Below are 230686 nucleotides of genomic sequence, written 5' to 3'. Positions count from 1 at the left end.
TGCGGATCTCCGGCAGCCGGCGCATGACCTCGTCCACCACCGCCAGGGTGCTGGCGCCACCCAGCTTCATGATGGTCAACAGCACGGCGGGCTGGCCGTCGGCGTGCACCACGTTGGTCTGCACGGCGGCGCCGTCGCGGACATTGGCCACGTCGCGCATGAACACGGTGCGGCCGTTCACGTCGCGCAAGGGGATGTCGTTGAAGGTATCGACGGCGATGGGCGAGCTGTTCAGGCCCACCTGGTATTCGGTGTCGCCGATCTTGGCGGTACCGGACGGCAGATTCAGGTTCTGGGCGGTGATGGCCTTGTTGACGTCGTTGGGGGTCAGGCCATAGCTGCGCAGCTTGTCCGGGTCGATATCGACCATGATCTGGCGCGCGTTGCCGCCGTAGGGCAGGGGCAGGCGCATGCCGGGGATGTCGCTGATCTGCGACCGGATGGTGATGCGGCCATAGTCGTACAGCTGCGCCTCGGACATGGTGTCGGACGACAGGGCCAGCTGCAGGATGGGCACGGAGGACCGGCTGTACTGCACGATCAGCGGCGGCTGCGTGCCCGTGGGCATGCGCTTCAGGATGGTCTGGCAGATGGCGGAGATCTGCGAGATGGCCAGGTCGATGTTCACGCCCGGCTGGAAGGTGGTGCGGATGATGCCCACGCCGTTGGATGTCTCGGATTCCACCTCCGCCACGTTATCGGCGGTGTTGATGATGGCCAGCTCACCAAAGGCGGTGATCTTGCCCGTCATCTCCTGCGCGTCCAGGCCCGAGTAGCTCCACACCACGGTGACCGTGGGGATCTCCACCTCGGGGAAGATGTCCGTGGGCATCCGGAACAGGCTCAGCACGCCCAGTAGCGTGATCAGGCCCGCCAGCACGGCGAAACTATAGGGACGCCTCAGGGCGTAGGCGACGATCCACATGAGGACGGGGCTCCGGCAATGCGATGCGGAAAAATGCAACGCTACGCCCAGGGGCCGAGGTCGCCCCCCGCCCGGCACAGCCCCAAATAATTAACGCGCTTGACGGTTAAGGGGAACCTACTTCGATACGCAACGGTTCGAATTTAGGCATGCCGCGACCAATCGCCGCCAAATCGGAAAACTGTGGCCTGCGTCACTGCGCCCGTCGGCGGAGGGGAATGTAAAGGTGGCTAACCTTGAATTGCCAAGCTCTCCCTCGGTGCATCCTCGGGGGTTTCCTGACGGCCCACGGCGGGCCGGTCGGGCAGGGATGGCACCCAGCGGACCACGACATACAGGCCGAATCCGCACGCCAGAAGCGGCTTGAACCACGTGGTGGTGGCCACGTGCAGGCCTCGCGTCCAGACGTGGGTGGTCAGCGCGAAGCACAGCAGCACCAGCATCCAGCCCAGCGCCCGGTTGCGGCGGACATGAAATTCCCAGCCCGCCAGGGCGCCGGCGACCAGCGCCATGTCGCCGAAATGGCCAAGGACCGTACGCGGGTTGAACAGCAGCAGATACGTGACCATCAAGGCCGCCACGGTGGCGGCGGCCTTGGGGGCCGGCAGGCGGCTGACGGTGCCGCGGGCCAGGGTCAGCACGGCGATGCCGGCCAGGGCGCGGATAACGGTCTGGGCCATCAGGTCCAGTGGCAGGCCCAGGGTGGCCAGGCCATTGGCGAAATCGTGCCAGACGCCGCCGCCGGGGTTGGCGCTGCTCATGGTCTTGCGCACGAGCTGGCCATATTCGCCCAGGGCGTAGCCGGGGTCCCAGTGCGTCAGGGGCAGGGCCAGGGCCGCCGTCAGCCACAGCGCCAGGGACAGACGCAGGCGGGGCCACAGGGCGAAGGCCAGCATGACCAGGGCCAGGGCCTGGGGCTTGAACGCGCCGGCCAGTACCAGCAGGAACGCGGCGCGGCGCCACCGGCCTTCCGCCACGTCCGCCAGGCCGGCCAGCATCAGGCCCAGCATCAGGAATTCGGTCTGGGCGCCCCGCAGATCCACCACGCCGATGGGCAGCGCCGCCAGCAGGGCCACGCCGAACAGGCGCTGCCAATCGGTGCCCTGACGTTTCGCCGGCGCCAGCAGGCGGCACAGCCGGGCCACGCCCCACCAGCAGACGGCCAGCAGGCTCAGACGCCACAGCGCATCGCCCAGCAGCGGCGGCAGATAGGCCCACGGGGTGAACAGCACGGCGCTGGATGGCAGGTAAAGGAAGCCGTTGATGCCATCCTCGTAAATCTCAGCGCCCTGCCACCAGGCCCAGGTGGCCTCGGCGTAGATGTGGAATTCAGAAACGAACCGTCCACTAATCACCTGCGCCTCGATCACCACCAGGGCGATCGCCCAAAGGGCGAGGCCGAGCACCAGCGGGCGGGCCAGGGAAGGAAGTGGCGGGCGAACCATGCTGCAGAATAACCTATCTCATAGGTAATAGGCTCTATGGTCTATGCCTACCACCTTTGTGCTCAAGGTCAAGTGCCAAGGCTTGGCCGTTGCATATTTAAGATAAAATGTCGCGACGCCGCCCTTGCCCGGCACGGGCGATTGCCGTAAGGCTGCCATCGCCGACGGTTCCGCAGGTCCGCCTGTGGATAAAAAGGGAACGTGGTGGGGATGCGCGGCATCCGACTCCATGGCTGCCCCCGCAACTGTGAACGGCGAGCGCCGCCCACCCCGCCGCACGGGGAATGGCCACTGGGTTCCCAACGGAACCTGGGAAGGCTGGGCCGGCGCCGTGACCCGTGAGCCAGGAGACCTGCCGCCGGTGGCATTCGCATGGTCGCGGGGGCGGGGTGTCCCGGCGGAACCGGTCAGCGGCGCGGCGGGTCCCAGGGGCCCCGTGGCCGCTCGGTCTCGTCGACAGGTAATCCCCTCCTTCCGGCTGGTCTTGGCCTCTGATACCACGGGTGCATGAGGCCGGTGGGATGGAACTGACTGATGACGCATGAGCACACGGCCGTCCCTGGCGTCACTCTGGTCCTGGGCGGGGCCCGCTCCGGCAAAAGCCGCTTCGCCGAGGGGCTGGTGACCGCCCTGCCCGGGCCCTGGACCTATATCGCCACCGCCCAGGCCTGGGACGACGAGATGCGCGACCGCATCGGCCGCCACCAGGCCGACCGCGTGCCCGGCTGGACGACGGTGGAGGCGCCGCTGGACCTTGCCGGCGCGCTGGCCGCCCCCGGCGACGGGCCGGTCCTGGTCGATTGCCTGACGCTATGGCTGACCAACGTCATGCTGGCCGACCGCGACGTGGTCGCCGCCGTCGCCACGCTGGAGGGGGCGCTGGCCGCCCGTACGGGCGCCACCGTCCTGGTGGGGAATGAGGTAGGCATGGGCATCGTGCCGGAGAACGCGCTGGCCCGCGCCTTCCGCGACCACGCCGGCCGGCTGCACCAGCGCCTGGCGGCCACGGCGTCGCAGGTGTTCCTGACGGTGGCGGGCCTACCCCTGAAAGTGAAATAAGAGCGGAAGGAGGTAGCCATGGCCGATCTTGAGTCCCCGGATGACGAAGGCGCCCGCCATCGCGAGAAGATGCAGAAGCGCAAGGCCGTGCAGGACGCCCGTGTCGCCCAGGCCACCCGGGAGAAGGGCCTGCTGATGGTCCACACGGGCCCCGGCAAGGGCAAGACCACGGCGGCGCTGGGCATGATGCTGCGTACCGCCGGGTATGGCCTGCGCGTGGGTTTCATCCAGTTCGTGAAGGGCAACTGGGCGACGGGCGAGCAGACGGCGCTGACGCGCTTTTCCGACCTGATCGACCACCATGTGATGGGCGAGGGCTTCACCTGGGATACCCAGGACAAGGAGCGGGACATCGCCGCCGCCGTCCGCGCGTGGGAACTGGGCCGCCGCATGCTGGCCGACCCGCAGTACCACCTGGTGGTGCTGGATGAGATCAACATCGTGCTGCGCTACGGCTACCTGGATGTGGCCGATGTTCTGGCCGGGCTGAACGCCCGCCTGCCCGACACCCATGTCCTGGTCACCGGCCGCAACGCCAAGCCCGAGATCATCGAGGCTGCCGACCTGGTGACGGAGTTTCAGGCGGTGAAACATCCTTTCCAGGCCGGCATCAAGGCGCAGCGCGGGATCGACTTCTGATGGCCGACCGCACCGCCGGGGGCGCCCGCGCCCTGATGATCCAGGGCACCGGTTCGGACGTGGGCAAGTCGCTGCTGGTGGCGGCCCTGGCCCGGGCCTATACCCGGCGCGGCCTGCGGGTGCGCCCGTTCAAGCCGCAGAACATGTCCAACAACGCCGCCGTGACACCGGACGGGGGGGAGATCGGCCGCGCCCAGGCGCTGCAGGCCCGCGCCTGCGGTGTCGCGCCCTCGGTGGACATGAACCCGGTGCTGCTGAAGCCGCAGACGGACCTGGGCGCGCAACTGGTGCTGCGCGGCCGCGTGCTGGGCAATGCTCAGGCCTCGGCCTACCAGCGCCGCAAGGGGGAACTGCTGCCGGCCGTGCTGGAAAGCTTCCACCGCCTGCGGGGGGAGTGCGACCTGGTGGTGGTGGAAGGGGCGGGCAGCCCGGCGGAAACCAACCTGCGCGCCGGGGACATTGCCAACATGGGCTTCGCCCGCGCGGCCGGTGTACCGGTGGTATTGGCCGGCGACATCGACCGGGGTGGGGTCATCGCCAGCCTGGTGGGCACCCATCGCGTGCTGGACGTGGAGGATCGCGCCCAGATCCGCGGCTTCCTGATCAACAAGTTCCGCGGTGACGTCCGCTTGTTCGAAAAGGGCGTGACGGAGATCGAGGCCCGCACCAGCTGGCCCTGCTTCGGCGTCATGCCGCACCAGCCGGCGGCAGCCCGCCTGCCGGCCGAGGACGGCATGGACTTGGCCCACTGGGCGAAACGCGCCTCCGGTGGAGCCTTGCGCGTCGCCGTGCCCATGCTGTCGCGCATCGCCAATTTCGACGACCTCGACCCCCTGCGGCTGGAGCCGGGCGTTACGGTGGTGATGGTGCCCCCCGGCCGGCCCCTGCCGGGCGACGCCCACGGCGTCATCCTGCCGGGGTCCAAGGCCACCCTGGCCGACCTGGCCTTCTTCCGCGCGCAGGGGTGGGACATCGACCTGGCAGGCCATGTGCGTCGGGGGGGCTGGGTGCTGGGCCTGTGCGGCGGCTATCAGATGCTGGGCCGGACGGTTGCCGACCCCGACGGCATCGAGGGGCCGCCCGGCATCGCCGCCGGCCTGGGCTACCTGGACGTGGAAACCGTGCTGGCCCCGGCCAAGACCCTGCGCGCGGTGACGGGCCACGACGCCGCCAGCGGGTCGGCCCTCACGGGGTATGAAATGCACCTGGGTGTGACCCAGGGGCCGGACCGCGCCCGGCCGCTGCTGTATCTGGAGGCGGAGGGTGGCGAGGCGGTGGCGGAGGGGGCGGTCAGCCTTGATGGCCGCATCGCCGGCACTTATGTCCACGGCCTGTTCGGCCATGACGCCCAGCGGGCGGCATGGCTGCGGCGATGGAACGTGGCGCCCGGCCTCGATAGTTATGACGGCACGGTGGAGGCGGCGCTCGATGAGTTGGCCGAGGCCGCCGAACGCCACCTGGATCTCGACGCACTATGGGCCATCAGCCGATGACCGCTCCCGACAGGCCGTGCCCCGACTTCGACGCCGACTTCCGGGCCCACTTCCGTGACCTGCTGGTCTGGCGGCGCGACGTGCGGCGTTTCCGCACCGATCCGCTGCCCGATGGATTGCTGGAACGGCTGCTCGACCTGGCCTGCCTGGCGCCGTCCGTGGGCCTCAGCCAGCCCTGGCGCTTCGTCCGGGTGGACGATCCCGCCCGCCGCGACGCCGTGCGGATGGAATTCGAGCGCTGCAACGCCGAGGCGCTGGCCGCCCAGGCGCAGGATCGCGCCCGCCTGTACGCCCGCCTGAAGCTGGCGGGCCTGCGCGAGGCGCCCTGCCACCTGGCGGTGTTCGTCGATCCCGACCCGACGCAAGGCGCCGGCCTGGGCCGCCGCACCATGCCCGAGACCCTGGCCTATTCCGCCGTCGCGGCCATCCAGACGCTGTGGCTGGCAGCGCGGGCGGAGGGGATCGGCCTCGGCTGGGTTTCCATCCTGCGGCCAGAGGTGATGAACGGCCTGCTGGCGGTGCCGGCCGAGTGGCGCCTGGTGGGCTATCTTTGCATCGGCTACCCCGCCGAGCCGGACGACGTGCCCGAACTGGAACGCGCCCACTGGGAACAGCGGCATCCACTGTCCGACGTGCTGTTTCAGAGATGAGGGGGATGGCTTTTTTGCCCTCAAATGCCGGGCGGCCGCATCCGCGGGTTTGGCTTCCCCGCATTTTCGTCCTAGCTTATCCAGGCGGCGATCAGCGCCAAGCCCCACAGCAGGGCCAGGCTGCGGCGGTAAAGGCTGAGGCCGGCCTCGATGTCGGCGGCGGTGGCCTCGGCCCGGCCGTCGCCCATCCAGTGGTCGTCCACCCGCACATCGCCATAGGTGCGGGGACCGGCCAGGCGCAGGCCCAGGGCGCCCGCCATGGCGGCCTCCGGCCAGCCGGCGTTGGGGCTGCGGTGATGGCCGGCGTCACGGCGGACGGCAACCAACGCCGCCTTGGCCCCGGCGGGGCCGCGCGTCCAGGCCGCCAGCACCAGCAGCAGGGCCGTCAGGCGCGAGGCCGGCAGGTTCACCACGTCGTCCAGCCGGGCGGCCGCCCAGCCATAGGCCTCATGCCGGGGGGTGCGATGGCCCACCATGCTGTCGGCGGTGTTGATGGCCTTGTACGCCAGCACTCCCGGCAGGCCACCCACCGCCAGCCAGAAGGCCGGCGCCACCACCCCGTCGGAAAAGTTCTCCGCCAGGCTTTCGATGGCGGCGCGGGCCACGCCGGCCTCATCCAGGCTGGCGGGGTTGCGGCCGACGATGTGCGATACCGCCTCCCGCCCGCCCTCCAGCCCGCGCTGGCGCAACGCGCGCGGCACGGCGGCGACGAAGCGGTGCAGGCTGCGCTGGGCCAGCAGGCTGCTGGCCACCAAGCCCATCGCCACGGTTCCCCAAAGGCCGCCCAGGCGCGCCAGCAAGGATTGCAGCAGGACGCCAACGGCCAGCGCCACCCCCACCAGCACCAGCTCGGCCAGGATGCCGGCCGCCTTGCGCCAGGCCACCGGCCGTTCCGCCTGGTTCCAGGCGTGGTCCAGCCCGCTGATCAGGGCACCGATCCACACCACCGGATGGCGGATGCGGGCGTACAGGGCGTCGGGATAGCCCAGCAGGGCCTCCAGCGCCAGGGCGGCCAGGGCCAGCCAGGGCAGGGCGGGGTAAAGCGTGGGGAAGAGGCTCATGATGCCTGGGGTTTAGCATGATGACGCCCGAAATCCAGATCCGTCATGGCGGCGACCTGACCCAGGCGGCGGCCCTCTTTCCCGATGCGCCCGGCCCCTGGGTCGATCTCAGCACCGGTATCAATCCCTGGCCCTATCCCTTGCCCCCCATCCCGCCCGTCGCCTGGACGGGCTTGCCCACGCGCGGTGACCTGCGGGCGCTGCTGGCGGCGGCGGCCTTGGCTTATGGCGCGCCGGGGCCGGACAGCCTGGTGGCGGCACCGGGATCGGAGCTGCTGATCCAAACCCTGCCGCGTCTGCGCGCCGCCGGGGAGGTGGCCATCGTCGGCCCCACCTATGGCGACCACGCCCGTGCATGGGCCGCCGCCGGCCATGCCGTGCGTACCGTGACGGCACCTGAGGACGCGGTAGACGCCGCCGACGTGGTGGTGCTGTGCAACCCCAACAACCCCGATGGTCGCGCCTGGGAGGTGGGTGACCTGCTGGATCGGGCCGCCCGTCTGGCTGCGCGCGGCGGCTGGCTGGTGGTGGACGAGGCCTACGCCGACCTGGACCCCACGCGCAGCCTGTGCCTGCACGCGGGTGCGCCGGGGCTGGTCATCCTACGATCCTTCGGCAAGTTCTTCGGCCTGGGCGGTGTGCGCCTGGGTTTCGTCCTGGCGCCGCCGGCGCTGCTGGACGCGGTGCGCCTGGCGCTGGGGTCCTGGGCCGTCAGCGGCCCCGCGCTGGCGGTGGGTGCGATGGCACTGGCCGACCTGGGCTGGCAGGCCACCATGCGGCGCCGGCTGAGCGCTGCGGCGGAGGCGCTGGACAATGTGCTGCGGGCCGGGGGCCTGCGCGTTATCGGCGGCACGGCGCTGTATCGGCTGGTGGATGCTGGTGACGCCGCCGCCCTTTGGCGGCACCTGGCCCAGGCCGGCCTGTGGACGCGGCCCTTTCCGGAACACGCTGGCTGCCAGGCCTGGCTGCGCCTGGGCCTGGCAGCGGACGTCGGCGCGCTGGACCGCCTGGCGGCGGCGCTGGCGGCAATCTAAAGGCGCGTGCTCTACCGGTCGAACCAGTATTTGTCCGGCAGGGCGGCCGTCTCCGGCGACTGGACCGGGTTGGGAATGTCAATGCGCCGGCGGGTGTCCAGGTGCGCCTCGGCCAACAACTTTCGGATGGCAGGGTGCCCGTTGAAGTATTTCAGGAAGGAGCCATCATCGGAGGCGCGGCGCAACCCCTCCTCGATGGTCGCGGCCAGGGCCTCGTCCTTCTTGTTGGTGAAGAAGTACAGCGGCAGCCGATAGACCAGCAGCAGGCTATCCTCCACCGCCAAATCCGGGCAGTCGGCGGCATGCGCCGCTAGCTCGGCATAGATTTCGCTGGCGCCGCGGGGGAAATAGTCCAGGCGTCCCTGCTGCATGAGGCGGAACAGCAGGTCATAGCGGAAGGTCTCGACCGGCAGCCCGGCTGCCTGGAAGATGTCCACGTCCGTCCAGCCCAGACCCTGGCCGGCCGTCAGCTGGCGCAGGTCGTCCAGGCTCCGCACGGCGGTGAAACGGGGCTGGTTCTGCCGGCGGATGATAAACAGGCGATAGCCCAGCAGGCCCCGGTAGAGGGGGATACGGATGGGACGCAGCTCGCGCTCCAGTTCCGCGTTGCTGCCCACCCAGGCAAGGTTGATGACGGCACCCGCCTTCAGCGCCGCCACGGCCCGGGTGCGTTCCATCAGGGTGTCGCTGGATTGCAGGGTGTAGCGGACGCCCATCTCATCCAGCGCCAGGCGCAGCAGGCCCAGCGGATAGTCGGCACGGGGGTCGTCGCCGGATTCCACGTATCGGGGGTAGATGATGGAAAGCGGCGGGGCGCTGGCCTCGTTCTCCACCGCGCCGGCCATGGCACGCCGGCAAGCCAGGGCACAGACCAGGACCACGAACGCGACCGTGGCCAGGCGCCAGGCCCGGACGGCGCTGCGGACATGCGACATGCTTCCTCCCGACCGGCGGCGCCTCTTGATGTGGGCGCCGTTCGGATGGGGAGTATGTTCAGGCCAGGGGCTCGGTGGCAACGGGGCGTAAGGTTGGGATCAGGCCGTGATGTCGGCCCAGCGCGCATTGGCGGCCTTGACCAGGTCGGCCGGGGCCAGCGCCAGTTGCAGGCCGCGGCGCCCGCCGTTGACGATAATCTCCGTCAGCGCCTCCGCCGACCGATCCAGGAAGGTGGGCAGGGTACGCCGCTGGCCCAGGGGGCTGATGCCGCCCACGACATAGCCGCTGCTGCGCTCCGCCACCGCCTGGGGCGCCAGGTCCGACTTCTTGGCCTTGGCCGCCGCGGCCAGCGCCTTCAGGTCCAGGCGTGCGCCGGCCGGGATGATGGCACAGGCCAGACCCCCCGGCCCTCCCTCCAGTTGGCAGACCAGGGTCTTGTAGACCAGAGCGGGATCCAGCCCCAGCGCCTCCGCCGCGGCCAGGCCGATGGCGGCGGCGTTGGGGTCGTAGTCGTATTCCAGCAGGCGATAGGCCACCCCCGCCGCCTCCACCGCGCGCACCGCCGGTGTTCCCTTGGTCGCCATGGTTCCTCATCCCCCTTCAGCTGGGGGCAGCGTATCAAATCCCCGCACCGTCGATGAAATTGTAAATGTCGAAGGATGCCAGGCCCTTGGCAATGTCGCTCACCGCCTTTTGCGCCTGGGGCAGGCGGCCGCCCAGGGTGATGAAGCCGTGCACCATGTCGGGATAGACGGTGTGCAGCACGGGCACCCCGCTGCCGGCCAGGCGGGCGGCATACTCCCGCCCCTCATCCTGCAGCACGTCCAGGCCGGCCGTCAGGATGACAGCGGGCGGCAGGCCGGCCAGGCTGCCGGCCAGAAGGGGCGACAGGCGCCAGTCATTGCAGTCGGCGCCGTTCACGTAGTTATCCACGTACCACAGGTACTGCTCCCGGCTCATGAGATAGCCGCCGGCGCGGCGGTGGTGGGATGGGCGGTCGGCGTTGAGATCCGTGCAGGGGTAGATCAGCACCTGGGTCTTCAGGTGCGGCCCGCCCTCGTCCCGTGCCTTCAGCGCCAGCACGGCAGCCAGGTTGCCACCGGCGCTGTCGCCGGCCACGCCGATGGCCAGCGGGTCGATGGCCAGGCGCTCCGCGCTGGCAGCCAGCCAGGTCAGGGCGGCCCAGGCGTCGTCCAGGGCGGCGGGATAGGGATGTTCCGGCGCCAGGCGGTAGTCCACCGCCACCACCGTGTGGCCGGAGGCCGCCGCCAACTGGCGGCACAGGATGTCATGGCTTTCCAGATTGCCGATGGTCCAGCCGCCGCCGTGCAGGAACAACAGCGCCGGAACCGGCCGCCAGCCGAAATTGGCGCGATAGATGCGCACCCGCAGGGGGCCGCCCGGCCCGCCGATGATCTGGTCCATGACCGAGGCCAGGGCCGGCGGCTCCGGCGCCAGGGGGCGGCGGCTTTCCACATAGCCGGAACGCAAGGCGTCCAAGGGGATATCGCGATACCGGGGCGGTCCGATCTCCCGCAGCAGGTCGGCCAGGGCCGGGGGCACGTCATCCGGCACGAAGAAACCGCCATCGTCGGGCGGGGGGTGGGCGGGGCTGGCGGCCATGACATCCTCACGAGAATTACCGCGTGATGCGCAGTATGACCGCCTAAATAAACTCAAGTCAATGTGTTATATTCCGCATATAACATAAATAGATTGTTCTATTGGGTGCGCCGGGACGCAAGGCCCAGGGCGTTCAGGATCAGCAACCCCAGCAGGCCGCCCACGAACAGGGTGATCCCGGTCCATTCCCAGCCGTGCCAGAAGAAGCCGCCGGCCGTCCCGGCAAGGGTGGAGCCCATGTAATAAGCGAACAGGTAGAGGGCGGAGGCCTGGCCCCGGTGCTGCCGGGCGCGCAGGCCGATCCAGCCGGATGCCACCGAATGCACGCCAAAGAAGGCGAAGGTGAACAGGCCCAGGCCCAGCGCCAGCGTGTCCAGCCGCGCGATGTCCATGATGCCCAGGCCCGCCAGCATCAACACGGACGACGCCACCAGCACCCGGCCGGGGCCGAACCGGCTGGACAGCCCGCCGAACAGGGGCGAGCTGATGATGCCGAAGACATAGACCAGGAACAGCACGGCCACCGTGGCGGGGGGAACGCTCAGGGGCGGCGCCTGCAGGCGGAAGCCGACATAGTTGAACACGGTGACGAAGGCGCCCATGGCCAGGAAGCCGGTGGCGAACAGGGCGACCAGTCCGCCGTCCGACAGGTGCAGGCGCCAGGCGGCGGTAAGGCCGCTCCACAGGCCACCCTCGCGCTGGCGGAAATGGCGTGACGGTGGCAGGGCCGTGGCCACGGTGAGCGCGGCCAGGATGCCCACCGCGCCCACCAGGCCCACCGCCACCCGCCAGTTCGAAACGTCGGTGATCAGCACGGTCAGGATACGGCCGGCCATGCCGCCCATGGCGGTGCCGCCGATGTACAGTCCCATGGTGAGGCCGGCGGATTTCGGGTTCACCTCTTCCGCCACATAGGCCATGGCGACGGCGGGCAACCCGCCCAGCGCCAGCCCGGCCAGGGCCCGCAGCACCAGGAACAAGGGCCAGCTGGGCGCCAGCGCGCTGGCCAGGCCCAGGCTGCCGGACAGGGCCAATGACGCTACCATGATCCCCTTGCGCCCCGAGCGGTCGGAGATGGCACCGGCCACCAGCAGGGCCACGGCCAGCGCCGCCGTGGTCACGGACAACGACAGGCTGGCCCCCGGCGGGCTGGCGCCATAGGCGCGCACGAAGTCCGGCAGCAGCGGCTGCACGCAATAGAGCGTGGCGAAGGTGGAAAATCCCGCCACGAACAGGATGGCCGTCACCCGGCGATAGGCCGCGGTGCCGACCTCAAGATAGGGCAGGTCTTTACCAATCTGGGTCGCGGATGCCGCCGGGGCGGTGGTGGTGGGTGTGTCGCTGGGCATGCCGAACCTTCGGGCCAGGGGAACGCGCCATTTGGCGGTGCCCCTGCCAAGGCCTTGCCGCCACATGTCTTTTTCGCAGGAAGACGGGCCCGCCGATAGTGTCGCAGTCGCATGGCACCAATCCAACCATCGGCGACATACCCAAGTAGCGACTACCGAATAATGGATCAGATAAAATTTTATGTATTAAGGATGTAGAGGGAATTGATTAAGTAATCATGGTAAATGTACAGTTAACAACAAAACATTTTATAAAAAATACCCTTTGGAGTATCCAAAAGAATATATTGCTCAGGTTGTTATGTGAACCAGTTAACCCGAAACAATCCGTCGTCGTCTTGTCTCGGGTGAGTTGGGGTTAAAGAATGAAAAACACCATGCGTTTGAAGTCCAAATTGGCGCGTTCGCCGTCCCGGCTGGTGCTGACGCTGTTGGGTGTCGCTATCGCGTCCAGTGCGCAGGCCCAGTCCATGAACTACGGGTCGCTGGAAGACCTGTTCGGCGAGGCGGTGACGACCTCGGCCACCGGCCAGCCGCAGCGCGCCAGCGAGGCGCCGGCCCCCATGACCATCATCACCGCGGACGAGATCGCCCACTCCGGCGCGCGCACCATTCCCGACATCCTGAACCGGGTGGCCGGCGTGGATGTGCTGTCCTGGGGTGTCTCCGGCGCCGACGTGGGCGTGGATGGCTACAACCAGGGCAACAACCCGCGCCTGCTGGTGCTGGTGAACGGCCGCCAAGTCTACCTGGACCATTACGGTGTAACCATCTGGTCCGCCATCCCGGTGCAACTGCCCGAAATCCGCCAGATCGAGGTGGTGAAGGGCCCGCAGGCCGCCCTGTTCGGCTTCAACGCCGTCTCCGGCGTGGTCAACATCATCACCTATAACCCCCTGTACGACGATGTTGGCGCAGCCCAGGTGACCGTCGGCAGCCAGGGCCAGAAGGAGTTTGACGCGGTCAAGAGCGTAAAGCTGGGCGACAAGGTCGGCGTGCGCTTCTCCGCCGGCGGCTGGAACATGGATGAGTACGGCACCGCGTCCGACAAGTTGGTCCAGGGCCTGCGCGGCAACGGCTCCATGCGCCGCGCCGCCTCCATGGACAGCTTGGCCCAGATCACCCCCGATGTGCAGGCCGGCTTCGAAGGCACCTGGAGCCGTGCCGACGAATTCGGCATGACCGCGCTGCAAGGCCCCACGCAGGGCCAGTACCAGACCCGCTCCTTCAAGGGCACGGTGAAGGCCAATACAGACTGGGGCCTTGTCGATGCCACCGCCTACAGCAACCACTTGGACTACCATCTGAACCTGTTGAATAACGGCGCCATCACCTCCGTGGCATCCGATACCGACACCACCGTGGTGCAGGTGCAGGACCTGGTGAAGCTGACGCCTACGCTGACCACCCGCGTCGGCCTGGAATACCGCGACAACAGCATCGACAGCTCCCCGGGCAAGGGCGCCACAACCGGCTATCAGGACTTTGCCCTGTCCAACATGTACAATTGGCAGGCGTCCGACACCCTCAGCCTGACGTTGGCCGGCCGCTGGGACCACACCTGGCTGAACCGCAGCGGGTTCGCACCGGTGCCCTTCACCACCGCCGACTATAACAACCGTGCCTTCGACACCTTCTCCTACAACGCCGGTGTCGTTTGGCATCCGTCGGCTGACGATACCATCACGGCCACGGCCGGCCGGGGCATCCAGTCACCTACCCTGATTGAACTGGGCAACAACACTGTCAGCAAGCAGGCACCCGGCTCGGTCCAGGTTACGGGCAATCCTTATGTCAACCCGACCGTGGTGACGAATTACGAACTGGGTTACCAGCGAGCCATTTCCGCCATTAACGGCGCCGCCAAGGTTTCCGCCCTGTATCAAAAGACCGAGGACTACAAGTCCATCGCTTTCAGCTCCATCCATTTCATCAATGGCTACCCCACCATCTTGTTGGGCGAGAATTTCGGCAACAGCAAGGAATGGGGCACCGAGGCCGAACTGCACGGCAAGCTCGGCGGCATGCGTTGGTCGGCGTCGTGGACGTGGCTGAACCCCATCGACAGCTTCACCTTCAAGCCGGGGACAGTGCCGGTGAATTATCAGCGCTCAACGCCCAAGAACACAGTGAAGGGCAATGTCGGTTATGACTTCGGCCGATGGACCACGGACCTGTTCCTGTATTGGAAGTCCGACTACGCCGCCTATTACCAGACGGCCAAGGGCCCCGGCCTTTATACCGTCAGCCAGGGCCTGACCGCCCAGGCCGCCGTCTCCTACAAGGTCAGCGACGATTTCTCCCTGACGCTGGCGGGCAGCAACCTGCTGCAGGACCACACCCAGCTGGCCGTGACGCCCCAGGCGGAACGGCGTGTCTGGGGAACGGCCACGTACAAGTTCTAAGGGGGAAAGAGTAATGAACAGCATGATCCTGAAGACCGCCGTGCTGGCCGCCGCCCTGTCGGTGTCCGGCCTGGCCGGTGCGGCGGAGATGGACGCCAAGCAGGTGACCATCGCCGCCAAGGCCCTGGGCTTCCTGACCACCAAGGCCCCTGCCGGTGCCAAGGTGGTGGTGACCGCCGGCGCCGCCCCGGTGGCGGCGGTGCAGGCGGCCCTGCCGGGTGCCGCCGTCGCCGCCGGTGACGCCGCCCCGGGCGCCTACGCCGTGTTCGTGTCCTCCGCCGCCGAGGGCAAGAAGGCCTTGGCCAAGGGCACTGTCACCGTGGGCAACGACGTCGCGTGCGTCGATGCCGGCGGCTGCGTCATCGCCGTCGAGACCACGCCCAAGGTCACCATCTACGTCAGCAAGGCGGCGGCAAGCGCCGCCGGTGTCGAGTTCGACCCGAACTTCAAGATGATGGTCACCGAGAAGTAAGGACCCCGGGCGGGCTCCCGAGGGGTGGGGTGGGCGGCTGGGTTGGGCCGTCCATCCCGCCGACGCCTTGGGGGTGCCCGGCCCACAGGAATTCAAGAAGACGGGCGTAAGCCGGCTCAGGACTGGTGGCCAAGATTGGTGAAAGGATGAAGGTGATGCGGTTCGATGATCTTCCCATGGCGTTGAAGCTGTTCGCGGCCCCCGCGATCGGGCTGGTGGCCCTGGTGGCGATGGCCATCGCTTCCCACCAGGTGGTGGGCGGCATCACCACTACCGCCAAGGATGTGGGCGAGGTCCGTTTCGAGGCCACCGCCGAATTACTGAGCGCATCCAGCGAGCTGAACGGCGCCGCCAAGGATCTCTATTACGCCCTGGCGGCCGCCACCGCCGGTGGTGACGCCAAGACCTCCGTCGCCATGCTGGACGGCGTGGTCCAGCGCATGGGCAAGGCGAAGGAGGCGGTGGAACGCGCCAAGGATCGCCTGCCCGACGGCAAGACCAAGGCAGAGCTGGCCACCGTGGGCCAGGACATCGACAAGCTGGGCCAGCCGGTGGGTTTCGTGAAGGACATGCTGGGCATCGACGCCCAGTCCGCCGTGTCCTTCCTGGAACCGCTGCGCGCCAGCCTGCAGGGCGTGCAGGACCGGCTGAACGCCGCCGCCGCGCATGAACGGACCACCGCCGCCGCCGCCATCAAGGACATGGACGCCAGCGCCACCGCCACCCAAACCCTGTCCACCATCATCGTGCTGATCGTGGTGCTGGGCGTGGCCGCCATCACCTTCGTCATCGTGCGCATGCTGAAGGGGTCCATCGACCGCATTTCCAGCGCCACCGAGGCCCTGGCCGCCGGCAACACCGCCGTGAACATCGAGGCGCTGGCCCGCAAGGACGAACTGGGCGCCATCGTCGGCGCGCTGGCCGTCTTTCGCGCCAACCTGGTCGACCGCGATCGCCTGACCCGGGAACAGGCCGAGGCGGAGAAGCGGGCGGAGGGTGAGAAGCGCCAGGCCTCGTTGCGCATCGCCGACAGCCTGGAAAGCTCCGTCCACAGCCTGGTGGAACGCCTGAACGCCGCCGTGCAGCAACTGGCCGGCAACGCCCGGGGCCTCAGCGACCAGGCCCAGGTGGGGCAGGAACGCACCACCGTGGTCGACCGCGCCGTGACCGAGGCCAACAGCAACGTGCAGGCCGTGGCCAGCGCGGCGGAGGAACTGTCCGTGTCCTTCGGGGAAATCAGCGGCCAGGTCACCCGTGCAGCCACCATGGCCACCAACGCCCGCGTCCGGGTGGAGGAAAGCACCCAGCAGATGGAACGGCTGCAGAACCAGGGCGATCGCATCGGCTCCGTCGTGCGCCTGATCAGCGAGATCGCCAGCCAGACCAACCTGCTGGCGCTGAACGCCACCATCGAGGCGGCGCGGGCCGGTGAGGCCGGCAAGGGCTTCGCCGTTGTGGCCAGCGAGGTCAAGAGCCTGGCGACCCAGACCGCGAAAGCCACCGAGGAGATCGGCGGCCAGATCACCAGCATGCAGGGAGCGACACGCGAGGCCGTCCAGGCCATCGCCGCCATTCAGCAGACGGTGAACGAGATCACCACCATCTCCTCCGCCATCGCCGCCGCCGTGGAACAGCAGGAGGCCGCGACCCGCGAGATCGCCCGCAACGTCCAGATGGCGTCCCAGGGCACGGCCGTGGTGGCGGAGAACGTGGCCGGCCTGCAGGCCATCGCCGACAGCACCCACCGCTCCAGCGACGAGGTCCTGTCCTCTTCGCAAATCCTGGGGACGGAGACGTCGGCGCTGAGCGCCAGCGTGTCGAAGGCCATCGCCTCGCTGCGCGCGGCCTAAGGGCGCTGCCCAACGCAAAGTGGCGGCTGGCGCAATTCGCTGGCGGCTGACCGGTAACGCCCTGTATTCCTGGATATCCCCGTTACGGGGAATCCTGGAATCACAGGGCGGAACCATGTGCGGCATCGCGGGGCTTTGGGTATTCGGGGGGGCGGACGGCACCCGGCTGGCGCGCCAGGCGGGCGTGATGATCGACCGACTGGCCCATCGCGGGCCCGATGACCGGGGCGTCTGGCAGGATGACGCCGCCGGCGTGGCGCTGGCCAACCGCCGCCTGGCCATCATCGACCTCTCCCCCCTGGGCCATCAGCCCATGACCTCGGCCGACGGCCGGGTCACCGTCGCCTTCAATGGCGAGATCTACAATTACCAGGACCTGCGCCAGCAGCTGGTGGGGGAGGGGGTGGCCTTCCGCGGCCAGTCCGATACCGAGGTGCTGGTGGAGGCCATCGCGCGCTGGGGTGCCGCCCGCGCGCTGGCCGCCTGCAACGGCATGTTCGGCCTGGCCATCTGGCTGGCGGAGGAGCGCCGGCTGATGCTGGTGCGCGACCGGCTGGGGGAAAAGCCGCTCTACTGGTCGCTCGGCAACGGCGTGCTGCTGTTCGCGTCCGAGCTCAAGGCCGTCAGGGCGGAGCTGGGCTATCACGCCGTGCCGGACGAGGCGGCGCTGGCCGATTATTTCCGCCACGGCTTCATCCCGGCGCCGCGCACGGCCTTCACCGGTATCCGCCAACTGCCGCCGGGCACCTGCATGACGGTGTCGGCCGACGGCAGTGCCGAGACGCGGGCCTATTGGTCGGTTGCGGACGCCGCCCGCCGCGCCCTGGCGGCCCCTTTGACGCTGGAGGATCCCGAGATCCTGCGCCTGACCGGCGACCTGCTGACCGACGCGGTGCGCCGGCGCATGGTGTCGGACGTGCCGCTGGGCGTCTTCCTCTCCGGCGGCATCGACAGCGCCCTGGTGGCGGCCCTGATGCAGGGGCAGAGCGCCACCCCCATCCGCAGCTTCACCATTGGGTTTGGGGAGGCGGAGTTCGACGAGTCCGCCGCGGCCGAGGCAACGGCCAAGGCCCTGGGCACCGACCACACCACCTTGCGCGTCGGGGCCGCCGACGCGGTGGACCTGGTGCCCCACCTGGCCGGCATGTATGACGAGCCTTTCGCCGACATCTCCGCCATTCCCACGGCCCTGCTGTGCCGTCTGGCGCGCCGCCACGTGACGGTGGCCCTGTCCGGCGATGGCGGGGATGAGGCCTTCGGCGGCTATTCCCGGCACCTGTGGGCGGGATCCGTCGGCCGGTGGCGGCGGCGGCCGGCTTGGCTGCGCCACGGCCTGGCCCGCCTGGATGCCGCCGTGCCTGACGCCTGGATCGACGGCGCCGCCCATCTGCTGAGGCCGCACCTGCGCCAACCGTCGGACAAGGTGGGCAAATTCCTGGGCGCCGTGGCGGCGGCGGACGAGGATCAGGCGTATATCGCCATGCTGGGCATGAAGGCCGATGCCATCCTGCGCCCGGGCTTGGCGTTCGAACCGTCCGCGCCCGTGACCTTGCCGCCCATTACGCCCTCGGGGGGCGCCGACCCGACGCTGCGCCTGCAGCTGCGCGACCTTGCCCGCTATCTGCCCGATGGCGTGCTGGTCAAGGTGGACCGCGCCAGCATGGCCGCCGGCCTGGAGGCGCGGGCGCCCCTGCTGGACCCGCGCGTGGTGGAATGGGGCCTGCGCCTGCCGCTGCACCAGCGCCTGCGCGATGGGCGGGGCAAATGGATGCTGCGCCGGCTGCTGGCCGACCGTATTCCGCCGGGTGCCGTCACCGCGCCCAAGACCGGCTTCGGCGCGCCCCTTGGTGTCTGGCTGCGCGGCCCCTTGCGCGACTGGGCGGCCACCTTGCTGGACACCGCGCCCCAGGACAACCTGATCCAGGCGCCGGTGGCGGCCACCCTGTGGCGGCAGCACCTGTCGGGCCGCCATGACCACGCCGGCCGCCTATGGACCGTGCTGTCCTACCTGTCCTGGAAGGCCACGGTGGCCGAGGCCGACTGAAGCTCCCGCGCCACGTCGGTCATCAGTGACCGCAGCCAGCGGTGGGCCGGGTCGTGGCGGTAGCGCACATGCCAGGCCATATCGACGGGAAAGGTGCCCAGGTCCACCGGCGCCGGCAGGATGCGCAGGCGCGGGTCATGGGCCAGGCGGCGGCAGATCAGGCTGGGCAGCGTGGCGCAATAGTCCGTGACGGCGATCATCTCCGGCACCGCCAGGAAATGGGTCACGGATACCGCCACCTCGCGTTTCACACCCCTCTGCTGCAGGGCCTGGAACAGGCCGGCGCGCATGCGGCCCGGTGGCAGCACATTCACGTGCTTCATGCGCTCATACTGGTCGCGGGTCAGGGTGTCACCCACGTCGGGGTGGCTGGCCCGCACCACGCAGGCCAAGCCCTCATCCATCAGGTGCTGCACGATCAGATTGTCCGGCGGATCGACCAGCCGCCCCAGCGCCATGGCCGTGGTGCCGGAAATGACACCCGTGTCGGCCAGGTCGTTGCCATAGGGGACCAGGCGCAGTTTGATGCCCGGCGCCACATCCCGCAGCCGCGCGACGACCGCCGGCATCAGCGCGAACTCGACATAGCTGTTGGGGGCGATGGTCAGCAGGCGATCCGCCTGCGCCGGGTCGAATTCCTGCTGGCCCAGGATGGCGTCATCGATCCTGGCCAGCGCCTCCGCGATCACCGGGGCCAGGTCCAGGGCCACTGGCGTGGGCTGGATGCCATAGCGTTCACGCACGAACAGCGGATCGCGCAGGACCAGGCGCAGGCGCGCCAGCGCGTTGGACAGCGCCGGCTGCGTGATGCCCAGCCGCGCCGCGGCCCGGGTCACGTTCCGCTCCTCCATCAATGTCACGAAGACTGGCAGCAGGTTCAGATCGTAGCGCATCAGTTATAATGTCATATGAATATCTAAAATAACAGAAATAAAGTTCTGAAATATGTCCCGCCGGCGCATGGTTGGGCCATCGCGAACGACGCGACCCTGATCAAACGGACCCAGTCCAACGGAGGATGAAATGAGCAAAGGCACCGTGCTTGTGGTTGGCTCCAACGCCACGCGGATCGAAATCCAGGGCGGCGGCTGGGGCGCCACCGGCCAGTATCTGAATGAGACCGTCGTGCCGGTCCTGGCCCTGATCGAGGCCGGCTACGAGGTGGTCCTGGCCACGCCTGACGGCACCAAGCCGACCATCGACCCGAATTCGGACAGCGCGAAGCATTTCGGCGGTGATGAGGTCGCCTACCAGCGCGCCCGGACCTTCTACGCCAACGATCCCGCGATGAACCAGGTGCGCACCTTGCGTGCCGTGGTGGCGGAAGGGCTGGACGGTTACGCCGGCGTGTTCGTGCCCGGCGGCCAGGCGCCCGGGGTCGACCTGATGCAGGATGCCGACCTGGGGGCCATCCTGCGCCACTTCCATGGGCAGGCCAAACCCACTGCCCTGCTGTGCCATGGCCCCATCGCCGTGACCGCCGCCCTGGTCCATGCCCGCGAGTTCCGCGCCGCCCTGATCGCCGGTGATGCCGACCTTGCCAAGAAATGGGCTGAAGGCTGGCAGTATGCCGGGTACAAGATGACCGTCTTCTCCAACACCGAGGAGAAGGTGGTCGAGGATAACGTCCTGCACGCCAAGCTGTACTTCAACGTGGCCGACGCGCTGCAGACGGCGGGTGGCGAGGTCGTCACCACCCCGGTGAACTTCCAGCCCCATGTGATCGTCGACCGTGAACTCATCACCGGTCAGAACCCCGGATCCGACCACCCGCTCGCGGCCGCCTTGGTCCAGGCTCTGGACCGCGCCGTTGCGGCATAAAGACGACCCTGCGGCGGGGCCTTCCCGGTCCCACCGCCTCTCCCTCGAAAGGAACAGAGCCCCATGACCCACACCGTGAAGATCACTGCCATCCTCATCGCCCGGCCGGGCAAGCTGGACGAGCTGAAGGCCCTGTTGGCCGGCATGGTGGCGCCCTCTCGGGCCGAGCCGGGCAACCTGCGCTGGGACATTTGGCAGGACCAGGCCGACCCCAACCGCTTCGTGCTGGATGAGCTGTACGTGGACAACGACGCCATCGCCGCCCACCGCGCGACGGCCCACTTCCAGAACTATCTGTCCAGGATCAACGACGTGGCCGAGCGCACGTCCATGGTGCTGAACCCGGTCGAGGTCGCCTGACGGTTCAGGCCGGTTTCCCGCTGGCCCGGTAGGCGCGGAACCATTCCACGAACCGCGCCACGCCCTCTTCCACCGGCGTGGCGGGGGCATAGCCGATGTCGCGGGCCAGGTCGTCGATGTCCGCCCAGGTGGCGGGCACGTCGCCGGGCTGGATGGGCAACAGGCGGATGTCCGCTGTCATGCCCAGCTTTTCCTCCAGCAGGCGGACATAGCGCATCAACTCCACCGGGCGGTCGCTGCCGACGTTGTACAGCCGATAGGGGGCGACGCCGCTGCTGGCGGGATCGGGCCGGGCGCCGGTCCAGGCCGCGTCGATGGTCGGCGGGCGATCCAGCAGGGCCAGGATGGCCGACACCACGTCGTCGATGTAGGTGAAGTCGCGCCGCATGCGCCCTTCGCCGTAAACCTCGATGGGCTGCCCCTCGACGATGGCCTGCGCAAACTTGTACAGCGCCATGTCCGGGCGGCCCCAGGGGCCGTAGACGGTGAACAGCCGCAGGCCGGTTACGGGAATGCGGAACAGGTGGCTGTAGGAATGGGCCATCAGCTCATTGGCGCGCTTGGTGGCGGCGTAGAGCGTCATGGGGTGGTCGGCCCCCCCATGCGGGCTGAAGGGCATGGCGGTGCTGGCGCCATAGACCGAGCTGGTGGAGGCGTAGACCAGATGGGCGCAGGCGGCCGCCCGGCACCCCTCCAGCACATTGGCGAAACCCACCAGGTTGCTGTCCACGTAGGCGGCCGGATGTTCCAGGCTATATCGCACGCCGGCCTGGGCCGCCAGGTGCACCACCCGGCCGAAGCGGTGGGTGTGGAACAGGTCCGCCACGGCGGCCCGATCCGCCAGATCGACACGCGCCTCGGTGAAGCCGGGGAAGGGGCGCAGGCGGGCCAGCCGCGCGTCCTTCAGGGTCACGTCGTAATAGGGGGTCAGGTTGTCCAGCCCCACCACCGCCACGCCCCGTTGCAACAGGGCCAGCGCCACGTGGTTGCCGATGAACCCGGCGCTGCCGGTGACCAGGACGGGGGACATCGCGGGTGATTTCCTCGGGCCAAGATCTTGGACGCGTTGGCGAATGGCCCTGCCTACCACGTCCGGATGCATAGTGCGACAGTCGCTTGATGCCGCACCCCAAGGGTTAGGTGGGAAGCGGCACGGACTTTGCGTTAACGGCATGTGTATGAAGTCATAGGTGCCACGATGGAAGACATCACCTACTACGATGCCGAGGAAATCCGCCGCAAACTGGAGCGTGCGGCCGATGAACTGGACGCCGCCGGCGATCCTATTTTGGCTCGCAGATTGCGAGAAATTGTCGATTTAGATCGCGCCGGCGATGGTGTGCCGGCCGTGCGTCTGCGCGACAACGGCCGTGCCCGGGGCTGGACGCCCGTTGTATTGACCGGCGGCGTCTCCCCCAGGAAGTAAGGCCCCAGGGGGCGGTGGGTCAGCTGGCCAGCGGTGTACGCTCCAGCACCGCACGGCGGATGGCTACGGCCACCTCGTGCAGGGCCTGGTCCTGGTCGGGCCACAGCGTGACCGGCCGGCCGTCGCGCGGCACCGCCAGCAGGTGGCGCAGCGGCGTGGACAGCCAGTCGCAGGCCCGCAGGATAACGGGAATCACCCGCGCGCGCCCCGTCCGGTGGCGGTCTACCGCGTGCTGCATCTCCCCATCATGGCAGGCGGGGGAGGCCAGGAAATCCGGACTGACCAGCAGCAGCACCACGTCGGCCTCCGCCAGGGCCGTGCCGATGCCGTCCTCCAGCGCGTCGCCGGCCAGCAGGCGCCGGTCGTGCCAGAGGGCCACGCCCTGGCGCTTCAGGGGCGCCAAATGCACTTCCAACCGGTCGCGCAGGGCTTCGTCGACGTGGGAATAGGACATGAACACGCGCACCACGGCAGGCCTCCGCCGATACCAGAACCAAGGATTTTCAGGGCGCTGGCTCATGCGGTCCCACCGCGACGGGGCCGCCGGCCAGCGCGGCGCGCCGTTCCCCCACCCCGATATTGTTCCGCTTTTGTTCTTCTGTCAACGCGGGTGGCCCGGTGCAAAAGGGGACTCACCTTTGGTCAGGGCGCTGCGCCTCCAAAAGAAAACGGCCGGGGACGCCCCCGGCCGTTTCCATGCTCAGCACCGCTGAAGCGCCGTCAGGCGACCTCGGCGATCTCCCGCAGGCGGCGCGAACTGGCGGCCGCCTTGTGATCCTTGGCCAGCAGGGTATAGACCGCCGGCAGGACAAACAGGGTGAACAGCGTGCCGATGGACATGCCGGTCACCACTACCAGGCCGATGGAGAAGCGGCTGGCGGCACCGGCGCCCGACGCGATCAGCAGCGGCAGCAGGCCCACCACCATGGCGGCGGTGGTCATCAGGATGGGGCGCAGGCGCACGCGGGCGGCGTGCAGGATGGCCTCCCGCCGGCCTAGACCTTCCTTCACCTGCATCTCGTTGGCGAATTCCACCAGCAGGATGCCGTGCTTGGAGATCAGGCCGATCAGGGTCACCAGGCCCACCTGGGTGTAGATGTTGATCGAGGTGATGCCGATGAACAGCGGGATCAGCGCGCCGCAGATGGACATGGGCACGCTGACCATGATGACCAGCGGGTCGCGCAGGCTTTCGAACTGCGCCGCCAGCACCAGGAAGATGACGATCAGCGCGAAGCCGAAGGTCATGGCCAGCTGGTTGCCTTCCTCCACGAACTGCCGGGTCTGGCTGAGATAGCTGTGGCTATAGCCGGCCGGCAGCTGCTTCACCTGGTCTTCCAGGAAGGCCACCGCCTCGCCCATGGACACGCCCGGCATGGGCACGGCCTGGAAGGTGGCGGAGTTCATCTGGTTGTAGTGGGTCAGCGCGTTGGGATCCGTGCCCTCCTCCAGGCGCAGGAAGGTGGACAGCGGCACCTGGTCGCCGGTGACGGAGGTGACGTAGAAGCGCGTCAGCTTGTCCGGCGTCAGGCGGTCGATGCGCGGCACCTGAGGGATGACCTCGTACGACCGGCCCTGCAGGTTGAAGCGGTTGACGTAGTTCTCACCCACCATCAGGGCCAGGGTGTCACCGATGCTGGCCATGGTGACGCCCATCTCGTTGGCCTTGGACCGGTCGATGTGGATGCGCACCACGGGGGTGTTGTAGTCGAGGTCGCTGTCCACCACCAGGAACTTGTGGCTGGCGACGGCGGCGGCCTTGATCTTGTCCATCGCCTCATAGAGGGCGGGGAAGCCCTGGGTGCCGTTCAGCACCATCTGCACCGGCAGGCCGCCGGTGGTGCCGGGCAGGGGTGGCAGGTTGAACACCAGGGCCTTTTCGCCAGGCACCTGGTTGAAGGCCGCCTGCAGCGCCGCCAGCGACTGCTGGATGGGCCGGTCACGCTCCCCCCACGGCTTCAGCAGCACGCCGGCGATGCCCTGGCTGGTGCCGGTGGTGCCGCTGATCAGGAAGCGCTCCCGTCCTTCGGGCAGGGTGCCGCCGGCGGCGTCCAGCTGCTGCGCATAGTGCTGGGTATAGTCGATGTTGGCGTACTGCGGGCCCTTGAACACGCTGAACAGGATGCCCTGGTCCTCTTCCGGGGCCAGTTCCGACCGGCCGTGCAGGTACAGGTAGGGGATGCTGGCCAGCACGACCACGGCGAACAGCAGGATGACGGGACGATAGTCCAGCGCCCGGGTCAGCCGCCGCTCATAGAAGTTGGCCAAGCCGTTGAACGCGCGGTCGACGAAGCGCGAGAACGCGGTGTGGTCGCCGCCCTTGGGCAGCAGCACCGACGCCATCATGGGTGACAGGGTCAGCGCCACCACACCCGAAATGACCACCGCACCCGCCAGGGTGAAGGCGAATTCGCGGAACAGGGCGCCGGTGACGCCGCCCAGCAGGCCGATGGGGGCATAGACCGCCGCCAGGGTGATGGTCATGGCGATGACGGGCCCGGCGATCTCACGGGCGCCGACCAGGGCCGCCTGCACCGGCGTCTTGCCCTCCTCCAGGTGGCGGTAGACGTTCTCCACCACCACGATGGCGTCGTCCACCACCAGGCCGATGGCCAGCACCATGGCCAGCAGGGTCAGCAGGTTCAGGCTGAACCCCGCCGCCAGCATCAGGGTGAAGGCCCCGATCAGCGACAGCGGGATGGTGACCACAGGGATCAGCACCGACCGCAGGGATCCGAGGAACAGGAAGATGATGATGATGACGATGACGATGGCTTCGATCAGCGTATGTTCCACCTCGCTGATCGAGGCGTTGATGAAGTTGGTGGCGTCATAGGCCACCTTCATCTCGATGGCAGGCGGCAGGTTGCGCTGAATCTCCGGCAGGATCTTCTCGCGTACGTTCTGCACCATCTGCAGCGGGTTGCCCGTGGGCGTCACCTGCACACCGATGAACACGGCGTTCAGGCCGCTGAACATGACGGCGCTGTTGGTGTTCTGCGCGCCCAGCGAGATGGAGGCGACGTCCTCCAGCCGCACCACGGCCCCGCCCGATGCCTTCACCACCATGCGGCGGAAATCCTCCACGCTGGTCAGGTCGGTGTCGGCGGTGACGTTGGACACGGTGAACAGGCCCTTCACCTGGCCTGGGGCGGACTGCACGTTGTTGTTGCGCAGGGCGTTGGCCACGTCGTCGGCCGAGACGCCGCGCGCCGCCATGCGGGCCGGATCCAGCCACAGGCGCATGGCGAAGGTCTGGCCACCCAGGATGTCGGCCGAGGCGACGCCGTCGACCGTAGCGATCAGCGGCTGCACCACGCGGGTGAGATAGTCGGAGATGGCCGAGCCCGGCAGCTCCTTGGATGCGAAGCTCAGGTACATCACCGCCGTGGTGTCACCCGTCGACTTGGTGATGACCGGGTCGTTCGCCTCTTTCGGGATCAGGTATTTGACCTGCTGCACCTTGGCGATGACGTCGGTCATGGCCTGGCTGGGGTCATAGTTCAGCTTGACGTAGACCGTGACCGTGCTTTGCCCCTGGACGGAGTTGCTGGTCATGTAGTCGATGCCGTCGGCGCTGGCCACCGCCTGCTCGATGGGGGTGGTGATGAACCCTTGCATCAGGTCGGCCGTGGCGCCGGGATAGACGGTGGTGATGCTGATGGTGGTGGACGACAGCTTGGGATACTGCCGGATGGGCAGGGTCGACAGCGACCGCAGGCCCAGCAGCAGGATCAGCAGGCTGACCACCAGCGCCAGCACCGGCCGTTTGATGAATAGATCGGTGAATTTCATGGTCGGGGTGTCCCCTGGAACCGGCCGCGCGCCGCCATGGGCGCGGCCGGTCCTGATTTCGGGTCTATGGCTGGATCAGGGGCGCGGCGTCTGGGCCGGGGCGGGCGGGGGGCCCTGCTCCGACAGGCTCACGGGCGCGCCGTTCTGCAGCTTGTTCTGGCCCACGGCCACCACCCGGTCGCCCGGGTTGACGCCGCTCAGCACCACGACCTTGCCGTCGGCGCGGTCACCGGTCTTCACGAAGACGCGGTCCACGTGAAGGGCAGGCTTGCCGTCCTCGCCATTCACGGGCTTGCCGTCCTTGTCCACGGTGGGGCGCACAACATAGACGCTGTTGCCGTACAGCGAATAATCGACGGCCGTTTCCGGCAGGGTGACTTGGTTGGGCGTGGCCGGCAGCACGACGGTGACGTTGCTGAACATCCCGGGCTGCAGGGCGTGATCCTTGTTGGGGATGGTGGCCTGCAGCTTCACGGTGCGGGTGTCGCTGCTGATCTGGGGATCGATGGCGGTGATGGTCCCCTGGAACACGCGGCCGGGGAAGGCGTCCACGGTCACGCGCACGGTCTGGCCGACGGCCACGCGGCCGCGCTCGCCCTCCGCCAGGGTGAAGTTGGCGTACAGTTCATCCAGGTCGGTCAGGGTGACGATGGCATCTCCGGCCTTGACGTACTGGCCCACATCCACCTGGCGCACGCCCAGCACGCCGTCGAACGGCGCCCGCACCAGCAGCTGGGCGATCAGGGCGTTGGTCTTGGCGATGTTGGCGTTGGCCTGGTCCAGGGCGGCCGCCTGCTGGTCCACCGTCTGCTGCGAGGTCGCCTGCTTGGCCACCAGGGCGCGATAGCGGGCCAGGTCCAGCTCGGCCACCTTGGCCTGGGCCTTGTAGTTGGCCAGGTCGCCCTGCTGCGGCTTGTCGTTCAGCTGCAGCAGGGGCGTGCCGGCGGTCACCGTGGCGCCGGACTGAAACAGGATCTTGGTCACGGACCCGCCCACCTCGGGCGTCACGGTGACCTGGTGGACGGCCTGCAGCGTGCCCACGGCGGGCAGCAACTGCGGCACGTCCTCCGTCTTGGCCACGGCGGTGGCGACCGGCGGCGGCGGTGGCGTCATCTTTTTCAGGATTTGGCCGATCATCACGGGCCTAACGCTACGGTCGAAGTACACGAACAGGCCGCCGATGATGGCCAGGACGATCACCGTCAGGATCATGAACAGGGCGATGCGCGGCGGTCGCTGGCGGCCGTCCTGCCCCCGGTAGTCGGTGCGCGACAGTCCCGTCGGCGGCGCACCCGGTTTCGGCACGGTGGTCACGGTCGATTGGGATTCCATGGTCTTGGTCTCGCTCGGCGCAAAATGCCCGGGTGCCGGCGGGACGATTCCCGCCGGGTGGGCGATGGTGTCGGTCTCGAAATCGCACACGCGCGGCAACGCGCCGCCACGGCATGAACCGGGCGATGGCTGTCCACCGGATGCGAAGGGCAAACCCTTCCGCGCCGTCTCACCCCAGAGGAGGCCCCAGGGGCAGGCGGCTACAGCCGGCAGCGGTGCGCTTTCCTAAACGATGGCCTGTCCCCGGCGATCCGATGCCCCCGCACCCGATCCGTCCGATCCCATGGGCCCTCATTATTGCAGCGGACTATGGGCAGTGCCTCACGCCGCTGCCAGTGAGCGGTGTCACAACACGGCACTCGCTTTTCGCGAATTCCGGAAAAAATGCAACGATTGCTATGCCTGGCTGAATTATCGTCCGCTCTGGGTATGCTTTATCCATTGGCGGCTTAATTATCCGCCTGGCGGGCTTTTCCGTCTTGCGAAATCAGGCGGTGCGCAGCCCGTCGTCGTCCTCATCCTGCCACTGGCTCAGCGCCAGCAGGCAGTGGGCGGGCAGGACGGACAGCACATCGATCCGCCGCCGCAAATCCTGGAAGATGGCGTCCACCAGTACCTCAGGCGCGTCGGCATCCGGATACAGGGCGGGGTCCGGGTCGGGCAGGGCCCAGTGCGCGGTCACCGGCTGGCCCGGCCAGGCGCCGGCCATGCCCGTCGCCGCCAGCTCGCTGACCGTGATGACGATGTCCACCGGCGGGGCGTCCGGCGCCATGAAGCGCTCCAGCGGTTTGGGCGCCAGGCCGGCGGTCGCGACGCCCTCCGCCCGCAGGCGGGCCAGGGCGTAGGGGTTGGGCCGGTCCACAGGGGTCAGGCCCGCGCTGTGGGCGTCGAATCGATGGCCGGCATGATGACGCAGCAGCGCCTCCGCCATCATGCTGCGGCCGGCGTTGACCCGCCCGACGAACAGCACGCCCAGGCGCCGGTTCACCATGCCGTAGCGGGTGCCGTTCGGCGGCTGGGGCAAGGTCATGTCCGGCGTCTGGCTGTCGGGCGGCATCATGGGACTCGTCCGGTACGGGGCGGGAGGGCTGGGGAAGGGCCGGCTCAGCCGGCCGCCGCCCAACCCTCTTCGCTGTGCATCGCCGTCAGCGCCTCGGCCGTCAGGCGGGCCAGCCTCTGCTCCGGCAGGGAACAGAAGATGCGCACCCGGCGCTCGATCATGCCGAACAGCAGGTTGAACAAGGCCCGCTGCTCCACCTCCGACCCTTTGAACCCCTGCGGGTCGGGGAAGCCCCAGTGGGCGATCATCGGGTGGCCGGGCCAGTGGGGCGCCTCCGCCTTGGCGCTCATGTCGCAGGTGTGGAAGATGAAGTCCATGGGCGCCACGTCGGGGCCCGCGAATTCGTTCCACGACTTGGGATGCAGGCCCTCGGTGGGAATGCGGGCCTTGGTCAGCAGGTCCAGGGCGATGGGGTTGCACTCCGGCAGCGGGTCGGACCCGGCGCTGAACACTTCGAACCGGCCGCCGGCCCAATGGCGCATCAGCGCTTCGGCCATGATGCTGCGGGCGGAGTTGAACTGGCACAGAAACAGAACGCGGTAGACCTTCGCCATGTCGCTTCATTCCCCCTGAATGCCGCGCCCCTTGGGTTTAGGGACCGCAGCCGCGCGCCACCCGCCCCCCGGGCAGGCACGTTTAACCGCATGCTAATCCCAGGGTATGCCAGTCTTGTGACGCTGGTGTTGCAGCCCGGCGAAAAGGGATAGGTTTGGCCTCAACCTCAGGCGCGGTAGCAGACCCGCAGGCCGCCCCACAGCCGCCCGCGCACCCAGATGGGGGCGGAGGCGTCCTTCATCAGGGCGAAGACGCCGCCGCCCATGTCGCGGCGGTAGGTCTGCAGCAGGAACGGCGCGGTGCTGCGGCTGACGGCGGTGGCCGTCTTGTCGGCGTAAACGCGGCGGTTGCGGCCATTGGCGGCATTCCACACCGGGTCGGGTCCGTGGGGCTTGCGGAACTGCGGATTATGACAGGGGATCAGGCGGTTGTGGTCGGTGGGCGCGCAGAAGACCATGCGCGGGTCCATGGCCAGGACGGGATCGTGCAGGGGGGTGACGGCCGCGTCCAGGAAGGGGATGTAGCGAGTCATGTATTGTTGTGGGTTGCTGCCGGCGATGGGCTTGAGGTCGGTGTCGAACAGGTCGTCCATGGTCAACTCACCCGCCGCCAGGGCCTGTTCCATGCGGGCCGATATCTGGCCCGCCACCTCGCGCGCCCGGTCGATAAAGGGCGTGTCCTCCGTCGCGTAGCCGGAGGTGGCGGTCAGCATCATGATGGCCTCCGCCCGCTCCAGCGTGCGGTCCAGATGGGTGGTCGCGGTCTTCAGCGCCGTGCCGGACGATGCCGCGTCACGGTGCAGCGCGTCCACCGTCTCCTGGAAGCCGTCGCAGCGCCGGGCTATATCGCCGGTGGCGCCGGCGATGGCGGTGGCGTTCTCCTCCACCTGGGCCACGGCCGTGCCCACCGTTTCCACCGCCTGGCCGATGGTGGCGGTGCTGCGGCCCACCCGTTCCGCCTGTTCCGACCCCGCCGCCATGCGGGCCGTCAGGCGGCGCACCTGCTCGGTCAGGGCCTTCAGCGTGGCGTCGATCTCGGCGGTGGCCTCGGCCGTCTGGCGGGCCAGGGCCTTCACCTCGGTGGCGACGACGGCGAAGCCCTTGCCGGCTTCGCCGGCGCGCGCCGCCTCGATGGTGGCGTTCAGGGCCAGCAGGTTGGTCTGGGCCGCGATGCGGTTGATGTCGCTGGACACGCGGGCCACCCGGCCCATGGCGCCCTCCAGCCCGCCCAGTTCATTCGCGCTGGCGTTCACCGCCGCGACCAGGTCGCCGATGGCGGACAGCGACTGGCGGATTTCCCCGGCGGAGGCGTCGATGTCCCGCCGCGCGCCGGCCGCCACGGCCTGCGTCGCCTGGGCCATGCCGGCGATGGCGCGATTGCTGGCGACGATGTCGCGCGTCGCCGCCTGGATGCCGGCCAGCTGCTTGCCCTGGTTGTCGATGGCGCTGTCCACCTGATGGATGCTGCCGACCACATCGGCGATGTCGACGCTCAGGCGCCCGACCTCGGAGGCGATGTCGGCGATCAGCGTGCCGGCGTCGGCGCGCAGTGGTATCGATTGGTGGGTGTCCACGGCCATGTCCTCTCCCCAGGATCGGGAAGGGCATTCTGAGGCCCATCCCGTAAAGAAAGCGCAAACAACCCCTGTCCAAACAGGGTGGCCATTTAGGATAGGTGCATCGTCGCGCTCCCGCCCTCATCCTTTGGTTGACCGCACCGTGCGGTGGGGAAGGGAATTTTTTTCCAAGATTGGCTTGTAATACCGGACTATTCGACCAGATATGCAGTCGCAGCGATCCAGGGCAGTGTATTTTCGCATTTGCGGAAGGGCGGGAAACCGCCATTCTCCCCGGCTTAAAGCGATGTTTTCCGGTGAGTCAGGAAAGAGGTATAGCGAGGATGAGCGCGTTTCTGTCCGGCAAGGTCACCCATGTCCATCATTGGACGGACAACCTGTTCAGCTTCCGGCTGACCCGCGACCCGTCCTTCCGCTTCCGCAACGGCGAATTCACCATGGTGGGCCTGGAAGTTGAGGGCCGCCCGCTGATGCGCGCCTATTCCATGGCCAGCACCAATTATGAAGAGCACCTGGAATTCTTCAGCATCAAGGTGCCGAACGGCCCCCTGACCTCCCGCCTGCAACACATCCAGGAAGGGGATGAGGTGCTGTACGGCCGCAAGGCCACCGGCACCCTGCTGCTGGACAACCTGCTGCCCGGCCGCACCCTGTATATGCTGGGCTCCGGCACCGGCCTCGCCCCGTTCATGAGCCTGATGAAGGACCCGGACGTCTACGAGCGCTTCGAGAAGGTGGTGGTCACCCACACCGTGCGCCGCGTGGCTGAGCTGGCCTACTACGACGACATCACCAAGCACCTGCCGAATGACGAATTCATCGGCGAGATGCTGCGCGACAAGCTGGTCTACTACCCGACCGTGACGCGTGAGCCCTTCCGCACCGAAGGCCGCCTGACCGACCTGATCAAAAATGGCAAGTTCTTCGCCGACATCGGTGAGAAGCCGTTCGACCCGGCCCAGGACCGCGTCATGATCTGCGGCGGCCCCGGCGTGCTGAAGGATCTGCAGGACCTGTGCGAAGAGGCCGGCATGAGCGAAGGCAGCTCGAACGAGCCCGGCCACTACGTCATCGAAAAGGCCTTCGTGGAGCGCTGATCCAGCGATTCCCGTCGGTACGGTTAACGGCCGCGCTCCCACCCGGGGCGCGGCCGTTGCCTTTCAGGGCTCCGGCATCGCCCGCCATTCATCCTCGCCGATGACGATGTAGCGGGTCGCGCCCCGGCCATCCCAATGATAGCGCAGGGTGCGGGCCTGCAGGATGGGCGGGGTGATCAGGTCGGGGTAGTACAGGGCGGCGGCCAGGCCCTGGGGCCAGCGCACGCTGGGGTACAGCACGCCGTCGCTGCCCTGGGCCTTCAGCCGCTTGCCCAGCGCCTGGCCCGCCGCCCAATCGTCCGGTGCCAGGCAGTCCCGGAAGACTTCCCCGCGCACGTCGTGGAGGCTGCCAGCCACGCGGGCCGTTAGCTCGCGGAACTGGGCGTCGGCCGCCGGCTCATCCGTCATGCGCATGAAGCGGCTGAAGTGATGGACGGTTTCCATCAGCGCCACCTCGAACCGGTCGCCGCAGTACCAGACGCCAAAGCCGCCGTCGGAAAAGCGGCTGGGCCGGTCGGTGGAGGTGTGGGTGAAGGCACCCATGGCCAGGCTGGCCCCGGGGCCGGACAGGCGGCGCGCCGCCGGCACCAGCGACAGGTCGCCCACCTCATCCCGCACGCGGGGATTGGTCTTGGCTTCCGCGCTGGCGATCAGGTCCCAGTCGGCCGGGTCGGCGATGTCCTCGAACAGCCAGACGGGCGGGTAGATGGTGCGGACGATGCGGTAGGCCGGGCGCCAGTCCAGGGCGGTGGTGGGCGGGGTGTCGGGCGGCGTCACCACCCGCCGCGCTCCGCATCCAGGTAGTTGCGCACGGCGGTCAGGTCGGACGGGGCGCCGGCCAGCATGCGCTGCAGCGCCGATTTGCCGTGGAAGGCGGCGTTGGGCTTGGCCACCCAGGCATAGGCGCGCTCCGGCTCCATGAACAGATAGCGCAAGGCCTTGTGGATGCCCATCAGATCGCCCAGGCGCCACAGCAGATCCGACGGCAGGCTGCCGATGTCGCCCCGCTTCCAGCGGTAGAAGGTGGACGGGCTGGGCTGGCCCAGCAGCACGCGGGCCTGGCCGTCGTCCACCCCCCACAGGCGGAACAGGTTGAAGACGGCGCGCAGCATGGCCGCCCCCTCGGCCTGGGTGACGGCGCCGGGGACGGCCGCATCGGGCGTGCTGGCAGGTAGGGCCTGGGCCATGGCGAACTCCTTAATGCCATATGGCAGTTAATATAGGATGAGCTGCCATATGGCACAAGTGGCGCTCATTTGAAGGCCGCTACCGTATCGGCCACCAGCCGCTCCAGCGCCAGGATGTCGCCCTCGGGCTGATAGGACATGCCCAGTCGGACGATCACCAGGCGGGCGCTGGGGATGATGACGATGGACTGGCCCTGGTTGCCGCGGGCCATGAAGCTGTCGGCCGGCATGCCGGCGCGCACCCGCCGGGCAGCGGCGCCCCCATTGTTCGCAGGGCCGGCCCGGTTGGTCCAGAAGCCGGCGCCATAGCCGAAATCCTCCGACCCCGGCGTCAGGCGGGCGGAATAGTCCACCCAGCCCTCGGGCAGCACGCGCCGGCCGCCCACCACGCCATCATCCAGGAACAGCTGGCCGAAGCGCGCCCAATCCCGCGCTGTGGCCCACATATGGCTGGATCCGATGGGTGTGCCGGTGGCGTCCAGTTCCAGCGTGGCATGCTCCATGCCCAGGGGGTCGAACAGCTCACGGTGGGCGAAGGCCAGGACTTCCGAGCCGCTTCCGCCCGTCCGTTGCTTGATCAGGCGGGACAGCAGCAGGGTGTTGCCGTTGCTGTAGGTCCAGACCTGGCCGGGCGGCGCTTTGGCTGGCGCGGCCTCCACCATCGCCGCCATGTCGGCGCGGGCATAAACCATCTGCGTGGTCGGGTCGGCCATGCTGGTCCAGTCGGCGGTCAGGGATTGGCCGAAGTCCAACCCGCTGGTCATACGCAGCAGGCCGTCCACGGTGATGTCCCGGCGCGCATCATGGTCCCAAGCCGGCACGTCCAGGCGCTGGTCCACCGTCAGCTTGCCCTGCCGTACCAGGATGCCGATCAGCGCGTTGGTGACCGACTTGGTCATGGACCATCCGATCAAAGGCGTGTCGACACCCACGCCGGGGGCATACCGCTCCGCCACCACCTTTCCATCGTGCAGGATGACGACCGCCTTGGTCCAGCGGTGGGGGGCCTTATCCGGCTCGGCGAAGGCCCGGTCCAACGCCGCCGTCAAGGTGGGATCGGCGGGCGCCACCACGTCAGGTCCGGCGATGGGCGGCAGCAGGGCCGGGGTCGGCGGCGGCAGGGCGATGCGGGGCCCGGGCGGCGGATCCTCCGCCGTCAGCACGCGGCAGCCGGCCGGCCCTTCGTATACCGCCTTGCTCTTCACCAGGCCGGCGAACCGCACGGTGACGGTCCCGGTGTCGTAATCGACCTGATAGCGGGTCAGGGCGCCCCCCGGCCGCATCTGCGGGGCGACGCCCTGGGCGAAGAAGGTGGCGGCGTCCAACCCGCCGACGAACACGGCGGAGCAGATCTGGTGGCTGGTGAAATGGGCCGGCACCGACACGGCGCGGCGGGCACCGTCGCAAGCGGTCAGGGCCAGGGGTAGCAGCAGGGCGGATAGCAGACGGGGCGGCATGGGCGGCGCTCAACGCTGGGGGAGAGGCCGCCAGTCTTGACGCTCCGGTCCCGCGCGATCATGCCGGATTTGAAATCCGGCTAGCCGCTACCACACTTTTCGACGGTTCGGCCAGGGCCTGGCGGCGATAGTCGCCGGGTGTCAGGCCGGTGTCCGCCTTGAAGGCGCGGTTGAACGGACCCAGGGAGCCGAAGCCCGCGTCCAGCGCGATGGTCAGGATGGGCACCTCGGCCTGTGCCGGATCGGCCAGCGCGGCCTTGGCCTCCGCCAGGCGGTAGTGGTTGAGGAAGGCGTTGAAGTTGCGATGGCCCAGGCCCTGGTTGATCAGCCGGCGCAGACGATACTCGGGCAGGCCCAGATCCACCGCCAGTTGACCGATGGTCAGGCCGTCGCGGCGATAGGCGCGGTCCAGACGCATGGCGCGCTCCAGCGCCGTCACCCAGATGGGATCGAGGGCGGCGGGCTCGGACTCCGGTGCCGGCGGCGCGGCAGGAACAGGGGGGCACGGATCGTGGAACAGGGCCTGACCGCCGCCCACGCGCAGCAGCGACCACGCGATGACACCGGCGATGGTCAGCAGGCCGGCGGCGTCCAGCAGGTTGCCGCTGGCGCCCGCAGCCTGTTCCCGCCCCGTCGAGGAAGGGCCCGCCAGGGTGGCCAGCGCCGTGACGATGGAATGCATGGCCGCTGCGGCCACGATGAACAGCCGCAGGCGGCGGCGCGGCTCCACCAAGTCGGCGGCGGCCGTGGCCATGGACTGCCAGGCGGCCAGGCCAGCCCAGAGCAGGGGCTGCAGGTCCAGCACCAGGCCCAGGGGACGGGCCGCCGCATGGTGGCCCGGCACCAGCACCAGGCCTTGGGTGATGCCCGTGGCCGCCAGCGCCAGCCAGACCAATCCGTGCCAGGCGCGGGGGCGGAAGGCGTCGTCGAACAGGCTGCAGGCGAACAGCCAGAAAACGAAGCTGTTGGCCGTGGCCAGCCCCGTCAGTGGCGCCGCGCGAACCCCGGCCCAGGCATGCACGCCGGCCAGGGTGCACAGGGTGTAGGCAGCACTGCCCATGGCGAACAGGGCGCCCAGCCGGGCGGCATTCACCCGGGGGTATTCCGCCAGCAGCCGGCCGGCCAGCAGGACCAGCAGGCTGACCACGCCGCCGCGCAGGAACAGGTCTAGGGCGGCGGCGTTCACGGCCTTAGTCGCGGTAGCTCAGCCACACCGTGTCGGCCACCCGCTTGGCCAGGGCGCGGGCCTCGTCGGCCGTGGCGCCTTCGGCCAGGGCCACGCCCATGCGGCGATAGGGCCGGGTGGTGGGCTTGTTGAAGATGCGCACCTCCACGTCATGCTCGGCCGTGCCCAGGGCCAGGGCGTCGGCCAACCCTTCCACGCCGAAGTGGCTGGAGTCCTGGCTGGCCAGGATGACGGCGCTGGCGGTGGGGCCGCGCAGGGTGATGCGGGGAATGGGCAGGCCCAGGATGGCGCGGGCGTGCAGGTCGAATTCCGACAGGTTCTGCGACATCAGCGTCACCATGCCGGTGTCGTGCGGGCGGGGCGACAGCTCGCTGAACACCACGTCGTCGCCGGCCACGAAGAACTCCACCCCGAACAGGCCGTAGCCGCCCAGGTTGTCCACCACCTTCTCCGCCATGTCGCGGGCGGCGGCCAGGGCCTTGGCGTCCATGGGCACGGGCTGCCATGATTCCTGGTAGTCGCCACGTTCCTGACGATGGCCGATAGGCTCGCAGAACACCACGCCGTCCCGCGTGCGCACGGTCAGCAGGGTGATCTCATAGTCGAAGGCGATGAACTCCTCGACGATCACCTTGCGGCGGTCGCCGCGCATGTTGGCCACGGCGTAGTTCCACGCGGCCTCCAGCTCGTCCGCCGTGCGCACCGTGCTCTGTCCCTTGCCGGACGAGGACATGACCGGCTTGATCACGCAGGGCAGGCCGGTGTGCGCCGCCCCCGCCTTCACCTCGTCCAGGCTCTCGGCATAGCGGTAGCGCGAGGTGCGCAGGCCCAGTTCCGTGGCCGCCACCTCACGGATGCGGTCGCGGTTCATGGTCATGTAGGTGGCGCGGGCGCTGGGGACCACGGTGTGGCCGGCGGCCTCCATCTCCTGCAGCACCTCGGTGCGGATGGCCTCCACCTCCGGCACGATATAGTCCGGCTTGTGGCGCAGGATGGCGGCCTTCAGCGCCTCCCCGTCCAGCATGGAGAACACCTCGGACTCGTCGGCCACCTGCATGGCCGGCGCGCCGGCATAGGCGTCGCAGGCCACGACATGGGCGCCGTAGCGCTTGGCGGAGATGACGAACTCCCGGCCCAGCTCGCCCGAGCCCAGCAGCAGGATTTTGGCGGTCGCGGTCATGATGGCGGCGGTTCCGGCTTAGAAGTATCGGGAAAGGTTGCGGCGGATGCGGGCCAGCACCCCGTCCGGGTCGCGGGCGGGCACATAGGTCTCGCCCGTGATCATTTCATAGGCCTGGATGTAGATGGCGGCCGCCTGCAGCACCACGTCGCCCGGGATCTCCGGCACGTCGTCGGTGTAGGGGTCGCAGCGCGCCACCACCCAGCTGCGCACGAAGTCCTTATCGAAGCTCTCCGGCCGCTCCCCCGCCTCGAATTTGGTGGGGTAGGTTTCGGCGAACCAGTAGCGGCTGCTGTCCGGCGTGTGGATCTCGTCGGCCAGGATGATGTTGCCGTCCTGGTCCAGGCCGAACTCATACTTCGTGTCCACCAGGATCAGGCCGCGCTTGGCCGCCAGCTCGCGACCGCGGGCGAACAGGGCCAGCGCCTTGGCCGACAGCTCTTCCCACTGGGCGGCGGTCAGCAGCTTGCGCTCCACGATCTCCGCCGGGGTCAGCGGCTCGTCATGGCCGCCGTCGAAGGCCTTGCTGGTGGGGGTGATGATGGCTTCGGGCAGCTTCTGGTTGGGCGCCAAGCCGTCCGGCAGGGTCACGCCGTACATCGTGCGCTCCCCCTTTTTGTACATGGACAGGATGGAGGTGCTGGTGGTGCCGGCCAGATAGTCGCGCACCACCACCTCGACCGGCAGGATGTCCAGGCGCTTGGCCACCACCACGTTGGGATCGGGATAGTCGATCACATGGTTGGGGCACAGGTCGCGGGTGGCCTCGAACCAATAGCGCGCCGTCTGGGTCAGCACGGCGCCCTTGTGCGGCACCGCCGTCAGGATGCGGTCGAAGGCGCTGAGCCGGTCGGACGCGATGATGATGCGCCGGCCGTCCGCCAGGTCGTAGTTGTCGCGCACCTTCCCCCGGTAGTGCTTGGGCAGTTCCGGGATGGTCGCGTCATCGAGGACGTTGGCGGGGGCGAGATCGGAAGGGGTGAGGTCCACCGGGCACCTGAAGGGTTGCGGCGCGCCCCTGTCGGCCTGGATGCCGGGGCGCGGGGTTGGAATCGCGCGCGATCCTAGTGCGGCCGCGCCCGTTTGACCACTGCGCGGACGGCGGGGGCGCATCCCGCCGCAGGGTCATCTCGGGCGGTGCCGCCCGCCGCGCGGCGCGCCCGTGCCCTCTCCTCCGGTATCTATATATCGTGATCGCGCGCCGGGTTATTGTGGCGGCCTCGGGCCCGAACCTCAGCGCCGGTTGGATGTCGCTACGCCTACGCCTCGCCTTGACCTTCGGTGTGCTGGTCGCCATGGCCACGCTGGCGGCGGCCATGGTCATTGGCGACTTGGCGGCAGACCGGGTACGCACCGATATCGCCCGCCAGATGGCCGATATCGCCTTCCAGACGGGCGACAAGCTGGACCGGGGCATGTTCGAGCGCTGGCGCGACGTGCAGGTTGCCGCCTCCCTCAACAGCGTCTTCAAGGTCGGTGCGGATGAGGCGCGGCAGCGCCGCTGGCTGGACCGGCTGAAGCAAACCTTCCCCTCTTACGCCTGGATCGGCTTCGCCGACCCCGGCGGGCGGGTCATGGTGTCCGCCGACCGCGTGCTGGAGGGGGTGGACGTGTCCCAGCGCCCCTGGTTCGCCGCCGCGCGCGACCAGGGTTCCTATGCCGGCGACGTGCACGAGGCCAAGCTGCTGCAAAAGGTGCTGGCGGCGCCAGGGGCCGACCCCCTGCGCTTCGTCGATGTCGCCGCTGCCGTGCATGATGAGACGGGCGCGGTGCAGGGTGTGCTGGGTGCCCATCTCAGCTGGTCCTGGGCGGTGGAGGTGACGCGGTCCGTCCTGGGCGCCACGGCGGAGCGCTCCGGCGTGCAGGTGCTGGTGCTGTCCCAGGGCGGCACCGTGCTGCTGGGGCCGGAGCCCTTCCTGGGCCGGGAACTGACGGTGGCCCGGGGTCCCGGCGGTGAGCCCACCGTCACCTGGCCGGACGGCAAGCCGGGCGATTTCCTCGTCGGTGTCAGCCAGAGCAGGGGCTATCGCGACTATCCGGGCCTGGGCTGGTGGATCGTGGCGCGCCAGCCTGCCGCGGTGGCCCTGGCCCCGGTGCGGGAGTTGCGGCGCTTGGTCGCCTATGCCGGCAGCGGCATCACCTTGCTGGCGCTGCTGCTGGGCTGGTTCGCCGCCGGGCAGCTGGCGGCCCCCATCGTGCGCCTGACCCGCGCCGCCGAACGCCTGCGCCTGCGGCCCATTCCCGAGACCGGGGACCAGGAGGATCCGCTCGCGACATTGCCTGCCGTGGCGGGGGATCGTGAGATCGTGTCCCTGGCCGACAGCCTGCGTACCGCCTTCGCCACCGTGCGGGCGCAGGCCGGTGAACTGGCCCAGGCCAACGCCACCCTGGAAAAGCGGGTGGAAGACCGCACGGCGGCGCTGGCCGCCGCCAACCTCCGCCTGATGGACGACCAGATTCGCCTGGAAGGCCAGGCGGCGTCGCTGGCAGCCTTGGCGGAGGAACGGGACCGTGCCCGTGCCGTGGCCCAGGCCGCCAACCAGGCCAAGTCCAATTTCCTGGCGGCCATGAGCCACGAGGTGCGCACGCCCTTGAACGGCATCCTGGGCATCGCCCAGCTGCTGCTGGCCGGCCCCTTGCCGCCCGAGGTGAGGCCCCAGGTGCGCACCCTGCAACAGAGCGGGCAATCCCTGCTGACCATCGCCAACGACATCCTGGACGTTTCCAAGATCGAGGCGGGCAAGCTGGAGTTGGAGGAATTGGCCTTCAATCTGGAGGATCTGGTGGACGGGGTGCGCCGCCTGATGCTGCCCAGTGCCCAGCAGAAGGGCTTGACGCTGACGGTGGCGCTGGACCCGGCCCTGCGGCCCGCCTATCGCGGCGACCCGGCCCGTTTGCGCCAGATCCTGCTGAACCTGGTCAGCAACGCCCTGCGCTTCACCGATAGCGGCGGCGTCACCATCACCGTGGCGCCGGCGGTGGGTGAGGAGGCAGGCTTGCTGTGCTTCTCCGTCACCGACACCGGCGTGGGGCTATCGCCCGCCCAGGCCGGCCGCCTGTTCGAACGCTATGTCCAGGCGGATGAGACCATCTCGCGCCGTTATGGCGGTACCGGCCTGGGCCTCGCCATCTGCCGCGACCTGGTGGAGCTGATGGGCGGGCACATCGGCGTCGATAGTCATGAAGGGGCGGGCAGCCGTTTCTGGTTCACCATCCCCCTGGTGCCGGCCAGCGCCGAGGAGGCCGCCCGGCTGGCGCTGGACGCGGCCGCGGTGCTGGACCTGGCCCCTGACGCCCCCACCTTCGGCGATGGCTCTGTCCCTGGGGGCATACACGGGGACAGGCGCGCCGCCGGCCGCATCCTGCTGGTGGAGGACAACGCGGTGAACCAGCAGGTGGCCCTGCTGCTGTTGCGCCGCGCCGGCTACAGCGTGCGTCTGGCCCATAATGGCCAAGAGGCGCTGGACATCCTGGCCGAAGAGGGCGACGCCGGCGGCCCCATCGACCTAGTGCTGATGGACATGCAGATGCCGGTGATGAACGGGCTGGAGGCGACGCGCCGCCTGCGCGCGGCGGAGGCCGGCACCGGCCGGCGGGTGCCGGTCATCGCCCTTACCGCGCACAGCCTGTCCGACCGGGCCGACGACCATCTGGCCGCCGGTATGGACGACCATCTGGTGAAGCCCTTCGACCACGGCCAGTTGCTGGAGCGCGTGGCCTTCTGGCTGGGCCGCGACAGGACGCCCCCGGTCGAGGCGCCCGTGGTCCCGCCGCCCGCGCCTGCCGTGACGGCTCCCCAGCCGGACGCGTCCATCTTCGACCCCACCGTGCTGGGCCGTCTCTCGGCCCTGGTGCCGGTGCCGCAGTTCCGCGTCCTGGTGCAGGAGATGGTGACCAACGGCTTGGCGCGGGTGGACCGCATCGGCACCCAGGCCGCCGCCGGCGACGTGGGCGGCCTGAAGCGTGAGGCGCACGACCTGATCGCCACCGCCGGCAGCGCCGGGCTGGGCCGCCTGCAGGCCCTGGCCCGCACGCTGGACACCGCCTGTGCCGAGGGGGACGCGGACCGGGCCCGCCTGCTGGCCGGCACCATCGCCGCCGTGGGCGCCGGCGACTGGCGCCGGGTGTACGAGCTGGTCCCCGACGCCGTGGCGTCCTGAGGGACGGTGGGGCCGTGCCCGCCCCTGGCGCCACGCCGCAACCGGGCTGTCCGCCTGCGACCTTCTGTCTTTTGCTGCACCTGCGCTTTCCCGTTGACGCACCCGGGGAGGCGGGTTAGAACCGAACCACGTTATACTATAACATAACGAAAACTTGGCAGTTCGGGTCCTGTCTCCAGCCCACCCAGCCGCTCTCGCCGGCCGCGCCCGTCCCTGGGTGCGGCAACGGGGGCGGTTGGCCTGGGTCCAAGGCGGCGGCATGAAGGGAACAGGGGCCGCCCGCGCTGGGGCGGCCTTCACGAAAGGTGGGAAGGTATGGCTTTCAAGGTGGGGCGCGCCGGCGTGATGGGCGCCATTCTGTTGGGGTCGGTCAGCACGGTGGCCCAGGCGGCGGACAATCCAGCGGGTGACGCGGCGGCGGAACCGGCCGGCGCCAGCGGCCAGCTGGGCAACAGTTCCGCCAGCGGCCCGGTGCCGGAGATCGTCATCACCGCCAAGCGTCTGCTGGACGCGCGCAACAGCATCCAGCCCGACCTGGGCGCCTCCACTTACAAGCTGGACGAAAGTGCGCTGGAGGCGCAGCCCGGCGGCGTGAACAATGGCCTGAACCAGGTGATCCTGCAGGCGCCGGGCGTGGCGCAGGACAGCTTCGGCCAGCTGCACATCCGGGGTGAGCACGCCAACGTCCAATATCGCATCAACGGCGTCATCCTGCCGGAAGGCATCAGCGGCTTCGGCCAGACGCTCAGCCCCCGTTTCGCCCACAGCGTCAGCCTGGTGACCGGTGCCCTGCCGGCGCAATACGGCCTGCGCACCGCCGGTATCATCGACATCCAGACCAAGTCCGGCGCCTTCGACAACGGTGGCGACATCAGCGTCTACGGCGGCAGCTACGACACGCTGCAGACCAGCTTCGACATTTCCGGTTCCTCCGGCAACCTGAACTACTTCGCCTCGGGCGACTTCAAGACCAGCGGCGTGGGCATCGAGAGCCCCGATGGCAGCGGCAAGCCCAACCACGACCGGACGGAAAACGGCCGCGGCTTCGTCTTCCTGCAGGATATCCTGGACCCCGACACCCAGGTCAGCCTGATGGCGGGGACGGAGCGCGGGCAGTTCCAAATCCCCACCCGCTCCGGCCAGTCGCCCAGCCTGGGCTATAATTTCAATGGCCAGACCGACTATCCCAGCGACAGGATCGACGAGGACCAGCGGGAAATCACCCACTACGCCGCCGCGACATACCTCAAGGCGCTGGACGCGGTGACCATCCAGTCGTCCGTCTACGGCCGCTATTCCAGCCTGTGGTTCAAGCCCGACCCGGTGCCCGACCTGCTGTACAACGGCATTTCGCAGGAAGCCTACCGCCGCTCCATCGCCGGCGGCTGGCAGACGGACGGCAGCTGGGTGGTCAACGACCAGCACACCTTGCGCGCCGGCCTGCTGCTGCAGGTCGAACGCTCCTCCGGCATCACCAATTCCCAGGTGTTTCCGGTGGACGACGCCGGCAACCAGATCGGCGGCAGCCCGACCACGGTGCGCGACACCTTCGGCAAGACCGGGTACAGCGAAAGCGTTTACCTGCAGGACGAATGGAAGTTCGCGCCGGATTGGACCCTGAACTTCGGCGGCCGCTTCGACAGCTTCCAGCAGTTCGACAGCGAAAGCCAGTTCAGCCCGCGCGTGAACCTGGTGTGGCAGGCGACGCCGGGCACGACGGTGCACGCCGGCTATTCCCGTTACTTCACCCCGCCGCCGTTCGAGCTGGTGTCCAACACGGCCGTCGCCAAGTACGCCGGCACCAGCGCCGCCGCCGCCAGCAGCATCAACGACGCGCCCAAGGCCGAACGCGCCAATTATTTCGACGTCGGCATCGAACAGAAGCTGACCGACGCCCTGACCGTGGGCCTGGACGGTTATTACAAGAAGTCCAAGAACATGCTGGATGAGGGCCAGTTCGGCGCGCCCATCATCCTGACGCCCTTCAACTATGACGAAGGCACGCAGAAGGGCATTGAGCTGTCGCTGACCTACGCGGTGGACAACTTCCAATCCTACGCCAACTTCGCGGTGTCGAAGGCGGAGGGCAAGAAGATCGTCTCCAGCCAGTTCAGTTTCAGCCAGGATGACCTGGACTACATCTCCAACCACTTCATCCCGGTGGACCACGACCAGCGCTTCACTGCCTCAGCCGGCGCCAGCTACCGCATCGACAGGACGCTGCTGACCACCGACCTGATCTACGGCTCGGGCCTGCGCTCCGACGGTGCCACGCCCAATGGCGCCGCCCTGCCGGGGTACGTCCAGGTCAACCTGGGCGTGGTCCAGACCCTGGACCTGCCGACCGTGGGCCTGATGGACGTGCGCTTCGACGTCATCAACCTGTTCGATGAGAAGTATGAGATCCGTGACGGAACGGGGGTCGGTGTGGGCGCCCCGCAATATGGCCCGCGCCGCGGCTTTTACTTCGGCGTGACCAAGACGTTCTGATCCGGGGTCCGCGACGCCTCTGGAACACCTTGGTTGGTCGGAGACGACAGCCTTACCCCTGACGGCGGGCCCGGGAAGCATGACCTTTCCGGGCCCGCTTCATTTTAAGCAATATCAAATAATATGATGTGGCGATGCCTGTGGCGGGCATCCCGCGAACCTTGTATCAAGGCGCCTGGCGGTTGAGCGCCCGTGGATGCCCGCGCAGGGTTGCCGGCGGGACGGGCCCGCGCGGGAATAGGGTTACGGGCATGAGCATCAGCGTCTTCGAACTGTTCAAGGTGGGCGTCGGCCCTTCCAGCTCCCACACCATGGGGCCCATGACGGCCGCCTGCCGCTTTGTCCGGCGCGTGGCCCAGGGTGGGCGCCTGGCCGCTGTGGCGCGGGTGGAAGTGCAGCTCTACGGTTCCTTGGCGCTGACCGGCCGGGGCCACGCCACCGACACCGCCGCCATCATCGGCCTGACTGGCCAGATGCCGGCGGATGCCGATCCCGACGCCTGCGCCGCCCTGGTCGCCCGCGTCCTGACCAGCCGGCGCCTGCCGCTGAATGGCATTGATGGCCACGAGATCAACTTCGACGCCGACCGCGACATCCGCTGGGAAGGCGGCAGCCAGCTGCCCTTCCACCCCAACGCCATCACCTTCGTGGCCTTCGACGCGGCGGGCGCGGAGCTGACACGCGGGACCTACTACTCCGTCGGCGGCGGCTTCGTGCTGGATGAGGATGAGGCGCGGGCCAACGCCCCCGCCAACCCGGGCCCGGCCGTGCCCTATGATTTCGCCAACGCCGACGAGTTGCTGGACATGGCGGCCAAGGCCGGCCTGACCATCGCCGAACTGATGCGCGAGAATGAGCGCGCCGGCCGCACGGACGCGGAAATCGACCAGGGCCTGGACCGCATCCTGGGCACCATGGACGCCTGCATCGACCGTGGCATGCGCGAGACCGGCATCCTGCCCGGCGGGCTGGACGTGCCGCGCCGCGCGGCCAAGATCCACGCCCAGCTGCTGCAGCGGCAGGAACGCATGCTGCGCGACCCGCTGTCGGTCATGGACTGGGTGAACCTGTGGGCCCTGGCGGTGAATGAGGAGAACGCGGCCGGCGGCAAGGTCGTCACTTCCCCCACCAATGGGGCGGCCGGCATCATCCCGGCGGTCCTGCGCTATTACGAGCGCTTCCACGACCCCGACCGCCGCCGCCTGCACATCTTCCTGCTGACGGCCGCCGCCATCGGCGGCCTGTACAAGCGCAACGCCAGCATCTCAGCGGCCGAGGTCGGCTGCCAGGGCGAGGTGGGGGTGGCCTGCTCCATGGCCGCCGCCGGCCTGACCGCCGCCATGGGCGGCACCAACGCCCAGATCGAGAACGCGGCCGAGATCGGGATGGAGCACAACCTGGGCCTGACCTGCGACCCCATCAAGGGCCTGGTGCAGATCCCCTGCATCGAGCGCAACGCCATGGGCGCCATCAAGGCCATCGACGCCGCCCGTCTGGCCCTGATGGGCGACGGCACGCACAAGGTCAGCCTGGACCGGGTGATCGAGACCATGCGGCGCACCGGCGCCGACATGAAGGACCTGTACAAGGAGACGTCCCTGGGTGGCCTGGCGGTGAACCTGCCGGAGTGTTAGCTTTTCCCCTACCTCAGGCGCCGGCGGGGCATCTCTCGGGAAGGCTTGGTTATTCCGCCGCCACATACCCCGGGGGATGGCTGCCGGCATAGCGCCGGGCCAGCACGGCGCAGACCATCAGCTGGATCTGGTGGAACAGCATCAGGGGCAGGACGATCATGCCCACGGCGTGGCCGGCGAACAGCACGTTGGCCATGGGAATGCCGCTGACCAGGCTTTTCTTCGAGCCGCAGAACACCACGGCGATCTCATCGGCCCGCGACAGGTGCAGGCGGCGGCTGATGACGGTGGTCAGCACCAGGATCAGGGCCAGCAGGCCGCCATCCACCAGCACCACCTTCAGCAGGCTGGCCACGTCCAGCTGGTGCCAGATGCCCTCGTTCACCGCGTGGCTGAAGGCGCCATAGACCACCAGCAGGATGCTGGCGCGGTCCACCGGGCCCAGCACCTTCTTGTTGCGCGCCACCCAATCCCCGATGCGGGACCGCAGCAGCTGGCCCAACACGAAGGGCAGCAGCAGCTGCACGAAGACGGAGGTGAGCGCGTCGGCCGAAAAGCCGGCGCCCGCCTTGGCCAGCAGCAGGCCTACCAGCAGGGGCGTGACCACCATGCCCAGCAGGTTGCTGGCCGAGGCGCTGCAGATGGCCGCCGCCACATTGCCGCCGGCGATGGAGGTGAAGGCGATGGACGACTGCACCGTGGACGGCAGGGTGCAGAGGAACAGCACGCCCAGGTACAGGTCGGGCGTCAGGATATCCAGGTTCACCAGCGGCTTCAGCGCCAGCCCCACCAGGGGGAACAGGGCGAAGGTGCACAGCGTCACCAGCAGGTGCAGCCGCCACTGCGTCAGTCCGCCGATCACCGCCTCGCGCGACAGGCGGGCGCCATAGAGGAAGAACAGCAGGAAGACGGCCACGTCCGTGGCCCCGTTGGCCACGCCGATCATGCCGCCCTTGGCCGGCAGGAACGAGGCCAGCACCACCGTGCCCACCAGCAGCAGGGTGAAGGTGTCGGGCTTCAGGCGCGCCAGCCACAGCAAGACCGTGGAAGGCTTCCGGGAAGAAGGCATGGACGGGCCAGGAGCGGTTGTGGTGGGGGCGGTTGCGGCGGGGACGGACATGGGCTGACAACCTTGTACGGGCGAGGGGGCGGGGGCAAGGGGCGGAACAAGATGACGCACCATCATAAAGTGCTGGACGGTCCATCTTGAAGACTGCTTACAATTGTTATTGTAATCATATTCGTGAATGGCCGTATCGTCGTCGGGGATGGGTATGTTGGATACCACGCTGTTGCGCACTTTCATGGAAGTGGCGCGCGCCCAAGGGTTTACCGAGGCCGGCCGCCGGCTGGGCCTGCGCCAGTCCACAGTCAGCCAGCAGATCGGCCGGCTGGAGGACGCGGTGGGCCGTCGCCTGTTCGTGCGTGACACCCACACCGTGCGCCTGACGGCGGATGGCGAGGCGCTGGTGGAATTCGCCCGCGGCATGCTGGAGCTGGAGGAACGGGCGCGGCAGCACTTCGCTGGCGCCGACCTGCGCGGCCGGGTGCGGCTGGGCGCGGGTGAGGACTTCGTCATCTCCCATCTGTCCGACGTGCTGGCCGCCTTCGTGCGCCGCCACCCGGCGGTGGACCTGGAGCTGACCGTGGGCCTCAGCGGCTTCCTCTACCAGAAGCTGGACGCGGGCGAGCTGGATTTGGTGCTGGCCAAGCGCCGGCCGGGTGACACCCTGGGCCGCCCGCTGTGGCGCGACCGCTTCGTCTGGGCGGGGCGGGAGGGGGAGGTGCTGGATCCCGCCAAGCCCGTGCCCCTGGTGCTATACACCCCGCCCAGCATCAGCCGCTCCGTGGCGTTGGAAAGCCTGGAGCGCCACGGCCGTCCCTGGCGCATCGCCTGCGTCAGCGGCAGTCTCAGCGGCCTGCGCGCCGCAGCGTTGGCCGGCCTGGGCGTCACCGTTCAGCCCCGCGCCATGCTGCCCAGCGGTATGGCGGAGGTGCCCCACCTGCCGCCCCTGGTGGATGTGGAATTCGTCCTGGCCGGCCCCGGCGCCACGGGGCGCGGCCCGGCGGCGGCCCTGGCGCAGGCCATCACCGACAGTGCGGTGAGGTTGCAGGGGGCGGCGTGATCAGTCGGGCCCCAGCCATCCCCGGTCCAGCCACCCCCGGTAATGCACGATCAGCCCGGCCAGCGGGTGGCTGAGGCGGACGTCGAAGTGGAAGCGGTCGCCGCCCGGCGCGGGCGCCACCGTCTCGGCGGCGTCGCTGCGCGGTGCCAGCCACAGGGGCAGGGGCAGGCCGAACAGGGTCCAGCGGCGCAAGACCAGGGTCACGCCGTCGGCGTCGGCCACCAGGGCCATGGCGAAGGCGGCGGGGTCGAAGCTCTCCACCACCAGATGCTCGTTGCGGCCCCGGCCCAGGCTTTGCCGGCTGGCAAAGCGGCGGCCGGCGAAGTCGCGCGCCCACAGCTCGCCGTCCCCTGCGGTGCGGCTCAGGGTGACGGTAACGGGCACGTCGGTGCCGCTGGGCGGAAAGCCCACCACCAGCGCGGCCAGGCCGGCCAGCGGGCTCCGCCCCCGGGTGACGGCGGCGCGGCCGCGCCAGGTGGCCGGTCCATCGGCCGGCAGGGTATGAAGGGCGCGCCAGGCGGCGGGTTGCCGATCCCAGGCCTCGCGCCCCATCACCTGGGCGAACAGGGCCGCCTCCGGTCCGGAGGTATCGCGCACGCCGGTGTGGATCTCGCGGGGGGCGAACAGGGGCTGATAGTCCGCCAATTCCAGGTCGGTGACGGCGGCGCGGGCGCCCGGGGGCGGGGGTGATCCCGCCAACCAACGGCGCACCAGGGCAGCGGCCGGCATGGCGGGAATGTAGGGACCGTCGTCCCCCTCCGCCACCATGTGCCAGGACCGGCTGGCGGGCTGGTCCTGGGCGTCGCGGCCCGTGACCTCGACGACCATGCCGCCGCGATGTTCCCCCCAGCGGAAGATACCGGCGCCCCAGTGGAACAGGGGCGCCAGAGGCAGCAGGCTGGGCAGTATCCTCAGCCGCACCAGCCAGGCCAGCGTGGTCATGACCCGGTGCACGCTTTCCGGCCGCGTGCCGGCCCCCACCCAGATGTCGCGCAAGCCCGGCCACAGGGGCGGCAGCACCCGCAGGTCCGGCACCTCCACCAGGGCGAAGCGGGTGTTGCGCAGGGGCAGCACGCCCGGCGGGGCGATGGTGCGGCGCCGCACCTCCGTCATGGCCTGGCCCTGGGTCCAGGCGCCGTCGCGCATCAGGGGCACGGGCCGCCCGGCATAGCTGGCGATGGCGCGCAGCACGTTGGCGCCCACCACGGCGTAGGGGGAGGGGGCGACCCCGGCCATGAGGCCCGTCACCGCCGTCCAGCCCTGGGTCAGATGGCGCGCCGCCGCCGCCGTCAGCACGGGGAAGCTGCTGACCCCCGACAGCACGGGAATGCCGCGCGCGCGGGCGGCCCCGTCAAAGGCCTGGATGCCCATGACGAAGTCGGCGCCGTCCGCCAGGTCCAAATAGGGCAGGCCCAGGTCCAGGCAGGCCTGCACTACGCGGTAGGGCGCGTCGCCGTAGACCTGGAAGGGGCCGGTGGCATCAATCACCAGGTCGGGCGCGGCGGCCGACAGTTGGGGCGTCAGGTCGCCGTCGCGGTCGAAGGCCAGGGCCGACAGCCGGGTGGCGCCGCGCGCCCGCCCCAGGGCCGCGCAAAAGGCGGCGGCCTTGCCCGCCGATCGGCCGGCGATGACCAGGGTCAGGCCCGGCTCATCCGCCAGCAGGGTGGCGATTCGGCCGCCGAAGGTGCCGTAGCCGCCGATGATCAGGACCCGCAGGGCCGGTTTGGACATTCGTGCACCTCCCTTCCGGTGGCCGCAGGCGGCGTCCGTCATCAAGGCACAGTCTGGCGCCGATGACAAACGGTGGCCGGGCGGCGGAGTGGTGTGCTGTGAAAGGGGTCACGCCGTCCTTCCTTTTTCCCAGGCTTTGCGCAATCGTGAGGGTGGCGACCCGGCGGCAGGGCGGGCGCCCGGTGGGAAATGGGGACCGGATGATGATGATGGATCGCCGCGCCGTGCTGGCGGGGGCAATGGCGAGCTTGGGCGGCGGGCTGGCCGCCGGCCCGGTACGGGCGCGCAGTCGCGCCCCCGACGCCTCTGCCGGAACCCTTGCCGGTAAGCTTGTCGCGGAGACCCCCATGCGTGCGCCTGTCATCAATTTCCTGGGCGGCTTCTCCAACCCCAACATCGAGGTGGATGCCGCGCTGGACCCGCAGTCGGCGGCGGCCCGGCTGCCGGACACGCCGCAGGCCAAGGTGGACGCCCGCGCCCTGGCCGATGTGCGCCAGTCCGGCCTGACGGCGGTGAACCTGACGCTGGGCTACGTCTCCGGCCCTATGGACCCGTTCGAGTTCACGGTGCGCGACATCGGCCGCTGGGACGGGCTTATCCGCCAGCATCCCGGCGCGCTGCGCAAGGTGTACACCGCTGCCGACATCGTCGCGGCGCAGGCCCAGGGCCAGTTGGGCGTCATCTACGGTTTTCAGAACGCGGTGCAGCTGGGCAATGACCTCGACCGGGTGGATCTGTTCGCCGATCTTGGCGTGCGCATCATCCAGCTGACCTACAACCCCGCCAACCCGCTGGGCGCCGGTTCCATGGCACCCAACACCGGCCTGACCGATTTCGGCCGCCAGGCGGTGGAGCGGTTGCAGGCCGCCCGGGTCATGGTCGATCTGTCGCACAGTGGCGAGAAGACCTGCCTGGACGCCCTGGCCGTGGCCAAGGGCCCCATCACCATCAGCCACACCGGCTGCCGCGCCGTGTGCGACCTGCCGCGCAACAAGACGGATGCGGAGCTGCGCGGCGTGGCCCAGGGCGGCGGCGTGGTCGGCATCTACTTCATGCCCTTCCTGACGCCGGACGGCCACGCCAAGGCCGAGGACGTGGTGCGCCATATCGAACACGCCCTGAACGTCTGCGGCGAGGACCACGTGGCCATCGGCACCGACGGCGACGTCACCGGCATCGACGACCTGGACCGATACCGCGCCGTGCTGCGCGAGGAGATCCGGCAGCGCCGCGCCGCTGGCATCAGCGCCACGGGCGAGTCCGAGGACACCTATCCCTTCGTGGCCGACATGCGCGGCCCCGGCCAGTTCACCCACCTGGCCGACCTGCTGGCCAAGCGCGGGCACAAGCGCGCCCGCATCGACAAGATCCTGGGTGCCAACGTCCTGCGTTTCGCGCGGGACATTTGGGGAGCGTGAGGGCACCAACTCATTGGCGCCCCCGTCATCCATTCCACGACATAATGATTTTCACGCGATGGGGCTTGTGTTCTGTATCGAGTGCTCTAATTTAACTGGAGCGAGCGATACAGAACCGCCCCGCATGGGCATTGGGCGGTTCTTTCCGGATTCGGGGAGGGACCGCCATGGCGCGGCCGCGTGAGTTTGATGAGGTGACGGCGCTGCAGGCCGCCGTCGACGGGTTCTGGTCCCAGGGCTATGGCGCGGCCAGCACCCGGGATCTGGCGGCGCGCATGGGGCTGACCACGGCCAGCTTTTACAACGCCTTCGGCGACAAGCGCGGCCTGTTCATGAAGGCGCTGGACCAGTATCTGAGCGGGACGCTGAGCCAGCGCATCGCCCGGCTGGACCAGTTGCCGCCACGCCAGGCGGTGGCCGGCTACCTGGCCGATGTCGTCGAACGCTCCCTGGGCGATCCGCAGCGGCGGGGCTGCATGCTGATCAACGCCGCGCTGGACGTCACGGCCCAAGACCCGGACATCCGCGAGGAGGTGGCCGGCGGCCTGGGTGAAATCCGCGCCTTTTTCCTGCGCCACCTGCGTGCGGGCCAGGCCGACGGCACCATATCGCCCGCCCAGCCGGCGGAAGACTTGTCCCAGCTGTTCCTGAGCGTGGTGGTGGCCATGCGCGTCATGGCGCGCCTGCACGCCGACCGTGACCAGCTGGAGGGTATGGCCCGCCCGGCCCTGGCCCTGCTGGACCCCTGAGAGTGGCCCCCCCGAGAACCCCAACATTCGCCCGTCCCGCGAGGTATCCGATGATCGAGCTCTACTACTGGCCCACCCCCAATGGCCACAAGATCACCCTGTTCCTGGAAGAGGCGGGGCTGGACTACACCATCCACCCGGTGGACATCAGCGCCGGTGACCAGTTCAAACCGGACTTCCTGGCGTTCTCCCCCAACAACCGCATGCCGGCCATCATCGATACCGCGTCGGCTGACGGCGGCGAGGCCATCACCGTGTTCGAAAGCGGCGCCATCCTGCTGTACCTGGCGGACAAGACCGGCCGCTTCATCCCCGCCGACGTGCGCGGCCGCAAGACCGTGACGGAATGGCTGTTCTGGCAGATGGGCGGCCTGGGGCCCATGGCCGGGCAGAACCACCACTTCGTGCAGTACGCGCCGGAACGCATCCCTTATGCCATGACCCGCTATGTCAATGAGACCAACCGCCTGTACGGCGTGCTGAACCGCCGCCTGGCGGGGCGGACCTTCGTGGCGGGCGACGACTATTCCATCGCCGACATGGCGATCTATCCCTGGATCGTCCCGTGGCAGCGCCAGCAGCAGAACCTGGACGACTTCCCCGACCTGAAGCGCTGGTTCGAGGCCGTGGCCGCCCGCCCCGCCACCATCCGCGCCTATGCCAAGGGCGAGCCCCTGCGCAACCGCCCCACGGTGACGGAGGAGGGGAAGAAGATCCTGTTCGGCCAGACGGCCAATAACTCACCCACCATCAAATAAGGCTCGGCCGTTCAAGGCCGGCCGCAGCAAAGGCAGTTCATCCCATGTCCACCTCCACCACCGGGGACGGCGCCGTCCCCCGGAACGCCCCCGGCTTGTCCGCCGCGTCCTGGATGGCCGCCATCGCCGGGCTCAGCGGCAGCTTGGTCGCCGTGGGCCTGGCGCGCTTCGCCTACACGCCCCTGATTCCGCCGCTGATCGCCGCCCGCTGGTTCGCGGCCGGCGACGTGGTGACCCTGGGGGCGGCCAACTTCGCAGGCTACCTGGCGGGGGCGCTGCTGGGCCGGCCCCTGGCGGCGGCCCTGACCAGCCGCTGGACCCTGCGCCTGATGATGCTGGCGGTCACCGTCGCCTTCTTCGCCTGCGCCTTTCCCCTGTCAGTCGGCTGGTTCTTCGTCTGGCGCTTCCTGTCCGGACTGGCCGGCGGCGCCATCATGGTGCTAGTGGCAACATCCATCCTGCCGCACATCCCGCCGGCCAGGCGCGGGCTGGTCAGCGGCATCATCTTCGTCGGCCTGGGCCTGGGTATCGCCGCGTCGGGCACCGTGGTGCCGGCCCTGCTGCGCCTTGGGCTGGTGCAGGCCTGGATGGGACTGGGCGGCCTGGCGCTGCTGCTGACGGCCGTCAGCTGGTTCGGCTGGCCGGCGAGTGACCTGCCCGCCCCCGTCGCGACAGCGGCTGAGGCGGCGGGTGGGCGCACCGGCGGCATCCTGCGCGTGCTCTACGCCGAATACGCCCTGAACGCCCTGGGCCTGGTGCCGGTCATGGTGCTGCTGGTCGACTATGTCGCGCGCGGTCTGGGCCGGGGCGCGGATGTCGGTGCGCTCTACTGGGTGTTGTACGGCGTGGCGGCCATCGCCGGTCCCCTGGCCAGCGGTCCGCTGGCTGACCGTATCGGGGCTGGAGCGGCTTACCGCCTGTCGCTGGCCGCGCAAGCGGCGGCCGTGGCCCTGCTGGCCGTGAGCGGCCACCCCATCGCCCTCGCCATGGCCACCATCGTCCTGGGCCTTTTCACAACCGGCATCGTGCCCCTGGTCCTGGGTCGAATCCGCGAACTGCTGCCCCACAGCCATAAGCTGCAGCAGGCGGCGTGGAGCCGCGCCACGACCGCCTTCGCCCTGTTCCAGGCGCTGGCCGGCTACGGCTATTCCTACCTGTTCAACCACAGCGGCCAGGATTACGCCCTGATCTTCCTCTGTGGCGCGGTCGCCCTGGTGGTGGCCCTTGTCGCGGATACCGCAGCGGCGCTGGGTGGGCGAAAATGACTCAAGCCCGGGGCAGGGTCACCTCAAACACCGCCCCGCCGCCTTCCGACGCGTCGCCCAGGCGGATGTCGCCCCCGTGCGAGCGCAGGAGGGATTGCACGATGTGCAGGCCCATGCCGGTGCCGCCGCTGTCCCGCCGTGTGGTGAAGAAGGCGTCGAACACCCGGTCGCGGTTGGCGGGGGAGATGCCGTGGCCGTTGTCGGCCACGGTGACCACCACCGCCCAGTCGCGGAAGGCGACGGTGATGTCCAGCGCGGTGGCGCCGTGGCGGCCGGCGTTGTCCGCCAGGTGGCCGAACAGGATCATCACGTTCTCCGCCGACATGGCGACGGCGGCGTCCTCCCCGCCGGCGGTCAGCGCCAGGCCTGGGAACTGGGCCGCCAGCTCGGGCCAGACGGCGGCCAGGCTGGTGCGTCCGCCGCGTACCGGATTGTCCGCCTGGGCCAGGTCGCGCAGCCGCTGCACCAGGGCCGTCAGGCGGCGGGTGTCGGCCAGGATGTTGCCCAGGAAGCGCCGGCGCTGGCTGACGTCCATGGCCGCCTCGCCGTCCATGTCGTCGTGCAGCAGCTCCGCCGCCCCCTGGATGCCGGTCAGGGGCGACTTCAGCTCGTGGCTGACATGGGCGGCGAAGGTGGTGATGTAGCGCGACCGGTCGGACAGGCGCTGCGCCATGTCGTGGAAGCTTTGCGACAGCAGGGCGATTTCCCGGGTACCGTAGTGCGGCGCGTCGGGCCGGCCCTTCATCCAGGCCGCGGGTGCCCAGTTCCCGCGTCTGGCGCACCAGCTGGTGGATGGGCCGGGTGATGGTGCGGGAAAAGACGAAGGCGATGATCAGGATGACGGCCAGGATGCAGCCGCCGGCCAGGGCCACCTTCCGCCGTTCCCCATACAGGTGGCGGAAGATGTTGTTGGGCGTGCGCGAGGCGTAGATGACGCCTGCCACACGGTCCCCGTTTTGGGTATGGGCGATGACGGGCAGGGCTACGAACACCCGCACGCCCGTCCCCCGGCTCATGGAATAGAGCGGCGGCGGCTCATGCTGCGACCGGCGGACGCGCAAGGTCGCGTGGTATTGCCCGGCCAGGGCGCCCGCCACCTCCGGCACGTCGGCCAGGGACAGGCCCACCTCCTCCGCCCCCGCCAGGATGGTGCCGTTGAAGTCCAGCACCCGCACGCCGGCCAGCATCTGGTCCTGCGCCCGCTGGGTGATGGCGTAGATTTTGGACCCGATGGCCTGCAGGGCAGGGTCCACGGCGGCGGTGGCCGGCACGGCCGCCGGCCGGGCGCCCAGCACGTCATCACTGGTCAGGTCCAGCGCCGGCTCGATGGGATGGAACCGCTCCTCTGGTGCCAGGGATGTGAGGGGGGTGGGCGACAGGGCCGGCGGCGGGTCCAGCCGCTCCACCGCGTCGGCGTAGGCGGCGGCCAGCACGCTGGCCTGGGCGATCAGCTCCGCCTCCGTCTGGCGCACCAGCTGGTTCTCATACAGGCGAAAAAAGAACAGCCCGGCCAGGGGCAGTGCGGCGACCGCCAGCAGCACCGCCACCACGATCATGCCCAGCGACGGGCGCCATTTGGCGCGGACGCGCAGGGGCGTCACGGCGCCGTGCCCGTGGTGCAGGCGCCCAGGCGGAAGCCCACCCCGTGCACCGTTTCCACCGCGTCCTCGCACCCCGCCGCCTGGAACTTGGCGCGGATGTTGCGCACATGGCTGTCGATGGTGCGGTCGGAGACGTGGATGTTGTCGGGATATGCTGCGTCCATCAGCTGGTTGCGGCTGAACACCACCGCCGGCCGGCTGGCCAGGGTCTTCACCATCATGAATTCGCGCGCCGTCAGGCCCAGCTCACGCCCCGCCACGGTGGCGCGGTGGCCGGCGCTGTCCAGCACCAGGGCGCCCCTGACTATGGGAGCGGGCGTCAGGGGAGGGGCGTCCTCTTGCGGCGGTGCCACCGCCGGGGCGGGGCCCCGGGCCCGGCGCAGGATGACGTTGACGCGCGCCACCAGCTCACGCGGGCTGAAGGGCTTGGTGACGTAATCGTCGCCGCCCATCTCCAGCCCCAGCACGCGGTCAATCTCCTCATCCCGGGCGGACAGGAACAGGATGGGCACGTCGGAGGCGCGGCGCAGGCGGCGGCAGACCTCCAGCCCGTCCATCTCTGGCATGCCCACGTCCAGCACCACCAGGCTGGGTGGGTTTCGGGTGGCCAGGTCCAGGGCGTCCACGCCGTTGCCGGCCCACTCCGCCGCCATGCCGGCCTTCTCCAGGGCGAAGCACAGGACGTCGCGGATATGGGGATCGTCATCGACGACAAGGATGCGGTGCATGATGCCCATCATGGTTGGCTCGTCTGATCGATACCATCTGGATGGGCGGCCAGATAGTCCCGCAAGCCTTGGTCGCGCGCGGTCCAGCTGCGCCAGTCGGCGTGGGTGGTCAGGAAGGCCGGCGGGGCGATGCCCAGCGGCGCGTCATGAAACAAATGGCTCGCCAGCGTCGCCAAGCCGGCGACAGGCAAGCCGGGGGCGTCGCCGCCGGGCGCAGCACCGGCGGTCGTGACGGGGGTGATATCGGTCATGGGGCCGGGGTCTTCCTGGTCTTGAAGGGCAGGATGACGGCCGTCGGCCCCCAGGATCCCGGGCGCGGGTTCGCCGCCAGCCACCAGCCGTCGCGCAGGACGCACGGCGGCAGGGGAGCGGGGGCGGGAGTCAGGGGTGGGGTTCCGGCGGGTGTCATGCCGCCGTTATGCGACGCGACCGTGCAGCCCTGCGGGCGCCGGTCAGCAGATATCCAGCGTCTTTTGTGCAGATTCTGTGCAGGCGGCCGCCTGGCGCCGTGTCACTTCGCCTTGATGGTGATGGTCAGGGTATCCGTGTAGTTGCCGGCGATGGTCTTGGCGTTGCCGGCGATGGTGACGGCCACGGCGGCCGTCTTGGCGAAGGTGGCCTTGGACCGGGTGACGGAGACGCTGCCGCTGCCGTTGCCGGTGGTGCCGTCGTAGAGGGTGGTGAAGGTAACCGTGTTCTTGCCCGACTGCAGCTTGCCATTGTTGGCGGAGTTGACCGTGATGGTGTAGCCCTTGGCATCGTTGCAGTTTTCAACCACGCTGCCCACCTGGCGCTTGGTCTCGCCGCCCACCACATCCAGGGCGACACCCAGGTCGGTGACGTCCACGGTGCAGGCGGTGACGACGGTGGCCTTCAGGCCGATGGTGTTCTTGGCGGTGGCGGCGCGGGCCGGCGCGGTGGCGGCGGTCCATGCCAGGCAGCCCAGGATCAGGGCTGTCAGCAGGCGGGTCATGAATGGTCCTCGGTTCCAGTGGGCTTGAAGCCCGTTTTGGCAATGGTTAACGCAAGGACCGGGCCAGGTGCGGCGGATGGCCGCGCGCGGTAAGGTAAATAAGGAATTAATTAGGGATGATGGTTCGGTTTATCCCTCTGAAAAGGCGAAGATAATGCGTTATGCAACAGAAATGTCCGGCGTTTTTGCCGTCAGTTTTGCAAAAGGTATTGCATATCGCAGTAGTTTCGCCGGGGGCAAGGCATGAACTGGCGCCTGTGGCAGGACCGGGCCGGCCGCTACTCCTGGCTGATGACCCTGGTGCTGGCGGGCTTGTGCCTGCCCATGGCCCTCATCGGCTATGACGCCATCATGGGGCAATTGGGTCCCCGGCCCTACAACGCCTTCATCCATGAGGTGGGCGTGTGGACCTTCCGCTTCCTGCTGCTGTCGCTGCTGGTGACCCCGCTGGCACGCATCGCCCGCTGGCCGGCGGTGATGACCGTGCGGCGGCGCATCGGCGTGGCCGCCTGCCTCTACGCCGTGGTCCACCTGGGCGGCTACGCCGCCGACCAGTCGCTGGACCTCCTGCACATCGCGTCCGAGATCGCGCGCCGCGTCTACCTCACCATCGGCTTCGTGGCGCTGCTGGGCCTGGTGGCGCTGGGCATCACCTCCACCGATGGCATGATCAAGCGGCTGGGCGGCCCGCGCTGGCGCCGGCTGCACGCCCTGGTCTATCCCATCGCCATCCTGGGCCTGGTCCATTATTTCCTGCAGGAAAAGGCCGACGTGACGGTGCCCACCCTGATGGCCGGCTGGCTGGCCTGGCTGCTGGCCTACCGCCTGCTGAACCGCGTGCTGCCCGATGGGCGGGCCCGCTCGGTCCCCGTGCTGCTGGGGCTCAGCGTCCTGGCGGCCCTTGGCACGGCGGGGGTGGAGGCGTTGGGCTTCTGGGCTGTGCGCCACCTGCCGCCGGATCTGGTGCTGGAGGCCAACCTCAGCTTCGACTGGGATGCGGGCATCCGCCCCGCCTGGTATGTCCTGGCCGGCGGCCTGGGCCTGACCCTGGCATCCGTGGTAGGCGACCTGAAGCAGCGCGCGCGCCGGCTGGCGCGGGCGTAAGGACTCAACCTTTCAGTCCGCGCCCCTCGGCCAGGGTGACGAGGTTCACCAGGTTGGCGTCGCGCCAGTGCTTGGTCCGGCGCAGTTCATTCTGCGCCTTGACCAGCAGGGTGGTGATCAGGGCCATCTCGGCGCCGGTCATGGGGGTGGCGTCGCGCAGGCGGTCGGTGGCCGTCTGCACCAGCCCCTGGTCCAGCAGGGTCATGCTTTCGCGCAAATCAGCACCCACAGCCTGCGACAGCTCCGCCGCGCGCACCGCCTGGCCCAGCCGCTCCCGGCTGTCGCCCGCCTCGGTGCGGGAGAAGGCGGCGCGGTAGGCGTCCGTCAGATCCTCCACCAGCCGCTCGCGGAAGTCGCTGTAGCGGGTGCCCCAGTGCAGGCTGCGCGTCAGGGTGTTGCGCCAGCGCATGGTGTAGCCCAGCGCCCAAGCCAGCGCGGCATGGTCCAGCGCCATCCGGCCTTTGGCATGAGCCGTGACCGACACGCGCATGGACAGGTAGGGGTACAGCGCGCCCTCCACCTTTTTGATCATGGTGTCCAGGGTGCCGTGGGCCAGGCTGGCCTCGCGGCCGTCGCGCAGCAGGTCGAACTCGTCGAACAGGGTCAGCAGGTCGTCCAGGTAGACCAGCTCCCGCTCCAGCAGCTCGCGCCGTTCCGAGGCGACGACCAGCGGGCGGCGGGCCACCTCGCCGGCGCCGGCCAGGGCGCCCAGCTCGTCGGCCAGGACCTGGCAGGTGCGGGCCAGGTGGCGCACCAGGGCCGACAGCAGCACCGGCTGCCAGTCGGTGGGACCCTGCACCAGATAGCCGCTCATCTGCCGGTAGGCGCGGTGGCGGTTCAGCAGCACCAGGGGCATCAGCAGGGTCAGCTGGTTGGCCTGGGCCGCCGGTACGCCTGGCGCTTGGAAGGACAGCACGGCCGCCGCCCCGTCGGCTCCGCCGTTGTCATCATTGCCGTTCAGGCCCATGACCAGGCGGGAATAGGGGCCGCCGTTCTCCAGCAGCATGTACAGCAGCGACAGGTCGGCCAGCATCAGGGGGCGGGGCACCACCCCAAGGTTCTTGCGCGTCGCCTCCGTCCGGCGCCAGGCGTTCATCGCCTCCAGCAAATCCTTGGTGGCGGCCTTGTCCTGCAGGGTCTGTGACAGCCGCGCGGCGGCGGCCACGCGCAGTTCCTCACGCAGGGCCAGGGCCTTGGGCGTGCGCAGCACGACGAACAGCGGCTGTTCCTGGGCCAGGGCCGACAGGGTCTCATCCACCGAGCGGCTCAGCGGCGCCAGCGGCTTGGCGGCCAGGGCGGACCACAGGCCGCCCACGTCCAGCGGGTGGATGCTGCCGGGACAGTGGAACTCTTCGCGAAGCAGCCAGGGGTCGCTGGTCAGGAAAGGTTCAAACAGCTGGGTGAACTGGCGCCGGGCGTGGGCCTGGCGCTGGGCGTTCAGCTTGTGGATCAGGGCGCGGCGCACCATCGCCCGGCTTTGGTCCGGGCTGGAATCGACCTCTTCGAACAGTTTGCGCGCGGCCTCGGGCGATAGCCGGTCCACCAAGTCGGTCAGCGTGCGGGCACGATCGTCTTCCGCCGGGGTCATGCCCTGCCCCGAAGGCCGCCGCGGCAAGCCGTGCTCAACCCCATGCTTCCAACCCCATAGCCCATGCGCCAACGGCATCCATTATGGCCTGCGGATATTTCCGGCAGGTAAACGAACATCCCCCAAGGTAATACGCTCCGGTCCCTCGGCCGACAATTATCTTAAAGGTTTGACCCTTCCAAAAGGTTTGAGGCGCGACCCGCGCCTGCGGCATTGCGCGACGCGGCACCGTCCGGGCAGATTTGACCGCGGATAGGACGGGAGCAAGGCATGGCCGGCGCGGATACGGATTTCGACGCGATCGTTGTGGGGGCGGGGGCTGTGGGTTTGGCCTGCGGCCGCGCCCTGGCCCTGCGTGGCCTGACCGTCGCGGTGCTGGAGGCGGAGGAGGCCATCGGCCAAGGCGTGTCCTCCCGTAATTCCGAGGTGGCGCACGGCGGCCTCTACTATCCCACCGGGTCCCTGCGGGCGCGGTTCTGCGTGGCCGGGCGGCGGATGCTGTACCCCTTCCTGGATGCCCACGGCGTCACCTACGACAAGTGCGGCAAGCTGGTGGTGGCGACGGAAGAGGCGGAGGTGCCCCGGCTGGAGGGCATCCTGAACCAGGCCCGGATCAACGACGTGGAAGGCATGCGCTGGTTGAGCGCGGCCGAGGTGCACGCGCTGGAGCCGGACCTGCGCGCCGTGGCCGCCCTGATCTCGCCCGAAAGCGGCATCTTCGACAGCCATGGCTACATGGTGGCGCTGCGGGGGGAGATCGAGGGCCGGGATGGCGCCGTGGTCACCGGCACGCCGGTGCTGGCTGCCACCTCCCTGGAGGGCGGCGGCTATGCCGTGCGCACCGGTGGGCGCGATCCCACCACCGTCACCACCCGTCTGCTGGTGACCGCGCCGGGCCTGTCGGCCCAGGATGTGGCGGCCCGTATCGAGGGCTTCCCCGCCGCCCTGATCCCCCGGGCGCACTACGGCAAGGGCAGCTACTTCGCCCTCAATGGCCGGGCGCCGTTCAAGCGCCTGGTCTATCCGCCCCCCATTCCCGGTGCCCTGGGCGTGCACTATCGCCGCGACCTGGGCGGGCAGGCGCGCTTCGGCCCCGACCTGGAATATGTCGAGGCGCCCGACTATCGCGTGGATCCCAGCCGCGCCGACGGCTTCTACCGCTACATCCGCCGGTTCTGGCCGGGCCTGCCCGATGGCGCCCTGGTGCCGGACTACGCCGGCGTGCGGCCCAAGATCCATGGGCCTGGCGAGGCGCAGCCCGACTTCCGCCTGGATGGGCAGTCGGCCCACGGCCTGCCGGGCCTGGTGGCCCTGTTCGGCATCGAGAGCCCGGGGCTGACCTCCTCCCTCGCCATCGGCGAGGCGGTGGCCGGCCTGCTGGACGCGTGAGCAAGGGAAGACCGGACCGTCAGCGCGCCCCGGGCGCGGTTGCCTCCTGGGCGCGGTTGCCCATGAGCGCTAGGCCGCCCAGCGCCAGCGCGGCGGCGATGCCGCTGGCGATGGCCAGGCCCAGGAACGCGCCGAAGATGTCGCCGAAGCGATGGGACAGGGTGGTGACGACGAAGGCGCTCAGAAACTGTCCAACGAAGAAGGATGCTTGCCACAGGCCGGTGGCCCGGCCGCGGATCTCGAACGCCAGGCCGCGCAGGGCCCAGGTCAGCAGGGTGGGCAGGATAAGGCCGCAGCCGAACTGGGCCAGCGCCACGGAGGCCAGCAGCCATCCATGGCCGGTCGCCAGCGCCATGCCGCTGAAGCCCGCCCCGCAGAGGGCGAAGGCCATCAGCAACAGCATGGCCACCGGCTGGCCGGACAGGCGCTGGAAGGCGATAGTGCCCACCGGCACCGCCAGGCTGGCCGCCGCCGTCATGCCACCGATGGCGGCGGGGTCGGTGACGCCCCTGCCGGTGAGCGCCAGGGACAGGTCTACCTGCACGGTATAGAACAGGACGGCGGCGAAGGCGGTGATGGCGCAGATGCCCCCCAGGCGCGCCCAGGGAAGGGCCACGGTCCGGTGCGCCTCGGGATGCTGCAGGACGTCCTCGGTCTCCTCCGGCTCCCAGGTGAAGAAGCGGATGCCGGCGAGCAGCAGCAGGCTGCTGGCATAAACGGCGAAGGGGGCCCGCCAGCTGATGGCGCCCAGCGCGCCGCCGATGACGAACAGCGCCACGGCGGAGATGGAGGCGACGGCGGTCTGCAGCGCCAGCCATTTCTCCCGCTGCTGCCCCTTGAAGTAGTCGCCGATCAAGGTGGTGGTCAGGGTCATGACGGCGGCCTCCGTCACCCCCACCACCACCCGGCTGGCCAGGATGGCGCGGAAGTCATCAAGGACCAGCGGGGCGACGCCGCAGACGGCGTACAGCAGCATGGACAGCATCAGCAGCCGGCGGCGGCCAAAGCGGTCGGCCAGCCAACCGGCGGGCGCGGAGAACAGGGCCACGCACAGCGCCGGTGTCGTCAGGATCATGGGCACCCAGTAATCGGCCTGGGGCATGTCCTTGAAATGCGCCAGCATTTGCGGCAGCACCGGCGCCAGCACGACGACGCCCATCACCGACATCGTGCTGGGCAGCAGCAGCGCCAGCCCCTGCGCCAGGCCGGCCGTCCGACTTTTGGAAGCCACGTCAAATACCCTCCCTGGGGACGGGCGCGGGCGCCGGTCCGTTATCCTCCTGCCATGATCGGGGCGGGCTTTTCCCGCCGGCCTCCGAACCATGGCGCCCCTAAACTAGAAGGCGCGGACAGGGCGGTAAAATCAGGGTTTCCGATATCATGCATCGGCGGCACCGGCAGGTCGCTATCGGCGTACCAGGACGACGCCCAGGATCAGCAGTGCCGCGCCCAGCAGCCGGGCGATTCCGGCGGGGTGCGGGGTCACGCCCAGGGCGCCGACATGGTCGATGACCAGGCCGCACAGCATCTGCCCCACCACGATCAAGGCCAGGACGGTGGCGGCGCCCAAGCGCGGGATCATCAGGATGGCGGTGGCGATGAAGGCAGCGCCGAACAGGCCGCCGGCCCAGGCCGGCCCGGGTGTGGCGCCCAATGCCGCCGCCGTCGGCCGGGGCCCGGGCATCGTCAGCGCCAGCAGCAGCATGGCCGCCATCCCCACCAGATAGCTGGTGAAGCCCGCCCACCAGGGTGATCCCAGCGCCACGCGCAGATTGGCGTTCAGGACCTGCTGCACGGCCAGGCTGACGCCGGCGGCGACCACCAGCAGGCAGGAGAGCACGGTGGCGAGGGATGGGACGAGGGACGGCATGGGGCGCGGCTTTCCAAAAGGGGTGACGATGGCACCACCGATAACGATGGGCCGCGCCGCGCTATAGAACGGGTGTGACCTCAGCCGGCGCGATAGCGTCCCGGCGTGACGCCGAAGGTGTCGCGGAAACAGCGGCCCAGGTGGCTCTGGTCGGCGAAGCCCGTGTCCGCCGCCACGGCGGCGATGGCTTCGCCCTGGCGCAGCAGGGCACGGGCGGCGTTCAGCCGGTCCAGCAGGCGGAACCGCTGCGGCGCCAGGCCGTGCAGCCGCTTGAAGCGCCGGGAATAGCCCTCGCGGCTCAGGCCCGCCAGCGCCGCCGCGCGGGTCACGGTTTCCCACCCAGCGTCGATGTCGGCCGGCGGCCGCGGGGTGCCCGGCGGCAGGTAGAGGTTGGTGCACACCACCCCCGCCGGACTGGGCAGGGAAAGGTGGGGCACGCCGGCGGGGATGCGCACGGCCTGGCCCGCCGCCACCTCGACCGGAATGCCGGCGATGACGAAGCGGCGCACGCCGAGGTGGACCATGGTCACCTGGTCTTCCTCATGGAAATGGACGGGCAGGGCCACGTCATGCCCGCGCACCGTTCCCATTTCAACGGCCGCGCCGTCCCCGGGACGCCAGTAGCGCCAGGGCTCGTCAGAAATTTCGGGGACGGGGGACGGATGCACGGCGGCGGCCTGGTGGGTGACGGGCCGCCATGGTACCGCCAACGGCAGGGATTGGGATTGCCGTTTTGATGGCGCGGGTGGCTTGGCGGCTGGCATCCCCACCGCCGGGTGAATCACCCTTTATCTTGTTGCGTCATCTTTATTCCACCCAATACCTGGACAGAATCCATTGAATCTTCTACCCCTAGGGACAGTATTCCATTCCCTAGGGGCGAGAGGAGCGGCACGGTGGGTTTCAAGGGGGCGATTGGGGTGGCGCGGCGTGTTCTGGGCCGGCTGGGGGCTGTGGTCGCGGCGCTGGGGGCGGTGGCCGTCGGCTTGGGCGCCGCCCATCCGGCGCAGGCGGGCTACGCCTCCCTGGTGGTCGATGGCGGCACGGGTGAGGTGCTGAACGCCGTGAACCCGGATGAGCAGAACCATCCGGCGTCGCTGACCAAGATGATGACGCTCTACCTCACTTTCGAGGCCATCCACCAGGGGCGCCTGCATTGGGAGGATGAGCTGCCGGTGTCACGCAACGCCGCCAACAAGGAACCGACCAAGCTTGGGCTGGAGGTCGGGCAGACGGTCAGCGTCAAGGACTGCGTTCTGGGCATGATCGTCATTTCCGCCAACGACGGCGCCACCGTGGTGGGCGAGGCCCTGGCCGGCGGCAGCGAACAGGTGTTCGCCCGCATGATGACGGACAAGGCCCACCAGCTGGGCATGACCAACACCGTGTTCCGCAATGCCTCGGGCCTGCCCGATCGCGAGCAGGTGACGACGGCGCGCGACATGTCGCGCCTGGCCATGGCGCTGCATCGCGATTTCCCGCAGGACTATCACTACTTCGCCACGCGCGAGTTTGATTTCGAGGGGCGCCACCTGACCGGCCACAACCGCCTCATGTACCGCTACCCCGGCATGGACGGCATGAAGACCGGTTTCACCAACGCCTCCGGTTCCAACCTGGTGTCCTCGGCCGTGCATGACGGGCGCCGCCTGTTCGGCGTGGTGTTCGGCGGCAGCAGCGCCAAGACCCGCGACAAGCTGATGGAAACCCTGCTGGACAACGCCTTCGCCAACCGCGACACCGACCCCAAGCTGGTGGCGCTGGCCGCCGGCCGCCCCCTGGCCCGGGTGGCCCGCGCCCGGGGCACGGGCCGCGTCGCCCACGCCGGTCGGGCCCGCACCGTGCACGTGGCCGTGGCACCGGTGCAGCGGCGCGGCCACGCCGCCGCCGCGCACCAGCGCGTGGCCTCGGGTCACGCCGGCAGGCATGTCTCGGCCCATGCGGCGTCCAAGGACCGTGCCCACGCCAAGGCGGTCAAGGTGGCGGGCAAGGCCGCCAAGGGCAAGGTGGCCGGCAAGACGCACGGACACCACCACAAGGTCGCCGCCGATTGATCTCTTAACTAGATCGATATCAACAGAACAATCTGTTGGATGGTTTTGTGTGAAATGGCGATGTTTGGGGGGCGCGGTCCAATGGGGTCGCGCCCCTTTCGTATCAAGGCACCGCCATCATGGTCCACTCTGCCCATACCGTCGCCGTATCCGCCGTCCGCTGGCCCACGCTGTCCTCCGTCACCCGCCTGGTCCCGGGCCTGGTCTACTGCCTCATCCCGGCCGCGGCCGGCCTCGCCTTGCACCGCGTGCCGGCCCTGGGACTGTTCAGTCCCATGATCCTGGCCGTGGTGGTCGGCATCGCGCTGCGCAGCGCGGTGGGCCTGCCCAGGGTGACGCAGGCGGGGGTGACCTTCGTGCTGAAGCGCCTTTTGCGCATCGCCGTGGCGCTCCTGGGCCTGCAGCTGACGGCGGCCCAGGTGGCGGCGGTGGGGCCCACGGGTGTCGCCATCATCGCCCTCAGCCTGGTGGCAACCTTCGTCTTCACCAAGACGGTGGGCCGCTGGCTGGGCGTGCCGGCGCCGCTGGCGGAACTGATCGCCGCCGGCACCTCGATCTGCGGCGCCTCGGCCGTGGTCGCGGCCAACACCGTCACCCAGGCGGATGATGAGGACGCGGCCTACGCCGTCGCCTGCGTCACCGTCTTCGGCAGCATCGCCATGCTGAGCTACCCGGCCCTGGGTGCCGCCCTGCACCTGGCGCCCCGCGCCGTGGGCCTGTGGGCCGGCGCCTCCATCCATGAGATCGCCCAGGTCGTGGCCGCCGCCTTCCAGTCGGGCCAGCAGGCCGGGGAGTTCGGCACGGTGGCCAAGCTGACCCGCGTGGCCATGCTGGCCCCCCTGGTCCTGTCGCTGGGCGCCCTGCGCCGCCGGCGGGAAGGTACGGGCGGCAAGCCCATGCCCATGCCGTGGTTCATCCTGGGCTTCGTGGCTCTTGTCGCCCTGAACAGCCTGCACGCCGTTCCCGCCATGGTGAAGGACTGGGCCCCCGGCGTCACCACCAGCCTGCTGACCTTGGCCCTGGCCGCCATGGGCTTGCACACACACGTCGGCCGCATGGCTGCCAAGGGCTTCGCCCCCCTGGCCCTGGGCGCCCTGGCCAGCCTGTTCATCGCAGGATTGAGCCTGGTGCTGATTGTCACGGTGTGGGCGTGACGCCTCATTCGTGACGAAGGGCCCTTATCGGCTTGGATTGGGCCACCCGCACCGATTGGCCCGCCACCGTCAGCCCAGCGATCGCCAGGGCCAGGGCGGTGGGGGCCAGCAGGCTGAGGGGCCCCACATTGACGTGGGTGGCAAAGCTGTCCAGCCACTGGCGCAGGCCCCAGTAGGTCGGGATCCACACCAGGACGCCGGCCAGCAGCACGGGCTTAGCGAACTGCCACAACAGCAGGCGGACGATGTCGGCGACGGAAGCGCCGTAAACCTTGCGCACCCCGATCTCCTTGGTGCGCCGCTCGGCGGTGAAGGCGGACAGGCCATAAATGCCGGCGCAGGCCATCAGCACGTTGACGGCGCTGAACAGGATGAAGATTTGCGCCTCAATGCGGATGATCAGGGTCAGCATGGCCACGTGGTCATCGAAGAAGAAGCGCTGCACGGGCACACCCGGGTTGACCGCCCGCCAGGCGGCGTCCACGGCGGCCAGGGTGGCGGCGCCGCTGTCCTTCAGCTTCACATAGATCAAGCCGTCATTGGCGGCGTCGTTTTCCTGCCCCCGTACCCGGAACAGTAGGGGCGGGATTTTCCCTTCCAGGTCGCCAAAGGAAAAATCGGGGACCACGCCCACCACCTCCAGCCGGTTTTCATAGCCGTACAGGGATAGAGCCAGGGTCTGGCCGACGATCTCTTCCGCTCGGCCCCAGCCCAGCGTGTGGGCCGCCGTTTCGTTCACGATCACGGTGTTGCCGGGCTGGGATGTTCCTGCCTCCTGGGCACGGGCGGGATCGAACAGCCGGCCGGCCAGGGGTTCGATATGGAACAGGGACAGGAAGGTGGCGTCGGCATGCACGCTGCCCAAGGCCACCGTGCTGCCGTCCGACAGGGTGGCCTTGTAGGACGCGCCGCCCTGGGGCGACAGGGATTCCCTGTCGGCGCAGGCCAAGCCCCGCACCCCGTCGGCCGCCGCCATGCGGTCGCGCAGGGCGGCCGGGCAGGTGCCCTGCAACACCACGATATTGGATGGGTCGTAGGGCAGGCGGGCATGGGTCAGCATGACCTCCTGCCGATGCACCACCAGCGTGACGCTCAGCAGGGCGATGAGCAGCATGAACTGCCCCACCACCAGGCCCTGGCGGATGCGGCTCGACCGATCGCCACCCCCGCCGGTCCCCCTCAGGATGGCGCCCGGCCGGTATGACGACAGGACGAAGGCCGGATACGCCCCGGCCAGCACGCCCACGGCCAGCACCAGGCCCAGGATGATGGCAATGACGTCGGGCGCCGCCAGTTCCAACGCCATCTCGGTATGCAGGACGCGGTTGGCCGGCCCCAGGGCCAGTTCGGTGAACGACAGGGCCACCACCATGGCCACCGCCACCAGCAGCGTCGTTTCCAGCAGGAATTGGGTGATCAGGTGGCGGCGGCGGGCGCCGCTCAGCTTGGCGATGCCAATCTCCATGGCCCGCTGGCCCGCCCGCGCCGTGGCCAGCGCCACGAAGTTGATGCAGGGGACGATCAAGGTCATGGCGGTGATGACCAGCATCATGGCCATCAGGGCCCGTGACCGCGGGCTCAATTCCGGATCCAGTGGGATGTCGTTCAACGCCACGCCGCGCAGCCTCATCTGCCCCGCATCGTCGGCCTGCCGGTGCCGGGCCAGCAGTTCGTTCAGGGCCCGGTCGGTCGCCGCGGCGCTGGCGCCGGCCTGCAGGCGGAAATAGGTGAAGACCGGGTTGAAGCCGGCCGGGTTCATGCGGGTGTCGCCTGCGGTGGCGCTCAGGCTGGCTTTGGCGTTCTGACCCGAGGCGAAGGCGCCGCCTTCGTGCAGCGCCCCGCGCGGCGGCGGGTCCTCGACCACGGCCATGACGCGGAAGGATTGTCCGCCCATGTCCACCGTCTGGTCCAGCGGCGCGTCCCGGCTGAACAGCTTGCGTGCCAGGGATCGCGTCAGCACCATGCCATCGGTGGTGGCCAGCGCCGTGGCGGGATCCCCGGCCACCACGGGCAGCGGCAGAACCTGGAACAGGGTGGGGTCGGCCCAGATGACGACCTCACGAAAGGCGATGTCACCCCGCCGGATGATTTGCGGGTTGCCGATGAAACGGGTGACCGCCTCCACATCCGGCATGCCGGCCGTCATCAGCCCGGCCAGGGGGGCGGGCGTCATCCACATCTGTGCGGGGGCCTGCCCGGGCGTGGTCACCGTGCCCGTCACCATGTATGTCCGGCCATGGAGGGGGATGTCGCGGCTGTAGGTCATCACGTCGCGGGTCAGCAGCGCCATCATCAGCGCCGCCGTCAGGCCGATGGCCATGCCGACGAAGGTGATCAGCACGTCGGCCCGGGTGCGCCGGATGCCACGCAGGGCCAGGCGCAGGGTGGTGGTCAGCATCGGCGGCCCCTATTCGTACCGCAGCGCCAGCACCGGGCGGGCGCGGGCGATCAGGATGGTCTGGCCGGCCACGGTCGCCGCGGCGATGGCCAGGGCCAAGGCGGTGGGGCCCAGGAAGGTCCAGGGGCCGATGTCCACGTGGTAGGCGAAGCCGGCCAGCCAGCGGCGCAGGAACAAATAGGCCGGCAGCCAGGCCAGCGCGCTGGCCAGCAGCACCGGCTTGGCGAACTGCCACAGCAGCAGGCGCAGGATGTCGGCCAATGAGGCGCCGTAGACCTTGCGCACCCCGATCTCCTTGGTCCGCCGCTCCGCCGTCACGGCCGACAGGCCATAGATGCCGGCGCAGGCCATGCCCAGGTTGATCAGGCTGAACAGGGTGATCATCTGGGTCTCATGCCGGATCAGGCTGGTCAGCGAGTTCAGGTGATCGTCGAAGAAATAGCGGTCGCTGGGCGACAGCTCCCCCATGCGGCGCCAAAGGGCGTCGATCGCGGCCAGCGTCCGGGTGCGGTCGCCCGGTGACAGCTTCACGTACATCAGCTCATATCCGCCGGGGTCGCTGACGAAAAAGGTGGGGGCGATCTTGTCCTGCAGCGACCCCATGGGGAAGTCGGGCACCACCGCCGCCACCTGCACGTCACCGTCCACGCCCGGCAGGTGCAGCGCCTGGCCGATGGCGTCCTCCGGCATGTCGTTGCCCAGGGCCCGCGCGGCCGTTTCGTTGATCACCACCTTGTGGCGCACGGTGCTAGGGCGTTTGGGGTCCGGCAGTTGCCCGGCCAGGGCCGGCAGGTGGAACACGGGCAGGAAGCCGGGGTCGGCTGCCACGCGGTTCAGGCGGACGGCGTGGCCGTCGTTCAGCGTGGCCGTCACCAGGGGGCGGCTGCGCTCCAGGCTTTCCATGCCGGTGCAGCCCACGCCCTTCACCCCGTCGATGTGCTGCAGGCCGACGCGGATGGATTCCGGGCAGTTGGCGTCCAGGATCAGGATGTCGGCGGTGTCGTAGGAGACGCGATCACGGGTCAGCAGCTGCTGCTGGCGATAGGTGACCGAGGCCCCCACCAGCAGCATGACCAGCAGCATGAACTGCCCCATCATCAGCACCTGCCGCACCCGGGCGGTCCGGTCCACCACCGGTGCCGCCGTGCCCGGCCCGCCGCCTTTCAGGATGGCAACCGGCCGGTGCGCCGCCAACACCAGGGCGGGGTAGAACCCCGCCAGCAGCGTGACGCCTGCGCCCAGGCCGGCGACGATGGCCGCCACCTCGGGCGAGGCGGCGTCCAGCGATAGTCGCGCGTCCAGGAAACGGTTGGCCGGGGGGATGGCCAGTTCGGTCAGCGACAGGGCGATGACCATGGCGATGCCCACCAGGATCAGCGTTTCCAGCATGAACTGGATCACCAGGTCGCGCCGCCGCGCGCCGCCCATCTTGCGCACCCCCACCTCCACGGCGCGGCGGGTGGCCCGGGCCGTGGCCATGTTGATGAAGTTGATGCAGGGGATCAGCAGGGTCAGCAGGGCGATGCCGCCGATCATGTACATGCGGTTTAGCCGGTCGGGGTTCAGACCGGCGTGCAGCTGCAGGCTGGTCATGGGTACCAGCTGCGGCGACTGCCCGCCCGCATGACCCGCCCCCCAATGCCGGGCGGCTAGTTCGTCCAGTGTTCGTTGCGCCGCCACTGGGTCGGCGCCGTCGCGCAGGCGGACATAGGTATAGACGTCGCCCGTCGTCCGCGCCGCCGTCTGATCGCCATCCGTCCGTGACCCATCGATACGAGACTGGGGCGCGCTGAAGGGCGAATAGGGCGAGGCAGCGGACGCCAGGATCATCACCTCCCGCATATGGCTGCGGAAGGGCAGGTCCTTCAGCACGGCGCGCACGCGCAGCGTGGTGCGCTCGTCCAGCTCGATGCGCTTGCCCAGGGGCGATTCGGGCCCGAACAGCTTGCGTGCCATGGTCTGCGTCAGGGCCACCGCGCCCGGGTCGGCCAGGCTTTCCTTCAGGTCGCCCTCCACCGCCGGCAGGCGCATGATGTCGGCGAAGGCAGGATCGACCCAGGTGACGAACTCGCGGAAGGCCGCGCCGCCGTGCCGGATCTTGCGGGCGTCGTCCAGCAGGCGGGCGGCCGCCTCCACCTCCGGCGCCTCCGCCACCAGCGTGGCGGCCAGGTCGGGCGGGGTGCGCCAGCGCACCAGGGGGCCCGGCTCCTGGTCCTCGTCCACCGGCGCCAGCACGCTGTCCACCAGGTAGAGCTGGGCATGGTCGGGCAGGAAGGTGTCGTAGGCCATCTGGTCGCGGATCAGCAGGGCCATCAGCAGGCTGGCCGTCAGCCCGACCACCAGCCCCGCCAGGCTGATGACGATGTCGGCCTTCACCTGCCGCAAGGACCGCATGGCCTGGCTTGCCGCAATGTACAGCATGGTCGCTTCCCTGTTCCCCACCCCGTTTGCGGGGCCGTCGCGCCCGCAAGCAAAGGGCGGACCACCGCTTAAGCCCTTGGGATCGCTTGACGCCGGGGCCTTGGGGCGCTGTCCGGAACCGCGCCTTGTCCGTTTCCGGACAGCCTGGTTGCCCGCTTCCGGACAATGATGCCGCGTGCCCTTCGCCTGCGCTACAGTGGCGGCGACGCCGCCGCTCCGGGCGGTACCTGACGGCGGGCCCATCCCTTGACCCTGGAACAGTTGCGCATCTTCGTGGCGGTGGCGGAACGTCAGCACGTGACCCAGGCGGCGCGCGCCCTGAATCTGGCGCAATCGGCGGCCAGCGCCGCCGTCGCGGCGCTGGAGGATCGCTACCAGACGGCCCTGTTCAACCGCGTGGGCCGCGGCATCACCCTGACGGAGGCCGGCCGCCTGTTCCTGGCGGAGGCAAAGGCCGTGCTGGCCCGGGCCGACATGGCCGAACGGGCGCTGGCCGAACTGTCGGGCCTGCAGCGCGGGCAGTTGCGCGTGCAGGCCAGCCAGACCATCGCCAGCTATTGGCTGCCGCGCCACCTGGTGACCTTCCGCGATCGGCATCCGGGCGTGGACCTGGACCTCACCATCGGCAACACGGCGCAGGTGGCGGCCGCCGTGCTGGATGGCACAGCCGACCTGGGCTTCGTCGAGGGCGCGGTGGACAGTCCCGACCTGTCCGCCCATCAGGTGGCGCTGGACCAGCTGGTGGTGGTGGTCGCCCCGCATCATCCCTGGGCCTTCCGTGAGACGGTGGCGCCGTCCGACCTGCCTGAGACGCCTTGGATCATGCGGGAACAGGGCTCGGGCACCCGCTCCGCCTTCCTGGCGGCCCTGGCGGCCCTGGGTGTGGATACCGCCCGGTTGCGCATCGCGCTGGAACTGCCCTCGAACGAGGCGGTACGGGCGGCGGTGGAGGCAGGCGGCGGCGCGGCCGCGCTGTCGGCCTCCGTCGCCAGCGGCAGCATCGAGGTGGGGCTGCTGCATCCCGTGCCGCTGGCCTTGGCCCCGCGCGCCTTTACTTTGGTGCGTCATGCCGATCGTGGGCTAAGCCGCGCGGCTAGCGCCTTTCTAGACGAAATGGGCCGCCGGGACTTGGCTTAAGCGATAGAAGCCGGCGGTTGAAACCCTGTTCACTCAAATGAACTTCTTTTGACTGTCCTGGCCGGGTCTTGACCTGGCGCAGGGCCTGTTCGATTGAAGGCAGACAAGGATAAGCGCGCCTTTTGGTTGCCAGGCCGGCCGGCGCGCGGTTGAGGAGGAAACCCGTGATCATATCGCCGCAACGGTTCGCATTGGGGGTCCGCATCGGGCGGACGCCAGGGCTGTAAGAGCATCTGCACAATTTATGGGCGATAAACGGCGGGCGGTTGCCTGCGCATTGGGCGCCCATGCTTTTGCGTCCTTGGCGGAACGCATATTTCCTGGGCAGTTCCTAGCCTAGGCCGAGTTGGCGTGGCTCTTGCTCAACCAATCAGTCGGGCCTACCGATGGGGAAGGGGTTTATGGCGAAAGCAGACGGTCCATTCAATGAAATGGGCATGTCGGATGAGGTGCGCGGCCCGTATGCGGACATCGAACGATGGCTGCGCGAAATGCCGTCCGACAAACTGGAACTGAAGCGCCGCGAGGCGGAGACGCTGTTCCGGCGCGTGGGCATCACCTTCGCGGTGTACACGGAAGGCGGGGATCCGGAACGGTTGATCCCCTTCGACATCATTCCCCGCGTGCTGGCGCGGGCCGAATGGGACAGGCTGTCGCTGGGCCTGCACCAGCGGGTGAAGGCGCTGAACGCCTTCCTGGCCGATGTCTACGGCGAACGCCACATCCTGCGCGCGGGCAAGGTGCCGGAGCGCATGGTGCTGGGGAACGAAAGCTTCCGGCCCGAGATGCAGGGCTTCCTGCCCCCCGCCGGCGCTTACACCCATGTGGCCGGCATCGATATCGTCCGACTGGATGCGGACAATTTCTATGTGCTGGAAGACAATTGCCGCACTCCGTCCGGCGTCTCCTATATGCTGGAGAACCGCGAGGCCATGCTGCGCCTGCTGCCCGACCTCTGCGGCATGCACAAGCTGGCGCCCGTCTCCCATTATCCGGAAGACCTGCTGGACACGCTGAAGTCGGTTGCGCCGCCCGCCTGCCGCGACGCGCCGACCGTGGCGGTGCTGACGCCCGGGTCTTACAACAGCGCCTATTACGAACACTCGTTCCTGGCCGATGAGATGGGCGTGGAACTGGTGGAGGGCGGCGACCTGTTCGTGGACGAGGGCTTCGTCTACATGCGCACCACCCAGGGGCCGAAGCGGGTGGACGTGCTGTACCGCCGCATCGACGATGATTACCTGGACCCGCGGACCTTCCGGCCCGACAGCGCCTTGGGCGTTCCCGGCCTGTTCGCGGCCTACCGCGCCGGCCGGGTCACCCTGGCCAACGCCGTCGGCACCGGCATCGCGGACGACAAGGCGATCTATCCTTTCGTTCCCGAAATGATCCGCTTCTACCTTGGGGAAGAACCCATCCTGTTGAACGTCCCCACCTATCTCTGCGAACGGGACGACGACCGCAAGTACGTGCTGGAGCATCTGCACGAACTGGTGGTGAAGGAGACGCGCGGGTCTGGCGGCTACGGCATGCTGATCGGGCCGCAGTCCACCGCCGCCGACCGCGCGGTGTTCGCCGACCGCATCAAGGCGCGGCCGGCCGACTACATCGCCCAGCCGACGCTGGCGCTGTCCACCTGCCCCACCTTCGTCGAGCAGGGGATCGCCCCCCGCCATGTCGACCTGCGGCCTTTCGTACTGAGCGGGCGGGAGATCCGGGTGGTGCCCGGCGGGCTCACCCGCGTGGCCCTGCGCGAGGGCTCCCTGGTGGTGAATTCCAGCCAGGGCGGCGGCACCAAAGACACCTGGGTACTGGAGCGCTGACGAATGCTGAGCCGTACCGCAGACGGACTGTTCTGGCTGGCCCGCTATATGGAACGGGCGGCCAGCGTCGCGCGCCTGGTGCAGGTGGGCAACCGCATGTCCAACATGTCGCTGTCCCTGGACAATCCGGGCAACGAATGGCGCTCCACCCTGGTGGCGGCGGGGACGGAGCCGGGCTACCTCGCCAAGCATGGGGAGATCGTGCCTTCCCTGGTGTTGGACTACCTGGTGCTGGACCCGGAAAACCCGTCCAGCATCGTGTCCTGCATCGAAACCGCCCGCCGCAACGGCCGGGCGGTGCGCACCGCCCTGACCGTGGACACGTGGGAGGCGCTGAACGAGACCTGGCAGCAGACCCGGGCCCTGAAGGCCGACCGCCTGGCGGCGGACAGCCTTCCCGGGCTGATGGACTGGGTGGTCCAGCGTTCCCTGCTGTTCTGCGGCAGCTACGCCAACACCATGCTGCGCAACGACGGCTATCTGTTCACCCATCTGGGCACGCTGCTGGAACGGGCGGACAACACCGCCCGCATCCTGGACGTCAAGTATCATGTCCTGCTGCCGGATCATGAGGGCGTGGGCGGGGTGCTGGATTATTATCAGTGGCAGAGCATCCTGCGGGCTGTCTCCGCCCTGCGCAGCTATCACTGGGTCTATCATGACCGGCTGAAGCCCTGGCTGATCGCGGAGTTGCTGATCCTGCGGCCGGAAATGCCCCGGTCCCTGGTGGCTTGCCTGGCCCATGTGGTGGACCTGCTGGAGGCCCTGGCCGTGCGCTATGGCGGCCAGCGGGGCGAGTGCCACCGCCTGGCGGGCGAGATCCACGCCAGGCTGCGCTATGGCCGGGTGGAGGACATCTTCCAGTTCGGCCTGCACGAATACGTGACGCAGTTCATCGACGACATGTTGCGCCTGGGGCAGGAGATCAGCGGCTTCTATCTCAACGTCCGCTGAACTGCCGCGATGGATCCGGACGCCGGGGACCTAACCCGGGGCCGGATCCATTCGTTGCGTTTCCGGGCGGTTGCCAATACTTAACGTGCGCACCCCTGGTGGTGGCGGCCGGTTTCGCGGTATGACGGGGCATGGGGATAGGGCCCTGTCCGTGAAGGCGCCCATCCCCCACTTGAGGAAGAAAGCCGCCCGTCAAGGGCGGCGTCCCGCATGTCGAGGCCTGAAGATGACCTATTGCGTCGCCCTGTTCCTGAAGGCTGGGCTGGTGATGCTCTCCGACACCCGCACCAACGCGGGTGTCGACAACATCTCCACCTTTTGCAAGATGCACCGGTTCGAAACCCCGGGTGAGCGCTGCATGGTCCTGCTGACGGCGGGCAACCTGTCCATCAGCCAGTCGGTGGTGAACCGCCTGCAGGAAGGCGTTTCCATCGGCGACGCCGATCCGGAAACGCTGGCCACCGTCCCGTCCATGTTCCGCGCCGCGCAGCTGGTCGGTGCCGCCATCCGCGATGTCTATAACAGCGACGGCCTGGCCATGAAGGCGCAGGGCGTGGGCTTCGACGCGTCCTTCCTGCTGGGGGGGCAGATCCGGGGCCGGGGCATGCGCCTGTTCCAGATTTATTCGCCCGGCAACTTTATCGAGGCGACGCCCGAAACGCCCTACTTGCAGATTGGGGAGCACAAGTACGGCAAGCCCATCCTGGATCGTGTCGTCTCTTTCGACACGCCGGTGCAGGACGGGGTGAAGCTGGTGCTGGTCTCCATGGACAGCACCCTGCGCAGCAACCTGTCTGTCGGCATGCCCATCGACCTCGCGGTCTACCATCGCGATGACCTGCAACTGCGCATCCACCGCCGCATCACCGAGACCGACAGCTATTTCCAGCATGTGCGCGACCATTGGTCCAACGCCCTGCGCCAAAGCTACGGCACCCTGCCCACGGCGGACGAATGGTGGGCGGGTGAGCGCCAGGGATAAGGCGCCGCGGGCCTATACCAAGCTGCGGTGAGTCCAACCCAACGCGGTTTGGTATTACCCTTCGTTCCTTTTCAGCAGCGGCTTCAGCACGGCGGCCACTGCGGCCAGGCTGGCGGGCAAGGCCGCCACCAGGGCGGCGATTTCGGGCCGGCACTCATCCGCATCGCCGGCGCGCGCGCAGGCCTGGATGCGGGTGGCCATTGCCTGCATCTGGCGCAACCCCATATCGCCCGCCGTGGCGATAAGGGTGTGGGCGGCCCTGGCCATGGCGTCGGTGTCGCTGGTGGCCGCCAGGGTCTCCAGCGACGCCACCCGTGCCTCGCATTCGTTCACCGATGACATGACTAGGTCGGCCAGGGTGTCGGTGTCCAACAGCTCCGCCAACTGGCGCAGGGGGGCCGGATCCAGCACCGGTGGACCGGCCGCCGGTGCTGACGGAACCGGCGCCGGTGAAGTCGATACCGGGCGCGGTACTGGGGTTGAAGCGGCGGGAATGGCCGCTTCCACACTGTCCTTGATCGGCCCGCCCGCCGCCACCCAGCGCGCCACGGTGGTGGCCAGGTTGGGCAGGGCGAAAGGTTTGGCGATATAGTCGTCCATGCCGGCGGCCAGATATTCCTCGCGCATGCCGGCCATGGCGTTGGCCGTCATGGCGATGACGGGGGTGCGCGGCCGCCCTGTCCTTTCCTGGATGTCGCGGATGTGCTGGGTGGCCTGTACCCCATCCATCTCCGGCATCTGTATGTCCATCAGCACGGCGTGGAAGGTCTCGCGCCCGTAAAGATCCAGGGCCGTGCGGGCGTCGCCGGCCAGGGTGACACGATAGCCCAGCTTCTCCAGCATGGTTCGGGCGACCGTCTGATTGATGAAGTTGTCGTCCACCACCAGCAGCCGGGCGCCGTTGCCGGTGGGCAGGCCGGGCCGGATGGGTTTGGTCGATCGGCTGGGGCGCGAGGGCGAAGCCGGTTGCGATCCCTGTATCGGGGGCAGGGCCTGCGCCTTGGGCATATCCTTGGCGCGCGCCGGCGGCAGGCGCACGGTGAAGGCGAAGGTGCTGCCCTGATTCAGCGTGCTATCCAGGGTGATGGCCCCACCCATGAGCGCCACCAGCCGCTGGGAAATGGCCAAGCCCAGGCCCGACCCGCCGAAGCGGCGGGAGATGGAGGTGTCGGCCTGCCCGAACTTGCGGAACAGCTGCGCCTGGGCTGGCGCACTGATGCCGATGCCAGTGTCGCGCACGGCAAAGTGCAGCGGCACCAGGCCGTCCTTGGCGATGCCCACCTCCACCTCCAGCGTGACCGATCCCCTCTCCGTGAACTTCACGGCGTTGCCCACCAGGTTCAGCAGGACCTGGCGCAGGCGGAACGGGTCGCCCCGGTAAAGGCCGGGGGCGCCCCCCACCACCATCGTTTCCAGCCGGATGCCCTTGTCGCGGGCGCGGGGCTCCAGGATGGCCAGCACGCCGGCGGTGACGTCGGATAGGGCGAAGGGCACCTCCTCCAGCTCCACCCGCCCCGCTTCCAGCTTCGAGATGTCCAGTATGTCGTTGATGATGGACAGCAGGGCGTCGGCGCTGTCGCGGATGATGGCGGCGTAAGTCGCCTGGTCGGCGGTCAGCGGGCTATCCAGCAGCAGCTGCACCATGCCCATGACCCCGTTCATGGGCGTACGGATCTCATGGCTCATGTTGGCCAGGAAGTCCGACTTGGCGGCGTTGGCCGCCTCGGCGGCGCGGCGGGCTGCGTCCAGCTCCTCCGCCAGGGTGCGCAGTTCGCGCGCCTGTGCCGCCAGGCGGTCGCGCGCGTCGATCAGGTCGCTGACCTGCCGCCGTTGCAGCGTCATGTCCATATAGCTGACGACGAAACCGCCGCCAGGCATGGGGATGGCCCGCGCCTCCAGCGTGCTGCCATCGGCCTGTGTCAGCTCATAGGTCATGGGTTCCGGTGATCGCACCCCCGCCAGCGGGTCGGCGGCGCCATCCTTCAGCAAGGGCTCGACCTCCCCCAGGGGCAGGCCAGGCGGGCAGTCATCTGCCTTCAGCCCCATCAGGTCCAGGAAATGGCGGTTGCGGATGGACAGGCGCAGCTGGGCGTCGAAGGCGACGATGCCTTGGTCGATGGATTCCAGGATGGTGGTCAGCAGCCTGTCGCGTTCCTGCAGATGCTGGCGCGCCTCCACCAAGGGCGTGATGTTGCGTCCCACCCCGCGAAAACCGCGAAAGCGACCATCGGGCGCATAATAGGGCCGGCCGGAGATTTCCACGTGTCGGACTTGGCCGTCCGGTCCGGGCACGGAATAAGTGAAGTCGCGGAAGGGGGTGCGGGTGTTGAGGAAGCCTTCGTAGGTCACCCAGTGAGCGGCGTCGGCATCGGCCGACAGCTCGCGCCGGGTGCGGCCCAGCAGCTGGGTCATGTCGATGCCCACGAACTGCACCCCGTCGGAGATGTAGGTCAGGCGGTGGGTCTCGTCCGTTTCCCAGTACCAGTCGGTCGACACCTCCGTCAGGTCGCGGAAACGCTCCTCCCGCGCCACCAGTTCCTGCTCCTGCCGGGCGACGGCGTCGGCCATGGCGTTGAAGGCTTGGGCTACGGCCTCCAGCTCCGGCCCGCTGCCGGGGCTGTCGATGTGGATGGCGCGGTCGCCGGCGGCGATGCGCTGCGCCGCGTCGCCCAGGGCGCGCAGCCAGCGCAGGACCGACAGCTCCAGCCCCGCCACCCCCAGGGCGAAGGCCAGCAGGGTGACGGCCAGAACCACCACCAGGTTGCGGCGGAAATCGATGTTGGCGGCGGCCAGCACTTCGGCCTTGGACAGGCCGACGGCCACGCGGGCACCGGTATCCCCCACGCTGGCGATGCCGAACAGCCGGCCCTCGCCATGCAAATCGACCGTGTCCGCGTTGCCGTCCGGCGTGGCCAGCATGGCGCCGATCAAGGGCGAGCGACGATCGCCATCCCCCACCTCGGCACCGGCTTCCGGGTATCGCGCCAGGATATGGCCGTGGCGGTCCACGGCCAGGAACACGGCGTGCCGCTTCTCCACCAGCTGCCGGCCCATGTCCTCCAGCCATTGCAGGCTGATGGCGGTGCTGGCCACCCGGGCGACGTCGCCCTTGGGGGTGGCCTGCATCTGCGCCACCACCATCACCGGCTGGCCGGAGGTGCGGCCGATCAGGAAATCGCTGATGGTGGGCTGGCCGGTCTTGATCAGGGTCTGGAAATAGTCGCGATCGCCAAAGCTCTGGAAGGGGGGGCCGGAGGAAGAGCAGAAGGCCTGGCCGTCCGGTCCCATCAGGTTGACGTTGGTGATCCAGGGATGGGCCGCCTTCATCAGCCGCGCGTCCTGCACACACTCCTCAAGCGGCAGGCGCGCGCTTTCGCCGGCCAGGGTGTCCGCGATATGGCGGGCCTGGGCGATCAACATCGCCTGCTGCCCCGCCACCGCGTGTGCCAGGCCCAGCGCCTGGGCCTGGGCGCCGGCAACGGCTTCCGACCGCCGGGCGCCGTAGTCGGCGATGGACAGGGCCGTGAGGGGCGCCACCACCACCAGCAGCAGGATTTGCAGCCGGGCGCGCAGGCCTTTGCCGTGCAGCTTCAGGTAGTGGGCTGGCAAGCCGTTGTGCCTTTCCGGCTAGAGCGGATCGCGGAAAAGCGGAATCGCTTTGCAGCGTGAATCCGCTCGTTGAACAAGCACTTAGAGCCGAGTGCGTTTTTGGTTAAACGCATTCGGCTCTAAACGTCAGGGTCGCGCCATCATAGCGAAAGCCACTGGGAAATACAGGCACAGCCGCAAGACAGGATCGTTGCAGATCCGATTTTTCAATAAATTAGAGGTGGCACGCGCGGTCAGCCTTCAGGCCGCCTGCACCTTGCGCGCCCGGGGCACGGTGATGGAGATGTAGAACTGGGTGCCGGCCTTGTCGAAGGCCATCTCCGCCCCGATCTGGCGGCACAGCGCCTGGACCACGGTCATGCCGATACCGGCCAGGCGGGCGGCCCCCATGTCGGTGGGCAATTGACCGCTGGGGTCGTCGATGATGCAGGACAGCCGGTTGTCCACCACCGCCAGGGTCAGCTGCACGGGGCTGTACAGCTCGTCCGACCGGCGCAAGGTAGGGGTCAGCATCTCATTCAGGATCAGCGCCAGCGCGACCCCCGTCTCCACCGGCAGCAGCACGGGCGTGCTGGTCACCTGCACCCGGTCCAGGGCACCGTATTCCGCCGCCACCTCACGGCAGAAGGCGGGCAGCAGGGCGCCGAACTCCACCTCGTCCACCGTTTCGGCCTGCAGCATGCGCTTGTGGACCTCATTGATCGCCAGCACGCGGGTGCGGGCCTCCGCCAGGGCGCGTTCGGCTTGCGGGTCCTTGGTGTCATGGGTCTGCAACTGCAGCAGGGTGCCGATCATGGACAGGCCGTTGCCCACGCGGTGGTTGATCTCGCGCAGCAGGCGGCCCTTTTCGTCCAGCATGTCCTGCAACTGCTGGCGCATGCGGCTTTCGCGATCCGCCTCCGTCATGGCGCCGCTGGACAGGCGCCAGACCAGGCCACCGGCCACCAGGCAGATGACGACGCTGCCGGCCACGAACAGCAGGCGCAGGGTGTTGACCCGGCCTTGCCGCTGCACCAGCAGCGCCTGCTCGGTGCCGTCGATGATGGCCACCTGCTCCCGCACCTCGGCCATTAGGGACTCGCCCCGTTCCAGCGTTATGGTGTCAGGGGGCGATCCGGCGGGGGCCTGCATCAGCACCTGCAGCGCATCCAGCCGCGCATTGGCCAGGGCCGTCAGGGTGGATGCGCGCCGCACCTGATCCGGGTTGTCGCTGAGCAGGGTGGTCAGCGCCAGCAACTGGTTGGTGGTGTCGTCGCGGTAGCCCTGGAAGCGGTCCCGCGCCTCTGGTGCGTGGACCAGCAGGTACAGGCGCTGGGCCGATTCCGCCGACAGGATGTGGCTCAGCACCAGGGTCGCCGTGGTGCGGACCTGATGGCTGTGGTTCACCCACCTCTCGCTGCTCACCACCTCCGCGAAGATGGATTGCATGATCAACAGCAGGGCGACGATGCCACCCAGGGCCGCCAGCCCCGCCAGTCGCACCCGCTGTCGCAGCAGCATGTCCACGGCTTACGCCCTCATCAAACCCGGCACCCTCACGAAACCGCGACGCGCCAACCGCCCATAAAAAAACCCTCCGCGTTTCGCAACGCGGATGGGGCAAACCAGATGGGGAACATGACGCAGTTTTCCCCTGCTGGCGATCTTGCCTTTGGCGTATGCCCCTTTAGGGACGCGCTAAGGGGTTCGGCAGGGGGATCGCCGTGGTGGATTTGATCCGTTCCATGGCGAAGCTGGAACTGACGTCGGTGAGCTTGGTCACCTTGATCAGGCGCTTGTACACCCGGTCGTAATGGGGAATGTCGGCCACCAGCACCTTCAGCAGGTAATCGACGTCGCCGCTCATGCGGTAGAACTCCACGATTTCGGGAATGTCCGCCACGCCCCGGGCGAACGTCTCCAGCCAATCCTCGTCATGCTGGTTGGTCCGGATGGCGACGAACACGGTGATGCCGCAGCCCAGCAGGTCGGCGTCCAGCAGGGCGACGCGGCGGCGGATAATGCCCGCCTCCTCCAACTGCTTGACCCGGCGCCAGCAGGCGTTAGCCGACAGGGCCACGGTGTCGGCCAACTGGGCGATGGACAGCGAGGCGTCCTCTTGCAGTAACTGCAGAAGCCGGATGTCGATTTTGTCAAGATGATCCATAGAATCGCCATTTCATGGGATGAATTCACCATACGCGCCGACAACAGTGGGATAGTTTGGGATTTTTCTCAAGGCCGTCCGGGTTATGCTGATGTCATCGTCATCGAATGACAGGGGAAGATGCGGACCATGTTGGGCAAGCTGTTTATCGACCACCCGCGGTCGGTCCAGGAAAACTACGGTGAGCATGCCGTCATGGCGGCGTCCTTCGGCGGCCGCATGGTGCTGGCGGGCTTGGCCTGTCTGGTGCACGCCGTCGTGCCGGGCCTCTTCGTGCGCACCGGCAGCCGCACCATCACCGCCCTGTATGACGAGATGGTGGTGAACCGCAACCGCAAGGCCGCCCCGCCAGAAGGCACTGTGGGCGCCGGCTACCGCTCGATATCAGGGTAACGCGTCCGGCTTTCCATCAGGGCCGGTGCCAGCGCCAGGATGGCGTCCACCACGGCTGGGTCGAAATGGCGGCCCCGTTCCTTGGTCATGTGCGCCAGGATGCTCTCCAGGGGCCAGGGCGTTTTGTAGGGCCGGTGGCTGCCCAGGGCGTCGAACACGTCGGCGGCGGCGACGATGCGGGCCAGCGGGTCGATCTCATCCCCGCGCAGGCCCCGGGGATAGCCCGTTCCATCCCATTTCTCATGATGCTGAAGGGAGATGACGGCGCCGGCGCGCAGGATGTCCTGACGTGCATCCTTCAGCATGCGCCAGCCGATGTCGGCGTGCGTCTGCATTACCTTCCATTCCTCCGCGTCCAGCTGACCGCGCTTGTTCAGGATATGGTCGGGAATACCGATCTTGCCGATGTCGTGCAGGGGGGCGGCATAGCGCACCCGGGTCACCATGGTTTCGTCATAGCCCAGGTAGGCGGCGATCATGCCCGCCGCCTCCGACACCCGCTTCAAATGGTTGCCAGTTTCCTGGTTGCGCGTCTCCACCGCCTCGCCCAGGCGGAAGACGATCTCGCGCTGGGTCTCCTCGATTTCCTCTTTCAGGCGCAGGTTGTCGAAGGCCACGGCCAGGTTGCGCACGAACAGGGCCAGCAGATCCCGGCCCAGGGGCGTAGCGGCGGCCAGGCCGTCCAGGTACAGCAGGCGGCGCCCGCCACCGCCGGTGGGCAGCCATTCGCTCCAGCGGTCGTGCTCTCGCAGGTTTCCGTCCAGCGTCAGCGCGGCCTGCACGTCCATGGGCAGTGGTCCGTCCCGGTCAAGGGTTTCGAACCGGCCGCAGGCGGCCAGGGCGTGGGCCGGGCCCTCGGGCCGCTGCTGCTCCAGTACCAGGCCGTTCAGGCCCACTCCGCCCGTCAGGCCCGCCAGCTGCTCCAGGCAGGTGCGGGCCAGGCGGTCGGCCGCGGTCAGGTGGAAGATGCGGGGCAGCGCGTCGATCAGCCGGCGCAGGCCCTGGCGGCTCTGCTCCACCGCCGCGATATCGCGGTACCCGCGCAGGCAGGAATACATGAGGGTGAACAGCTGCCGCTCCGTCAGTTCCCCCTTCTCACGATAGTTGTCGATGTCGTAGCGGGCGATGATGTCGGCCTCGGGCGCCGAGCCCGGCTGGCCGGTGTTCAACACGATGCGTACCTGGCGGTTGCCCAACCGCTCCCGCACCGCCTTAGCCGCGTCCAGGCCGGCGCTGTCGCTTTCCATCACCACGTCCAGCAGCAGCACGGCGATGTCCGGATGTTCCGCCATGCGCTGCAGGGTCTCCGCCCCGGAATAGGCGTGCAGGAAGGCCAGCGGCCGACCGTCCATGCGAAACCCCTCCAGCGCCAGTTCGGTGACGGCATGGATGGCCGCGTCATCGTCGGCGATCAGCACCTTCCAGGGCGCCACAGGGGGCGCCACAGGGGGCGCCACGGGCGATGCCGGTGGAACCGGGTCGGCGGACGGCCGGGCGAACAGGTCGTCGAAGGTCATCATGGCGATGTCCGGGTGAGAGCATCAGGCGCAGTCTCCGCCGAAATGGCGGGAGGCAGGACCAGGGGCATGTCGATGCGGAAGGTGGTGCCGGCGCCGGGGGCGCTATCCACGGTGATGCGGCCGTTGAGGCCGCTGGTGACCAGGGTATGGGCGATGGACAGACCCAGGCCGCTGCCGCCCTGGCCCCGCTTGGTGGTGTAAAAGGGTTCGAAGCAGCGGTGGCGCACCTCCGTGGTCATGCCGATGCCGTCGTCGCGCACCTCCAGGATGGCGCGGGGGCCTGACCGGGCCAGGGTGACGCGCACGGTGCCGCCCTCCTGGTCGGGGAAGGCGTGGATGACGGCGTTCAGCACCAGGTTGCTGATTACCTGCCACAGCTGGGCCGGCACGGCCCGCACGATGATCTCGCCGTCCCCCTCGATGACCAAGGTATGTCGGCCGCGCCGCAGCTCGGGTCGCAGGTTCATCAGCGCATCTTCCAGGTACCGCTTCAGCCGCACCTCATGCGCGGCGTCGCCGTGCTGGTCGATGGCCACCTGCTTGAAGCTGCGTACCAGCCGGGTGGCGCGATCCAGGTTTTCCTGGATCAGCGACGTCAGGGTGGCCGCCCGCTTCAGGTAGTCGTCCAGCATCTCCTTGGTCATGGTGCGCCCGGCGAAGGCGTCGGCCAGCAGGCGGGTGCGCTCCGCCAGGGTGCTGGCGGCGGTGACACCCACGCCGATGGGGGTGTTTATCTCATGCGCCACACCGGCCACCAGGCCACCCAACGCGGCCATCTTCTCGCTTTCCACCAGCTGGTCCTGGGCACTCTCCAGCTGCGCGAGGGCCGACACCGCGCGCTCCTTGGTGGCGGCCAGCGCCAGCTCGTCACGCTTGCGGGCGGTGATGTCGGTGGCCAGGCCCACGATCAGGTCGCCGCCCGGCACCAGGCGGAAACGGGCCTCGTACCAACGCCGGCCGCCAGGCAGAGGCGCGTCGAAGCTGTACTGCCCGCCCCCCTCCGCCAGGCGGGCCAGCAGGGCGGGCATGGTCAGCAGGCGCATGCCGGCGGGATAGAGGCCGGCCAAGTGGGCGTTGACCTCGGCCAGGGTGGCGCCGGGCCAGGTCAGATGCTCCGGCAGGTCCAGCACGGCGGCCAGGCGGGCGTTGGCCGCCTTCACCCGGCCCTCGCGGTCAAGCAGGCACAAGCCTTCCGTCATGTTGTCGAAGGTCAGCCGCAGCTCGCCCACCGCCTGGTGCAGGCGCTGCTCCAGCAGGATGGCCGGGGCCAGCAGTCGACGCGACGCGGCGCCGTAGGCCAGCCAGATGCCGGCCAGCAACAGGACCGCGCTGCCCAGGGGCCACAGGCTGCCGCTGAGCAGCGCCGACAGGAAGTCCTCCCAGGGCACGCGGACCACCAGCGACCAGCCGAGGTTGGTCAGGGGCAGGGCGGCCGTCAGCCAGGCGCCGTCGCGCACCGGCTGGCCAGCACCGGCCAGCGCCTTTCGCATCTCGGCCACGGGCAGGCTGGGGCGGTCGCCGGTCTTAGGGTCCGGCAGCACGGATTCCGCCGGGGCGCCGCCACGCGACACGACGGTGCCTTTGGCGTCGACGATCATCAGTTCGTTGCCGGGAAGGTCCGGCAGGGGTCCGATCGCCCGCCACAGTCCCTCCAGTGACAGGCTGACGGTGATGGCCAGGAAGTCGGGCCGGTCGCTGGATCGGGTGAGATAGGCGGCGGTGACGCCCCGCCCCGCCACCATGCTGCGATAGGGCGGGCTCATCATGCCTTGGCCGGTCTTCAGCGCGCGTTGCGCCAGGCCGCGGATGCTGGCGATCAGGCGTTCGCCGGTCATGTTGTCGCGCAGGCCCCGGGGCATGTCGGGATAGGTCAACGCCCAGTCCGGCCCGATCACGGTGACCGAACTGATGGGCGTGCCGCTGGCCAGCAGGCTGATGCTCTGCAACAGGGACAGAAGGCAGGCGGTGGGGCCGGCGGGCGGGCGCTGGTCAGGTGCCGCCAGGATCAGGTGGGCGTTCAGCGCGATGGGATCGGGGGTCAAGCGCTCGTTACAGCGCACGGCGTCGTTGACGGGCAGGCCTTGAATGCTGCCGGGCTCCGCCCGTGTCCCCGACAGGCGCGCGGCCACGCCGTCACCGATGGTGCGCGCCTGTTCCAGCGCCGGGGTGAGGGTCAGGGCCCGGGCCAGCAGTTGGCGCTGCAGGTCGGCAAGCAGCGCGTCGGCGTCGTGGTGCAACTGGGCCCCCGCCACCGCCAGCACGGCCAGGGTCAGCAGCATGGCGGCACCCAGCAGGCCCCGGCGGCCGAATTGGCTCAGGCGCGGAATGCCGGCGCCGTCCAAGGCACGGTCAGGGTTGGGCGTCCCGTCCCGCGGCGCCGTCGTCAGCGCCGGTGTGGGGCCCGGGGTTGGGGAGGATGGAAAGGTCATAAGGGTCCGCGGTGCCACCTGCCCCGGTCCGAAAGGGGGAAGGGTGGGGCGCGTCCGGGACGCGCCCGCTGGGACCGGTACCTGGCCGTCATATGGACCAGCCGGCGACCCCGCTCATCGTATGCTTTGGCATAGATGGTCCGGTGAGCCTTGGACTACAGGCCGCCTCCGGCGCCCTCGGGGGCTGGCCCGTCGCCATTGAAACGGTCGATGCCGGTCATAACCCGGGTAATCATCTCGCGCTCGGCCACGCTCAGGTGCGGGTGCCAGATGTCGAACAGCAGGATGACGCGGGTCTGGTCACTGTCGTTCCACGCCTCATGCTCGATGGTGTCGTCGAACACCCAGGCCTCGCCCACCTTCCATTCCCGCACCTCGTTGCCGACCCGGAAGCCGCAGCCGGGCGGGACCACCAGGGGCAGATGTACCACCAGCCGGGTGTTGGATACGCCGGTGTGGGCGGGAATGCGGGTGCGCGGCTTCAGGATCGAGAACATGGCGGCGGGTGACTTGCCCGGAACCTGCGGCTGGGGCATGGCGTCCAGCAGGGCGGCGGTCCTGGGGCAGCGGGCGCGGTTTTCGGCGTGCGGCCGGCCGTAATGCATGAAATGGAATGCGCTCCACCGCGGGGAATGGTTCAATTCCGCCCACTGGTCCAGGGGCAGGCCCTCGGGATAGGCGATGTAGGGCACGAACCGCTGGGGATCGTCCCCGTCCCGCAAGACGGCGGCCAGTTCCGCGCGCACGGCGTCGGTCCCGGCTTCCAGCTCCGCCAGCCAGGGGAATTCCTCGCGGTCGAAAAATTCGATGGCTGGCAGGCCCGGGTAGAAGAACTGCGCCGGCTGCTGGTGATAGGGTTTGGCGCGCCCCAGCGCCATGTCGACGAAGCGGGCCATGCGCCGCGCCTCCCCGCTGGCGCAGCGGTGCAGATCGCCGTCGATCTCCTCTTTCAGGAAGCCGTCGAGGTCGGCGAGATACTCCGCATGGCGTTCCCGCGCGCGGGCCACGGCCCGGGCGGTGGCGGCGTCCAGCACCGCGTCCGGCGGCGCCAACTGCAAGGCGGTGCCGTAGGCCGCTCCCGCCTGGCGCGGCTGATCCATACTGTCCAGCAGCGAGGCGCGCATCAGCAGGGCCATGAAATTCCGGGCGTCCAGCGCCAGCGCCCGGTCCAGCGCCGACAAGGCGACCTGGGCCTGGCCCAGCGCGCGATGGGCGCCCGCCAGGTTCAGCCACAGCGGTACCTGGCTGGGCAGGACGGACAGCGCCTCTTCCAGCAAGGCCACAGCCCGCGCCGGCTGGCCCGCCGCCATGGCCCGAACCGCCGCCGCGTTCAGGCCGCGGGCCTGATCCTCCGCCTCCGGTCGGCTGCCGCCGGTCCCCGCCTCGTCACCCATAACGCCCCCGCGTTTTCCAGGTGGTGCTGATCATATCGGGGACATGGCCAGGCCTCGCGGCCCGATTCCCCGCCAGCACCCTCCCGTTTTCATTACCGGTCTGGCCGCACCCGGCCTGCCTTTATGCCTACTACTATAGGCAGGGCGGAAGAGGCGCCACAAGGGGGCGTGTCAGGATTTGTTACACAGCTTAAAATTTGGGCGAACTGCAAAAAATTAAGCCCCAGCAGAGGGTTCCGCTGGGGCTTTTCTCATCTGTGGCAGGTGGATTTACTTCTCGCCCACCACGCCGCAGGCGATACGGCCGCCGCCGCCGCCGAGCGGTTCCGGCGTGTCGGAGAAGTTGTCGCCGCCGGCGTGAATCACAAAGGCGTGACCGGCCAGGTCGGACAGCGTCAGGTGCGGCACCGTCAGCGGCTCGGGCGCGCTGCTGCCATCGGCCGTGACCGTCAGCGGCGGCAGGTCGCCCTTATGGCCGTCGGCCGTGGGCCCCAGGTGCTTGCCGGTGCCGGCGGGGTCGAAGTGGCCGCCAGCGCCCAGCCCGGCGCCGGGCTTGCCGTCCTTCTCTCCCGGCTGGCACGAGGCGTTGGCATGCAGGTGGAAGCCGTGCACCCCCGGCGGCAGGCCGGTCAGCTTGGGCGTCAGCACCAGGCCGCCGCTGCCCTCGGTGGCGGTGATGGTGCCGATGGCGGCCCCCACGCCGGTGGCGGTGATCAGGTGGACGGTGGTGACGACCGGGGCGCCGGCGGCCAGGGCCGGGGCGGTGGTGGCGACCGCCATCGCGGCCGACAGCAGGGCGGCGCGCAGAATGGACTTCGTCATGCTTTCCCTCCAGATGGGCCCGGCGTTCCCGGCGGACCCGGCGCGGGCTTTTGGGCAGGCAGGTTTGGTTAACGCGCTGAATGATAGGGGAGAAGGCGAGGCCCCACCAGCGGTCAGGCTGCCTAGGCCGTAAGATTGCGACTATGTCGCGGGGCTGGCGATTCACGCTATCGTCGGTGTGCATACATCGCTGTCAAAGGCCGCCTCCATGATCCCGCCCCCGCCCGACGATGGTCTGAAACGCCAGGGCCGCATCCTGCTGGTGGAAGACGACGACCGGTTGGCGCCCCTGGTGGTGCGCCATTTGGTCGACAGCGGTTTCCAGGTCGACTGGGCGGTGGACGCGGCGGCGGCGGACGCGCATTTGCGGGCGCATCCCGTCGACCTGGCGGTGCTGGACATCATGCTGCCGGGGGAGGATGGCCTGTCCCTCTGCCGCCGTATCCGCCGGGACCACGACATCGGCATCATCATGGTCACCGCCCGGGGGCAAGAGGCCGACCGCATCCGCGGCCTGGACCTGGGCGCTGACGACTACCTGCCCAAGCCCTACAGCCTGTGGGAACTGGAGGCGCGGGCCAAGGCGGTGCTGCGCCGCTGCGTCCGCGCGAGCCCGGCGGCCCCGCCCGCCATCCACCACGCCGGTCCCTTCCGCATCGACGCCGGCAGCCGCGCCGCCAGCCTGCATGGCCAGGCCCTGGATCTGACGCGCACCGAATTCGACCTGCTGGCCCGCCTGGCGGCGGAGCCTGGGCGCGTGTTCAGCCGCGACATGCTGCTGGAATGCGTGCGCGGCGGGGAGACGGACGCCTTCGACCGCGCCGTCGACACCCACGTCAGCAATCTGCGCCGCAAGATCGGCGACGATCCCAAGGCCCCCACCTTCATCCGCACGGTGTGGGGGGTGGGCTACCGGTTCCACCTGTCATGAGGGGTCCAGGCCTGTTCCGTCTGATGTTCTGGCGGGCGCTGCTGCTGGTTGCCGTCTGCCTGGGCATCCTGGTGACGCTGTCCTTCCACTTCCAGGCGCGCTTCCTCTACGGCGATTGGCAGCGCGACCTGCAGGACCAGGCCCGCTGGCAGGCGAGCCACTGGCCCGTGGACCAGGACCCGGCAACCGTCGTCCAGGCCTGGCGGGCGGCGCACGGCCGGGTGCGCCTGACCGTGTTGGCGGCGGACGGCAGCGTCGTTGCGGACAGCCGCCCCGACAAGCCCCCCCTGGATCCCCGGCTGATCGGTGCGGGGCACCAGGATCTGGAGGTGCTGGTGGGGGCCGCCCCGCTGCCCGGCGGGGATACCTTGGTCCTGAGCCGCGCCGGCCAACCGGCGATACCCTTTCATGTGGAGTTCGTGCCCGTTGTGCTGGTGGTCATCGGACTGGCCGCCCTGCTGGTCTGGCCGCCGGTGCGAGACCTGACGGCGGCCTTCCGCCGCTTATCCAGCCTGGCCGCCCGCGTGGCCGACGGGCACTTCGGGGAGACGCTGGACCCGCCGCGCCAGCGCGAACTGGCGGGGCTGGTCAAATCCTTCAACGACATGTCGCAGGCCTTGCGCGATGCCGAGACGCGGCAGCGCCGGCTGCTGGCCGACGTGTCGCATGAACTGCGTTCCCCCTTGGGCCGGCTGCGGGCACTGGGGGAAACCATCGCCCGCCGGCCGGAACAGGCGAACCCGCACCTGGCGCAGATGGACGCGGAAATCGCGCTGATGGATCGCCTGATCGGCGACATCCTGGAGGCGGCACGGGTGGAAGAGGGGGCCGTTTCATTGGAGCGGCAAGCCGTGCCGTTGGCCGACTGGGGGCGCGACGCCTTCTCCCGGCTCTCATCCCGCATCGAGGGCGCCGGCATCGGGGTGTCGGTGAAGGTGGACGGGGACGCCACCGTTCATATGGATGCCGAACGCCTGTTCCAGGCCCTGGGCAACCTGGTAGACAATGCGGTGGCCGCCACCCAGGGCCGGCCGGAGGCGCACATAAGCCTCAGCCTGCGGGCCGATGACGTGGGCTGGCGGGTGACTGTGGCCGACAACGGCCGAGGCATCCCGGCGGCCGATCTGCCCCACGTCTTCGACCGCTTCTTCCGTGTCGACCGCCACCGGGGCCGTCGCACCGGCGGCGCCGGCCTGGGTCTCGGCATCGCCCGCAGCCTGGTGGTGGCGCAGGGCGGCCGGCTGACGCTGGACAGCACGGTAGATGTGGGCACTACCGCCACCATGGCTTTCCCCACACTTTCCTGACAATCGCGGCAAAGGCGCCCGACACCGCCCTGCCATGCTGCCCTCTCTTCAACGAAAGAGGGGGTGCAGGTGTCGCCTGTCATTCAATTGCTGGCCGCCGGGCGGACGTTCCGCCAGGGGCCTGACGAATACGCCGCCCTGCGGCCCGCCACCGTCACCATCGATCGGGGGCAGTATGTGGCGGTGACGGGGGCATCGGGCTCCGGCAAGTCCACGCTGCTGAACCTCATCACCGGGGTGGACCGGGCCAGCCAGGGCTCCGTCCGCGTCAACGGCACGGCGCTGGAGACACTGAGGGAGGGGGCGCTGGCCCGCTTGCGGGGGGCCAGCATCGGCATCGTCTTCCAGTTCTTTGAACTGATCCCCACGCTGACCGCCCTGGACAATGTCGTGCTGGCCATGGATTTGGTGGGCACGGTGCCGGCCAGGGCGCGCCGGGCGCGGGCCCTGTCCCTGCTGGGCGACATGGGCCTGGCCAACCAGGCCTTCCGTCCACCCGGTCGCCTCTCGGGTGGCGAGCAGCAGCGTGTGGCCATCGCGCGCGCCCTGGCCAACGACCCACCCATCCTGGTCGCGGACGAGCCCACGGGCAACCTGGACCGCGCCAATGGCGAGCGGGTGACCGCCCTGTTCGACCGCTGCGTGGCCGATGGGCGCACGGTCATCGTCGCCACCCACGAACGCGGCGGGCTGGACCGTTATCACCGCGTGCTGCGGGTCGAGGATGGCCAGGTGACGGAAAGTGGGATGGCGGAGGGCGCGCCATGACCGCTGTGCGTCTTAAGAAGGTGGCGCGCGATTTCGGCGTGCGCTGGGGCCGCACCCTCATGGCTTTTGCCGGCCTGACCATCGGCCTGTTCGTCGCCGGCGCGGTGGTGGCCGCCTACTCCCTGCTGCGCACCGACCTGGATGCCGGCTATCGCCGCACGAATCCGCCCAACCTGGTGCTGCGCACCGATGCGGTGCCGCCGGAAGCGCTGCGCCGGCTGGCGGTCCTGCCCGGCGTGGCGGCGGTGGAGGAACGCCCCCTGGTGATGGCGCAGGTGCAAACCAGGCCGGGCCGCTGGTGGCCCCTGGAACTGGCGGTGGTGGACGATTTCCGCGACCTGCGCGTGGCCACATTCGCCCCCGACGCCGGCCTGCCCAAGGAGGCTTGGCCGCCCCCCACCGGCGGCCTGCTGCTGGAACGCGACGGGCGCTATTTCATGGGGGGCGGGCCGGGGTCGGCCCTGCCGCTGCGCTTCGCCGACGGCGGAACCGCCAGCGGGACCTTCAGCGGCTATGTCTTCGATCCGGGCCAGCATCCCTCGCGCATGGAAATGGTGCTCTACGGCTATGTCACCCGCGCCACCCTGGCCGCCTGGGGCCAGGCTTTGGACGGCACCCGCCTGCTGCTGACCACGCGTGCATCCAGCGGCCCGGAAAGCGCCGGCGCGCTGGCCGCGGCGGTGAATTCCACGCTGGCGGCGGCGGGCGTGACCGTGCGGCGCATGGACATCCACGATGTGCCGGTCTACGGCCACCAGAACCAGCTGGACGCGCTGTTGGTGCTGATGGCCGGCCTGGCCCTGACCACCCTGGTCATGGGCACGGTCCTGGTGATCAACCTCATCGACGGGATGATGACGCGGGAGCGGCGGGTGGTGGGGGTGATGCGGGCCCTTGGGGCCCGGCCAGGGCAGGTGCTGCGTGATTATCTGTTGGCCGCGGGCGCCTTGGGCCTGGCGGCGGCCCTGGCCAGTCTCTGGCCCGCCTTGGCCACGGGCACCCTCATGGCCCGTTTCCTGGCCGCCGGCAACAATTTCGACCTGGTGACGCCCCGGCCGCCCCTTTGGGTGGCGGCCATCATCCTGGTCTTCGGTGCCGGCACTCCGCTGGCGGTGGCCACCTGGCGGGTGGGGCGGACGGTGCGCCTGCCTGTGCGCCTGGCCCTGATGCGGACCGAAGGTCAGGGCGGCGGCGTGGGCGTGGGGATGCTGGGCCGCGCCATGTTCCTGCCCCTGCTGCCCCGCCTGGCGCTGGGGGCCGTGCTGCGGCGGCCCCGCCCGGCCTTGCTCAGCGCCCTGGTGCTGGCCATCGGCCTGGCCTTTTTCCTGACGGCCCTGAACGTCCGGGCCTCCATGCAGGGCACGGCGGCGGCCGTGGCGCGGACCAAGCCCTATGACGTGCAACTGGCGCTGCGCCAGCCTTATCCGGTGGACCGCCTGCGACCCCTGCTCGCCGGCCGATCAGAGGTGCGCATCGCAGAGTACTGGCGGACGGCGGCGGTCATACCGCTGACCACCGACGGTGCGCGCCTGGGCAACACCATCCCCGTGGCGGCGCCGCCACCGGACACCCGCCTGCTGCGCCCCGACCTGCTGGCCGGGCGGTGGCTGGACGGGACGGAGCCCTACGGTGTCGTCGTGACGCAGAAGCTGCTGGCCGACATGCCGGCCATACAACTGGGAGCCAGCTATCAACTGCGCGCCGGGGACCGTTCCGCGCCGGTCACCGTCATCGGCGTGGTGCGGGAATTCGGGCCCGGTCGCATCTACGCCCCAGCGGCGGTCATGGACGCCTTGCGCCCGTCCCCGGCGGACGTAGACCTGGTCTACCTGGCATTGACCCCGGGCACGGACCAGCGCGAGGCCGCCCAGCAATTGCAGGACGGTCTGACCGCCGCCGGCATCCAGGTGGGGGAGGCGGAAACGGCGGGGATGCTGAAGGCCATCATCGACGGTCATCTGGACTTCATCACCCTCATCCTCATGGCGATCTCCGCCCTGGCCTTGGCTACCGGTATACTGGGCCTGGCGGCCTGCATCGGCGTCAGCGTGGCGGAACGGGCGCGCGAGATCGGGGTGATGAAGGCCATGGGCGGCGGCGGCGCCACCCTGGTGCGTCTGTTCATCTATGAGGCGGTGGTCATCGCCGTCCTGGGCTGGGGTGTCGCCTGGGCATTGGCGCCGCTCATCAGCCGCCCGGTGGTGGCCCGGTTCGGCCAGAGCATCATCCGCTATCCCTTCGACTATCAGGCTAGCGTGTGGGGCGCCGCCGCCGGCCTGGGGGGCGCCCTCGCGGTGGCGGTACTGGCGGCGCTGGTCCCCGCGCTGACGGCGGCGCGCACCGCCGTGGCCAGTGCTCTGCGGGTGGAGTGAGCCCGCCCGTTTGATTGCTGTTTTGTAAGTGCCAGGCCGGATCCGCAAGGGTCCGGCCTTTTTCATTGTGCACCTGCACACATGATTATTTGGGTGAGCAAAGCAGAATTGGTTAACAGCCGCCTTCCTGTCTGAATACGTATGTGACTGTTACTGGATCGTTGCACATACGTATGCGGACTATGTTACAAAAATCCGCCCCACACTATGATCGTCGCAAATTCGGGAGGATACGGGGCCAGGGTGCCCAAGCACCCAAATCCAGGTTGATGCGCGTTCAGGTGGAAACGATACGGCCAGGCGCCCTGAAACGCTTGGTACAGTCGTACCTGAGCCATCTCTGATCCATACCGTGACATTCATGACGTCGCGCAAGGTGCCCCGTCGACCCGGGGCGGCCACAGCCTTCGTTCACGCCGGGGCGACCCGGGGGGTATCCGTCCGCAGGGGCGGACACTTTGAAGAACAGCAGCAACTGGGCCGGGTAACGGCCTGCTTAAGCCAAGACTTAAGGGGAGGGTGCCATGAGGAACACGAAGATCAGTTTGGCCGCCAGGCTCGCCCTGGGTGTCAGCGCCGCCGTGCTGATGATGCACGGGTCCGCCCTGGCGCAGAGCGCGCCGGCCGATGCCGCCGCCGCCAACGACGACATGCAGGAAATCGTCGTCAGCGGCTTCCGCCACTCGCTGGAAACGGCGATCGAGGCGAAGCGCGACGCCAGCCAGATCGTGGAAGCGATCTCGGCCGAGGATATCGGCAAGCTGCCGGACAACTCCATCGCTGAATCGCTGGCCCGCCTGCCGGGCCTGGCCGCCCAGCGCGTGGACGGCCGCGCCCAGGTCATCAGCCTGCGCGGCTTGGGCCCCGACTTCACCCTGACCACCCTGAACGGGCGCGAGCAGGTGTCGACCGGCAACAACCGCAGCGTCGAATACGACCTGTACCCCTCGGAAATCATCAGCAGCGCCGTGGTCTACAAGACCCCGCAGGCCGGCTTCACCGCCCAGGGCTTGGCCGGCACCGTGGATCTGCAGACCGTGCGCCCGCTGGACTACGGCAAGCAGGTGCTGTCCGCCTCCGCCCGGTATGAGCAGACCTCCATCGGCAAGCTCAACTCGGACAGCGAGGACAAGGGCTACCGCGCCAGCGCCACCTACATCGACCAGTTCGCTCACGATACCCTGGGCGTGTCGCTGTCCATCGCCCACCTGAACTCGCCGACGCAGCAGGAAACCTCGCGCGTCTGGGGTTATCCGCAGCTATCCAACGGCAAATACGTCATCGGCGGTGACGAGGTGCGCGCGAACTCCGAAGAGTTCAACCGCACCGGCATCATGAGCACGGTGCAGTACAAGCCCACCGACAACTTCACCACGTCGCTGGACTTCTTCTACACCCACTACCAGGACTACCAGTGGCAGCGCGGCATTGAGATGCCGCTGCAATGGGGCAACGGCTCGGCCATCGGCGCGCAGCCGCCCGTGGCGCTGCTGCCCGGCTACACCACCGTCGGCAACATGATCACCAGCGGCGCGTTCAGCGGCGTGAAGGGCGTGGGCCGCAGCGACGTGGGCACCACCCAGTCCGACCTGTATTCCATCGGCTGGAACGGGCGCTACACCAAGGGCGACTGGACCGGCACCCTGGACGCCGGCTACAGCCTGGCCGACCGCACCACCACCCGCTTCGAATCCTACTTCGGCACCGGTTCCAGCGGGTCGTCGGGCGCCACCGACACCATCGGGTTCACCAATGTCGGCACCAATGAGGCCGGGTACCAGTACACTCACAACCTGAACTACGCCGATCCGAACCTGATCAAGCTGACCGATCCCAATAACTGGAACGGCGGCACCACCCCCTATGCCCAGAACGGCTACCTGAACAAGCCGCGGGTGCACGACGACCTGTACTCGCTGAAGGGCGATCTGAAGAAGGACTTCCACGAAGTCGCCTTCCTCAAGGACATCGACATCGGCGTGAACTACACCGAGCGCAACAAGGAATACTACCAGCCGGAATGGTACGTCACCCTGACGTCCAACCTGACCGCGCCGGTTGACCCGCTGACCGGGGTGAGGGGCGCCAGCGCCGCCATTCCGTCATGGGCCATGGTGGGCACCGCCGACCTCAGCTGGATCGGCCTGGGCAACACCGTTGCCTACAACCCGGTGGAACTGCTGTCCCGCGGCGTCTACAGCCTGGTGCCTTGCGGCCAGTATCGTGCCAACTGCACCGGCGACAGCCACTACACCGTGGATGAAAAGGTCACGACAGCCTTCGTCAAGGCCGACGTCGACGGCAACCTGGGCAGCGTGAAGGTCACCGGCAATGTCGGCCTGCAGCTGGTCCATACCGACCAGTCGTCCACGGGCATCGCTGTCAGCACCGCCAACTCCGCCGCCGGCGTCTACGCCCCCCGCACCCAGGGCATCGCCTACAATGACCTGCTGCCCAGCCTGAACCTGTCCTTCGTGCTGCCCAACCCGGACCACCAGATCCGTCTGGGCGCCGCCCGCGAGATGATGCGGGCCCGCATGGACCAGATGCAGGCCAACCTGTCCTACAGCTTCGACAGCTCCAAGGCCGGCTACACCGGCGGCAACCTGAACAACAGCCCGTGGAGCGGCAACGGCGGCAACCCGTACCTGAAGCCCTGGTACGCCGACGCGGTGGACCTGTCCTACGAATACTATTTCAACAAGGCCGGCTACCTGTCGCTGGCGGCGTTCTACAAGCACCTGGAAAACAACATCTACAACAAGAGCACGGTGACGGACTTCACCGGCGTCACCAGCAATTCCACCACCGGGTCCAGCACCAACCTGGGTTATGTCACCGTGCCGGTGAACGGCACCGGCGGCATGATCGAGGGCGTGGAGGCCGCGTTCGCCGTGCCGCTGGACATGGTGTGGTCCAAGCTGGAAGGCTTCGGCATCAACGGCGCCGCCGGCTGGACGCAGACCGACCTGCAGGCGGGTTCCCAGGGTGTGGGCAGCGGCAACAGCACGCTGCCGGTGGCCGGCTACTCCAAGTGGACCGAGCAGGGCACGCTGTACTACGAAAACAGCGGTTTCGGCGCCCGCGTCTCGGTCACTCACCGCTCCGGCTACCTGTCGGAACAGACAGGCTTCGGCCAGGGCCGCGAGTTCGACCTGGCGGTGCCGGAGACCCTGGTCGATGCCCAGGTCAGCTACGACTTCGGCGAAGGCGCGCTCAAGGGCCTCTCCATCGTCCTGCAGGCCCAGAACCTGACCGACGAGCCGGTCATCACCTACTACAACGGCGATACCACGCAGAATTGGCGGTACGAAAAGTACGGCGTTCGTTATCTGCTCGGCGCTTCCTACAAGTACTGAGCCGATAGGGTGGGGTCTCCCGCCGGCATCCCGGCCGGCGGGCGCCTCTCGCCTTTCTCCCCGAGCCCTCGTGAGGCGGGCCCAGACCCAAGTGAACCCGGGCCCGCCTCACCCTTTTCCCCGCTCCGGTGGGGACGTACCGGCAACAGCGACCTGGAAGACAGGCCATGACGTTCGCCCCCCTCCGCGACATCGTCATCGTTGGCGGCGGCACCGCCGGATGGATGACGGCCGCCCTCTTCAGCCACATCCTCGGTCCCGGCGGCCACCGCATCCATCTGGTGGAATCCGAAGAGATCGGCACCGTGGGCGTGGGCGAGGCGACCATTCCCCCCATCGCCATCTTCAACCGCGCCTTGGGCCTGGACGAAAACGATTTCCTGCGTCAGACCCAGGGCACCATCAAGCTGGCCATCGAATTCGTGGACTGGCTGCGGCCGGGACACCGTTACCTGCACAGCTTCGGCGCTTTCAGCCGGTCGCTGGGGCTGGGCCATTTCCAGGATTTCTGGCTGCGAGCCCACCGCCTGGGCCTGACGGATGATTGGGAACCTTACATCCTGAACAGTGTGGCAGCCCGGCGCGGACGCTTCATCCGGCCCGACCCGCGCCGGCAAAGCCCGCTTGAGCCGCTGGCGCACGCCTTCCACATTGATGCCGGGCTTTACGCCCGCTATCTGCGGCGGTTCGCGGAACAGCGGGGCGTGCGCCGGACGGAGGGCAAGATCGTCCGCACCGTGCTGCGCGCCCATGACGGCTTTGTCGACGCGGTGGAGATGGCGGACGGTACCCGCGTCGCCGGGGACCTGTTCATCGACTGTTCCGGCTTTCGCGGCCTGTTGATCGAGCAGGCCCTGAACACCGGGTTCGAAGACTGGACGCACTGGCTGCCCTGTGACCGGGCCTGGGCCGTGCCCAGCGCGCATGACGGGTCGGCCGCCGCCCTGACGCCCTACACCCGCTCCACCGCGCGGCCCGCCGGCTGGCAGTGGCGCATCCCGCTGCAGCACCGTACCGGCAACGGCTACGTCTATTCCAGCCGCCATGTCAGCGATGACGAGGCGGCTGCCACGCTCATGGCCAACTTGGACGGCGAGGCCTTGGCCGAGCCGCGTCCGCTGCGGTTCACCGCCGGTCGCCGCCGTCGCTTCTGGAACCGCAACGTCGTGGCCGTGGGCCTGGCCGGCGGGTTCATGGAGCCCCTGGAATCCACCAGCATCCACCTGGTCCAGTCCGCGATTTCCCGCCTGATCACGCTGCTGCCCAATCATTCGTCGCCCGATGGGGGTTTCGATCCCGCCGTGGCGGACGAGTTCAACCGCGCGTCGGCCATCGAGTATGAGCGCATCCGCGATTTCATCATCCTGCACTACGCGGCCACGGAACGCGACGGCAGCCCCTTCTGGCGGGAGTGCCGGGACCGGCCGGTGCCGGAGGAATTGGCCCGCCGCATGCGCGTCTTCCGGGCAATGGGCCGCGTCGCCCGCGACCACGACGAACTGTTCAGCGAGGTGAGCTGGCTGCACGTCTTCCTGGGGCAGGGGGTTTGGCCGCGTGATTACCATCCCCTGGCCGACCAGTTGTCGGAGGAGGATCTGCGCTGTTTCCTGGACGACATCAAGGCGGCGGTGGCGCGCGAGGTGGACGCCATGCCCTCCCACGCCGACTTCATCGCCCGCCACTGCAAGGCCGACAGCCTGACGAGGACCGCATGATGCCCTTCAGCCGCCGTCTGGCGCTGCTTGCCACGACCATGATCATCGCCGCCGGGACCCTGCTGCCGGCGGGCATCTCCCGGGCCCGGGCCGCCGACTATCGCGACCGCCTGGCGGAGGATGAGGTGGTCTATTTCCTGCTGCCCGACCGCTTCGACAACGCCGACACCGCCAACGACACGGGTGGCCTGGGCGGCGGGCTCGGCGGCGACCGGTCGGTCACCGGCTATGACCCGACCGACAGCGGCTATTATCACGGCGGTGATCTTAAAGGCCTGATCCGGCGGCTGGACTACATCCAGGGCTTGGGCGCCACGGCCCTGTGGGTCGGCCCGGTGTTCAAGAACAAGGCGGTGCAGGGGGCGCCTGGCCACCAGTCCGCCGGCTATCACGGCTACTGGATCACCGACTTCACCCACGTCGATCCGCATCTGGGCACCGACGACGACTTCAAGGCCCTGGTGGACGCGGCGCACGCGCGCGGCATGAAGGTCTACCTGGACATCGTCATCAACCACACGGCCGACGTCATCCAATACAAGGAATGTGTGGGCAAGCCTTGTCCCTACCGCTCCAAGGCCGACTATCCCTACACCCGCAAGGGCGGCCCGGCCGGTCCGGCCATCAACGCCGGCTTCCAGGGCGACGAGGTCCGGACGGAAGAGAACTTCGTGCGGCTGACGGACCCGGCCTACGCCTACACCCCTTTCGTGCCCGAGGCGGAACGGCATGTTAAGGCGCCGGAGTGGCTGAACGACCCCCGCTACTACCACAACCGCGGTGAATCCACCTTCAAGGGCGAAAGCTCCCTCTACGGCGACTTCGGCGGCCTGGACGACGTGATGACCGAGCATCCGGCCGTGGTGCGGGGTTTCATCGACATCTACGGCGCCTGGATCGACCGCTATGGCATCGACGGCTATCGCATCGATACCACCCGCCACGTGAACCCGGAGTTCTGGCAGGCCTTCGTGCCCGCCATGCTGGAACGCGCCAGGGCCAAGGGCATTCCCCACTTCCATATCTTTGGCGAGGTGGCGGACACCGACGGCCGGGTGGCCATCCTGGCCCGCCATACCCGGGTGGACAAGCTGCCGGCCGTGCTGGATTTCGCCTTCCGCCGCGCCGTGGTCGACACGGTTGCCGGCACCAAGGGCACCGACAGGCTGGCCCTGATGCTGGACGGCGACGCCCTGTATGAGGGCGGTGAGGATGCGGCGCGCCAGCTGCCCACCTTTGTCAGCAACCATGACCACGGCCGCTTTGCCTACTTCGCCCGCAAGGCCTTCCCTCAGGCTGGGGAGGACGAGATCCTGAAGCGCGTCATCCTGGCCAATGCCCTGATGTTCACCCAGCGCGGCGTCCCGGTCGTCTATTCGGGAGATGAGCAGGGCTTCAGCGGCGGGGAGGATCGCGCCGGCCGCGAGGATATGTTCGGCAGCCGGGTCGCGTCCTACAACGCGGAACGCCTGGTGGGCACGACGGCCACCACCGCCACGCCCAGCTTCAACCCCGACCATCCCCTCTATAAGGCCCTGGCCGAGATGGCGCGCCTGCGTGAGGCGGAGCCGGCGCTGCGCCGCGGCCGCAGCGTCCTGCGCTACGCCGGTGAAAAGCCGGGTTTGTTCGCCGTCTCGCGTATCGACCCCGCCACGGGGCGGGAGGTGCTGGTGGCCGTCAACACCGGGACCCAACCGGTGAGCGCCCAGGTTGAGGTCGGGGCCCAATGGACCAGTTTCACCGCCTTGCACGGCTCATGCGGCCCTGCCCCTACCGCCCCCGGCAGCTATGCTGTCCGGGTGGCCCCCCTTGATTACGTTGTCTGCGCATCTGGAGAGGCTTCATGACCATGGAACACCCCACCCATACCGGACCGGGCGGCGCCCGACCCTGGTGGCGCGGGGCGGCGATCTACCAGATCTATCCGCGCAGTTTCGCCGACGCCAACAACGACGGGGTGGGCGACCTGCCCGGCATCACCCGGCATCTGGACCATGTCGCCAGCCTGGGCGTGGACGCCATCTGGCTGTCGCCCTTCTTCACCTCCCCCATGCGCGACTTCGGCTATGACGTGTCCGATTTCCGCGATGTCGATCCGCTGTTCGGCACCCTGGCCGATTTCGACGCCTTGGTGGCCCGCGCGCATGCGCTGAACCTCAAGGTCATCATTGACCAGGTCTATTCCCACACCTCGGACCAGCACGCGTGGTTCCAGGAAAGCCGCCAGGACCGCACCAACCCCAAGGCCGACTGGTACGTCTGGGCCGATGCCAAGCCCGACGGCAGCCCGCCCTGCAACTGGCAGTCCGTTTTCGGCGGCCCGGCCTGGACCTGGGATGCGCGGCGGCGCCAGTACTACCTGCACAACTTCCTGACCGAACAGCCAGACCTGAACGTGCACAATCCGGTGGTGCAGGACGCCCTGCTGGACGTGGCGCGCTTCTGGCTGGACCGGGGGGTGGACGGCTTCCGCCTGGATGCCATCAACTTCTCCATGCACGACCCGGCCTTCACCGATAACCCGGTGAACCCGGATACGCACGCCGTGCGCACGCGGCCCTTCGATTTCCAGCTGCATTCCAAGAACATGTCCCACCCGGACATCCCGAAATTCCTGGAGCGCATCCGCGGCGTGCTGGACAGTTACGATGGCGACCGCTTCACGGTGGCGGAGGTGGGGGGGCCGGACGCCGACCGCGAGATGAAGGCCTTCACCGCCGGCGACACGCGGCTGAACAGCGCCTACGACTTCAGCTTCCTCTACGCTGACACGCTGACCCCGGCCCTGGTGCGCAAGGCGCTGGAGCTGTGGCCGGATGAACCCGGCCTGGGCTGGCCCAGCTGGGCCTTTTCCAACCACGACGCGCCGCGCTGCGTTTCGCGCTGGGCAAAGCCGGAGGACCGCGCGGCCTTCGCCCGCATGGCGGCGCTGCTGCTGGTTACGCTGCGCGGCAACATCTTCTTCTACCAGGGGGAAGAACTGGCACTGACCCAGGTGTCCATTCCGTTCGAGCAGCTGCAGGACCCCGAGGCCATCGCCAACTGGCCCCTGACCCTGGGCCGCGACGGTGCCCGCACGCCCATGCCGTGGACGTCCGGCGCCCCCAACGCCGGCTTCAGCACGGTCCAGCCCTGGCTGCCCGTGGGCGCCGACCATGACGCGATGGCGGTGGACCGGCAGCAGGCCGACCCCCATTCACACCTGGCGCTGACCCGCCGGGTGCTGGGGCTGCGCAAGGCGCATGAGGCGCTGGCCGTGGGCGGGATGCGCTTTGTCGAGGCCGGCGAGCACGTGCTGGCCTTCGAACGCAGCCATGGCGACGAGACGCTGCTGTGCCTGTTCAACTTCGGGCCCGGGGCGTGGACGACGCCCGAGGGGGCGAACTGGCCGGTGGTGGACAGCGTGGGTGAACCCCAGTCCGGCACCCAGGGCTGGACCCTGCCGCCCTTCGGCGGGCTGGTGCTGTCACGGCCGTAAGGCTCTGATCCAAAAAGAAAAAAATGGGAGGGCGGTGGTGATGGTTTCCCTGACAAGGCGCCTGGGGGCGCTGGTGGTTTTGGCACTGGTGCTTGTGGCGTTGCCGGCCCTGGCGGAAACACCGGCCAAGGTCGTGGCCACCATCGCCTCCCCCGCCGCCACTCTCGCCGTGCGGGTGGAGCTGGATGGGGAGGGGCGGCCAGCCTATGCCGTCACCCGCCGTGGGGCGGAGGTCATCGCCCCCTCCCGCCTGGGTTTCCTGTTCACCGATGCGCCGAAGATGGAACGCGGCTTCACCCTGGCCGGCCAGTCCACCCGCACGGTGGATGAAACCTGGGAACAGCCCTGGGGCGAATGGCGTGCCATTGCCAATCATTTCAACGAACTGCGCGTGCGGCTGAAGGAAAAGGCGGGGGCCGCGCGCGAGCTGGACGTGGTGTTCCGCGTCTATGACGATGGCGTCGGCTTCCGCTATGAATTCCCCGACCAGCCGCAGCTGAAGACCGTGCGCATCGCCGACGAATTGACCGAGTTCGCCGTGGTGCGGACAGGGGAGGCATGGTGGACCCCGGCCGGGGAGTGGGACAGCTACGAATACATTTACAACCACACCCCCCTGGCGGAGCTGGGCCAGGCGCATACCCCCCTGACCATCCGCACCGACGACGGCACCCACATCGCCCTGCATGAGGCGGCGCTGGTGGACTATGCCGGCATGTGGGTGCGGCGGGTGGACGGCCAGCGGCTGAAGGCCACGCTGTCGCCCAGCCCGCTCGGCGCCCGCGTGGTGCGCCAGGCGCCCTTCACCACGCCGTGGCGCACCCTGATCTTCGCCGACAGCGCCGGCGGCCTCTACCAATCGCACCTGGAGCTGAACCTGAACGAGCCCAACGCCCTGGGCGACGTCAGCTGGGTGAAGCCGGAGAAGTTCGTGGGCGTGTGGTGGGAAATGCACCTGGGGTCCGCCAGCTGGGCCACCGGCCGCAAGCACGGCGCCACCACCGCCAATGTGCGCAAGCATATCGACTTCGCGGCCGCCAACGGCATCGGCGGCGTGCTGGTGGAAGGCTGGAACGTGGGCTGGGACGGCCAGTGGTTCGGCAACGGCAACGACTTCGACTTCAAGAAGCCGACGCCCGACCTGGACTGGGCCGGCATGGCCGCCTACGCCCGGTCCAAGGGCGTGAACCTGATCGGCCATCATGAGACCGGCGGTTCCGTCAGCCATTACGAAAGCCAGCTGGACGCCGCCCTGGATTACGCCCAGGGCCTGGGGATCCCCGCCATCAAGACCGGCTATGTCACCGATGACGGCGATATCGAGCGGGTGGAACCCGATGGCACAACCCTGCGCGAATGGCACGATGGCCAGTGGATGTCCCGCCACTACCTGCGCGTGGTGACGGAGGCGGCCAAGCGGCACATCGCCATCGACAGCCACGAGCCCATCAAGGATACCGGCCTGCGCCGCACCTATCCCAACTGGGTGGCGCGGGAAGGGGCGCGGGGCATGGAGTACAACGCCTGGGGCGACCCGAAGAACCCGCCCAACCATGAGGCGACGCTGGCCTTCACCCGCATGCTGTCCGGCCCCTTCGACTTCACGCCCGGCGTGGTCAGCCTGACGGGCAAGGACAACACCCGCATCCCCTCCACGCTCGCCAAGCAGCTGGCGTTGTACGTCGTGCTGTACAGCCCGGTGCAGATGCTGGCCGACCTGCCGGAGAACTACGCCAAGTACCCGGATGCCCTGGCCTTCATCAAGGCGGTGCCGGTCGACTGGTCCGACACCCGCGTGCTGAACGGCGAGGTCGGGCAATACGCCACCTTCGCCCGCAAGGACAGGAAGGGAGATGACTGGTACATCGGCAGCGTGGGCGACGACCAGCCCCGCACCCTGACCGTGACCCTGGATTTCCTGGACGCCGGCCGCGACTACACCGCCCACATCTACCGCGACGGCCCGAACGCCGACTGGCACACCGACGGCCATCCCATGATTGTGGAGACCCGCACCGTGCACCGGGGCGACACGCTGAGCCTGCCGCTGGCGCGCGGCGGTGGGGCGGCCGTGCAGCTGGTGGCGGGCAAGGGGCATTGATCATGATGACACTGACCCGCCGCACGGCCCTGGCCTGCCTGGCCGTCGCCACCCTGCCGGGGACGCCCGCCTTCGCCGGTGCGCTCTCCCCCACCGCACCGGACGGCCCCGGTCCCCTGCCGGGACGCTTGGTGGATATGGGCGACATGGCATCCGCCCATGCCAAGGCGCGCCGCGTCACGGTCTGGCTGCCGCCGGACTATGATGCCAGCCAGGATCGCTATGCCGTTCTTTACATGCACGACGGCCAGAACCTGTTCGACGCGGCAACGGCCTATGGCGGCCAGACCTGGGGCGTGGGCCAGCATCTGACCCGCCTGATGGCGGCCGGCACGGTGAAGCCGACGATGGTGGTGGGTATTTGGAATACCGACCTGCGCTCGCAGGAGTACGCCCCCAACCTGGACGGCCGATTGCCGGCGGAGCTGCAAGGCCTGGCGGGCTCCCCCCTGTCCGACGGCTATCTGCGCTTCGTGGTGGAGGAGCTGAAGCCCGCCGTCGATGCCCGCTTCCGCACCCGTCCGGCACGGGCGGACACGGTGGTCATGGGCTCCAGCATGGGCGGCCTCATCTCCCTCTACGCGCTGTGCCGGTATCCCCAGGTGTTCGGCGGCGCCGGGGCCCTGTCCACCCACTGGCTGGTCAGCACCCAGGGCGACCTGGTGAACGCCCACGACCCCCGCCTGGACCGTGTCGCCGCCCTGTTCCGCGACTACCTGCGCGACCGTCTGCCCCGCCCCGGTGACGGCAAGGTGTACTTCGACCACGGTACCATCAACCTGGACAGCCTCTACGGTCCCTACCAGGACAAGGTGGACGCCCAGATGCGGGCACAGGGCTATCGCGAGGACGTGGACTTCATGACCCGCGTCTACCCCGGCGCCGACCACAACGAGGCTTCATGGCGCGCGCGGCTGGACGTGCCGTTGGGGTTCCTGTTGGCGCGTTGAGCATATCGCCGGTTCGGGCCCTTGAGCGTAGCTACTCCAGCCTGATGTGGCCGACCATCAATACGGTGGTCAGCGAAGTCATATTGAAGCGCCGGCACTTGCAGCGTGACGGTCGCTACCGTGGCGGCATTTGCGGTCCCCGTGGATGCATGGGAGCGCAGGATAACGATTCCATCTTCCATAAACCGCTCCTTACGGCCCGGGCGACGCTGTCGCCTGGTGGCGCCGGCACTTTTGGCATTAGAATAAGGCCAACTGCGGGGCAGGCGAAGATGGACGATAGGGAAAAGCAGCTGCGGCGCATTCTGTTTCGAACGAAGATCATCCTCGCAACCATCGCCCTCAGCGTGGTTGTGCTGCTCGTCGAAGTCTTCAAAATGCCTTGGTGGCTAGCGATCGTTTTTGTTGTCGTCGGTTTCATCCTCAACGGCCTACTTGCCGTATGGGAAGACGATCTACCCGGCGGCTTCAACAATCCCCATCCGCCGAAAGTGCGCATGCCGCGCCAGCGCTGGCCTTGGTCGCGATAGCCGCATCCCACATACGTATTTCTCCCTTCCGTCTTCAGCCTCCCATACGTATTCAAGCCCTTGTGCGGTGCACTGCGGGGGACAGTGGGGCCTGCTGTCTTTTGAGCCTGGTGATGGAATGACGAACAATAAGACGATGGGACGGAAACGGGCGGCCGCGCTGATGGTGATGCTGCTGGCTTCAAGCATGACGGGGGCCGCTTTCGCCGCCGTGGCGCCGGGGGCGCCGGGGCAGGCGGCGACGGGCGCCTACGCGGGCAAGACCGGCATCGGCACAGCGTATCACGCCTACGATGCGCAAGCGGGCAAGGCGGTGCCGTCGCGCGTCTGGTTCTCGCTGGCCAAGGGGGTGGTTACGGAGACGATGTACGGCCTGATCCATGAGGTGCAGCTGCGCGAGCTGAAGCTCGCCATCCAGGGCGACGGCTTCCTGGATGTGGAGGACAAGGATACCGACAGCACCACCAGCTATCTGGATGTCGATGCCGCCGGCCGTCCCCGCTCGCTGGCCTACAAGGTCGTAAACAAGGCCAGGAACGGCAAGTACGAGATCGAGAAACAGGTCTTCACCGACCCCGCCGCCGACACGCTGGTGGTGCGCGTGACGGTGCGGGCCAAGGGCGGTACGGTCACCCCCTTTCTGCTGGTGGACCCGCAGATGGGCGGCACCGGCGGCGGCGACAAGGCCGATGTGGTCGACGGCGCCCTGCACGCCTATGAGGGCGACCGCCATCTGGTGGTGAAGGCCGCCCCGGGCTTCAAGACCGCCAGCGTGGGCTTCGTCGGCGCTTCCGACGGGCTGACCCAGTTGCAAAAGGCCGGCAAGCTGGAGGGCAGCTACACCACCACCGGCGACAAGGCCGGCAACGTGGCCCTGGCGGGCGCCCTGGCGCCCGTGACGGGGGAAGCAACCTTCGACATCGTCGTCGGCTTCGGCGACAGCGCCAAGGCGGCGGACGCCGCCGCCACGGCCACGCTGAAGCGCGGGCACGACGCCGTGCTGGCGGCGTATGATGCCGGCTGGGAAGGATACCAGGCCAAGCTGGCGCCCTTGCCGGACCTGGCTAAGGTCGCCATGGATGGCGGCAAGCTGTTGTACGCCAGTGCCCTGGTGCTGAAGGCGCAGGAGGATAAGACCCATCCTGGCGCGCTGATCGCGTCGCTGTCCGCGCCCTGGGGCGACACGCAGAAGGCGGACAAGCCGGCGACGGGCTACAAGGCGGTGTGGCCGCGCGACTTCTACCAGTGCGCCATGGCCCTGCTGGCCCTGGGCGACAGCGAGACGCCCAAGGCGGCGCTGGCCTACCTGAAGACCATCCAGGTGGGACCGAAGACGCCCGGCAACCATGGCGACGGCGGCTGGTTCCTGCAGAAGACGCATGTGGACGGCACGCCGGAATGGGTGGGCGTGCAGCTGGACCAGACGGCCATGCCGCTGATGCTGGCCTGGCGCCTGTGGCGCAACGGCGTCATCAGCGACGCCGAGGCCACCGCGCTCTACACCAGCATGGTGAAGCCGGCCGCCGACTTCCTGGTCAAGGGCGGTACCGCCGGCATCGGCTGGAACAAGGCCACCATCCACCCGCCCGTGACTCAGCAGGAACGCTGGGAGGAGCAGGCCGGCAACTCCCCCTCCACCACGGCGGCGGTCATCGCCGGCCTGGCGGCGGCGGCCGAACTGGCGGGCCAGGCGGGCGATGAGGCGGCGGTAAAGCGCTACTACGCCGCCGCCGACACCTATTCCGCCGGGCTGGAGGCCGCGACGGTCACCACCAACGGCCAGCTGGCGCCGAAAGGATCGAAGGCGGGGTATTACCTGCGCATCGCGCCCACGGGCCAGCCCAACGCCCACACGCCCCTGGCGGTACGGAACGGGCAGCAGGCGCTGACGGAGGATGCCTATGTCGACGGCGGCTTCCTGGAGCTGGTGCGCTATGGCGTGCGGGCGCCCAGCGACCCCGTCATCAAGTCCAGCCTGGCGGTGCTGGATGACGAGACGCTGCCGGAGAACCTGCGCGTCAAGTACACTTTCCACTTCGATGGCGACGCCACGGCCTACCCCGGCTGGCGCCGCTACGGCAACGACGGCTATGGCGAGGATCGGGCGACCGGCGCCAACTATGCCGTCAGCGGCAGCATGACCCCCACCCAGCGCGGCCGCGTCTGGCCCCTGCTGACGGGTGAGCGCGGGCATTACGAGCTGGCGCTGGCGGCGGCCAAGGCCGGCGGGGCCAAGCCGGCGGAGGTGGAGGCCATACGCACCACCTACGTCCGCGCCATGGAACGCTTCGCCAACCAGGGCCTGATGATCCCGGAACAGGTGTGGGACGGGGTGGGTAGCGATGGCGGCCGCGGCTACAAGGCCGGCGCCGGCACCGATAGCGCGACGCCTCTGGCCTGGGCGCACGCGGAGTATGTGAAGCTGCTGCGCTCCCTGCACGACGGCGGGATCTGGGACCTCTACGCCCCCGTGGCGGTGCGCTACGCGACGAAGCCGTGAGTGACTGCAATCCCCGGGGCCGATGGGCTCCGGGGATCAGCGGCGCGGGCCGCCGCAGGATCGGGCACGTCCGCCGATGGGGAAGCCTCAGGCTTTGGTCAGCACGTAGCTGCTGACCGCCGCCGCCAGGTCCGCCGGGGAGTAGTGGGCGAAACGGGGGTGCAGGCGGGTGTGGTCGATATACCCGTGGGGCGCCGCCATCAGCCGCACGACGCTGCCGTGGAAGCCGCTCAGCACGAACAGGGATTCCAGGTCGCCGGCGCGCAGGCCGTTCACCTCATCCAGGATGCCGTCATAGTACATGTGAAAGGAATGCTCGATGTCCTCCCGGTCGGCCGAGATGGCGCGGTGATCGGTGAAGTCCACCGTGTGCACGCATGCGCCATCGTCCTTCAGGATTTCCCGCTGTCGCGCGAGGGCGCCGCGCATGTCTTCCACATGCTCCAGCACCGAATTGCTGCACACCAGGTCGTAATACCCGTTGTCCATCATGTCGGTGTTGTTGAACAGCCGGACGGGTCCGAAATCGATCACGCGCGGGCCGCCGGCGTTCAGGCCATCCAGCTTTTCCTCCAGGCCGGAAAAATCCAGGGCGGCTACCCGCTGCTTCATCGTCGCCGGCGTGGCGCCGAAGACGGCGAAAGCGTCCGGCGTGTCATATAGCCAGCGGATGGTCTGAAAGACGCTCTCCGCCACCATGTCAGGGCTGACGGGGTAGGGCTCGAACGCGTCCGCCTGCTCGAACCCGATGGCGTAGAGTATGATGGAGGCGGACAGGGACGACCATACGCCGGCGCCGAAGTCCAGGATGCGCGACCGCCGGATGCGGTCAGGGTCAAGGCGGTGCTCCTGCTTGCAGACCTGCAGGGCCTGGCTGAAATTGTTGATGACGGCGCGTGTCTTCACCGCCGTCAGCTCCCCGCCGACTTGGCGCAACAGCTTCTCGATGCGCACCTTTTCCTGCGAGACGATGCCGGTGAGGTAGCGGTTGGCGTATTTGGGCCGGGCCAGTTCGACCGTCCACACCTGCCGCAGCACCGGCGTCAGGTAGCCGGTGGACTCCAGTTCCGCCAAACCGCTCTCGCGGGTCTCCGGCGCGGCCAAGTCCATCATCATGGAAATCAGGGATCGCCCGTGGCTGGGTCGTTGCAGCACGTCCAACTCCAATCGGGGTGTATGCCCGGTCGCCCCAACGACGTCCCCCCTTGCTGGCCCCACCATGGGGATACCGCACGCCTAGGATGTTGGCAACAACCGGGGGTATGGCGGCCGTCCCGACGGGGGTCAGGCGCCGCCGCAGCTGCCCCGCACCACCAGGCTGGTGGTGATCTGCGTCGTCTCGATGGGGCGGCCGTCGATCAGGCGCAGCAGGTTTTCCACCAACAGTTCCCCGGCGGCGGCGGTGTCCTGGCGGATGGTCGTCAGGGGGGGTGAAGTGAAGGGGGCGGCGACGATGTCGTCAAAGCCCACCACCGCCACATCCTCGGGCACGCGCAAGGATCGCTCGCGCAGGCCGTTCATGGCGCCGATGGCCAGCAGGTCGCAGGCGCCGAACACGGCGTCGATGGGTCCCTCGCGGTCGATCAGGTTCAGGATGGCCTGGTGCCCGACCTCCTCCGAGGCGGCGGCATCGGCGTACAGCGCTTCGATCACCGGCAGGCCCGCTTCGCCCAGCGCCTCGACATAGCCGGTGTAGCGGTCGCGGAATTCGGGGCAATGCTCGGAAATGTCGCCCAGGAAGGCGATGCGCTTGCGGCCGCGCGCGATCAGGTGGCGCACGCCCTCGCGGGCGCCCTGGATGTTGTCCGACCCGATGAAGTGACCCGGCTGGCCCGGGACCACGGGGCCCCAGGTGACGAAGGCGGTGCTGACCTCATCCAGGCGGCTGATCTTGTCGACGTAGCGCAGATAGTCGCCATAGCCCAGGAAGATCAGGCCGTCGGCCCGCTTGGACGCGGCGTAGTCCGCACTCCAGTCGTCGCTGGATTGCTGGAAGCTGATCAGCAGGTCATAGCCGCGCCGCGCCGACGCCTTGGTGATGCTGCTCAGCATGGACAGGAAGAAGGGGTTGATCAGCGACTGGCTGGTTACCGGGTCTTCATACAGCAGCAGGGCCAGGGTGTTGGTCTTCTGCGAGCGCAGATTGCGGGCGTTGACGTCGACCTTATAGTTCAGCAGGCGGGCCGCCTGGGCCACGCGCTGGCGGGTATCCTCGCTGACCATCGCGTCGTTGCGCAGGGCGCGGGACACGGTGGACTGCGACACGCCGGCCAGTTCGGCGATGTCGAACGATGTCGGACGCTTGACCCGCATCCCCTTGCTTCCGGCCTCTTGGTGCTCCCCTGGGCGCGGATGATAGCAATCGGTCCCGCGTCCCCGCAATGCGCGTCGCGGCTCGGGATCCATTAGGTCAGGGCGGATGGTGCCGGGCGGCAACACCCGCAGCGGATCAACCATGGACGGGGCCCTTAGCGGAAGGTGTAGACGATGACGGCGGTGGCGGCCAGCAGCAGGCCGGCCAGGACGCGGTAGTTGCGCCAGAAGGGCTCATGCGCCAGCCGCACGCTTTCCTCCCGGAAGAAGGCGGGGGTCCAGACCAGGCCGGCCGACTTTTCCGCCGCGTCCGGCGCCGTGGCCAGGCTGACCAGCACCAGCACGATGGCGCACAACACGAACAGCAGGGGTGCCACGTACAGGAAGTGGATGCTGACCACGTCCAGCACCGTGTTTGCCACGAACAGGGCCGCCCCGCCCAGGACGCCGGCGGCGATGCAGGCGGCGGCCCCGGCGGCGTTGGCCCGGCGCCAGAAGATGCCCACCAGGTACAGCGCCATCACCGGCGGCACGGCATAGGCGATGATGACCTGCAGGTATTGCCACAGCGATCCGAAGTGCTCGATCTGCGGTGCCCAGGCCATGGCGGCCACGGCCATGACCAGGGTGGCCATCCGGCCCACGCGGACCAGGGCGGCGCCCTGCATCTCCGGCCGCCAGCGGCGCACGAAGTCCATGGTGAACAGGGTGGAGGCCGAATTGAAGGTGGAGGCGATGGACGACATCAGCGCCGACATGAAGCCGGCCACCGCCAGGCCCACCAGGCCGGCAGGCAGCAGGCCGAATAGCAGGGTGGGGAACACCAGGTCCGGCGATTTCAGGTTGGGGTACAGCAGGATGGCGGCGGTGCCGGGCAGCACCATCAGGAACAGCACCGGCAGTTTCAGGGCGCCGGCGAACAGGCTGCCCCAGCGGCCGTGGTTCTCATCCTTGGCCGACAGCACGCGCTGCACCATGAACTGGTTGGTGCACCAGAAGTAAAAGCCCAGCAGCGGCACGCCCGTCAGCAGGCCGGGCCAGGGCACGGCCGCGTCGCTCAAAGGGCGGATCAGCGACAGCTTGGCGGGGTCCACCGCCCCCATGACCGCGTCCCAGCCGCCGGCCTTCAGGAAGGTGCGCACGGCGATGACGCAGGAGGCCGTCAGCAGCAGCACGGCCTGGATGGTCTCGGTATAGATCACGGCGCGCAGGCCGCCGGCGATGGTGTAGATGCCGGCCGAGACGGCCAGCACGATGACGATCTCCCACAAGGGCACGTCGGGCAGCAGCAGCTTGAACAGCAAGGCACCGCCGTAGAGCGCGCTGGCCGTGTCGACCACCAGGTTCAGGAACAGGGTCAGGCCTGAGAAATAGGTGCGCGCCAGGCCGCTGTACCGCCGCTCCAGGAACTCCGGCAGGGTATAGACCTTGGACCGCAGCAGGAAGGGCAGGAAGAACACGCAGAAGAACACCAGGACGGCCGCCGCCATCCATTCGTAATTGTAGACCGAGATGCCGGTGCCGTAGGCCGCACCCGCCAAGCCGATCAGCGTGGTGGACGAGATGTTGGAGGCCAGCAGCGCCAGGCCGATGACCGGCCAAGTGGTGCCGCGCGACGCCAGGAAGAAATCCTCGGTCGAGGAATGGCGGCGGGCCAGATACAGCCCTAATGACACGATGCCGATGAGATACACCGCCACGATGGCGTAGTCGACCCAGGCCATGCCTGCAACCGGCACCATGCAATCCCCTCCCTATCCCTTGATTTCCCTGCGCTTGTAAGATGTCGCGCGGGCTTTATCGGCTGGCCGAAGCCCAGCCAGCCCATCCTTCATGGCACGGAAGGGGGGCCCGACCACAACAAGAATTCGTATGCGGGCCCAGGTGCGGGCCCAGGGGTGCTGCGACAGGGACGCGAAAAGGGCGGCCCGGTTAGGGCCGCCCTCATTGGGAACAGGCACGTGTCAGTGGTGCGGGCCGTGGTCGTCGTGGCCACCCCCCCGGTGATCGCCGCCAGGACCCCCATGGTGGTCGCCACCCGGACCGCCCCCGGGACCGCCGTGATGGTCGCCGCCGGGACCGGGACCCGGGCGGCCAGGGCCGGGGCCGTCGTGATGGTCGCCGGGTCCCGGGCCAGGGCGGCCGGGCCCGGGACCAGGACGGTAGTCATGATGGTCCCATCGATCCCAGCCGGGCCGGCCTGGGCCCGGACCGGGGCGGAAGTCGTGGCCGGGGTGGTAGATGGGCCGGGGCGGGGGCAAGCGCTCCCACCGGTGCCGGTCCGCGAACCACGGCCGGTCACGATAGTAGCGGCCCCAGTAGTCGTTGAACGAGAAGGTGATGATGGGCAGGCCGATCACGCCGCCATACTGGGGCAGGTACACGCGCTGGCCCTGGTAGGGATACATCAGGCTGCCGCCGTAGAGCCAGCCGCGATAGCCCTGGAAGTCGACGTCGCACCACGACCAGCCGGCCAGGCAGCCGTAGACGTTCAGCGATACCCCGGGCGGCAGGCTGGCGATGGCCGGATAACCGCCGCCCGGACCGGCGCGCAGGATGGTGCCGCTGGCGGTGTAGGCATATTCGGCCTTGGCCGCGACGGGCAAGGCCACCAGGGCGGTGAACATCGCGGCGGCCAGATGGGCGCGGCCTAAGCGCGCTCGGACAAAACGGGGCAGGCGCGGACGAAACATGGCTTGAGCCCTTTCTCTGAAGGCTGGTACTTCCCCGGGTTACCCCATCCGCGCCGGATGGGGCGGCGGGACCTTAAGGGACTGATAATACGGTACCGATACTCTCCCCCCAATGGGCCCAAAGGATGGCGGTCTAAAGGCGGAGATTTGCAACCGTTTAGGCAAATTGACGCCCCCAGGCTCGGCTTTCCGGTGGGGTGACGTGTAAGGCTGGGCTATAAGGGCAAGCCTGAATTGTACTTCTCGATGCGGGGATTGAGTGGGAATGACCAGGACCGTGAATGCCGCGGGTATCGCCTTGACCGAACAGTCCGAGGGGTTGGAACTGACCGCCTATCTTTGCCCCGCCGGGCGCCTGACCATCGGTTATGGTCACACCGGCCCGGACGTCACACCGGGCATGACCATTACCGAAGCCCAGGCCCAGGAGCTGCTGCTCCAGGATTTGGCCACGGCCGGGAACGGCGTGAGCCAGGCGGTGACGGTGGCGCTGACCGACAACCAGTACGCGGCGCTGACAGATTTCGCGTTCAACCTGGGTATCGGCGCCCTGACCCAATCCACGCTGCTGCGCCTGCTGAACCAGGGCGATTACGCCGACGCCGCGGACCAGTTCCTGGTCTGGGACAAGGCCCATGTGAACGGTCAGTTGGTGACCTTGCCCGGGCTCGCCGCCCGCCGGCAGAAGGAACGGGCCCTGTTCCTCACGGCTTGATCCATAGGCGTTGGAGCTATCCCCAGCCGGCGCGTGACAGGCGCCGGGACTCCCGGTATGACGATGCGGACGGCTGTATTGGCGCCGTCCGCACCACCCTCATGGGATTCAGTAGGTTCGGCAGTCAGGGGCCCTCGATGAACCGCCGGTTTGTTATTGTTTTTAGTGCATTTTTCGGTTTATCCGCAGCAATCGCCCATGCCGAGCCGGTGGCCCCGCCCGCGGCGGTTCCCCAACCGCCCGCCACCCCGGCTGGCGTCACGATTTCTGTCTACGGCGATTCCCTGGCCGATGGGGTGTGGAGTGGGCTGTACGAGCGGCTGAAATCCCAGCCGCAGACACGGCTGGTTCGCCATTCCCAGTTGGGCGCTGGCCTGACCCGGCCCGATTATGCCAGCTGGCAGGCGGAAACCGCCCGCCAGATCGATGAGGCGGGGGAGGGCGGCTACGCCGTCATCATGTTCGGCGCCAACGACATGCAGGGCGTGCGGGACGAGAACCGCAAGGGCTATCTGTTCAAGTCGCCGGGCTGGACCAACGTCTACACGCAGCGCATCGATTGGCTGCTGCAGACGCTGAAGGAACACCACGTCACGACCGTGTGGGTGGGCCTGCCCGTCATGCGTAAGCCGGAAACGAACGACGATGCCAAGTTCATGACCGGCCTTTATGAGACCGAAGCCGGCAAGTACGGCGCCGTGTTCCTGCCGCTGTATCAGGATTATCTGGACGCCGACGGCAACTTCATGGCCCGTATCGACGACAGCCGGCAGAAAAGCCAGCAGCTGCGGTCCGACGACGGCATCCACTTCACCGGCTATGGCTACCAGCTGGTGGCGGGCAAGGTACTGACCCGGTTGCAGCTGGCCGGGGCGCCGGCGGCCAAGCCGGCGGTCAAGGCCGCGTCCGCCGCCCCGCCGGCCGCCGCCCCGGTAGCGCCGGCTGCTTCGCCGGCCCCCGTTCCGGCCTCAACCCCTGTTCCGGCGAACACCTTGGCGGGGCCTGCAGCGGTCACGCCGGCGGCCGTCACCACCTCCACCCCTTCCGACGCCCCCATCGCCAAGCCCGTGCCCGCCGACTTGCCGGCCAGCCAGCCCGTCAGCCAGCAGCCCTCCCTCCAACAGCCCGGCGCCGCCACGGGCGCCGCAGCCGGTTCGTCCATCGGCTCTCGCGGCCGGGTGCTCATGGCCACCCCGGCGCGGCAGCTCTGATCTCCATGCGCCGCCGTCTTGCGTCCCTCAGCCTGATGCTGGCCGCCCTCGCGGCTTGCAGCGGCACCCCCGCCGGTCATCCGGCCTCCTCCATGTCCATGCCCAAGGGGGCGACGCAGGTCGCAGCTACCGGAAACCTGCCCCTGGCGTCGCCGGCCCGTGTGCCCTCGCCATACGACGGCAACCCCGGATTTGAACGGCTGTTCCAACGGCTGGCGGCCATCGAGGCCGGGCATGGCGGCACGGTCGACATCCTGCAACTGGGCGACAGCCACACCGCCGGCGGCGTTTTCACCACCCGCCTGCGCGACGCCCTGCAGGAACGCTTCGGCTCTGCCGGGCCGGGTTACATGCCGGCGGGCAAGCCTTACATCGGATCGCGCCGCGCCGACGTGGCGGTGACCCAGGAAGGCAAATGGCAGTATTTCAACAGCCTCAGCGACACCCCGCCGCCGGGCTGGGGCATGACCGGCTTCGTCGCCCACAGCCGCGCGCGCGGGGCGGCCATCGCCGTCACCCCCAAGGATGGCTTGGGCTTCGACATCGCTGGCGTCACCATCGTGCGCCAGCCGGCCGGCGGCGACCTGCTGGTGCTGATCGACGACCGGGTGGTGAAGCAAATCTCCACCCAAGGTCCCGCCGGCCAGGCCGATTGGATCACCCTGCCCACCGCCGGCCAGGCGCAGCAGTTGAAGCTGGTGGCGGCGGACGCCCGGCCGGTGGACATCGCCGGCTGGTCGCTGGACCGGGCCAAGCCGGGCGTGGTGTTCGACAGCGCCGGCGTGGTCGGCGCGCGGCTGACCACGATGGACCGCTGGAATCCGGAGACGGTCGCGCTGGAACTGGCCAGGCGCAAGCCGGACCTGGTCATCCTGGCCTATGGCACCAATGAGGGCTTCGACCGCGACCTGGACCTGGCCGCCTACCAGGAGCGGTTCAAGGCGGCCCTGCGCCGGCTGAACGCCGGTCCGGTGGCGGTGGTTGTCCTGGGTCCCCTGGATGGCCAGGCGGAATCCGCCGCCTGCAAGAAGGTGGCGGACAAGGACGCCGTCTTCCCCTGCCAGGATACCCCGCCGCCGCCGGCGAAATGCGCCTGGTACACGCCCACCATGCTGGGCCGGGTGCGGGCCCTGCAGGCCCAGGGCGCCAAGTCCGGCGACTATGTGTTCTGGGATTGGTCGCAGCTGATGCCGGGGGCCTGCGGCATGGACCGTTGGGTGCGCCAGGCCGTGCCGCTGGCCCGGGCCGACCATGTGCACCTGACGCCCGAAGGCTACACCTTGACGGCCAACGCCTTCTTCGCCTGGCTGATGGACCAGTACCAGGGCTATATCCAGCCTGGGGCGGTGCCGCCGCGCCCGGTGGTGGCCGGGCGCCCCGATACGGCCGCCGCTGCCTTGGCCGGCCGGTGAGGGAACCCCCATGCTGTTCCCCACGCTGAACTTTGGCCTGTTCTTCCTGATCGTCTTCGCCGCCGCCTGGGCGCTGGTGCGCTTCCCGCAGGGGCGCATCGCTTTCCTGTCGGCCGCCAGCTACGTGTTTTACGGCTGGTGGGACTGGCGCTACCTGTTCCTGCTGGGCGGCAGCACGCTGTCCAACTACCTCGCCGGACACGCCATCGTGCGCCAGGAAACGCCGGCGCGCCGTAAGCTCGCGGTGTCCCTGGCCGTGGCCGTGAACCTGGGCGTGCTGGCCTTCTTCAAGTACGCCGACTTCACCAGCCACGCGGTGAACGACACCGCCACCCTGCTGGGCCTGCCGGTGCGGCTGGGCTTCCTGGACATGGTGGTGCCTGTCGGCATCTCCTTCTTCACCTTCCACGGCATCTCCTACCTCGTTGACCTCTACCGCGGCACCCTGCGGCGGCCGGCCAGCCTGTTGCACCTGGTGCTCTACATCTCCTTCTTCCCGCAGCTGGTGGCGGGCCCCATCGTCCGCGCCAGCCACTTCCTGCCGCAGATCGGGGAGCGGCCGGATCCGGACGACATTCGCGCCACCCGCGCCTACCTGCTGATCATGGGCGGGCTGTTCAAGAAGGTGGTGGTGGCCAACTACCTGGCGACCGACCTGGTCGACGCCGTATTCATGGACCCGGACCGCTACGGCGCCCTGGATCTGCTGCTGGCCACCTACGGCTACGCCATGCAGATCTATTGCGACTTCAGCGCCTACACCGATATCGCCATCGGCTTGGCGGCGCTGCTGGGCTTCCGCTTCCCGCAGAACTTCGACCAGCCCTACCGGTCGGGCTCCCTGCGGGAATTCTGGCATCGCTGGCACATCTCGCTGTCGTCGTGGCTGCGCGACTATCTGTATATCCCCCTGGGCGGCAACCGGGGCGGCACGTGGAAGCACTGCCGCAACCTGATGATCACCATGCTGCTAGGCGGCCTGTGGCACGGCGCCAACTGGACCTTCGTCATCTGGGGCGCGCTGCACGGCGGCATGCTGGTGGCGGAGCATCTGGTGAACCGCCTGCGCGCCATCACCATCGGGGAGTGGGAGGCGCCGCCCCTGCGCGGCTGGCGGCGGGGGCTGGCCATCGTCGCCACCTTCCACTTCGTCTGCTTCACCTGGATCTTCTTCCGCTCCCCCACGCTGGAGGTGGCCGGCCGCTTCCTGGCCGGTTTCGGGCGCTGGCAGGTCTTGCCCACCGCCGCCACGCCCCTGACCCTGCTGCTGATCGCCGGCACCCTCGCCAGCCAATTCCTGCCCGCCGACCGCCTGGCTCGCATCGAGGACTGGGTGCGCCGCCTGCCTGCCGCGTTCCTGGGGCCCGCCATGGGCGCCGCCGTGGGCCTGGCCGTGGTGCTGATCCAGGCCTGCGCGCCCGAGGGCGTCGCCCCCTTCATCTACTTCCAGTTCTGACGGGGCCGAGACATGAACGCCATCCCGACCCGCCGCCTGTCGGTCCCCCCGGCCCCGGCCCCCACGCCCCCGCCGGTGCGCCCCCGTTACAACCCGGTCGAGGTCATCGAGGGCGCCGCCCCCTCCCGCCTGCGGCACGTCGTCCTGTCGCTGGGAACGGCCGCCCTCGTGGCCCTGGTGCTGGGCGCCCATCCGCTGGCCGACTGGGTCAACGGCCTGCCCATCAACCCGGTGACCGACCGGCTGTCCGGCTGGGTGCAGACCTGGCAGGACTGGACCGACGCCATCGGTGCCGGGCGCCTCTACACCGGCCTCCAAGGGCTGTTCCGCTGGTTCCAGGGGCTGCATTTCTGAAAGTGGATTAGGATATGAAAGTCTCAATCCAGCAAGGTGATGTTGTAATCGGATATGCCATCCTTGATGCGACCGACCCGCCAATGGGGGTAGCATCGGGAAAATTTGAACCTACATCTGCCTATGACTCTCAGCGTCATGCATACTTCGTGGATGAGGCTCATGCTGATCGTACTGTCACTCCGCCACTGACCGCACATTCAGATAAGTTCGGGGCCATCGAGTGTGCCGGAGTCGGCATCGAAGACTTCCGCAGCATGATGGAAGGCATAGAGGTAACTTTGCTGGGTATTCCGTATCCGGACTACGAAACTTTCTTCTCATCATATGATGCATATAAGGCCTACTGGAAATGATGTTGCTCCACCGGCCTTGACAGTGAGTTCCTGGTTGCAATCCCTTGCGCAGTCCGCTGCGGCGGCTTTACACTTGCACCATGAAAGTCGCGGACGCGTGATCCGCCGAAGGCCTGCCATGCAGCGTAAAAGTTTCGAAGACCTGACCTGCCCCATCGCCCGCAGTCTGGAGCGGGTGGGGGAGTGGTGGAGCATCCTGATCCTACGCGACGCCTTTCACGGCATGACGCGTTTCGACCAGTTCCAGAAAAGCCTGGATATCGCCCCCAACATGCTGACCCGTCGCCTGACCGCCCTGGTCGAGGCCGGATTGATGGAAAAGCGGCAGTACAGCGAACGGCCGCCCCGCTACGAGTATGTGCTGACCGAACGGGGCCGCGATTTCCGCGAGGTCATGCTGGCCCTGCTGGCCTGGGGCAACCGCCACTTCGCGCCCGAGGGGCCGACCGTGCAACTGGTCGACACCCAGACGGGCCAGCCCGCCGACATGGTGCTGGTGGATCGGATAAGTGGCAAGCCCGCCACCAGCCGCGACTTCCGCCTGGCGGCCGGCCCCGGCGCCGATGAGGCCCAGCGCCAGCGCTATGCGCCCAAGGCCAAGCCCGCCGCCTGACCTTCGACATCAGGTCCTAGGCCGAAAGGCCCCGTGCTGCGGTGGCGCGTCGAATTCGGGCACCGGCCTCGCCCCCATGCCCTATTCATTAAGAATTATGGTTGCTACCACCAACCGATGATACGGTTGCGCCGGTCCCTTTGGCTGCGCATCTTCAATACTCATGGGGGCGCATGCCAATTTCCATCATCGATTTAGGGAATTACCGTCGATGAAGATTGCGCAAATCGCCCCGCTGTATGAGACGGTGCCGCCGACATACTATGGTGGTACTGAAAGGGTTATATCTTATCTGACGGATGAGTTGGTGGAGCTGGGCCATGAAGTGACCCTGTTCGCCAGCGGGGCCTCCCAGACCAAGGCCAGCCTGGTGCCCATGCGGCCCAAGGCCCTATGGCTGGATGATGCGCCGTTGAAATCGCCGGTGGCGGCCCACCTGGCCATGCTGGAACAGGTGCGGGCCCGCGCGGATGAGTTCGATGTGCTGCACTTCCATCTCAGCCACTTCATGCACTTCCCTTTCTTCAAGGAATGCGCGCAGCGCACGGTGACCACGCCGCACGGCCGCTTGGACTATGTCGACCTGGCGCCGTCCTACGGGCTTTGGCCGCGCTACCCCATGATTTCCATTTCGGATCGCCAGCGGCGGCCCCTGGCGGATGCCAACTGGCTGGCCACCGTCTATCACGGCCTGCCGCTGGATCTGTACCGTCCGCCGGCGGACCGGCCCGGCGGCACCGGCAACTACCTGGCCTTCCTGGGCCGCTTTTCCCGGGACAAGCGGCCGGATCGCGCCATCGAGATTGCGGAGAAGTCCGGCCTGCCGCTGAAGATGGCAGCCAAGGTGGGGGACGATGACGGCCCCTATTTCAAGGAACACGTCGAACCGCGCATCGACGGCCGCGCCATTCAGCACGTGGGTGAGATCGACGACGCCGGGAAGCCCGGTTTCCTGGGCGACGCTGCCGCCCTGCTGATGCCCATCGACTGGCCGGAACCCTTCGGCCTGGTGGTGATCGAAGCGTTTGCCTGCGGCACGCCTGTCATCGCCTGGAACAACGGCGCCATGCCCGAGATCATTGACCAGGGTGTGACCGGTTTCGTCGTCGATACCATCGCCGATGCGGTGGATGCCGTGGAGAAGGTGCGCGCCCTGGACCGTGCCCGCATCCGCGAAGTATTCGAGCGGCGGTTTTCCGTCGCGGCCATGGCGCGCAACTACGTCGCGGCCTATGAGGCCTTGCTGAAGGGCGGCGGGGCCGCCTCCGTGCCCGGCGGCCGTGCCGTCGCCGCCCCGTCGCCCTGAATCCACCGGCCCCGCGAGACCAGACCCCCATGGCAGCCCTCGACGAACGACAGTTGGACCCGGCCATCGGCCTGGCCGGCCCCGACGGCAGCGGCCCGCGCGAGACCTTCAAGCTGTTCGCGCTTAAGCATGGCGATTGCTTCGTCGTGGCCGACGCCCATGGCGACATCCAGGGCCAGGGCGACGGCCTGTTCGTGGACGACACCCGCATCCTGTCCCGCTATCAGCTGCGCATCGGCGATAAGGAGCCGTCGCTGCTGGGCGCCTCGCTCAGCGAGGACAACATCTTGTTCACGGCCAACAGCACCAATGTGCCCATGCCCGCCCCCGGCGGCGGCATGACACTGTGGGGTGTCATCCATATCGAGCGCACGCGCATCCTGTGGCAAAACCGGCTCTATGAGCGGGTGACCCTGTCCAATTTCGGCGGCAGCGACATCGTCGTGCCGCTGACCTTCAATTTCGCCGCCGATTTCCGCGACATGTTCGAGGTGCGGGGCTCCACCCGCCAACTGCGCGGCCGCACGCATGAGGCCCAGCTGTCCGGCGACGGCGTGACGCTGAGCTATGAGGGCCTGGACCAGGTGACCCGCCAGTCCACCCTGTCCTTCAGTCAGGCTCCCGACCGGCTGCAGGGCGACCGCGCCGTATTCAACATCAACCTGCCCAAACGCGGCGACCACGTTCTATACATCGAGGTCGGGACCGAGCGCACGGACACGCCCAGCCGCGTGCGCTTCCGTGCCGCCGCCGTGCGGGCGCGGCTGGAGATGCGCACCAAGCGCCGCCGCGGCGCCAGCGTCTACAGCTCCGGCCGGGTGTTCAACGACTGGCTGGCGCGCGCCCAGGCGGATACCGCCCTGCTGACGACGGAACTGTCCACCGGCCCCTACCCGTATGCCGGCATCCCTTGGTTCTCCACCGCCTTCGGCCGCGACGGCATCATCTCCGCCTTGCAGATGATGTGGCTGAACCCCCGCCTGGCGCGGGGGGTGCTGGCCTTCCTGGCTACCCACCAGGCCACCGAAACGGCACCCTTCAGCGATGCGCAGCCCGGCAAGATCCTGCATGAGACGCGCAAGGGGGAGATGGCGGTGCTGCGTGAGCTGCCCTTCGGCCGCTATTACGGCAGCGTCGACACCACGCCGCTCTACATCTACTTGGCCTCGGTCTACGCCGACCGCACCGGCGACATGGCCTTCATCGACCAGCTGTGGCCCTCGCTCTGCGCCGCCGCCTCATGGATGGAAGGGGCGGGCGATCAGAACGGCGACGGCTTCGTCGACTACCAGCGTGCCGAGGAATCCGGCCTGGCCAACCAGGGCTGGAAGGACAGCTTCGACAGCATCCAGCATGCCGACGGCAGCCTGCCGGAAGGGCCCATCGCCCTGGTCGAGGTCCAGGGCTACGTCTACGCCGCCTATTGCGGCCTGGCCCGCCTGGCCAAGCGGCGGGGAGAGGACGCGCAGGCCGCCTATTGGCAGCATCGGGCCGAGGCCCTGCGCCAGGCGGTGGAAACCCATTTCTGGATGGAGGACATGGGCTTTTACGCCCTGGCGCTGGACGGCAAGGGCAGGCCCTGCCGCGTGCGCGCGTCCAACGTCGGGCATCTGCTGTTCGTGGGCCTGCCCTCGCCGGAGCGGGCGCACCGCGTGGCGGACCAGCTGCTGGCCGGCGCCTTCCACACCGGCTGGGGCATCCGCACGCTGGCGGACACCGAGGTCTGCTTCAACCCCATGTCCTACCACAACGGGTCCGTGTGGCCGCACGACACCGCCATCTGCGCCGCCGGCCTGGCGCGCTACGGCGTGCGCGGCGGCGTGGTGAAGCTGATGAGCGACACCTTCGAGGCGGCGGTGCGCTTCGGCATGCGCCTGCCCGAGCTGTTCTGCGGCTTCCCGCGTGAACAGGGGGAGACGCCCATCGCTTATCCGGTTGCCTGCGTGCCCCAGGCCTGGGCCGCCGGTTCCGTCTTCATGCTGTTGCAGGCCTGCCTGGGCATAGAGGTCGACGGCTGGCGGGGGGAGATCCACGTCAACCGCCCCAAGCTGCCCATCGGTATCGATCAGTTGACCGTGCGCCGCGTGACGGTGGGGGAACACACCGTCGACCTTTTCTTCCAGCGCATGGGGGGGCAGGTCATCGCCTCCATCTCCGACCACGAGGAAGGCCTGGTGCCGCTTATCGTCCGCTCGTAAGGGCCGATAGGTCTAAGGCGATGGGACCAAGGAACCGGCGGGCGCTCCGCCATGGTCTTACGCCGCCTATGCGGATTTTCGGTCCCGCCTCCGTCCCGGTTGCCTTTTTTGGAACACAATCTCGACTCTAGAATTCCTACATGAATACTGGAGCGCTGAACAATACAGAATGCCATTGAGGCTATATCTGTTCAGTGTGCACGATATATGACCTGATTACTGCAATCATAAACCGGGTCATAGTCTTCTTAACCGATAAGGTATGGGTGTATCACCATGATGGGCATCGATCTGGGCGCGCTGCTGACGCAGGACTCCGCCGCCGTCTACCTGGTGGGAGCCAGCCTACTCTTATCCGTTGCGGCCCTTGTCCTTTCCAGCGCGCTGCTGCTGCGCTGGGGCCGCAACCGCCATCCGCCGGTGGCAGAGGCCGCCATTCCCACCTACGATGAGACGCGGCGCCAGGTTTTGGCGGAAGGGGCCCGCGCGCCTTCACCCGTGGTCGGCGCGCGCGACGCCCATGCTGCGGCCCAGCGCGCCCTGCGGTCCACCAAAGGCGAGGGCGTCGCCACCGACCGGCTGGGCACCTGGACGCCGGAAACGCTGCGCCACCTGCTGAAGACGGAACTGACGGGCGCGCAGGTCATCGTCGTCTCCAACCGCGAGCCCTTCATTCATGATTTGGAGGAGGGCGGGGCGGTGAAGCTGCGGGCGCCGGCCGGCGGCCTGGTGGCGGCGCTGGACCCGGTCATGCGCACCTGCGCCGGTACGTGGATCGCGCACGGCAGCGGCTCGGCCGACCACCTGACCGTGGATGCGCACGACCGCATCGCCGTACCGCCCGACAACCCCAGCTACACCCTGCGCCGCGTTTGGCTGAGCGAGCATGAGGAGAAGCACTATTACTACGGCTTCTCCAACGACGGCCTCTGGCCCCTGTGCCACGTGGCCTTCACCCGGCCCAGCTTCAACGCCGAGGATTGGGAGGTGTATGAGGCGGTGAACAAGCGCTTCGCCGACGTGGTGGTGGAGGAGGCGCGGGATGAGCGTCCGGTGGTCCTGATCCAGGACTATCACTTCGCCCTGCTGCCCCGCATGATCCGCGAGCGGATGCCCGATGCCATCATCATCACCTTCTGGCACATCCCCTGGCCCAACGCCGAGATCTTCGGCATCTGCCCGTGGCGGGAACGCATCCTGGACGGCATGCTGGGCAGCTCGGTCATGGGTTTCCATACCCAGTATTATTGCAACAACTTCATCGAGACGGTGGACCGCTTCCTGGAAAGCCGGATCGAGCGGGACTCGTCGGCCGTCACCTTTGGTGGCCACACCACCCATGTGCATGCCCATCCCATCTCCATCGAATGGCCGCCGGCCTCACTGTCGCGCCAGCCGCCGGTGCCTGCCAGCCGCCGGGCCATCTTCGACCGCTTCAACCTGGCGCCGGACATGAAGCTGTGCGTGGGGGTGGAGCGCTTCGACTACACCAAGGGCATCATCGACCGCTTCCGCGCGGTGGAGGAGCTGTTCAAGCGCCACCCGGAATGGATCGGCCGCATGGTGGTGCTGCAGGTGGCGGCCCCCAGCCGCACCGCCCTGCCGGCCTATCAGCAGTGCCAGCGCGAGTGCCTGGATTTTGTGGACGAGTTGAACGCCCGCTACGGCCATGAAGGGTACCAGCCCATCCACCTGCTGAACGAGTCCTACGGCAAGGACGAGGTCTACGGCCTGTTGCGGGCCGCCGACCTGTGCATGGTCACCAGCCTGCATGACGGCATGAACCTGGTGGCCAAGGAGTTCGTGGCCGCCCGGGAGGATGAGCAGGGCGTGCTGTTGCTCAGCAGCTTCGCCGGCGCCGCCAAGGAGCTGCCGGAAAGCATCATCATCAACCCGTACGACACCTGCGGCACGGCCGACGCGCTGCTGCGCGGCCTGACCATGTCGCCGGAGGAACAGCGCGAGCGGATGCGCCGCATGCGCGAAACGGTGCGGGAAAACAACATCTACCGCTGGGCGGGCAACATGCTGCTGGACGGCGCCCGCCTGCGAAAGCGCCACCACACCGCCAATGTCACGGCCCGCCTGGCCAGGCAGCAGGCGGCCCGCGGCGCGCTCAGCCGCACGGCATTGGGCCGTACGCCCCTGGGCCGCAACGTGGTGCGCCTGGTCAGCATGGGGAAAGGAAAGAACGTTGAGCCGAGCCATTTCTGAAGCGATGCCGTCCCCCGCCCTGGCGCCTGCCGCCGGGGACCGCTGGGCCCTGTTCCTGGACATTGACGGGACGCTGCTGGAACACCACAAGGACCCCACCGGCGTGGTGGTGGATGACGAGCTGCGCACCCTGTTGTCCAACCTGGACCGCCAGTTGGGTGGGGCTGTCGCGGTGATCAGCGGCCGCTCGCTGGCCTCCATCGACACACTGTTCCAGCCCATGGTGCTGCGCGCCGGTGGGCTGTTCGGGATCGAGCTGCGGCTGTCCCCGGACGAGCCGGCGGTGGCGGCCGAGGAACCTCCGGCCCTGGCCGCCCTGGCGGAACGGGCTGAGGCGGAACTGGGCCGCGCCCCCAACATCGTCATCGAGCGCAAGGGCCCGGTGCTGGCCATCCACACCGGGCCGCACCCGCAGTCCCTGGACCATATCACCCGGCTGGCCAAGGCGGCGCTGCCCACCCTGCCTGACGGCTACCGGGTGGTGGAGGGCAATGTGGGTGTGGAATTGCTCCCGGCCGCAGCTCTGAAGGGGGATGCCGTGTACCGCTTCATGACCGTGGAGCCGTTCAAGGGGCGCCGTCCCATCTTCATCGGCGACGACGTGCCGGACGAGCACGCGTTCGAGAGCGTGCATGCCTTGGGCGGCATCGCCGTCAAGGTCGGCCGGCCGGAACAGGCGACGGCCGCCCTGCACGCCTTGGCCGATGTGGCCGCCGTGCGCGCCTGGCTGGGCGACCCACAGTTCCCCCTATTGGACAAACTGGTTCGACGCGAGGTGACTGAGGCCGCTGACGAGGCGGGAAAGTAAGCTCGGCGCCAATGGACGTCCTAGAGCGTAGACATCCTAAGCGTGCAGTTCTGCGCTGATATAATCGAACGCGCGACTTGACGGGCACGCTGCTCGGCGCCACCGTCTGGTGCTCGCAAAGGTTGGGAGATACCCTCTGAACTTGGGCGACGTGCCGGTGGCGGAGGTTGTGGCCTATGAGCTTGACGGACTGGTTGCTGGATCCATCCGGCCTGACCCCGCATGGCTTCTGCCTCAGCTGGATACCGGGTCTTATTTGGCTACACGCCGGATCCGACGCCGTCATCGGCCTGTCCTACTTCTCCATACCCCTGGCGCTGGCTTGGTTCGTACGCAAGCGTAACGATTTGGCCTACCGCTGGGTGGGACATTTGTTCGTGGCCTTCATCCTGGCCTGCGGCCTGACCCACATGCTGTCCATCCTGACCCTGTGGATGCCGGCCTATGGGGTGGAGGGGGTGGTGAAGCTGGCCACGGCGCTGCTGTCGGTGGCGACCGCCGCCATGCTTTGGCCCCTGGTGCCGCGCGTGCTGGCCCTGCCCACGCCGGCGCAGCTGGGCCGGCTGAACGCCGAACTCACCCGCACCATCGAGGAGCAGGAGCGCACCGCCGCCCTGCTGCGGGAGAGCGAGGCCAAGGTGTTGGCCGCCAATTCCGAGTTGGAGCGCAGGGTGGCCGAGCGCACGGCCGAACTGCGCGCGGCCAACGCCCAGCTCACGGAGGCTCTGGCCGAACGGGCGGTGGCGCTGGAGGCCCTGGCCGGCAGCGAGGCGGAATACCGCGCCAGCTTCGAGGCGGCCGCCGTGGGCAAGGTGCAGGTCAATCCCGAGACCGGGCTGTTGCTCCGGGTGAACAACGCCTTCGCCGGCATGCTGGGCTATAACCGGGCCGATCTGGCTGGTCGCATGGAATGGCCCGACCTGCTGTGGGGCGAGGATCGCGCGGCGGAGGGGTTGGAGTTGGCGCGCCTGCTGTCGGGCGAGGCCAGCGTCTATGTCCGCGAACTGCGCTTTCGGCGGCAGGATGGCACACCTGTCTGGGGACGCGTGTCCGCCACCCTCGTCCGCGGCGCGGGAATGCGCAAGGCCGGCGCCCGGCTGCCGCCCCTGCTGCTGGCGGTGGTCGAGGATGTCGACACCATGCACAAGACGGCCCTGGCCCTGAAGGAAAGCGAGACGCGCCTGCGCCTGGCGGCGGAGGGCGCCAAGCTGGGCATCTGGGAATTGGATATGGCGCGGGGCCTGGGCTGGGTGGACCGGCGCACGGCGGCGATGACGGGCGGCACGCTGCCGGCGGAGACTTGGTTCCCCCTGAACGGTCCCGAATACGCCGCGTGGGCGGATTGGATTCATCCGGATGACCGGGGCGAACGCGCGGCCGGCCTGAGTCTGCTGCAGACCGGGGCGGCGGAGCTGGTACAGATGCAGTACCGGGTGCGTCGGGTGGACGGCGACCCGGACGCGGCGGAGGGGGGCGGGGGCTGGATTTGGCTATCCCATCGCAGCGCCATCGTGGCGCGGGACCCCGTCACCTGGACGCCCACCCGCGCCACCGGGGTGCTGATCGACGTTACCGAACGGGCGGCGGCGGAGGCGGCGCTGCGCGAGGCCAAGGCGGACCTGGAACTGGTGGTGGCGGAACGTACCGCCGCCCTAAAGCAGCGCGACCTGCTGCTGCGCGAGGTCTATCACCGGGTGAAGAACAACCTGCAAATCATTGACGGCTTGGTGATGATCCAGGCCCTGCAGCTCAAGGATTCGGACGGCCGCCAAGCGCTGATGGGGCTGCGCAGCCGGGTCTATGCCCTGGGCCTGGTGCATCAGCAGCTGATGGCTTCCCCCGATCTGGAGAGCTTTGACATCGCGCCTTTCCTGGATGAGCTGGCCCGCAACATCCTGCTGTCGGGGGCGGATGACGGGGTGGGGTTGGACATCGCCGTCTGCCCGCTGATGGTCAATTTGGATTTTGCCATCCCCTTGGGCTTGCTGGTAACCGAGTTGATCACCAATTCGCTGAAACATGCCTTTCCCGATGGGCGCGGCACCATCACAATGGCGATGCGGCGCCGGGAGGAGGGCGACGTGCTGCTGGTGGTGGCGGATGACGGCGACGGCATCCCGGCCTCTCCATCGGCGGAGGAGGATGGGGGCGGCTACCGGCGCGGTCTGGGCAGCTCCATCGTGAAGGGCTTGGTGGCGCAGCTGGACGGAACGATCGCGATGCGGTTCGATAAGGGCACACGGGCGGAAATCATCCTGCCGACACCGGCGGTGGATATGGTAGGCCGCTCCGCCGGGATGGCGGCGCCATGAACGATGGGCTGCAGGACTGCGTCCTGGTGGTGGATGACGAATTCCTGATCGCCCAAACCCTCAGCATCCAGATCGAGGACATGGGGCTGACGGTGTGCGGCACCGCCGCGACCGCCGCTGACGCCATCGCCCTGGCCAAGGCCCAGCGGCCGCGCCTGGTGCTGATGGACATGCGGCTGAAGGGCGTGGGCGACGGCGTGGACGCGGCCCTCGCCATCCATGAGTTCGTCGGCTCCAAGGTCATCTTCATAACCGCCTCGCGCGAGCCGGCGATGCTGGAGCGCATGAACCAGGACCATCCCGCCGCCATCCTGTTCAAACCGGTGTTCGGCCGGCAGCTGCAGACGGCGGTGCGCGAGGTGCTGGCGGCGGATTAGTCCGGCCGGCGGTCAGGCGTCGTTGGCCGGCGCATCGATTTTTCCCACCGGGCCGGCCGATAGCGGCACCAGCAGCATCAGGGCCGTCAACAGGGTGAAGGCGCTGGGCAGGCCCCAGCCACGCGCGATGAAGCCGATCAGCGCCGGGCCGCCCAGCATGCCGGCATAGCCGATGGCCGTCATCCCCGCCACGGCCAGCGCCGGGGGCATGACCTGCTGGCGCCCCGTGGCGCTGAACAGCACCGGGACCAGGTTGGCCGCCCCCGCGCCGATCAGCAGGAAACCGGCTAAGGCCAGGGGTGTCCATGGTGACAGCAGCACCACGCCCAGGCCGGCGATGGCGGCCACCCCGCCCCAGAGCATGACCCGCCGTCCACCCAGGGCCGCCACCACGCGGTCGCCCATCAGGCGGCCCGTGGTCATGGCCAACGAAAACAGGGTATAGCCCAGGCCCGCCTGGGTCGGCGCCACGCCGCGATGGTCGGTCAGCAGCAGGGCGCCCCAGTCCAGCAGGGCCCCCTCAGTCAGAAAGGTGACCAGCGCCAGGATGCCCAGCAGGATCACGATGCCCCGCGGCCGCACGAACAGCGGGGCGCGTTCCCCCTCGGCGGCGGGCCCCATCGGCCGGGTGCGCAGCAGGCGGGGGGCGGCCAGGGCCAGCAGCACCAGGACCAAGGCGGCGCTCAGCCAGGCCGCCGCCCAAGGCGCTACGCCGGCAGCCAACAGCAGCGTCATGCCGCCCGAACCGCAAAAGCCGCCGACGCTGAACAATCCATGGAAACCTGACATCAGCGGCCGGTCGGCATCGGCCTCCACCTCCACCGCGTGCACGTTCATGGCGACGTCGAGGGTCCCCAGAGACGCGCCGAAGACCAGCAGCGCCACCGCCATGCCGGCCAAGCTGTCGACCGTGGCCAGGGCGGGCAGGGCCAACGCCATGCCTAGACCGCCGCCCAGGATGACGGGCCGGGTGCCATGACGGGCGCTCAAGGGCGCTGTCGCCGGCATGGCCGCCACCGAGCCTATGCCCAGGCATAGCAGCAGCAGGCCCAGCGTGGCGTCGTCCACCACCAGGCGAGCACGGGCGTAGGGCACCAGCGGCGCCCAGCAGGAAAGGCTGAATCCAGCGGCCAGGAAGGCCAGCCGGGTAGCCAGGCGTGTGGCCGGGCGGTTGGCGGATGTCGGGGACATGGGGATCACGACCCCATGAAGGCGGGGCAGGCGTCGTCCAATTCCAGGCCCTTGAAACACATTGCTTTTTAATCCCACCGCCAACGGTTGCGCCGGCTATCCATTGACCGGACAGCTGCCAAGATATCTTCCAAATCAATTTTAACAATAGCTGAGCGGCTTCTAGGATCGCCCGTGACCCGCCCCATCGAGAGGGCGCGCTAGGGAAGAAACCGGAGAAGTTGGCGATGCCTCAGTCCTCACCGCGCGCGGGCCGCGCCCCCATCCTTGTCCTGGGCGGCGGCATTGGCGGCATGTCCTTCGCCATCCTGGCCAGCCGCGCCGGGTGGCCCGTGCATGTGGTGGAGGCCGATCCCAACTGGCGCGTCTATGGCGCCGGCATCACCGTGACGGGGCCCACATACCGTGCCTTCCGGACCCTGGGTATCCTGGACGACCTCAAGGCCCAGGGCTTCCATGTGACGAAGGGTGGGCGCCTGTGCGCCCCCAACGGCATGGCCGTGGCCGACCTGCAGGACAGGCCTATCCAGCCCGATCTACCGGTGTCCGGCGGCATCATGCGGCCCGACCTGCACGCCCTGCTGTCGCGGCTGACGCATGAGGCGGGGGTACGGGTCAGCCTGGGCCTGACCGCCACCGAATGGACCGACACCGGCGATGGTGTGGACGTGCGTTTCAGCGACGGCGGCGCCGGCACCTATGATTTCGTGGTCGCGGCCGACGGCGCCTTCTCCAAGGCCCGGTCCTTCCTGTTCCCTGACGCGCCCAAGCCCGCCTACACCGGCCAGTATTGCTGGCGCGTGGTGGCCAAGCGCCCGCCGGAGATCGACCGCTCGCACTTCTTCGTCGGCGCGCCGGTGACCTGCGGCCTGGTGCCGGTCAGCCAGGACCTGATGTACCTGTGGCTGCTGGAAAACGTGCCCGAGATGCGCCGGGTGGATGAGGCCACGGCCTACCAGCGGCTGGCCCAGCTGCTGGCCCCCTTCGGCGGGCCCGTGGCGACCCTGCGTGACAATTTGAACGCGGACTCCTGGGTCAACGTCCGCCCGCTGGAGGCCGTGCTGCTGCCCCGCCACCAGTGGTTCAAGGGCCGCAGCATCCTGATCGGCGATGCCGCCCACGCCACCACCCCGCATCTGGCGTCCGGCGCCGGCATCGCGGTGGAGGATGCCTTGGTCCTGGTGGAGGAACTGGGCCGCCATGACGACCTGACCGCCGCCTTCCAGGCCTTCACCGACCGGCGCTTCGAACGCTGCCGCCTGGTGGTGGAAAGCAGCGTCGCCATCGGCAAGGCGCAGCAGGACCACGTCTCGCCCGAAATCATGGGCGCCATGATGGCCAAGGCGCAGACGGCGCTGCTGGCCGATATCTGATCCCTGCAGAAAGTTCGACACCATGATCAGTGATTCAGGGCTGCCCGCCGTCCGCCGCGTGGTGACAGGGCATGACGCCGGCGCGCGCGCCATCTTCAAATCGGACGATGAGTTCCCGACCCGGCGCATCCCCTCGGGCGATGCCGCCTTCACCCTGGTCTGGACCACGCCCACCGTCCCGGCCGACAACAATGACGAGACGGACGGCCGCCTGCGGGACGCCGGCCTGACCTTGAATCACGGCTCCGTCATTCGGGTCGTGGACATGCTGCCCGGGGGCACCTCGCCCATGCACCGCACCAACAGCATCGACTATGGCATCGTGCTGTCGGGCGAGGTGGAGCTGGAGCTGGACGACGGGGCGAAGACGGTCATCGGCGCCGGCGGCATCATCATCCAGCGCGGCACCATGCACCTATGGCGCAACCCCAGCGCCACCATCCCCTGCCGCATCGTCTTCGTGCTGATCGAGGCGCCGCCCTACCTGCACGACGGACAGCCCCTGGCCGAAGACAGGCCGGAGCACAAGTAATTCGCCGAAAAGGCCGGGCGGCGGTCATTTCCCCATGCGCGGGTGGAACAGCTGGAAGCGTTCCGTCACCAGCACGATGGCCAGGGCGCCGACGCCGCAACACAGGAACCCGCCGACCAGCGGCAGGGTGGTGCCGTCGAAGTGCTGGCTGATGACGAAGCCCACCAGGGCGCCCAGCACCGTGCTGATGAACCCCTGGACCGAGGCGGCGGTGCCGGCGATGGCACCCACCGGTTCCATGGCCATGGCGCCGAAGTTGCTGGTCGCCAGGCCGAAGCAGAACATGGTCAGGGCCTGCAGCACGGTGAAGACGGGCAGGCTTTCCCCATGCCGGGCGATGATGGTGTGGATGCCGGTGAACAGGATGAAGCCCAGCAGGGCGCTGTGCGACAGGCGCCGGGTCCCCAGGCGGACGACGATGCGGGCGTTCAGCAGCGCCGACACCGCCAGCGACATGCCGGTCAGCGCGAAGATCAGCGGGAACAGCTGCGGCGCCTTGAACACCTGGTCGAAGATGGGCGGCATGCTGTTGAGGTAGGCGAAGACGGCGCTGATCATCAGGGTCTGCGCCAGGGTGTAGCCGATGGCCTGACGGTCCGTCACCGTCTGCCGGGCGGCGGACAGGATGGTGGGCACGTCGATGGGCCGGCGGTATTCCGGGTGCAGCGTTTCCGGCAGGCGGCGCCACAGCCAGAGGACCACCGCCAGGGCATAGGCCGCCAGGCAGGCGAAGATGGCCCGCCATGGTGCCACCAGCATGATCAGCTGCCCCAGGCTGGGCGCCAGGATGGGCACGGCCAGCAGGATCATGAAGGCCAGCGACATGACGCGCGCCATCTGGCGCCCGGCGTAGCAGTCACGCACCACGGACACGACGACGATGCGGGTGGAGGCGACGGCGATGCCCTGCACCACGCGCACGGCCAGCAGCAGCTCGAACGTCGGGGCCAGCGCCGCCGCCAGATTGCCCAGGGCATAGAACACGATGCCCCACAGCAGGATGGGCCGGCGGCCGTACCGGTCGGAGATGGGGCCATACAGGATCTGCGCCCCGCCGAAGCCCAGCAGGAAGGCCGTGACGATCCACTGCCAGCGCGGTTCGTCCACCACGTCCAGCGAGCGGCCGATCTGGCCCAGCGCCGGCAGCATGCTGTCGGTGCCCAGCGCGTTCATGGCCATCATGGCCGAGACCATCAGGACAAATTCGGTGAAGCCGATGCCGGCATGGGGATCGTCCTTGCGGACGTCCGGCGGTGGCGCGTCGGTGGCCAACTGCATGGATGCGCGTTCCGTGGGCGGTGCCGGTCCCAGGGCATCCGCATGCGGGGCGGGTACCTGGGCCGATCTTCGTTTTGGGACATGCCCTGGTGACAAGGGCCCTGGTGATAAGGGCGGACGCCCCCAGGGGGTTCCTTTATACCCAAAGCGCCGGGGCCCGCAGCCTACTGTTTTCGGCCTAGGCGGGTGGTGCGGGGACACGCCGGCCTTTTTTCCCGGCGTGATTGACGCCACGGCGCCGCCCGGCTAAAGCCCAGGGCATGACCGACGACACCCCCGCCTCTGCGCCCGCTACCACCATCGATACCCTGTTCGTCACCCGCGTCTACCGGGCCGAACTGGCGGAGATGCTGCCCCTGAACGAAGAGGTGGCGGCCTGCTGCCTGACGGCGGCGGAAGATGACGGGGCCGGTCGGCGCTGGTCGGACAAGCATGGCTACACCGGCTACACCAGCTACGCCTCGCTGGACGATCTCATCTGGCGCTTCCCCGTCCTGAAGAAGCTGAAGGCCCAGCTGGACCGCCATGCCAAGGCCTTCGCCAAGGTTCAGGAATGGGACCTTGGCGGGCGCAAGCTGGAACTGGACAGCCTGTGGATCAACGTTCTGGACCCCGGCGGCTTCCACGGGTCGCACATCCATCCCAACAGCGTCATCAGCGGCACCTATTATGTGCGAGTGCCGGCGGGTGCCTCCGTCCTGAAGTTCGAGGACCCGCGCCTGCCCTTCATGATGGCCGCCCCGCCGCGCAAGGCCAAGGCCGACCGTACGCTGCAGCCCACCATTGCCGTGGCGCCGCAGGAAGGCACCCTGCTGATGTGGGAAAGCTGGCTGCGGCATGAGGTGGCGCTGAACCGCGCGGATGAGGAACGCATCTCCCTCAGCTTCAATTACGCCTGGCGCTGACCGTCACCTTCCCGAGCGCCCGCGCGCCCATCTTTCCGCCAACCAGCGGGAGGAAGCGCCGCCGCGTCATCGTGATCGGTTGGGGCCGTATGTTGCCACACCCGCACTATACTTAAGGATATAATGCCTTTCTCGGCGCGCCAGCGAACATATCCCTCATAAGTTGCAGTTACGCCAGTGTTCAGGCTGGTTTTTGAAAACGCCGGGTTCCCTGTCCGCCGAAAAGCATAAATGCAAATAATTCAACATTTGGCGGGCTTGATTGCCAGTGTCCTGGTGATATTTTTGCTGAAACAGTCAATTTTGCGCAATTTAAAAAGGCGCCGACATAATTTTTCTTCTCTTCTCAGAGTGGCTTTGACGCCTCGTATCGTTTGATTGACAGCGGGGGCTATCTCCCGCAAAACGGGTGTAGGCTACTCCCTTTCGGGTAGGTGGCCGCCGTGGTTTGGCATTGGTACCGGCGTGTGGGGCAAGGTCTAAGGTTTGGGGTGGGACGGCAATTCAGGCAATTGGGGGCCGAATTGCACCGCACCGTCACCGCTCCCTTACCCGCCAACGCACCGGGGGTGGGGACGATGATGAAGCGTGTGACTTCCGCCAAGGCTCTGCTGGCCGGCTCTTCCCTGCTGGCGATGGGCGTCGCCCTGTCCATGCCCCGGCCCTCCCAGGCGCAAACCACCATTTCCAGCGACACCGTCATCTCCGGCCCGACCTCCACCAGTTTCGTGGTGACAGGTGGTGCGAACATCACCGTCACCAATACCGGCACGGTGCACACCGCGACCACCAGCGTCGTGGCACTCTCCGTGTCGAGCGCGGGCAGTGTCGGCACCCTTTCCAACAGCGGCACCCTGTGGGCCCAAAGCACGGCCTACGCCATCCAGAACCTCGGCACCATAGGCACGCTGAGCAACAACGGCCTGATCCAGGGCGGCGGCAGTCCCGCGCTTCAGAATGAGAACACCATCGGCCTGGTGATGATCACCAGCATCGGCACGTTCACCGGCCACAGCGGCATCCATAACATCGGCGGCGCCAGCATCGGCACCATTCTAAACAGCGGCACCATCGCCACCGATGGCAGCGGCATTGCCCTTGCCAACGACGGCGTCATCGGTTCGCTGGTCAATGCCACCGGCGGGCGGATCTTCGGCGCCAACACCGCCCACGCCATCAACAACACCGGCGTCATCGGTTATCTCAGCAACGCCGGCACCATCGGCAGCGCCGGTTACACCGCCATCCGCAACGTCGGCGGTGTCATCAACACGCTGGTCAACAGCGGCTCCATCGTCGCCACCTCTCTGGCCATTTCCAGCGGCAGCATCGGCACCCTGATCAACACTGGCCTGATCAGCGCCCCTGTCGCGTTCGGCGGCGGCACCGTCGACACCCTGAGCAACAGCGGCACCATCGCCGGCAATATCGGGCAGACCATCGGCACCCTCATTGGCGGTAGCGGCACCACCGTCGGCACCTTCACCGGGTATGCCGGCACCCAGGGGGTGCTGAACGTCAGCAACAACCTGGTGCTCGCGTCCGGCAACATCCTGCTGAACGACACCATCAACGCCAGCAATGGCACGGGCAACAACAGCGGCAGCGATTGGTCCATCGTCAACGCCGGCGCCATGCTGACGGTGAACAGCATCGTCACTGTCATCGGCACCTACGTTCAATCGAGCGGCGCCACCCTTAGCCTGGCAACGGGCGGTCAACTGGTGGTGACCGACGGCGCCACCGTCGCCGGCACGGTGGCGGCCACCCTGTCCGCCACCGGCAACTACCTGGCGGACAGCGGCGTTACCCTAGTGTCCTCCCCCAGTGCGTCCGACTATAGCGCCGTCATCGCCCGTATCACCACCGTCAGCAGTGTTGCCGGCGCCGGCTTCAGCGTCGATGGCAATAGCCTGCTGCTGACGGTGACCAACGACTACGTCGGCGGAACACTGGGTAGCCTCAGCAACGGCGGCACCATCAGCGGTGTCGCGAGCGGCGTATACATCGCCCCAACCGGTACGGTCAGCACCCTGACCAACAGTGGGACGATCAGCGGCAGCGTCCGCGGTTTCGCCATAGACAGCACCCTCGTCGGATCCCAGGTCGGCGGATCCGTGGGCACGCTCAGCAACGCCGGTACGCTTTCTGGCGGCTCCATGGGCGTTTATATGGCGGACGGCAGCCACATTGACCGCATTGTCAACAGTGGCGTGATCCGTGGCACGACGTCGGCCGGCATGGGCCTCTTCGGTTCCGTCGGCACCCTTATCAACAGCGTCACCGGCACCATCCTCAGCACCAACAGCACCGCAGTGGGCGTCGGTGGCCAGGGGCTTGGCCAACTGACCAACAACGGGCTGATCAGCGGGGCTGTTGGCGGCATCATCGTGCTGACTTCTTTGGATCAGCTCAGCAACGCCGGCACCATCAACGCCGTCACGGCGGTTAATAGCAGCGGCACGATCGGAACCATCACCAACAGCGGTCAGATCATCGGCACGCATCTGGGCATTTCCGTCAATGGCGGGACTGTCGGCACCATCAACAACAGCGGCACCATCGCCGGCGCCACCGCCCTGTTCATCGCGTCCGGCGCCACGCTGGGCCCCGTCGCCAACAGCGGCCTGATCGCCGGCAAGATCCTGAACGCGTCGGCCAACGCCCTGACGATCAGCGGCGGCACCGGCGCCACCATCGGCACGCTGACGGGCCAGACCGTCACCAATATGGGCAGCATCGTCAACACGCTGTCCAACCTGGTTTTCGCCAGCGGCAACCTGCTGCTGAACGACACCATCAACGTCACCGGCCACACGGTGGTGAACAGCGGCGCGTCGCTGACGTTGACCAGCATTGTCAGCATCGCCGGGGGCTACACCCAAGGCGCCTCCGGCATGCTGAACCTGGCGGGTGGTGAACTGGTGGTCAGCGGGGCCGCCAGCATCACCGGCACGGTGCTCGCCGCGTCGGCCGCCGGCAACTACACCGTCGGCAGCCGCACGCTGGTGGCCGCCGGTGGCGGCGGTGACTACAGCGGCGTCGTGGCTGGGGCCAGCATCACCGGCTTGGCCGCCACCTTGGGCGGCGACGGCGCCAACAACCTGCTGCTGACCGTCACCAACGACTATATCGGCGGTACCCTGACCAGCCTGGGCAACGCCGGCACCATCAGCGGCGCCAAGTACGCGGCCTATGTCGGCGGCACGCTGGGCTCGTTGAACAACAGCGGCGTCCTGTTCGGTGGCGTCCTGGGCGGGGGTGTCTATGTCACCGGCACGCTGGGTACGCTGGTCAACGGCAGCGTCGGCACCATCAGCGGCTCCTCCAACGGCGTCCACATCGAGGCCACGGGCACCGTCGGCACGCTCAGCAACAGCGGCAGCGTGTCGGCCGGTTTCGGCGGCGGCGTGGCCAATCTGGGCACCATTGGTCTGCTGAACAACACCGGCACGGGAACGATCACCGGCGGCAGCGCCGTGCAGAACAACGCCGGTGGTACCATAGGCACGTTGATCAACAGCGGCGTCATCGGCAGCACCTTCTTCGCCGTGCGCAACAGCGGCAGCATGGGGCGGCTGGACAACAGCGGCACCATCGTGGGCCGGAACGTTGCCTTCCTCAACGATCCGGGCGCCGTCATCGACACGCTGGTCAACAGCGGCGTCATGCGCGGCACATCGGGCAGCGGCAGCTCGGCCCTGTACAGTGCCGGCACGGTCGGCACGCTGATCAACAGCGGCCTGATCCAGGCGTCCAAGGCGGTGGCGCTCTATGGCCCGCTAGGGGGCTTGCGCAACAGCGGCACCATCGCCGGCGCCATCATCAACAGCGGCGGCGGCGCCCTGACCATCAGCGGCGGGACCGGGGGCACCGTCGGCACGCTGACGGGCGCCACGCTGACCAACCAGGGCACCCTCACCAGCACGTCCGACGTGGTGTTCGCCGGCGGCGCCCTGGTGCTGAACGACAGCATCAGCGCCGGCGGCTTCACCGTCACCAACAGCGGCGCCTCCCTGACGCTGACCACCATCGTCAGCATCACCGGCGCCTATACCCAGGGTGCGGCGGGTACCCTGTCGCTGACCCCCGGCACCAGCGGGCTGGTGGTCAGCGGGGCCGCCAGCATCGCCGGCACCATCGCGGCCGGCCTGTCGTCCACCGGCAACTACACCGTGGGGGCCAGCACCTTGGTCGCCGGTGGCACGGGCTCCGATTACACCGCCGCCGCCCTGGCCGGTTCGGTCACCGGCCTGTCGATTGGCCTGTCCGCCGATGGCGCCAACCACCTGCTGCTGACCATCGCCAACGACTATATCGGCGGCACGCTGGCCAGCCTGGGCAACAGCGGCACGATCATTGGTTCTCATGCCTTGTTTGTTGCGGCCAGCGGATCGCTGGGCACCTTCACCAACAGCGGCACCCTCGCCGGCGACCATGGCTCTGACGAGGCGGTTTTCGTCGCCGGCACCATAGGCCAGCTGACCAACACCAGCGGGGCTACGCTGGTGAGCCCTGGCTATCGCAGCGTCGACATCGCGTCCACCGGTCGCATCGGCACATTGTCCAACGATGGTTATCTCAACGGCAGCCAAGGCATACACAACGCGGGTTCCATTGGAACGCTGACCAATTCCTCAAGCGGTCTGATCCAGGGGATCACGGCCATCAGCAACGCGGCCGGCGCCAGCATCGGCGTCCTGAACAATCGCGGGACCATCCAGGCCGATGCGACCGCCGTCACCATAGGCGGCACCATCGGCGTGCTGAATAACAGCGGCACCCTCAAGGGCTACACGGCCCTCGTGATCGGCGGCGCCCTGGGCACCCTGGTCAACAGCGGCGTGATCCAGGGCGGCATCATCAATAACGGTGCGGGCGACCTGACGGTCATGGGCGGCACGGCCGGCACCGTCGGCACGCTGGCGGGCAACATCACCAACACCAACGGCACGCTGCTATTCGCCGGCGGCAGCCTACGGCTGAACGGTGGCATCGATGCCGATGGCCAGACGGTGGTGAACACCGGCGCCTCGCTGACGCTGTCCACCATCGTCAACGTCACCGGCGATTACAGCCAGGGGGCGTCCGGCACCTTGAGCGTGGGCACGGGCACCGAATTGGTGGTCAGCGGGGCCGCCAGCATCGCCGGCACGGTCCTGGCCGGGCTGTCGTCGACCGGCAACTACATCGTCGGTTCCAGCACCCTGGTGGCCGGCGGTGCCGGGTCCGACTACGCGTCCGCCACCCTGGGCGGCACGGTTACCGGCCTGGCCGCGGCCGTGGCGGACGACGGCGCCAACAACCTGCTGCTGACCATCACCAACGACTATGTCGGCGGCACCCTGGCCAGCCTGGCCAACACCGGCAGCGTTGGCGCCGACAAGGCGGCCGTCTATGTCGGCCATTCCGGCAGTGTCGGCACCATCACCAACGCCGGCACCTTCAGCGCCACCACCATCGCCGTCAGCATCGCCAGCGGCGGCCATGTCGGCACGTTCATCAACAGCGTCGGCGCCACGCTGCTCGGCCAAGGTGCCGCCTATTCGGCTGCCGGCTTCGAAAACTACGGGACGGTCGGTACGCTGATCAATGCCGGCTATATCATGGGCGGCAGCGTCGGTGTCTCCAACCTGGGCGTCATGGGCCTGCTGAACAACAGCGGCACCATCGTCGGCCAAAGCTGGGGCGTCTACGGCGACTATTACGGCACCATCGTCAACAGCGGCACCATCATCGCGCACAGCGGCCCGGCGCTGAAGAACACCAATACCCTGGGCACCATCATCAACCAGGGCACTATCACCGGCCCCACGGCCCTGAAGCTCGACGGCCGTGTCGACGCCTTGCTGAACAGCGGCACCATCGCGGGCACCGCCGCCCTGCGGATCGCCTCCAGCATCGGAACCTTCGTCAACAGTGGCGTGATCGCGGGCCGCATCTCGAATTCCGCCGACGATTTGACCATCGTCGGCGGCAGCAACGGCACGGTCGGCACCCTGACGGGCTACGCCGCATCCAGCCAGGGCACGCTGATCAGCGCCGCGGACGTCGTGTTCGCCGGGGGCGCCTTGATGCTGAACGACAGCATCGTGGCCAGCGGCCAGACCGTCCTCAACACCGGCGCCACGCTGGGTATCGGCAGCGTGGTCAGCATCACCGGCGCCTATCAGCAAGGGGCATCCGGGGCCCTGGATCTGTCCGCGGGCGGGGAACTGGTCGTTTCGGATGTGGCCGTCATCTCGGGCACGGTGCTCGCCGCGTCGGCCGCCGGCAACTACACCGTCGGCAGCCGCACGCTGGTGGCCGCCGGTGGCGGCGGTGACTACAGCGGCGTCGTGGCCGGGGCCAGCATCACCGGCCTGGCCGCCACCTTGGGCGGCGACGGCGCCAACAACCTGCTGCTGACCGTCACCAACGATTACATCGGCGGTACCCTGACCAGCCTGGGCAACGCCGGCACCATCAGCGGCGCCAAGTACGCGGCCTATGTCGGCGGTACGCTGGGTTCGCTGAACAACAGCGGGGTCCTGTTCGGTGGCGTCCTGGGCGGGGGTGTCTATGTCACCGGCACGCTGGGTACGCTGGTCAACGGCAGCGTCGGCACCATCAGCGGCTCCTCCAACGGCGTCCACATCGAGGCCACGGGCACCGTCGGCACGCTCAGCAACAGCGGCAGCGTGTCGGCCGGCTTCGGCGGCGGCGTGGCCAATCTGGGCACCATTGGTCTGCTGAACAACACCGGCACGGGAACGATCACCGGCGGCAGCGCCGTGCAGAACAACGCCGGTGGCACCATAGGCACGTTGATCAACAGCGGCGTCATCGGCAGCACCTTCTTCGCCGTGCGCAACAGCGGCAGCATGGGGCGGCTGGACAACAGCGGCACCATCGTGGGCCGGAACGTTGCCTTCCTCAACGATCCGGGCGCCGTTATCGACACGCTGGTCAACAGCGGCGTCATGCGCGGCACATCGGGCAGCGGCAGCTCGGCCCTGTACAGTGCCGGCACGGTCGGCACGCTGATCAACAGCGGCCTGATCCAGGCGTCCAAGGCGGTGGCGCTCTATGGCCCGCTAGGGGGCTTGCGCAACAGCGGCACCATCGCCGGCGCCATCATCAACAGCGGCGGCGGCGCCCTGACCATCAGCGGCGGGACCGGGGGCACCGTCGGCACGCTGACGGGCGCCACGCTGACCAACCAGGGCACCCTCACCAGCACGTCCGACGTGGTGTTCGCCGGCGGTGCCCTGGTGCTGAACGACAGCATCAGCGCCGGCGGCTTCACCGTCACCAACAGCGGTGCCAGCCTGACGCTGACCACCATCGTCAGCATCACCGGCGCCTATACCCAGGGTGCGGCGGGTACCCTGTCGCTGACCCCCGGCACCAGCGGGCTGGTGGTCAGCGGGGCCGCCAGCATCGCCGGCACCATCGCGGCCGGCCTGTCGTCCACCGGCAACTACACCGTGGGGGCCAGCACCTTGGTCGCCGGTGGCACGGGCTCCGATTACACCGCCGCCGCCCTGGTCGGTTCGGTCACCGGCGTGGCGGCGGGCCTGTCCGCCGATGGCGCCAACAACCTGCTGCTGACCATCGCCAACGACTATATCGGCGGCACCCTGGGCAGCCTGGTCAACAGCGCCACCATCACCGGCGTCGGCAACGCCCTGCACGTGGCGGGCACGGGCACGGTCGGCACGCTGACCAACAGCGGTACGTTGACGGGATCTGACACGGGGTTGAGCAACAACGGCAGCGTCGGCACTTTGATCAACAGCGGGCTGATATCCAGTGCGGTCAAGGCGCTGGGCAACCAGTCCACCATCGGGCTGCTGATCAACAGCGCTGGCGGCACCATCCTGGGCGGCACGGCCGCCGGGGCGCAGAACGACAGCTCCCTGGGCACCCTGTCCAACGCCGGCCTGATCAGCTCCGGCTCCGCCGGCGTCGTTGACTTCGGCACCCTGGGTCTGCTGACGAACAGCGGCAGCATCAATGGTGGCCCGCAAGGCATCTACATCGACGGCAACGCCACGATGGGCACGCTGATGAACAGCGGCACCATCACCGCCGCGCAGAGCGCCGTCCAGGTGTCCGGCACCTTGGATACGCTGGTGAACAGCGGCGTCATCGCCAACGCCACCAGCGCCGTGAACGTCGCGGGTACGTTGGGCACGCTGGTCAACTTGGCGGGCGGCACCATCAGCGGCGGCAACGCGCTGTACCTGACCGGGACGCTGGTCAACGGCTTCAGCAACAGCGGCGTGGTCCGGGGCATCATTGACAATGAGACCGCCGTCACCCTGACCATCACCGGCGGTGCCGCCGGCACCATCGGCACGCTGACCGGCCAGTCGGGTCAGGGCACCATCGTCAGCACGCTGGGCAATGTGGTCTTCACCGCCGGCAATATGCTGCTGAACGACCGCATCCTGGCCACGGGCCATACCGTCATCAACAGCGGCGCCAGCCTGACGCTGGCCAGCATCGTCAGCATCACCGGCGCCTACACCCAGACGGCCGGCACGCTGGCGGTGACACCGGGCACCAGCGGCCTGGTCGCCAGCGACGTCGTGACCCTCAGCGGCGGCACCGTCCTGACCAGCCTGTCGAGTACCGGCAACCACCTGTCCGGCACCTACACGCTGGTTGCCGGGGCCGCCGGTTCATCCTTCGCCGGCGTCACGCTGGTTGGCGGCACCATCACCGGGCTCAGCACCGCCGGCGGCACGGTTGGCGGCACCATCCTGACGTTGGGCGTCCAGAACGACTATGTCGGTACGGTGCTGGCCAGCATCGTCAACACCGGCACCATCACCCAGGGGGCGGGCGCGGTCTATGTCGCCGCCACGGGCAGCCTGGGCTCGCTCAGCAACAGCGGTACACTGTTCAGCGCCATCGGCGTCGATGTCCTGGGCACCATCGGCACGCTGGTGAACAGCGGCACCGGCACGGTGAAGGGCACCAGCGCCAGCGGCGGCGGCCTGTTTGTGGCGGCGGGTGGCTCCATCGGCACGCTGGTGAACAGCGGCCTGGTGGTGGGGACCATCGCCGCCGCCGGCCTGCTGGCCACCCTGGGCGCCCATATCGGGGAAGTGGATAACAGTCTGACGGGCACCATCGGCGCGCTAAGCGGCAACGTGGTGGGCATGAAGCTGCTGGGCGCCACCATCGGCACCGTCAACAACGCCGGTCTGATCAGCGGCATCGGCAACGCGGCGGGCGTGTACAATGCCGGTGTCATCACCGGCTTCACCAACAGCGGCACCATCGCCGACAGCGCCACCAACACCGGCGCCGTCAACGTCGCCGTGACCGGGTCGCTCATCGGCACCATCGGGACGCTGACCAACAGCGGCCTGATCGCCAACAGCAGCGCCGGCGTCTCCTCCTCCATCGTCGCGCTGAACATCCTGGGCGGCACCATCGGCACGGTGGTCAACAGCGGCACCATCAGCGGCAAGACGGCGGTGCGCCTGGGCGGTGTTTCCAACGGCACGGTCAGCAGCAACGGCTACCTGGGCACCCTGGTCAACAGCGGCGTCATCGCCGGCACCATCAACGGCCGGGGCCTGAACCTGGCCGGCGGCAACGGCACCGTCGGCACCTACACCGGCACCGCCGGCAGCATCGGATATCTGACCAGCGCCTTCGCCGACGTGACCCTGTCCGCTGGCGACATGCTGTGGAACGACAACGTCTCCGTTGCCAGCCACACGCTGCTGAACACCGGCGCGGACGTCCTGCTGAACACGGTGATCAGCGTCACCGGCAACTACCGCCAGTCCGCCGGTACCCTGCGGCTGGCCAGCGGGGCGCAACTGTCGGTCAGCGGGGTGGCGCTGCTGTCCGGCGGCTCGTTGGTCGCCACCCTGTCGGGGCTGACCAACTATATCGCGGGGCAGGCGGGCGCCACCCTGGTGGCGGGCGGTGCCGGGTCCAGCTACACCGGCGTCTCGGTTTCCAGCGGCGGGGTCTTCGGGTTGGCGGTGTCCGGCACCACCAGCGGCACCAACCTGGTGGTGGTCGGCGCCAACGACTATGTCGGGACCCTGCTGCCCACGCTGAACAACAGCGGCAGCATCGGCGGCATGCAGACGGCCCTGTTCGTGCGCAGCACGGGCAGCATCGGCACGGTCAGCAACAGCGGCACGCTGGCGGGTGTGGGCGCCGTCACGGGCTATGGCGCCTCCATCGCCGGCACCATCGGGACCCTGACCAACAGCGGCCTGATCAGCGGCGATGGCGCCAACGGCGGCTATGGCCTGCTGAACCGCGGCACCATAGCCACGCTGGTCAACACGGTGGGCGGCACCTTCGCCGCGCTGGCGGGCACGGTGGGCTACGGCCTGCTCAATCAAAGCATCCTGAACACCGTCATCAACTACGGCCTCATGACTGGCCACGATGGCGGCCTGCAGAACGCGGGCACCATCCAGCTGCTGGACAACGCGGCCGGCGGCACCATCCGGTCCAACAGCGCCAGCGCGCAGCAGGGACTGCGCAACGACGGTACCATCGTCACGCTGCTGAACGACGGCCTGATCGGCAACAACTACGGCCTGTTCCAGGCGGCCGGCACGATCCAGACGCTGCTGAACAATGGCACCATCGCGGCCAACGCCAGCGGCGTGTACATGAGCGCCGCCATCGGAACCATCAGCAACAGCGGCACGATCACCGCCACGCACAAGGCTATCGTGGCCAACGCCGCCCTGACGGCGCTGCTGAACAGCGGCACCCTGATGGGCACGCAGGCCCTGGCCATCGGCGCCGGCGCCCGGGTGGGCACGATCAGCAACAGCGGTGTGATCCAGGGCAACATCGTCAACAGCGGCACCGTCGGCCTGACCATCGGCGGCGGCAGCGGCGGCACGGTCGGCACCCTGACGGGCGCGTCCGGCCAGGGCTCCATCCTCAACACCGGCGCGGACCTTCTGTTCAGCGGTGGCGCCCTGTCGTTGAACGACAACATCAATGTCGGCACCCACACCGTCATCAACAGCGCCAGCCTGACGCTGGACAGCGTCATCAGCATTGCCGGCCACAACAGCCTGGTCGGGTCGATGGTGACGCTGTTCGGCGGCAGCTTCGTCCAGAACGGCGGGACGCTGAACATCAGGGCGGGCGCGGGCCAGCTGTTCGCCCCCGGCTCGGTCAGCATCACCAGCGGCCGGGTCAACGTCATCCTGAACGACCAGGCCAACTACCTGGCCGGGGACAAGTTCACCCTGGTGCAGAGCGAAAGCTCCAGCGTCAGCTTCACCGCCCCGGTCAACTGGGTGGGCGCCCACGACACCATGGCCCAGGGGGCGGCCTTCGCCACCACCCTGCTGGGTTGGGCCAGCACGCTGTCCGGTTCCGGCGAGTATTTCGCCTACGTGGCATACAATGCCAACGACTACATCGGCGGGTCGATCGCCAGCGTTTCCAACACGGGCAGCATCGGCTTCAACACTGCCGTCTATGTCGCCTCAACCGGCACGCTGGGCACGCTGACCAACAGCGGCACGCTGGGGGCCACCGTCGGCATCCTGAACCACGGTACCATCGGGTCCATCCAGAACGATGGCCTCATCCACAGCGCCACCACCGCCATCCAGGGCGACGGCAGCTACGGGACCCTGTCCAACAGCGGCACCATCTTCAGCAGCGTCATCGGCCTGTCGCTGGCCGGGCATATGGACGTGCTGGCCAACAGCGGGCTGTTCACCATCGGTCCGGACGGCTTCCAGGCGGTCTACGTCGGCGGCACGCTGGGGACCCTGGCCAATAGCGGCCGGCTGGGGGGCGGCACGGCCAGCCAGCAGGCGGTGTACATCGGCGCCACGGGCAGCCTGGGGACGCTGGTCAACAGCGGCACCATCGCTGGCGACATCACCAACGACAGCGCCCATGCCCTCATCCTCCAGGGCGGCAGCGGCACCACCGTCGGCACCCTGACCGGCGCGACCGGCATGGGCACCCTCACCAGCACCCTGGCCAACGTGACCCTGGCTTCGGGCAATTTGGCGCTGAACGACGCCGTCACCGTCACCGGCCACACCCTGGTGAACAGCGGCGCGTCGGTGCGCCTGGACAGCATCGTCACCGTCACCGGCGATTACAATCAGTCGGCCGGTGGGCTGACCGTGGCGGCGGGCACCAGCCGCCTGGTGGTGACCGGCGCGGCCAGCCTCTCCGGCGGCTCCGTCGTCGCCAGCCTGTCCAGCATCGCCAACTATCTGGTGGGCACCTTGGTCGGCACCCTGGTGACGGGCAACGCCAGTTCCGACTACGCCGGCGTTCAGGCGGATGGCGGCTTCGTCGCCCTGCGGACCAGCACGGTCAGCGGCGGCGGCGCCATCAGCCTGTTGGCCACGGCGATCAGCGACTATATCGGCGGCACGCTGGCCACGCTGACCAACTCCGGCAGCATCGGCGCGGGCGTTCCGCTCTACGTGGCGGCTACCGGCAGCGTCGGCACCGTTCTCAACAACGGCACGCTGACCGGCGCCACGCCGCTGCAGAACGACGGCGTCATCGCCACCCTGACCAACACCACCCTGGGCACCATCGCGGGCAACTTCCTGGGCCTGGTCAACAACGGCACCATCGGCATCTTCAACAATGCCGGCCTCATCAGCTCCACCAGCCTGCCCGCCGTGAGCAATGCGGGCGGCATTGCGACGCTGAACAACAGCGGCCTGATCCAGGGCCTGAGCGGCGGGATCAGTGACAGCGGCAGCATCGGGACCCTGGACAACAGCGGCAGCATCGCCGGGGGCAGGGCGGTCGCCGTCAACGGCACCCTGGGCCTGCTGAACAACAGTGGCCACCTGGTCGCCGGCGGCTCCACCGCCCTTTACATCGCCAGCGGCGGCACGCTGGCCAGCCTGGTCAACAGCGGCACGGTGCAGGGCAACATCGTCAACGCCGGCACCCGGCCGCTGACCATCAGCGGCGGCACCAATACCGGCCAGGCGGGCCTGCTGACGGGCGCGACCCTGACCAACGTCGGCACCATCACCAGCACCGGGGCCAACCTGGTGTTCGCCGGCGGCTACCTGTCGCTGAACGACCAGATCGACGTCGGCGGCCAGACAGTGGTCAACAGCGGCGCCGGGCTGACCCTGGGGACGCATATCGCCATCACCGGCAATTATACCCAGACAGGGGGCGGCTTGGTCCTGACGCCGGGTACAGGCCTCTTGTCCGTCAGCGGGGTCGCCAGCATCAGCGGCGGCAATGTGGTCGCCCTGCTGGACGCGGGCGGCAATTACCTGGTCGGCACCGTCGCTGGTACCGTGGTGCAGGGCGGGGCGGGGTCCGACTACACCGGTGTCACCGTTGCTTCCACCATCGGCAACCTGGTCCTGGCCGGCACCACGGCGACCATCGGCGGCGCTGTCGACCTGCTGCTGAACCCGCGCAGCGACTATGTCGGTGGCACCCTGGCCACGCTGACCAACACCAGCACCATCAGCGGCGTCACCATCCCCGTCAATGTCGCCAGCAGCGGCCAGGTCGGTACGCTGACCAACAGCGCCCTGCTGTCGGGGCGGCTCTACGGCATCCTGAACCAGGGCACCATCGGCCAGTTGGACAACAGCGGCACGGCCACCGGCAGCATCGGCCTTTACAATTTGGGCAGCATCGGCACGGTGCTGAACGCTGGCGCCTTGCTCGATGCTCCGGGACCGCTGGCGGGCGGGGTGAACAATGGCGGCACCATCGACGCGCTGATCAACCAGGGCGCCATCAGCGGCGCCCCGTATGGCGTCTACAACTCCCGTACCATCGGGACCCTGGCCAACAGCGGCACGATCAGCGGCCGCACCGCCCTGTTCAATCGCAGCGGCGCCACCCTGGGGACCATCACCAATAGCGGGCTGATCGCGGGCAACATCGTCAATCTGGCGACCCAGGATCTGGTCTTCGCCGGTGGGACCGGCGGCACGGTCGGCACATTAGCCGGTACCACCCAGGGCACTCTTGGAACCCTCAGCAATACGCTGGGCAACGTGGTGTTCGCCTCCGGCGCCGTGGCCATGAACGACGTCGTCACCGTCACCGGCCACACCCTGGTGAACAGCGGTGCTGCGTTGACGCTGGGCACGGTCATCGGCGTCACCGGCGCCTTCAGCCAGAGCGCCGGCACCCTGGTGCTGGGCGCCGGCGCGCAATTGGCGGTGAGTGGGGCCGCCAGCATCACCGGCGGCACCGTCCTGGCCGGCCTGTCCGGTACCGGCATCTACTTGGCCGGCGGCGGCACCACCCTGGTGACCGGCACCACCGGGTCCAGCTACCTCGGCGCCAGCGTCCAGGCCACCGGCGCCAGCGGCCTTACCAGCGCCGGCACTATCAGCGGCACCAGCCTGCTGCTGGCCTTCGACAGCGATTATGTCGGCGTCGGCCTGACCACCCTGGTCAACACCATCAGCGTCAGCGGCGTCACCCAGGCCCTGCACGTGGCGGCGGGCGGCAGCATCGGCACCCTGCTCAACAGCGGCACGCTCGGCGGCACTAATGCCGCGCTCTACATCGCCGGCACCGTGGGCCTGGTGGCCAACACCGGCCTGATCCAGGGCGATATCGTCAACGGCGGCGGCACCCTTACCGTCACCGGCGGTGGCTTCGGCACCCTTGGCACCCTGACCGGCCAGTTTGGGCTGGGCAGCATCACCAACACCGGCGGCGACCTGGTCTTCGCCGGCGGCAACCTGGTGCTGAACGATGCCATCAACGCCAGCGGCCATACGGTGGTGAACAGCGGCGCCTCCCTGACACTGCCCGGCAGCGTCAGCATCACCGGCGCCTATCGCCAGACGGGCGGTACCCTGGCGCTGAACGCCGGCATCAGCCCGCTGACGGTCAACGGTGCGGCCAGCATCGGCGGTGGCACGGTCCTGGGCCTTGTGGACGCCGGCGGCAACTACCTGGTGGGGGCGTCCTACACCCTGGTGCGGGGCGGGGCGGGCTCCAGCTACGTCGGGGCCACGGTCACCGATACCGTGGCCGGCCTGGCCACCGGCGGCCTCACCGCCGGCCAGACCCTGCTGATGACCATCGCCAACGACTATGTCGGCGGCACCCTGGCCACGCTCAGCAATACCGGCACCCTCAGCGTCGGGACTGGCATGGTCGTGGCAGCCACGGGCAGCGTCGGCACCCTGGCCAACGCCGGCACGATCAACGGCACCTGGGGCATCCACAACATGGGCAGCGTGGGCACGCTGCTGAACAGCGCGCTGATCAGCGTGGCCGGTACCGGCATCCTCAACAATGGCGGCGTCGGCCTGCTGGTTAACAGCGGCACGCTGCTGGCCGACGGCACCAACGGCCTTTACAACGGCGGCAGCATCGGCACGCTGGTCAACAGCGGCCGCCTTGTCAGTTCCCAGGTCTCCGCAGGCTCGGGCACGCCCGCCGCGGTGGGTAACCAGGGCACCATCGGCGTCCTGTCCAACAGCGGCGTGATCAGCGGCCCCGTCGCCCTGGTCAACGCCGGCACCATCGGCCTGCTGTCCAACAGCGGCACCATCGCCGGCGACATCCAGAACAGCGGCGGCATCGACCTCACCATCGCCGGCGGCAGCGCCGGGACGGTGGGCACGCTCACCGGTTACACCGGCGTCGGCACCCTGACTGGCGGTGGCGCCAACGTGGTGCTGGCGTCGGGCAGCCTGTTGCTGAACGACCTGGTGGACGTGGGCGGCGGCACGCTGGTCAACAGCGGCGCCTCAGTCCGGCTCGACTCCCTGATCAGCGTCACCGGCGCCTACAGCCAGAGCGCCGGCACCCTGGCGCTGTCCTCCGGCGCCGGCCAGCTGTCGGTCAGCGGGGCCGCCCTGATGACCGGCGGCACGGTGGCACTGGCCGGTATCGTCAGCACCGACAACGTGCTGGCGGGCAGTGGCGGCGGCTTGGTCGTCGCGGGTGGCGCGGGGTCGACCTTCACCGGCCTGACCTATGCCTCGCCCGTCAGCGGCTTGGAACTGACGGGCAGCGTGGGCGGCAACAGCCTGTACCTGCTGACCCTCAACGATTACCTGGGCGGTGTCCAGGGCAGCCTGCTCAGCACCGGGACCCTCAGCGCCAACAACGCCGTCTATGTCGCGGCCAGTGGCAGCGTGGGAACCCTGACCAACGCCGGCGCCCTGCTGGGCACCATCGCGGCGGTGAACAACCTTGGCAGCATCGGCACCCTGGTGAACCAGGGGATGCTGTCGGGCGTCACCGCGTTCAGCAACGCTGCCACGGCCACGCTGGGCACCCTGGTCAACAGCGGCACCATTAGCGGCAACATCGTCAACCTCTCGGCCCGCGACCTGGTGCTGATGGGGGGCGACACCGTCACCGGCACCCTGACGGGTGGCAGCATCGGCAATACGGCGTCCAACCTGGTGGTCGCCGGCGGCCAGCTGGCGCTGGGCGATGCCATCGACGTCGGCGGCCACACGGTGGTCAACAGCGGCGCCACCCTGCGCCTAGATACGGCGGTCAGCATCACCGGCGCCTATAGCCAGACGGGCGGCATGCTGGCCCTGGGCACGCTGGGTGAACTGGTGGCCACCGGGGCCGCCAGCATCAGCGGCGGCCTGGTGCAGGTCAGCCTGTCCAGCGCCGCCAACTACCTGGCCAGCAGCCTGACCACAGTGGTGGCCGGCGGTGTGGGCTCCAGCTACGCCGGTGCCACCGTCACGGCGGCCGGCACCATCGCCGGCCTGGGCCTGGCCACCAGCATCATGGGCGACAACCTGGTGCTGGCCATCGCCAACGACTACATCGGCGGCACCCTGGCCACCCTGACCAACAGTGGCCTGCTGGCGGCCAGCACGGCGGTCTATATCGCCACCGGCGGTTCCCTGGGCACCCTGGTCAACAGCGGCGTCATCCAGGGCAATATCGTCAACGCCTCGGCCAACGCCCTCACCATCGCCGGCGGAATTGGCACCCTGGCCGGAACGCTGGCAGGCGCCGGTGGCGGTATCGGCACCCTCACCAGCACGCTCGCCAACGTGGTCTTCGCCAGCGGCACAACCCGCCTGGACGATCAGGTCAACGTCGGCGGCGGTACCGTGCTGAACGGCAGCGGCGCCACCCTGTGGGTGGGCGCCCCCATCACCATCACCGGCAACTACAGCCAGGCGGCATCCGCCAACAGCGCCCTCAGCATCAGCGCCGGCGGCGGTCTGGTGGTCACGGGGGCGGCCACCATCACCGCCGGCAGCGTCCAGGCCGGCGGCTACAGTGTCACCGGCAACTATCTGGCCGGCGGCAGCATCACCACGCTGGTCAGTGGCGGGGCGGGCTCCCGCTACGTCACCACCCTGGTGGGCGCCGGCGTCAGCGGGCTGGAGGTCGGCGGCAGCGTGGTGGGCAACGCCCTGCTGGCCACCATCGGCAACGACTATGTCGGCGGCACCCTCGCCACCCTGGTCAACAGCGGCAGCATCAGCGGTGGCATCACGGCGGTGTACGTGGCCGCCACGGGCAGCATCGCCACCCTGGCCAATAGCGGCCTGCTGGCCGGCAGCGCCCACGGCATCCGCAACCTGGGCATCATCGGGACGCTGGCCAACAGCGGCACGATCGGCGGCCTGCTGGACAGCGGCACCATCGGCCTGCTCAGCAACACAGGCACGCTGTCGGGCGCCACCGCCCTGTCCATCACCGGCGGCGGCACGCTGGGCACGATCGCCAACAGCGGCCTGATCAGCGGCAACATCGTCAACGCCAGTGCCAACGCCCTGACCATCACCGGCGGCAGCGGCACCCTGGTGGGCACGCTGACCGGTGGCAGCATCGCCAGCGCCCTGGCCAACGTGGTTCTCGCTTCCGGCAACCTGGCGCTGAACGACCAGGTCACGGCAACGCTGGTCAACAGCGGCGCCTCGGTGCAGCTGACCAGCATCATCGGTGTCAGCGGCGGCTACAGTCAGTCGGCCGGCACACTGGGCTTGGCCAGCGGTGCGCAGCTGGTGGCCAGCGGTACGGCAAGCCTGACGGGCGGCACCGTGATCGCCACCCTGTCGTCCACGGCCAACCATCTGCTGGGCCAGATCGGCCCGACCCTGGTAGCGGGTGGCGCGGGGTCCAGCTACACTGGTGTCAGCGTCACCACCAGCGGCGTCACGGGCCTCAGCATGGCCGGCACCGCCAGCGGTACCAACCTGGTGCTGGTGGGCCTGAACGATTACATCGGCGGTACCCTCGCCAGCATCGCCAACACGGGCACGCTCAGTGCCGCCACCGCCGTTTACATCGCCGGCACCGGCAGCCTGGGGATCCTGGCCAACAGCGGCGTCATCGCCGGCAGCATCACCAACCTGGGTGCCGCCGACCTGACTATCACCGGCGGCGGCAACGGTACGGTGGGCACACTGACAGGCCTGTCGGGCATGGGCGTCATCAGCAGCGGCACCGCCAACGTGGTGTTCGCCTCCGGCGCCCTGGTGCTGAACGACAGCGTGAATGCCGGCGGCCACGCGCTGGTGAACAGCGGTGCCTCCCTGACCCTGGCCGGCACCATCGGCGTCACCGGCAATTACAGCCAGACGGGCGGCAGCCTGCTGGTCGATCCGGCCACGGCGCAACTGGTGGTCAGCGGGGTCGCCAGCATCACGGGCGGCACGGTTCGGGCCAGCCTGTCGGGCACCGGCAACTACCTGTCGGGCAGCGCCTACACCCTGGTGCAGGGCGGGGCCGGGTCCAACTACACCGGGGCCGCCATCACGGTGACGGGCTTGCCGGGCCTGGGCGGCACCGCCTCCATCGCCACCGTGGGCGGCGCCCTGGACCTGTTGCTGGCGGTCACCACCGACTATGTCGGCGGCACTCTGGGAACGCTCAGCAACAGCGGCACCTTGAGTGGCGTCACCCCGGTCTACATCGCGAGCACGGGCACGCTCGGCACCCTGGTCAACAGCGGCCTCATCCAGGGCGGCATCGTCAACGCCAGCACCAACGACCTGACCATCCAGGGCGGCGCCGGTACGGTGGTGGGCACCCTGACCGGCCAGTCGGGTCAGGGCACCATCACCAGCACCCAGGCCAACGTGGTGCTGGCCTCCGGCAACCTGACGCTGAACGACGCCGTCAACGTCACCGGCCATACCCTGGTCAACAGCGGCGCCAGCGTGCGGCTGACCAGCATCGTCAGCGTGACGGGGGCTTACAGCCAGTCCGCCGGCACCCTGGTGGCGGCCTACGGCGGCGGCCAGCTGTCGGTGACGGGGGCCGCCCTGCTGACGGGTGGCACCATCGCCCTCAGCGGCGCGCCCGGCGCCCTCAACCTTCTGGCGGGTCAGGGCGGCGGCACCGCCGTCGTGGCCGGTGGCGCGGGCTCCGGCTACAGCGGGCTCAGCTACGTCTCCGGCGTCACCGGGCTGGAGCTGACGGGCAGTGTCGGCGGCACCAGCCTCACCCTAGTGGGCCTGAACGACTATGTCGGCGGCACGCTGGGCACCCTGGCCAACGGCGGCACGATCGATGCCGGTAACGCCGTCTATGTGGTGGGCACCGGCGGTATCGGCACGCTTTCCAACAGCGGCACGCTGGCGGGCACCGCCAACGGCGTGCGCAACAGCGGCTCCATCGGCGCCCTGCTGAACCAGGGCCTGATCACCGGCGCCACCGCCCTGTACAACGCGGCCGGCGCCACCCTGGGCACGGTGACCAACAGCGGCACCTTCCGGGGCGACATCGTCAACCTGTCCACCGGCGACCTGGTCATCGCGGGCAATGGCACGCTGGTGGGCGGGACCATCAGCAACACGGCCAGCAACCTCGTGTTCGCGGGCGGCAGCCAGGTGGTGGGCGACGCCATCAATGTCGGTGGCCACACCGTGATCAACAGCGGCGCCACCCTGGCCTTGGCCAGCACGCTCAGCATCACCGGCAACTACAGCCAGGCGAACGGCACGCTGGCCCTGGGCACCCTGTCGGTGGTGGTCAGCGGCGTGGCCGACATCACGGGCGGCATGATCACCACCGCCCAGTTGGACACCACCGGCAACTATGTGGCCGGCATCGCCGCCGGGACGCTGGTGCAGGGCGGGGCGGGCTCCCGCTACAGCGGCGTCAGCGTCACCTCGGCGATCACCGGCCTCAACGCCGCCACCAGCGTGGTCACCATCGGGGCCAACGTCGACCTGCTGCTGAACATCGGCAACGACTATGTCGGCGGCACGCTCACCACCCTGAACAATACCGGCACCATCACCGGCGTCACCACGGCGGCCTATATCGGCACCCTGGGCAGCGTGGGCAGCTTGTCCAACAACGGCGTGCTGCAGGGCGCGGAGTATGGCGTGCACAACCTGGGCCGCGTGGCCCTGGTGGCCAACAGCGGCACGATCGACGGCCGGGTGGGCCTATATAACCAGGGCAGCATCGGCACGGTGGTCAACACCGGCGCCCTGATCGACACGCCATCGGTGGCGGCGGCCGGCCTGAACAACGCCGGGACCATCGGCAGCTTGCTGAACCAGGGGCTGATCAGCGGCACGGCCTATGGCCTGTTCAACAGCGCCACCCTGGGCGCGGTCAGCAACAGCGGCACCATCGCTGGCCAGGTGGCGGTGCAGAACAGCGGGACCATCGGGGGGCTCAGCAACAGCGGCACCCTCAGCGGTGTCAGCCGTGGCCTGTCCAACAGCGGGACCCTGGGCGCGGTGGCCAACAGCGGCCTGATCACGGCGGTGACGGCGGTTTACACCAGCGGCACGCTGGGCACGATCGTCAACAGCGGCACCATCGCGGGCAACATCGTCAACATCAGCGCCAACGCCCTGGTGTTCACCGGCGGCAGTGGTTCCACCGTGGGCACCCTGACGGGCGGCACGATCACCAGCACGCTGGCGAATGTGGAACTGGCCAGCGGCAACCTGGTGCTGAACGACCAGGTGGCCGTGGGCAGTGGCACGCTGGTGAACAGCGGCGCCAACGTGCTGCTGACCAACGCCATCAGCGTGACGGGCAACTACGCCCAGAGCGCCGGCACCCTGGCCATGGGCATCGGCAGCGGGACGGCGGGTGAGCTGCTGGTCAGCGGCAACGCCGCCTTCAGCGGCGGCACCGTGGCGGTGACGGCGCTCTCGGGCAGCAACCTGATCGCGGGCCAGAGCTACACCATCGCCGAGGTGGGCGGGTCCTTGACCACCAGCGGGCTCAGCGCCGCGGCCACGGGCTTCAGCGCCACGCTGGGCACGGGCGCCAACGGGGCCGCCACCGACCTGCTGCTGACCCTGCTCAGCGACTATGTCAGTGGCACGCTGGGGACGTTGACCAACACCGGGACGATCAACGCCGCCACGGCGGTGCTGATCACCAGTGCCGGCAGCCTGGGCACCCTGGCCAACAGCGGGGCCATCATCGGCAACGTGGTCAACGCCAGCGCCAATGACCTGGTCATCGTCGGTGGCAGCCCAAATGGCGTTAATGGCGGCACGGTGGGCGGCTTCTCGGGCGGCACCATTCGCAACAGCCTGAGCAACCTGGCCTTCGCCAGCGGTGCCGTCAGCCTGGCCGATGCCATCGACGTGACGGGCCACACGGTGGCCAACACGGGCGCCAGCCTGACCCTGGCCAGCGATGTGGCGGTGACGGGCGCCTACAGCCAGACGGCGGGCACGCTGGCGGTGTCTGGCCATGTCCTGTCGGTCAGCGGGGCGGCGCAGGTGACGGGCGGGGTGGTCGATGCCGGGATGAGCGGCACGGCCAACTACCTGGTGGGCGACAGCGTCACCCTGATCCGGGGCGGCGACGGTTCCACCTACACCGGGGCCACGGTGGTCAGCGGCCTGACGGGCCTGGACGCGCTGGGGTCCACCAGCGGCAGCAACCTGGCAGCCGTGGCGGGCAACGACTACATCGGCGCCGGCCTGGCCACGCTCAGTGTCACAGGGACCCTGGCCAACACGGCGGGCGGGGCCACGGCGCTGTACATTGCCGGCACGGGCACCCTGGGCAGCCTGGCCAACAGCGGCACCATCAGCGGCAACGTCACCAACGTCTCGGCGCGGGATCTGACCATTACCGGCGGTGGCAACGGCACGGTGGGCGTGTTCACCGGCGGGACCATCCGCAACACGGGCGCCAATGTGGTCTTCGCCTCGGGTAACGTCAGCCTGGGCGACGCGATCGACGTGGGCGGCACGCACACGGTCAGCAACATCGGGGCGGCCATCGGCCTCGCCGGCGACGTGGCGGTCACCGGCACCTATGCCCAGAGCGCGGGCAGCCTGACCGTGGCCGGCCATGTGCTGACGGTCAGCGGCCCGGCGCTGGTCTCGGGCGGCACGGTCAGCGCCGGCGTCTCCGGCGTGGGCAACTACGTCGTTGGCGACAGCGTGACGATGATCCAGGGTGGGGCGGGCTCGTCCTACACCGGGGCCGTGGTCACCAGCGGCCTGACGGGCCTGGACGCCAAGGGCTCGGTCAGCGGCGGCACTCTGCTGGCCGTGGCGGGCAACGACTACATCGGCGCCAGCCTGGCCACCCTGAACGTCACGGGCACGCTGGCCAACACAGCCGGCGGGGCCACGGCGCTGTACATCGCCAGCACGGGCACCCTGGGCAGCCTGGCCAACAGCGGGGCCATCAGCGGCAACGTGGTGAACCAGTCCGCGCGTGATCTAACCATCAACGGTGGGGGTAACGGCGCGGTGGGCCGCTTCACCGGTGGCACCATCACCAACACGGGCGCCAACGTGGTGTTCGCGTCCGGTGCGGTCAGCCTGGGCGATGCCATCACCGTGGCGACGCACACGGTCAGCAACGCCGGCGCCAGCCTCACGCTGGCATCCGACGTGGCCGTCACGGGCAACTTCAGCCAGAGCAGCGGCACGCTGGCCACGGGCGGCCATGTGCTGAGCGTCAGCGGGGCGGCCAGCGTGACGGGCGGCGTGGTCAACGCCGGCGTCAGTGCGGTGGGCAACTACATCGCCGGCGACCGGGTCACCCTGATCCAGGGCGGCACCGGGTCCAACTACGCCGGTGCCACGGTCACCAGCGGCATCACCGGCCTCAGTGCCAATGCCGTGACCAGCGGCAGCACCCTGTTGGCGGCGGCGGGCAACGACTACATCGGCGCCAGCCTGGATACGCTCAGTGTCACGGGCACCCTGGCCAACACGGCCGGCGGGGCCACGGCGCTGTACGTTGCGGCCACGGGCACCTTGGGCAGCCTGTCCAACAGCGGCACCATCAGCGGCAACGTGGTCAACCTCGGCGCTAACGACTTGGTGGTGACGGGGGCCGCTACAACCACGGCACCGGGCGTGTTCACCGGTGGCACCATCGACAACCGCCTGTCCAACCTGCGCTTCACCAGCGGTGTGGTGCGGCTGGCCGACGCGGTGAACGTTACCGGGCACAGCGTGGTCAACAGCGGGGCCACCCTGCTGGTGAACAGCGCGGTGAACATCACCGGCGGCTATAGCCAGACCGCCGGCGCCCTGGTGATCGGCGCCACGTCGCAGACCAGCTACGGCACCCTGGTGATCAGTGGCGGCGCCAGCCTGACGGGCGGGTCGGTGACGCTGCAGGGGGCCGGCGGCAACGCCCTGCAGGCCGGCACCTACACCATCGCGGCGGCGGGCGGCGGCCTCAGCCTCAGCGGTGTCAGCTTCAACGCCACCGGCTATACCGTCAGTTCCGCCACCGTCACGGTGGGCGGCACCACCGACCTGGTGGTGACGGTGGCGGGTACCGCTACCAACTATACCGCCGTGGGCGTGGCCCAGGGCGGTGCGGCGGTGGGCTCCGGCGCCGCGCTGGACCAGATCGCGGCCCTGGCGTCCTCGTCCATCACCAGCACCGCGCAGGTGGCGGCGTTCACGCAGCAGGTGCTGGCGCCCTTGGCCAAACTGTCGGTGGAGGCCAAGCAGGTGGCCGTGGCCCAGCTGGCCCCCAGCCAGCTGACGCCGCAGCTGACGGCCACGGCCGTCACCCCCACCACCACGGCCATCAGCCAGCACCAGGAAACGGTGGCGGGGCTGATGGATGGCAGCGGCAAGGGGGCCGCCGCCGGTTCGGAAGGCCGTGAGGGGGTGATCTGGGGTGAAATCCTGGGCGGCGGCGTGCTGCGCGGCACGACGACTGAAGCGGCGGGGTATCGGGCCAGCAGCTCCGGCGTGGTGCTGGGCGCCGACTGGTTCGCCAGTGACGAGGTCATGGCCGGCCTGGCCTTCAGCTGGATCAACAGCGCGTCGGTGGGCCAGGGCGTCATGGCCGGCAGCACCACCCGGGTGGGCAGCTACCAGCTGACGGCCTACAGCGTCTGGCGGCCGGACTTCGCCGACCAGAAGCTGTCGGTCGAGGGCCAGGTGGGCTGGGGCTACAACCACTTCGACCAGCGTCGTGTCATCCAGTTCCTGGGGGCCCGGGCCAACGCCAATTATGGCGGGGAGCAGTACCTGGGCAAGGTGACGGTGGGCTACGACCTGCCGCTGGCGGCCGACTTCACCCTGACGCCGCAGGTCAGCGTGCGGGCGGTGCGCCTGACCAACCACGCCTATGACGAGCGGGACGCGGGTGTCGCCAACATGGCCATCGACGCGCTGGTGACCAACGCCATCACCCATGAGGTGGGTGTGAAGCTGGACACCCGTATCGACACCGGCATCGGCCGCCTGTTCCCTGACCTGCGGGTGTTCTGGGTGCACGACTACCTGAACGGTCCCATTGCCACCACGGGTGCGTTGGCCGGCGTGACCTTCGCCAGCACCACCGGCCGGCCGCAGGCCGATGGCCTGGGTGTCGCCTTGGGCGCCACCGTGGAGCAGTCGGACGGGTTCAAGCTGCGGCTGGAATACAACGGCGAATACCGCCACGACTACCAGGGCCACTCCGGCGTGCTGCGGGCCAGCTGGGACTTCTGAGTAAGGGCGCCGGTCTCAAAGCCGGCGCCCTTACTCTTTTCAGGCCACGATGGGCAGGCTGGTGGTCAGCTTGACGCAGCTGAGGGCGAAGCGGGAGTTGACCGCCGCCACGCCCGGCAGGTGCAGCAGCACCTTCTTCAGGAAATGCTCATAGCTTTCCACGCTGCTGACGATGATGCGCATGAGGTAGTCGCCCTCGCCGCCGGCCATGCAGAAGCACTCCACGATCTCCGTCCGGGTGCGCACCACCTGTTCCAGAGCCTCCAGCGTGTCCTCGTCATGCTGCTTCAGCCGCACCTCGGCGAAGACGGTGATGGGCAGGTCCAGGGCCTTGGCGTCCAGCAGCAGGGCCCGGCCCAGGATGATGCCGTCCTCCTCCAGCCGCTTCAGGCGGCGCCAGCAGGGGGTGTGGGACAGGCCGACCTTGGCCGCCAGGTCGGCGGTGGAGATGTCGGGATTTTCCTGCAAGGCCATCAGGATACGCCGGTCGATCCTGTCCAACGCAATCGCCATCCTAAATTCCCCCCGTTTCGCGCGTTGTCCATTTCTATTACGGGCTGACTTAAGGCGTATCAGATATTTTTTTTCCAGGTCCCACCCCACATCCTAGGGGCAACAGGAAGGCACGGGAGGGACCAGGAAACATGTCGCCCCAAGACCCAATCGGCGCGCCGAACCGGCCGCCGTTGCAGCTGCACATACCGGAGCCGCCGGCCCGGCCGGGCCAGGCGCCCCGCTTCGACCATCTGCCCTTTTCCCCCGCCGGTGCCATCCGCCGGCCGGATCCTGGCGTGGCGGAGCCGGAAATCCGCGACCTGCCCTATGGCCTCATCCGCGTGCTGGATGACGAAGGCAGGGCGGTTGGGCCCTGGGACCCCGGCCTGGATGCCGAGACGCTGCGCCGCGGCCTCAAGGTCATGGCCCAGACCCGGGCCTTCGACGACCGCATGTTCCGTGCCCAGCGCCAGGGCAAGACCAGCTTCTACATGAAGTCGACGGGGGAGGAGGCCATCGGCGCCGCCCAGTCTATGATGCTGGACCGCGACGACATGTGCTTCCCCACATACCGGGTGCTGAGTTGGCTGTGGGCGCGGGACTATCCCATGCTCGACCTAGTCAACCAGATCTTCTCCAACGAGGGCGACCCCCTGAAAGGCCGCCAGCTGCCCATTCTGTTTTCCGCCCGCGACTATGGCTTCTATTCGCTGTCGGGCAATCTGGGCACGCGCTTCAGCCAGGCGGTGGGTTGGGCCATGGCCTCGGCCTATCGCGGCGACACCAAGATCGCGCTGGCCTATGTCGGCGACGGCACCACGGCGGAGGGCGACTTCCATGAGGCGCTGACCTTCGCCGCCGTCTACCGCGCCCCGGTCATCCTGTGCGTCACCAACAACCAGTGGGCCATTTCCAGCTACGCCGGCATCGCCGGGGCGGAGTCCACCACCTTCGCCGCTAAGGCCATCGCCTACGGCCTGCCCGGTCTGCGGGTGGACGGCAACGACTTCCTGGCGGTGTGGGCCGCCACCGTGTGGGCGGCGGAGCGGGCGCGCACCAACAAGGGCGCCACCCTGATCGAGTTCGTGACCTATCGCGCCGCCGGCCATTCCACCAGCGACGACCCCACCCGCTACCGCCCGGCAGAGGAGGCGGCGTGCTGGCCCCTGGGCGACCCCATCGAACGGCTGAAGACCCACCTGATCGCGCGCGGCGAATGGTCGGCCGAGCGCCACACCCAGATGGAGGCCGAACTGGCCGACGGCGTGCGCGCCGCGGTGAAGGAAGGCGAACGCATCGGCACCCTGGGCCAGTCCAAGCCGCCCGTGCGCCAGATGTTCGAAGACGTGTTCAAGGAGCCCGATTGGCGCGTCCTGGAACAGCGCCGTGAACTGGGGGTCTGATCCGATGCCCAAGATGGACATGATCCAGGCCTTGAACTCCGCCCTGGATGTGATGATGAGCCAGGACCCCGACGTCCTGGTGTTCGGTGAGGATGTGGGCTATTTCGGCGGCGTCTTCCGCGTCACCGACGGCTTGCAGAAGAAGCATGGGCTGAAGCGCTGCTTCGACACGCCGATTTCCGAGGGCGGCATCATCGCCACCGCCATCGGCATGGGCGCCTACGGGCTACGCCCCGTGGCGGAAATCCAGTTCGCCGACTACATCCTGCCGGCCTTCGACCAGCTGGTGTCGGAGGCCGCCCGCCTGCGCTACCGCTCGGGCGGGGAGTTCTGGGCGCCCATCACCGTGCGCTCCCCCTACGGCGGCGGCATTTTCGGTGGCCAGACCCACAGTCAGAGCCCGGAGGCCATCTTCGCCCACGTCACGGGCCTGAAGACGGTTATCCCCTCCAACCCCTATGACGCCAAGGGTCTACTGATCGCGTCCATCGAGGATGACGACCCGGTCATCTTCTTGGAGCCCAAGCGCATCTACAACGGTCCCTTCGACGGCCACCACGACCGCGCGCTGAAGACCTGGGCCGAATCCCCCGGGTCGGATGTGCCGGAGGGGCACTACACCGTGCCGCTGGGCAAGGCGGCGGTGGTGAGGGAAGGGCGCGAGGCGACGGTGCTGGCCTACGGCACCATGGTGCACGTTGCCAAGTCGGGCATCGAGGAATCGGGCGTGGATGCCGAACTGATCGACCTGCGCAGCATCGTGCCGCTGGATATTGACACCATCGTCACCTCGGTCAAGAAGACTGGCCGCTGCGTCATCCTGCATGAGGCCTCGCGCTTTGGCGGCTTCGGCGGCGAGCTGTCGTCCCTGGTGCAGGAGCGCTGCTTCCATCACCTGAAAAGCCCCATCGGCCGGGTGGCGGGCTGGGACACGCCCTATCCGCATGCGTTCGAGTGGGACTATTTCCCCGGGCCCGCGCGCCTCGCCGCGGCCCTGAAGCGCGTCATGGAGGACTGACCCATGGGCACTTATCTATTTCGCCTGCCTGACGTGGGCGAAGGCGTGGTCGAGGCCGAGATCGTCAAATGGCGGGTGCAGCCGGGCGACCATGTGCGCGAGGACCAGGATCTGGTCGATGTCATGACCGACAAGGCCACGGTGGAAATGAGCGCGCCGGTGGACGGCGTGGTCACCGCCATCCATGGCGAGGTCGGCCAGATGATGGCCGTGGGCAGCGTGCTGGTGGAACTGGAGGTGGAAGGGGCCGGCAACGCCGACGCCGCCCGCCCGGCGCCCAAGGCGGATACCAAGCCGGAACCGAAGCCGCAACCCAAGCCCGGGCCGAAACCGGAACCGGTTCAGGGTGACGCGAAGCCCGCGCCCAAGCCGGTGGAGCAGCCCAAGCCGCGGCCGGCCAAGGCGAAGGCCGCGGCCTTCACCACCCGCCTGGCCGAGGATGCGCCCCTGGCCGCCCCGGCCACCCGGCGGCGGGCGCATGAGCTGGGCATCCCGCTGCAGTACGTGCCCGGCACCGGCCCCGGCGGCCGCATCACGCCGGAGGATCTGGACGCCTATATCGCCGGCGGCGGCGCCATCCCCACGGGCGACGCGCGCTACACCGCGCGGGACGGCGTGGAGGAGACCAAGATCATCGGCCTGCGCCGCAAGATCGCGGAAAAGATGCAGGACTCCAAACGCCGCATCCCCCACTTCACCTATGTGGAGGAATGCGACCTGACGGAGCTGGAGGCCCTGCGCCAGGACCTGAACGAGAACAAGCAGCCGGACCAGCCCAAGCTGACCCTGCTGCCCTTCTTCATGCGCGCGGTGGTGCGCATCCTGCCCGAGTTCCCGCACATCAACAGCCGCTACGACGACGATGCCGGGGTGCTGCACACCTATGAGGGCGTGCACATCGGCATCGCCACGCAGACGCCCAACGGCCTGATCGTACCGGTGGTGCGCCATGCTGAGATGCGAGACCTGTGGGACTGCGCCGCCGAGCTGGCACGGGTCAGCAAAGCCGCCCGCGACGGTACCGCGGCCCGCGATGAACTGAGTGGGTCGACCATCACGCTGACCAGCTTAGGCGCCTTGGGCGGCATCGCCGCCACGCCGGTGATCAATCATCCCGAGGTCGCCATCATCGGTCCCAATAAGCTGGTGGAGCGCCCGGTGGTCAACGGGTCCTTCATCACGGTGCGCAAGGTGATGAACCTGTCGTCCTCCTTCGATCACCGCATCGTCGACGGCTATGACGCCGCCCGTTTCATCCAGCGGCTGAAGCGCCTGCTGGAACACCCCGCCCTTATCTTCATGGACTGACGTCATGGCCGAGACCATCAAGACACCCGTCCTCAATGCTGGCGTGCTTGTTGTCGGCGGCGGGCCCGGCGGCTACGTCGCCGCCATCCGCGCCGGCCAGCTGGGGCTGGATATCGTGCTGGTGGATGCCGACCGCCTGGGCGGAACCTGCCTCATCCGGGGCTGCATCCCGTCCAAGGCGCTGATCCATGCCGCGGGCCTCTATGAGGAAATGACCTTGGCGGCCGCCTCGTCCGGCCGCTTCGGCATCCATCTGGATGCCAAGCCGGCGCTGAACTTCAGCGAGACCATGGCCTGGAAGGAGGGCGTGGTCGACCGGCTGAACGGCGGGGTCACCGCGCTGCTGAAGCGGGCGAAGGTGCGCACCCTGGCCGGTAGGGCCGTGTTCAGCGACGCCAAGCGCTGCACCGTGGAGACGGCGGACGGCCCCGTCACCGTGGTGGCGGAGAACGTGATCCTGGCCACCGGCTCGCTGCCGGTGGAACTGCCCAACCTGCCATTCGGCGATAAGGTCATCTCCTCCACCGGCGCCCTGTCGCTGACGGCGGTGCCCAAGCGGCTGGTGGTGGTGGGCGCCGGCTATATCGGCCTGGAACTGGGCATCGCCTACGCCAAACTGGGCGCCCAGGTCACGGTGGTGGAGGCGCAGGACCGCATCCTGCCGCTGTACGATGCCCAGCTGACCCAGCCGGTGCGCCGTTGGCTGGAAAAGCACGGTGTCACGGTGCATCTGGGCGCCAAGGCCCTTGGCCAGGAAGGCGAGGGCCTGGCCATCGAGACCCAGGACGGCCAACGCCAAGTGCTGCCGGCCGACCATATCCTGGTCACGGTCGGCCGCCGGCCCAATACCGAGGGCTGGGGGCGCGAGGCCATGGGCCTGGCCATGAATGGCCGCTTCATCGCCGTGGACGACCGCTGCGCCACGCCGACGACGGGCGTCTACGCCATCGGCGACGTGGTGGGCGAGCCCATGCTGGCGCACAAGGCGTCCGCCCAAGGGGAAATGGTGGCGGAGATCATCGCCGGGAAACGCCGTCGTTTCGATCCCGTATCAATCGTGGCGGTCTGCTTCACCGAGCCGGAGATCGTCACGGCGGGCTTAGGCCCCGACGAGGTACCGGCGGGTACGGAGACGGTGGTGGGGCAATTCCCCTGGGCCGCCAACGGCCGCGCCCTGTCCATGGACGCGGGCGACGACGGCGGTTTCGTCCGGGTGGTGGCGCGCAAGGCCGACCACCGCATCCTGGGCCTGCAGGCCGTGGGCCGCCACATCTCGGAACTCGCCGGCGAGTTCGCGACGCTGTTGGAGATGGGCGCCGTGCTGGAGGATGTGGCCGGCATCATCCACGCCCATCCGACGTTAAGCGAGGGCGTGCACGAAAGCGCCCTGAAGGCCCTGGGCCACGCCATCCACATTTGATTCTGGCCCATTTGACCCTGGCCCATTTGATCTGGGAACCACCATGACCTTCACCATCGAGCGCACCGCCAATCCGACCGACGCCGCCACGCGCGCCCGCATCCTGGAAAACCCCGGCTTCGGCAAGGTATTCACCGACCACATGGTGACGATCCGCTGGACGGAGGGCCAGGGTTGGCATGACGCCAAGGTCACGGCGCGGGCGCCGTTCGCGCTCGATCCGGCGGCGGCTGTGCTGCACTACGCCCAGGAAGTCTTCGAGGGCATGAAGGCCTATCGCGCGGCGGACGGCGGCGTGATGCTGTTCCGGCCCGACGCCAATGCCAAGCGCTTTCGGGACTCGGCCGAGCGCATGGCCATGCCGCTGATCCCGGAGGAGCTGTTCCTGGAAGCGGTGGAGCAGCTGGTGCGCATCGACCAGGCCTGGATCCCCGGCGGGGAGGGCGCCAGCCTGTACATCCGGCCCTTCATGTTCGCCAACGAGGCGTTCTTAGGTGTCAGGCCGGCGTCGGAGTACATCTTCTGCGTCATCGCCTGCCCAGTGGGCGCCTACTTCAAGGGCGGGGCCAAGGCCATCACCATCTGGGCGCCGGAGAACTACACCCGCGCCGCCCCCGGCGGCACCGGCGCGGCCAAGTGCGGCGGCAACTACGCCGCCAGCCTGATCGCCCAATTGGAGGCCAGCAAGCACGGCTGCGACCAGGTGGTGTTCCTGGACGCGGCGGAGCATCGCTGGATCGAGGAGCTGGGCGGCATGAACGTCTTCTTCGTCCGCGACGACGGCAGCCTGCTGACCCCGCCGCTCAGCGGCACCATCCTGCCCGGCATCACCCGCGACAGCATCATCCAGCTGGCGCGCAGCCTGGGCCATACGGTGGTGGAGGAGCCGTATACCCTGGCGCAGTGGAAGGAGGATGCCGCCACCGGCCGGGTGCGCGAGGCCTTCGCCTGCGGCACCGCCGCCGTGCTGGCGCCCATCGGCACCGTGCGCACGGCCGAGGGCGACTTCGTCATCGGCAATGGTGAGGGCGGGTCGACCACGGCCAGCCTGCGTGAACGCCTGGTGGGCATGCAGCGCGGCAGCCAGGCCCCGTTGGTGGATGGCTGGATCCGCCGCGTGATTTAAGAAAACGAACCGGGAGACGCTCACTCCGGGGACGAGCGAGGGTAGTACAGCGGCACGCACCAGTGGTTCTTGGCCACCCACTCCGTGTTCGGCAGGTTGGCCTCCACCCCCATGATGCGGTGGCAGGGCAGCTCATAGACCTTGCCGGTGGAGGTGGGGATGTTCTGGAAGACGATGTATTTGTAGAAGCCGCTGCTCATGCCTTCCGGCAGGCGCACCCGGTCTGGGTACAGTGGGTCCAGCACGTCGCGGGCGTAGGCCTGCTTCCAGGCCACGATTTCCGGCATGCGTCGGATTTGCACGGTGCCGAAGGCGGCGCGGAACTCGTCCATGCGGTGGTTCAGGCTTTGCACCTTGTAGCCCGAGCCCCGGCCATAGTCGCGGTAGGACCGGGCGTGGCGCAGCACGTCCTCGTGGCGGCTGACCACCACGCCGCCCTCGCCGGTGGTGATGGTCTTGGTGGCGTAGAGGGAGAAAATGCCGGCATCGCCGAAGCTGCCCGGCTTCTGCCCGTTCCAGTCGGCGCCCACGGCATGGGCGCAATCCTCCACCAGGATGATGCCCTTGTCCCGGCAATAGGCCGCGATCTTGTGGATGTCGAAGGCGATGTGGCCGCCGATATGGACGATGAAGGCCAGGGCTGGCCGGTGCCGTTCCGCCTTGGCCACAAAGTCGTCGAAGGACCCGCACAAATCGTGCCGGTTACAGTCATAGAACACCACCTCGGCCCCCGACAACTGGGCGGCGCGGGGCGTGGCCAGGAAGGTGTTGGACGGGCACAGTACGGTGGCGCCACGTACCTTGAAATGGTCCAGCACGGCCATGGCGCCGCCGGCCCAATTGTCGAAGGCCACAGCCGGCAGCTCGTTCCACGCCCGCCAGGCAGCCTCGAACTCCTCCAGTTGGGCGGCGTGGCTCCATTTGTTGGAGCGCAGGATGGCCCGCCAGCGGCGCATGATCTCTTCCTCATCCCGGTCGTCGTAACCCAGGCTGAAGGGCAGGGGCGGGGAGGGGTTTTGGTCCGGCTGTCCGCTCAAAGCAAAGTATCCTTCACGTCCAGTTGGAACAGGTGAGCGCCCAGCGTCCGGCCATAGATCTCGTATTGGTTGGCGGCGTGCTGGCGGGCGGCCTGGATATCGGCACAGATGCGCCCCAGCGGGTTGGCGATCGACAGGGCGGAGGCGCCGGAGGCCTTGAACAGGCGCCGGGCCAGCCGGTCGCACCGCTCCACCACCGTGGTGGCCTGGACGCGATACAGCATGCGGTCGCCGATAGGCGCCTCCCGGCCCTGGCGGGCGTGGTCCAGCATACGGTCGAAATTGCCTTCGAGGGTGCGGGTCATCTCGTCCAGCTCGGCCGCCGCCTCGCCGCAGGCCAGCTGGGCCACCGGGTCGGCCAGAGGCCCGGGCCCGCGCCGCCGGTTGTGATCGATGAAGCCCTCCAGCAGCCCGCGCAAGCCGCCCAGCGCGGGGGTGGAGATGGCGCGGAACAGCATCTGCGGCAGGGGAATGCGGTACAGCGGCGCCGGGTTGACGGCCAAGCCTGGGCCGCCTGTCAGGAAGCGTTCCCGCACGCCGTGGCAGCGGTGGGCGGGGACGAAACCATCATCCACCGACACGTCATGGCTGCCCGTGCCGCGCAGGCCGATGGTGTCCCAGGTGTCGTGAATGCGCACGTCGGCCCGCGGTACCAGGAAGATGACATGCTCCTGCTCGTCCCCCTCCAGCGCCGCCATGGCGCCCAGCATGAACCAGTCGGCGTGGTCGGCGCCGCTGGAGAAACCCCAGCGGCCACTGAGGCGGAAGCCGCCCGGCACGCGCGCGGCCTTGCCCGCCGGCATGTAGCTGGAGGCCAGCAGCGCCGTCGGATCATCCCGCCAGACATCGTCCTGCGCCTCGACCGGCAGCAGCGCCAGGTGGAAGGCCACCATGCCCATGACGCCCTGCAGCCAGCCGATGGACATGTCCTCGGCGGACAGGGTGGCCTGCACGGCGAAGAAGGTGGCGGGATGACATTCGGCCCCGCCATAACGCCGGGGCTGCAACAGGCGAAACAGGCCGGCCCGCTTCAGGGCGTCGATCAGGGCGACCGGTGCGCGGCGCTCACGCTCCCCCTCCGCCTTCAGGGTGTCGATCAGGGGCAGCAACGCGTGGGCACGGTGCAGGATGCCGACGGGCAACAGGCCGTCAGCCACCGACGGCGCATCCAACACTGGTTCCAACCCTGTTTCCGGCATGGGGCCCGCCCCCCCTGTTTTTGTCCTGAACGGAAGGGCCGGCAACCCCGCCCGAGGCAGGCCGCCGGACCACTGGTTGCATACCATATGAATACCAGCTTGTCCAGGTTGGCCGGCCATGCCACCCTGGCGTCAGCGATCCGGCGGGGAGGTGAGCGTGCCCAACCTTGTCCTGAAGGCCGCCGTGGCCGATTACGGCCAACTGGCGGCGCGCGCCGCCTATCTCGTCTCCCAGGGGCGGCCGGTACGGCTGGAGCTGCACACCTTTGGGGAGCGGGACGTGACCTCCGCCGCCGGTCTCGCCCTCGCTCGGCGCAATATCGCCCGGTTGCGACAGGAATTTCCGGTGGATGCGCTGATCGTTCACATCCCGCCTCAGTCGGTGCCCCTGGTCACGCGCGTCGGCTTCGATGCCGACCAATGCCGCCACACCCTGGCCTTCGCGGCCGAGATCGGGGCCGGGGCCGTCGTCCTGCACCGCTATTTCGACATGGTTTTCGGCCAGGCCCCGCCCCGCGCCCGCGACCGGGATGAGGCCGCGCAGGGATTTGGAGAGGCGGTGCGCGACCTGGCGCGCCTGGCGGGCGGTATGCGGCTGCTGGTGGAGAATGTCGGCCACTATTCCCTGCTGCCCCGTGACGGCCGCAATTACATGACCGGGCCGCTGGACCACTTCTTCCCGTGGGAGATCGAGCGTTTCCGTGAGGCGTTGGTCCGTGACGGGCTGACGGGGGTGGAACCGTTCATCGACGTGGCGCACGCCACCCTATCGGCCAACCTGTTCAACCGCCGCCGCGCCCAGCCGCGCCTGACCGACGGCGACGCCCGTTTCGGCTGGATCACAGCCGATGACTTGGATCGGACGGCGTGGCTGGAACCCTTTGATTTCGTGGACGAGCGGATGAGCTATCTGCACGTCTCCGACGCCATCCGCCTGGACCCCCAGGCCTGCGCGGACCCAGGGCTGGATGCCGATACGCTGGTCAGCGCCATCTCTTCCGAGGGGTTGGAACTGGGCACCGGCAACCTGCCCTTCGTCGGCTTGCCGGCCCGCTTTGGCACCGACGGCGATCTGGTGCTGGAGGTGGAACCGGCGCCGGGCGAGGACTACGTGCATAATGGCGCGCAGCTGCGCTCGCTAGAGGCGCTGTCGGGCCACTTCGTCGGCTGCTCCTGCCACCGCCCGGCGGCTGGTCTGGGATTCTAGGGGGCGGCCCCTTACAGCCGGACCGGGGCCGGCCAATGGGCGGGCGGCTGGAATGGCGCCGCGTCGGCCGCCTGGTCGGCATAGCCGCGCGTGGTGGTGCAGCTGCATCCTGGCCGGGGCCGTTGCGGCCGATCCACGGCGCCCAGGCAATCCGACACCAGATCCAGTTGCAGCCGTTCGAAGGTGGGGGAGAAGCGGCCGGTCAGCCAGCCGATGACGAAGCCCGCCGCCAGCGTTCCAGCCGTGGTGGTGATGTAGCCCACGGTATCGATCTGCGGTACAGCGGTCAGGATGGGGTCCGGCCGCTCGCCACGTGCCGCCGCCAGGGCCGCCTGGTCGGCCGGGGCCAGTCGCTCCACCACCGGCAGCATCTCCTGCATCACCCGGGTGGCGGAGATCATGCCGCGGCAACGGGGGCAGGGGTCGGCCGCCAGGAAGCGGACGATTTGCACCAGCTGACCGGTGACGATGCCGTCGCGCCCCTCGATCAGGCCGCCGCAATCCACCGCGGGGATCAGGTAGCGGGTGGCGATGTCGGCCACGGCCATGCGGCTGGAATGCGCGTCGGTGCAGCCCATCAGCACGTCGGCCTGCAGCACGGCGTCCAACACCTCGGGCTGCGGCAGGCGGCCGTTGATGGCCTCCACCACCGTGCCGGGGGCGTATTCCGCCACCGACCGCTTGGCGATGGTGACCTTGGGCACGCGGTTGGCCACGTCGGCCGGGGTGCTGCCGTGCAGCCGTTCCAGATTGGACTCCGAGGCGTGGTCGCTGTCGATGATGATCAGCCGGCCCACACCGGCCCGCGCCAGGATGGGGATGGCGGCAGAGCCGGTGCCCCCGGCGCCGATGAGGGCGACGGTGGAGCGTTGCAGGCGCTGGTACGCCTCCCGCCCGAAGGCGCTGGTCAGGCGGGCCACCCGCTCCGGCGGGATGGGCGGCTCCGGCGGTGGTTCGCCTTGCGGCCAGGCGATCACGGTGGGATCCCGCTCCGCCGCCACGCGGCCCACCTCGTGCCAGGCGCCGTCGTGGAAGATCCGGCCGTGGACGGCGGTGTCGCCCCCGATCTTGGAAACAATCAGGCTGACGAAGGGGCGGCCTGGGACCAGGTCGGCGAAATAGCCGGCCATGTACCGGTCCATCTCGTCATCCAGGGCGCTGGGCTTGGGCGCCACGCCGGCGGGATGGGCGTGGATGAAGCCGACGGCCAGCGGATGGCCCTCCGCCGCCAGGGCGGCGCGGCGTAGGGCGTTGGCCGTGATCTTGATCCCCGTCCCGCCACCCTCGATATCGCCCGGCTGCGGCGTGTCGATGGCGGCCAGCGTGACCGCCAGGTGGCCGCCCGTCAGCCGCCAGCCGAAGCGGGCGAAACAGCCGCCCTCCCGATCCGGCTGGCCGGTAAACACGGTGGCGAACAGCGCCTCCTTCTCCGGCGAGGCCAGGCGCAGCAGGCCTGCAGGGGCGACACGATACGGCTCCCCGCTGGGAGCGGTGCGGGCGCGCTCAACCATGCCCACCCATCACGAACTGGCGGGTGACCAGGAAGGTGTCGCCCGGGTGGATATCCACGGTGTCGGACAGGGGCAGGGCCACCCAGTCGCCGGAGGGGTCGCTACGTTCAACCACTGCGTTGTCCGCCGGTACGCCCATCAGGGCGGCGATGTCGGCGGCGGTCACCATCTGGTTGCCGATGGCGAAGCGGCGGCGGTTGACGAAGATTTCGCAGGTGGCGCCGGCAGTATCGGCCAGGCCGGCTTGATCGGGGGCCTGATCTGGGGTCAAGCTTGGATGGATCGGTGTAGCAGGCATCGCGGGGGGACTTCTGCTCGGTCGATTGGGATCGCGGGAAGGCTAGCAGCATGAAACCAGTTTGTCACCACTTGGCGAACTGGCATGATGAATGGAACAGGCGCGCTGCCAGATTTGGTACGGGACTATGATGCGGAAAACCTCATGGATCGCTTGATCATCCGCGGCAGGCGGCGGCTGGCCGGCACCGTGGACATCGCCGGCGCCAAGAACGCGGCGCTGCCCTTGGTCGCCGCCAGCCTGCTGAGCGACCAGCCGGTGACGCTGGCCAACCTGCCGGCCATCACCGATGTGGAAACCATGCTGGCGCTGGCGCGCGGCTATGGCGTGCGGGTGGCACGCGCCGACGCGCACCGGGTGACGCTGGACGCCGCCGCCGCCGTGAACGCCGAGGCGCATTACGACACCGTGCGCCGCGCCCGGGCGACGGCCCTGGTGCTGGGGCCCCTGCTGGGCCGTTTCGGCAGCGCCCGCGTCTCCCTGCCCGGGGGGTGCGCCATCGGTGCCCGGCCCATCGACCTGCACCTGAAGGCGCTGACGGCCCTGGGCGCGGCGGTGGAGGTCGATGGCGGCTACGTCACCGCCCGGGCGCCGCAGGGCGGCCTGGCTGGTGGCCGCATCGTCCTGGCCTTGCCTTCGGTGGGCGCCACCGAAACGGCCATGATGGCCGCCGTGACGGCGCGGGGCGAAACGGAAATCCTGAACGCGGCGCGCGAGCCGGAGGTGGCGGACCTCGCCGCCTGCCTGGCGGCCATGGGCGCGCATGTCGAGGGGGCGGGAACCCAGCGCATCCTGGTGCAGGGGCCGGCCATCTTCCGCCCGGCGACGCACACGCTGATTCCCGATCGCATCGAGGCCGGGACCTACGCCATGGCCGCGGCCATCACCGGCGGCCGGCTGGAACTGATCGGCGCGCGGCTGGACCATCTGGCGGTGCAATGCCAGATCCTGGAGCGGGCGGGGGTCAGCGTCTATCCCACCGACCGGGGCCTGATGGTGGAACGGGTGGGCCACCTGCGCGCCACCGATGTCGCGACCGAGCCCTATCCCGGTTTCCCCACCGACCTGCAGGCCCAGTTCATGGCCCTGATGTCGGTTGCGGAGGGGGCGTCCATGATCCGCGAGACCATCTTCGAGAACCGCTTCATGCACGTGCCGGAGCTGGCGCGCCTGGGCGCCGACCTCACCCTGCGGGGCACATCCGTGTTGGTGCGCGGGGTCGAACGGCTGCGCGGTGCACCTGTCATGGCGACGGACCTGCGCGCCTCGGTCTGCCTTATCCTGGCGGGGCTGGTGGCGGAGGGGGAGACGGTGGTGAACCGCGTCTACCACCTGGACCGGGGCTATGAGGATTTGGCGCGTAAGCTGGTTCGCTGTGGCGCCGATATCGAGCGGGTGCCCGGCTGATGGACGACGCGCTGTACTTGGGCGTGGACGGCGGCGGTACCGGCTGCCGCGCGCGGCTGGAGGATGCGGCCGGCACCGTCCTGGGGCAGGGCATCGCCGGCCCCGCCGCCACCCGTTTCGGTATCGAGGCGTCGTGGCAGGCCATCGAGACGGCGGCCCGCCACGCCATTGAGGAGGCCGGGCTGGACGGGGCGCAGGTGGGTCGCATTCGCGCCGGAGTGGGCGTGGCCGGTATTGGCCGCAAAGGCGCCCGCGCGGCGCTGGAAGCCATCCACCACCCCTATGCCTCCATCGCCTTCACCAGCGACGCCATGATCGCCTGCCTGGGCGCGCACGGCGGCCGGGATGGCGGCATCGTCATTGTCGGTACCGGCACGTGCGCCATCGGCCGTGTCGACGGACGGGAGATGAAGTTCGGCGGCTACGGCTTCCCCATCTCCGACGAGGGCAGCGGCGCCTATCTGGGCTTGAGGGCCCTGCAGCACAGTCTGCGCGCCCACGACGGGCGCGAGGGCGGCAGCGTCCTGACGCGGGAACTGATGGCCCGTTTCCAGGATGACCCGGCAGAGGTGGTGCTGTGGATGGACCGATCGACCGCCACCGACTACGCTACCTTCGCCCCCCTGGTGCTGCGCCAGGCCGACCAGGGCGACGCCGTGGCCCGCCAGGTGGTGCAGGAGGCGGCGGAGCATGTGAACGGCCTGGTGCGGGCGCTGCTGTCGGAAGGGGTGCCGCGGGTCAGCCTGATCGGCGGCCTGGCAAGCGCCCTGGAGGCCTGGCTGGCCCCCGATGTGCGCCGCCGCTTGTCGCCCACCCTGGGTGACGCGATCAAGGGCGCTCTGGCGCTGGCGGGCCGCGCGCCAGACTGAGCGCTATTCCGGGTGGACCAGGATGAAGCTGGCGTCGTCCGCGCGCTTCAGCCGCAAATGGCCATGGTGGGGATCATCCATGGCCTCGATGCGGCGCAGGTCCCGCAGAGCGGCGTCCGCCTTGGCCTGATCGTCCCAGCCCAGGAAATCCTCCGCCGTCGCCTGGCCAAACATGTCGATGAGGCGCAGGAAGCCGTCACTGGCGAGTGCCACCGGGCCATTGCCCACCGGAATGGTCGCGCGGTCGACATGGGCCAGCGCCGCCGTGTCGGTGCTCAGCACCCAATAGCCGCCATCGACATTCATGAACTGACGGTTGGTCCGCAACTGCCCGACCACCCGCTCCCACAGGCCGGTGGGTGACAGGTCCGGCGCTTCCGCCAAGGCCAGGCGGGCGGCGGCCAGGGTGCGTTCCTCGAAAACCGGGATGGCGGAGGTGCCGAACAGGCGGGCTTGGCCGCCCGCGTCGCGGTGGATGATCTGGCAGTCGCCCAGGGTGGTCATCTCCAGCCGTTCCCCCAGGCGCCGCAGCAGGGCGAAGGCGGCCGACGGCCGCTCGTGCCGCGCCCGGGGCGTTCTTGCCGTGGCCTGGGCATAGCCTTGGGCGCAATCCTCCACCACTTGGCGCAACACGGTGTCGGTGGGAAGTCCATCGCCATCCGGAATGCGCCGGCGCAGGGCACCGTCCACTTGGCGGGCAAACCAGGCGGCGTCGCTGAGGCCCTCGATGGTGGCGCCGCTGACGCCTGTGGCCCCGTCGATGACCCATGCCCAGCCGCCGCAATGGCCGGCCACATCCTCATTGGCCGACGTGCTGCCGGCATCCGAAATCAGCGCGCGAACCTGGAACAACTGTGCATCTCCCTCTCTGTCGGTCGCGAAGGCCTGGGCCGGCCCGCCGCTGCTTTCCGCGATCCGGGGCAGTTTCTTCGTCCGCTGAAATTTTTTCCACCCGTACCGTGTGAATTTAATGATGTCATCATGGTATTAATCTGGTACACATCTGGTCACGACATCCTTCCCGCCTGGGGCTAACGGGCCGCCCCTGTATGACAATAAAACGGTCGGAGGTGTACGTTGTTTAAACCACTGCATGACCAGTCTGATCAAATACATCCAATTTGGCTGTGGCTGGATCCGACCAGCCGGTGCAATTTGTCATGCCGCCTTTGCTATACGAAGCAAAGCCATGGGAAATTGGATCTGGAGCCAGATGATCTTGAACAAGTGTTGATAAAACTCGCCACGTCACCGACGATGGAGGTCAAGGGAATACACCTGAATTGGCGTGGAGAGCCCCTAATGAATCCCCGTTTCGCTGAATTGTTGGCGATGACGCGGCGGCTTTTGCCACACTCCCCACTCCAATGGCATACCAATGGCACCCTGCTGACGCCCAAACGGGTTAGGGAAATTCTGGCGGTGCCTTACTCCCACACCATTTACGTGTCCATCGATGGCGGCAACCAGGCCAGCCATGACCTGAACCGGGGTGAGGGCTCGTTCCAGAAAACGATAAAGGGACTGCGCACGCTGCTGGACGCGCGCGGCCGGGACCACGGCCATGTCCGGGTCGGCGTCTACCAGATCGACCTCAACGAACCGCTGGAGGAGTATGATCCGGAGTTCCTGGAGCTGGTGGCGCGGGTGGACAACCACGTGAAGGTCACGCCCCTGTTGCCGGGCGGCGCCCACCACAAGCTCCGGGAGCTGGACGACCTGGAAAGTGACGAGGCGCTGCACCGGCGCATGTCGCAGGACATCAACCCGTCCCTGCCCGTGCCCACCGGCGCCTGCTTCTGGGCCGGCCACACCCTGTGCATGGCCCCGGATGGCGAGACGTCGATCTGCGTGATCAGCCACGGCGCCCAGGGCGTCGTCGGCAACCTGATGACGGAGACGGCGGAAACCGTGGTGGGCCGCGCCGTCGATTTTCGCCGCCGCATGGCGGAGGACGGGCGACAATCCATTCTGCTCTGCGCCGGCTGCCGCAAGCCGGAGGGCGAGATCCACGCCAAGCATACCGCCGCGTTGCGGCGTGCGGATGGGCGCGAGCCCGCCCGCCAATACGCCTGACGCCGGGATGGTGCGCGGGCGTGATACAGTGAAGAACCTTTGGGAACTCAGGGAGATTGATGAATGCAACCGATGTGGGCCATCGGCCTGATGACGGGCACAGTGCTGGACGGGATGATCGATATCGCGTGCATCCGCACGGATGGCGTCCATGTGTTCGACTTTGGTCCTTGGAAATTGGCCCCCTACCCGACGGACCTGCGCGGCCTTCTGGGGGAGGCGGTGGCCCAGGCGCTCACCTGGCGGTTTGAGGGCGCGGAGCCCCCGATTTTCGCCGAGGCGGAACGGGCCCTTTCCCGCGCTCAGGCCGAGGCGGTGGCCCAGTTCCTGGCTGAGAACGGCATGCGGCCGGACGAGGTGGCGGCCGTCGGCTTCCACGGCCAGACGGTGCTGCATCGCGCGCCGGTTCCCGGCCGCTTCGGCGACACCCGCCAGCTGGGCGACGGTCAGCTGATGGCCGACATCCTGGGCATCGACGTCGTCTATGACTTCCGCACCGCCGACATGCGCGCGGGCGGCCATGGTGCGCCGCTGTCCGCCAGCTATCATGCCGCCCTGCTGAAGCGTGTCCACGCCGGGCCCGAGGTCGCGGCCCTGAACCTGGGTGGCGTGGGCAATGTCACCTGGTGGGACGGCAAGGACCATTTCGAGGCCTTCGACACCGGCCCGGCCAATGGTCCCATCAATGACTGGATCATGCGCCACGGGGCTGGGGAGATGGATGTGGACGGCGCCATCGCCCGGCGCGGCCGGGTGGATGAGGCGCGGCTGGCCCGCCTGCTGGACCACCCCTACCTGTCGGCGGCATATCCGAAGTCGCTCGACCGCTACGACTTCACCGCCGACATGGCCGACGGCCTGTCGCTGGAGGATGGCGCCGCCACCCTGACCGCCTTCACGGCGGGTACGGTCGGCCGCTCGCTGGACCTGCTGCCCACCCGCCCGACCAAGCTGATCGTCTGCGGCGGCGGCCGCAAGAACCCGGCCATCATGTCCGCCCTGGGCGAGCGCGCCAAGGTGGAGGCCGTGCCGGCCGAGGCGGTGGACTGGCGCGGCGACGCGGTGGAGGCAGAGTGTTTCGCCTATCTCGCGGCCCGGGTGCTGGCCGGCCTGCCCATCAGCTTCCCCAAGACCACGGGCGTGAAGGCGCCCATGACCGGGGGCATCGTGGCGCGCCACGCGCGCTGATGAGGGAAGGCGGACCCATGACCGACCTGGCCGAACCCACCACCTCCAGCGCCACGGAGATCGACGCCGTCGCCGCGGCGCTGGAGGCGGAGTTCGCATGTCTGGATGACTGGTCCGCCCGCCTGAAGCATCTGATGGACCTGGGCCGCGCCCTGGAGGGCATCCCGCCAGCGGACCGGCGGGAGCAGGACCAGGTGACTGGGTGCCAGTCGCAGCTATGGCTGGTCATCCAGCGTACGCCGGCGGCCCTGCATATCCGGGCGGATTCCGATGCCCTGATCATGCGGGGCCTGCTGACCCTGGTGCTGCGGCTGTACGACGGGCGGCCGCCCACCGCGATTTTGGCCCACAGCCCGGCGGTGCTGGACCGGCTGGCCGTTGGGCGCAACCTGGCGCCCAGCCGGGCCAACGGCGTGCATCTGATCGTGAAGCGCATCCGTGAGGCCGCCGCCGCGGCCTGAGTAATTAAGAAAACCGGAACCGGAGGCTTGGGTGATGTCGACCGTTCCCGATGAGGCCAGTTTCTACCGGCGCCAGGTTGTGTTGCCTGAGATCGGTGCCGCTGGCCAGGCCCGGCTGAAGGCTGCGCGCGTGCTGGTCATCGGCGCCGGCGGCCTGGGTTCCCCCCTGCTCATGTACCTGGCCGGGGCGGGGGTGGGTACGCTGGGTTTCGCCGATTTCGACTGTGTCGAGCCGTCCAACCTGCACCGTCAGATCCTGCACGGCGTCGACCGGTTGGACATGCCCAAGGTACAGAGTGCCGCCCTCACGCTGGCCCGCATCAACCCGCATGTGCGGCTGGTGGAACACGCGGTGCCGGTGAACGCGGAGAACGCGGACACGCTGGTGGCCCAGTACGACGTCGTGGCCGACGGCTGCGACAACTTCGCCACCCGCGACGCGGTGCATGCCGCTTGCCGCCGGGCCGGGATCGTTCTGGTCAGCGCCGCCGTGCAGCTGGCAGACGGCATTCTGACCACCTTCAAATCCCATTTGGGGGGCCCGCACCCCTGCTTCCGCTGCCTCTATCCCGAGGTGCCGGCGCTGGCGCCCAGCTGTTCGGAAATCGGCGTGCTGGGCCCGGCGGTGGGCGTCATGGGCGCCCTGCAGGCCATCGAGGTGATCAAGGAGATTCTGGGCGTGGAGCCCAGCCTGTCCGGCACCCTGGCGATGTACGACGCCTGGAGCTGCGACGTCACCAAGGTGGAGCTGCCCCGCCGGGAGAACTGTCCCTGCTGCGGGGCGGCCCAGGAAGGAAATGCCGGTCAGCCGCCGGTGACGGGTGGGAACAGGACCACCTCATCCGTCGCCGTCAGCGGATGCGATTTCTCGACATAGCGGCGGTTGACGGTGTAGCGCAGGCTGCCCTGCGCGGTGGCGATTTCCGCCAAGGCCGGATGCCGGCCAGACAGGTAATCGATCAGGTCGTTCACCGTGTTACAGTTTTGCGGCAAGTCTATTTGTTCCGATGCAGTGCCGGTCTTGGCGCGAAGCCAGGAAAAATAAGCGATGCGCATGGCTGCCTCCTGTTTCGGATACTATTGCTCATCAGCATGATGATTTCAATAACTCATCGTGTTTGGTCGTTCTATAGAAAAAGGCGAGGTGACTATGCTGGGATCACTTGACGGTATTCGCGTTCTTGACATGACGCGATACATCGCCGGTCCGTTCTGCGGCCAGCTAATGGGTGATTTGGGCGCCGACGTGGTGAAGGTGGAACGCATCGACGGGGGCGAGGATGGCCGCCGCGTGGGGGAGGCCGTGGCCGGCGACACCCTGTTCTTCCTGTCCGCCAACCGCAACAAGCGCGGCTTCGCCGTCGATTTTCGCGACCCCGATGGCCAGGCCCTGATCCGCCGCCTGGCGGCCAAGGCCGACATCCTCATCGAGAATTTCCGACCGGGCACGCTGGAGGGCATGGGCCTGGGCTGGGATGTGCTCAGCGAGGCCAACCCCGGCCTGATCCTGGTGCGCGTCACGGGCTTCGGGCAGAAGGGACCGCTGGCCCAGCATCCCTGCTTCGACGGCGCCGCCCAGGCCATCAGCGGCATCATGAGCATGACCGGCGCCCATGACGGCCCGCCCACCATGTCCGGTGTCTTCGTCTGCGACTACACCACCGCCCTCTACGCCACCATCGGCGCCCTGGCTGCCCTGCAGGCGCGGGGGAAGACGGGGCGGGGCCAGGTGGTGGAGGCGACGCTGATGGACAGCGGCATGGCGCTGATGACCACGGCCATCCCGGAATATCTGCTGAACGGGGCGGAGCCGCCGCGCCTGGGCAACCGCGACCGCTACCTCTCGCCCTCGCACTGCTTCCGCGCCCGTGATGGTGTCTGGATCTACGTCGTGGCCGGCAACGACGCCCACTTCCCCCGCTTCGCCACGGCCATGGGCATGCCGGGCCTGGTGCAGGACCCGCGCTTTTCCACTTTCGTGGCGCGCAACGCCAATGTCGGCCTGCTGGAGAGCATCATCAACGAATGGGCGCTGACCCTGGACGGCGAAGCCATCCTGGCCCGCCTGCATGAGGCCGAAGTGCCGTGCGAGCGGGTGGCGACCATCGCCGATGTGGTTACCAATCCCCAGGTGGTGGCGCGCGAGCAGATCATCGACGTGCCCCATCCCGTCCTGGGCTCCGTCCCCTTCCAGGCGCCGGCCGTGCGCCTGTGGGACACGCCCACCAGTGTGCGCCACGGCGCCCCGGCGATCGGCGAGCACAGCGGCGACATCCTGAAGGAATGGCTGGGCGCCGATGATGATGAGGTCGAGCGGCTGCGCGACCGGGGCACCATCTGAACGGCCAGCGGGCCAGGGAAGGGAGGTGGTGATGGACGGAACCGTGACGACCCCATACGACGTCGACCGCCTGCGCGCCGACTTCCCCATCCTGTCGCTGGAGGTCGAGGGCGGGCCGCTGGTCTATCTGGACAACGCCGCCTCGGCGCAGAAGCCGCGCGTGGTGGTGGAGCGCATGACCCAGGCCATCTACGCCGAATACGCCAATGTCCATCGCGGGTCCCACACCCTGGCCAACCGGGCGACGGACGGGTTCGAGCGGGCGCGGGACAGCGTGCGCGCCTTCCTGAACGCGGGAAGCGCGGAGGAGATCGTCTTCACCAAATCGGCGACGGAGGCCATCAACCTGGTGGCTCACGCCTTTGGCGAGGCGGTTATCCAGCCGGGGGACGAGATCGTGCTCTCGGTCATGGAGCATCACGCCAACATCATCCCCTGGCATTTCCTGCGTGAACGTCATGGCGCCGTCCTGAAATGGGTGGATGTGGATGACGAGGGCGGCCTGGCGCTGGAGGCGGTGGAACGGGCGATGACGCCCCGGACGCGGCTGGTGGCCATCACCCACATGTCCAACGTCCTGGGCACGGTGACGCCGCTGCGCGACATCGTGCGCCTGGCCCACGGCCGGGGCATCCCCGTGCTGGCCGATGGCACCCAAGGGGCCGTCCACCTGGGTGTGGACGTGCGCGACCTGGATGTCGATTTCTATGTCCTGACGGGTCACAAGCTCTACGGCCCCACCGGCGTCGGCGCCCTCTACGGCAAGGCGGCGTGGCTGCGGCGGTTGCCGCCCGTGCTGGGCGGGGGCGAGATGGTGCGCCAGGTGACACGCGACACCGTCACCTATGCCGACCCGCCCCACCGGTTCGAGGCCGGGACCCCGCCCATCGTCGAGGCCATTGGCTTGGGCGCCGCACTGGACTATCTGCGCGGCGTGGGGCCTGCCGCCATCGCCGCGCATGAGGCGGGGTTGCTGGCCTACGCGCAAGGGCGTCTGGCCGCCATCCCCTCGCTGCGCCTGATCGGCACGGCGGCGGAGAAGGGGCCCATCGTGGCCTTCACCCTGGGCGGCGCCCATCCTTTGGACGTCGCCACCATCCTGGACGGCTTCGGCGTCGCCGTGCGCGCCGGCACCCATTGCGCCCAGCCGCTGCTGGCCCGCTTCGGTGTCACCGCCACCTGCCGCGCCTCCTTCGCGCTGTACAACACGCCCGCCGAGATCGACCGCTTGGCCGACGCCCTGCTGGCCGCGCGGGACATGCTGGCCTGACTGGTCTTAGGTGCCTGGCGTCAATGTAGACCAATAGAGTCCACCCCTTGGTGGGCATCTCTCTCTGCCGACGCAGATCTATCCGGAATCCCTTCGCTTTATTGCTCGCATGGTAGGGAATCTGCAACGAAGCGCTTGACGTAAGATGGCTTTGATTGGTATTAATTCACCAGAGATATGCCGCAAAGTGGTATGTCCACGATCAAAAAACAGGGGGGCTTGGAGCATGCGGAACAAACATTGGCGTGCCGCGCTGGCGGCACCGTTGCTTTTCCTGCCGGTGCTGGCCGGCAACGCCTACGCGCAAACCGCCGCCTCGGCCGGCGCCGAGCCGGCGGATTCCGGCCTGGAAGAGATCGTGGTGACGGGCACGCGCATTCCCCGGCCCAGCCTGACGGCGGCCAGCCCGGTGGCCTCGACCTCGTCCGAGGATATTCGCCTGCAGCAGGCGCTGACGGTGCAGGATTTCTCCACCAAGCTGCCGCAGCTGGCGGGTGGCGTGCGCGCCTCATCCCAGGGCAGCGACGCCTTCGGCGCCCAGGTCTTCGACCTGCGCAACTTCGGGCAGAGCCGGTCGCTGGTGCTGATCGACGGCACCCGCGCGACCCCGTTCAGCTTCCGCAATTCCGTCGATGTCGGTAGCATCCCGGTGGCGCTGATCAAACGGGTGGATGTGCTGACCGGCGGTGCGGCGGCGGTCTACGGCGCCGACGCCGTGGCCGGCGTGGTCAACTTCATCCTGGACCGCGATTTCGAGGGCATCGAGGGCACGGTCACGGACCGCAGCGCCCAGCATGGCGGCTCCGAATACGGTGCCGACCTGACCTTCGGCGGCAACATCAACAACGGGCGCGGCCATGTCGTCGTGGCCCTGAACTACACCAAGCGGGATGAGGTGGATTCCGGGTCGCGCAAATGGGCGCTGACGCCGGCCAGCACCATCCCCAATGTGGGCGGCGTCTTCACCGACGTGGCCAGCGGGCGCAAATTCGGCTTTGATTCCAGTGGCCAATTCACCACCAGCCCGTCCGCCACCTCGAACATCAGCAGCGAATACCCGCTGATCGAGCCGCTGAACCGTTACAACGCCACTGCCCTTTACCACTATGACCTGTTCGACAATGTCGAACTCTACGGCCGCGCCATGTACACCCGCGCGAAGACGGAGGAGTCGGGCACGCCCGGCCCCAATCCGCCCTCCATCGACCAGGTCGTTTCCATCAGCCAGAACAACCCCTTCCTGACGCCGCAGATCGCCAACCAGCTGACCTTCGTCAACGGCACGGCGCAGATGCGCATCACCCGGTCGCTGGCCGAGCTGGGCCTGATCACCTATCACACCGATCGCGAGACGGAGCAGATCCAGACCGGCCTGCGCGGCGACATCACCAAGAACATCAAATGGGACGCCTATGTGCAGTACGGCCGTTCCACCGAGGACTCGCCCATCACCGGTGATGGCCTGGTCACCAGCGCCGCCGGCGTGAACAATGTCGCCTCGCTGGCCAACACCATCGACTTCTTCGGTCCCAACCAGTCCAGCGTGAAGCAGCTGGGCCTGACCTTCGATGCCTTCCATCGTACCCGCGAGCAACTGATCGGTTCGGGCGTGCTGAGTGGCACCTCGGCCGACCTGTTCTCCCTGCCGGCGGGCCCGGTGGGCTTCTCGCTGGGCTATGAGTACCGCAACGAGACCGGCAACTACACGCAGGATTCCGCCCTGCTGACAGGCAACACCTTCCGCCAGGGTGTGCAGGCCGCCTACAGCGGCAGCTTCGACGTCAAGGAAATCTACGGCGAATTGCTGGTGCCGGTCCTGAAGGACCTGCCGCTGATCAAGGGCTTCGACGTCGGCGGCGCCTATCGCTACTCCGAGTACTCGCTGTGGGGGGCCGACGGCACGCCCAAGGGCGAATTCACCTGGACGGTGGATGACAACATCCGCTTCCGCGGTACCATGCAGCGCGTCATCCGCACGCCGAACTTCAGCGAATACGCGGCCGCCACCTCGTCCCTGCCGTTCAACAACCTGGTGACGGTGGCCCGCCTGGCGCCGCGCTACGCCGGCGATCCTTGCGTGCTGGGCACCGGCAACGCCGCCCAGTGCGCCCGCTTCGGCGCGCCGGCGGTGGGCTCCACCAACTCCTTCGCGCCGTCATACCTTGAGGGCCAATATTTCTACGGCGGCAATGCCAACATCCAGCCGGAAACCGGCCAGACCAAGACCATCGGGGCGGTCATCACCCCCACCTTCATCCCCCACCTGAACATCACGGTGGACTATTACCAGCTGAACCTGACCGGGGCGATCGGCGTCATTCAGCCGGTCAACGCCCTGACCAGCTGCTACATCACCAACCCGACGGCCAACAACCCGCTGTGCAAGCTGGTGTCGCGCAACCCGACCAACGGCCACCTGGCGAACGCCTACGTCAACAACCAGAACCTGGGCCTGCTGGACCAGAAGGGTTTCGACATCGGCATGACCTACTTCGTGGAGCCGGACTGGCTGCCTGGTGCTGGCCTGCAGTTCGCCTACCAGGCCAATATCGTTTCCACATACCTGTTCCAGCCCAACGCCGCCGTGGCCACCCTGGAATGCGCCGGCACCTACGGTGCCACCTGCTCCAGCGACGGCACCACGCTGGTGCAGCCGGACTACCGCCACAACGCCAGCGTCAGCTGGTTGTTCGATGACGCCATGGTCCGCCTGGCCTGGACGCGCATCGGCTCCGTGCGCAACAGCGCCCCGGGGCAGAACGGCACCATCGCGGCGCAGAACTACTTCGACCTGACGGGCTCGTACAAGCTGACCAAGGACATCTCGGTGTCCGGCGGCATCCAGAACATCCTGGACAAGGACCCGCCCTTCGTCGCCGGCGGCGTGTTCAACACCTTCCCCGACACCTACAATGTCGAGGGCCGCGTGTTCTCCATCGCGCTGACGTTCCGCCAGTAAGGGGAAGTTGGCGGGCATCGCCATCTGGTGGTGCCCGCCGGCGGCCGCGAATCGAAGGGTCTCCCGCATCGGGGGGAAAAAGGTTTTGGGGGTGGTATGAGTGGCGCTTTCTCCGGCTTGGACTGGGCGGTCGTGGGCCTGTATTTCCTGGCCATCGCCGGCGTAGGCTACGCCGTCAACCGGCAGGACAGCGGTGACGCCCGGGATTATTTCCTGGCGTCGGGACAGGTTCCGGCCTGGCTGGCCGCCATCTCGGTCCTGGCCACGACCCAGTCCGCCGCCACCTTCCTGGGCGGCCCCGACTTCGGCTATCGCGGCGATTTCACCTATCTCAGCACCTTCCTCGGCGCCTTCCTGGCGGTGGTGATCGTCGCCCATGTCTTCATCCCGCGTTTCTACGCCCAGAACGTCACCACGGTGTATGAACTGCTGGGCCGCCGTTTCGGCGCGGCGGCCATGAAGGCGGCGGGCGGCATGTTCCTGGTGGGCCGCATCATCGCCGGCGGCGCCCGCCTGTATCTGGCGGCCATCGCCGTGGCCATGATCATCTTTGGCACCGTCACGGCGGCCAATGTGTCCGTCGCGTCTGCCTTCCTCATCCTGGCGTCCTTCCTTTTCGCCTTTCACAAGGGGCTGAAGGCCATCGTCTGGATCGACCTGCTGCAGTTCATCGTCTATGTCGGCGCCGCCATCGGCATCACGCTGCTGCTGCTGCACCGCCTGGACATGCCGCTGGGAGACATGATCCAGGCCCTGTCGGCAGCCCCGGATGGGGCCCAGGGCGGGCATGACAAGCTGCGCCTGTTCGACCTGACGGCCAGCCTCTCCGCCCCCTTCAGCCTGTGGGCGTCGCTGACCGGCATCGTGCTGCTGTTCATCGGCAACTATGCGCTAGACCAGGACACGACGCAGCGCCTGCTGGCCTGCCGTGACGCGCGCACCAGCGCCAAGGGCCTGTACCTGTCCATCGCCGCCGCCATCCCCATCGTCTGGCTGTTCATCGCCATCGGCAGCCTGCTCTACCTGTTCTATCGCGGGCCCGCGGCGGCCGGCGCCGGCCCCGCCCGCGCCTTCCAGGGCGAGGACATCACCGTCCTCATGCACTTCATCCTGACGGAGGCGCCGGCCGGCATCCGCGGCATGATGGCCATCGGCGTCATCGCCACGGCCGTGGGTACCACCATGTCGGCGTTGAACGCCATGTCGTCGGTGCTGATCCAGGATTTCTACCGCCCCTGGCACGCCGCCCGGCACCAGGCCGGTGAACACCATTACGTCATGGCCGGACGCTTCGGCATGGCGGCGGTCAGCGCCGCGACGCTGGTCATGGCCATCGGCTCCTACTACTGGCAGCACTACACGCGGGCGCCGCTGCTGGACTTCGTGCTGTCGGTCATGAACTTCGCCTACGCCGGCCTGCTGGGCGTCTATTTCACCGCCCTGTTCACCAACCGGGGCTCCAGCGTCTCGGTCATGGTGGCGCTGGCCGGCGGCTTCCTCGTCGTGCTGGCCTTGCAGCCGGCCGTGGCCCGGGCCCTGTCCCTGCCGGCGGGCCTCCAGAACCTCGCCTTTCCGTGGCAGCTGTGCGTGGGAACGCTGGCCGCCTTCGCCCTATGCGCGTGCGGGCGCGCCGTCCGCCAGACGGATGGCGCCACGCGGCGCGCGCGCCTTCAGGAGATTTGAATGTCCACCGAAACCTACGGCCGACGCTTCGTCGAGATCGCCGAATGGCCGACCAAGGTCGCGCTGGAGGCGATGCTGGAGGGCCAGCTCGCCGCCGTGTCCTCCGTTTACGGCCAGCTGGACCGCATCGCCGCCGCCAGCGAGGCAGCTGCCGAGCGGCTGCGTGACGGGGGGCGCATCGTCTACATGGGTGCCGGTACCTCCGGCCGCATCGCGGTACAGGACGGTGTGGAACTGACCCCCACCTATAATTGGCCGGCCGACCGCCTGGTGTTCGTGCTGGCCGGCGGCACCCTGGCCGTGACGGAAAGCGTGGAGGGGGCGGAGGATGATGAGGCCGACGCCCGCGCCCAGATTGCGGCGGCGGCCCTCGGTCCCCACGACGTCGCCATCGGTGTCGCCGCCAGCGGCCGCACGCCGTTCACCGTGGCGGGCATCGAGGCGGCGCGGGCCGCCGGCGCCCTCACCATCGGCATCGCCAACAACCCCGGCAGCATCCTGTTGAACGCCAGCGACCACCCCATCCTGGCGGAGACGGGGGGCGAGCCCATCGCCGGCTCCACCCGCATGAAGGCGGGCACGGCGCAGAAGGTGGTCCTTAACCTTTTATCCACGACAATGATGCTAAGACTAGGGCTGGTCTATCGCGGCCTGATGGTGGACATGCGTGTTTCCAACGAAAAGCTGGCGCGCCGTGCCTGCGGTATCGTACAGGAATTGACGGGTGTCTCCGAAGTAGAGGCGGAGGACGCGCTGAAGGTTTCGGACTATAACATCCGCAAGGCCGTCCTTGTCGCTTCGGGCCGCCCCCCGGCGGAGGCCGACGCACTCTTGACCCTGTATCCCAAAGACCTGAAGTCGGCCTTGGCCCACGGCCCCCTTTGACGTGTAATCTCCCCATTTTTGCGATATGTGATCCCGATGCGCGATAAACTGGCCCCCCAGCCCGACGACAGCACCCCGATCTATTTGCAGCTCGCGCGGAAACTGCGGGAACAGATCGCCTCGGGCGGTATCGACCCCGGCAACGCCCTGCCGTCGGAACGCAATCTCAGCGACCTGACCGGCATGTCGCGGGTGACGATCCGCAAGGCCATCGACAAGCTGATCGAGGAAGGGCTGCTGTTCCGCAAGCACGGATCGGGCACCTTCGTGGCGCCGCGGATAGAGGCCCCGGCCTTCCTCAGCGGCTTCAGCGACGATGCCCGCCGGCGCGGCGACAAGCCCGGTGTCATCTGGATGATGAAGGCCTACGCCAGCCCCACGGAGGATGAGGCAGCCATGCTGGAGATCCCGGTGGTGACCAAGGTGGCGCGGCTGAGCCGCATCCGCCTGTCGGATGGGGAACCGCTGGCCATAGAGCATGCGGTGGTGCCGGCGCGCTTTCTGCCAGCGCTGGAGGAACTGGGCGATTCCCTGTACGAGGCCCTGGGCGCCCACGGCTATCGTCCGGTGAAGGGCCAGCAGCGCATCCGCGCCTCGCTCGCCACGCCGACGGAGGCCGGTATCTTCTCCGTCAGGGAGAACGCCGAGGTGCTGCGCATCGAACGCGTGACCCGCCTGGGTGATGGCACGCCGGTGGAATTCACGCGCTCGGCCTATCGTGGCGACCGCTATGAATTCGTGAGCGACCTGCGCTGCGAATGACGCCTGTTCGCCGATCTGTGGGCTAACCGGGGGCGCGGCTGACAGCCGCCAATACCGCATCACAAGCCATAACAGGCGGGGCGCCCGTCTCTCGCTTACTGATTTCGCCGTGGGACTATCCTCTGCGGAAAAGGGAAGCGATCGATGAATTTCCCCCCGGCGACACGCCGTCATTTCCTGGCCGCCACGGCGGCGGCCGGCGCCTTTGGCGCCCTGCCCGGCGCGGTGAGGGCCGCCACGGGCGACGCGGCCATCCGCCCGTTCAAGGTCCAGATCCCGGATGAGGCGCTGGCCGAGATGAAGCGGCGGGTCAACGCCACCATCTGGCCCGAGGCCGAGACCGTGCCCGACGACAGCCAGGGGGTCCGGCTGGCCACCATGCAGTCGCTGCTGCGCACCTGGGGCACGGATTACGACTGGCGCAAACTTGAGGCCAAGCTGAACGCCCTGCCCATGTTCATCACCGAGATCGACGGGCTGGACATCCACTTCATTCATGTGAAGTCCCGGCATCCCAAGGCCCTGCCCATGATCATGACCCATGGCTGGCCGGGGTCCATCCTGGAATTCCTGAAGGTCATCGACCCGCTGACCAACCCCATGGCTCACGGCGGCAGCGCCGACGACGCCTTCCACCTGGTCATCCCCTCCATTCCCGGTTTCGGCTTTTCGGGCAAGCCCTCGGGCAAAGGCTGGGGGTCCGACCGTGTCGGCCGTGCCTGGGGCACGCTGATGCGCCGCCTGGGCTATGAGCGTTACGTTTCCCAGGGCGGCGACTGCGGCTCCGTCATTTCGCAGCGCATGGCGCGGCAAGACGTGCCCGGCCTGATGGCCATCCATCTCAACATGCCCGCCACGGTGCCGGCGGAGATCGCGGCCATCCTGAAGGCTGGCGGACCGGCCCCAGCCACGCTCACGCCCCAGGAGCGGGCGGCGTTCGACGCGCTGGAGACCTTCTACCGCGACAGCTCCGGCTACGCCGACATGATGGTCACGCGGCCGCAGACCATCGGCTATTCCCTGCTGGACAGTCCGGCCGGCCTGGCCGCTTGGATGTACGACAAGTTCGCGACCTGGACCTACAGCGGCGGCCAGCCGGAACGCGTGCTGACGCGGGAGGAGATGCTGGACGACATCTCCCTCTACTGGCTGACCCGCACCGGGGCTTCGGCCGCGCGCATCTATTGGGAAGACCACTCCAACAACTTCAACGCCTTCGACATCAAGACGCTGCCGGTCGCCGTCACCGTCTTCCCCGGTGAGATTTACCGCGCGCCCAAGACCTGGGCAGAACGCTGCTACCACAACCTGGTCTACTTCAGCGAGGCCAGCAACGGCGGCCATTTCGCCTCGTGGGAACAGCCCGAGCTGTTCACGGCCGAGGTGCGCGCCGCCTTCCGCTCACTGCGCTGAGCGGTCCTCTCCCTCCCAAGGAAATGATCATGAAGAAACTCTTCGCCGCCGCCGTCACGGTGGCGCTGCTGACGGCCGGCGTTGCCGCCGCCGAGACGATCGCCAAGCCCCCGAAGCCCACCATCGTCCTGGTGCACGGCGCCTTCGCCGACGCGTCCAGCTGGAACGGTGTCATCCGCACCCTGGAAAAGGACGGCTATCCGGTGGTGGCCGCCGCCAACCCGCTGCGCGGTGTTAAAAGCGATGCCGCCGCCGTGGCCGACGTCGTGGCCAGCATCCCGGGGCCGGTGGTGCTGGTCGGCCATTCCTATGGCGGTTCCGTCATCAGCGAAGCGGCCAATGGCAAGGCCAACGTGCAGTCTCTGGTGTTCGTCGCCGCCTTCGCGCCCGAGGCGGGGGAGACGGCGGCGGGCCTCAGCGGTAAGTTCCCCGGCAGCACTCTGGCCCCCACGCTGGCCCCGGCCGTGACCCTGTCGGATGGGGGCAAGGACCTCTACATCCAACAGGAACGCTTCCCCGACCAGTTCGCCGCCGATGTGCCGGCGGCCGAGGCCAAGCTGATGGCGGCGACGCAACGCCCCATCGCCCAGGCCGCCTTGGGCGAGGCGTCGGGCGAGGGCGCCTGGCACCGTGTTCCTTCCTGGTTCGTCTACGGCGACCAGGACAGGAACATTCCGCCCCAGGCCCTGGCCTTCATGGCCGAGCGGGCGCATTCCCACGGCACGGTGGTGGTCAAGGGCGGATCCCACGTCGTGATGGTGTCGCATCCCGGCACCGTCGCCGCCCTGATCGAAAAGGCCGCCGCCAGCCCGGCGCCCTGATCGCAGAAAAGGGGAAGGCCCGTGTACCGCATCGGCACCACGGCATCGACACCGTCATCGGCGCGGCCCGCTCATAAGGCCTCACGACACATAACGGGCCTGTCCGGCACCGATCGTTATTCTGAGCTCTGACGAAAACGCAACGCGGGCGGGACGGGACTCCCCCCGCCGGATCAAAGGTGATTGGGTCATGAACCTCACGAACCCCTTCGACAAGATCGACCAGCGGCGGCGCCAGCTGCTGGGGGCCGGCGCCGCGGCGGCCGTGGCTGCCACCTTAGGGGGCATGGCGTCCGCCCGGGCGGCGGCCGCCACGCCCACCGCCAAGCCGGCGGGCGGCGGCGCCGACCCCTTCGCGTCGCTGAAGCGGATCGACGCTGGCCCCCTGACCGTGGGCTACGCCGACATCGGGCCCGCCGATGGCAAGCCGGTGCTGCTGTTCCACGGCTGGCCCTATGACATCCACGCCTTCGCGGAGGTGGCACCCAAGCTGGCCGCCGCCGGCTATCGCGTGATCGTGCCCCACCTGCGCGGCTATGGCACGACGCGCCTGCGCGACACCAACGCGATGCGCAATGGCGAGCAGGCGGCCCTGGCCGTGGACGCCATCGCCTTCATGGACGCGCTGAACATCCGCCAGGCGGTGGTCGCCGGCTTCGACTGGGGCGCGCGTACCGTCAACATCCTGGCCGCGCTGTGGCCGGAGCGCTGCAAGGCCATGGTGTCGGTCAGCGGCTATCTCATCGGCAGCCAGGCGGCCGGCAAGGCCCCGCTGCCGCCGGCGGCGGAGCTGCAGTGGTGGTACCAATTCTATTTCGCCACCGAACGCGGCCGGGCAGGCTATGCCGCCAACACTCATGAGTTTTCCAAGCTGATCTGGCGCCTAGCCTCGCCGAAGTGGGGCTTCGACGACGCCACCTTCGATCGCTCCGCGGCGTCCTTCGACAATCCGGACCATGTCGATATCGTCATCCACAACTACCGTTGGCGGCTAGGCCTGGCGGAAGGCGAGGCGCAATTCGATGAGCTGGAGAAGCGGCTGGCCCAGGCGCCCGCCATCGGTGTCCCCACCATCACCATGGAAGGCGATGCCAACGGCGCCCCGCATCCGCAGCCGGCGGCCTACGCCAAGAAGTTCACCGGCAAGTACGCCCATCGCCTGGTGACCGGCGGCATCGGGCACAACCTGCCGCAGGAGGCGCCCGAGGACTTTGTCCGCGCCGTCATCGATGCCGACAAGATGTGAGGGACGTGCCATGCGACTGTTCACAAGCACGCTGCTGGTGGCTGGCACGCTAGCCGCCACGGCCCTGTCCTTGGCGCCGACGGGGGCGTCGGCCGAAGGGGCGCGGGATGGCGCGAATGCCGGCGCCGCCTCCCCCCTCTATGGCGTGACCATTCCCGAGGGATATCGCGCCTGGCAGCTGGTGGCGCCGGCGCAGGAGGCGGCGCCCTTGGATGAGCTGCGCGCCATCGTGGGCAACACCACGGCCATCAAGGCCTATCAGGCGGGCACGCTGCCGTTCCCGGACGGCACCGTCCTGGTGAAGCTGGCATGGAAGCATACCCAGTCGCCAGAGTTCGCCACCGCCTCCGTTCCCGGGGCGGCGACCACGGTGCAGATCATGGTCAAGGACAGCAAGCGCTACGCCGCCACCGGGGGCTGGGGCTTCGGCCGTTTCGTCAACGGCCAGCCAGCGGACCAGGCCCAGCATGAAACCTGCTGGGGCTGCCACCAGGCGCTGGTGGCGGACCGGGATTATGTCTTCACCCGGTATGCGCCCTGATGCGGCCGCGCCGCTGTCTTTGAATTTAAGGACATCTCATGACCACGCATAACGCGGCGCCGACTCTGGACCCCAACCTGATCGAACGGGTGCGGACGGCGGAGGATGGCTGGAACCTGCGCGATCTCGATGTCGTGGTCCTCAGCCACCGCATAGACTGCCACTGGCGCAGCCGTGCCGACTTCCTGTGGGGGCGGGAGCAGATCCGAACCTTCGTCACCCGCAAATGGCGCCGCGAGATCGAGATGCGGACCATCAAGGAACTTTGGGCGTCGCATGGCGCCCGCGTCGCCGTCCGCTTCGCCAGCGAGTTCCGCAACGACAGCGGCACCTGGTTCCGCGCCTACGGCAACGAGGCATGGCAGTATGACGAAACCGGCCTGATCTGCCGTCGCCTGACCAGCGTGAACGAGCATCCCATACAGGAACATGAGCGCATGCTGCGCTGGCGGCTGGGTGTCCGCCCCGCCGACCACCCCTCGCTTTCAGAGCTGGGACTGTAAGGCTTGGGGTTGTGCCGCCGTCCTAGCTTTCCACCGGCGCGCTCCTTAGCTCTTGCCCGCGTGTCTCGGGCAGCAGGAAGGCGGCCAGCAGGACCAGGGCATAGGCGGCAATGGCGTACAGGCCGATGGCATGGCGGAGCCCCAGGCCCAGGATGCTGCCACCGATCAGCAAGGGCGTGATGCCCGCCATGCCCCGCCCGAAATTATAGCAGAAGCCCAGGCCGGACCCGCGCAGAGCGGTCGGATATAGCTCCGCCAGGACGGCGCCGATGACGCTGAACATGCCCAGCGCGAAGAAGCCCAATGGGAAGCTCAACAGCAACAGCGCCTGGTCGGACACGGGATAGAGCGTGCAGGCCAGCAGCAGCGCGGTGGCGCCCAGGGCGAAACTGGCCAGGGTTTTCCGCCGGCCTTTGCGGTCGCCCAGCCAGGCGCCGAAGGCGTAGCCCAGGAAGGACCCGGCCACCAGCGCGCCGAAATACAGGCTGGCGGTGCCGGTGGAAAACCCCCGTTCCGCCTTCAGCATGGCCGGCCACCAGGTGGCGATGGCCCAATAGCCGCCGTGCATGCCGGTGGTCAGCAGGCAGCCCTTGAGGGTGGAGGGCAGCACGGGGGCGGCGAAAATGCCGTTCCACGCGGGCCGGGCGCGCGTCAATTGCAGGAAGGCCTCGGTCTCGCTCATGCGCGTGCGGTAGATAAACACCAGAAGGGCCGGCGGCAGCCCAATCATGAAGGGCGCCCGCCACCCCCAGTCCGGCGGCAGCAGCGCGGGGATCAGGGTGGCGCTGGCGGCGGCCAGGCCCCAGCCCACCGGCCAGGCGCTCTGCGCGGCACCTACCATGCGGCCCCGGAATTCCGGGGCTGCGGCCTCCGCCACCAGGACGGCGCCCACCGTCCATTCGCTGCCGAAGCACAGCCCCTGGAACGCCCGTGCCGCCAGGAACGACACGTAGCCGTCGACCAGGCCGCACAGGCAAGTTGAAACGGCCAAGCCCAGGATGGTGACCTTCAGCAGCCGGACGCGGCCCAGCCGGTCGGCCAGCATCCCCGCGATCCAACCGCCGGCGGCGGAAGAGACCAGGGTGACCGTGGCCAGCAGGCCGGCCTGCGCATGGGTCAAATTCCATAAGGCCACCAGGACGGGCAGCATGAAGGCGTACAGCTGCACATCCATGGCATCCAGACTGAACCCCGCGAACGAGGTCCAGAATGCCAGGCGGGAATTGGTTCCCAACTTACAATACCAGTGTGCGCGCATCGCCGAGACTGACCATGTTCCGGGTCCGCTGTATAGGGGCCGCTGGTCTGGATTCATATGTCTCACAAGGCCTAACGCGCTCTAACTTGCGGGGAAGGGATGAAAGCACCACACATTTGTCCTCGATGTCAGCGCGCCTTCGGCCGGGACCTGCCCACCCGTGGCCCTGGCGATGGCTTGTGACTCGACCGCGCTGCGAAAAGGCGGCAGTTTGTGAACGACATGTCTTCCTCTTCCCAAATCCCCCCGGTCCAGGTTTCACTGCTGGACGGCCCGGTAGCCTTTGGTCCCTTCCGCCTGACCGTGGGCGAACGCCTGCTGACCCGGGACGGCGCTCCGGTCGAGATCGGCGGCCGCACCTTCGATCTGCTGGTCGCCCTGGTGGAACAGCCCGGCCGCGTGCTCGCCAAGCGCGACTTGCTGAAGCGCGTGTGGCCTGACGTGGTGGTGGAGGATGGCAGCCTGCGTTTCCATATGGCGGGCCTGCGCAAGATTCTGGGCGATGGCGAGAACGGCGCCCGCTATATCGCGACCCAGGTGGGCGTGGGCTACGCTTTCGTTGCCACCCTGCAGCGGGCGGCCCCGGCGGCGGAAACGCCGGCGGTCGCCCCTTTGGCCCCCCGTGACGGCGGCCTCTATTCCATGGACGCCGCCGGCCGTCTGCCGGCCCGCCTGCCGCGGGTCTTCGGTCGGGAAGCGGACGTGCAATTGCTGACGGGCCGTGTGCCGGAAACGCCGCTCTTCACCATCGTCGGCGCCGCCGGCGTGGGCAAGACCACCCTGGCGGTGGAGATGGGGCACATGCTGATGCCCCACTTCGACGGCAAGGTGCGCTTCGTCGATCTGGGCACCCTGGAAGATCCGGCCTTGCTGGCTTCCGCCATCGCGGCGGCGTTGGGCACGCTGGTCCAGTCCGAAGACCCCATGGCGGTCATCCTGGGTCATGTCCGCCAGGAACATCTGTTGCTGATCCTGGACAACTGCGAGCATCTGGTGGACGCCGTGTCGCGGGTGGTGGAGCGCCTCATCGACGCCGCCCCCCAGGTCCGTATCCTTGCCACCAGCCGCGAGCCGCTGCGCGTGCGGGCGGAGCATGTGCACTGGCTGGGCTCGCTGGCCTATCCCGATGCCGGTGCCGAGGGCCTGTCGCTGGACACGCTGCTGGCCTATCCGGCGGTGGCGCTGTTCGTGGAACGGGCGTCGGCCGGCAACAGCGCGTTGCGCTTCGATGTCGACGCCGTCCGCCTGGTATCCGACATGTGCGGCCGGCTGGACGGCATGGCCCTGCCCATCGAACTGACGGCCGTGCGGGTGGCGGCCCACGGGCTGGAGGCAACGGCCCAGCTGCTGGGGGAGCGGTTCAGCCTGGCCTGGGCCGGACGCCGCACCGCCCTGCCGCGCCAGCAGACCCTGCAGGCCACCCTGGATTGGAGCTACAACCTGCTGCCGGAGGCGGAGCGCCTGACCCTGGAACGCCTGTCGGTCTTCCTGGGCCCGTTTTCCATCGACGCGGCGCTGCAGGTGGTGACGGATGAGGACGTGCCCACCGACGCGGCCGTGGCGGCCTTGGATGAGCTGACCACCAAGTCGCTGGTTTCCCCCGACCGCCTGGGCAACGCCAGCACCTATCGGCTGCTGGAAATGACCCGCGCCTACGCCCGGGAAAAGCTGCTGGGCCGGGGACCGCAGGCCTTCCACACCGTTGCCCGGCGGCACGCGGCCTTTTTCGTGGCCAAGCTGGAGGAGCCGGCCTTTTCCGATCGGCGCTGCCTGGATCGCTTCCATTACTTCTCGCGCCAGCTGGGCAACATACGCAGCGCCCTGGATTGGAGCTTCGGCCCCGATGGCGATGTGGCGTTGGCCGTCCGCCTGGCGGCGGCGAGCGTGCCGGTTTTCACCAACATGTCGCTGCTGGTGGAATGCCGCGACTGGTGCGCGCGGGCCGTGGCGCACCTGGACGGTCACCGCGACACGGCGGTGGAGCTGGAGATCCAGGCGGCGCTGGGCCTGGCGCTGATGTTCACCCGTGGCAACAGCGAGGCGGCGGAGACGGCGCTGCGCCGCGCGCTGACGGTGGCCATCGCCCTGGACGACCATTGGAGCCAGCTGCGCCTGCTGGGACGCCTGCAGATTTTCCATGAGAGGATCGGCGACTACGCGACGGCCCATGGCTGGGCCGACATGGCGGTGAAGGTGGCCGAGGTGATCGATACGCCGGAGGCGGCGGCCGTCGCGGCCTCCCTGGCCGGCATCTCACACCACCTGGCGGGGGACCAGGCCAGCGCGCGCCAGGAACTGGAGTTTTCCATCCGGCAGAGCATGCCGTCCGACCGGCGGCGGACGATCTATTACGGCTTCGACCACCGCAACCGTTCGGGTATCGCGCTGGCCCGCGCGCTGTGGCTGATGGGCCACGCCGACCAGGCCCGGGCCGTGGCCGCCCGCACCGTGCGCGAGGCGGCGGGGCTGGAGCACGCGGTCACTCACTGCATCGCTCTGCTGTGGACGCTGTCGGTCGACCTGTGGGCGGGCGATCTGGAGAAGGCGGAAGTCAGCCTGGCCAACTTCGCCCGCGCCGCCGAGGTCAACGCCCTGGGGCCGTACATCGCCGCCAGCGGGGGCCTGCGGGGGGAACTGGCCGTCCAGCAGGGCCGCGCCGGCGACGCGCTGGACTGGCTGGAGGAAAGCCTGGCCCGCCTGCGCGCCGCCCGGTATGAGCTGCTGACCACCACCTTCAGCCTGGCGCTGACGCAGGGCCTCAAGCTCAGCGGCCGCCAGGGGGAGGCGTTGGACCTGGTGGACGCCGCCATCGACCGCTGCACAGCCAGCGGCGAACTGTTCACCATGCCCGAGCTGCTGCGCGTCAAGGCCGATGTCCTGCGGACCCTGCCGGGCCGCGACGCGGCGGAGGTGGAGGCGCTGCTGCACGACGCGTTGGCGTGGAGCCGCCGGCAGGCCGCCAAGGCATGGGAACTGCGCGCTGCGATCGACCTCGCCCGCCTTTGGATGGACCAGGGGCAGCCGGGCCGGGCGCTGGCCCTGCTGCGGCCCCTGCGCGACGGCTTCCAGGAAGGGCTGGATACAGCCGACCTGCGTGCCGCCGACCAGCTGCTGCTTATGCTGGCGGATCTGCCGGGAACGGCCGATGGCGGTGGCGCGCTGTCGGCCTGGCCTTGGTGATGCAGCGGCCTTAAGGTCGGGGCCGGCGGACGGCGCGCAGCGTGCCGCTGTCGCCGCCGCCGCAGAAGAAGCGGTCGCCGCCATCGGATTCCAGCCCGGATACGCCCGCGCCGGCCGGCATGTCCAATTGTTCCAGGACCTCGCCCGTGCGCGGGTCGATGTGGCGAAGGTCGCTTTCGCCCCCTTCCCAGGTCCCGTGCCACAGCTCCCCGTCGACCCAGGTGACCCCGGTGACGAAGCGGTTGGTCTCGATGGAGCGCAGGATGGCTCCCGTCTCGGGGTCGATCTGGTGGATCTTGCGGGCGCGGTATTCCCCGACCCACAGCGTGCCCTCCGCCCAGGCCAGCCCGGAATCGGCACCCCCGGCCGGGGCGGGAATGGTGGACAGCACCTGGCCGGTGGCGGGGTCCAGCTTCTGGATGCGGTTCTCGGCGATCTGGTACAGGTGCCGCCCGTCGTAGGCTGTGCCGGCGTGGGCTGCGACCTCGATGGAACGCCGCACGGCGCCGCCTTCCGGGTCCAGGGCGTTCAGCCGGTCGCCCGCGGCGAACCAGACCTGCTGGCCGTCATAGGTCACCCCGTGCACGCGGTCGACGTCGGGGAAGGGGCCGTATTCGCGCAGTATTTCAGCGGCTGATCGTTTCATGGGGGTCGCCTCCGGTGGATGTCGTCCCACGCTAATCGCCCGGCAGGAAGGCGGGGAGTAACAAGGTCGTCGTGAATCCTGGCAGGGGCGGGGTGGTCCAGCGCCGCGCCCGGCCCTGGCCGAAGGCCTGCGCCCTGCCCGCCGCCGCCAGCGTTTCCAGCACGCGCTGGACGGTGCGCTGGCTGGTGCCCAGCGCCATGGCCAGGGCGGAACTGGACCATGGCTCGCCATCCGCCAGCAAGGCCAGCACGCTGGCCAGCGCATCCTCCTCCGGCAGGGTCAGCACCGCCACGTCGGCCGCTTCCAGGGGCTGCAGGGCGAACCCCTGCCTGGTGGTCTGCACCTGGGCCAGCGGCCGCAGCAACGCCCGCAGCCGCCCGATTTCCACCCGCAGGCGCGCCCGGTGGGACTCGTCGGCGTCCTTGGCGCGGAAGGCGCGGGCCACAAGCGTCTGTCGCGACACGTCGGCCGGCCAGGCCTCGGCCAGCGAACGGGCCAGCGTGAACAGGACGGGGCGGCGGGTCAGCGCAACCAGGGTGCCGCCGGCGCGTACCGTCAGGCGGCAGGCATCCACGACCAGCATGGGCGCGGCCTGCAGCGCCTCGACTTCCTCCAGCGTCAGCAGCCGCTGCGTTCCCCGTACCAGCAGGCGGGCGGCTGGCAGCGTCAGGGCGCGGGCGGCAGCGTCCACCTCCGCCATCAGGGCCGGGATGCCAGCTTGTCGCGCGGCGTGTCCGGCGCGGGCCAGGGCCGCGCGGGCCGGTTCCGCCCGCACGCGCCGCAGGGCGACGCCGGCCACCACCAGTTCATGGACGGCGCGTAGCGCGGGCGGGAAGGGGGTGGGGTCCAGCAGGGCCAGCGCCCCCTCCGCCTCATCCAGCCGGCCGACCAATAGCAGGCGCCGGATTTCCAGGTACCGGGCGTGCGCCGCATTCACGCGGTCGCCGCGCGCCTCCAGCACCTCGCGCGCCCGATCCAGCGTCGTCGCGGAAAAGCCGAGGTCGCGCGCGGCCAGCGCGATTTCCGCCTCCGCCACGACACAACGCGCACGTGCCACGGCCTCCTGCGGGCCGAAGCCGCGCATGGCGTCACGCAGCAGCGCCCGCGCCCGGGGAAGATCGCCCAGCTGCGCCATGGCGATGCCGCGCAGAGCCAGGGCCGGCGGGTCACCGCGCAGGGCGACGCGGTTCAGCGCGCCCAGCGGGTCGCCCCGGGCCAATGCCCGTCCGGCGGCCGTGATCAGCGAGTCCATGCGAATCCCGTCACACTTGTCACTCCCGACCCTCCGGCGCCCAGGCCCAGTCTGGCCCCGACCACCGCCCCCTGTCCCCGGTGTAAGGGGCGGGTGGATATACTGATGGAGAGAAAATGATGACACCACATGTGACGGGAACGCGGGAAGAGTGGCTGGCGGCGCGGCTGGACCTGCTGGAGGCAGAGAAGGCGCTGACGCGCGAGAGCGATGCGCTGGCGCAACGTCGCCGGGCCTTGCCCTGGGTGCGGGTGGACAAGGATTACCGCTTCGAAACCGACGGCGGTCCCGCCACGCTGGCCGACCTGTTCGGCGGGCGCTCGCAGCTGATCGTCTATCACTTCATGTTCGGGCCCGATTACACGGCGGGTTGCCCCTCGTGCTCCATGATTGCGGACGGCTTCAACGGCTTCGCGGTCCACCTGGCCAACCATGACGTGGCGCTGGTGGCGGTGTCGCGGGCGCCGCTGGCCAAGCTGCAGGCCTATAAGCGGCGCATGGGCTGGACCTTCCCCTGGGCGTCATCGGCCGGCGGCGACTTCAATTTCGACTACAACGTCGCCTTCACCGAGGCGGAGCAGCGCGACGGCCGTATCGAGTACAACTACAAGCGCGGCGGCCACGCCATGGACGCGACGACGGTGGTGCCGGAACCGGTGGCCCGGTTCGCGGCCACCTGCGGCACCGACGCGCCCACCTATACCCGCGACCGGCCGGGCATGAGCGCGTTCGCGTGCGGCGACGACGGCGCCCTCTACCACACCTACTCGACCTATGCGCGGGGCCTGGACAGCCTATGGGGCGCCTACCAATGGCTGGACCGCGCGCCACTGGGCCGCAACGAGGGCGGCGTCTGGTGGCGCCGGCATGACGAGTACGGCCCGCAACGTTGAGGGGGGGGGCCGGGGGCGCCGTCTTGGCGGCATCCCGGGCCCTTGCCCTCCTTCCACAGGAGATGGGACATGTGGTTTAGCGGACTTCCACGCATTGCGGATTGGCTGCGCCTGGCCGCGGCACCGACCTTCGCCGTCATGGCGGCGGTCACGGCCATTCAGGAGGCCGCGCGGCCGGCGATGCTCTGCATCACCCCGGCGGACGCGTGGCCCCTGGGCGGGATGACGCAGATGTACCTGCTGATGGCCATTTTCCACCTGGGGCCTTGGCTGGCGCCGGCGGGCCGCCAATCCAACACGCATCTGGGGCAGCCACCGCGCCGAAAAGATGATATGAACCCTTCTGCCCAAGTAAAGATTGGCTGGCGGAAGCCTTGAATTACCTGGGAGCAGCAAGCACCGGGCTTTGGTCAAGTAACATAAGAATTTTCGGGAGAGGGATTTTAATGTTTTGTGATCAAGCTGCCGGCGGTGCCGCGTGAGCGAAGTGTCGGGAGGGCTGGTTCGCGGCCTTAAGAACCGTCATGTGCAGATGATCGCACTGGGCGGCGCCATCGGATCGGGATTGTTTCTGGGCTCGGCGCAGGCCATCCACAAGGCCGGACCCAGCCTGCTGCTGGCCTATGCGCTGGGTGGCATGGCGGTGTTCTTCATGGCGCGGGCGCTGGGTGAGCTGCTGCTCTACCGCCCGGTGGCCGGTTCCTTCGCCACGTACGCCCACGAATTCGTGGGGCCCTGGGCCGGCTTCGTCTCCGGCTGGTCCTACTGGTTCCTGTGGGTCATGGTCGGCATCGCCGAGCTGACGGCGGTCGGCGTCTATATCCGTTACTGGTTCCCCAACTTGCCGCAATGGGTGCCGGTGCTGGCCATGCTGGGCGTGCTGCTGGCGGCCAACCTGCGCAGCGTGAAAGTGTTCGGCGAGTTTGAATTCTGGTTCGCACTGATCAAGGTCCTGGCCGTCGTCGCCCTGCTGATCTTCGGCGTGGCGGTGCTGGGCTTCGACGCCGGCGGTCTGGGCACCCACGCCAGCGTCTCCAACCTGTGGACCCACGGCAGCATCTTCGCCAACGGCACCATGGCGACCTTGCTGGTCTTTCCGGCCGCCCTGTTCGCCTTCGGCGGCATCGAACTGATCGGCGTGACGGCGGGCGAGGCGGAGGATCCGGGCAAGACCCTGCCGCGCGCCATCAACGGCGCCCTGCTGCGCATCCTGGTGTTCTACATCGGCGCTATCGTGGTGATCATGTCGCTGGTGCCGTGGGACCAGATCTCCCCCGATTTCAGCCCCTTCGTCACGGTGTTCGACCATTTCGGCATTCCCGCCGCCGCCGGGGTGATCAATTTCGTGGTGCTGACGGCCGCCGCCTCGGCCTGCAACAGCGGCATCTTCTCCTGCGGCCGCATGCTGCACACCCTGGCCAACGCCAAGGAGGCGCCGCCCTATTTCGCCACGCTCAGCGACCAGCGTGTGCCCACGCGCGGCATCATCGCCTCGGTGGTGTTCATGCTGGCCGGGGTGCTGGTGAACTACGTCGCGCCCGAACAGGCCTTCATCTACGTGATAAGCACAGTGGTGGTGATCCAGCTGTGGACATGGTCCATCATCATCATCTCTCACCTGCTCTACCGTCGCGCCGTGGCGGCGGGGCGGGCGGCGCCGTCGCCCTACCGCATGCCCGGCGCGCCGTGGACGGGGTATCTGACGCTGGCCTTCTTCGCCCTGACCCTGGTGCTGCTGGCGTTTGACGACAACACCCGCCTGGCCCTCTACGTCGCCCCCGCCTGGGTGGTGGCGATGGTCGTCGGCTGGCAGGTGGCCAAAAGGGGATGACCGCCGGGCGGGATGCCCGGTCCCGTCAGGATCGGGCTTTCCCCCGCCGTCGCACGTTCTTGCCGACAATGGCGGCGATGATCAGCGAGAAGGCCGCCAGCCGCAGGCCGAACGCCCACAGGTATTCCCCCTGCGCCACATCGGCGAAGGTGGTGATCGCCTGGTTGATGGCCAGCAGCCCGAAGGCGGTGGCGAAAGCCAGGAACAACGTGTCCCGCACCCGTACCCAGAACCGTAGGAAGAAAAGGCCGACCAGGAAATAGCCCAGCGTCACGCCGCCGGACAGGTAGCTCAGCACCTTGACGGACACTTCCATCCCAGCCCCCATCACTCCGTCTCCCAGATAAGTCCGACCAGCAGGATGCCGACGGAGACCAGGGCGGTCACCGTGCGCAGCGGACGCAGGTCCACGTCGGGCAGCACGACGAAATCCAGGAACAGCAGGAAGTTGTTGATCGCGAGGCCGGTGAAGCAGAGCGCGCTCCACAGCAACAGGCGTGACCGGTCCTGCAGGTATTTGCGGATCAGAAGAACCATGCACAGAAAGCTGGTGGCCCCACACAGCAGGTAGACGGCCGCTGCAAGCGTCGGCATGGCCTCAATCCTTGCTCAGTTTGAAGGCGTCGGCGAAAGACTTGATACGCGAATTTGGGGACGAGAGGATGGCTCTCATGACGGATAGCGGCTGCTCGGCATAGGCGGTCTCGAGGTCGCGCACGAAAGCCTCCAGGATGGGCCCGGCCGGCTGGAACCGGTGGGCGTCGCCTTCCGCGACGACCAGGCCCGCCTGGGCAAGGGGGACCAGCGCCCCCTCGATCGCGGTGGCGCTGCTGCGCAGATGCAGGATCAGTTCAGGCACCGTCCACGCCCGGTCACGTCCCCGGTACAGGAACAGGAGGGTCTCCAACGCCCAGACGGAGGGGGTGGAGAGGCGCAAGAGATGAAGGTGCCGTTCGGAAAGCATGGCGGTTACCGTCTAGTCCCCGGTGGCCTATGGCCGCCCGCGGCGTCGCCGCGGGCCCGGGATCTGCCTCCAATAATGGGGGTGGAAATGTCAGGCGAGACTGGCGACCTGCCCCGTGGCGAAGACGCGGACGGGGGGCGACGCGGCGGGGCCGATGAGCGTCAGCAGGGCGCGCTCCAGGTCGGACAGCCGCACCGGCTTCTGCAGGACCGGCACGCCATGATAGCGGCCATCCATCGTCACCTTGTCGTACCCGGTAAGGAAGATGAAGGGCACGCCCGCGTCCGCCAGCAGATCGGCCACCGGATAGATCGGCGTGCCCTGCAGGTTGACGTCCAGGATGGCGCAATCGATGCCACCGGCCTTGGCCAGGCCCAGGGCCTGGGGCAGGGTGCCGACGGGGCCGACCACCGCCATGCCCAGATCCAGCAGCGCCTGCTCCATCATCATGGCCACCATGGCCTCGTCATCCACCACCAGGACCCGCAGCCCGGGGGGAAGGTGGTGGGCCGGGGCGGCGGGTTCCGGCGCCGGTGGGGCGACGGGGGCGGCGTCATCGGCCACCAATTTCCCCACCTCGCTCATGGGAATGCTGAAGGTGCAGATCAGGCCGGTGGGCAGCCAGTTCATCTCGACCCGGCCGGACAATTGCCGTTCCACGCTCTCGGTGATGGCGCGGATGCCGAAGCCGCGCGACCGTGGCGACGTTGCCGAAGGGCCGCCGGTTTCCCGCCACGTCAGGGTCAGGACGTCCGCGCGGGCGTGCCAAGTCAGCCGGACGCTGCCGGTCGGCACCGACAGCGATCCGTATTTGGCGGCGTTGGTGGCCAGTTCATGGATGCTGAGCGCCAGCGACTGGGCGGTGGCGGGCAGCAACATCACGTCCGGGCCGTCGAACACCACGCGCGGCATGTCGCCGGACTGATATGGGGCCATTTCCTCGCGCACCAGCCGCACCAGCTCGGCGCCCTGCCAGCGGGAATTCGACAGCAGCGTGTGTACCCAGGCGATGGCGCCGATGCGCCCCTCGACCGCTTCCACGAACTCGGGGACGGACGGCGCCCGGGTGAGGCGCAGCACCGACTGGACGACGGCCAGGGCGTTCTTGGCCCGATGATCGACCTCGCGGGCCAGCATCATCTGCCGGGCCTCGGCATCCTTGCGCTCGGTGATGTCGAAGGTGACACCGCTCAGCCGGCGGGGGCGGCCGTCCGCGTCGCCGGTGGGGGCCGCGGCCGCGAAGCACCAGCGGATGGCGCCGTCGGGCCGGATGATGCGAAACTCTTCGCCATAGCGCTGGCCGGTGGTGGCGGCCTGGCGGATGGCCCGGATCTGTGCCTCGCGGTCCTCGGGGTGGAACAGGGCCCAGGCGCTGCCGGCGGTGACGGCGAAGCGGGCGGGGTCGGTGCCGAAGATGCGGTGCTGGGCGTCGTCCCACATCAGTTCGTCGGTGTCGGCGTTCCAGTCCCAAGACCCCATGCCGCCCGCGGCCAGGGCCAGGCTGCGCCGCCGCTCGCTCTGCTGCAGGCGGGCGGCCGTGTGCTCCAGGTCGGCGGTGCGCTCCGCCACGCGGCGCTCCAGCTCGGCGTTCAGCTGCTCCAGCTGGCGGGTCTTGCGGTGCAGCTCGACGAAGACGCGGACCTTGGCGCGCAAGACCTCAGGCACCACAGGCACGGGCACGTAGTCGACCGCCCCCGCCTCATAGCCGCGCAGCCGATCGACGTCCGACATCATGACCGCCGAGATGAAGATCATGGCGGTCTTCTCGAAGCGGGGATGGCTGCGGATCATCTCGGCCAGTTGGAAGCCGTCCAGATCCGGCATGCAGACATCGACCAGGATGACGGCGATGTCGTGCCGCAGCAGATGCTCCAGCGCCTCGCGGGCGGAGCCGGCCTTGATCAGGTTCTCCCCCAGCTCGCTCAGGATGACCTCGTAGCTGAGAAGCTTGGCCGGCTGGTCATCCACCAGGAGTATGTTGGCCTTGGGCGTGACGTCCATGGTGAAGCGTCCCCTCAGCGATGCAGCCACATGCGCAACGCCGACAGCAATTGCTCGGTGTTGACCGGTTTGGCCAGGTAATCAGAGGCCCCCGCTTCCAGGCATTTCTCACGATCGCCCTTCATCGCCTTGGCCGTCAAGGCGACGATGGGCAGCCGGCGGAAGGCCGGGTTGGCGCGGATGACGCCCATGGTCTGGTAGCCGTCCATCTCCGGCATCATGATGTCCATCAGCACGATGGCGATGTCGGGGGTCTGCTCGATCAGGGTGATGGCCTCGCGCCCCGTGGTGGCCGCCAGCACGCGCATGCCCCGGCGTTCCAGCACGCTGGACAGGGCGAAGATGTTGCGGGCGTCGTCGTCCACCAGCAGCACGGTGCTGCCTACCAGATCCTCGTCCGATCCGTGCAGCCGCTCCAGCATGCGGCGCTTGTCCGCGGGCAGGTCGGCCACCACCCGGTGCAGGAACAGCGAGGTTTCGTCCAAGAGCCGCTCTGGCGATTCCACGCCCTTGACGACGATGCTGCGCGCCATGGCGTGCAGCTTGGCGTCCTCTTCCGCGGACAGCTCGCGCCCGGTGAAGACGATCACCGGCACGTCGCACAGGTTGCTGTCGGCGCTGATGACCTCCAGCACCTCGAACCCCGTCATGTCGGGCAGGCGCAGGTCCAGCACCACGCAGTCGCACGGCTTCTCGCGCAGGGTCCTCAGCGCCTCCGCCCCGGTTCCGGCGGCCAAGACCTCGATGTCGTCGTGGCCCAGCAGCTCGGTGATGCTCATCAGCTCGGCGGCGTTATCCTCCACCACCAGCAGGCGCTTGCGCCGCGGCTGGGCGTATTCCTTGATCCGCTCCAGCGCGCTGTCCAGCACGTCCGGCGAGGTCGGCTTGGACATGAAGGAGAAGGCACCCCGGGCCAGTCCGTGCTGCCGGTCCTCGTCCAGGGTGATGATCTGCACGGGGATGTGGCGGGTGGCGGGGTTGTGCTTCAGCTGGCTCAACACCGTCCAGCCCAGCATGTCGGGCAGGAACACGTCCAGCGACACCGCCGTCGGCTGATACTGGCGCGCCAGGTCCAGGGCGTCGATGCCGCGCATGGCGACCAGAACCTTGAAGCCCTTGTCGCGGGCCAGGTCGACCATCACCCGGCTGTAGTGCGGGTCATCCTCGACGATCAGCAGGATGGCATCGCCGGGTTGGATATCCAGCCGGTCGTCCACCACCTGCTCCAGCGCGCGCTCCGGCAGGCCGGCGGCATGCCGCCAGTTGGCGTCGGCCGGCACTAGGGCGGGGCGGTGGTCGTTGGCAGCGGCATTGGACGCCACGGCACGGGCGGTGTGGACGGGGGCCAGATAGGTGGCCGGAATGTACAGGGTGAAGGTGCTGCCGCTGCCAGGCGTGCTGCGTAGGTGGATTTCACCGCCCAGCAGGTTGGCCAGCTCGCGGCTGATGGCCAGGCCCAGGCCGGTGCCGCCATACTTGCGGCTGGTGCTGGCGTCGGCCTGCTGGAAGGCCTCGAAGATGATCTTCTGCTTCTCGGTGGGAATGCCGATGCCGGTGTCGCTGACCTCGAAGGCCACCACCTTGGGCGACTGCTTCAGGATGGGATGGTCTGACGACCAGCCGCTGGCCGGCGCCGAGACGGTAAGGCGCACGCCGCCCGTCTCGGTGAACTTGAAGGCGTTGGACAGCAGGTTCTTCAGCACCTGCTGCAGGCGCTTGCTGTCGGTGGTGAGCGTCCGGCCCAGCGTCGGGTCCAGCTGCACGTCGAAGGCCAGCCGGCGGTTTTCCGCCTCATGCCGGAAGGGCCGCGCCACGGTGTCCAGCAGGTTGCTGAAGAAGATCTCCTCCGCTTCCACCGAGACGGTGCCGGACTCGATCTTCGACAGGTCCAGGATGTCGCTGATCAGGTTCAAAAGGTCGGTGCCGGCGCCGTGGATTGTGCGGGAGAATTCCACCTGCTTGGGCGTCAGATTGCCGTCCGGGTTCTCGCTCAGCTGCTGGCCCAGGATGAGGATGGAGTTTAGCGGCGTGCGCAGCTCGTGGCTCATGTTGGCCAGGAACTCCGACTTGTACTTTGAGGTCAGGGACAGTTCCGTCGCCTTTTCCTCCAGCGCGCGGCGGGCCTGTTCGATCTCCTGGTTCTTGCGCTCCACCTCGACATTGCGCTCGGCCAGCTGCTGCGCCTTCTGTTCCAGCTGTTCGTTGGTCTGCTGCAACTCACCCTGCTGCGCCTGCAGTTCGGCGGCCAGCTGCTGCGATTGCTTCAGCAGGCCTTCCGTCTGCATCGTCGCCTCGATGCTGTTCAGCACGATGCCGATGCTGGCGGTCAGCTGCTCCAGGAAGGTCATCTGCAGGCCGGTGAAGGCCGTCATGGACGCCAGCTCGATCACCGCCTTCACCTGGCCCTCGAACTGCACGGGCAGGACCACGACGCTTTGCGGGATGGCCTTGAACAGGCCGGAGGAGATGGGCACGACGTTGGCCGGCATCTCTGTGATCAGGATGCGGCGCTTGTCGGCGGCGCACTGGCCGATCAGCCCCTCGCCGATCTGCAGGCGTTGCGGGTGGCCGTGGGTGGCGTCGTCGGCATAGCCCGAGACCAGCTTCAGGCTGCGCGGGCCTTCCTCATCCATCTGGTAGATCACGCCCTGGTGGGCGCCGACCAGGGGTGTCAGCTCCGTCAGCAGCATGCGGCCCACGGTGGACAGGTCGCGCTGGCCCTGCAGCATGTTGGTGAAGCGGGCCAGGTTGGTCTTCAGCCAGTCCTGTTCGGTGTTGCGGTCGGTGGTCAGCCGCAAATTGTCGATCATCGTGTTGATGTTGTCTTTCAGCTCCGCCACCTCGCCGCGGGCATCGACCTGGATCGAGCGGGTCAGGTCGCCCTTGGTCACGGCGGTCGCCACCTCGGCGATGGCGCGCACCTGGGTCGTCAGGTTGGCGGCCAGCAGGTTGACGTTGCCGGTCAGGTCCTTCCAGGTGCCGGCCGCACCCGGCACGTTGGCCTGGCCGCCCAGGCGCCCTTCCACGCCCACTTCGCGCGCCACGGTCGTCACCTGGTCGGCGAAGGTGGCCAGCGTGTTGGTCATGTTGTTGATGGTCTCGGCCAGGGCCGCCACCTCGCCCTTGGACTTCACCGCCAGGTTCTGCTTCAGGTCGCCGTTGGCGACGGCGGTCACCACCTTGACGATGCCGCGCACCTGTTCCGTCAGGTTGGCGGCCATGACGTTCACGGTGTCGGTCAGGTCCTTCCAGGTGCCGGCCACGCCGGGCACCTGGGCCTGGCCGCCCAGCTTGCCCTCGGTGCCGACCTCGCGGGCCACGCGTGTCACCTCGCCGGCAAAGGCGTTCAGCTGATCCACCATGGTGTTGATGGTGTTCTTCAGCTCCAGGATTTCGCCCTTTACGTCCACGGTGATCTTGCGCGACAGGTCGCCGCGCGCCACGGCCGTGGTCACTTCCGCGATGTTGCGCACCTGGGTGGTCAGGTTGGCGGCCAGCAGGTTGACGTTGTCGGTCAGGTCCTTCCAGGTGCCGCCCACGCCGGGCACCACCGCCTGGCCGCCCAGGCGGCCCTCGGTGCCCACCTCGCGCGCCACGCGCGTCACCTCGGCCGCGAAGGAGCGCAACTGCTCCACCATGGTGTTCAGCGTTTCCTTCAGCAGCAGGATCTCGCCGCGCACGTCCACGGTGATCTTCTTGGACAGGTCGCCGTTGGCGATGGCGGTGGCCACCTCGGCGATGTTGCGCACCTGGGCCGTCAGATTGCCGGCCATGAAATTCACGCTGTCGGTCAGGTCCTTCCAGGTGCCGGCGACACCGGATACCTGGGCCTGGCCGCCCAGCTTGCCTTCGGTGCCGACCTCGCGGGCCACGCGCGTCACCTCGGCGGCGAAGGCGTTCAGCTGGTCCACCATGGTGTTGATGGTGTTCTTCAGCTCCAGGATTTCGCCCTTCACGTCCACGGTGATCTTGCGCGACAGGTCGCCGCGCGCCACGGCCGTGGTCACCTCCGCGATGTTGCGCACCTGGTCGGTCAGGTTGGAGGCCATGAAGTTGACGCTGTCGGTCAAGTCCTTCCAGGTGCCGGCGACGCCGGGCACCTGCGCCTGGCCGCCCAGGCGGCCCTCGGTGCCCACCTCGCGGGCCACGCGCGTCACCTCGCCGGCGAAGCGGTTCAGCTGATCCACCATGGTGTTCAGCGTTTCCTTCAGCTGAAGGATCTCGCCGCGCACGTCCACGGTGATCTTGCGCGACAGGTCGCCGTTCGCGATGGCGGTGGCGACCTCGGCGATGTTGCGCACCTGGCCGGTGAGGTTGCCGGCCATGGAGTTCACGCTGTCGGTCAAATCCTTCCAGGTGCCGGCGACGCCGGGCACCTGGGCCTGGCCGCCCAGCTTGCCGTCGGTGCCCACCTCGCGCGCCACGCGCGTCACTTCGGCGGCGAAGGCGTTCAGCTGGTCCACCATCGTGTTGATGGTTTCCTTCAGCTGCAGGATTTCGCCGCTGACGTTGACGGTGATCTTCTTGGACAGGTCGCCCTGGGCCACGGCGGTGGCGACCTCGGCGATGTTGCGTACCTGGCCGGTGAGGTTGCCGGCCATGGAGTTGACGTTGTCGGTCAAATCCTTCCAGGTGCCGGCGACGCCGGGCACCTGGGCCTGTCCACCCAGCTTGCCCTCGGTGCCGACCTCGCGGGCCACGCGGGTCACCTCGGCGGCGAAGGCGTTCAGCTGGTCCACCATGGTGTTCAGCGTTTCCTTCAGCTGAAGGATCTCACCCTTCACGTCCACGGTGATCTTGCGCGACAGGTCGCCGTTGGCCACGGCGGTGGCGACCTCGGCGATGTTGCGCACCTGGTCGGTCAGGTTGCCGGCCATGGAGTTCACGCTGTCGGTCAGATCCTTCCAGGTGCCGGCCACGCCGCGCACCATGGCCTGTCCGCCCAGCTTGCCCTCGGTGCCGACCTCGCGGGCCACGCGCGTCACCTCGCCGGCGAAGGCGTTCAGCTGGTCCACCATGGTGTTGATGGTTTCCTTCAACTGCAGGATTTCGCCGCTGACGTTGACGGTGATCTTCTTGGACAGGTCGCCGTTGGCGATGGCGGTGGACACTTCCGCGATGTTGCGCACCTGGGCCGTCAGGTTGCCGGCCATGAAGTTCACGTTGTCGGTCAGGTCCTTCCAGGTGCCGCCCACGCCGGGCACCACCGCCTGTCCGCCCAGCTTGCCCTCGGTGCCGACCTCGCGGGCCACGCGCGTCACCTCGCCGGCGAAGGCGTTCAGCTGGTCCACCATGGTGTTGATGGTGTTCTTCAGCTCCAGGATTTCACCGCGCACGTCCACGGTGATCTTGCGCGACAGGTCGCCGCGCGCCACCGCCGTGGTCACCTGGGCGATGTTGCGCACCTGGTCGGTCAGGTTGCCGCACATGGCGTTGACCGAGTCCGTCAGGTCCTTCCAGGTACCGGCGACGCCGGGGACGATGGCTTGGCCGCCCAGCTTGCCATCGGTGCCGACCTCGCGCGCCACGCGCGTCACTTCCGACGCAAAGGACCGCAGCTGGTCCACCATGGTGTTGATGGCTTCCTTCAGCTGCAGGATCTCGCCGCGCACGTCCACGGTGATCTTCTTGGACAGGTCGCCGTTGGCCACGGCGATGGTCACCTCCGCGATGTTGCGCACCTGGGCCGTCAGGTTGGACGCCATGGAGTTCACGGATTCCGTCAGGTCCTTCCAGACGCCCGTCACCTCGCGCACCTGGGCCTGGCCGCCCAGCTTGCCGTCGGTGCCCACCTCGCGTGCCACGCGCGTCACTTCCGAGGTGAAGACGTTCAGCTGCTTGATCATGGTGTTGACGATGGTGGCGGAACGCAGGAACTCGCCCTGCAGCGGCCGGCCGTCCACATCCAGCGGCACCGTCTGCAGCAGATCGCCGCGCGCCACGGCGGTGATGGCGCGGGTCACTTCCGTCGTCGGCCACAACAGGTCGTCGATCAGCGAATTGACCGACCCTTCCATGTCGCCCCAGGACCCGCTGGACAGGTTGAACTTCACGCGCTGGCGCGTCTTGCCCTCGCGGCCCACGACCTGGCCCACCCGCTCCAGCTGCTGCGCCATGCGTTCGTTGGCGGCGACGATCTCGTTGAAGGTGTCGGCGATCTTGCCTAGGACACCGACATGGTTGCCGGACATACGGACGGAGAAGTCGCCGACCTTCACCGCCTGCAAAGCCTCCAGCAACTGGTACAGCTCCGCCCCACCGGGGGGAGGGCTGTCCAACGCCACGGTGGAAACGGGGACGGCGTCGGCGGTGTCGTGCTGGAGCTGCAAGGAAGCCTCCCGGCGTGGGCCCGGCTGGGCCACGGATTGATGACGCTCGGCCCCGGGGGTGGCCGGGGGCCCTATTCTTCCCTGAGGGGGCGCCGCATCTGTCCCTGCCGTGGATTCGCCGACCGGAGCACCCCTATTGGGCCAATTTTACAAGTACGGATATTCCGCGGATGTGGTTTGGCATGTCGTTCTATTCATATGGTCTAGCAGTTCCCAAGAGTTCGATACAGCTTCTGTCCGTCTATGCCGCCCTATAACTTAGGTAAGTGGGATAATGCGGGGATCATATATCTGTTTTGAGTACGCCTTTTCGGACTGGGCGTCGTCATGGCGGCTCTGTCAGAACCAGGCGCGTGTCGCCCGCCCCAGTTCACATCCCCTGTTCGTGTGGGCAGCCGGCCACATCCGGCGCTCCGCTGTCATGGTGCCGCCGCTGCGCGGGGCGACCGGGACGCGATGGTTGCGCTACGGCCAGGCGGGCCCTTCACACCGGGCGGCGGCCAGGAACGACGTCCCGCTGATGGGCGCGGCGCCAGACGCCCGGGGACTGGCCGCACAGGCGGGAAAAGACCTGGGTGAAATGGCTCTGGTCGGAGAAGCCGCAGCGCAGGGCGATGTCGGCCAGGGGCAATTCGCCCGCCGTCAGCAATGCCTTGGCGAATTCCATCCGGCGGCGGGTCAGCCAGCGGTGTGGCGGTTCCCCCACCGACTGGCGGAAGGCGCGGGCGAAGTGCGCCGCCGACAGGCCGCAGGCGTCCGCCAGTTGCTTCAGCGTCACCGGCGCCCGCAGATCCGCCTCCATCATCTCCTTCGCCCGCCGTTCCTGCCACAGGGCCAGCCCGCCCCGGCGCCAGCCATCGGGCAATTCCCGCCCCATGATGCGCACCAGATAGGCGCAGAAGGCATTCAGGATATAGTCGACAAACAAGGCCGGGGCCCGGCCGGGCGTTGCCAGCGGCGCCATCAGCGCCAGACCGAAATGGGTAATGACGTCGTCGATCATCGTCAGGCCGGATTCATATTCCAGCCCGTGGAAGCCGCGTAGCCCCGCATCCCGGGCCCAATGGGCCATGGCGCCGCGCGGCAGTTCGAAACTGATGATGTCCACGGGATGGACGACGCGCCAGACGCAAGGGTCGCGCATGTCGCGGAACGAGCATTCCATGGGCGCGCGGGGTGCCAGCTGCAGCATGCGCCGGCCCTGCTGCATGGTGCAGGCGGGGGTGGGCTGCAGGTAAAGCCGCGCCAGGTGGGCGTCAATGCCACCGTAGGCCATTTCCACGTCGGGCAGGGCGTCACAAGTGGTGCGCCGGACGCTCAGCCGTTCGCCGTCATCCGTCAGTTGCGAGTGCAGGATGGTCGCGGAAATGAAATTCGTTTCCGCCATGCTGCGGGCGTTGGAGGCGGAGGACGCGGACAGGACGGGCGGCTGCATCTCCAATTTCCCCTCGGCAGGACGGGCACCGGTCCAATGATGGTTCGGAACAGGGGCAGCGTAGCAGCCAAGGGTCTAAAAATATTGTCAAATTTAGCCCGATAGAGCGCGGTGGGTGCCGACCTTTCCTCTCCCGGCTGCCACGGGGCAGCCAGGGGGCGGTCTCACCTCACCGCCCTGTCGGGCCAGGAACAGGGTATGCTGCCGGCCCACGCCGCTGCCCGCCCCGGTGACGATCGTGACACCTCCCGTCAGCGGCATGTCAGCAACCCTCCGCATGTGGGGGCAGCACGGGCGACACGACACCGGTGTTCCAGTTCCAGGGCAGGTTGCCCGCCGCCCGGCGGCGGCACACAGTAGCCTCGTGCAACGCATACATGCCGGGCATCACCCGGCGTCCCGGTTGCGCCGTGTCGGTGAAGGCCATGTAGCCTTCGTCCTTGCCGAAGACGGGCCAGGCGGGCACGCCCTCCGCCACCGGTTTCCCGTCACGGGCGAAGCTGGCCCAATAATCGCTCATGGCGGCGGTCAGGCGCTGTTCGACCGGACTGTCCGGCGCTTTCGGCCAATAGGACGGCGTATGCGCCATGGTGCCGAAGACATAGGGGATTTCCGAGGCGTGGAAGCTGTGCAACCCCTTGTCGTCCATGGCGGGATAGCCGTGGTCGAAGAGGTAAAGGTATCCCGGCTGCCCCAGCCTGGTCTGGTCCCGCACCAACCGCTCGGCCGTCCAGCCGTACAGCGCATCGCGGGTGGCCGCCAGCTCGCTTTCCTCCAGCTTGCCGGTGGCGGGGTAGAGCCGCAGGAATTCATCGGCCAGGTCGCCGTAGCGTTCGCGGATCATCGCCTCATAGGCCTTGGCGTCGGCCGGCGGCGGGGCGATCAGCCAGCGCAGGGAGCGGATTTCCCCGCTGTTGAACCCGGTCAGGATGGGAACCGGCGCCTGCTCCCCCTTGTCGAACACGTCGACCAGCTGGCCGGTCAGCACCTTGCCGTCCACCGTGCCCAGGGGGAAGTAATTGACCTTGGCTGCCGCTTGCACCAGCGTTTCCGCGTCCATGGCGCGCAAGGCCGCCACATCCGTCGCCCCCACTTGGCCGGCGATGTAGGACCCGATGGCCTCCGCCGCGAACTCGCCATGGTTGGGTTGCTTCAGCTCGGGCATGGAGATCATGTAGCCGCTCTCCACCACCGCTTTGGCGAACAGGCCCTTCGCCTTGGGCGACGCCATCAGGTACATGACCGACAGCGCACCGGCGGACTCGCCGGACACCGTGACGTTGGCCGCGTCACCGCCGAAGGCGGCGATATTATCGTGGATCCAGCGCAGGGCGGCGATCTGGTCCAGCAGGCCGTAGTTGCCGGAAATGCCGTCGGGATTCTCCGCGCTCAGACCGGGATAGGCCATATAGCCGAGGACGCTCAGCCGGTAATTGATGGATACGACAATGACGCCGCGCCGGGCCAGGGCGGCGCCGTCATACATCTCGTTGAAGCCATAGCCGTTGAGCAGCGTGCCGCCGTGGATCCACACCAGGACGGGGGCGTTCCTCGCCCGCTTGGGCGCCGTGATGTTCAGGGTCAGACAATCCTCGCCCATCGCCGGTGGCGGGCTGGTGTAGACGGTGGTGCCGGCTGCCCTGGGCTGCACGCAGGCCAGGCCAGGGGCTCCGGCGTCGCGCACGCCCGTCCAGGCGGGCAGGGACTCCGGCGCCTTCCAGCGCAGCGGTCCTACCGGGGGCTTGGCGTAAGGAATGCCCTTGAAGACGTTCAGGTCGCCGCTGCTGCGGCCCGCCACGGTGCCGGCCGGTGCCCGCACCGTGGGATTGTCCTCGGCCAGGGCGCCGAGGGACATCAAGGCGGCTGCGGCGCAAGCGCCCAGGCGTAGGAAAAGACGCATCAGTGATCTCCGGTCCGGTTGGCTTCCGCCTTCAGCACCCGCGCCAGCGCCAGGAAAAGCGCGATGGCCAGGAAATAGAAGGGGACAAGGGTGTAGAAGGCGAGTTGCAGGGAATTGCCCGGATGGGCCGTCCGGAAGTGGTCGCTGGCGGCGCCCAGGTAGGTGGGGCCGAAGCCCAGGCCGATCAGGTTCATGACCAGCAGCAGCAAGGCGCCCGACAGCACGCGCTGGTTGGGTCGCACCTCCTCCTGCACCAAGGTGACGGCGGGGGAGAGAAAGAAGTAATTGAGGATGGTCGGGCCAATCAGCAGCAGCAGTGCCAGTTGCCACCCCGGCGCCCAGACGAAGCCCACGAAGAGGGGCACGGCTCCCGCCAGGCCCAGCGCCGGGACCAGGGCGTAGGCTTGCCTGGAACGGCCGCTGAACCGGTCAACCAGCCGGCCCGAGGTATACATGCCAATGGAAATTCCAATGCCGATCAGCAGGGCGTAATACACCGCCACCTGCTGCAGGCTCATGCCTTTTTCCCGCATCAGGAACAGGACCGTGAAATTCATGACGGCGTAGGTGACGAACTGCGTCGCCCCGCAGGCCAGCGCCATCAGCAGCAGGGCTGGGCGCTTGAAGAACATGGCGACCGTTTCCAAGAATCCTGCCCTGGCCTGCGCGGGAAGGGCGTCCGATGCCGGCAGGTCCAAGCCGCCACGCTTGGGCTCGCGGATGGTCAGCCAGACGATGAGCGCGGCGGCGACGCCGAACATGCCCAGCACCAGGAAGGCTTGGCGCCAGCTGTAGGAGGCGCCGAAGGCGACGCCCAACGCCTGGCCCAGGGGCGGGCCCAAGTTGAACAGGCCCAAAGCGGCACCCCGCCGCCCTGGTCGGAAGTAATCGGTGATGATGGCGTAGGAGGGGGGCACGCCACCGGCTTCCCCCACGCCCACCGTCATGCGTGCCAGCACCAGCTGCGGATACGTGGCCGACAGACCGCAGGCCACCGTGGCCGCACTCCACAAGGCGCAGGCGATGGACAGCACCCGCACCCGGTTGGTGCGATCGGCCAGCCAGGCCACGGGGATGGAGATGAAGCAATAGAACAGGGCGAAGTAGAGCCCGCTGATCAGGCCCAGCTGACCGTCGCTGACGCCCAGGTCGTCCTGGATGGGCTTGGCCAGGATGGACAGCAACTGCCGGTCCAGGAAGTTCAACACGTAGACGAAGCAAAGCGCTGCCAGCACGTACCAGGCGCGGGCTTCAGGCGGCGCCGTGCCTTGGGGCGAAGTCGACACCGGCTTTGGCGCCGGAGAAACGATGGTCATGCTTTATACCTATGGCTGGTGCCTGTGGCCGGTGCCGATGTCCCATGCCGCCTTGCGACGCCGCCCTGCGACGCCGCCCTCGGGTGCTGGCCCACGGCGGCGTCGGGAGAGTGACCCAACTGCCTAGAAGCTTTTTCTGATATTGAGGGCGACGAAGCGGCCGATAGGATTGTAGTTGCTGCCGATGCCGTCCGTCGCGGGGAAGTAGGGCGGCCGCTTGTCCAAGAGGTCGTTGATCTGCAAGGCCAGCTCGGTCTTCGAGGTCATGCCGCTGTCCGGCAGGGCCCAGGTGACGCGCAGATCGACCGTCGTGTACGGGTCGGCGCTGTACACGCCGGTGCCGGTGGGGGTGGCAAAGCTGTTGGTCACGCCGTCCTGGTAATTGACGAAGGTGACCACGCTGACCGCCCCGACGGTGGCGCCCAGCGAGGCCCGGAAGGTCCATTGCGGCAGGCCCAGCCGCAGGCTATCCGACACTGGGGCGGTGGGCGACAGCTGCGTGTCGAACTTCAGGATGTAGTTGCCGGCCAGGCCCGCGAAGACGGTGCCGAAGCCCACGTCCCGGTGATAGCCGAAATCGAAGTCCAGGCCGTTGGTGGCGCGACTGCCGAAATTGCCCAGGCGCTCGTCCAGCAGGTTGCCGATCTGGGGCAGGGGATTGGGCAGGTTGACCGGTGTGGCCGCCCCCAGCAGCTTGGCCAGCTGCGCCGGGGTGGGGTTGCGGTAGACAACGGACGCGAATGTCGGGTCGGTGAAGACCAGCGACGCCGGCGGGACGCCGATCGCGCCGTCGAACTTGATGTCATAGAAGGTGGCGCTGGCGCGGAAGTCCGGCAGGAAGTGCGGTTGCCAGTCGACGCCCATGGAATAAGTGCGGGCTGTCTCGGGCTGCAGGTCGCGGTTACCGCCCGCCAGGTAGACGGTATTGACCTGTGCCGCCCCCCGCGACGGGTCGCGGGCCAGGACGGCGGCGCTGGCGGCGTCGAGGTAGTAGGCGCCCACGGTGGCCCCCACCTGACGCATGCCCGGCGCCCGGAAAGATTTGCCGTAGGAGCCCCGGATGGTCAGGTCTTCCACCGGGTCCCAGTTGATCCCGACCTTGGGATTGCTGGTGGATCCGAAGTCGCTGTAGTGGTCGTAGCGGCCGGATACCGACAGCGACAGGCGATGCAGCAGCGGCGCCTCATTGCCGGCGCCCACGATGGGCGCGAAGATTTCGCCGAAGGCGGAATAAATGTCCCGATCGAGATCCTCGGGCACTGGTGCGGCGCCGACGTAGCCCCGCTGGGTGAAGGTCTCGTTGCGGAATTCGCCGCCGGCCGCAAACTTCAGCGGGCCGCCCGGCAGATCGAACAGTGGCCCATCCAGCTTCAGGGCGCCCAGGTTGGTGTGCTGGGTGACGGTGACGGTGGTGGGGTAGGTGGTAATGGCGGCGGCGACGCCGGGGGCGGTGCGCTGGCCGAAAGGGTCCAGGGCCGTGGCCGTCGTCGTTCCCGCCGCCGCCACGGCCAGGGCCCCGGGATTGACGCCGGGGATGAAGGCGTCGTTGGTCGCCCAGTCGAAGGTGCCGTAGACGCTCAGGTTCAAATCGGCGGGCAGTTGCACGTCGACGCCCACCGAAGAATTGCCCACCCGGGTATTGTCGGTGTTGTTGACATGGTCGGCGCCGAACAGGTTGTCGGTGCGGAACAGCACGGTTTCCACCGTCGCCCCGGTGCCGGGCGGCGCCACGAAGTAGGGGTTGGCGCTGGTGATGGTCAGCGTCTCCACCGGCGGGGCCGCCTGGATGATGTCCATGCGGTCCGAATACAGCAGATCGGCCCACACGGTGACACGCTCGCCCAATTCCTGCCGGCCGGTCAGGAAGCCGCTGTGCAGGCGTGACCGGGGAAGCAGATCGACCGCGGCGTTGGTGTCGCAGTAATTGATCTTGCCGGGCGCGAAGTTGGGCGCCGCGTAGGTTAGCGCGCCGGTCTGCGGGATCACCACGTTGGCGGCGGGGCAATTGTACGACCGGGTATCGACACCGCCGGAAGGCCGGAAGTCCTGGACGCGATAGTCCCGCTCACTGCCGGTGATATTGGTATTCCGCATGAACTCGTAAGCCGCCAGGAAGGACCCTGTGGCCCAAGTCCGGCCAATCACGCCGCTGGCCGACACCGAGTGATAGCCGTCGGACATGCCGTAGCGGATATCGGCCTCTGCGCCGGAATAGTGCTGGCGGGTGATGAAGTTGACCACGCCGGCGATGGCGTCCGAGCCGTAGACCGATGAGGCGCCATCGGGCACGACCTCCACCCGTTCCAGCGCCAGGCTGGGGATGTTGGGGTAGTCGGGGCCCGTGTCGTTGGCCGCGGCGCTGGCCAGGCGGTGGCCGTTCATCAGCGTCAGCGTGGCGCTGGACGGCAGGCCGCGCAGGCCCGGCGCGAAGGGGCCGAAGCCGGCACTGCTGGCCCGGGGTGCGGTGTTGAAGCTGTTCAGCTGCGGCACGGTGGCCAGCAGGTCCGCCGTCGTCGTGGCGCCGATGGTCTTGATGTCCTCATTCGAGACGCTGATGAGGTTGGAGCCGACCGGTGGGACACCGCGGATTCTCGATCCCGTGACGATGATCTCTTCCAGTTCGCCGCCCGATGTCGCGGCGGGCGTGTCCGCCGGCGCGGCCGACGTCTGGGCCCACGCGGGGCCGGCCGCGAAAAACGCCACGGCAACGAGCGATGTGCCGGACAGCGCGATGCGCCGGGCGGCTTTCCAGGTCCCAAGCATGCGTTCCCTCCCCTGTTTATTTATAGCTTTCTCAAAGCGATATCCGATGGCCGGGAGGCCGTCAAGTTCATTCATTTAGTGATAAATGAAAAAGTTTCGCGGGCTATGTCATCGCTTGACCGAACGGGGCGGGCGCCCCATCGTCCCTGCTGAATGAAGGGGTGGATGACGTCTTTTCCCGACGCGTCCGATCAGGAAGGCCGGAGATTATGGCAGCAGAGCCGAAGCCCGAGAGGCGCCGCACGCGCGCCGAACAGCGGGCCGCGACCATGAAGTTGATCCTCGACACCAGCGAGGACCTGTTCGCCCAGCTCGGGTACTTCGGGGTGACAATCAAGGATGTTGCCGACAGGATGGGCATCCATCCGGCGCTGATCCACTATTACTTCGACGGCAAGAAGGCGCTGTTCGACGCGGTCTTTGAGCGCCGCGTGCAATATGCGGTCACCACCCGCACCGCGGCGCTGGATGCCTACGAGGCGGCGGCCGGGGACCACCCCACGGTCGAAGGGATACTGCGTGCCTATTATGAAGGGGCGTTCGACATCTACATCAGCGGGGGTGATGGCTGGCGCCACTTCGGACGGATCTTCGCGCAGGTGAACAATGCGCCGGGCTATGGCGCGGAATTGATGGACACCTATTTCGATCCCCTGGCACTGCGGCTTATCAGCCTTCTGCAGAAGGCTTTGCCCGACGCCACGCCGGAAGATCTGTTCTGGAGTTTCCAGTTCACCTCCGGCGCCTACACGCTGATCCTGTCACGCACCGGCCGCATCGACCGCTTGTCGGACAACTTGTGCACATCCGAGGATTTCGAGGCCGCTCGCCAGCGCTTCGTGACCTTCATGGCGGGCGGCTTCGAGGCCCTGTACAAGCGCGCGAAGTAGGCTAGTCGGGACGGGGAGGCGTTCCACCCAGCCGCGCGTCGCGAAGGGCGGCTCGGCGCACCTTTCCCGCCTCATCCCGCAAGGGTTCGCTGGTGAACTCGATGCTCTTGGGCAGCTTGAAGCGCGCCAGCCGTTCGGCCACGAAATCCAGGAGGTCCGCGTCGTTGAGATCCGCACCCTCGACGGGCTGGACGATGGCGTGGACACGGGCGCCCCAATCCTCGTCGGGCAGCCCGACCACGGCGCTGGTCCGCACCGCCGGATGCGCGTCCAATGCCGCCTCGACCTCCGCCGGATAGATGTTGGCGCCGCCGGAGATGATCAGGTCGTTGCGGCGGTCGGATAGGTAAAGATAGCCATCCTGGTCCACGGACCCGAGGTCGCCGGTTGACTCCCAGTCCCCGATGCGCCGGGACGGGCTGCCCAGATAATGATAGGTCGACCCTGGGCCGCCTTGTGGCCGGAAATAGATTTCGCCCACCTCGCCAGGACGGCGGCGGTGCCCGTCGGCATCCAGGATGGCCAGCTCATACCCCTCGCGCACCTGGCCGACGGAGCCAGGATGCGCCAGCCAGTCCGTGCCGGAGATCATGGTCGATCCGATGCCCTCGGTCGTGCCGTAGTACTCCCACACCCGCTCGCCGCCCAGCCAGCCGATCCACGCTTCCTTCAGCCAGGCGGCGCAGGGGGCGGCCATGTGCAGCATCATACGCAGGCTGGGCAGGGTGAAACGCGGCAGGGTTTCCGGGCCCAGGCGCCAGATGCGGTGCATCATGGTGGGTACCATGGTCACCCAGGTCACGCCGTGGGCCTCAATGAGCTCCAGCGCGCGCAGCGCATCGAACCGGCCCATCTCGACAATGGTGCCGCCGACGAACAAGCCGGTGAAAATACAGTGGAAGGGGGCGTTGTGATAGAGTGGCCCGGGATTCAGGACGATATCGCCGGGAAGCTGGCACAGGAAGCCCTCTTCCGGGTTCCAGCGCGCCGGCATGGCATCGACGATCACCTTAGGCCGTCCGGTGGACCCGCCGCTGGTCATCGCCTTCCAATGGGGTGAAACCACTTCCGGCAGTGGATCAGCCGAATATCGGTCCAGGGCCGCACCCAGGCCGGGAGCCAGCACCGGGATCCCGGCCTGGGACAAATGGCCGACGACCAGCCGGGGGCGGACGATGTCAAGGATCGCGTCCATTTCCAGCCGCGGAAGCTTGGCCGACACGATATTGGGGATGGCGCCCAGTTTCCAGATGGCGAAGGTGGTCTCATAGAAGTCGAGCCCATTGGGCAGCGCCACCGTGACAAAATCGCCTGGGTTGACGCCTTGCGCCGCCAGCAGGCGGGCGCGCGCGTTCGAGCGTGCGTCCAGTTCGTCATAAGGAACGGTAACGCCTTCCAGGACCAGCGCGGCTCTGCCGGGCGACTGGCGCGCGTGGTGGGCCAGAATGGAACTCAGTGCGATACCATCTTTTGACATAGCGACAACGCCTCTCGGGAAGCCCTTCCTCGACCCCTTCTCATCTTTGGTGCGCTCGAATGGGGTTGGGAATGAGAACCACCTACAGCGCGGGCGCCAGCTGGTCAAGTTCATTCATTTATCACTAAATGAAAATTATATATCAGGAAGGTGCCGGCGCCCTTAATCCAGCTCCCGGCCCGGTCGTGGCGGTCCAACGCCGCAGAAGGGCAGGGCGGGGGGATGGCGGCGCCAATTGGCGGGTTCTCACGGCTCAATCAGGCAGCTGATGACAAGCCTGACGCGCGCTTCTCGGGCGCCCTGTCTGATCCGGCCGGAACGCTCCAGATCCGCCAGCCCGTGGAGCGCCGCCCAGAACGTCTCGGTCGCGACCTCGACATCGGCCCTTGCCGGCCCGACTGCGGCCGCCAGCGCCATGAAGGCGTCCTTCAACTCCGGCTTGGTGTCGGCCTCTGCGAAGCGCAGCCCGGTCGGCAGGGTGAACATTGCCTCGTAAAGGGCCGGGTGCTCGCGGGCGAAGGCAAGGTACGCCATGGCGACGCTCTCAAGCGCCTTCCAGTGATTGGTTGACCCCAGTACCGCCTCCCGCAGGGCTGCCGCGAGCTCGCCGAACCCTTGGACGGCGATGGCCGCCACGATGGCGTCCCTGTTTTCAAAGTGAGAGTAGAGGACCGGCTGGCTGTACTCGATCTCCTCCGCCAGGCGCCGGATTGTGACCGCGCTCCAGCCTTCGCTTTCTGCGATCAGGCGTGCCGCCGCCGTGATGCGCTGCTCGCGCTCCGCCCGCTCCCTGCCTTTTCTCTCTGCGATACCCAATTCCGCCTCCGGCGCCGTGTTCGGCAGCCATATATAATGAAGCTTGAAAATCTAGCAATGCTAGTTTATATACCGATGAGACATAGGAGGTGGACATGTTCGAACTCTCTATCGCCGTGGCGCTGTTGGCGGCCTTCGGGATCATCGCGATCGGCGTCATGTATCTTTGGGTTCCCCGGACGGCGACCCGAAGCTTCGGTTTGCCGCTTCCCGGGGACGGGGTGAACATCGCCTGGTGGCTTCGTCTCAAGGGCGTGCGCGACATCGCTTCCGGGGCGGTCGTCCTGGCCCTGATGGTGTGGGGCGGCCCGTGGATGGTCGGCCTCGCCCTGTTGGTTGAGGCGATGATCCCGCTGGGCGACATGGCGCTCATTCTCGCGGCCAAGGGTTCGACCAGAAGGGCCTTCGGCGTCCATGGCCTGACCGCGGCGCTGATGATCCTGGCGTCGGTTGCGCTGCTTGCGGGAGTGGCCTGAGATGCTGCCCACGCTTCCAATGGAGATTTGGCAACATGGGTTCTGGTCGCGGCCTTCCTCGGCGCGGGGCTGTTCAACATCATCGGCACGGCCGCGACACGGATGAGTTTCATCCGCTGGGGATATCCAGGATGGTGGTGCCGGGTGACCGGTGCCCTCGAGATCGTGATCGCCGCCCTGATCGCCCTGCCGGACCTTCGGCGCGCCGGTCTTATCTTGGGGCTGATCGTCATCGTGGCGGCGGTCGTCACCACCGTCCGTCACCGCGAATTCTCCCACCTGGTGCCCCTCGGCCTCTTTGTGGCCTTGCTCTTGATGGCTGTCCGAACGGTCTGACCCCTGCGGCACTTACGCCGACCGTCAGCCCGCCCCGGCCGCCCTGGCATTTGCGCGTGCCGGGCGCTCGTCCCGTGTCCTATAAAGGCTGCAAATCTGCTTGAGAATTCGCTAACTGCGAGTCGCGGCGGCGCCATGAAGGCATGGGCTTTACGAAATCAGCGGAATTGATTGGTGTTTGATCGGTCGGGCAATAGGAAGCACGGCCCTTGGTGTTCGTCTCGCTGCGGCCTTTGGCCGGGCGAAATTAATTTGTCACGGAGCCGCTTCGGTTCCGGTGTTTGTTCCTAACCTTAGGGATAGAGGTAAGGACGGCGCTTGCGCCGGGCGGAGACCCACATATAGTGGATTTTGCAAGCATTTTCCGCGAAATATCATTCTCGTAAACGTTTAATTAAGATACCTGGCCTATGGTCTCAAGCGATAATATTCATCAGATTTTGGTGCCAAGTTGCGGATACTGAGAACGTTGCTTGCCGCGACGGCCCTGGTTCCCTTGGCGATGGCCAAGCGGTCTCACGCTCAGGATGCCGGCCAGATCCTGCGCGATGTTGAGCGCAACATTCCGCGCGCAGCACCGCAGGCCCCCGCTCTGCCCGATCTGGCGCCCCCCACCGCCGAGGGTGAATTCCTGAAGGCGGGTGAGACGGTGCACGTCACCGGCTTTCACATCATCGCCACCCTCATTCCCGAAGCTGAATTGCGGGATCAGTTGACGTCCTATGTCGGGCGCGACTGCACCTTGGGCGATCTGCGTGAGGCGGCGGCCCGCATTAGCCGCTATTACGCGCAGCACGACCTGCTGGCCCGTGCCGTCCTGCCGCGCCAGGACCTGGAAGGCGGGGTCGTCACCATCCAGGTGCTGGAAGCGCGCATGGGGCGGGTGCTCGTCGACCCCTCCAGCGACGTCCGCCTGGATGCCGACCAGGCGGCGGATTTCATCTTCGCCCAGAACCCGCAAGGCGATCCGCTGCGGCCCAGCGCGGTCGCCACCGGCGTGTCCAACCTGGGCCTGATCCCGGGCATGCAGGCGCTGGGCGTGCTGGATGCCGGCGCGGAGGAGGGGACGACCGACGTCCACCTCAAGATGCGTGAGCCGCCGCTGCTGACGGCCACCGCTCTGGTCGACAACAACGCACCGCGTGAAATCGGCGGCACGCGCGGCCTGGCCATCGTCACCATGACGGACGCGGCGGGCATCGGCGACCAAGTTGCCGTCACCGGCCAGGCCAGCCAGTCGTCGAAATACGGCCAGATGCTGGTCGGGGCGCCCATCTGGCACGAAGGCCTGTGGCTGGAGGCTAGCGGCGCAGTGCTGCAATACGACGTGCCGGAAGACATCAACGCCAGCACGCCGGCCGGTGACGCGCAAACGGCCGCCCTGACCCTGCGCTGGCTGGCGCTGCGCAGCTCCGCGGCACCGGTGAACCTGGCGTTCGGTCTGGAGCATAAATGGACCAGCGACAAGTTGGCCGACGTGGTTACGGCGTCCAACAGGCTGGGTGCGTTGACCTTGGCCGCCCACCGGCTGATGCGCGATGATTGGCAGGGTGGCGGCGCCTTCACCTTCGATGTGCAGGTCAAGGCGGGCAACGTCGACCTTTCGCACAACGCTGCCAACCAGGCCATCGATCAGGCCACCGCCCGCACCCAGGGCCACTATGTCAAGGCCAGCGCGTCGGTCAGCCGTGCCCAGGCCCTGTGGCGGGGCGGGGACATGCTGGCCACCCTGGCGGCGCAGGTCGCGTCCAAGAACCTCAACAGTTCCGAACAGTTTTCCCTGGGTGGGCCCACCGGCGTGCGGGCCTATCCCCTGAACCAGGGCGGCGGCGACCAGGGTGCCATGCTGAACCTGGAGGTGGGGCAGCAGGTGTCCACCAGTATCCGCTTTTCCGCCTTCTGGGACGGCGGCTGGGTGGAGCAGCACAAGGAAACCTGGGGCGGCTGGGAGGGTGTGGGCTCGCCGCACAACCACTACTTCCTGCAGGGGGTTGGCGCCAGCGTTCAGTGGACGCCGGCCGGCAACGTGCAGATGAAGGCCACCGTCGCCCACCGCATCGGTTCCGACGCTGGGCGCACCGCCCAAAACCTGGATCTGGATGGCCGGCGGCGCGAACTGCGGGCCTGGATGCAAGTGGTATTGTCGGTCTAGGGGGCCGAGGAGGAATAATGGCCAGCCGCTCCGCGCTTCCGTTCCGCCTTCCCCTGCGCGCCAGGCTGCTGGGATGCACCGCCGTGCTGTCGGTGATGCAGGCGCTGACCCTGCCGGCCATGGCGGGCACGCCGGCACCGGGCACATTGCCTACGGGTGGACAGGTCCAGGCCGGCACGGCGGGCATCAGTTCCACCGGTCCGGTGATGACCGTCACCCAATCGACGGACAAGGCCATCATCAGTTGGCAGCAGTTCAACGTGGGCGCCGGCGCCACGGTGAATTTCCAGCAGCCCAACAGCTCGGCCATGACGCTGAACCGCGTACGCGGCGGCGATCCCTCCTTGATCGAGGGCGCGATCAAGGCGCCCGGCACGGTCATCCTGGTCAATCCCGGCGGCGTGGTCTTTGGCGGTGGCGCCACGGTGGACGTGGGCGGCCTGGTCGCGTCGACCATGGACATCGCGGATGAGGATTTCCAGAAGGGCCGGCTGGTTTTCAACCGGGGATCGGCCACCGGCTCGGTGGTCAATGGCGGCACTATCACCGCCCGTAATGGCTCGGTGGTGCTGCTAGCGGCGCAGATCCGAAACCTGGGCCTGATCCAGGCGCAACTGGGGTCCGTGGTCCTGGCGGCGGGTGAGACCGTCACGCTGACGCCGGACGGCGGCGCGCCCCTCAAGGTGGATCCCGCCACGGTCGAGGCGCAGATCGAGGCGGGCGGCATCATCCGGGCGCCCGGCGGCACCGTCTACCTCACGGCCCAGGCACTGAACATCCTGGCCGGCGGCGTCATCAAGGCCACCGGCGTTATCGAGGCCGACTCCCTCACCCGCGAGGGCGGCAAGCTGGTCCTGGACGCCAACGGCCCCATCACCCTGCAGGGCGCCACGCTGAGCGCCAAGGGCGCCACCGGCGGCGGCACGGTCGCGGTGGGAACGGCGGAGACGGCCTCCGTCACCGTGGATGCCGCCAGCCGCATCGACGCTTCGGCCACGGAGAAAGGCAAGGGCGGGTCGGTCACGGTCAACAGCCAGGACACCGCCGCCCACGGTGTCCTGCTGGCCCGGGGTGGCAGCTTGTGGGGCGACGGCGGCGCCATTGAGACATCCGGCCACACGCTGGCCTTCGATGGGGCGACGGTGGATGTGGGGGCGCCCAAGGGCAAGGGCGGCACCTGGCTGCTGGACCCCGTCGACCTGACGGTGAACGCCGCCTATGCCGCCGCCATCCAGACGGCGCTGGCCAGCGGCAGCGTCACGTTGCAGACCACCAACACCAGCGTGGGGTACACCGGCGTCACCGCCGGCGGGGTCACCAAGGCCAGCGGCCTGGGCGACATCGCGGTCAATGCCGGCATCACCTGGTCCTCGGCCAACAGCCTGACGCTGGACGCCTATCACGGCGTATCCATCAACGCCGCCCTGTCGGGCACCAGCCTGGTGGTTCTGACCAACGACGGCGGCAGCGGCGGGGTGTTCCGGGTCGCCGCCCCGGTGTCGCTGACCACCAGCCTGACGGTCAACAGCACGGCCTATACCCTGGTCACGTCGGCGGCGGCCCTGGCCGCCATCACTGGCAGCGGCAATTACGCGCTGACCAGCGACCTGGCGCTGACCGGCGCGTGGACGCCCATCGGCTACAGCGCCACGGGCAACAACGCGTCGCCCACCGCCTTCACCGGCACGCTGGAGGGGCTTGGGCACACGATCACCGGCCTGACCGTCAATGCCGCCGGGGGTAGTGCAGGCAACCTGGGTCTGCTCAGCGTCATCGGCGGTGGCGGCCTGGTGCAGAACCTGACGCTGTCCGGCGGAAAGCTGTTTGGCGGCACGGGCGCCAACCTTGGCCTTCTGGCCGGCCAGAACCAGGGCACGGTGCGCAATGTCGCCGCCTCCGGCACCGTTACCGCCGGCGATGGCGCCAGCGCCGTGGGCGGCCTGATTGGCGGCAACAGCGGCACCGTCACGGCTTCCTCCGCCGCCGTGATCGTTTCCGTCGGCAGCGGCGTGTCCAACGTGGGCGGGCTGGTGGGCGCCCAAACGGCGGGTCTCATCGCCAACAGCTCCGTCTCCGGTGCCGTCACGGCCGGCTCGGCCGCCACGGCGGTTGGCGGCCTGGCCGGCTGGGTCGGCGGCGGCACGGTTTCCGGCAGCTACGCCGACAGCAGTCTGACCGTTGGCGACGGTGGCAACCGCGTGGGAGGCCTGGTCGGCTACAGCGACGCGCTGATCACCCAGAGCTACGCCAGTGAGACCATCTCCGCCGGCGGCGGGGTTCAGTATGTCGGCGGCCTGCTGGGATATGGCGACACCGCCAACACCGTCAGTGCCGTCTATGCCATCGGCCCCATGTCGGTTGGCACCACGTCCGACAGCGTGGGGGGCCTGGCCGGCTATAACGCCGGCACCATCAGCGCCGCCTATGCCACCGGGTCCATCACCGCCGGCGCCGGCACCACCAACATCGGCGGCTTCGTCGGTTCCAATGCCGGCCTGGTGACGGTCGGCTTCTGGGACACGGCGACCAGCGGCCTGTCCGTGGCCTACGGCAGCAATACCGGCACGGTGTCCGCCACGGCCATCGCCGCGAACACGCTGACCACCGCCACTTATGTCGGCTTTGATTTCAGCAACGACTGGTATGAGGTCGACGGCCGGACCCGCCCGTTCCTGCGCAGCGAATACGCCACCACCATCACCAACGCCCATCAGCTGCAGCTGATGGGCGTGGACCCGACGGCATCCTATGTCCTGGGTAAAAACCTGGACATGAGCGGCACCACTGTCCAGGGCGGTCTTTGGTCCACCAGCGGCTTCACCCCCATCGGGTTCACGACGGTGGGGGGCAATGCCTCCCCCACGGTCTTCACCGGTTCGCTGGACGGCCAGGGCTACACCATCAGCAATCTGACCCTGAGGGCGACCACATCCCACGGCGTCGGTCTGTTCTCCAGCATCGGTCCCGCCGGCTCGGTCGCCAACCTGGGGCTGGTGAACGGCACGATGATCAACTCCTCGTCGGGGACCCAGGTCACCGGCTGGGGCATGCTGGCCGGCAAGTTATCCGGCACCGTCACCAACAGCTACGCCACCGGCGTGGTCTTTGTCTCCAAGACCACGGGCGTGGGGGGGCTGGTCGGCTATATGTCGGGCGGCACCATCCTGAACAGTTATTCCGGTGTCAGCTTCCTGAACGGCCTGTCGGTGACGGCGGTCGGCGGCCTGGCGGGGCAGGTCTCGGCCCAGTCCTATATCAGCGGCAGCTATGCCACTGGCGGCTTCAGCCTCTCCTCCTTCAACCAGCGTATCGGCGGGTTGGTGGGCGACGCCAATACCATGACGCTGGTCAATTCCTACGCCACCGGCGGCGTCAGCACCGGCAGCAGCGGCGCGCAATATGTCGGCGGCTTGGTCGGCGTCAACACCTTTGGCTCAATCCTGGGCAGCTACGCCACCGGCAATATACTGCTGTCGAGTGCCGCGGCGCGCATCGGTGGCCTGGTCGGTTCCAACTCAGGCACCGTCAGCGGTAGTTATGCCACCGGAACGATCACCGCCACCGGCACCGGCAACCAGTATTTCGGTGGCTTGGTCGGGGTGAACTCCCAAACCACGGCCGGTTCGGCGTCCGCGCTCATCGCCGACAGCTACGCCACGGGCAACCTGTCGGTCGGGGCGGCCACGGGTGTCGGCACCATGGCGCAGTATATCGGCGGGCTGCTCGGCCACGAGCAGAACGGCATCATCAGCGGCAGCTATGCCACCGGCACGGTGTCGGTTGGCCGGACCGCCTTCTACGTCGGCGGCTTGGTCGGGGCGTCGGAGGCATTCAACCTCACCTCCTCATCCGTGCTGGGCAGCTATGCCACCGGCACGGTCATCGCCGGCACGGCGGGCACTGATATCGGCGGCCTCGCCGGTCGCAACTATGGCAGCCTGATCAGGGGCGCCTACGCGACGGGGGCCGTCAGGGCCGGTACCCTATCCAACGGCGTTGGTGGCCTGGTGGGCGAGAACGCCGTCAGCGGCACCGTCATCCCCACGATCGCCCAGAGCTGGGCCAGCGGGTCGGTGTCAGCGGCAGCGGGCGTCAGCGTGGGCGGTCTGGTCGGCAGGATGACCTCCGGCACGGTGATGACCAGCTTCTGGGACACGGTCTCCACCAACCAGACGAACGCCTATGGGACCAGTTCGGCCGGCTCTTTTTCCGCCACGGGGGTCAGTGGCACCGCCGCCTATGCCTCCGCGACCTACAGCGGTTTCGACTTCACCTCCACCTGGTACATGGTGGACGGCTATACCCGGCCCTTCCTGAAGGCGGAAGCCCGGACCACCATCATCAACGCCCACCAGCTTGAACTGATGGGCGCCAACCCGGGCGGAAGCTACGTCCTGGGCGCCAACATCACGATGGCGGAGTTGGCGCTGACTTCGGGCTTGTGGAACACGGCCACCGGCTTCGCCCCCATCGGCATCACGTCCGCCGGCGGCAACGCCAGCCCCACCGCTTTTACCGGCACGCTGAACGGCCGAGGCTACAGCATCAGTGGCATGACCATTGTCAGTGCCGCCAGCGACAACATCGGCCTGTTCAGCGACATCGGTGCCGGCGGCACGGTCACCAACCTGACGCTGACGAACGCCAGGATCAGCGTCGGCGCCGTCAGCGGCGTCGGCCTGGTCGCCGGGCAGAACAGCGGCACCATCAGCGGCGTCCAGACCAACGGCACGATTCTGGCGGCGTCGGGCGCCCAGCGCCTCGGCGGGGTCGCCGGCGTGAATGCCGGTCTCATCACGGCGGCGTACACGGGCGGCACCGTGTCGGCCGTGGCGGCCCAGAGTGTGGGTGGCATCGTCGGCTACAACAGCGCCACCGTCGCCAACAGCCACGCCATCAGTGCCGTCATTGTCGGTGATGGCGCGCAGTCCGTAGGCGGCGCCGTGGGCTATGACGCCGGGACCATCAGCGCCAGCGACGGTATCGGCATCGTCCAGGTGGGCAGCGGGGCGCAGGCCGTCGGCGGCCTGGTCGGGTATGAGGCGGGGCTGGTCACGGCCAGTTATGGCGGCGGCACCGTTACCGTCGGCAGCGCCGCGCAGTATGTCGGTGGCCTGGCCGGAACCGTCACTACCGCGGGCGTCGTCAACGGCGGCTACGGCACCGCCTCGATCATCGCCGGTGCCGGCGCGGTGGATGTCGGCGGCCTGGTCGGCGCCAACGCCGGTCAGGTGACCGGCGCCTACGCCATTGGCAGCATCCTGGTCGGCAGCGCCGGCACCGCCGTGGGCGGCCTGGCCGGCGCCAACACCGGAACCATCACTGCGACCTATGCCACGGGCAGCGTCCTCGCGGGCCAGGGCACCACCGTGATAGGCGGCCTGGTGGGCCAGAACGACGGCGCGGTGTCGGGCTATTGGGACACGGGCACCACCGGCCTGACCGTGGGCTATGGCGCCAATACCGGCAGCGCCTCGGTCACGGGCATCAGCGGCTCCTCGGTTTATCTCAGCGCCACCTACGCGGCCTTCGACTTCACCAGCGTCTGGTACATGGTCGATGGCTACACCCGGCCCTTCCTGAGGGCGGAGTACAACACCACCGTCGTGAACGCCCACCAGTTGGAACTGGTGAACCTGGACCTGACGGCGACCTACACGCTGGGGCGCGATATTGACGTCAGTGAAGCCACCAGCACGGCCGGCTTGTGGGCGACGGCCACCGGCTTCCTGCCCATCGGCTTCAGCACCAGTGGCAACAACGCCAGCCCAGGCAGTTTCACGGGCACGCTGAACGGCCAGGGCCATGCCGTCAACAACCTGGTCATGGCCAACGCCGCGGCCAGCAACATGGCGCTGTTCAGCGCCATCGGCACAGGCGGCGTCGTGCAGAGCGTGGGTGTCTACAACGGCACGGTGGTGGGCGGCGGCGGCAACGTCGCGCTACTGGCCGGCAGCAACGCCGGCACCATCCTCAGCGCCTATGCCACCGGCACCGTCACGGCCGGCAGCGGCGCCCAGTATGTGGGCGGGTTGGTCGGCGGGAACACCGGCACCATCAGCGTGGCCTATGCCACCGCCGACGTCACCGCCGGCGCCAACGCGGCGGACGTGGGCGGGCTGGTGGGATATAACGCCGGCCGGGTTTCCCTGGCCTATGCCAGCGGCGTGGTGACGGCAGGGACCGGCGTGGGGTCCATTGGGGCGTTCGCCGGCGGCAATGACGGTTTGGTCGCGGGCGCCTATTGGGATGGCGCCAGCAGCGGCCAGACCGTAGGCTATGGCGGCGGGACGGGGACGTTCAGCGCCACCAACGTCAGCGGCACCGCGGCCTACGCGTCGGCTACCTACAGCGGTTTCGACCTCGCCAACACCTGGTACATGGTCAGCGGCTACACCCGCCCGCTGCTGCGCATGGAATACGGCACGGTCATCAACAACGCCCACGAGTTGCAGCTGATCAACCTGGCCATGACGGCCAACTATATCCTGGGCGCCAACATCACGATGGGTGAGCTGGCACAGGCCGGTGGCCTGTGGAGTTCCGCCGGCTTCGTGCCCCTGGGCCTCAATACCGCCAACTCGAACAACAGCCCGACCTTGTTCAACGGCACGTTCGATGGCTTTGGCCACAGCATCGTCGGCCTCACCATCAACAACACCGTTTCCAACAACGTCGGCCTGATCAGCTACAACAACGGCACCATTCGCAATTTGAGCGTACTGGGTGCCCGCATCAACGTCGACGCCCCCAACGACGTCGGCATCGTCGCGGGCGAAAGCGTCGCGACCGTCAGCAATGTCTATGCCAGTGGCACCCTCATCGCCTCCGGGGCGGTCTCCTACATGGGCGGCCTGTTCGGATTCATGAGCGGCACCGTGGTGAACAGCGGTGCCGCCGTCACCCTTCAGGTCGGCTTCGCCGCGCAGCAGGTGGGCGGCCTGGTGGGCATCAATTCCGGCTTTCTGTCCGGCAGCTTCGCCACCGGCACCATCTCCGCTGGCAGCGGTGTGCTGAACATCGGCGGCCTGGTTGGCCAGGTCGCGGGCACCGTCAGCAACAGCTACGCCATGGTCAACGTCTCCGTGGCCAGCGGCACCGCCGGCGGCACGGCCATTGGCGGGTTGGCGGGCGTCAATCAGGGCCTGATCGCCAACAGCTACTCCACCGGCAGTGTCACGGCGGGCCCGTCCGCGGTTTCCGTCGGGGCCTTCCTGGGCGACAACCAGAACGCGGTGACCACCAGCTATTGGGACACGACCACGTCGGGCATGACCGTGGGCATCGGTGGTGGCACGGGCACGGCCGCGGACGCCACCGGCTTGGCCACCACCGCCTGGCTGACCAGCGGGCCCATAGCGCAGTCCGTGTTCAGCACGACGGATTGGTTCAATGGCTCACCCTATCCGCTTTTGAAGTCGCTGCCCTACATCGTGATCACCGGTTCGGGTAGCGGCGTCTATGGCGCCGCCACCGTCACGGCGACCACCTCCAGTGCCTATGATCAGCTGGGCCGCAGCGTCGGCAGTGGCCTATCCACCTCCGGCATGGTCTGGACCACGAGCGAGGCTCGCTCCGCCGTTGGTTCCTACAGCCTGCTTGGCCTGGGTGGCGCCAGCTATTCCGGCGGTGTCTACCAGTTCTCGTCCTCCGGCACGCTGACGGTGACCCCGGCGGCGCTGACGATCACGGCCAGTGGCGCGACGAAGACCTACGGCACTAGCGCCAGCCTGACGGGCTATAGCAGCAGCGGGCTGGTGAACGGCGACAGCATCAGCGCGGTGACGCTCGCATCCAGCGGGTCCGGCACGGCGGCGTCGGTAGGCAACTACAGCATTGTTGCCAGCGGCGCCACGGGCACGGGGCTCAGCAATTACTCGGTGAGCTACGCCGATGGCACGCTGACGGTGAACCCGGCGGCGTTGACCATCACGGCCAGCGGGGCGAGCAAGACCTATGGCACCAGCGCCAGCCTGACGGGGTACAGCAG

General features: G+C 68.4%; 158 protein-coding genes and 1 riboswitch (1 of these 159 cut by a window edge). Of the genes, 91 read left to right on the top strand and 67 right to left on the bottom strand.

The window, feature by feature from the left end; translation table 11 throughout:
- Positions 1-925 carry the beginning of an efflux RND transporter permease subunit gene (locus FBZ87_RS22795; protein ID WP_145612884.1) on the bottom strand. The gene continues 2291 nt to the left of window position 1, outside the view, so 925 of the gene's 3216 nt are visible here — the first part of the coding sequence; the start codon lies at positions 923-925; its stop codon lies beyond the left edge, outside the window.
- 230 nt (positions 926-1155) lie between these two features.
- Positions 1156-2370: a glycosyltransferase 87 family protein gene (locus tag FBZ87_RS22790; RefSeq protein ID WP_145612883.1), complete on the bottom strand. Its 1215-nt coding sequence runs from the start codon at positions 2368-2370 to the stop codon at positions 1156-1158.
- A gap of 148 nt (positions 2371-2518) precedes the next feature.
- Positions 2519-2744, top strand: a riboswitch (cobalamin riboswitch).
- A 160-nt stretch (positions 2745-2904) separates the two neighbouring features.
- Between FBZ87_RS22790 and cobU the strand changes: the two genes are divergently transcribed.
- The 4 genes from cobU to bluB are packed head-to-tail and all read left to right on the top strand — an operon-like array spanning position 2905 to position 6211.
- On the top strand, positions 2905-3429 hold the full coding sequence (gene cobU, locus FBZ87_RS22785) for a bifunctional adenosylcobinamide kinase/adenosylcobinamide-phosphate guanylyltransferase (RefSeq protein ID WP_145612882.1): 525 nt from the start codon (positions 2905-2907) through the stop codon (positions 3427-3429).
- An 18-nt stretch (positions 3430-3447) separates the two neighbouring features.
- A complete protein-coding gene (gene cobO / locus FBZ87_RS22780) occupies positions 3448-4068 on the top strand; it encodes a cob(I)yrinic acid a,c-diamide adenosyltransferase (RefSeq protein ID WP_145612881.1) in 621 nt (206 codons plus the stop codon).
- Positions 4068-5561, top strand: coding sequence for a cobyric acid synthase (locus tag FBZ87_RS22775; RefSeq protein WP_145612880.1), 1494 nt, complete (start codon positions 4068-4070; stop codon positions 5559-5561). Before cobO ends, FBZ87_RS22775 begins: the two co-directional genes overlap by 1 nt.
- Positions 5558-6211, top strand: a complete 654-nt coding sequence (gene bluB, locus FBZ87_RS22770; protein WP_145612879.1) for a 5,6-dimethylbenzimidazole synthase — start codon at positions 5558-5560, stop codon at positions 6209-6211. The genes FBZ87_RS22775 and bluB overlap by 4 nt, the downstream gene beginning before the upstream one ends.
- Positions 6212-6282: 71 nt before the next feature.
- On the opposite strand, the gene cbiB is transcribed toward bluB, so the two are convergent.
- Positions 6283-7272, bottom strand: coding sequence for an adenosylcobinamide-phosphate synthase CbiB (gene cbiB, locus FBZ87_RS22765; protein ID WP_145612878.1), 990 nt, complete (start codon positions 7270-7272; stop codon positions 6283-6285).
- Positions 7273-7289: 17 nt separating this feature from the next.
- Between cbiB and cobD the strand changes: the two genes are divergently transcribed.
- Positions 7290-8306, top strand: a complete 1017-nt coding sequence (gene cobD / locus FBZ87_RS22760) for a threonine-phosphate decarboxylase CobD (protein ID WP_211107097.1) — start codon at positions 7290-7292, stop codon at positions 8304-8306.
- A gap of 11 nt (positions 8307-8317) precedes the next feature.
- On the opposite strand, the gene FBZ87_RS22755 is transcribed toward cobD, so the two are convergent.
- The 4 genes from FBZ87_RS22755 to FBZ87_RS22740 all read right to left on the bottom strand — a co-directional run bounded on the left by FBZ87_RS22755 (position 8318) and on the right by FBZ87_RS22740 (position 12214).
- On the bottom strand, positions 8318-9241 hold the full coding sequence (locus FBZ87_RS22755; RefSeq protein WP_145612877.1) for a substrate-binding periplasmic protein: 924 nt from the start codon (positions 9239-9241) through the stop codon (positions 8318-8320).
- A gap of 99 nt (positions 9242-9340) precedes the next feature.
- Positions 9341-9826 (bottom strand): Cys-tRNA(Pro) deacylase, encoded by a 486-nt coding sequence (gene ybaK / locus FBZ87_RS22750; RefSeq protein WP_145612876.1) that lies wholly within the window; start codon positions 9824-9826, stop codon positions 9341-9343.
- Positions 9827-9860: 34 nt separating this feature from the next.
- Positions 9861-10865 carry an alpha/beta hydrolase gene (locus tag FBZ87_RS22745; protein ID WP_145612875.1) on the bottom strand — a complete coding sequence of 335 codons (1005 nt, stop codon included), beginning with the start codon at positions 10863-10865 and terminating at the stop codon, positions 9861-9863.
- Positions 10866-10963: 98 nt separating this feature from the next.
- Complete coding sequence (locus FBZ87_RS22740) at positions 10964-12214, bottom strand: MFS transporter (protein ID WP_145612874.1); 1251 nt, start codon at positions 12212-12214, stop codon at positions 10964-10966.
- A gap of 377 nt (positions 12215-12591) precedes the next feature.
- Here FBZ87_RS22740 and FBZ87_RS22735 point away from each other — a divergent pair, with 377 nt between their 5' ends.
- The 4 genes from FBZ87_RS22735 to asnB all read left to right on the top strand — a co-directional run bounded on the left by FBZ87_RS22735 (position 12592) and on the right by asnB (position 18985).
- Entirely contained in the window at positions 12592-14619 is a 2028-nt protein-coding gene (locus tag FBZ87_RS22735; RefSeq protein WP_246134538.1) for a TonB-dependent receptor plug domain-containing protein, read from the top strand.
- Positions 14620-14632: 13 nt separating this feature from the next.
- A complete protein-coding gene (locus FBZ87_RS22730) occupies positions 14633-15091 on the top strand; it encodes a hypothetical protein (protein WP_145612872.1) in 459 nt (152 codons plus the stop codon).
- A gap of 155 nt (positions 15092-15246) precedes the next feature.
- Positions 15247-16941, top strand: a complete 1695-nt coding sequence (locus tag FBZ87_RS22725) for a methyl-accepting chemotaxis protein (RefSeq protein WP_186454922.1) — start codon at positions 15247-15249, stop codon at positions 16939-16941.
- A gap of 115 nt (positions 16942-17056) precedes the next feature.
- Complete coding sequence (gene asnB / locus FBZ87_RS22720; RefSeq protein ID WP_145612870.1) at positions 17057-18985, top strand: asparagine synthase (glutamine-hydrolyzing); 1929 nt, start codon at positions 17057-17059, stop codon at positions 18983-18985.
- Here the strand turns inward: asnB and FBZ87_RS22715 are convergent.
- Positions 18946-19878, bottom strand: a complete 933-nt coding sequence (locus FBZ87_RS22715) for a LysR family transcriptional regulator (RefSeq protein WP_145612869.1) — start codon at positions 19876-19878, stop codon at positions 18946-18948. The genes asnB and FBZ87_RS22715 overlap by 40 nt on opposite strands.
- A gap of 130 nt (positions 19879-20008) precedes the next feature.
- Between FBZ87_RS22715 and FBZ87_RS22710 the strand changes: the two genes are divergently transcribed.
- Positions 20009-20806, top strand: a complete 798-nt coding sequence (locus FBZ87_RS22710; protein WP_145612868.1) for a type 1 glutamine amidotransferase domain-containing protein — start codon at positions 20009-20011, stop codon at positions 20804-20806.
- Between the two features lie 63 nt (positions 20807-20869).
- Complete coding sequence (locus FBZ87_RS22705) at positions 20870-21166, top strand: putative quinol monooxygenase (protein WP_145612867.1); 297 nt, start codon at positions 20870-20872, stop codon at positions 21164-21166.
- Positions 21167-21170: 4 nt separating this feature from the next.
- Here the strand turns inward: FBZ87_RS22705 and FBZ87_RS22700 are convergent, their stop codons facing one another.
- Positions 21171-22196 (bottom strand): NAD-dependent epimerase, encoded by a 1026-nt coding sequence (locus tag FBZ87_RS22700; RefSeq protein ID WP_145612866.1) that lies wholly within the window; start codon positions 22194-22196, stop codon positions 21171-21173.
- Between the two features lie 168 nt (positions 22197-22364).
- Between FBZ87_RS22700 and FBZ87_RS22695 the strand changes: the two genes are divergently transcribed.
- Entirely contained in the window at positions 22365-22592 is a 228-nt protein-coding gene (locus tag FBZ87_RS22695) for a hypothetical protein (RefSeq protein WP_145612865.1), read from the top strand.
- 19 nt (positions 22593-22611) lie between these two features.
- On the opposite strand, the gene FBZ87_RS22690 is transcribed toward FBZ87_RS22695, so the two are convergent.
- The 6 genes from FBZ87_RS22690 to FBZ87_RS22665 all read right to left on the bottom strand — a co-directional run bounded on the left by FBZ87_RS22690 (position 22612) and on the right by FBZ87_RS22665 (position 30913).
- A complete protein-coding gene (locus FBZ87_RS22690) occupies positions 22612-23061 on the bottom strand; it encodes a toll/interleukin-1 receptor domain-containing protein (protein ID WP_186454921.1) in 450 nt (149 codons plus the stop codon).
- 251 nt (positions 23062-23312) lie between these two features.
- On the bottom strand, positions 23313-26387 hold the full coding sequence (locus tag FBZ87_RS22685; protein WP_145612863.1) for a multidrug efflux RND transporter permease subunit: 3075 nt from the start codon (positions 26385-26387) through the stop codon (positions 23313-23315).
- A 75-nt stretch (positions 26388-26462) separates the two neighbouring features.
- Positions 26463-27719, bottom strand: a complete 1257-nt coding sequence (locus FBZ87_RS22680) for an efflux RND transporter periplasmic adaptor subunit (RefSeq protein WP_145612862.1) — start codon at positions 27717-27719, stop codon at positions 26463-26465.
- A 487-nt stretch (positions 27720-28206) separates the two neighbouring features.
- Positions 28207-28779, bottom strand: a complete 573-nt coding sequence (locus FBZ87_RS22675) for an arsenate reductase/protein-tyrosine-phosphatase family protein (protein ID WP_145612861.1) — start codon at positions 28777-28779, stop codon at positions 28207-28209.
- A 44-nt stretch (positions 28780-28823) separates the two neighbouring features.
- Complete coding sequence (locus FBZ87_RS22670; RefSeq protein WP_145612860.1) at positions 28824-29333, bottom strand: arsenate reductase ArsC; 510 nt, start codon at positions 29331-29333, stop codon at positions 28824-28826.
- Positions 29334-29500: 167 nt separating this feature from the next.
- The gene (locus FBZ87_RS22665; protein WP_145612859.1) at positions 29501-30913 is read right to left on the bottom strand and encodes a methyl-accepting chemotaxis protein; all 1413 of its coding nucleotides are present in this window, start codon (positions 30911-30913) and stop codon (positions 29501-29503) included.
- 320 nt (positions 30914-31233) lie between these two features.
- On the opposite strand from FBZ87_RS22665, the gene FBZ87_RS22660 reads away from it, so the two are divergent.
- Positions 31234-32007 (top strand): ferredoxin--NADP reductase, encoded by a 774-nt coding sequence (locus FBZ87_RS22660; protein WP_145612858.1) that lies wholly within the window; start codon positions 31234-31236, stop codon positions 32005-32007.
- A 63-nt stretch (positions 32008-32070) separates the two neighbouring features.
- Here FBZ87_RS22660 and FBZ87_RS22655 read toward each other — a convergent pair whose 3' ends face one another.
- From FBZ87_RS22655 to FBZ87_RS22630, 6 genes are all read right to left on the bottom strand, one after another.
- Positions 32071-32787, bottom strand: a complete 717-nt coding sequence (locus FBZ87_RS22655; protein WP_145612857.1) for an RES family NAD+ phosphorylase — start codon at positions 32785-32787, stop codon at positions 32071-32073.
- Positions 32781-33194 carry an MbcA/ParS/Xre antitoxin family protein gene (locus FBZ87_RS22650; protein WP_040846483.1) on the bottom strand — a complete coding sequence of 138 codons (414 nt, stop codon included), beginning with the start codon at positions 33192-33194 and terminating at the stop codon, positions 32781-32783. The genes FBZ87_RS22655 and FBZ87_RS22650 overlap by 7 nt, the downstream gene beginning before the upstream one ends.
- A gap of 65 nt (positions 33195-33259) precedes the next feature.
- Positions 33260-34651 (bottom strand): serine hydrolase domain-containing protein, encoded by a 1392-nt coding sequence (locus FBZ87_RS22645; protein WP_145612856.1) that lies wholly within the window; start codon positions 34649-34651, stop codon positions 33260-33262.
- 58 nt (positions 34652-34709) lie between these two features.
- Complete coding sequence (locus tag FBZ87_RS22640; RefSeq protein ID WP_145612855.1) at positions 34710-35837, bottom strand: helix-turn-helix domain-containing protein; 1128 nt, start codon at positions 35835-35837, stop codon at positions 34710-34712.
- A gap of 4 nt (positions 35838-35841) precedes the next feature.
- On the bottom strand, positions 35842-37017 hold the full coding sequence (gene purT, locus FBZ87_RS22635) for a formate-dependent phosphoribosylglycinamide formyltransferase (RefSeq protein ID WP_145612854.1): 1176 nt from the start codon (positions 37015-37017) through the stop codon (positions 35842-35844).
- Positions 37018-37035: 18 nt separating this feature from the next.
- Positions 37036-38007, bottom strand: a complete 972-nt coding sequence (locus FBZ87_RS22630) for a phosphoribosylaminoimidazolesuccinocarboxamide synthase (protein WP_145612853.1) — start codon at positions 38005-38007, stop codon at positions 37036-37038.
- A 257-nt stretch (positions 38008-38264) separates the two neighbouring features.
- On the opposite strand from FBZ87_RS22630, the gene FBZ87_RS22625 reads away from it, so the two are divergent.
- The 3 genes from FBZ87_RS22625 to FBZ87_RS22615 all read left to right on the top strand — a co-directional run bounded on the left by FBZ87_RS22625 (position 38265) and on the right by FBZ87_RS22615 (position 45301).
- Positions 38265-41177, top strand: a complete 2913-nt coding sequence (locus FBZ87_RS22625) for a hybrid sensor histidine kinase/response regulator (protein WP_145612852.1) — start codon at positions 38265-38267, stop codon at positions 41175-41177.
- 315 nt (positions 41178-41492) lie between these two features.
- Entirely contained in the window at positions 41493-43667 is a 2175-nt protein-coding gene (locus tag FBZ87_RS22620) for a TonB-dependent receptor (RefSeq protein WP_246134537.1), read from the top strand.
- A gap of 251 nt (positions 43668-43918) precedes the next feature.
- A complete protein-coding gene (locus tag FBZ87_RS22615) occupies positions 43919-45301 on the top strand; it encodes an L-serine ammonia-lyase (protein ID WP_145612851.1) in 1383 nt (460 codons plus the stop codon).
- Between the two features lie 49 nt (positions 45302-45350).
- Here the strand turns inward: FBZ87_RS22615 and FBZ87_RS22610 are convergent, their stop codons facing one another.
- Positions 45351-46370 carry a bile acid:sodium symporter family protein gene (locus FBZ87_RS22610; RefSeq protein WP_145612850.1) on the bottom strand — a complete coding sequence of 340 codons (1020 nt, stop codon included), beginning with the start codon at positions 46368-46370 and terminating at the stop codon, positions 45351-45353.
- A gap of 205 nt (positions 46371-46575) precedes the next feature.
- Here FBZ87_RS22610 and FBZ87_RS22605 point away from each other — a divergent pair, with 205 nt between their 5' ends.
- Positions 46576-47427 carry a LysR substrate-binding domain-containing protein gene (locus FBZ87_RS22605; RefSeq protein WP_186454920.1) on the top strand — a complete coding sequence of 284 codons (852 nt, stop codon included), beginning with the start codon at positions 46576-46578 and terminating at the stop codon, positions 47425-47427.
- On the opposite strand, the gene FBZ87_RS22600 is transcribed toward FBZ87_RS22605, so the two are convergent.
- On the bottom strand, positions 47428-49158 hold the full coding sequence (locus FBZ87_RS22600) for a saccharopine dehydrogenase family protein (protein WP_186454919.1): 1731 nt from the start codon (positions 49156-49158) through the stop codon (positions 47428-47430).
- Positions 49159-49505: 347 nt separating this feature from the next.
- Here FBZ87_RS22600 and FBZ87_RS22595 point away from each other — a divergent pair, with 347 nt between their 5' ends.
- The 4 genes from FBZ87_RS22595 to FBZ87_RS22575 all read left to right on the top strand — a co-directional run bounded on the left by FBZ87_RS22595 (position 49506) and on the right by FBZ87_RS22575 (position 53348).
- Complete coding sequence (locus FBZ87_RS22595) at positions 49506-50576, top strand: dipeptidase (protein ID WP_211107095.1); 1071 nt, start codon at positions 49506-49508, stop codon at positions 50574-50576.
- 167 nt (positions 50577-50743) lie between these two features.
- The gene (locus tag FBZ87_RS22590; protein ID WP_145612847.1) at positions 50744-51325 is read left to right on the top strand and encodes a TetR/AcrR family transcriptional regulator; all 582 of its coding nucleotides are present in this window, start codon (positions 50744-50746) and stop codon (positions 51323-51325) included.
- 50 nt (positions 51326-51375) lie between these two features.
- Positions 51376-52083 (top strand): glutathione binding-like protein, encoded by a 708-nt coding sequence (locus tag FBZ87_RS22585; RefSeq protein WP_145612846.1) that lies wholly within the window; start codon positions 51376-51378, stop codon positions 52081-52083.
- Positions 52084-52127: 44 nt separating this feature from the next.
- Positions 52128-53348 (top strand): YbfB/YjiJ family MFS transporter, encoded by a 1221-nt coding sequence (locus tag FBZ87_RS22575; RefSeq protein WP_186454918.1) that lies wholly within the window; start codon positions 52128-52130, stop codon positions 53346-53348.
- Position 53349: 1 nt separating this feature from the next.
- On the opposite strand, the gene FBZ87_RS29500 is transcribed toward FBZ87_RS22575, so the two are convergent.
- From FBZ87_RS29500 to FBZ87_RS22555, 4 genes are all read right to left on the bottom strand, one after another.
- Positions 53350-54093 carry a sensor histidine kinase gene (locus tag FBZ87_RS29500; protein WP_211107093.1) on the bottom strand — a complete coding sequence of 248 codons (744 nt, stop codon included), beginning with the start codon at positions 54091-54093 and terminating at the stop codon, positions 53350-53352.
- An 852-nt stretch (positions 54094-54945) separates the two neighbouring features.
- Positions 54946-55677 (bottom strand): response regulator transcription factor, encoded by a 732-nt coding sequence (locus FBZ87_RS22565; protein ID WP_211107091.1) that lies wholly within the window; start codon positions 55675-55677, stop codon positions 54946-54948.
- A gap of 8 nt (positions 55678-55685) precedes the next feature.
- Positions 55686-55928, bottom strand: coding sequence for a hypothetical protein (locus FBZ87_RS22560; protein WP_145612845.1), 243 nt, complete (start codon positions 55926-55928; stop codon positions 55686-55688).
- Between the two features lie 260 nt (positions 55929-56188).
- Complete coding sequence (locus FBZ87_RS22555) at positions 56189-56650, bottom strand: hypothetical protein (protein WP_145612844.1); 462 nt, start codon at positions 56648-56650, stop codon at positions 56189-56191.
- 76 nt (positions 56651-56726) lie between these two features.
- Between FBZ87_RS22555 and FBZ87_RS29330 the strand changes: the two genes are divergently transcribed.
- Both FBZ87_RS29330 and FBZ87_RS22550 read left to right on the top strand, forming a co-directional pair.
- The gene (locus tag FBZ87_RS29330; protein ID WP_186454917.1) at positions 56727-56897 is read left to right on the top strand and encodes a hypothetical protein; all 171 of its coding nucleotides are present in this window, start codon (positions 56727-56729) and stop codon (positions 56895-56897) included.
- A complete protein-coding gene (locus FBZ87_RS22550) occupies positions 56894-57754 on the top strand; it encodes a protein-methionine-sulfoxide reductase heme-binding subunit MsrQ (RefSeq protein WP_145612843.1) in 861 nt (286 codons plus the stop codon). Before FBZ87_RS29330 ends, FBZ87_RS22550 begins: the two co-directional genes overlap by 4 nt.
- A gap of 4 nt (positions 57755-57758) precedes the next feature.
- On the opposite strand, the gene FBZ87_RS22545 is transcribed toward FBZ87_RS22550, so the two are convergent.
- On the bottom strand, positions 57759-59342 hold the full coding sequence (locus FBZ87_RS22545; protein WP_145612842.1) for a hypothetical protein: 1584 nt from the start codon (positions 59340-59342) through the stop codon (positions 57759-57761).
- A gap of 270 nt (positions 59343-59612) precedes the next feature.
- Here FBZ87_RS22545 and FBZ87_RS22540 point away from each other — a divergent pair, with 270 nt between their 5' ends.
- Positions 59613-60731: an NAD(P)/FAD-dependent oxidoreductase gene (locus FBZ87_RS22540; RefSeq protein ID WP_145612841.1), complete on the top strand. Its 1119-nt coding sequence runs from the start codon at positions 59613-59615 to the stop codon at positions 60729-60731.
- A gap of 19 nt (positions 60732-60750) precedes the next feature.
- Here FBZ87_RS22540 and FBZ87_RS22535 read toward each other — a convergent pair whose 3' ends face one another.
- The 3 genes from FBZ87_RS22535 to FBZ87_RS22525 form a co-directional block, all read right to left on the bottom strand.
- Positions 60751-61962 carry an MFS transporter gene (locus FBZ87_RS22535; RefSeq protein WP_186454916.1) on the bottom strand — a complete coding sequence of 404 codons (1212 nt, stop codon included), beginning with the start codon at positions 61960-61962 and terminating at the stop codon, positions 60751-60753.
- Positions 61963-62136: 174 nt separating this feature from the next.
- Positions 62137-62601, bottom strand: coding sequence for a DMT family transporter (locus FBZ87_RS22530; RefSeq protein ID WP_145612839.1), 465 nt, complete (start codon positions 62599-62601; stop codon positions 62137-62139).
- A gap of 80 nt (positions 62602-62681) precedes the next feature.
- On the bottom strand, positions 62682-63191 hold the full coding sequence (locus FBZ87_RS22525) for an AraC family transcriptional regulator (protein WP_246134536.1): 510 nt from the start codon (positions 63189-63191) through the stop codon (positions 62682-62684).
- 330 nt (positions 63192-63521) lie between these two features.
- Between FBZ87_RS22525 and FBZ87_RS22520 the strand changes: the two genes are divergently transcribed.
- Both FBZ87_RS22520 and FBZ87_RS22515 read left to right on the top strand, forming a co-directional pair.
- Positions 63522-64655, top strand: a complete 1134-nt coding sequence (locus tag FBZ87_RS22520; RefSeq protein WP_211107089.1) for a D-alanyl-D-alanine carboxypeptidase family protein — start codon at positions 63522-63524, stop codon at positions 64653-64655.
- A 119-nt stretch (positions 64656-64774) separates the two neighbouring features.
- Entirely contained in the window at positions 64775-65809 is a 1035-nt protein-coding gene (locus tag FBZ87_RS22515; protein WP_145612837.1) for a YeiH family protein, read from the top strand.
- A 4-nt stretch (positions 65810-65813) separates the two neighbouring features.
- On the opposite strand, the gene FBZ87_RS22510 is transcribed toward FBZ87_RS22515, so the two are convergent.
- The gene (locus FBZ87_RS22510) at positions 65814-68207 is read right to left on the bottom strand and encodes an ABC transporter permease (protein WP_145612836.1); all 2394 of its coding nucleotides are present in this window, start codon (positions 68205-68207) and stop codon (positions 65814-65816) included.
- A gap of 9 nt (positions 68208-68216) precedes the next feature.
- Complete coding sequence (locus FBZ87_RS22505) at positions 68217-70628, bottom strand: ABC transporter permease (RefSeq protein ID WP_186454915.1); 2412 nt, start codon at positions 70626-70628, stop codon at positions 68217-68219.
- Positions 70629-70874: 246 nt separating this feature from the next.
- On the opposite strand from FBZ87_RS22505, the gene FBZ87_RS22500 reads away from it, so the two are divergent.
- The 4 genes from FBZ87_RS22500 to FBZ87_RS22485 all read left to right on the top strand — a co-directional run bounded on the left by FBZ87_RS22500 (position 70875) and on the right by FBZ87_RS22485 (position 75524).
- The gene (locus tag FBZ87_RS22500) at positions 70875-71765 is read left to right on the top strand and encodes a LysR family transcriptional regulator (RefSeq protein WP_145612834.1); all 891 of its coding nucleotides are present in this window, start codon (positions 70875-70877) and stop codon (positions 71763-71765) included.
- A 401-nt stretch (positions 71766-72166) separates the two neighbouring features.
- On the top strand, positions 72167-73588 hold the full coding sequence (locus FBZ87_RS22495) for a circularly permuted type 2 ATP-grasp protein (RefSeq protein ID WP_211107087.1): 1422 nt from the start codon (positions 72167-72169) through the stop codon (positions 73586-73588).
- A 3-nt stretch (positions 73589-73591) separates the two neighbouring features.
- The gene (locus FBZ87_RS22490) at positions 73592-74542 is read left to right on the top strand and encodes an alpha-E domain-containing protein (protein WP_145612833.1); all 951 of its coding nucleotides are present in this window, start codon (positions 73592-73594) and stop codon (positions 74540-74542) included.
- Between the two features lie 226 nt (positions 74543-74768).
- On the top strand, positions 74769-75524 hold the full coding sequence (locus tag FBZ87_RS22485; RefSeq protein WP_145612832.1) for a proteasome-type protease: 756 nt from the start codon (positions 74769-74771) through the stop codon (positions 75522-75524).
- A 54-nt stretch (positions 75525-75578) separates the two neighbouring features.
- Here FBZ87_RS22485 and FBZ87_RS22480 read toward each other — a convergent pair whose 3' ends face one another.
- From FBZ87_RS22480 to FBZ87_RS22470, 3 genes are all read right to left on the bottom strand, one after another.
- Complete coding sequence (locus FBZ87_RS22480) at positions 75579-79133, bottom strand: response regulator (RefSeq protein WP_145612831.1); 3555 nt, start codon at positions 79131-79133, stop codon at positions 75579-75581.
- Positions 79134-79373: 240 nt separating this feature from the next.
- Complete coding sequence (locus tag FBZ87_RS22475) at positions 79374-80633, bottom strand: sensor histidine kinase (protein WP_246134542.1); 1260 nt, start codon at positions 80631-80633, stop codon at positions 79374-79376.
- Between the two features lie 166 nt (positions 80634-80799).
- Positions 80800-81279 (bottom strand): Lrp/AsnC family transcriptional regulator, encoded by a 480-nt coding sequence (locus FBZ87_RS22470; protein ID WP_145612829.1) that lies wholly within the window; start codon positions 81277-81279, stop codon positions 80800-80802.
- A gap of 120 nt (positions 81280-81399) precedes the next feature.
- On the opposite strand from FBZ87_RS22470, the gene FBZ87_RS22465 reads away from it, so the two are divergent.
- Positions 81400-81672 (top strand): DUF6356 family protein, encoded by a 273-nt coding sequence (locus FBZ87_RS22465; protein WP_246134535.1) that lies wholly within the window; start codon positions 81400-81402, stop codon positions 81670-81672.
- Here the strand turns inward: FBZ87_RS22465 and FBZ87_RS22460 are convergent.
- From FBZ87_RS22460 to sodC, 4 genes are all read right to left on the bottom strand, one after another.
- Positions 81651-83192 (bottom strand): HD domain-containing phosphohydrolase, encoded by a 1542-nt coding sequence (locus tag FBZ87_RS22460; RefSeq protein ID WP_145612828.1) that lies wholly within the window; start codon positions 83190-83192, stop codon positions 81651-81653. The two genes, FBZ87_RS22465 and FBZ87_RS22460, sit on opposite strands and share 22 nt — an antisense overlap.
- The gene (locus FBZ87_RS22455; RefSeq protein ID WP_145612827.1) at positions 83189-85621 is read right to left on the bottom strand and encodes an ATP-binding protein; all 2433 of its coding nucleotides are present in this window, start codon (positions 85619-85621) and stop codon (positions 83189-83191) included. Before FBZ87_RS22455 ends, FBZ87_RS22460 begins: the two co-directional genes overlap by 4 nt.
- 155 nt (positions 85622-85776) lie before the next feature.
- On the bottom strand, positions 85777-87015 hold the full coding sequence (locus tag FBZ87_RS22450; RefSeq protein ID WP_145612826.1) for an aspartyl/asparaginyl beta-hydroxylase domain-containing protein: 1239 nt from the start codon (positions 87013-87015) through the stop codon (positions 85777-85779).
- A 270-nt stretch (positions 87016-87285) separates the two neighbouring features.
- Positions 87286-87837 (bottom strand): superoxide dismutase family protein, encoded by a 552-nt coding sequence (gene sodC, locus FBZ87_RS22445; protein ID WP_186291529.1) that lies wholly within the window; start codon positions 87835-87837, stop codon positions 87286-87288.
- Between the two features lie 208 nt (positions 87838-88045).
- Here sodC and FBZ87_RS22440 point away from each other — a divergent pair, with 208 nt between their 5' ends.
- From FBZ87_RS22440 to FBZ87_RS22385, 12 genes are all read left to right on the top strand, one after another.
- Positions 88046-88768: a winged helix-turn-helix domain-containing protein gene (locus FBZ87_RS22440; protein WP_145612825.1), complete on the top strand. Its 723-nt coding sequence runs from the start codon at positions 88046-88048 to the stop codon at positions 88766-88768.
- On the top strand, positions 88765-90075 hold the full coding sequence (locus FBZ87_RS22435) for a sensor histidine kinase (protein WP_145612824.1): 1311 nt from the start codon (positions 88765-88767) through the stop codon (positions 90073-90075). Before FBZ87_RS22440 ends, FBZ87_RS22435 begins: the two co-directional genes overlap by 4 nt.
- Before the next feature lie 69 nt (positions 90076-90144).
- Positions 90145-90843 (top strand): ABC transporter ATP-binding protein, encoded by a 699-nt coding sequence (locus FBZ87_RS22430; protein ID WP_211107085.1) that lies wholly within the window; start codon positions 90145-90147, stop codon positions 90841-90843.
- Complete coding sequence (locus tag FBZ87_RS22425; protein ID WP_145612823.1) at positions 90840-93215, top strand: FtsX-like permease family protein; 2376 nt, start codon at positions 90840-90842, stop codon at positions 93213-93215. The genes FBZ87_RS22430 and FBZ87_RS22425 overlap by 4 nt, the downstream gene beginning before the upstream one ends.
- A gap of 524 nt (positions 93216-93739) precedes the next feature.
- The gene (locus FBZ87_RS22420; protein ID WP_145612822.1) at positions 93740-96574 is read left to right on the top strand and encodes a TonB-dependent receptor; all 2835 of its coding nucleotides are present in this window, start codon (positions 93740-93742) and stop codon (positions 96572-96574) included.
- 167 nt (positions 96575-96741) lie between these two features.
- Positions 96742-98289 carry a tryptophan halogenase family protein gene (locus tag FBZ87_RS22415; protein WP_145612821.1) on the top strand — a complete coding sequence of 516 codons (1548 nt, stop codon included), beginning with the start codon at positions 96742-96744 and terminating at the stop codon, positions 98287-98289.
- Complete coding sequence (locus FBZ87_RS22410) at positions 98286-100136, top strand: alpha-amylase family glycosyl hydrolase (protein WP_211107083.1); 1851 nt, start codon at positions 98286-98288, stop codon at positions 100134-100136. The genes FBZ87_RS22415 and FBZ87_RS22410 overlap by 4 nt, the downstream gene beginning before the upstream one ends.
- The gene (locus tag FBZ87_RS22405) at positions 100133-101767 is read left to right on the top strand and encodes an alpha-glucosidase family protein (RefSeq protein ID WP_145612820.1); all 1635 of its coding nucleotides are present in this window, start codon (positions 100133-100135) and stop codon (positions 101765-101767) included. Before FBZ87_RS22410 ends, FBZ87_RS22405 begins: the two co-directional genes overlap by 4 nt.
- 40 nt (positions 101768-101807) lie before the next feature.
- Positions 101808-103868, top strand: a complete 2061-nt coding sequence (locus tag FBZ87_RS22400) for a glycoside hydrolase family 97 protein (protein ID WP_145612819.1) — start codon at positions 101808-101810, stop codon at positions 103866-103868.
- Between the two features lie 2 nt (positions 103869-103870).
- Positions 103871-104818 carry an alpha/beta hydrolase gene (locus FBZ87_RS22395; protein WP_145612818.1) on the top strand — a complete coding sequence of 316 codons (948 nt, stop codon included), beginning with the start codon at positions 103871-103873 and terminating at the stop codon, positions 104816-104818.
- Positions 104770-105348: a hypothetical protein gene (locus tag FBZ87_RS22390; RefSeq protein ID WP_145612817.1), complete on the top strand. Its 579-nt coding sequence runs from the start codon at positions 104770-104772 to the stop codon at positions 105346-105348. The genes FBZ87_RS22395 and FBZ87_RS22390 overlap by 49 nt, the downstream gene beginning before the upstream one ends.
- 118 nt (positions 105349-105466) lie before the next feature.
- Entirely contained in the window at positions 105467-107848 is a 2382-nt protein-coding gene (locus FBZ87_RS22385) for a glucan 1,4-alpha-glucosidase (protein WP_145612816.1), read from the top strand.
- Between the two features lie 87 nt (positions 107849-107935).
- On the opposite strand, the gene FBZ87_RS22380 is transcribed toward FBZ87_RS22385, so the two are convergent.
- The 4 genes from FBZ87_RS22380 to FBZ87_RS22365 form a co-directional block, all read right to left on the bottom strand.
- Entirely contained in the window at positions 107936-109003 is a 1068-nt protein-coding gene (locus FBZ87_RS22380; RefSeq protein ID WP_186454914.1) for a class I SAM-dependent methyltransferase, read from the bottom strand.
- Positions 109004-109132: 129 nt separating this feature from the next.
- Positions 109133-110161, bottom strand: a complete 1029-nt coding sequence (locus FBZ87_RS22375; RefSeq protein ID WP_145612814.1) for a LacI family DNA-binding transcriptional regulator — start codon at positions 110159-110161, stop codon at positions 109133-109135.
- Between the two features lie 155 nt (positions 110162-110316).
- Complete coding sequence (locus FBZ87_RS22370; protein ID WP_145612813.1) at positions 110317-111903, bottom strand: sodium:solute symporter; 1587 nt, start codon at positions 111901-111903, stop codon at positions 110317-110319.
- 222 nt (positions 111904-112125) lie between these two features.
- Positions 112126-112854 carry an SH3 domain-containing protein gene (locus tag FBZ87_RS22365; RefSeq protein ID WP_211107079.1) on the bottom strand — a complete coding sequence of 243 codons (729 nt, stop codon included), beginning with the start codon at positions 112852-112854 and terminating at the stop codon, positions 112126-112128.
- Positions 112855-113119: 265 nt separating this feature from the next.
- Between FBZ87_RS22365 and FBZ87_RS22360 the strand changes: the two genes are divergently transcribed.
- The 13 genes from FBZ87_RS22360 (at position 113120) to FBZ87_RS22300 (ending at position 128186) form a co-directional block, all read left to right on the top strand.
- On the top strand, positions 113120-113569 hold the full coding sequence (locus FBZ87_RS22360) for a lysozyme (RefSeq protein WP_145612812.1): 450 nt from the start codon (positions 113120-113122) through the stop codon (positions 113567-113569).
- Positions 113570-113778: 209 nt separating this feature from the next.
- Positions 113779-114780 (top strand): SGNH/GDSL hydrolase family protein, encoded by a 1002-nt coding sequence (locus FBZ87_RS22355; RefSeq protein WP_186454913.1) that lies wholly within the window; start codon positions 113779-113781, stop codon positions 114778-114780.
- Positions 114781-114785: 5 nt separating this feature from the next.
- Entirely contained in the window at positions 114786-116192 is a 1407-nt protein-coding gene (locus tag FBZ87_RS22350; protein ID WP_145612810.1) for a GDSL-type esterase/lipase family protein, read from the top strand.
- A 10-nt stretch (positions 116193-116202) separates the two neighbouring features.
- The gene (locus tag FBZ87_RS22345) at positions 116203-117648 is read left to right on the top strand and encodes an MBOAT family O-acyltransferase (RefSeq protein WP_145612809.1); all 1446 of its coding nucleotides are present in this window, start codon (positions 116203-116205) and stop codon (positions 117646-117648) included.
- Between the two features lie 12 nt (positions 117649-117660).
- The gene (locus tag FBZ87_RS22340; RefSeq protein WP_145612808.1) at positions 117661-118002 is read left to right on the top strand and encodes a hypothetical protein; all 342 of its coding nucleotides are present in this window, start codon (positions 117661-117663) and stop codon (positions 118000-118002) included.
- 14 nt (positions 118003-118016) lie between these two features.
- Positions 118017-118358, top strand: coding sequence for a hypothetical protein (locus tag FBZ87_RS22335; RefSeq protein ID WP_145612807.1), 342 nt, complete (start codon positions 118017-118019; stop codon positions 118356-118358).
- Between the two features lie 118 nt (positions 118359-118476).
- A complete protein-coding gene (locus tag FBZ87_RS22330) occupies positions 118477-118971 on the top strand; it encodes a winged helix-turn-helix transcriptional regulator (RefSeq protein WP_145612806.1) in 495 nt (164 codons plus the stop codon).
- A 211-nt stretch (positions 118972-119182) separates the two neighbouring features.
- Entirely contained in the window at positions 119183-120277 is a 1095-nt protein-coding gene (locus FBZ87_RS22325) for a glycosyltransferase family 4 protein (RefSeq protein WP_145612805.1), read from the top strand.
- Between the two features lie 29 nt (positions 120278-120306).
- Positions 120307-122475, top strand: coding sequence for an amylo-alpha-1,6-glucosidase (locus FBZ87_RS22320; protein WP_145612804.1), 2169 nt, complete (start codon positions 120307-120309; stop codon positions 122473-122475).
- Between the two features lie 276 nt (positions 122476-122751).
- Positions 122752-124689: an alpha,alpha-trehalose-phosphate synthase (UDP-forming) gene (locus FBZ87_RS22315; RefSeq protein WP_211107077.1), complete on the top strand. Its 1938-nt coding sequence runs from the start codon at positions 122752-122754 to the stop codon at positions 124687-124689.
- Positions 124670-125497: a trehalose-phosphatase gene (otsB, locus tag FBZ87_RS22310; RefSeq protein ID WP_211107075.1), complete on the top strand. Its 828-nt coding sequence runs from the start codon at positions 124670-124672 to the stop codon at positions 125495-125497. The genes FBZ87_RS22315 and otsB overlap by 20 nt, the downstream gene beginning before the upstream one ends.
- 176 nt (positions 125498-125673) lie before the next feature.
- Positions 125674-127809, top strand: coding sequence for a histidine kinase dimerization/phosphoacceptor domain -containing protein (locus FBZ87_RS22305; RefSeq protein ID WP_145612803.1), 2136 nt, complete (start codon positions 125674-125676; stop codon positions 127807-127809).
- The gene (locus tag FBZ87_RS22300; protein WP_145612802.1) at positions 127806-128186 is read left to right on the top strand and encodes a response regulator; all 381 of its coding nucleotides are present in this window, start codon (positions 127806-127808) and stop codon (positions 128184-128186) included. The genes FBZ87_RS22305 and FBZ87_RS22300 overlap by 4 nt, the downstream gene beginning before the upstream one ends.
- Before the next feature lie 12 nt (positions 128187-128198).
- Here the strand turns inward: FBZ87_RS22300 and FBZ87_RS22295 are convergent, their stop codons facing one another.
- Positions 128199-129377 (bottom strand): MFS transporter, encoded by a 1179-nt coding sequence (locus tag FBZ87_RS22295; protein WP_145612801.1) that lies wholly within the window; start codon positions 129375-129377, stop codon positions 128199-128201.
- Between the two features lie 227 nt (positions 129378-129604).
- Here FBZ87_RS22295 and FBZ87_RS22290 point away from each other — a divergent pair, with 227 nt between their 5' ends.
- Positions 129605-130750, top strand: coding sequence for an FAD-dependent monooxygenase (locus FBZ87_RS22290; protein WP_145612800.1), 1146 nt, complete (start codon positions 129605-129607; stop codon positions 130748-130750).
- Positions 130751-130772: 22 nt separating this feature from the next.
- On the top strand, positions 130773-131282 hold the full coding sequence (locus FBZ87_RS22285; protein ID WP_145612799.1) for a cupin domain-containing protein: 510 nt from the start codon (positions 130773-130775) through the stop codon (positions 131280-131282).
- A gap of 24 nt (positions 131283-131306) precedes the next feature.
- On the opposite strand, the gene FBZ87_RS22280 is transcribed toward FBZ87_RS22285, so the two are convergent.
- Positions 131307-132560, bottom strand: a complete 1254-nt coding sequence (locus FBZ87_RS22280; RefSeq protein WP_145612798.1) for a multidrug effflux MFS transporter — start codon at positions 132558-132560, stop codon at positions 131307-131309.
- 260 nt (positions 132561-132820) lie between these two features.
- Here FBZ87_RS22280 and FBZ87_RS22275 point away from each other — a divergent pair, with 260 nt between their 5' ends.
- Both FBZ87_RS22275 and FBZ87_RS22270 read left to right on the top strand, forming a co-directional pair.
- Complete coding sequence (locus tag FBZ87_RS22275; RefSeq protein ID WP_145612797.1) at positions 132821-133465, top strand: TIGR02466 family protein; 645 nt, start codon at positions 132821-132823, stop codon at positions 133463-133465.
- Between the two features lie 578 nt (positions 133466-134043).
- Positions 134044-158334 carry a hypothetical protein gene (locus FBZ87_RS22270; RefSeq protein ID WP_145612796.1) on the top strand — a complete coding sequence of 8097 codons (24291 nt, stop codon included), beginning with the start codon at positions 134044-134046 and terminating at the stop codon, positions 158332-158334.
- A gap of 39 nt (positions 158335-158373) precedes the next feature.
- On the opposite strand, the gene FBZ87_RS22265 is transcribed toward FBZ87_RS22270, so the two are convergent.
- Entirely contained in the window at positions 158374-158847 is a 474-nt protein-coding gene (locus FBZ87_RS22265; RefSeq protein WP_145612795.1) for an Lrp/AsnC family transcriptional regulator, read from the bottom strand.
- Between the two features lie 131 nt (positions 158848-158978).
- Here FBZ87_RS22265 and FBZ87_RS22260 point away from each other — a divergent pair, with 131 nt between their 5' ends.
- The 5 genes from FBZ87_RS22260 to FBZ87_RS22240 are packed head-to-tail and all read left to right on the top strand — an operon-like array spanning position 158979 to position 165104.
- Positions 158979-160232: a thiamine pyrophosphate-dependent enzyme gene (locus tag FBZ87_RS22260; protein ID WP_145612794.1), complete on the top strand. Its 1254-nt coding sequence runs from the start codon at positions 158979-158981 to the stop codon at positions 160230-160232.
- Positions 160233-160236: 4 nt separating this feature from the next.
- Positions 160237-161250, top strand: a complete 1014-nt coding sequence (locus FBZ87_RS22255) for an alpha-ketoacid dehydrogenase subunit beta (RefSeq protein WP_145612793.1) — start codon at positions 160237-160239, stop codon at positions 161248-161250.
- A gap of 3 nt (positions 161251-161253) precedes the next feature.
- Positions 161254-162558 carry a dihydrolipoamide acetyltransferase family protein gene (locus FBZ87_RS22250; RefSeq protein WP_145612792.1) on the top strand — a complete coding sequence of 435 codons (1305 nt, stop codon included), beginning with the start codon at positions 161254-161256 and terminating at the stop codon, positions 162556-162558.
- A gap of 4 nt (positions 162559-162562) precedes the next feature.
- Positions 162563-163978, top strand: coding sequence for a dihydrolipoyl dehydrogenase (lpdA, locus tag FBZ87_RS22245; RefSeq protein ID WP_145612791.1), 1416 nt, complete (start codon positions 162563-162565; stop codon positions 163976-163978).
- 43 nt (positions 163979-164021) lie between these two features.
- Entirely contained in the window at positions 164022-165104 is a 1083-nt protein-coding gene (locus tag FBZ87_RS22240; RefSeq protein ID WP_145612790.1) for a branched-chain amino acid aminotransferase, read from the top strand.
- Between the two features lie 20 nt (positions 165105-165124).
- Here the strand turns inward: FBZ87_RS22240 and FBZ87_RS22235 are convergent, their stop codons facing one another.
- Both FBZ87_RS22235 and FBZ87_RS22230 read right to left on the bottom strand, forming a co-directional pair.
- Entirely contained in the window at positions 165125-166141 is a 1017-nt protein-coding gene (locus FBZ87_RS22235; protein ID WP_211107068.1) for a DegT/DnrJ/EryC1/StrS family aminotransferase, read from the bottom strand.
- Positions 166138-167316, bottom strand: a complete 1179-nt coding sequence (locus FBZ87_RS22230) for an acyl-CoA dehydrogenase family protein (protein ID WP_246134541.1) — start codon at positions 167314-167316, stop codon at positions 166138-166140. Before FBZ87_RS22230 ends, FBZ87_RS22235 begins: the two co-directional genes overlap by 4 nt.
- A 181-nt stretch (positions 167317-167497) precedes the next feature.
- Here FBZ87_RS22230 and FBZ87_RS22225 point away from each other — a divergent pair, with 181 nt between their 5' ends.
- On the top strand, positions 167498-168547 hold the full coding sequence (locus tag FBZ87_RS22225; RefSeq protein ID WP_186454911.1) for a hypothetical protein: 1050 nt from the start codon (positions 167498-167500) through the stop codon (positions 168545-168547).
- An 11-nt stretch (positions 168548-168558) separates the two neighbouring features.
- On the opposite strand, the gene FBZ87_RS22220 is transcribed toward FBZ87_RS22225, so the two are convergent.
- Entirely contained in the window at positions 168559-170058 is a 1500-nt protein-coding gene (locus tag FBZ87_RS22220) for a HesA/MoeB/ThiF family protein (RefSeq protein ID WP_145612787.1), read from the bottom strand.
- The gene (locus FBZ87_RS22215; RefSeq protein ID WP_186454910.1) at positions 170051-170329 is read right to left on the bottom strand and encodes a multiubiquitin domain-containing protein; all 279 of its coding nucleotides are present in this window, start codon (positions 170327-170329) and stop codon (positions 170051-170053) included. The genes FBZ87_RS22220 and FBZ87_RS22215 overlap by 8 nt, the downstream gene beginning before the upstream one ends.
- A gap of 171 nt (positions 170330-170500) precedes the next feature.
- Here FBZ87_RS22215 and murA point away from each other — a divergent pair, with 171 nt between their 5' ends.
- Both murA and FBZ87_RS22205 read left to right on the top strand, forming a co-directional pair.
- The gene (gene murA, locus FBZ87_RS22210; protein ID WP_145612785.1) at positions 170501-171763 is read left to right on the top strand and encodes a UDP-N-acetylglucosamine 1-carboxyvinyltransferase; all 1263 of its coding nucleotides are present in this window, start codon (positions 170501-170503) and stop codon (positions 171761-171763) included.
- A complete protein-coding gene (locus tag FBZ87_RS22205; RefSeq protein WP_145612784.1) occupies positions 171763-172632 on the top strand; it encodes a glucosamine kinase nucleotide-binding domain-containing protein in 870 nt (289 codons plus the stop codon). Before murA ends, FBZ87_RS22205 begins: the two co-directional genes overlap by 1 nt.
- Before the next feature lie 3 nt (positions 172633-172635).
- On the opposite strand, the gene FBZ87_RS22200 is transcribed toward FBZ87_RS22205, so the two are convergent.
- Complete coding sequence (locus FBZ87_RS22200; RefSeq protein WP_186454909.1) at positions 172636-173484, bottom strand: protein phosphatase 2C domain-containing protein; 849 nt, start codon at positions 173482-173484, stop codon at positions 172636-172638.
- Positions 173485-173709: 225 nt separating this feature from the next.
- On the opposite strand from FBZ87_RS22200, the gene FBZ87_RS22195 reads away from it, so the two are divergent.
- From FBZ87_RS22195 to FBZ87_RS22180, 4 genes are all read left to right on the top strand, one after another.
- Complete coding sequence (locus tag FBZ87_RS22195; RefSeq protein WP_145612782.1) at positions 173710-174708, top strand: radical SAM protein; 999 nt, start codon at positions 173710-173712, stop codon at positions 174706-174708.
- Between the two features lie 72 nt (positions 174709-174780).
- The gene (locus FBZ87_RS22190) at positions 174781-175896 is read left to right on the top strand and encodes an anhydro-N-acetylmuramic acid kinase (protein ID WP_211107116.1); all 1116 of its coding nucleotides are present in this window, start codon (positions 174781-174783) and stop codon (positions 175894-175896) included.
- Between the two features lie 17 nt (positions 175897-175913).
- Positions 175914-176357 (top strand): SufE family protein, encoded by a 444-nt coding sequence (locus FBZ87_RS22185; protein ID WP_186454907.1) that lies wholly within the window; start codon positions 175914-175916, stop codon positions 176355-176357.
- Positions 176358-176391: 34 nt separating this feature from the next.
- On the top strand, positions 176392-177234 hold the full coding sequence (locus FBZ87_RS22180; protein WP_145612779.1) for a HesA/MoeB/ThiF family protein: 843 nt from the start codon (positions 176392-176394) through the stop codon (positions 177232-177234).
- Here FBZ87_RS22180 and moaD read toward each other — a convergent pair.
- On the bottom strand, positions 177162-177413 hold the full coding sequence (gene moaD, locus FBZ87_RS22175) for a molybdopterin converting factor subunit 1 (RefSeq protein WP_088874980.1): 252 nt from the start codon (positions 177411-177413) through the stop codon (positions 177162-177164). The genes FBZ87_RS22180 and moaD overlap by 73 nt on opposite strands.
- Positions 177414-177543: 130 nt before the next feature.
- On the opposite strand from moaD, the gene FBZ87_RS22170 reads away from it, so the two are divergent.
- The 11 genes from FBZ87_RS22170 to FBZ87_RS22120 all read left to right on the top strand — a co-directional run bounded on the left by FBZ87_RS22170 (position 177544) and on the right by FBZ87_RS22120 (position 190781).
- Positions 177544-178698, top strand: a complete 1155-nt coding sequence (locus FBZ87_RS22170; protein ID WP_186454906.1) for a CaiB/BaiF CoA transferase family protein — start codon at positions 177544-177546, stop codon at positions 178696-178698.
- A 31-nt stretch (positions 178699-178729) separates the two neighbouring features.
- Entirely contained in the window at positions 178730-179968 is a 1239-nt protein-coding gene (locus FBZ87_RS22165) for a cysteine desulfurase (protein WP_145612777.1), read from the top strand.
- Positions 179969-180194: 226 nt separating this feature from the next.
- A complete protein-coding gene (locus FBZ87_RS22160; protein ID WP_145612776.1) occupies positions 180195-182927 on the top strand; it encodes a TonB-dependent receptor plug domain-containing protein in 2733 nt (910 codons plus the stop codon).
- Between the two features lie 96 nt (positions 182928-183023).
- Positions 183024-184610, top strand: a complete 1587-nt coding sequence (locus tag FBZ87_RS22155) for a sodium:solute symporter family transporter (protein ID WP_145612775.1) — start codon at positions 183024-183026, stop codon at positions 184608-184610.
- Positions 184611-185495 (top strand): N-acetylmuramic acid 6-phosphate etherase, encoded by an 885-nt coding sequence (locus FBZ87_RS22150; protein WP_145612774.1) that lies wholly within the window; start codon positions 184611-184613, stop codon positions 185493-185495.
- 36 nt (positions 185496-185531) lie between these two features.
- Positions 185532-186257 (top strand): GntR family transcriptional regulator, encoded by a 726-nt coding sequence (locus tag FBZ87_RS30130; RefSeq protein WP_145612773.1) that lies wholly within the window; start codon positions 185532-185534, stop codon positions 186255-186257.
- A 144-nt stretch (positions 186258-186401) separates the two neighbouring features.
- A complete protein-coding gene (locus FBZ87_RS22140) occupies positions 186402-187670 on the top strand; it encodes an epoxide hydrolase family protein (RefSeq protein WP_145612772.1) in 1269 nt (422 codons plus the stop codon).
- Between the two features lie 29 nt (positions 187671-187699).
- Positions 187700-188491, top strand: coding sequence for an alpha/beta fold hydrolase (locus tag FBZ87_RS22135; protein ID WP_145612771.1), 792 nt, complete (start codon positions 187700-187702; stop codon positions 188489-188491).
- Positions 188492-188681: 190 nt separating this feature from the next.
- Complete coding sequence (locus tag FBZ87_RS22130) at positions 188682-189737, top strand: alpha/beta fold hydrolase (protein WP_145612770.1); 1056 nt, start codon at positions 188682-188684, stop codon at positions 189735-189737.
- A 10-nt stretch (positions 189738-189747) separates the two neighbouring features.
- A complete protein-coding gene (locus FBZ87_RS22125; protein ID WP_145612769.1) occupies positions 189748-190278 on the top strand; it encodes a cytochrome P460 family protein in 531 nt (176 codons plus the stop codon).
- Between the two features lie 38 nt (positions 190279-190316).
- The gene (locus tag FBZ87_RS22120) at positions 190317-190781 is read left to right on the top strand and encodes a DUF1348 family protein (RefSeq protein WP_145612768.1); all 465 of its coding nucleotides are present in this window, start codon (positions 190317-190319) and stop codon (positions 190779-190781) included.
- 22 nt (positions 190782-190803) lie between these two features.
- Here the strand turns inward: FBZ87_RS22120 and FBZ87_RS22115 are convergent, their stop codons facing one another.
- On the bottom strand, positions 190804-192039 hold the full coding sequence (locus FBZ87_RS22115) for an MFS transporter (protein ID WP_145612767.1): 1236 nt from the start codon (positions 192037-192039) through the stop codon (positions 190804-190806).
- A gap of 222 nt (positions 192040-192261) precedes the next feature.
- Here FBZ87_RS22115 and FBZ87_RS22110 point away from each other — a divergent pair, with 222 nt between their 5' ends.
- Complete coding sequence (locus tag FBZ87_RS22110) at positions 192262-195219, top strand: ATP-binding protein (RefSeq protein WP_145612921.1); 2958 nt, start codon at positions 192262-192264, stop codon at positions 195217-195219.
- A 10-nt stretch (positions 195220-195229) separates the two neighbouring features.
- Here FBZ87_RS22110 and FBZ87_RS22105 read toward each other — a convergent pair whose 3' ends face one another.
- Both FBZ87_RS22105 and FBZ87_RS22100 read right to left on the bottom strand, forming a co-directional pair.
- The gene (locus tag FBZ87_RS22105) at positions 195230-195865 is read right to left on the bottom strand and encodes a Vgb family protein (protein WP_145612766.1); all 636 of its coding nucleotides are present in this window, start codon (positions 195863-195865) and stop codon (positions 195230-195232) included.
- A 31-nt stretch (positions 195866-195896) separates the two neighbouring features.
- On the bottom strand, positions 195897-197117 hold the full coding sequence (locus FBZ87_RS22100; protein WP_145612765.1) for a helix-turn-helix domain-containing protein: 1221 nt from the start codon (positions 197115-197117) through the stop codon (positions 195897-195899).
- A gap of 116 nt (positions 197118-197233) precedes the next feature.
- Here FBZ87_RS22100 and FBZ87_RS22095 point away from each other — a divergent pair, with 116 nt between their 5' ends.
- Positions 197234-198010, top strand: a complete 777-nt coding sequence (locus tag FBZ87_RS22095) for a DUF899 domain-containing protein (RefSeq protein ID WP_145612764.1) — start codon at positions 197234-197236, stop codon at positions 198008-198010.
- Positions 198011-198542: 532 nt separating this feature from the next.
- A complete protein-coding gene (locus FBZ87_RS22090; RefSeq protein WP_145612920.1) occupies positions 198543-199841 on the top strand; it encodes an amino acid permease in 1299 nt (432 codons plus the stop codon).
- A 25-nt stretch (positions 199842-199866) separates the two neighbouring features.
- Here FBZ87_RS22090 and FBZ87_RS22085 read toward each other — a convergent pair whose 3' ends face one another.
- The 9 genes from FBZ87_RS22085 to FBZ87_RS22045 all read right to left on the bottom strand — a co-directional run bounded on the left by FBZ87_RS22085 (position 199867) and on the right by FBZ87_RS22045 (position 216549).
- Positions 199867-200157 carry a DUF5985 family protein gene (locus tag FBZ87_RS22085; RefSeq protein WP_145612763.1) on the bottom strand — a complete coding sequence of 97 codons (291 nt, stop codon included), beginning with the start codon at positions 200155-200157 and terminating at the stop codon, positions 199867-199869.
- A gap of 11 nt (positions 200158-200168) precedes the next feature.
- Positions 200169-200435, bottom strand: a complete 267-nt coding sequence (locus FBZ87_RS22080) for a DUF5985 family protein (protein WP_145612762.1) — start codon at positions 200433-200435, stop codon at positions 200169-200171.
- Between the two features lie 4 nt (positions 200436-200439).
- Positions 200440-200805, bottom strand: coding sequence for a hypothetical protein (locus FBZ87_RS22075; RefSeq protein WP_145612761.1), 366 nt, complete (start codon positions 200803-200805; stop codon positions 200440-200442).
- 90 nt (positions 200806-200895) lie between these two features.
- A complete protein-coding gene (locus FBZ87_RS22070; protein WP_145612760.1) occupies positions 200896-202806 on the bottom strand; it encodes a response regulator in 1911 nt (636 codons plus the stop codon).
- 14 nt (positions 202807-202820) lie between these two features.
- Complete coding sequence (locus FBZ87_RS22065) at positions 202821-209135, bottom strand: HAMP domain-containing protein (protein WP_211107063.1); 6315 nt, start codon at positions 209133-209135, stop codon at positions 202821-202823.
- A 484-nt stretch (positions 209136-209619) separates the two neighbouring features.
- Positions 209620-210570 (bottom strand): helix-turn-helix transcriptional regulator, encoded by a 951-nt coding sequence (locus FBZ87_RS22060; protein WP_211107062.1) that lies wholly within the window; start codon positions 210568-210570, stop codon positions 209620-209622.
- 262 nt (positions 210571-210832) lie between these two features.
- Positions 210833-212470 (bottom strand): carboxylesterase/lipase family protein, encoded by a 1638-nt coding sequence (locus FBZ87_RS22055; RefSeq protein WP_145612759.1) that lies wholly within the window; start codon positions 212468-212470, stop codon positions 210833-210835.
- Positions 212470-213786, bottom strand: a complete 1317-nt coding sequence (locus tag FBZ87_RS22050; protein WP_145612758.1) for a spinster family MFS transporter — start codon at positions 213784-213786, stop codon at positions 212470-212472. The genes FBZ87_RS22055 and FBZ87_RS22050 overlap by 1 nt, the downstream gene beginning before the upstream one ends.
- A 123-nt stretch (positions 213787-213909) precedes the next feature.
- Positions 213910-216549 carry a TonB-dependent receptor plug domain-containing protein gene (locus tag FBZ87_RS22045; RefSeq protein WP_145612757.1) on the bottom strand — a complete coding sequence of 880 codons (2640 nt, stop codon included), beginning with the start codon at positions 216547-216549 and terminating at the stop codon, positions 213910-213912.
- Positions 216550-216758: 209 nt separating this feature from the next.
- Here FBZ87_RS22045 and FBZ87_RS22040 point away from each other — a divergent pair, with 209 nt between their 5' ends.
- Complete coding sequence (locus tag FBZ87_RS22040) at positions 216759-217439, top strand: TetR/AcrR family transcriptional regulator (RefSeq protein ID WP_145612756.1); 681 nt, start codon at positions 216759-216761, stop codon at positions 217437-217439.
- A 1-nt stretch (position 217440) separates the two neighbouring features.
- Here FBZ87_RS22040 and FBZ87_RS22035 read toward each other — a convergent pair whose 3' ends face one another.
- Together FBZ87_RS22035 and FBZ87_RS22030 are read right to left on the bottom strand one after the other, a co-directional pair.
- The gene (locus FBZ87_RS22035) at positions 217441-218916 is read right to left on the bottom strand and encodes an AMP-binding protein (protein WP_145612755.1); all 1476 of its coding nucleotides are present in this window, start codon (positions 218914-218916) and stop codon (positions 217441-217443) included.
- 246 nt (positions 218917-219162) lie between these two features.
- Positions 219163-219732, bottom strand: coding sequence for a TetR/AcrR family transcriptional regulator (locus tag FBZ87_RS22030; protein ID WP_145612754.1), 570 nt, complete (start codon positions 219730-219732; stop codon positions 219163-219165).
- 95 nt (positions 219733-219827) lie between these two features.
- Here FBZ87_RS22030 and FBZ87_RS22025 point away from each other — a divergent pair, with 95 nt between their 5' ends.
- The 4 genes from FBZ87_RS22025 to FBZ87_RS22010 all read left to right on the top strand — a co-directional run.
- Positions 219828-220208, top strand: a complete 381-nt coding sequence (locus FBZ87_RS22025; RefSeq protein ID WP_145612753.1) for a DUF4267 domain-containing protein — start codon at positions 219828-219830, stop codon at positions 220206-220208.
- A 27-nt stretch (positions 220209-220235) separates the two neighbouring features.
- Positions 220236-220544, top strand: a complete 309-nt coding sequence (locus FBZ87_RS22020; protein ID WP_145612752.1) for a DoxX family protein — start codon at positions 220236-220238, stop codon at positions 220542-220544.
- A gap of 502 nt (positions 220545-221046) precedes the next feature.
- On the top strand, positions 221047-222696 hold the full coding sequence (locus FBZ87_RS22015; RefSeq protein ID WP_246134533.1) for a ShlB/FhaC/HecB family hemolysin secretion/activation protein: 1650 nt from the start codon (positions 221047-221049) through the stop codon (positions 222694-222696).
- A gap of 17 nt (positions 222697-222713) precedes the next feature.
- Positions 222714-230686, top strand: a 7973-nt coding sequence (locus FBZ87_RS22010; RefSeq protein WP_145612750.1) for a two-partner secretion domain-containing protein, incomplete at its 3' end; no start/stop codon positions are given.

Origin of the sequence: Nitrospirillum amazonense, assembly GCF_007828035.1 — a bacterium.
Taxonomy (GTDB): domain Bacteria; phylum Pseudomonadota; class Alphaproteobacteria; order Azospirillales; family Azospirillaceae; genus Nitrospirillum; species Nitrospirillum amazonense.
This window is presented reverse-complemented; position numbering and strand designations above follow the sequence as displayed.

Excerpts from the sequence above, each read along its gene's own strand:
- FBZ87_RS22790 (WP_145612883.1), bottom strand. The coding sequence starts at position 2,370 with ATGGTTCGCCCGCCACTTCCTTCCCTGGCCCGCCCGCTGGTGCTCGGC.
- cobU (WP_145612882.1), top strand. The coding sequence starts at position 2,905 with ATGACGCATGAGCACACGGCCGTCCCTGGCGTCACTCTGGTCCTGGGC.
- cobO (WP_145612881.1), top strand. The coding sequence starts at position 3,448 with ATGGCCGATCTTGAGTCCCCGGATGACGAAGGCGCCCGCCATCGCGAG.
- FBZ87_RS22775 (WP_145612880.1), top strand. The coding sequence starts at position 4,068 with ATGGCCGACCGCACCGCCGGGGGCGCCCGCGCCCTGATGATCCAGGGC.
- bluB (WP_145612879.1), top strand. The coding sequence starts at position 5,558 with ATGACCGCTCCCGACAGGCCGTGCCCCGACTTCGACGCCGACTTCCGG.
- cbiB (WP_145612878.1), bottom strand. The coding sequence starts at position 7,272 with ATGAGCCTCTTCCCCACGCTTTACCCCGCCCTGCCCTGGCTGGCCCTG.
- cobD (WP_211107097.1), top strand. The coding sequence starts at position 7,290 with ATGATGACGCCCGAAATCCAGATCCGTCATGGCGGCGACCTGACCCAG.
- FBZ87_RS22755 (WP_145612877.1), bottom strand. The coding sequence starts at position 9,241 with ATGTCGCATGTCCGCAGCGCCGTCCGGGCCTGGCGCCTGGCCACGGTC.
- ybaK (WP_145612876.1), bottom strand. The coding sequence starts at position 9,826 with ATGGCGACCAAGGGAACACCGGCGGTGCGCGCGGTGGAGGCGGCGGGG.
- FBZ87_RS22745 (WP_145612875.1), bottom strand. The coding sequence starts at position 10,865 with ATGGCCGCCAGCCCCGCCCACCCCCCGCCCGACGATGGCGGTTTCTTC.
- FBZ87_RS22740 (WP_145612874.1), bottom strand. The coding sequence starts at position 12,214 with ATGCCCAGCGACACACCCACCACCACCGCCCCGGCGGCATCCGCGACC.
- FBZ87_RS22735 (WP_246134538.1), top strand. The coding sequence starts at position 12,592 with ATGCGTTTGAAGTCCAAATTGGCGCGTTCGCCGTCCCGGCTGGTGCTG.
- FBZ87_RS22730 (WP_145612872.1), top strand. The coding sequence starts at position 14,633 with ATGAACAGCATGATCCTGAAGACCGCCGTGCTGGCCGCCGCCCTGTCG.
- FBZ87_RS22725 (WP_186454922.1), top strand. The coding sequence starts at position 15,247 with ATGCGGTTCGATGATCTTCCCATGGCGTTGAAGCTGTTCGCGGCCCCC.
- asnB (WP_145612870.1), top strand. The coding sequence starts at position 17,057 with ATGTGCGGCATCGCGGGGCTTTGGGTATTCGGGGGGGCGGACGGCACC.
- FBZ87_RS22715 (WP_145612869.1), bottom strand. The coding sequence starts at position 19,878 with ATGCGCTACGATCTGAACCTGCTGCCAGTCTTCGTGACATTGATGGAG.
- FBZ87_RS22710 (WP_145612868.1), top strand. The coding sequence starts at position 20,009 with ATGAGCAAAGGCACCGTGCTTGTGGTTGGCTCCAACGCCACGCGGATC.
- FBZ87_RS22705 (WP_145612867.1), top strand. The coding sequence starts at position 20,870 with ATGACCCACACCGTGAAGATCACTGCCATCCTCATCGCCCGGCCGGGC.
- FBZ87_RS22700 (WP_145612866.1), bottom strand. The coding sequence starts at position 22,196 with ATGTCCCCCGTCCTGGTCACCGGCAGCGCCGGGTTCATCGGCAACCAC.
- FBZ87_RS22695 (WP_145612865.1), top strand. The coding sequence starts at position 22,365 with ATGGAAGACATCACCTACTACGATGCCGAGGAAATCCGCCGCAAACTG.
- FBZ87_RS22685 (WP_145612863.1), bottom strand. The coding sequence starts at position 26,387 with ATGAAATTCACCGATCTATTCATCAAACGGCCGGTGCTGGCGCTGGTG.
- FBZ87_RS22680 (WP_145612862.1), bottom strand. The coding sequence starts at position 27,719 with ATGGAATCCCAATCGACCGTGACCACCGTGCCGAAACCGGGTGCGCCG.
- FBZ87_RS22675 (WP_145612861.1), bottom strand. The coding sequence starts at position 28,779 with ATGATGCCGCCCGACAGCCAGACGCCGGACATGACCTTGCCCCAGCCG.
- FBZ87_RS22670 (WP_145612860.1), bottom strand. The coding sequence starts at position 29,333 with ATGGCGAAGGTCTACCGCGTTCTGTTTCTGTGCCAGTTCAACTCCGCC.
- FBZ87_RS22665 (WP_145612859.1), bottom strand. The coding sequence starts at position 30,913 with ATGGCCGTGGACACCCACCAATCGATACCACTGCGCGCCGACGCCGGC.
- FBZ87_RS22660 (WP_145612858.1), top strand. The coding sequence starts at position 31,234 with ATGAGCGCGTTTCTGTCCGGCAAGGTCACCCATGTCCATCATTGGACG.
- FBZ87_RS22650 (WP_040846483.1), bottom strand. The coding sequence starts at position 33,194 with ATGGCCCAGGCCCTACCTGCCAGCACGCCCGATGCGGCCGTCCCCGGC.
- FBZ87_RS22645 (WP_145612856.1), bottom strand. The coding sequence starts at position 34,651 with ATGCCGCCCCGTCTGCTATCCGCCCTGCTGCTACCCCTGGCCCTGACC.
- purT (WP_145612854.1), bottom strand. The coding sequence starts at position 37,017 with ATGACCGCGACCGCCAAAATCCTGCTGCTGGGCTCGGGCGAGCTGGGC.
- FBZ87_RS22625 (WP_145612852.1), top strand. The coding sequence starts at position 38,265 with ATGTCGCTACGCCTACGCCTCGCCTTGACCTTCGGTGTGCTGGTCGCC.
- FBZ87_RS22620 (WP_246134537.1), top strand. The coding sequence starts at position 41,493 with ATGGCTTTCAAGGTGGGGCGCGCCGGCGTGATGGGCGCCATTCTGTTG.
- FBZ87_RS22615 (WP_145612851.1), top strand. The coding sequence starts at position 43,919 with ATGAGCATCAGCGTCTTCGAACTGTTCAAGGTGGGCGTCGGCCCTTCC.
- FBZ87_RS22610 (WP_145612850.1), bottom strand. The coding sequence starts at position 46,370 with ATGCCTTCTTCCCGGAAGCCTTCCACGGTCTTGCTGTGGCTGGCGCGC.
- FBZ87_RS22605 (WP_186454920.1), top strand. The coding sequence starts at position 46,576 with ATGTTGGATACCACGCTGTTGCGCACTTTCATGGAAGTGGCGCGCGCC.
- FBZ87_RS22600 (WP_186454919.1), bottom strand. The coding sequence starts at position 49,158 with ATGTCCAAACCGGCCCTGCGGGTCCTGATCATCGGCGGCTACGGCACC.
- FBZ87_RS22595 (WP_211107095.1), top strand. The coding sequence starts at position 49,506 with ATGCGTGCGCCTGTCATCAATTTCCTGGGCGGCTTCTCCAACCCCAAC.
- FBZ87_RS22590 (WP_145612847.1), top strand. The coding sequence starts at position 50,744 with ATGGCGCGGCCGCGTGAGTTTGATGAGGTGACGGCGCTGCAGGCCGCC.
- FBZ87_RS22585 (WP_145612846.1), top strand. The coding sequence starts at position 51,376 with ATGATCGAGCTCTACTACTGGCCCACCCCCAATGGCCACAAGATCACC.
- FBZ87_RS22575 (WP_186454918.1), top strand. The coding sequence starts at position 52,128 with ATGTCCACCTCCACCACCGGGGACGGCGCCGTCCCCCGGAACGCCCCC.
- FBZ87_RS29500 (WP_211107093.1), bottom strand. The coding sequence starts at position 54,093 with ATGAAGGGCCGGCCCGACGCGCCGCACTACGGTACCCGGGAAATCGCC.
- FBZ87_RS22565 (WP_211107091.1), bottom strand. The coding sequence starts at position 55,677 with ATGCACCGCATCCTTGTCGTCGATGACGATCCCCATATCCGCGACGTC.
- FBZ87_RS22560 (WP_145612845.1), bottom strand. The coding sequence starts at position 55,928 with ATGACCGATATCACCCCCGTCACGACCGCCGGTGCTGCGCCCGGCGGC.
- FBZ87_RS22555 (WP_145612844.1), bottom strand. The coding sequence starts at position 56,650 with ATGACCCGCCTGCTGACAGCCCTGATCCTGGGCTGCCTGGCATGGACC.
- FBZ87_RS29330 (WP_186454917.1), top strand. The coding sequence starts at position 56,727 with ATGGCCGCGCGCGGTAAGGTAAATAAGGAATTAATTAGGGATGATGGT.
- FBZ87_RS22550 (WP_145612843.1), top strand. The coding sequence starts at position 56,894 with ATGAACTGGCGCCTGTGGCAGGACCGGGCCGGCCGCTACTCCTGGCTG.
- FBZ87_RS22545 (WP_145612842.1), bottom strand. The coding sequence starts at position 59,342 with ATGACCCCGGCGGAAGACGATCGTGCCCGCACGCTGACCGACTTGGTG.
- FBZ87_RS22540 (WP_145612841.1), top strand. The coding sequence starts at position 59,613 with ATGGCCGGCGCGGATACGGATTTCGACGCGATCGTTGTGGGGGCGGGG.
- FBZ87_RS22530 (WP_145612839.1), bottom strand. The coding sequence starts at position 62,601 with ATGCCGTCCCTCGTCCCATCCCTCGCCACCGTGCTCTCCTGCCTGCTG.
- FBZ87_RS22525 (WP_246134536.1), bottom strand. The coding sequence starts at position 63,191 with ATGGGAACGGTGCGCGGGCATGACGTGGCCCTGCCCGTCCATTTCCAT.
- FBZ87_RS22515 (WP_145612837.1), top strand. The coding sequence starts at position 64,775 with ATGGTCCACTCTGCCCATACCGTCGCCGTATCCGCCGTCCGCTGGCCC.
- FBZ87_RS22510 (WP_145612836.1), bottom strand. The coding sequence starts at position 68,207 with ATGCTGACCACCACCCTGCGCCTGGCCCTGCGTGGCATCCGGCGCACC.
- FBZ87_RS22505 (WP_186454915.1), bottom strand. The coding sequence starts at position 70,628 with ATGCTGTACATTGCGGCAAGCCAGGCCATGCGGTCCTTGCGGCAGGTG.
- FBZ87_RS22495 (WP_211107087.1), top strand. The coding sequence starts at position 72,167 with ATGGCGAAAGCAGACGGTCCATTCAATGAAATGGGCATGTCGGATGAG.
- FBZ87_RS22490 (WP_145612833.1), top strand. The coding sequence starts at position 73,592 with ATGCTGAGCCGTACCGCAGACGGACTGTTCTGGCTGGCCCGCTATATG.
- FBZ87_RS22485 (WP_145612832.1), top strand. The coding sequence starts at position 74,769 with ATGACCTATTGCGTCGCCCTGTTCCTGAAGGCTGGGCTGGTGATGCTC.
- FBZ87_RS22475 (WP_246134542.1), bottom strand. The coding sequence starts at position 80,633 with ATGCTGCTGCGACAGCGGGTGCGACTGGCGGGGCTGGCGGCCCTGGGT.
- FBZ87_RS22470 (WP_145612829.1), bottom strand. The coding sequence starts at position 81,279 with ATGGATCATCTTGACAAAATCGACATCCGGCTTCTGCAGTTACTGCAA.
- FBZ87_RS22465 (WP_246134535.1), top strand. The coding sequence starts at position 81,400 with ATGCGGACCATGTTGGGCAAGCTGTTTATCGACCACCCGCGGTCGGTC.
- FBZ87_RS22460 (WP_145612828.1), bottom strand. The coding sequence starts at position 83,192 with ATGATGACCTTCGACGACCTGTTCGCCCGGCCGTCCGCCGACCCGGTT.
- FBZ87_RS22455 (WP_145612827.1), bottom strand. The coding sequence starts at position 85,621 with ATGACCTTTCCATCCTCCCCAACCCCGGGCCCCACACCGGCGCTGACG.
- FBZ87_RS22450 (WP_145612826.1), bottom strand. The coding sequence starts at position 87,015 with ATGGGTGACGAGGCGGGGACCGGCGGCAGCCGACCGGAGGCGGAGGAT.
- sodC (WP_186291529.1), bottom strand. The coding sequence starts at position 87,837 with ATGACGAAGTCCATTCTGCGCGCCGCCCTGCTGTCGGCCGCGATGGCG.
- FBZ87_RS22440 (WP_145612825.1), top strand. The coding sequence starts at position 88,046 with ATGATCCCGCCCCCGCCCGACGATGGTCTGAAACGCCAGGGCCGCATC.
- FBZ87_RS22435 (WP_145612824.1), top strand. The coding sequence starts at position 88,765 with ATGAGGGGTCCAGGCCTGTTCCGTCTGATGTTCTGGCGGGCGCTGCTG.
- FBZ87_RS22425 (WP_145612823.1), top strand. The coding sequence starts at position 90,840 with ATGACCGCTGTGCGTCTTAAGAAGGTGGCGCGCGATTTCGGCGTGCGC.
- FBZ87_RS22420 (WP_145612822.1), top strand. The coding sequence starts at position 93,740 with ATGAGGAACACGAAGATCAGTTTGGCCGCCAGGCTCGCCCTGGGTGTC.
- FBZ87_RS22415 (WP_145612821.1), top strand. The coding sequence starts at position 96,742 with ATGACGTTCGCCCCCCTCCGCGACATCGTCATCGTTGGCGGCGGCACC.
- FBZ87_RS22410 (WP_211107083.1), top strand. The coding sequence starts at position 98,286 with ATGATGCCCTTCAGCCGCCGTCTGGCGCTGCTTGCCACGACCATGATC.
- FBZ87_RS22405 (WP_145612820.1), top strand. The coding sequence starts at position 100,133 with ATGACCATGGAACACCCCACCCATACCGGACCGGGCGGCGCCCGACCC.
- FBZ87_RS22400 (WP_145612819.1), top strand. The coding sequence starts at position 101,808 with ATGGTTTCCCTGACAAGGCGCCTGGGGGCGCTGGTGGTTTTGGCACTG.
- FBZ87_RS22395 (WP_145612818.1), top strand. The coding sequence starts at position 103,871 with ATGATGACACTGACCCGCCGCACGGCCCTGGCCTGCCTGGCCGTCGCC.
- FBZ87_RS22390 (WP_145612817.1), top strand. The coding sequence starts at position 104,770 with ATGGCGCGCGCGGCTGGACGTGCCGTTGGGGTTCCTGTTGGCGCGTTG.
- FBZ87_RS22385 (WP_145612816.1), top strand. The coding sequence starts at position 105,467 with ATGACGAACAATAAGACGATGGGACGGAAACGGGCGGCCGCGCTGATG.
- FBZ87_RS22375 (WP_145612814.1), bottom strand. The coding sequence starts at position 110,161 with ATGCGGGTCAAGCGTCCGACATCGTTCGACATCGCCGAACTGGCCGGC.
- FBZ87_RS22370 (WP_145612813.1), bottom strand. The coding sequence starts at position 111,903 with ATGGTGCCGGTTGCAGGCATGGCCTGGGTCGACTACGCCATCGTGGCG.
- FBZ87_RS22365 (WP_211107079.1), bottom strand. The coding sequence starts at position 112,854 with ATGTTTCGTCCGCGCCTGCCCCGTTTTGTCCGAGCGCGCTTAGGCCGC.
- FBZ87_RS22360 (WP_145612812.1), top strand. The coding sequence starts at position 113,120 with ATGACCAGGACCGTGAATGCCGCGGGTATCGCCTTGACCGAACAGTCC.
- FBZ87_RS22350 (WP_145612810.1), top strand. The coding sequence starts at position 114,786 with ATGCGCCGCCGTCTTGCGTCCCTCAGCCTGATGCTGGCCGCCCTCGCG.
- FBZ87_RS22345 (WP_145612809.1), top strand. The coding sequence starts at position 116,203 with ATGCTGTTCCCCACGCTGAACTTTGGCCTGTTCTTCCTGATCGTCTTC.
- FBZ87_RS22340 (WP_145612808.1), top strand. The coding sequence starts at position 117,661 with ATGAACGCCATCCCGACCCGCCGCCTGTCGGTCCCCCCGGCCCCGGCC.
- FBZ87_RS22335 (WP_145612807.1), top strand. The coding sequence starts at position 118,017 with ATGAAAGTCTCAATCCAGCAAGGTGATGTTGTAATCGGATATGCCATC.
- FBZ87_RS22330 (WP_145612806.1), top strand. The coding sequence starts at position 118,477 with ATGCAGCGTAAAAGTTTCGAAGACCTGACCTGCCCCATCGCCCGCAGT.
- FBZ87_RS22325 (WP_145612805.1), top strand. The coding sequence starts at position 119,183 with ATGAAGATTGCGCAAATCGCCCCGCTGTATGAGACGGTGCCGCCGACA.
- FBZ87_RS22320 (WP_145612804.1), top strand. The coding sequence starts at position 120,307 with ATGGCAGCCCTCGACGAACGACAGTTGGACCCGGCCATCGGCCTGGCC.
- FBZ87_RS22315 (WP_211107077.1), top strand. The coding sequence starts at position 122,752 with ATGATGGGCATCGATCTGGGCGCGCTGCTGACGCAGGACTCCGCCGCC.
- FBZ87_RS22305 (WP_145612803.1), top strand. The coding sequence starts at position 125,674 with ATGAGCTTGACGGACTGGTTGCTGGATCCATCCGGCCTGACCCCGCAT.
- FBZ87_RS22300 (WP_145612802.1), top strand. The coding sequence starts at position 127,806 with ATGAACGATGGGCTGCAGGACTGCGTCCTGGTGGTGGATGACGAATTC.
- FBZ87_RS22295 (WP_145612801.1), bottom strand. The coding sequence starts at position 129,377 with ATGTCCCCGACATCCGCCAACCGCCCGGCCACACGCCTGGCTACCCGG.
- FBZ87_RS22290 (WP_145612800.1), top strand. The coding sequence starts at position 129,605 with ATGCCTCAGTCCTCACCGCGCGCGGGCCGCGCCCCCATCCTTGTCCTG.
- FBZ87_RS22285 (WP_145612799.1), top strand. The coding sequence starts at position 130,773 with ATGATCAGTGATTCAGGGCTGCCCGCCGTCCGCCGCGTGGTGACAGGG.
- FBZ87_RS22280 (WP_145612798.1), bottom strand. The coding sequence starts at position 132,560 with ATGCAGTTGGCCACCGACGCGCCACCGCCGGACGTCCGCAAGGACGAT.
- FBZ87_RS22275 (WP_145612797.1), top strand. The coding sequence starts at position 132,821 with ATGACCGACGACACCCCCGCCTCTGCGCCCGCTACCACCATCGATACC.
- FBZ87_RS22270 (WP_145612796.1), top strand. The coding sequence starts at position 134,044 with ATGATGAAGCGTGTGACTTCCGCCAAGGCTCTGCTGGCCGGCTCTTCC.
- FBZ87_RS22265 (WP_145612795.1), bottom strand. The coding sequence starts at position 158,847 with ATGGCGATTGCGTTGGACAGGATCGACCGGCGTATCCTGATGGCCTTG.
- FBZ87_RS22260 (WP_145612794.1), top strand. The coding sequence starts at position 158,979 with ATGTCGCCCCAAGACCCAATCGGCGCGCCGAACCGGCCGCCGTTGCAG.
- FBZ87_RS22255 (WP_145612793.1), top strand. The coding sequence starts at position 160,237 with ATGCCCAAGATGGACATGATCCAGGCCTTGAACTCCGCCCTGGATGTG.
- FBZ87_RS22250 (WP_145612792.1), top strand. The coding sequence starts at position 161,254 with ATGGGCACTTATCTATTTCGCCTGCCTGACGTGGGCGAAGGCGTGGTC.
- lpdA (WP_145612791.1), top strand. The coding sequence starts at position 162,563 with ATGGCCGAGACCATCAAGACACCCGTCCTCAATGCTGGCGTGCTTGTT.
- FBZ87_RS22240 (WP_145612790.1), top strand. The coding sequence starts at position 164,022 with ATGACCTTCACCATCGAGCGCACCGCCAATCCGACCGACGCCGCCACG.
- FBZ87_RS22220 (WP_145612787.1), bottom strand. The coding sequence starts at position 170,058 with ATGGTTGAGCGCGCCCGCACCGCTCCCAGCGGGGAGCCGTATCGTGTC.
- murA (WP_145612785.1), top strand. The coding sequence starts at position 170,501 with ATGGATCGCTTGATCATCCGCGGCAGGCGGCGGCTGGCCGGCACCGTG.
- FBZ87_RS22205 (WP_145612784.1), top strand. The coding sequence starts at position 171,763 with ATGGACGACGCGCTGTACTTGGGCGTGGACGGCGGCGGTACCGGCTGC.
- FBZ87_RS22190 (WP_211107116.1), top strand. The coding sequence starts at position 174,781 with ATGTGGGCCATCGGCCTGATGACGGGCACAGTGCTGGACGGGATGATC.
- FBZ87_RS22185 (WP_186454907.1), top strand. The coding sequence starts at position 175,914 with ATGACCGACCTGGCCGAACCCACCACCTCCAGCGCCACGGAGATCGAC.
- FBZ87_RS22180 (WP_145612779.1), top strand. The coding sequence starts at position 176,392 with ATGTCGACCGTTCCCGATGAGGCCAGTTTCTACCGGCGCCAGGTTGTG.
- moaD (WP_088874980.1), bottom strand. The coding sequence starts at position 177,413 with ATGCGCATCGCTTATTTTTCCTGGCTTCGCGCCAAGACCGGCACTGCA.
- FBZ87_RS22170 (WP_186454906.1), top strand. The coding sequence starts at position 177,544 with ATGACGCGATACATCGCCGGTCCGTTCTGCGGCCAGCTAATGGGTGAT.
- FBZ87_RS22165 (WP_145612777.1), top strand. The coding sequence starts at position 178,730 with ATGGACGGAACCGTGACGACCCCATACGACGTCGACCGCCTGCGCGCC.
- FBZ87_RS22160 (WP_145612776.1), top strand. The coding sequence starts at position 180,195 with ATGCGGAACAAACATTGGCGTGCCGCGCTGGCGGCACCGTTGCTTTTC.
- FBZ87_RS22155 (WP_145612775.1), top strand. The coding sequence starts at position 183,024 with ATGAGTGGCGCTTTCTCCGGCTTGGACTGGGCGGTCGTGGGCCTGTAT.
- FBZ87_RS22150 (WP_145612774.1), top strand. The coding sequence starts at position 184,611 with ATGTCCACCGAAACCTACGGCCGACGCTTCGTCGAGATCGCCGAATGG.
- FBZ87_RS30130 (WP_145612773.1), top strand. The coding sequence starts at position 185,532 with ATGCGCGATAAACTGGCCCCCCAGCCCGACGACAGCACCCCGATCTAT.
- FBZ87_RS22140 (WP_145612772.1), top strand. The coding sequence starts at position 186,402 with ATGAATTTCCCCCCGGCGACACGCCGTCATTTCCTGGCCGCCACGGCG.
- FBZ87_RS22135 (WP_145612771.1), top strand. The coding sequence starts at position 187,700 with ATGAAGAAACTCTTCGCCGCCGCCGTCACGGTGGCGCTGCTGACGGCC.
- FBZ87_RS22130 (WP_145612770.1), top strand. The coding sequence starts at position 188,682 with ATGAACCTCACGAACCCCTTCGACAAGATCGACCAGCGGCGGCGCCAG.
- FBZ87_RS22125 (WP_145612769.1), top strand. The coding sequence starts at position 189,748 with ATGCGACTGTTCACAAGCACGCTGCTGGTGGCTGGCACGCTAGCCGCC.
- FBZ87_RS22120 (WP_145612768.1), top strand. The coding sequence starts at position 190,317 with ATGACCACGCATAACGCGGCGCCGACTCTGGACCCCAACCTGATCGAA.
- FBZ87_RS22115 (WP_145612767.1), bottom strand. The coding sequence starts at position 192,039 with ATGCGCGCACACTGGTATTGTAAGTTGGGAACCAATTCCCGCCTGGCA.
- FBZ87_RS22110 (WP_145612921.1), top strand. The coding sequence starts at position 192,262 with ATGTCTTCCTCTTCCCAAATCCCCCCGGTCCAGGTTTCACTGCTGGAC.
- FBZ87_RS22105 (WP_145612766.1), bottom strand. The coding sequence starts at position 195,865 with ATGAAACGATCAGCCGCTGAAATACTGCGCGAATACGGCCCCTTCCCC.
- FBZ87_RS22100 (WP_145612765.1), bottom strand. The coding sequence starts at position 197,117 with ATGGACTCGCTGATCACGGCCGCCGGACGGGCATTGGCCCGGGGCGAC.
- FBZ87_RS22095 (WP_145612764.1), top strand. The coding sequence starts at position 197,234 with ATGATGACACCACATGTGACGGGAACGCGGGAAGAGTGGCTGGCGGCG.
- FBZ87_RS22090 (WP_145612920.1), top strand. The coding sequence starts at position 198,543 with ATGATCGCACTGGGCGGCGCCATCGGATCGGGATTGTTTCTGGGCTCG.
- FBZ87_RS22085 (WP_145612763.1), bottom strand. The coding sequence starts at position 200,157 with ATGGAAGTGTCCGTCAAGGTGCTGAGCTACCTGTCCGGCGGCGTGACG.
- FBZ87_RS22080 (WP_145612762.1), bottom strand. The coding sequence starts at position 200,435 with ATGCCGACGCTTGCAGCGGCCGTCTACCTGCTGTGTGGGGCCACCAGC.
- FBZ87_RS22075 (WP_145612761.1), bottom strand. The coding sequence starts at position 200,805 with ATGCTTTCCGAACGGCACCTTCATCTCTTGCGCCTCTCCACCCCCTCC.
- FBZ87_RS22070 (WP_145612760.1), bottom strand. The coding sequence starts at position 202,806 with ATGGACGTCACGCCCAAGGCCAACATACTCCTGGTGGATGACCAGCCG.
- FBZ87_RS22060 (WP_211107062.1), bottom strand. The coding sequence starts at position 210,570 with ATGCAGCCGCCCGTCCTGTCCGCGTCCTCCGCCTCCAACGCCCGCAGC.
- FBZ87_RS22055 (WP_145612759.1), bottom strand. The coding sequence starts at position 212,470 with ATGCGTCTTTTCCTACGCCTGGGCGCTTGCGCCGCAGCCGCCTTGATG.
- FBZ87_RS22050 (WP_145612758.1), bottom strand. The coding sequence starts at position 213,786 with ATGACCATCGTTTCTCCGGCGCCAAAGCCGGTGTCGACTTCGCCCCAA.
- FBZ87_RS22045 (WP_145612757.1), bottom strand. The coding sequence starts at position 216,549 with ATGCTTGGGACCTGGAAAGCCGCCCGGCGCATCGCGCTGTCCGGCACA.
- FBZ87_RS22040 (WP_145612756.1), top strand. The coding sequence starts at position 216,759 with ATGGCAGCAGAGCCGAAGCCCGAGAGGCGCCGCACGCGCGCCGAACAG.
- FBZ87_RS22035 (WP_145612755.1), bottom strand. The coding sequence starts at position 218,916 with ATGTCAAAAGATGGTATCGCACTGAGTTCCATTCTGGCCCACCACGCG.
- FBZ87_RS22025 (WP_145612753.1), top strand. The coding sequence starts at position 219,828 with ATGTTCGAACTCTCTATCGCCGTGGCGCTGTTGGCGGCCTTCGGGATC.
- FBZ87_RS22015 (WP_246134533.1), top strand. The coding sequence starts at position 221,047 with ATGGCCAAGCGGTCTCACGCTCAGGATGCCGGCCAGATCCTGCGCGAT.